At 68.5% G+C, this 221,467-nt stretch carries 227 protein-coding genes and 2 tRNA genes (2 of these 229 running past the window's edge); 98 read left to right on the top strand and 131 right to left on the bottom strand.

Annotated features, from left to right (window positions below):
- Both E0H92_RS10755 and E0H92_RS10750 read left to right on the top strand, forming a co-directional pair.
- Positions 1-88, top strand: the final stretch of a protein-coding gene (locus tag E0H92_RS10755) for a hypothetical protein (protein ID WP_131496114.1). 836 nt of this gene lie to the left of the window's left edge; only the last 88 of its 924 coding nucleotides appear in the window; the start codon falls outside the window, past its left edge; it ends in the stop codon at positions 86-88.
- 4 nt (positions 89-92) lie between these two features.
- The gene (locus E0H92_RS10750) at positions 93-1,688 is read left to right on the top strand and encodes an SMI1/KNR4 family protein (protein WP_131496113.1); all 1,596 of its coding nucleotides are present in this window, start codon (positions 93-95) and stop codon (positions 1,686-1,688) included.
- 76 nt (positions 1,689-1,764) lie between these two features.
- Here E0H92_RS10750 and E0H92_RS10745 read toward each other — a convergent pair whose 3' ends face one another.
- The gene (locus tag E0H92_RS10745; protein WP_131467218.1) at positions 1,765-2,397 is read right to left on the bottom strand and encodes a TetR/AcrR family transcriptional regulator; all 633 of its coding nucleotides are present in this window, start codon (positions 2,395-2,397) and stop codon (positions 1,765-1,767) included.
- Between the two features lie 38 nt (positions 2,398-2,435).
- On the opposite strand from E0H92_RS10745, the gene E0H92_RS10740 reads away from it, so the two are divergent.
- Together E0H92_RS10740 and E0H92_RS10735 are read left to right on the top strand one after the other, a co-directional pair.
- On the top strand, positions 2,436-3,029 hold the full coding sequence (locus E0H92_RS10740; protein ID WP_131496112.1) for a flavodoxin family protein: 594 nt from the start codon (positions 2,436-2,438) through the stop codon (positions 3,027-3,029).
- Positions 3,029-3,349: a DMT family transporter gene (locus E0H92_RS10735; protein WP_131467216.1), complete on the top strand. Its 321-nt coding sequence runs from the start codon at positions 3,029-3,031 to the stop codon at positions 3,347-3,349. Before E0H92_RS10740 ends, E0H92_RS10735 begins: the two co-directional genes overlap by 1 nt.
- 9 nt (positions 3,350-3,358) lie before the next feature.
- On the opposite strand, the gene E0H92_RS10730 is transcribed toward E0H92_RS10735, so the two are convergent.
- Together E0H92_RS10730 and E0H92_RS10725 are read right to left on the bottom strand one after the other, a co-directional pair.
- Positions 3,359-4,009, bottom strand: coding sequence for a nucleotidyltransferase family protein (locus E0H92_RS10730; RefSeq protein WP_131467215.1), 651 nt, complete (start codon positions 4,007-4,009; stop codon positions 3,359-3,361).
- A 187-nt stretch (positions 4,010-4,196) separates the two neighbouring features.
- On the bottom strand, positions 4,197-4,835 hold the full coding sequence (locus tag E0H92_RS10725; RefSeq protein WP_131496111.1) for a DUF4245 domain-containing protein: 639 nt from the start codon (positions 4,833-4,835) through the stop codon (positions 4,197-4,199).
- Between the two features lie 69 nt (positions 4,836-4,904).
- Here E0H92_RS10725 and glpX point away from each other — a divergent pair, with 69 nt between their 5' ends.
- From glpX to E0H92_RS10710, 3 genes are read left to right on the top strand one after another with little or no spacing between them, the layout of a single operon-like run.
- Entirely contained in the window at positions 4,905-5,939 is a 1,035-nt protein-coding gene (gene glpX / locus E0H92_RS10720; RefSeq protein ID WP_131496110.1) for a class II fructose-bisphosphatase, read from the top strand.
- A complete protein-coding gene (locus tag E0H92_RS10715; protein WP_131496109.1) occupies positions 5,936-6,880 on the top strand; it encodes a carbohydrate kinase family protein in 945 nt (314 codons plus the stop codon). The genes glpX and E0H92_RS10715 overlap by 4 nt, the downstream gene beginning before the upstream one ends.
- Before the next feature lie 3 nt (positions 6,881-6,883).
- A complete protein-coding gene (locus E0H92_RS10710) occupies positions 6,884-7,357 on the top strand; it encodes a hypothetical protein (protein WP_131496108.1) in 474 nt (157 codons plus the stop codon).
- Here the strand turns inward: E0H92_RS10710 and E0H92_RS10705 are convergent.
- Positions 7,346-8,014: a FadR/GntR family transcriptional regulator gene (locus E0H92_RS10705; RefSeq protein ID WP_238173370.1), complete on the bottom strand. Its 669-nt coding sequence runs from the start codon at positions 8,012-8,014 to the stop codon at positions 7,346-7,348. The two genes, E0H92_RS10710 and E0H92_RS10705, sit on opposite strands and share 12 nt — an antisense overlap.
- Before the next feature lie 187 nt (positions 8,015-8,201).
- On the opposite strand from E0H92_RS10705, the gene E0H92_RS10700 reads away from it, so the two are divergent.
- Together E0H92_RS10700 and E0H92_RS10695 are read left to right on the top strand one after the other, a co-directional pair.
- Positions 8,202-9,530 carry a 2-isopropylmalate synthase gene (locus tag E0H92_RS10700; RefSeq protein ID WP_131496106.1) on the top strand — a complete coding sequence of 443 codons (1,329 nt, stop codon included), beginning with the start codon at positions 8,202-8,204 and terminating at the stop codon, positions 9,528-9,530.
- Complete coding sequence (locus E0H92_RS10695) at positions 9,518-10,306, top strand: ABC transporter ATP-binding protein (protein WP_131496105.1); 789 nt, start codon at positions 9,518-9,520, stop codon at positions 10,304-10,306. Before E0H92_RS10700 ends, E0H92_RS10695 begins: the two co-directional genes overlap by 13 nt.
- Here the strand turns inward: E0H92_RS10695 and E0H92_RS10690 are convergent.
- Complete coding sequence (locus E0H92_RS10690) at positions 10,248-11,054, bottom strand: hypothetical protein (protein WP_131496104.1); 807 nt, start codon at positions 11,052-11,054, stop codon at positions 10,248-10,250. The genes E0H92_RS10695 and E0H92_RS10690 overlap by 59 nt on opposite strands.
- A gap of 75 nt (positions 11,055-11,129) precedes the next feature.
- Between E0H92_RS10690 and E0H92_RS10685 the strand changes: the two genes are divergently transcribed.
- Positions 11,130-11,651: a hypothetical protein gene (locus E0H92_RS10685; RefSeq protein WP_131496103.1), complete on the top strand. Its 522-nt coding sequence runs from the start codon at positions 11,130-11,132 to the stop codon at positions 11,649-11,651.
- 113 nt (positions 11,652-11,764) lie between these two features.
- The gene (locus E0H92_RS10680) at positions 11,765-12,763 is read left to right on the top strand and encodes a PD40 domain-containing protein (RefSeq protein WP_131496102.1); all 999 of its coding nucleotides are present in this window, start codon (positions 11,765-11,767) and stop codon (positions 12,761-12,763) included.
- 40 nt (positions 12,764-12,803) lie between these two features.
- On the opposite strand, the gene E0H92_RS10675 is transcribed toward E0H92_RS10680, so the two are convergent.
- On the bottom strand, positions 12,804-13,496 hold the full coding sequence (locus E0H92_RS10675) for a DUF1707 SHOCT-like domain-containing protein (protein WP_131496101.1): 693 nt from the start codon (positions 13,494-13,496) through the stop codon (positions 12,804-12,806).
- A 128-nt stretch (positions 13,497-13,624) separates the two neighbouring features.
- Between E0H92_RS10675 and E0H92_RS10670 the strand changes: the two genes are divergently transcribed.
- Both E0H92_RS10670 and E0H92_RS10665 read left to right on the top strand, forming a co-directional pair.
- Positions 13,625-15,289, top strand: coding sequence for a fumarate hydratase (locus tag E0H92_RS10670; protein WP_131467203.1), 1,665 nt, complete (start codon positions 13,625-13,627; stop codon positions 15,287-15,289).
- A gap of 501 nt (positions 15,290-15,790) precedes the next feature.
- A complete protein-coding gene (locus E0H92_RS10665; protein WP_131496100.1) occupies positions 15,791-16,276 on the top strand; it encodes a nitroreductase/quinone reductase family protein in 486 nt (161 codons plus the stop codon).
- Between the two features lie 81 nt (positions 16,277-16,357).
- Here the strand turns inward: E0H92_RS10665 and E0H92_RS44095 are convergent, their stop codons facing one another.
- From E0H92_RS44095 to E0H92_RS10655, 3 genes are read right to left on the bottom strand one after another with little or no spacing between them, the layout of a single operon-like run.
- Entirely contained in the window at positions 16,358-16,516 is a 159-nt protein-coding gene (locus tag E0H92_RS44095) for a hypothetical protein (protein WP_165549740.1), read from the bottom strand.
- A gap of 55 nt (positions 16,517-16,571) precedes the next feature.
- On the bottom strand, positions 16,572-17,252 hold the full coding sequence (locus E0H92_RS10660) for a DUF402 domain-containing protein (RefSeq protein WP_238173369.1): 681 nt from the start codon (positions 17,250-17,252) through the stop codon (positions 16,572-16,574).
- Complete coding sequence (locus E0H92_RS10655; protein ID WP_131496099.1) at positions 17,249-18,652, bottom strand: class II fumarate hydratase; 1,404 nt, start codon at positions 18,650-18,652, stop codon at positions 17,249-17,251. The genes E0H92_RS10660 and E0H92_RS10655 overlap by 4 nt, the downstream gene beginning before the upstream one ends.
- An 84-nt stretch (positions 18,653-18,736) precedes the next feature.
- Between E0H92_RS10655 and E0H92_RS10650 the strand changes: the two genes are divergently transcribed.
- Positions 18,737-19,114 (top strand): DUF3224 domain-containing protein, encoded by a 378-nt coding sequence (locus tag E0H92_RS10650; RefSeq protein WP_131285717.1) that lies wholly within the window; start codon positions 18,737-18,739, stop codon positions 19,112-19,114.
- Here E0H92_RS10650 and E0H92_RS10645 read toward each other — a convergent pair.
- Entirely contained in the window at positions 19,099-19,743 is a 645-nt protein-coding gene (locus E0H92_RS10645) for a spermidine synthase (protein ID WP_131496098.1), read from the bottom strand. The genes E0H92_RS10650 and E0H92_RS10645 overlap by 16 nt on opposite strands.
- Positions 19,744-20,006: 263 nt before the next feature.
- Here E0H92_RS10645 and E0H92_RS10640 point away from each other — a divergent pair, with 263 nt between their 5' ends.
- Positions 20,007-20,861, top strand: a complete 855-nt coding sequence (locus E0H92_RS10640; RefSeq protein WP_131467199.1) for a hypothetical protein — start codon at positions 20,007-20,009, stop codon at positions 20,859-20,861.
- Between the two features lie 63 nt (positions 20,862-20,924).
- Here the strand turns inward: E0H92_RS10640 and E0H92_RS10635 are convergent, their stop codons facing one another.
- The 3 genes from E0H92_RS10635 to E0H92_RS10620 all read right to left on the bottom strand — a co-directional run bounded on the left by E0H92_RS10635 (position 20,925) and on the right by E0H92_RS10620 (position 25,358).
- The gene (locus E0H92_RS10635) at positions 20,925-21,626 is read right to left on the bottom strand and encodes an aggregation-promoting factor C-terminal-like domain-containing protein (RefSeq protein ID WP_131467198.1); all 702 of its coding nucleotides are present in this window, start codon (positions 21,624-21,626) and stop codon (positions 20,925-20,927) included.
- A 172-nt stretch (positions 21,627-21,798) separates the two neighbouring features.
- Positions 21,799-23,130, bottom strand: coding sequence for a PhoH family protein (locus E0H92_RS10630; RefSeq protein WP_131467197.1), 1,332 nt, complete (start codon positions 23,128-23,130; stop codon positions 21,799-21,801).
- A 1,448-nt stretch (positions 23,131-24,578) separates the two neighbouring features.
- A complete protein-coding gene (locus E0H92_RS10620; RefSeq protein ID WP_131285722.1) occupies positions 24,579-25,358 on the bottom strand; it encodes an isoprenyl transferase in 780 nt (259 codons plus the stop codon).
- A gap of 259 nt (positions 25,359-25,617) precedes the next feature.
- Between E0H92_RS10620 and trhA the strand changes: the two genes are divergently transcribed.
- Positions 25,618-26,313, top strand: a complete 696-nt coding sequence (trhA, locus tag E0H92_RS10615) for a PAQR family membrane homeostasis protein TrhA (RefSeq protein ID WP_131467196.1) — start codon at positions 25,618-25,620, stop codon at positions 26,311-26,313.
- 643 nt (positions 26,314-26,956) lie between these two features.
- On the opposite strand, the gene E0H92_RS10610 is transcribed toward trhA, so the two are convergent.
- Positions 26,957-27,400 carry a MarR family winged helix-turn-helix transcriptional regulator gene (locus E0H92_RS10610; RefSeq protein WP_131496097.1) on the bottom strand — a complete coding sequence of 148 codons (444 nt, stop codon included), beginning with the start codon at positions 27,398-27,400 and terminating at the stop codon, positions 26,957-26,959.
- Positions 27,401-27,453: 53 nt separating this feature from the next.
- Here E0H92_RS10610 and E0H92_RS10605 point away from each other — a divergent pair, with 53 nt between their 5' ends.
- Both E0H92_RS10605 and E0H92_RS10600 read left to right on the top strand, forming a co-directional pair.
- Positions 27,454-28,608 (top strand): phosphotransferase, encoded by a 1,155-nt coding sequence (locus tag E0H92_RS10605; protein ID WP_131496096.1) that lies wholly within the window; start codon positions 27,454-27,456, stop codon positions 28,606-28,608.
- Positions 28,609-28,705: 97 nt separating this feature from the next.
- Positions 28,706-29,185, top strand: coding sequence for a hypothetical protein (locus E0H92_RS10600; protein WP_238153378.1), 480 nt, complete (start codon positions 28,706-28,708; stop codon positions 29,183-29,185).
- Here E0H92_RS10600 and E0H92_RS10595 read toward each other — a convergent pair.
- From E0H92_RS10595 to E0H92_RS10585, 3 genes are all read right to left on the bottom strand, one after another.
- Positions 29,182-30,600 (bottom strand): M28 family metallopeptidase, encoded by a 1,419-nt coding sequence (locus E0H92_RS10595; protein WP_131467193.1) that lies wholly within the window; start codon positions 30,598-30,600, stop codon positions 29,182-29,184. The genes E0H92_RS10600 and E0H92_RS10595 overlap by 4 nt on opposite strands.
- Positions 30,601-30,685: 85 nt before the next feature.
- On the bottom strand, positions 30,686-32,734 hold the full coding sequence (locus E0H92_RS10590) for a M4 family metallopeptidase (protein ID WP_131496095.1): 2,049 nt from the start codon (positions 32,732-32,734) through the stop codon (positions 30,686-30,688).
- A 252-nt stretch (positions 32,735-32,986) separates the two neighbouring features.
- Complete coding sequence (locus E0H92_RS10585) at positions 32,987-34,951, bottom strand: thioredoxin domain-containing protein (RefSeq protein WP_131467191.1); 1,965 nt, start codon at positions 34,949-34,951, stop codon at positions 32,987-32,989.
- 36 nt (positions 34,952-34,987) lie between these two features.
- On the opposite strand from E0H92_RS10585, the gene E0H92_RS45465 reads away from it, so the two are divergent.
- Entirely contained in the window at positions 34,988-35,515 is a 528-nt protein-coding gene (locus tag E0H92_RS45465) for a nitroreductase family protein (protein ID WP_272948852.1), read from the top strand.
- On the opposite strand, the gene E0H92_RS10575 is transcribed toward E0H92_RS45465, so the two are convergent.
- From E0H92_RS10575 to mca, 3 genes are all read right to left on the bottom strand, one after another.
- A complete protein-coding gene (locus tag E0H92_RS10575) occupies positions 35,512-36,537 on the bottom strand; it encodes a copper resistance D family protein (protein WP_131467189.1) in 1,026 nt (341 codons plus the stop codon). The two genes, E0H92_RS45465 and E0H92_RS10575, sit on opposite strands and share 4 nt — an antisense overlap.
- 138 nt (positions 36,538-36,675) lie before the next feature.
- Entirely contained in the window at positions 36,676-36,960 is a 285-nt protein-coding gene (locus tag E0H92_RS10570) for a hypothetical protein (protein ID WP_131467188.1), read from the bottom strand.
- Between the two features lie 43 nt (positions 36,961-37,003).
- Positions 37,004-37,867 (bottom strand): mycothiol conjugate amidase Mca, encoded by an 864-nt coding sequence (gene mca / locus E0H92_RS10565; RefSeq protein ID WP_131467187.1) that lies wholly within the window; start codon positions 37,865-37,867, stop codon positions 37,004-37,006.
- A gap of 59 nt (positions 37,868-37,926) precedes the next feature.
- Here mca and E0H92_RS10560 point away from each other — a divergent pair, with 59 nt between their 5' ends.
- On the top strand, positions 37,927-38,355 hold the full coding sequence (locus E0H92_RS10560) for a DUF4307 domain-containing protein (RefSeq protein ID WP_238173368.1): 429 nt from the start codon (positions 37,927-37,929) through the stop codon (positions 38,353-38,355).
- Here the strand turns inward: E0H92_RS10560 and E0H92_RS10555 are convergent.
- Positions 38,352-39,668, bottom strand: a complete 1,317-nt coding sequence (locus E0H92_RS10555) for a peptidase MA family metallohydrolase (protein ID WP_131496493.1) — start codon at positions 39,666-39,668, stop codon at positions 38,352-38,354. The two genes, E0H92_RS10560 and E0H92_RS10555, sit on opposite strands and share 4 nt — an antisense overlap.
- Positions 39,669-39,941: 273 nt before the next feature.
- On the opposite strand from E0H92_RS10555, the gene greA reads away from it, so the two are divergent.
- Positions 39,942-40,454, top strand: coding sequence for a transcription elongation factor GreA (gene greA, locus E0H92_RS10550; RefSeq protein ID WP_131285734.1), 513 nt, complete (start codon positions 39,942-39,944; stop codon positions 40,452-40,454).
- 104 nt (positions 40,455-40,558) lie between these two features.
- Entirely contained in the window at positions 40,559-41,368 is an 810-nt protein-coding gene (locus E0H92_RS10545) for a class I SAM-dependent methyltransferase (protein ID WP_131496093.1), read from the top strand.
- Here E0H92_RS10545 and E0H92_RS10540 read toward each other — a convergent pair.
- Genes E0H92_RS10540 through E0H92_RS10525 form a run of 4 tightly spaced genes read right to left on the bottom strand, consistent with a single transcriptional unit; the run spans position 41,365 to position 44,248 of the window.
- On the bottom strand, positions 41,365-41,799 hold the full coding sequence (locus tag E0H92_RS10540; RefSeq protein ID WP_131496092.1) for a VOC family protein: 435 nt from the start codon (positions 41,797-41,799) through the stop codon (positions 41,365-41,367). The genes E0H92_RS10545 and E0H92_RS10540 overlap by 4 nt on opposite strands.
- A 14-nt stretch (positions 41,800-41,813) precedes the next feature.
- Positions 41,814-42,404, bottom strand: a complete 591-nt coding sequence (locus tag E0H92_RS10535) for a TetR/AcrR family transcriptional regulator (RefSeq protein WP_238173367.1) — start codon at positions 42,402-42,404, stop codon at positions 41,814-41,816.
- Positions 42,405-42,437: 33 nt separating this feature from the next.
- On the bottom strand, positions 42,438-43,274 hold the full coding sequence (locus tag E0H92_RS10530; RefSeq protein ID WP_131467183.1) for an ABC transporter permease: 837 nt from the start codon (positions 43,272-43,274) through the stop codon (positions 42,438-42,440).
- Positions 43,271-44,248, bottom strand: a complete 978-nt coding sequence (locus E0H92_RS10525; protein WP_131467182.1) for an ATP-binding cassette domain-containing protein — start codon at positions 44,246-44,248, stop codon at positions 43,271-43,273. Before E0H92_RS10525 ends, E0H92_RS10530 begins: the two co-directional genes overlap by 4 nt.
- A 148-nt stretch (positions 44,249-44,396) precedes the next feature.
- Here E0H92_RS10525 and E0H92_RS10520 point away from each other — a divergent pair, with 148 nt between their 5' ends.
- Positions 44,397-45,629, top strand: a complete 1,233-nt coding sequence (locus E0H92_RS10520; RefSeq protein WP_131496091.1) for an MFS transporter — start codon at positions 44,397-44,399, stop codon at positions 45,627-45,629.
- A gap of 59 nt (positions 45,630-45,688) precedes the next feature.
- Here the strand turns inward: E0H92_RS10520 and E0H92_RS10515 are convergent, their stop codons facing one another.
- Positions 45,689-46,711 carry a hypothetical protein gene (locus E0H92_RS10515; RefSeq protein WP_131496090.1) on the bottom strand — a complete coding sequence of 341 codons (1,023 nt, stop codon included), beginning with the start codon at positions 46,709-46,711 and terminating at the stop codon, positions 45,689-45,691.
- A gap of 274 nt (positions 46,712-46,985) precedes the next feature.
- On the opposite strand from E0H92_RS10515, the gene E0H92_RS10510 reads away from it, so the two are divergent.
- From E0H92_RS10510 to E0H92_RS10500, 3 genes are all read left to right on the top strand, one after another.
- On the top strand, positions 46,986-47,309 hold the full coding sequence (locus E0H92_RS10510) for a hypothetical protein (protein ID WP_131467179.1): 324 nt from the start codon (positions 46,986-46,988) through the stop codon (positions 47,307-47,309).
- A 240-nt stretch (positions 47,310-47,549) separates the two neighbouring features.
- Complete coding sequence (locus tag E0H92_RS10505; protein WP_131496089.1) at positions 47,550-48,119, top strand: copper resistance CopC family protein; 570 nt, start codon at positions 47,550-47,552, stop codon at positions 48,117-48,119.
- On the top strand, positions 48,116-49,123 hold the full coding sequence (locus E0H92_RS10500; RefSeq protein WP_131467177.1) for a CopD family protein: 1,008 nt from the start codon (positions 48,116-48,118) through the stop codon (positions 49,121-49,123). Before E0H92_RS10505 ends, E0H92_RS10500 begins: the two co-directional genes overlap by 4 nt.
- A gap of 86 nt (positions 49,124-49,209) precedes the next feature.
- Here the strand turns inward: E0H92_RS10500 and E0H92_RS10495 are convergent, their stop codons facing one another.
- Positions 49,210-50,673, bottom strand: a complete 1,464-nt coding sequence (locus E0H92_RS10495; RefSeq protein WP_131467176.1) for an MFS transporter — start codon at positions 50,671-50,673, stop codon at positions 49,210-49,212.
- Between the two features lie 118 nt (positions 50,674-50,791).
- Here E0H92_RS10495 and E0H92_RS10490 point away from each other — a divergent pair, with 118 nt between their 5' ends.
- The 3 genes from E0H92_RS10490 to E0H92_RS10480 are packed head-to-tail and all read left to right on the top strand — an operon-like array spanning position 50,792 to position 53,510.
- Complete coding sequence (locus E0H92_RS10490; RefSeq protein ID WP_131467175.1) at positions 50,792-51,259, top strand: MarR family winged helix-turn-helix transcriptional regulator; 468 nt, start codon at positions 50,792-50,794, stop codon at positions 51,257-51,259.
- Positions 51,252-52,271 (top strand): alpha/beta fold hydrolase, encoded by a 1,020-nt coding sequence (locus E0H92_RS10485; RefSeq protein ID WP_131467174.1) that lies wholly within the window; start codon positions 51,252-51,254, stop codon positions 52,269-52,271. The genes E0H92_RS10490 and E0H92_RS10485 overlap by 8 nt, the downstream gene beginning before the upstream one ends.
- Positions 52,272-52,304: 33 nt before the next feature.
- Positions 52,305-53,510: an aminoglycoside phosphotransferase family protein gene (locus E0H92_RS10480; RefSeq protein WP_131467173.1), complete on the top strand. Its 1,206-nt coding sequence runs from the start codon at positions 52,305-52,307 to the stop codon at positions 53,508-53,510.
- A gap of 95 nt (positions 53,511-53,605) precedes the next feature.
- On the opposite strand, the gene E0H92_RS10475 is transcribed toward E0H92_RS10480, so the two are convergent.
- From E0H92_RS10475 to E0H92_RS10445, 7 genes are all read right to left on the bottom strand, one after another.
- Positions 53,606-54,382: a hypothetical protein gene (locus E0H92_RS10475; protein WP_131496088.1), complete on the bottom strand. Its 777-nt coding sequence runs from the start codon at positions 54,380-54,382 to the stop codon at positions 53,606-53,608.
- 68 nt (positions 54,383-54,450) lie between these two features.
- Entirely contained in the window at positions 54,451-55,494 is a 1,044-nt protein-coding gene (locus E0H92_RS10470) for a hypothetical protein (RefSeq protein WP_131467171.1), read from the bottom strand.
- 159 nt (positions 55,495-55,653) lie between these two features.
- Positions 55,654-56,763 carry a hypothetical protein gene (locus E0H92_RS10465; protein WP_131467170.1) on the bottom strand — a complete coding sequence of 370 codons (1,110 nt, stop codon included), beginning with the start codon at positions 56,761-56,763 and terminating at the stop codon, positions 55,654-55,656.
- A gap of 57 nt (positions 56,764-56,820) precedes the next feature.
- Entirely contained in the window at positions 56,821-57,624 is an 804-nt protein-coding gene (locus tag E0H92_RS10460) for an ABC transporter permease (RefSeq protein ID WP_131467169.1), read from the bottom strand.
- Complete coding sequence (locus E0H92_RS10455; protein ID WP_131467168.1) at positions 57,624-58,406, bottom strand: ABC transporter permease; 783 nt, start codon at positions 58,404-58,406, stop codon at positions 57,624-57,626. The genes E0H92_RS10460 and E0H92_RS10455 overlap by 1 nt, the downstream gene beginning before the upstream one ends.
- A 1-nt stretch (position 58,407) precedes the next feature.
- Positions 58,408-59,355: an ABC transporter ATP-binding protein gene (locus E0H92_RS10450; RefSeq protein ID WP_131285750.1), complete on the bottom strand. Its 948-nt coding sequence runs from the start codon at positions 59,353-59,355 to the stop codon at positions 58,408-58,410.
- A 10-nt stretch (positions 59,356-59,365) separates the two neighbouring features.
- Positions 59,366-60,163, bottom strand: a complete 798-nt coding sequence (locus tag E0H92_RS10445; protein ID WP_131496087.1) for a MerR family transcriptional regulator — start codon at positions 60,161-60,163, stop codon at positions 59,366-59,368.
- Between the two features lie 59 nt (positions 60,164-60,222).
- Here E0H92_RS10445 and E0H92_RS10440 point away from each other — a divergent pair, with 59 nt between their 5' ends.
- Complete coding sequence (locus E0H92_RS10440; RefSeq protein ID WP_131496086.1) at positions 60,223-61,482, top strand: amidohydrolase family protein; 1,260 nt, start codon at positions 60,223-60,225, stop codon at positions 61,480-61,482.
- On the opposite strand, the gene E0H92_RS10435 is transcribed toward E0H92_RS10440, so the two are convergent.
- Both E0H92_RS10435 and E0H92_RS10430 read right to left on the bottom strand, forming a co-directional pair.
- Positions 61,464-62,192, bottom strand: a complete 729-nt coding sequence (locus tag E0H92_RS10435) for an SDR family oxidoreductase (protein ID WP_131467165.1) — start codon at positions 62,190-62,192, stop codon at positions 61,464-61,466. The genes E0H92_RS10440 and E0H92_RS10435 overlap by 19 nt on opposite strands.
- Positions 62,189-62,962, bottom strand: a complete 774-nt coding sequence (locus tag E0H92_RS10430; protein WP_131496085.1) for a CPBP family intramembrane glutamic endopeptidase — start codon at positions 62,960-62,962, stop codon at positions 62,189-62,191. Before E0H92_RS10430 ends, E0H92_RS10435 begins: the two co-directional genes overlap by 4 nt.
- 248 nt (positions 62,963-63,210) lie before the next feature.
- Here E0H92_RS10430 and E0H92_RS10425 point away from each other — a divergent pair, with 248 nt between their 5' ends.
- From E0H92_RS10425 to E0H92_RS10400, 6 genes are all read left to right on the top strand, one after another.
- Positions 63,211-63,813: a MarR family winged helix-turn-helix transcriptional regulator gene (locus E0H92_RS10425; protein ID WP_131496084.1), complete on the top strand. Its 603-nt coding sequence runs from the start codon at positions 63,211-63,213 to the stop codon at positions 63,811-63,813.
- Positions 63,810-65,420: an MDR family MFS transporter gene (locus E0H92_RS10420; RefSeq protein WP_131467162.1), complete on the top strand. Its 1,611-nt coding sequence runs from the start codon at positions 63,810-63,812 to the stop codon at positions 65,418-65,420. The genes E0H92_RS10425 and E0H92_RS10420 overlap by 4 nt, the downstream gene beginning before the upstream one ends.
- A gap of 165 nt (positions 65,421-65,585) precedes the next feature.
- Complete coding sequence (locus E0H92_RS10415) at positions 65,586-66,179, top strand: hypothetical protein (protein ID WP_131467161.1); 594 nt, start codon at positions 65,586-65,588, stop codon at positions 66,177-66,179.
- The gene (locus E0H92_RS10410; RefSeq protein WP_131467160.1) at positions 66,176-66,496 is read left to right on the top strand and encodes a hypothetical protein; all 321 of its coding nucleotides are present in this window, start codon (positions 66,176-66,178) and stop codon (positions 66,494-66,496) included. Before E0H92_RS10415 ends, E0H92_RS10410 begins: the two co-directional genes overlap by 4 nt.
- A gap of 40 nt (positions 66,497-66,536) precedes the next feature.
- The gene (locus E0H92_RS10405; RefSeq protein WP_131467159.1) at positions 66,537-67,118 is read left to right on the top strand and encodes a hypothetical protein; all 582 of its coding nucleotides are present in this window, start codon (positions 66,537-66,539) and stop codon (positions 67,116-67,118) included.
- Between the two features lie 8 nt (positions 67,119-67,126).
- Positions 67,127-68,290 (top strand): hypothetical protein, encoded by a 1,164-nt coding sequence (locus E0H92_RS10400; RefSeq protein ID WP_131467158.1) that lies wholly within the window; start codon positions 67,127-67,129, stop codon positions 68,288-68,290.
- A 53-nt stretch (positions 68,291-68,343) separates the two neighbouring features.
- On the opposite strand, the gene E0H92_RS10395 is transcribed toward E0H92_RS10400, so the two are convergent.
- The 3 genes from E0H92_RS10395 to E0H92_RS10385 are packed head-to-tail and all read right to left on the bottom strand — an operon-like array spanning position 68,344 to position 72,141.
- A complete protein-coding gene (locus E0H92_RS10395; RefSeq protein ID WP_238173366.1) occupies positions 68,344-69,588 on the bottom strand; it encodes an AI-2E family transporter in 1,245 nt (414 codons plus the stop codon).
- Between the two features lie 31 nt (positions 69,589-69,619).
- A complete protein-coding gene (locus E0H92_RS10390) occupies positions 69,620-70,990 on the bottom strand; it encodes a glutamate mutase L (RefSeq protein ID WP_131496082.1) in 1,371 nt (456 codons plus the stop codon).
- Positions 70,987-72,141 carry a cystathionine gamma-synthase gene (locus tag E0H92_RS10385; RefSeq protein ID WP_131496081.1) on the bottom strand — a complete coding sequence of 385 codons (1,155 nt, stop codon included), beginning with the start codon at positions 72,139-72,141 and terminating at the stop codon, positions 70,987-70,989. Before E0H92_RS10385 ends, E0H92_RS10390 begins: the two co-directional genes overlap by 4 nt.
- Before the next feature lie 193 nt (positions 72,142-72,334).
- On the opposite strand from E0H92_RS10385, the gene E0H92_RS10380 reads away from it, so the two are divergent.
- Complete coding sequence (locus E0H92_RS10380; RefSeq protein WP_131496080.1) at positions 72,335-72,916, top strand: hypothetical protein; 582 nt, start codon at positions 72,335-72,337, stop codon at positions 72,914-72,916.
- A gap of 10 nt (positions 72,917-72,926) precedes the next feature.
- Positions 72,927-74,612: a hypothetical protein gene (locus tag E0H92_RS10375; protein ID WP_131496079.1), complete on the top strand. Its 1,686-nt coding sequence runs from the start codon at positions 72,927-72,929 to the stop codon at positions 74,610-74,612.
- A 47-nt stretch (positions 74,613-74,659) separates the two neighbouring features.
- On the opposite strand, the gene E0H92_RS10370 is transcribed toward E0H92_RS10375, so the two are convergent.
- Together E0H92_RS10370 and E0H92_RS10365 are read right to left on the bottom strand one after the other, a co-directional pair.
- Positions 74,660-74,956 (bottom strand): DUF1905 domain-containing protein, encoded by a 297-nt coding sequence (locus tag E0H92_RS10370; protein WP_131496078.1) that lies wholly within the window; start codon positions 74,954-74,956, stop codon positions 74,660-74,662.
- Positions 74,953-75,534, bottom strand: coding sequence for a TetR/AcrR family transcriptional regulator (locus tag E0H92_RS10365; RefSeq protein WP_131496077.1), 582 nt, complete (start codon positions 75,532-75,534; stop codon positions 74,953-74,955). Before E0H92_RS10365 ends, E0H92_RS10370 begins: the two co-directional genes overlap by 4 nt.
- A 108-nt stretch (positions 75,535-75,642) precedes the next feature.
- Between E0H92_RS10365 and E0H92_RS10360 the strand changes: the two genes are divergently transcribed.
- Positions 75,643-77,823 carry an MMPL family transporter gene (locus E0H92_RS10360; RefSeq protein ID WP_238153374.1) on the top strand — a complete coding sequence of 727 codons (2,181 nt, stop codon included), beginning with the start codon at positions 75,643-75,645 and terminating at the stop codon, positions 77,821-77,823.
- Positions 77,824-77,899: 76 nt separating this feature from the next.
- Here E0H92_RS10360 and E0H92_RS10355 read toward each other — a convergent pair whose 3' ends face one another.
- Entirely contained in the window at positions 77,900-78,316 is a 417-nt protein-coding gene (locus E0H92_RS10355; protein ID WP_238153372.1) for a type III secretion system chaperone family protein, read from the bottom strand.
- Between the two features lie 27 nt (positions 78,317-78,343).
- The gene (gene yczE, locus E0H92_RS10350; RefSeq protein WP_131467149.1) at positions 78,344-79,003 is read right to left on the bottom strand and encodes a membrane protein YczE; all 660 of its coding nucleotides are present in this window, start codon (positions 79,001-79,003) and stop codon (positions 78,344-78,346) included.
- A 63-nt stretch (positions 79,004-79,066) separates the two neighbouring features.
- Between yczE and yczR the strand changes: the two genes are divergently transcribed.
- Positions 79,067-80,506, top strand: a complete 1,440-nt coding sequence (gene yczR / locus E0H92_RS10345; RefSeq protein ID WP_131496076.1) for a MocR-like transcription factor YczR — start codon at positions 79,067-79,069, stop codon at positions 80,504-80,506.
- A 200-nt stretch (positions 80,507-80,706) separates the two neighbouring features.
- A complete protein-coding gene (msrA, locus tag E0H92_RS10340) occupies positions 80,707-81,345 on the top strand; it encodes a peptide-methionine (S)-S-oxide reductase MsrA (RefSeq protein ID WP_131496075.1) in 639 nt (212 codons plus the stop codon).
- Here the strand turns inward: msrA and E0H92_RS10335 are convergent.
- A complete protein-coding gene (locus E0H92_RS10335) occupies positions 81,303-82,253 on the bottom strand; it encodes a lysylphosphatidylglycerol synthase transmembrane domain-containing protein (RefSeq protein ID WP_275670086.1) in 951 nt (316 codons plus the stop codon). The two genes, msrA and E0H92_RS10335, sit on opposite strands and share 43 nt — an antisense overlap.
- A gap of 117 nt (positions 82,254-82,370) precedes the next feature.
- On the opposite strand from E0H92_RS10335, the gene E0H92_RS10330 reads away from it, so the two are divergent.
- A complete protein-coding gene (locus E0H92_RS10330; protein WP_238173364.1) occupies positions 82,371-84,656 on the top strand; it encodes a CDP-alcohol phosphatidyltransferase family protein in 2,286 nt (761 codons plus the stop codon).
- Positions 84,657-84,663: 7 nt separating this feature from the next.
- Here the strand turns inward: E0H92_RS10330 and E0H92_RS10325 are convergent, their stop codons facing one another.
- The 3 genes from E0H92_RS10325 to E0H92_RS10315 form a co-directional block, all read right to left on the bottom strand.
- On the bottom strand, positions 84,664-85,422 hold the full coding sequence (locus E0H92_RS10325) for a class I SAM-dependent methyltransferase (RefSeq protein ID WP_131496074.1): 759 nt from the start codon (positions 85,420-85,422) through the stop codon (positions 84,664-84,666).
- A 60-nt stretch (positions 85,423-85,482) separates the two neighbouring features.
- A complete protein-coding gene (locus tag E0H92_RS10320) occupies positions 85,483-85,803 on the bottom strand; it encodes a nucleoside triphosphate pyrophosphohydrolase (protein ID WP_131496073.1) in 321 nt (106 codons plus the stop codon).
- A gap of 227 nt (positions 85,804-86,030) precedes the next feature.
- Entirely contained in the window at positions 86,031-86,927 is an 897-nt protein-coding gene (locus E0H92_RS10315; protein ID WP_165549738.1) for a DUF4333 domain-containing protein, read from the bottom strand.
- Positions 86,928-87,076: 149 nt separating this feature from the next.
- On the opposite strand from E0H92_RS10315, the gene E0H92_RS10310 reads away from it, so the two are divergent.
- The gene (locus E0H92_RS10310; protein ID WP_202873565.1) at positions 87,077-87,694 is read left to right on the top strand and encodes a chloramphenicol phosphotransferase CPT family protein; all 618 of its coding nucleotides are present in this window, start codon (positions 87,077-87,079) and stop codon (positions 87,692-87,694) included.
- On the opposite strand, the gene E0H92_RS10305 is transcribed toward E0H92_RS10310, so the two are convergent.
- A complete protein-coding gene (locus E0H92_RS10305) occupies positions 87,679-89,640 on the bottom strand; it encodes a heparinase II/III domain-containing protein (RefSeq protein ID WP_131496071.1) in 1,962 nt (653 codons plus the stop codon). The two genes, E0H92_RS10310 and E0H92_RS10305, sit on opposite strands and share 16 nt — an antisense overlap.
- A gap of 164 nt (positions 89,641-89,804) precedes the next feature.
- Positions 89,805-90,326 (bottom strand): DinB family protein, encoded by a 522-nt coding sequence (locus E0H92_RS10300; protein ID WP_131496070.1) that lies wholly within the window; start codon positions 90,324-90,326, stop codon positions 89,805-89,807.
- A 140-nt stretch (positions 90,327-90,466) separates the two neighbouring features.
- On the opposite strand from E0H92_RS10300, the gene E0H92_RS10295 reads away from it, so the two are divergent.
- The 3 genes from E0H92_RS10295 (at position 90,467) to E0H92_RS10285 (ending at position 93,276) form a co-directional block, all read left to right on the top strand.
- Positions 90,467-91,291: an alpha/beta fold hydrolase gene (locus E0H92_RS10295; RefSeq protein WP_131285779.1), complete on the top strand. Its 825-nt coding sequence runs from the start codon at positions 90,467-90,469 to the stop codon at positions 91,289-91,291.
- A 70-nt stretch (positions 91,292-91,361) separates the two neighbouring features.
- The gene (locus tag E0H92_RS10290) at positions 91,362-92,174 is read left to right on the top strand and encodes an alpha/beta fold hydrolase (protein WP_131496069.1); all 813 of its coding nucleotides are present in this window, start codon (positions 91,362-91,364) and stop codon (positions 92,172-92,174) included.
- Positions 92,175-92,247: 73 nt separating this feature from the next.
- On the top strand, positions 92,248-93,276 hold the full coding sequence (locus E0H92_RS10285) for an NADPH:quinone reductase (protein ID WP_131496068.1): 1,029 nt from the start codon (positions 92,248-92,250) through the stop codon (positions 93,274-93,276).
- A 27-nt stretch (positions 93,277-93,303) separates the two neighbouring features.
- On the opposite strand, the gene E0H92_RS10280 is transcribed toward E0H92_RS10285, so the two are convergent.
- Entirely contained in the window at positions 93,304-94,146 is an 843-nt protein-coding gene (locus E0H92_RS10280; RefSeq protein WP_131496067.1) for an AAC(3) family N-acetyltransferase, read from the bottom strand.
- 102 nt (positions 94,147-94,248) lie between these two features.
- Between E0H92_RS10280 and E0H92_RS10275 the strand changes: the two genes are divergently transcribed.
- Positions 94,249-95,124: an SDR family oxidoreductase gene (locus E0H92_RS10275; RefSeq protein ID WP_165549737.1), complete on the top strand. Its 876-nt coding sequence runs from the start codon at positions 94,249-94,251 to the stop codon at positions 95,122-95,124.
- Positions 95,125-95,149: 25 nt separating this feature from the next.
- Here E0H92_RS10275 and E0H92_RS10270 read toward each other — a convergent pair whose 3' ends face one another.
- On the bottom strand, positions 95,150-95,629 hold the full coding sequence (locus tag E0H92_RS10270; RefSeq protein WP_131496065.1) for an NUDIX domain-containing protein: 480 nt from the start codon (positions 95,627-95,629) through the stop codon (positions 95,150-95,152).
- An 18-nt stretch (positions 95,630-95,647) separates the two neighbouring features.
- Between E0H92_RS10270 and E0H92_RS10265 the strand changes: the two genes are divergently transcribed.
- On the top strand, positions 95,648-96,415 hold the full coding sequence (locus tag E0H92_RS10265; protein WP_131468157.1) for a hypothetical protein: 768 nt from the start codon (positions 95,648-95,650) through the stop codon (positions 96,413-96,415).
- 16 nt (positions 96,416-96,431) lie between these two features.
- The gene (locus E0H92_RS10260; protein ID WP_131468159.1) at positions 96,432-97,118 is read left to right on the top strand and encodes a DUF4389 domain-containing protein; all 687 of its coding nucleotides are present in this window, start codon (positions 96,432-96,434) and stop codon (positions 97,116-97,118) included.
- Here the strand turns inward: E0H92_RS10260 and E0H92_RS10255 are convergent.
- On the bottom strand, positions 97,115-98,494 hold the full coding sequence (locus E0H92_RS10255; protein WP_131468161.1) for an FAD-binding oxidoreductase: 1,380 nt from the start codon (positions 98,492-98,494) through the stop codon (positions 97,115-97,117). The genes E0H92_RS10260 and E0H92_RS10255 overlap by 4 nt on opposite strands.
- Before the next feature lie 184 nt (positions 98,495-98,678).
- On the opposite strand from E0H92_RS10255, the gene E0H92_RS10250 reads away from it, so the two are divergent.
- Both E0H92_RS10250 and E0H92_RS10245 read left to right on the top strand, forming a co-directional pair.
- Complete coding sequence (locus E0H92_RS10250) at positions 98,679-99,902, top strand: lactate racemase domain-containing protein (RefSeq protein WP_131468163.1); 1,224 nt, start codon at positions 98,679-98,681, stop codon at positions 99,900-99,902.
- Between the two features lie 22 nt (positions 99,903-99,924).
- Positions 99,925-101,376, top strand: coding sequence for a flavin-containing monooxygenase (locus E0H92_RS10245; RefSeq protein WP_131496064.1), 1,452 nt, complete (start codon positions 99,925-99,927; stop codon positions 101,374-101,376).
- 429 nt (positions 101,377-101,805) lie between these two features.
- Here E0H92_RS10245 and E0H92_RS10240 read toward each other — a convergent pair whose 3' ends face one another.
- From E0H92_RS10240 to E0H92_RS10230, 3 genes are read right to left on the bottom strand one after another with little or no spacing between them, the layout of a single operon-like run.
- Positions 101,806-103,761, bottom strand: coding sequence for a PEP/pyruvate-binding domain-containing protein (locus tag E0H92_RS10240; protein WP_131496063.1), 1,956 nt, complete (start codon positions 103,759-103,761; stop codon positions 101,806-101,808).
- 45 nt (positions 103,762-103,806) lie between these two features.
- Positions 103,807-104,370, bottom strand: coding sequence for an AAA family ATPase (locus tag E0H92_RS10235; RefSeq protein WP_165549736.1), 564 nt, complete (start codon positions 104,368-104,370; stop codon positions 103,807-103,809).
- Between the two features lie 36 nt (positions 104,371-104,406).
- Positions 104,407-105,525 carry a hypothetical protein gene (locus E0H92_RS10230; protein WP_131496061.1) on the bottom strand — a complete coding sequence of 373 codons (1,119 nt, stop codon included), beginning with the start codon at positions 105,523-105,525 and terminating at the stop codon, positions 104,407-104,409.
- A gap of 498 nt (positions 105,526-106,023) precedes the next feature.
- Here E0H92_RS10230 and E0H92_RS10225 point away from each other — a divergent pair, with 498 nt between their 5' ends.
- On the top strand, positions 106,024-107,361 hold the full coding sequence (locus E0H92_RS10225) for a helix-turn-helix domain-containing protein (RefSeq protein ID WP_202873564.1): 1,338 nt from the start codon (positions 106,024-106,026) through the stop codon (positions 107,359-107,361).
- A 595-nt stretch (positions 107,362-107,956) separates the two neighbouring features.
- Here the strand turns inward: E0H92_RS10225 and E0H92_RS10220 are convergent.
- Positions 107,957-109,330: a cystathionine beta-synthase gene (locus tag E0H92_RS10220; RefSeq protein WP_131468173.1), complete on the bottom strand. Its 1,374-nt coding sequence runs from the start codon at positions 109,328-109,330 to the stop codon at positions 107,957-107,959.
- Positions 109,331-109,408: 78 nt separating this feature from the next.
- Here E0H92_RS10220 and E0H92_RS10215 point away from each other — a divergent pair, with 78 nt between their 5' ends.
- Together E0H92_RS10215 and E0H92_RS10210 are read left to right on the top strand one after the other, a co-directional pair.
- On the top strand, positions 109,409-110,434 hold the full coding sequence (locus E0H92_RS10215) for an SGNH/GDSL hydrolase family protein (RefSeq protein ID WP_131468175.1): 1,026 nt from the start codon (positions 109,409-109,411) through the stop codon (positions 110,432-110,434).
- Positions 110,435-110,549: 115 nt separating this feature from the next.
- Positions 110,550-110,780 (top strand): DUF4287 domain-containing protein, encoded by a 231-nt coding sequence (locus tag E0H92_RS10210; protein ID WP_130384213.1) that lies wholly within the window; start codon positions 110,550-110,552, stop codon positions 110,778-110,780.
- Between the two features lie 54 nt (positions 110,781-110,834).
- On the opposite strand, the gene E0H92_RS10205 is transcribed toward E0H92_RS10210, so the two are convergent.
- The 4 genes from E0H92_RS10205 to E0H92_RS10190 all read right to left on the bottom strand — a co-directional run bounded on the left by E0H92_RS10205 (position 110,835) and on the right by E0H92_RS10190 (position 114,399).
- Positions 110,835-111,884 (bottom strand): VOC family protein, encoded by a 1,050-nt coding sequence (locus tag E0H92_RS10205; RefSeq protein WP_131496060.1) that lies wholly within the window; start codon positions 111,882-111,884, stop codon positions 110,835-110,837.
- A 96-nt stretch (positions 111,885-111,980) separates the two neighbouring features.
- Positions 111,981-112,814: a Bax inhibitor-1/YccA family protein gene (locus E0H92_RS10200; RefSeq protein WP_131496059.1), complete on the bottom strand. Its 834-nt coding sequence runs from the start codon at positions 112,812-112,814 to the stop codon at positions 111,981-111,983.
- A 126-nt stretch (positions 112,815-112,940) separates the two neighbouring features.
- Complete coding sequence (locus E0H92_RS10195; RefSeq protein WP_131496058.1) at positions 112,941-113,525, bottom strand: hypothetical protein; 585 nt, start codon at positions 113,523-113,525, stop codon at positions 112,941-112,943.
- A 124-nt stretch (positions 113,526-113,649) separates the two neighbouring features.
- Complete coding sequence (locus tag E0H92_RS10190) at positions 113,650-114,399, bottom strand: DUF4118 domain-containing protein (RefSeq protein ID WP_131496057.1); 750 nt, start codon at positions 114,397-114,399, stop codon at positions 113,650-113,652.
- Between the two features lie 106 nt (positions 114,400-114,505).
- Here E0H92_RS10190 and E0H92_RS10185 point away from each other — a divergent pair, with 106 nt between their 5' ends.
- From E0H92_RS10185 to E0H92_RS10165, 5 genes are all read left to right on the top strand, one after another.
- Positions 114,506-115,696 (top strand): GNAT family N-acetyltransferase, encoded by a 1,191-nt coding sequence (locus E0H92_RS10185; protein WP_165549735.1) that lies wholly within the window; start codon positions 114,506-114,508, stop codon positions 115,694-115,696.
- Between the two features lie 189 nt (positions 115,697-115,885).
- Positions 115,886-117,193, top strand: coding sequence for an NAD(P)/FAD-dependent oxidoreductase (locus E0H92_RS10180; protein WP_131468187.1), 1,308 nt, complete (start codon positions 115,886-115,888; stop codon positions 117,191-117,193).
- Positions 117,194-117,290: 97 nt separating this feature from the next.
- Positions 117,291-117,731 (top strand): nitroreductase/quinone reductase family protein, encoded by a 441-nt coding sequence (locus E0H92_RS10175; RefSeq protein WP_131496055.1) that lies wholly within the window; start codon positions 117,291-117,293, stop codon positions 117,729-117,731.
- Between the two features lie 488 nt (positions 117,732-118,219).
- The gene (locus E0H92_RS10170; protein ID WP_131496054.1) at positions 118,220-119,926 is read left to right on the top strand and encodes a hypothetical protein; all 1,707 of its coding nucleotides are present in this window, start codon (positions 118,220-118,222) and stop codon (positions 119,924-119,926) included.
- A 114-nt stretch (positions 119,927-120,040) separates the two neighbouring features.
- Complete coding sequence (locus E0H92_RS10165) at positions 120,041-120,286, top strand: hypothetical protein (RefSeq protein ID WP_131496053.1); 246 nt, start codon at positions 120,041-120,043, stop codon at positions 120,284-120,286.
- 196 nt (positions 120,287-120,482) lie between these two features.
- On the opposite strand, the gene E0H92_RS10160 is transcribed toward E0H92_RS10165, so the two are convergent.
- Entirely contained in the window at positions 120,483-121,142 is a 660-nt protein-coding gene (locus tag E0H92_RS10160) for a response regulator (protein WP_130384221.1), read from the bottom strand.
- Positions 121,139-122,251, bottom strand: a complete 1,113-nt coding sequence (locus E0H92_RS10155) for a sensor histidine kinase (RefSeq protein ID WP_131496052.1) — start codon at positions 122,249-122,251, stop codon at positions 121,139-121,141. Before E0H92_RS10155 ends, E0H92_RS10160 begins: the two co-directional genes overlap by 4 nt.
- A 104-nt stretch (positions 122,252-122,355) precedes the next feature.
- On the opposite strand from E0H92_RS10155, the gene E0H92_RS10150 reads away from it, so the two are divergent.
- The 3 genes from E0H92_RS10150 to E0H92_RS10140 all read left to right on the top strand — a co-directional run bounded on the left by E0H92_RS10150 (position 122,356) and on the right by E0H92_RS10140 (position 123,675).
- Positions 122,356-122,862: a glycine cleavage system transcriptional repressor gene (locus E0H92_RS10150; protein WP_131496051.1), complete on the top strand. Its 507-nt coding sequence runs from the start codon at positions 122,356-122,358 to the stop codon at positions 122,860-122,862.
- Between the two features lie 23 nt (positions 122,863-122,885).
- A complete protein-coding gene (def, locus tag E0H92_RS10145; protein ID WP_238173363.1) occupies positions 122,886-123,401 on the top strand; it encodes a peptide deformylase in 516 nt (171 codons plus the stop codon).
- 191 nt (positions 123,402-123,592) lie between these two features.
- A tRNA-Leu gene (locus E0H92_RS10140) sits at positions 123,593-123,675 on the top strand.
- Positions 123,676-123,772: 97 nt separating this feature from the next.
- Here the strand turns inward: E0H92_RS10140 and E0H92_RS10135 are convergent.
- The 3 genes from E0H92_RS10135 to E0H92_RS10125 form a co-directional block, all read right to left on the bottom strand.
- On the bottom strand, positions 123,773-124,282 hold the full coding sequence (locus E0H92_RS10135) for a tyrosine-type recombinase/integrase (RefSeq protein WP_131468198.1): 510 nt from the start codon (positions 124,280-124,282) through the stop codon (positions 123,773-123,775).
- Between the two features lie 19 nt (positions 124,283-124,301).
- Positions 124,302-126,035, bottom strand: coding sequence for a tetratricopeptide repeat protein (locus E0H92_RS10130; protein ID WP_131468200.1), 1,734 nt, complete (start codon positions 126,033-126,035; stop codon positions 124,302-124,304).
- Between the two features lie 450 nt (positions 126,036-126,485).
- On the bottom strand, positions 126,486-127,127 hold the full coding sequence (locus E0H92_RS10125; protein ID WP_131468202.1) for a hypothetical protein: 642 nt from the start codon (positions 127,125-127,127) through the stop codon (positions 126,486-126,488).
- A gap of 840 nt (positions 127,128-127,967) precedes the next feature.
- Between E0H92_RS10125 and E0H92_RS10120 the strand changes: the two genes are divergently transcribed.
- Positions 127,968-128,609: an Ltp family lipoprotein gene (locus E0H92_RS10120; protein ID WP_202873563.1), complete on the top strand. Its 642-nt coding sequence runs from the start codon at positions 127,968-127,970 to the stop codon at positions 128,607-128,609.
- 82 nt (positions 128,610-128,691) lie between these two features.
- Here the strand turns inward: E0H92_RS10120 and E0H92_RS10115 are convergent, their stop codons facing one another.
- From E0H92_RS10115 to E0H92_RS10100, 4 genes are all read right to left on the bottom strand, one after another.
- The gene (locus tag E0H92_RS10115; RefSeq protein WP_131468204.1) at positions 128,692-129,369 is read right to left on the bottom strand and encodes a DUF4190 domain-containing protein; all 678 of its coding nucleotides are present in this window, start codon (positions 129,367-129,369) and stop codon (positions 128,692-128,694) included.
- Positions 129,366-130,043: a hypothetical protein gene (locus E0H92_RS10110; protein ID WP_131496049.1), complete on the bottom strand. Its 678-nt coding sequence runs from the start codon at positions 130,041-130,043 to the stop codon at positions 129,366-129,368. The genes E0H92_RS10115 and E0H92_RS10110 overlap by 4 nt, the downstream gene beginning before the upstream one ends.
- Positions 130,044-130,188: 145 nt before the next feature.
- Positions 130,189-131,022, bottom strand: a complete 834-nt coding sequence (locus E0H92_RS10105) for a uracil-DNA glycosylase (protein WP_131496048.1) — start codon at positions 131,020-131,022, stop codon at positions 130,189-130,191.
- 17 nt (positions 131,023-131,039) lie between these two features.
- Positions 131,040-132,461: an MFS transporter gene (locus tag E0H92_RS10100; RefSeq protein ID WP_131496047.1), complete on the bottom strand. Its 1,422-nt coding sequence runs from the start codon at positions 132,459-132,461 to the stop codon at positions 131,040-131,042.
- Positions 132,462-132,590: 129 nt separating this feature from the next.
- Between E0H92_RS10100 and E0H92_RS10095 the strand changes: the two genes are divergently transcribed.
- Positions 132,591-133,166, top strand: coding sequence for a TetR/AcrR family transcriptional regulator (locus tag E0H92_RS10095; RefSeq protein WP_131468212.1), 576 nt, complete (start codon positions 132,591-132,593; stop codon positions 133,164-133,166).
- Here the strand turns inward: E0H92_RS10095 and E0H92_RS10090 are convergent.
- The 6 genes from E0H92_RS10090 to E0H92_RS10065 form a co-directional block, all read right to left on the bottom strand.
- Positions 133,163-134,020, bottom strand: a complete 858-nt coding sequence (locus tag E0H92_RS10090; protein WP_238173362.1) for a Ppx/GppA phosphatase family protein — start codon at positions 134,018-134,020, stop codon at positions 133,163-133,165. The genes E0H92_RS10095 and E0H92_RS10090 overlap by 4 nt on opposite strands.
- Before the next feature lie 76 nt (positions 134,021-134,096).
- A complete protein-coding gene (locus E0H92_RS10085) occupies positions 134,097-134,579 on the bottom strand; it encodes a DUF501 domain-containing protein (protein WP_131496046.1) in 483 nt (160 codons plus the stop codon).
- Positions 134,576-135,184 (bottom strand): FtsB family cell division protein, encoded by a 609-nt coding sequence (locus tag E0H92_RS10080; RefSeq protein WP_131496045.1) that lies wholly within the window; start codon positions 135,182-135,184, stop codon positions 134,576-134,578. The genes E0H92_RS10085 and E0H92_RS10080 overlap by 4 nt, the downstream gene beginning before the upstream one ends.
- A 19-nt stretch (positions 135,185-135,203) precedes the next feature.
- Entirely contained in the window at positions 135,204-136,484 is a 1,281-nt protein-coding gene (gene eno, locus E0H92_RS10075; protein ID WP_131468221.1) for a phosphopyruvate hydratase, read from the bottom strand.
- Positions 136,485-136,564: 80 nt separating this feature from the next.
- Complete coding sequence (locus E0H92_RS10070; protein ID WP_131496044.1) at positions 136,565-137,104, bottom strand: RNA 2'-phosphotransferase; 540 nt, start codon at positions 137,102-137,104, stop codon at positions 136,565-136,567.
- The gene (locus E0H92_RS10065; RefSeq protein ID WP_202873562.1) at positions 137,101-137,943 is read right to left on the bottom strand and encodes a LysR family transcriptional regulator; all 843 of its coding nucleotides are present in this window, start codon (positions 137,941-137,943) and stop codon (positions 137,101-137,103) included. Before E0H92_RS10065 ends, E0H92_RS10070 begins: the two co-directional genes overlap by 4 nt.
- Positions 137,944-138,012: 69 nt before the next feature.
- Between E0H92_RS10065 and E0H92_RS44640 the strand changes: the two genes are divergently transcribed.
- Complete coding sequence (locus E0H92_RS44640) at positions 138,013-138,366, top strand: hypothetical protein (RefSeq protein WP_202873561.1); 354 nt, start codon at positions 138,013-138,015, stop codon at positions 138,364-138,366.
- Here E0H92_RS44640 and E0H92_RS10055 read toward each other — a convergent pair.
- Positions 138,334-139,167, bottom strand: coding sequence for a phosphotransferase enzyme family protein (locus tag E0H92_RS10055; protein WP_131496043.1), 834 nt, complete (start codon positions 139,165-139,167; stop codon positions 138,334-138,336). The two genes, E0H92_RS44640 and E0H92_RS10055, sit on opposite strands and share 33 nt — an antisense overlap.
- A gap of 209 nt (positions 139,168-139,376) precedes the next feature.
- Between E0H92_RS10055 and E0H92_RS10050 the strand changes: the two genes are divergently transcribed.
- Both E0H92_RS10050 and E0H92_RS10045 read left to right on the top strand, forming a co-directional pair.
- Positions 139,377-139,610 (top strand): CopG family transcriptional regulator, encoded by a 234-nt coding sequence (locus tag E0H92_RS10050; RefSeq protein WP_131468229.1) that lies wholly within the window; start codon positions 139,377-139,379, stop codon positions 139,608-139,610.
- Positions 139,607-140,044 (top strand): type II toxin-antitoxin system VapC family toxin, encoded by a 438-nt coding sequence (locus tag E0H92_RS10045; RefSeq protein WP_131468231.1) that lies wholly within the window; start codon positions 139,607-139,609, stop codon positions 140,042-140,044. The genes E0H92_RS10050 and E0H92_RS10045 overlap by 4 nt, the downstream gene beginning before the upstream one ends.
- Here the strand turns inward: E0H92_RS10045 and E0H92_RS10040 are convergent.
- From E0H92_RS10040 to E0H92_RS10020, 5 genes are read right to left on the bottom strand one after another with little or no spacing between them, the layout of a single operon-like run.
- Positions 140,041-141,030, bottom strand: coding sequence for a MazG family protein (locus tag E0H92_RS10040; RefSeq protein WP_131496042.1), 990 nt, complete (start codon positions 141,028-141,030; stop codon positions 140,041-140,043). The two genes, E0H92_RS10045 and E0H92_RS10040, sit on opposite strands and share 4 nt — an antisense overlap.
- 9 nt (positions 141,031-141,039) lie before the next feature.
- A complete protein-coding gene (locus E0H92_RS10035) occupies positions 141,040-141,666 on the bottom strand; it encodes a SurA N-terminal domain-containing protein (protein WP_131496041.1) in 627 nt (208 codons plus the stop codon).
- Between the two features lie 28 nt (positions 141,667-141,694).
- Positions 141,695-145,324, bottom strand: a complete 3,630-nt coding sequence (mfd, locus tag E0H92_RS10030; protein WP_131496040.1) for a transcription-repair coupling factor — start codon at positions 145,322-145,324, stop codon at positions 141,695-141,697.
- Positions 145,321-145,896 carry an aminoacyl-tRNA hydrolase gene (pth, locus tag E0H92_RS10025; protein WP_131468239.1) on the bottom strand — a complete coding sequence of 192 codons (576 nt, stop codon included), beginning with the start codon at positions 145,894-145,896 and terminating at the stop codon, positions 145,321-145,323. The genes mfd and pth overlap by 4 nt, the downstream gene beginning before the upstream one ends.
- A gap of 43 nt (positions 145,897-145,939) precedes the next feature.
- Complete coding sequence (locus tag E0H92_RS10020; RefSeq protein ID WP_131468241.1) at positions 145,940-146,569, bottom strand: 50S ribosomal protein L25/general stress protein Ctc; 630 nt, start codon at positions 146,567-146,569, stop codon at positions 145,940-145,942.
- A 287-nt stretch (positions 146,570-146,856) separates the two neighbouring features.
- Here E0H92_RS10020 and E0H92_RS10015 point away from each other — a divergent pair, with 287 nt between their 5' ends.
- Complete coding sequence (locus E0H92_RS10015) at positions 146,857-147,522, top strand: hypothetical protein (protein WP_131468243.1); 666 nt, start codon at positions 146,857-146,859, stop codon at positions 147,520-147,522.
- Here E0H92_RS10015 and E0H92_RS10010 read toward each other — a convergent pair.
- The 3 genes from E0H92_RS10010 to E0H92_RS10000 are packed head-to-tail and all read right to left on the bottom strand — an operon-like array spanning position 147,515 to position 150,820.
- Positions 147,515-148,276 (bottom strand): DUF1932 domain-containing protein, encoded by a 762-nt coding sequence (locus E0H92_RS10010; protein WP_131468245.1) that lies wholly within the window; start codon positions 148,274-148,276, stop codon positions 147,515-147,517. The two genes, E0H92_RS10015 and E0H92_RS10010, sit on opposite strands and share 8 nt — an antisense overlap.
- Positions 148,277-148,286: 10 nt before the next feature.
- Positions 148,287-148,928: a response regulator transcription factor gene (locus E0H92_RS10005; protein ID WP_131468247.1), complete on the bottom strand. Its 642-nt coding sequence runs from the start codon at positions 148,926-148,928 to the stop codon at positions 148,287-148,289.
- On the bottom strand, positions 148,916-150,820 hold the full coding sequence (locus E0H92_RS10000) for a sensor histidine kinase (RefSeq protein WP_165549733.1): 1,905 nt from the start codon (positions 150,818-150,820) through the stop codon (positions 148,916-148,918). The genes E0H92_RS10005 and E0H92_RS10000 overlap by 13 nt, the downstream gene beginning before the upstream one ends.
- Before the next feature lie 136 nt (positions 150,821-150,956).
- Between E0H92_RS10000 and E0H92_RS09995 the strand changes: the two genes are divergently transcribed.
- On the top strand, positions 150,957-151,646 hold the full coding sequence (locus E0H92_RS09995) for a hypothetical protein (RefSeq protein ID WP_131496039.1): 690 nt from the start codon (positions 150,957-150,959) through the stop codon (positions 151,644-151,646).
- Here E0H92_RS09995 and E0H92_RS09990 read toward each other — a convergent pair.
- The 4 genes from E0H92_RS09990 to E0H92_RS09975 form a co-directional block, all read right to left on the bottom strand.
- Positions 151,643-152,623, bottom strand: coding sequence for a ribose-phosphate diphosphokinase (locus E0H92_RS09990; protein ID WP_131468252.1), 981 nt, complete (start codon positions 152,621-152,623; stop codon positions 151,643-151,645). The two genes, E0H92_RS09995 and E0H92_RS09990, sit on opposite strands and share 4 nt — an antisense overlap.
- A gap of 30 nt (positions 152,624-152,653) precedes the next feature.
- Complete coding sequence (gene glmU, locus E0H92_RS09985; RefSeq protein ID WP_131496038.1) at positions 152,654-154,114, bottom strand: bifunctional UDP-N-acetylglucosamine diphosphorylase/glucosamine-1-phosphate N-acetyltransferase GlmU; 1,461 nt, start codon at positions 154,112-154,114, stop codon at positions 152,654-152,656.
- A gap of 166 nt (positions 154,115-154,280) precedes the next feature.
- A complete protein-coding gene (locus E0H92_RS09980; RefSeq protein WP_131496037.1) occupies positions 154,281-155,084 on the bottom strand; it encodes a siderophore-interacting protein in 804 nt (267 codons plus the stop codon).
- Positions 155,081-156,058 (bottom strand): ABC transporter substrate-binding protein, encoded by a 978-nt coding sequence (locus tag E0H92_RS09975; RefSeq protein ID WP_131468258.1) that lies wholly within the window; start codon positions 156,056-156,058, stop codon positions 155,081-155,083. Before E0H92_RS09975 ends, E0H92_RS09980 begins: the two co-directional genes overlap by 4 nt.
- Positions 156,059-156,149: 91 nt before the next feature.
- Between E0H92_RS09975 and E0H92_RS09970 the strand changes: the two genes are divergently transcribed.
- Positions 156,150-156,953, top strand: coding sequence for a helix-turn-helix domain-containing protein (locus tag E0H92_RS09970; RefSeq protein WP_238153482.1), 804 nt, complete (start codon positions 156,150-156,152; stop codon positions 156,951-156,953).
- Here E0H92_RS09970 and E0H92_RS09965 read toward each other — a convergent pair.
- Positions 156,943-158,025, bottom strand: a complete 1,083-nt coding sequence (locus E0H92_RS09965; RefSeq protein ID WP_131468260.1) for a hypothetical protein — start codon at positions 158,023-158,025, stop codon at positions 156,943-156,945. The genes E0H92_RS09970 and E0H92_RS09965 overlap by 11 nt on opposite strands.
- Before the next feature lie 93 nt (positions 158,026-158,118).
- On the opposite strand from E0H92_RS09965, the gene E0H92_RS09960 reads away from it, so the two are divergent.
- On the top strand, positions 158,119-158,454 hold the full coding sequence (locus E0H92_RS09960) for a VOC family protein (RefSeq protein WP_131468262.1): 336 nt from the start codon (positions 158,119-158,121) through the stop codon (positions 158,452-158,454).
- Here E0H92_RS09960 and E0H92_RS09955 read toward each other — a convergent pair.
- Positions 158,444-159,325: a phosphotransferase family protein gene (locus tag E0H92_RS09955; protein ID WP_165549732.1), complete on the bottom strand. Its 882-nt coding sequence runs from the start codon at positions 159,323-159,325 to the stop codon at positions 158,444-158,446. The two genes, E0H92_RS09960 and E0H92_RS09955, sit on opposite strands and share 11 nt — an antisense overlap.
- A gap of 142 nt (positions 159,326-159,467) precedes the next feature.
- On the opposite strand from E0H92_RS09955, the gene E0H92_RS09950 reads away from it, so the two are divergent.
- On the top strand, positions 159,468-159,842 hold the full coding sequence (locus E0H92_RS09950; RefSeq protein ID WP_131468266.1) for a YciI family protein: 375 nt from the start codon (positions 159,468-159,470) through the stop codon (positions 159,840-159,842).
- A gap of 17 nt (positions 159,843-159,859) precedes the next feature.
- Positions 159,860-161,065 carry an RNA polymerase sigma factor gene (locus tag E0H92_RS09945; RefSeq protein WP_165549731.1) on the top strand — a complete coding sequence of 402 codons (1,206 nt, stop codon included), beginning with the start codon at positions 159,860-159,862 and terminating at the stop codon, positions 161,063-161,065.
- Here the strand turns inward: E0H92_RS09945 and E0H92_RS09940 are convergent.
- Positions 161,037-161,507 carry a hypothetical protein gene (locus E0H92_RS09940; RefSeq protein ID WP_131468270.1) on the bottom strand — a complete coding sequence of 157 codons (471 nt, stop codon included), beginning with the start codon at positions 161,505-161,507 and terminating at the stop codon, positions 161,037-161,039. The genes E0H92_RS09945 and E0H92_RS09940 overlap by 29 nt on opposite strands.
- A 39-nt stretch (positions 161,508-161,546) precedes the next feature.
- On the opposite strand from E0H92_RS09940, the gene E0H92_RS09935 reads away from it, so the two are divergent.
- The 4 genes from E0H92_RS09935 to E0H92_RS09920 all read left to right on the top strand — a co-directional run bounded on the left by E0H92_RS09935 (position 161,547) and on the right by E0H92_RS09920 (position 164,851).
- Positions 161,547-162,365, top strand: coding sequence for an alpha/beta fold hydrolase (locus E0H92_RS09935; RefSeq protein WP_131468272.1), 819 nt, complete (start codon positions 161,547-161,549; stop codon positions 162,363-162,365).
- Between the two features lie 168 nt (positions 162,366-162,533).
- Entirely contained in the window at positions 162,534-163,109 is a 576-nt protein-coding gene (locus E0H92_RS09930) for a nucleotidyltransferase domain-containing protein (RefSeq protein WP_131468274.1), read from the top strand.
- 339 nt (positions 163,110-163,448) lie between these two features.
- On the top strand, positions 163,449-164,417 hold the full coding sequence (locus E0H92_RS09925) for a threonine ammonia-lyase (RefSeq protein WP_131496035.1): 969 nt from the start codon (positions 163,449-163,451) through the stop codon (positions 164,415-164,417).
- A complete protein-coding gene (locus E0H92_RS09920) occupies positions 164,417-164,851 on the top strand; it encodes an NUDIX hydrolase (protein ID WP_131496034.1) in 435 nt (144 codons plus the stop codon). Before E0H92_RS09925 ends, E0H92_RS09920 begins: the two co-directional genes overlap by 1 nt.
- Here E0H92_RS09920 and E0H92_RS09915 read toward each other — a convergent pair.
- Positions 164,829-165,092: a hypothetical protein gene (locus E0H92_RS09915; protein ID WP_131468280.1), complete on the bottom strand. Its 264-nt coding sequence runs from the start codon at positions 165,090-165,092 to the stop codon at positions 164,829-164,831. The genes E0H92_RS09920 and E0H92_RS09915 overlap by 23 nt on opposite strands.
- A 54-nt stretch (positions 165,093-165,146) precedes the next feature.
- Between E0H92_RS09915 and E0H92_RS09910 the strand changes: the two genes are divergently transcribed.
- On the top strand, positions 165,147-165,581 hold the full coding sequence (locus E0H92_RS09910) for a GNAT family N-acetyltransferase (RefSeq protein ID WP_165549730.1): 435 nt from the start codon (positions 165,147-165,149) through the stop codon (positions 165,579-165,581).
- Between the two features lie 64 nt (positions 165,582-165,645).
- Here the strand turns inward: E0H92_RS09910 and E0H92_RS09905 are convergent, their stop codons facing one another.
- Complete coding sequence (locus tag E0H92_RS09905; protein WP_131496033.1) at positions 165,646-166,074, bottom strand: hypothetical protein; 429 nt, start codon at positions 166,072-166,074, stop codon at positions 165,646-165,648.
- 280 nt (positions 166,075-166,354) lie between these two features.
- Here E0H92_RS09905 and E0H92_RS09900 point away from each other — a divergent pair, with 280 nt between their 5' ends.
- Complete coding sequence (locus tag E0H92_RS09900) at positions 166,355-167,059, top strand: MBL fold metallo-hydrolase (protein WP_202873559.1); 705 nt, start codon at positions 166,355-166,357, stop codon at positions 167,057-167,059.
- On the opposite strand, the gene E0H92_RS09895 is transcribed toward E0H92_RS09900, so the two are convergent.
- Together E0H92_RS09895 and E0H92_RS44090 are read right to left on the bottom strand one after the other, a co-directional pair.
- On the bottom strand, positions 167,056-167,493 hold the full coding sequence (locus E0H92_RS09895; RefSeq protein ID WP_131496031.1) for a hypothetical protein: 438 nt from the start codon (positions 167,491-167,493) through the stop codon (positions 167,056-167,058). The two genes, E0H92_RS09900 and E0H92_RS09895, sit on opposite strands and share 4 nt — an antisense overlap.
- A 66-nt stretch (positions 167,494-167,559) precedes the next feature.
- Positions 167,560-167,631 (bottom strand) — tRNA-Gln (locus tag E0H92_RS44090).
- A 121-nt stretch (positions 167,632-167,752) separates the two neighbouring features.
- Here E0H92_RS44090 and E0H92_RS09890 point away from each other — a divergent pair.
- From E0H92_RS09890 to E0H92_RS09865, 6 genes are all read left to right on the top strand, one after another.
- Positions 167,753-168,751, top strand: a complete 999-nt coding sequence (locus E0H92_RS09890) for an acyl-CoA desaturase (RefSeq protein ID WP_131496030.1) — start codon at positions 167,753-167,755, stop codon at positions 168,749-168,751.
- 59 nt (positions 168,752-168,810) lie between these two features.
- Positions 168,811-169,452 carry a TetR/AcrR family transcriptional regulator gene (locus E0H92_RS09885; protein WP_131285843.1) on the top strand — a complete coding sequence of 214 codons (642 nt, stop codon included), beginning with the start codon at positions 168,811-168,813 and terminating at the stop codon, positions 169,450-169,452.
- A 74-nt stretch (positions 169,453-169,526) separates the two neighbouring features.
- Positions 169,527-170,705 carry a sensor histidine kinase gene (locus E0H92_RS09880; protein ID WP_238153483.1) on the top strand — a complete coding sequence of 393 codons (1,179 nt, stop codon included), beginning with the start codon at positions 169,527-169,529 and terminating at the stop codon, positions 170,703-170,705.
- Complete coding sequence (locus E0H92_RS09875; protein ID WP_131496029.1) at positions 170,706-171,374, top strand: response regulator; 669 nt, start codon at positions 170,706-170,708, stop codon at positions 171,372-171,374.
- A 98-nt stretch (positions 171,375-171,472) separates the two neighbouring features.
- Positions 171,473-172,252: an ABC transporter ATP-binding protein gene (locus tag E0H92_RS09870; protein ID WP_131468293.1), complete on the top strand. Its 780-nt coding sequence runs from the start codon at positions 171,473-171,475 to the stop codon at positions 172,250-172,252.
- 1 nt (position 172,253) lies between these two features.
- Positions 172,254-174,716, top strand: coding sequence for an ABC transporter permease (locus tag E0H92_RS09865; protein ID WP_131496028.1), 2,463 nt, complete (start codon positions 172,254-172,256; stop codon positions 174,714-174,716).
- Between the two features lie 42 nt (positions 174,717-174,758).
- Here the strand turns inward: E0H92_RS09865 and E0H92_RS09860 are convergent, their stop codons facing one another.
- Complete coding sequence (locus E0H92_RS09860) at positions 174,759-175,106, bottom strand: VOC family protein (RefSeq protein ID WP_202873558.1); 348 nt, start codon at positions 175,104-175,106, stop codon at positions 174,759-174,761.
- Between the two features lie 2 nt (positions 175,107-175,108).
- Positions 175,109-175,894 carry a methyltransferase domain-containing protein gene (locus tag E0H92_RS09855; RefSeq protein ID WP_131468299.1) on the bottom strand — a complete coding sequence of 262 codons (786 nt, stop codon included), beginning with the start codon at positions 175,892-175,894 and terminating at the stop codon, positions 175,109-175,111.
- A gap of 95 nt (positions 175,895-175,989) precedes the next feature.
- Between E0H92_RS09855 and E0H92_RS09850 the strand changes: the two genes are divergently transcribed.
- Positions 175,990-176,487 (top strand): MarR family winged helix-turn-helix transcriptional regulator, encoded by a 498-nt coding sequence (locus E0H92_RS09850; RefSeq protein WP_131468301.1) that lies wholly within the window; start codon positions 175,990-175,992, stop codon positions 176,485-176,487.
- A 409-nt stretch (positions 176,488-176,896) separates the two neighbouring features.
- Here the strand turns inward: E0H92_RS09850 and E0H92_RS09845 are convergent, their stop codons facing one another.
- On the bottom strand, positions 176,897-178,717 hold the full coding sequence (locus E0H92_RS09845; RefSeq protein ID WP_131468303.1) for an ABC-F family ATP-binding cassette domain-containing protein: 1,821 nt from the start codon (positions 178,715-178,717) through the stop codon (positions 176,897-176,899).
- 49 nt (positions 178,718-178,766) lie between these two features.
- On the opposite strand from E0H92_RS09845, the gene E0H92_RS09840 reads away from it, so the two are divergent.
- Positions 178,767-179,615: a fructosamine kinase family protein gene (locus E0H92_RS09840; RefSeq protein ID WP_165549729.1), complete on the top strand. Its 849-nt coding sequence runs from the start codon at positions 178,767-178,769 to the stop codon at positions 179,613-179,615.
- Here the strand turns inward: E0H92_RS09840 and E0H92_RS09835 are convergent.
- From E0H92_RS09835 to E0H92_RS09790, 10 genes are all read right to left on the bottom strand, one after another.
- Entirely contained in the window at positions 179,599-181,497 is a 1,899-nt protein-coding gene (locus E0H92_RS09835) for an elongation factor G (RefSeq protein WP_202873557.1), read from the bottom strand. The two genes, E0H92_RS09840 and E0H92_RS09835, sit on opposite strands and share 17 nt — an antisense overlap.
- Positions 181,498-181,649: 152 nt before the next feature.
- Positions 181,650-182,045 (bottom strand): type II toxin-antitoxin system VapC family toxin, encoded by a 396-nt coding sequence (locus E0H92_RS09830; RefSeq protein WP_131496025.1) that lies wholly within the window; start codon positions 182,043-182,045, stop codon positions 181,650-181,652.
- Entirely contained in the window at positions 182,042-182,293 is a 252-nt protein-coding gene (locus tag E0H92_RS09825; RefSeq protein ID WP_238153484.1) for a type II toxin-antitoxin system Phd/YefM family antitoxin, read from the bottom strand. Before E0H92_RS09825 ends, E0H92_RS09830 begins: the two co-directional genes overlap by 4 nt.
- A gap of 32 nt (positions 182,294-182,325) precedes the next feature.
- Positions 182,326-183,258 carry a 4-(cytidine 5'-diphospho)-2-C-methyl-D-erythritol kinase gene (locus E0H92_RS09820; RefSeq protein ID WP_202873556.1) on the bottom strand — a complete coding sequence of 311 codons (933 nt, stop codon included), beginning with the start codon at positions 183,256-183,258 and terminating at the stop codon, positions 182,326-182,328.
- 18 nt (positions 183,259-183,276) lie between these two features.
- Positions 183,277-184,155, bottom strand: coding sequence for a 16S rRNA (adenine(1518)-N(6)/adenine(1519)-N(6))-dimethyltransferase RsmA (gene rsmA, locus E0H92_RS09815; protein WP_131496024.1), 879 nt, complete (start codon positions 184,153-184,155; stop codon positions 183,277-183,279).
- Positions 184,156-184,170: 15 nt separating this feature from the next.
- On the bottom strand, positions 184,171-185,298 hold the full coding sequence (locus tag E0H92_RS45460) for a resuscitation-promoting factor (RefSeq protein WP_131468317.1): 1,128 nt from the start codon (positions 185,296-185,298) through the stop codon (positions 184,171-184,173).
- Between the two features lie 218 nt (positions 185,299-185,516).
- Positions 185,517-186,131, bottom strand: coding sequence for a nitroreductase family protein (locus tag E0H92_RS09805; RefSeq protein ID WP_131468319.1), 615 nt, complete (start codon positions 186,129-186,131; stop codon positions 185,517-185,519).
- Positions 186,118-187,038: an ornithine cyclodeaminase family protein gene (locus E0H92_RS09800; RefSeq protein ID WP_202873555.1), complete on the bottom strand. Its 921-nt coding sequence runs from the start codon at positions 187,036-187,038 to the stop codon at positions 186,118-186,120. Before E0H92_RS09800 ends, E0H92_RS09805 begins: the two co-directional genes overlap by 14 nt.
- Entirely contained in the window at positions 187,035-187,838 is an 804-nt protein-coding gene (locus tag E0H92_RS09795) for a TatD family hydrolase (RefSeq protein WP_238153485.1), read from the bottom strand. Before E0H92_RS09795 ends, E0H92_RS09800 begins: the two co-directional genes overlap by 4 nt.
- A gap of 313 nt (positions 187,839-188,151) precedes the next feature.
- Entirely contained in the window at positions 188,152-188,574 is a 423-nt protein-coding gene (locus E0H92_RS09790) for an SRPBCC family protein (RefSeq protein ID WP_131496023.1), read from the bottom strand.
- 166 nt (positions 188,575-188,740) lie between these two features.
- On the opposite strand from E0H92_RS09790, the gene E0H92_RS09785 reads away from it, so the two are divergent.
- Positions 188,741-190,879 carry a discoidin domain-containing protein gene (locus E0H92_RS09785; RefSeq protein WP_165549728.1) on the top strand — a complete coding sequence of 713 codons (2,139 nt, stop codon included), beginning with the start codon at positions 188,741-188,743 and terminating at the stop codon, positions 190,877-190,879.
- On the opposite strand, the gene E0H92_RS09780 is transcribed toward E0H92_RS09785, so the two are convergent.
- Positions 190,851-191,768 (bottom strand): helix-turn-helix domain-containing protein, encoded by a 918-nt coding sequence (locus E0H92_RS09780; protein ID WP_131496021.1) that lies wholly within the window; start codon positions 191,766-191,768, stop codon positions 190,851-190,853. The two genes, E0H92_RS09785 and E0H92_RS09780, sit on opposite strands and share 29 nt — an antisense overlap.
- Positions 191,769-191,844: 76 nt before the next feature.
- Here E0H92_RS09780 and E0H92_RS09775 point away from each other — a divergent pair, with 76 nt between their 5' ends.
- Genes E0H92_RS09775 through E0H92_RS09755 form a run of 5 tightly spaced genes read left to right on the top strand, consistent with a single transcriptional unit; the run spans position 191,845 to position 197,070 of the window.
- Positions 191,845-193,161 (top strand): glycoside hydrolase family 36 protein, encoded by a 1,317-nt coding sequence (locus E0H92_RS09775; protein WP_202873554.1) that lies wholly within the window; start codon positions 191,845-191,847, stop codon positions 193,159-193,161.
- Positions 193,154-194,068 (top strand): carbohydrate ABC transporter permease, encoded by a 915-nt coding sequence (locus E0H92_RS09770; protein ID WP_238173361.1) that lies wholly within the window; start codon positions 193,154-193,156, stop codon positions 194,066-194,068. Before E0H92_RS09775 ends, E0H92_RS09770 begins: the two co-directional genes overlap by 8 nt.
- Positions 194,065-194,874, top strand: coding sequence for a carbohydrate ABC transporter permease (locus tag E0H92_RS09765; protein ID WP_131285867.1), 810 nt, complete (start codon positions 194,065-194,067; stop codon positions 194,872-194,874). Before E0H92_RS09770 ends, E0H92_RS09765 begins: the two co-directional genes overlap by 4 nt.
- 13 nt (positions 194,875-194,887) lie before the next feature.
- Positions 194,888-196,162, top strand: coding sequence for an ABC transporter substrate-binding protein (locus tag E0H92_RS09760; protein WP_131468334.1), 1,275 nt, complete (start codon positions 194,888-194,890; stop codon positions 196,160-196,162).
- Positions 196,159-197,070 carry a phytanoyl-CoA dioxygenase family protein gene (locus E0H92_RS09755; RefSeq protein WP_131496019.1) on the top strand — a complete coding sequence of 304 codons (912 nt, stop codon included), beginning with the start codon at positions 196,159-196,161 and terminating at the stop codon, positions 197,068-197,070. Before E0H92_RS09760 ends, E0H92_RS09755 begins: the two co-directional genes overlap by 4 nt.
- A 97-nt stretch (positions 197,071-197,167) precedes the next feature.
- On the opposite strand, the gene E0H92_RS09750 is transcribed toward E0H92_RS09755, so the two are convergent.
- Positions 197,168-198,079 (bottom strand): NADP-dependent oxidoreductase, encoded by a 912-nt coding sequence (locus E0H92_RS09750; RefSeq protein ID WP_131468338.1) that lies wholly within the window; start codon positions 198,077-198,079, stop codon positions 197,168-197,170.
- A 141-nt stretch (positions 198,080-198,220) separates the two neighbouring features.
- Here E0H92_RS09750 and E0H92_RS44970 point away from each other — a divergent pair, with 141 nt between their 5' ends.
- Entirely contained in the window at positions 198,221-199,459 is a 1,239-nt protein-coding gene (locus tag E0H92_RS44970; RefSeq protein ID WP_131496018.1) for a helix-turn-helix transcriptional regulator, read from the top strand.
- Here the strand turns inward: E0H92_RS44970 and E0H92_RS09740 are convergent.
- From E0H92_RS09740 to rsmI, 6 genes are all read right to left on the bottom strand, one after another.
- Positions 199,456-200,700 carry an RNA polymerase sigma factor gene (locus tag E0H92_RS09740; protein WP_131496017.1) on the bottom strand — a complete coding sequence of 415 codons (1,245 nt, stop codon included), beginning with the start codon at positions 200,698-200,700 and terminating at the stop codon, positions 199,456-199,458. The genes E0H92_RS44970 and E0H92_RS09740 overlap by 4 nt on opposite strands.
- A gap of 2 nt (positions 200,701-200,702) precedes the next feature.
- Positions 200,703-201,092 (bottom strand): YciI family protein, encoded by a 390-nt coding sequence (locus E0H92_RS09735; protein ID WP_131468343.1) that lies wholly within the window; start codon positions 201,090-201,092, stop codon positions 200,703-200,705.
- Complete coding sequence (locus E0H92_RS09730; protein WP_131468345.1) at positions 201,089-201,499, bottom strand: hypothetical protein; 411 nt, start codon at positions 201,497-201,499, stop codon at positions 201,089-201,091. Before E0H92_RS09730 ends, E0H92_RS09735 begins: the two co-directional genes overlap by 4 nt.
- A gap of 12 nt (positions 201,500-201,511) precedes the next feature.
- Positions 201,512-201,910 carry a DoxX family protein gene (locus E0H92_RS09725; protein ID WP_131468347.1) on the bottom strand — a complete coding sequence of 133 codons (399 nt, stop codon included), beginning with the start codon at positions 201,908-201,910 and terminating at the stop codon, positions 201,512-201,514.
- A gap of 93 nt (positions 201,911-202,003) precedes the next feature.
- Positions 202,004-203,569: a methionine--tRNA ligase gene (gene metG, locus E0H92_RS09720; RefSeq protein ID WP_131468349.1), complete on the bottom strand. Its 1,566-nt coding sequence runs from the start codon at positions 203,567-203,569 to the stop codon at positions 202,004-202,006.
- A 29-nt stretch (positions 203,570-203,598) separates the two neighbouring features.
- A complete protein-coding gene (rsmI, locus tag E0H92_RS09715) occupies positions 203,599-204,441 on the bottom strand; it encodes a 16S rRNA (cytidine(1402)-2'-O)-methyltransferase (protein ID WP_131496016.1) in 843 nt (280 codons plus the stop codon).
- A 64-nt stretch (positions 204,442-204,505) separates the two neighbouring features.
- Here rsmI and E0H92_RS09710 point away from each other — a divergent pair, with 64 nt between their 5' ends.
- Positions 204,506-206,188, top strand: a complete 1,683-nt coding sequence (locus E0H92_RS09710) for a dolichyl-phosphate-mannose--protein mannosyltransferase (RefSeq protein ID WP_131496015.1) — start codon at positions 204,506-204,508, stop codon at positions 206,186-206,188.
- Here the strand turns inward: E0H92_RS09710 and E0H92_RS09705 are convergent.
- The 15 genes from E0H92_RS09705 to E0H92_RS09635 all read right to left on the bottom strand — a co-directional run bounded on the left by E0H92_RS09705 (position 206,172) and on the right by E0H92_RS09635 (position 219,699).
- Entirely contained in the window at positions 206,172-206,630 is a 459-nt protein-coding gene (locus E0H92_RS09705) for a GNAT family N-acetyltransferase (RefSeq protein WP_131496014.1), read from the bottom strand. The genes E0H92_RS09710 and E0H92_RS09705 overlap by 17 nt on opposite strands.
- Positions 206,631-206,672: 42 nt before the next feature.
- On the bottom strand, positions 206,673-207,344 hold the full coding sequence (locus E0H92_RS09700; RefSeq protein WP_131496013.1) for a DUF1707 SHOCT-like domain-containing protein: 672 nt from the start codon (positions 207,342-207,344) through the stop codon (positions 206,673-206,675).
- A gap of 123 nt (positions 207,345-207,467) precedes the next feature.
- Positions 207,468-208,679 (bottom strand): MFS transporter, encoded by a 1,212-nt coding sequence (locus tag E0H92_RS09695; protein ID WP_238173360.1) that lies wholly within the window; start codon positions 208,677-208,679, stop codon positions 207,468-207,470.
- Complete coding sequence (locus E0H92_RS09690; RefSeq protein ID WP_131496012.1) at positions 208,676-209,485, bottom strand: Rossmann-like domain-containing protein; 810 nt, start codon at positions 209,483-209,485, stop codon at positions 208,676-208,678. The genes E0H92_RS09695 and E0H92_RS09690 overlap by 4 nt, the downstream gene beginning before the upstream one ends.
- Positions 209,482-210,237 (bottom strand): phytanoyl-CoA dioxygenase family protein, encoded by a 756-nt coding sequence (locus E0H92_RS09685; protein ID WP_131468361.1) that lies wholly within the window; start codon positions 210,235-210,237, stop codon positions 209,482-209,484. The genes E0H92_RS09690 and E0H92_RS09685 overlap by 4 nt, the downstream gene beginning before the upstream one ends.
- A gap of 9 nt (positions 210,238-210,246) precedes the next feature.
- On the bottom strand, positions 210,247-211,305 hold the full coding sequence (locus E0H92_RS09680; protein WP_202873553.1) for a pyridoxal-phosphate dependent enzyme: 1,059 nt from the start codon (positions 211,303-211,305) through the stop codon (positions 210,247-210,249).
- Positions 211,302-212,825 carry an ABC transporter ATP-binding protein gene (locus E0H92_RS09675; RefSeq protein ID WP_131496011.1) on the bottom strand — a complete coding sequence of 508 codons (1,524 nt, stop codon included), beginning with the start codon at positions 212,823-212,825 and terminating at the stop codon, positions 211,302-211,304. Before E0H92_RS09675 ends, E0H92_RS09680 begins: the two co-directional genes overlap by 4 nt.
- Positions 212,822-213,613, bottom strand: coding sequence for an ABC transporter permease (locus tag E0H92_RS09670; RefSeq protein ID WP_131468365.1), 792 nt, complete (start codon positions 213,611-213,613; stop codon positions 212,822-212,824). The genes E0H92_RS09675 and E0H92_RS09670 overlap by 4 nt, the downstream gene beginning before the upstream one ends.
- Positions 213,610-214,548, bottom strand: a complete 939-nt coding sequence (locus E0H92_RS09665; protein ID WP_131468367.1) for an ABC transporter permease — start codon at positions 214,546-214,548, stop codon at positions 213,610-213,612. Before E0H92_RS09665 ends, E0H92_RS09670 begins: the two co-directional genes overlap by 4 nt.
- Complete coding sequence (locus tag E0H92_RS09660) at positions 214,549-216,090, bottom strand: ABC transporter substrate-binding protein (RefSeq protein ID WP_131468369.1); 1,542 nt, start codon at positions 216,088-216,090, stop codon at positions 214,549-214,551. It lies immediately after the preceding gene.
- A gap of 200 nt (positions 216,091-216,290) precedes the next feature.
- Positions 216,291-216,779 carry a MarR family winged helix-turn-helix transcriptional regulator gene (locus E0H92_RS09655; protein WP_131468371.1) on the bottom strand — a complete coding sequence of 163 codons (489 nt, stop codon included), beginning with the start codon at positions 216,777-216,779 and terminating at the stop codon, positions 216,291-216,293.
- 43 nt (positions 216,780-216,822) lie between these two features.
- A complete protein-coding gene (locus E0H92_RS09650; protein ID WP_131496010.1) occupies positions 216,823-217,800 on the bottom strand; it encodes a copper resistance D family protein in 978 nt (325 codons plus the stop codon).
- Positions 217,797-218,303 (bottom strand): copper resistance CopC family protein, encoded by a 507-nt coding sequence (locus tag E0H92_RS09645; protein WP_131496009.1) that lies wholly within the window; start codon positions 218,301-218,303, stop codon positions 217,797-217,799. The genes E0H92_RS09650 and E0H92_RS09645 overlap by 4 nt, the downstream gene beginning before the upstream one ends.
- Positions 218,304-218,305: 2 nt before the next feature.
- A complete protein-coding gene (locus tag E0H92_RS09640; RefSeq protein ID WP_131496008.1) occupies positions 218,306-218,971 on the bottom strand; it encodes a YcnI family copper-binding membrane protein in 666 nt (221 codons plus the stop codon).
- A 215-nt stretch (positions 218,972-219,186) separates the two neighbouring features.
- Positions 219,187-219,699, bottom strand: a complete 513-nt coding sequence (locus E0H92_RS09635) for a hypothetical protein (protein ID WP_131496007.1) — start codon at positions 219,697-219,699, stop codon at positions 219,187-219,189.
- 78 nt (positions 219,700-219,777) lie between these two features.
- Here E0H92_RS09635 and E0H92_RS09630 point away from each other — a divergent pair, with 78 nt between their 5' ends.
- The 3 genes in view from E0H92_RS09630 to E0H92_RS09620 are tightly spaced (at most 20 nt apart) and all read left to right on the top strand, a layout consistent with a single transcriptional unit that may run on beyond the window.
- Entirely contained in the window at positions 219,778-220,299 is a 522-nt protein-coding gene (locus tag E0H92_RS09630) for a SigE family RNA polymerase sigma factor (protein ID WP_131288111.1), read from the top strand.
- Complete coding sequence (locus E0H92_RS09625; RefSeq protein ID WP_131496006.1) at positions 220,296-221,069, top strand: hypothetical protein; 774 nt, start codon at positions 220,296-220,298, stop codon at positions 221,067-221,069. Before E0H92_RS09630 ends, E0H92_RS09625 begins: the two co-directional genes overlap by 4 nt.
- A gap of 20 nt (positions 221,070-221,089) precedes the next feature.
- Positions 221,090-221,467, top strand: partial view of an ROK family protein gene (locus tag E0H92_RS09620; protein WP_131496005.1) — the 5' end (the start) only. Its footprint extends 459 nt past the window's final position; 378 of the gene's 837 nt are visible here — the first part of the coding sequence; it begins with the start codon at positions 221,090-221,092; the stop codon falls past the right edge of the window.

Here is a 221,467-nt window from a genome sequence, read left to right as displayed (position 1 = left end):
GGACGGGCGCTCCGGATACACGTGGACGCGCCCGCCGTCGCAGGAGCAGCACGAGCTCGCGCTGGCGCTCCTGGGCAACCGGGGCTAGTTGCGTGCACAAGGATCGTGAGGGCGCGGCCACCGTCGTACTCACCGAGCTGGCCGCGCTGATCGCCGGCGCCGCTCCGCGGGGGTGGAAGCGCGTCGAACTCCACGGGTATGCGCTCGGGGAGGGCGCGTCCGGGCATCACGGCTTCCGTTTCCTGCCCGCCGGCCTGGGCGGGCACGACATCGATGTCCACCCGAGTCTGTGCGCGCTGCATACGTTGCTGGGGGCAACAGAGCACCTCACGATCGATCTGGAAGTGGAGGCCCGCGGTCGTTTTCACGCGATTCTGAGCGAGAGGCTCGATCGCGCGGACGACCGCGGCTTCCGGTACCTGCTGGACCCGCACTCGGAGCCGCCTGCTCCCGACACGCCGCCCTCCACCCTCGGCGAGGCCGGCGATCCGGCCGAAGCGGTTGCCCTGCTCAACGAATACCACCGGCTGCTGCAGACGACTCTGGAACTGCCTGGTCTTCCACCACCGCTGGATTGGGACCGCGACTTCGCGCTGCCGCACGACCTCAGTGCGTTGTACGCCGTGGCCGACGGCGGTGGCGGGCACGTGCAGTTCCACGGCTTCGTGTGGTTCGGCCTGGAGATGCTGGAGAAGCTGCGTTCGGAACGCTGGTGGGTCAACCGCGGGTGGCGGCACTTCGTCCACAACTCGTTCGTGACCGAGTTCGGTCCGCCGGGGGTGATCCGGCGGGTCGGCGACCATCCGGACTGGATTCCGTTCGCCACCGACGCCTTCGGCGACTACCTCGCCGTCGACATGGCACCCGGGCCGAACGGCCGGCCCGGTCAGGTGATCCTGATCGGACGCCACCAGGACGCGGGCCCGATCTACGTCGCCGAGTCGGTGACCGCGCTGATCCGCTCCCATGCGGACGCGCTCCGCTCGGGTCAGATCGAGCGCGACGAGGACGGCCAACTGTGGATCAACTCGGGCGACGCCTACTACCACCAGCGCCGGTACGACGACGTTGGCCGAGTCACCGTCAGCGGCCGGGACGCGGGACCTGTCCGCGGGCTGAGCCCGGAGACGCGTGAGTTGGTCGTCCACGACGCGCCTTGGGTCGATCTCGGACCGGTGCACGAGGCGCCGGCGCTGCTGAAGTTCTCGATCCACAACTGCGCGGGGCTCGACTTGTCACCGCTGCGGGACACGTCGGTCGAGATGCTGTCGCTCGCAACCGACACGATCGACCTGTCCGGGCTGCACGGACACCCGACCGTCGGCCGGGTCGTCCTGCGCAGCGCGAAGCCGGTTGACCTCCGACCGCTGGCGTCCTGTCCGAACCTGCATTCCCTCGACCTGACCGACGCGCCCGCCGCCGACCTCTCCACCCTCGGTCAACTGACCAACCTGCGCTATCTGCGAATGCTGCGCCCGCAATGGCAAGCCGGCCAACCGATCCCGCCGTCCTTGGCCGTCGCCGAACTCGCCGAGGAACCACCGCGGGAACGAAAGTTCTACTGGTCCTTCGACAAGGCCTACGACGAGACCCGCCGCCCAACCACCGCCGACGCTCTCGAATGGGCAGAAACCCTCACCGGCCAAGCGAGCGACATCATCCGCATCAAAGGCAAATGGTGTGCATAAGGACAGGAGGTGTCTGGCCTTCACCTAGTGCACTTGAGCGTGGTTCACGTCGCGCGTACGGCGTCTCGCCGGTGCACTACCCGTTCTTCTGCACAAGAACGGCCGCTACCTCTTGGAGGCCGGCCTTCATGCGGGTGAGGTCGTAGCCCTGTTCGCGGAGGGCGTTGTGCAGGTCGGCTGCTAGCGGCGCCAGCAGCACGTGCGCCGTGTAGTCGGCGTCGAGTTCGGGGCGCGCGGCTTCGATCAGGTGGGACAGGTGGCGGTGCCAGAGGTGGTACGAGCCGATGCGGTACCGCGCGCCGTCCGATGCGTTCTCGCTGTCCATGAACAGCGCGACGTGCCGATCGAGGAGGTCGAGGTACGCGTCGAGGAACGCCAGCACCCGGACGTCGGGCGGCGCGCCCGGCCCGAGCGGCGGCGGACCGCTGATGATCTTCGCCTGCAGTTCCTGCTCGCGCTCGTCGAGCAGCGCGACCGCCAGGCCGGCGCGATCACCGAACCGGCGGAACACGGTCCCCTTCCCCACGCCCGCTTCCGCGGCGATCGCGTCCAGCGAGACGTTCTTCACGCCCCGCTCGGTGAACAGCCGCTCCGCGGCCTCCAGAACCCGCAGCCGGTTGCGTCGCGCATCAGCCCGTTCCGGCCGCGGCTCCCCCACGACCGGCAGACTCCGTTGTAAAGCGGACCGCGGTCCGGTACTGTCGTTCATAAGACGGACTGTAGTCCGCTAAAGACTCAGGAGGAAGCATGAGCAACGCTCGGATCGCGATCGCCTACCACTCGGGCTACGGCCACACCGCGAAGCAGGCCGAAGCGGTGGCCGAGGGCGCCGCGTCGATTCCGGGGACCACGACGGATCTGGTGCCGGTGGACGAGCTGACCGAGGAGGTCTGGGAGCGGCTGACCGCTGCCGACGCGATCATCTTCGGCGCACCGACGTACATGGGGAGCCCGAGTTGGGTGTTCAAGAAGTTCGCCGAGGAGAGTGTGCGGATCTGGGCGGCCGACCTCGGCTGGCGGGACAAGATCGCGGCCGGGTTCACGAACTCGAAGGCGATGTCCGGCGACAAGCTGAACAGCCTGGTCGACCTGTCGGTGTTCGCCGCACAGCACGGGATGATCTGGGTCGGTCTGGACATCTACCCGGGCTGGGCGGAGAGCACCGCGAGCATCGAGGATCTCAACCGGCTCGGTAGCTGGCTCGGCGCGATGGCGCAGTCCGACGCGGACCTGTCCGCGGAGAAGGCGCCGCCGGCCACCGACCTGCGGACCGCGGCCGCGCTCGGCGCGCGGGTCGCGACCGTCACGCACCGGCACCTGAGAGGAGCACTGGCGGCCTGATGGCATGGATCATCCTGCTCGCCGCGGCGGCGTTCGAGATCGCGTTCGCGCTCAGCCTGAAACCGAGCGAGGGCTTCAGCCGGCTGTGGCCGACCCTCGGCGTGCTCGTGTTCGGCGTGATCTCGGTCGTCCTGCTCGCGAAGACACTCGATCGGCTCCCGGTCGGTACGGCGTACGCGATCTGGACCGGCATCGGCTCGGTCGGCGTCGTCACCCTCGGCATCGTCCTGTTCCACGAGCCGATCACCCCCACCCGCCTCGCCTGCATCGCCCTGATCGTCACCGGCGTCATAGGCCTCCGCCTAGCCGGCACCGACTGACCCGGCCGGTCAGGTATTCGTACGGCGCCGTCGGCGGGGGTGGGTGGAGAGGGGGCGGGGGTGGGTGTCCAGGGGGAGGTCGTGGGTGGGGCCGCCGGCGAGGAGTTGGTGGTAGGCGGACCAGGTGGTGGCGCGGGGCGGGATGTTGCCGATGGCATCTACTCGGGTGACGGGGTGGGTGCCTTCGCGGATCGGGTCCCAGAGGTCGGCGTCGCTGCGCAGGCCGCGGAGTTCGCCGAAGACCTCGCGGCCGAACCAGCATGGGCAGGCCTCGCCGTCGTCGTACCGGCTGACGCCGATCGGCGTGGAGGCCTCGGCTACGAGCGACCAGACGGTGGCGGACGTGATCCCGGGCTGATCACCGAGCAGTACGACGATGCCGTCCGCCCGCCGGTCGACCGCATCCAGGGCCGGCACGATGGACGAACTACCGGTGTCGGAGTGCGGCGACTCGACCACCCGCACGCCGTCGAGGTCGACCCGGTCGTGGACCTGCTCCGACGCGCTGCCCAGCGTCACGACCAACTGGTCGAACGAGCACTCCCGCGCGCTCTCCAGAGCGGCGCCGAGCAGCGTGCCGCCCTGATAGGCCAGCAACTGCCAGGGAGAACCGAGATGCGGCGAACTGTCCGCGCCCAGCAAAAGCCCCGTGATGAACATTTGCGGGTCAACTCCCCACCCGGGACGGCGCGACCATTCGACGACCCTTCTGCTGGTCCCCGAGCGTACGCAAGCCGAGCCTCGATCGAACCCTTTGCCATGGGCACGTGTCAACGACCGTCCGGAAAGTGGGCGGAATTGACCGGAAAATGGGCAGCCCGCGGTGTCCCGCAGGTCAGCACAAATATCAGCGCAGGACCGAAGCGAACGCTTCAAGCGCCGGATATCCGGCATTTCCGGCGACGATCGTCGTCACTCCGGAACCCACCAGGAGCAAGGCGTTCTCGTTCTTCCGGTCGAGCAGGATCTTGCGTTGCCAGGTCACGCCGGCGACCGACGCCGTACCGTCGTCGGACGTCCGGCCGAGCTTGTCGGCGACGTATTTTCCGCCGCTGACATTCGACTGCTCGAGGCCGACGTATTTCTTCTCGTTCGTCACGACCCCGAGGTGCCAGGTGATCGGCTCCTGCTGCGGGCTGCGGAATTCCACGCTGGTCGCGGTCCACCCGGACGGCATCGGCTCCGGTCCGCGGACCCAGGATGCGGCCTTACGGGCATCCTGCAACTGGGCGGTGTACTCGACCGCGTTGGGCTCCGCTTCCTTCTTCGGGCGCCATGTGACGGTGATCAGGAACGCGACCACGGCGAGGCAGATCACCAGCGCGAACACCATGTTCCCGACGGTCTGCGACTTGCGCTTGTCCCGCCGGTACGCCTGCCGGTACTCGTTCGCCTCCGCCTGGACCTGCGCCTTCTCGCGGGCCTTCTCCTGGGCCTTCTCCTGCGCTGCGGCGTCGTTGGAAGCGCCCTGACCTGTCGAACTCATGCCCACAGTGTCTCGCGAGGTGCAATCCGCCCGAACAGCGGCCAGGGCGGTTGGCTACGATCCGTTGGCATGAGCGACCCGACCACGCCACCTGCCCATCTGGAGGTCGACGCGCACGCGCCCGACCGGAACCTCGCCCTCGAACTGGTCCGGGTCACCGAGGCCGCGGCGATGGCGGCGGGCCGCTGGGTCGGCCGCGGCGACAAGAACGGCGCCGACGGCGCGGCGGTGAACGCGATGCGTACGCTGATCGGCACTGTCGGTATGGACGGTGTCGTGGTGATCGGCGAGGGCGAGAAGGACAACGCCCCGATGCTGTACAACGGCGAGCAGGTCGGCTCCGGCGAGGGTCCGGCCTGCGACGTGGCGGTCGACCCGGTCGACGGTACGACGCTGGTCGCGAAGGGCATGGCCAACGGCATCGCGGTGATGGCGGTGTCCGCGCGGAACTCGATGTACGACCCGTCCGCGGTCTTCTACATGGAGAAGCTCGTCGTCGGCCCGGAGGCGGCCGAGGTGGTCGACATCCGGCTCCCGGTCGCCGAGAACATCCGCCGCGTCGCGAAGGCGAAGGGCAGCTCCGTCGACGACGTCACCGTCGTACTGCTGGACCGCCCGCGGCACGATGAGCTCGCCACCCAGATCCGCGCCACCGGCGCCCGGATCAAGTTCATCTCCGACGGCGACGTGGCCGGCGCGGTCGAGGCGGCCCGCCCGGACACCGGTCTGGACATGCTGCTCGGCATCGGCGGTACGCCGGAGGGCATCATCGCCGCCTGCGCGATGAAGTGCCTGGGCGGGAAGATCCAGGGCAAGCTCTGGCCGCGGGACGATGCGGAGCGGCAGAAGGCGCTCGACGCCGGGCACGACCTGGACCAGGTGCTCGACACCGACGACCTGGTGAGCGGCGACGACTGCTTCTTCGTCGCGACCGGTATCACCGACGGCGAACTGCTCCGCGGGGTCCGCTACGGCCGCTCCACCGCCCGTACGCACTCGCTCGTGATGCGCTCGCGCAGCGGCACGATCCGCTCCATCGAGAGCGTCCACCAGCTGGAGAAGCTCCGCGCGTACTCCGCCATCGACTTCGAGCACGCCCGATGAGCACACCCGTCCTCGTCATCGGCGAGGCTCTCGTGGACATCGTCGGGACCGCAGCCAAGAACCGCAACGGCAACGGCAAGCCGAAGGCGATCCCCGGCGGGTTCGCCGCGAACGTCGCGGTCGGGCTCGCGCGGATGGGCGTCCCGACCGAGCTGGTGGCCCGCTTCGGCACCGATCCGTACGGCGACCTGCTCGGCGCGCACCTGTTCGGGAACGGGGTCCAGCTCGCGCCCGGGACGGTGGATCCCGGCGTCCGGACCAGCACCGCGACCGCGACCCTGGACGCCGACGGGGTGGCGACCTACAAGTTCGACATGACGTGGGACCCGCCGGCGCTGTCGCTGACCCGCGGCTGCCCGGCGATCCACACCGGGTCGATCGCGATGATGCTCGAGCCTGGGGCGAGCGCGATTCGGGAGTTCCTGAAGTCGGTCGCGGATCAGCCTGTGACGGTCACGCTGGACCCGAACGCGCGGCCGGCGATCACCCCCGATCCGGTGCCGGCGTGGGCCGCCGTTCGCGAACTCGCGGCCCTGTCCGATCTGGTGAAGCTGAGCGACGAGGACTGCGAGTTCTTCCGGCCCGGTGTCTCGCTCGACGACATCGCGGAGGAGCTGCTGACGGCCGAGCGGACGCAGTGCGTGGTGATCACGCGTGGCGGGAGCGGCGCGCTCGGCGTCGGCCGGGGGGTGCGGGTCGAGGTTCCCGCACCGGCGATCGAGGTGGTCGACACCGTGGGCGCCGGCGATTCTCTGATGGCGGCGCTGATCACCGGACTGCTCCGGCGGGGGTTGCTCGGCGAGCGGCGGCTGGCCGGATTGACCGTCGAGGACCTGCGGGACGTCGTCGACTACGCGGTGAAGGCGGCGGCGATCACCTGCACCCGCCACGGCGCCGACCCGCCGACCGCGGCCGAGCACACGGAGAAGTGGGGTTCCTGAGAGGTGTCTGCCGAGAGCTGGAGCTCCGAACTGGAGTCCAACGGCAGCGTGGACTTTCGCCCGCGCCGCAGCAGGCTCGCGGTGCGGCTGGTGGGCTTCGGCCTGCTGATGGTGCTGTCGGCCTGGACGAACGTCGAGCATCTGCGAGCGGACGGGATCTCGGGCGCGCTCGGCGTACTGCGGCTGACAGCGCTCGCGGCGTTCGTCTACGGAACCGGCTGGACCGCGTGGCAGCTGATCACCAACCGCCCGGTCATCACCGTGAACGCCGAGGGCATCACCCGGGGCCGCAGCCTGCGCTGGTCCGGCATCACCAGCATCGACGAGCCCGCCGGCTGGCCGCTGGCGCGCGCGGTGCAGGTCAACCCGGCGGACCGCCGTACGCGGCCGATCTCCATCCCGCAGGACAACGTCGAGGACCTGAACGCCCTCACACCCTGGCTGCGCTCACTCCACGAACGACATCTAGCGGATTGAACTCCGTACGGCGCTGAGATGCTCGCGGGAGCGGGCGGCAGCCAGGTCCGGGTCCTTCAAGCGGATGGCGTCCGCGATCGCCTCGTGGGCGGCCTGGTCGTGGCGATGCCGGTGCTCCTCGTCGAGCTTGAGCATGTCGATCATCGCCCGCCGGATCCGCGGGACGAACGTGTCGAACAGCTCCGTGAGTACGGCGTTGTGCGCGGCCGTCACCACGGCGCGGTGGAACGCGAGATCGGCCTCGATGTACCAGTCGTCAGGCGCCTTCACGGCAGCCCGCTGACGGTCCGCGAGCGTGTAGCGGAAGTTCTTCAGGTCGGCCGGCGTACGACGCGTCGCGGCCAGCCGGGCCGCCTCGGTCTCGATCGCCAGCCGGCCTTCCAGTACGTCGGCGATGTCGGCCTTCCGCAGCACCTTGTCCCAGTCCTCGGCGGCCTGGAGCGCGATCACGAACACGCCCGCGCCCTGCCGGCTCTCCAGCACCCGCCGGCCGGCCAGTTCCCGCACGGCCTCGCGAATGGTCGACCGTCCGACGCCGAGCTGCGCGGCCAGCGTGGTCTCTCCGGGAAGCTTGGCGCCGAGGGCCCACTCACCGCTCCCGATCCGGCGCAGCAACTCCTCGGCTGCCTGCTCGGCCAGGGGGTGACGACGAATCATGGCGGACATTCTAGAGACAGGTCAGGTTGTCAGCTTGTCTGAGGAGTTGATACGGTGCTCGGCATGCGCTTGCTCCCGGGTCTCCTCCTTCTTGGCCGCCACGGCGGGAGCTGATTCGACCGGCGCTCCCTCCGTGGAGTGCAGTCGCACGCCGGTCCTCCCCCGTTCCCCGGAAGGACCACCCGTCATGAACCGTCAGCAGCCCTCCCCGATGCCCAGCCACCGCTACCGCGACATCTTCGCCAGGGTCCCGGTCGCCCCCGTCGACCGCACCTGGCCGGACCGCCGAATCACTCAGGCGCCGCTCTGGGTACCGGTCGACCTCCGGGACGGCAACCAGGCGCTGGCCGACCCGATGGACCCCGAGCGCAAGCGCCGGTTCTTCGAACTGATGGTTGCCATCGGCTACAAAGAGATCGAGGTCGGCTACCCGTCCGCGTCCCAGACCGACTTCGACTTCGTGCGCCTGCTGGCGGAGTCCGATCTGGTCCCCGCCGACGTCACGATCGTCGTGTTCACCCCGGCGCGCGCGGACCTGATCGCCAGGACCGTCGAGTCCGTCGCCGGGATGCGTGGCGACGTGGTCATCCACATGTACGCCGCGACCGCGCCGGTGTGGCGGGACGTCGTACTGCGCCGTACGCGGGACGAACTGGCGTCGATGATCTACGCCGGGTCCGAGGAGATCCTGCGGCTGGCCGGGGACTCGGTGCGGTTCCAGTTCTCGCCCGAGGTCTACAACCTGACCGAGCCGGACTACGTGCTCGAACTGGCGGACCACCTCACCAAGCAGTGGGACGCGACGCCGGAGCGGCCCGTGATCCTGAACCTGCCCGCGACGATCGAGGCCGCGACACCGAACGTGTACGCCGACCAGATCGAGTACATGCACCAGAACCTGCCGCGCCGCGACGGCGTCATCCTGTCCGTGCATCCGCACAACGACCGCGGTACGGGGGTCGCGTGCGCCGAGCTAGCAGTGCTAGCCGGAGCCCAGCGCGTCGAGGGCTGCGTCTTCGGCAATGGCGAACGCACCGGCAACGTCGACATCGCGACCCTCGCGCTCAACCTGCACGCGCAGGGCGTCGACCCGATGATCGACTTCTCCGATATCGACGGTATCCGCTCGGTGGTGGAGTACTGCACCCGGATGCCGATCCATCCGCGGCACCCGTACGTCGGGGAACTCGTCTACACCGCCTTCTCGGGGACGCACCAGGACGCGATCCGGAAGGGGTTCGCCGTCCAGGGGCCTGGTGTCTGGGAAGTGCCTTATCTGCCGATCGATCCGGCCGACGTGGGGCGCGGGTACGAGGCCGTCGTACGGGTGAACAGCCAGTCCGGTAAGGGCGGGATCGCACACGTACTGGAGTCTGTGTACGGCATTCGGCTGTCTCCGGAGCAGGAGCGGGAGTTCGCGGGGCATGTGCAGCGGCGTACCGACGCGAGCGGGCGGGAAGCGAGTGCCGAGGAGTTGAAGGCGATGTACGAGGAGGTTTACGGGTGCTCGAACTGAAGGACGTCGACTTCGTCCGGGACGGCAAGGCGTTGCTGTCCGGGGTGTCGCTGACCGCGGGCGAGGGTGAGCGGTGGGCGCTGCTCGGGCCGAACGGTGCGGGCAAGAGCACACTGCTCGGGCTGTGCGGCGCGGTCACGCATCCGACCCGCGGCACGGTCGAGATCCTCGGACGCCGGCTCGGTACGGTCGACATTCGCACCCTGCGGGAGTCGATCGGGCACGTGAATCCGCGGCACCCGCTGCGGTCGCCGCTGAGCATCCAGGACGTCGTACTGACCGGCCTCACCGGGACGATCGAGCGCATGCCGCGCTGGGAGCCGACGCCTGCGCAGGAGGCGCGCGCTCTCGAACTGATCGACCTGCTCGGGATCGGCGGGTTGGCGGGCGCGCACTGGACCACGCTGTCCCAGGGCGAGCGTGGTCGCGCGCTGATCGCGCGGGCGCTGATCTCCGACCCGCGGTTGCTCCTGCTGGACGAGCCGTCGACGGGCCTGGACGTCGCGGCGCGCGAGCAGCTGCTGGAGACGCTCGATCAGATCCACCTCAGCCACCCGCACCTGACCTGGGTTCTCGTCACCCACCACCTCGAGGAGCTCCCCACCTGTACGACGCACGCCGCCCTCCTCCGCGAGGGGCAGGTGCTGTCCGCCGGCCCCGTCGACGACGTGATCAGCACCGAACTGATCTCGGCGACGTTCGACCACCCAATCGAAATCAACCGCCACGCCGGCCGCTGGACCGCAACCGCCCAACGAGGCACCCAGCACCACTGAGCACTCCGAGTACGGCGCAACCACCGGCGAGCCACAGCCAGAACGTCTGGTCGTCCCGTGCCGCCTCGACTCTCCACACCGCACGCCCCTTGGCCGGATCGGCGACGACGTACTCGACGGGGATGACCTGATCGAGTGCGAGGAGGTGGTCGCCAGGGTCTCGTCCGGTGGTGAACGTGTAGTCCACACCGCCGACGGAGTACCGGACGTCGACCGTGCCGGATCCCTTGTCCAGGAGGCCAGGCTCGTGGATCTTGACGACCGTGCCGTTGGTGATCGCGGTCGCTTGATCCGCGGGCTCGGCCACGCTGCGGGCGTGCAGCCCGAGGCTTCCGAACGCGACCGTCATCAGCACGAAGAACACCGCGAGGCTGCCGGGCACCAGCGGCTGCCCACGCCGCCGCCACCCGGTGGACGGGGCGTGCCGACCGGTCGGCTCGGTGCCGGATGCCGCCTCGAACGGCGTCACGCCGCGGACCCAGAGGATGCCTACGACCACCACCATCAGCACCAGCCACGCCATCACCACCCCGAGCCCGACCATCCCACCGACAAAGGCCGCGTCGCCGACCGACCGGTCCGCCAGCACCCCGACCAGTGCGCCAACCCCGGCCCCCAGCCCACCAACGAGCCCCATCGCCACGACGGCGCCGATCCCGAACAACGACGAGCCGGAATCAGCCAGTTCGTAAGCCGCCGCCGGACCACGGACGAACACCCAACTGAGCGCTCCCCGGATCCGCCGCATGCGCCAAGTGTGGTGCATTACAGTGAGCCGTGCTCCGGGGGCGGAGTCGTGAGAGCTGGGGGCAACATGACCGTGATGGGTGAACGCCTGCCTGAGGCGTGGATGGTCGAGTGGCACCGCAACGGTCGCGTCGAGTTCCCACTCCGCCGCTGGCCGATTGTGCAGCCGCCGATGCTGGTGCTGCTGTTCATGGCGTTGGTGACCTTGCAGAGCATCTCGAGGACGCTAGACGGCGGCTGGCCGTACATCACCTACCTACTGATCGCGCTGGACGCCGGTGTCGTCATCACCATCGCGTGGCAGCTCATCACCCAACGCCCGATCCTCGTCATCGACCACCGAGGCATCCACCAAGGCCGCCGCCGCTTCATGCCCTGGGACGAGATCGGCTCCATCGGCCCGATCACCGGGCCGAAAATGGCCCGCCAACTCACCATCCACCCCAAGAACGTCTGGGCCAAGAACCTCACCCTCACCCAGCAACACGCCAACGACCTCCAAGCCCTCCAAACCTGGCTGAGCGCACTCCTGGCGAAGCACCACCAGGAGTCCCCCAGCGGGACCGGGAACACTTCCCGGCTCGATCGGGACGCCTGACTCCAGCGGTTGGGTCACCGGGTCGCCCACTCTCAAGGCAGGTCGAAACGAGAGGGGGGCATCATGCCCGGCAGGAATTTCCCGGACGCCAGCGAGACACGGGGCGCCACGTCATGAGGAAGATCGTGGTCGCAATCCTCGTGCTCATGTTGGCGGCCTGTGGTCAGGACGCGTCGGCCGTTGCCGACGGCCAGGAGTGGATCGCCTTGCAGGGCGTGGCTCCCGGGCTCACCATTGCCCGCCCAGGCGGAAACGGACTCCATATCGTCCTCGACGACCTGCCCGGCGAGCAGCTGCACCCCGACTGGTCACCGGACGGATCGCAGCTCGCGTTCGTCCAGGCCGCCGATCCGAAGAACTGGGCGGTCTGGGTCTCCGGCCCCGACGGCAGCAACGCCCACCCCCTGCTGACCGAGTACCCGGCCGCGCTCAACGGCCTGATCTGGGACAGCCCCGCCTGGTCCCGCGACGGCAGCCGGATCGCCATGGTCGGGTACGCCGGTAACCCCGACGTCGAACTCCCCACGCGGGCGGTGCTGGCCGTGGTCGAGGTCGGCACTCAGAAACTCACCATCGCCGGTGACTACTCCTTCGACGGCCCGTACGCCGGGCTCAGCTTCCCGCGATGGTCGCCGGACGGTCGGCAGCTGGCGGTATCGCTCGGCCGGTTCGGCGACCAGGACGCCGTGACCGGCGGGGCGATCGCCATCATCACCGGGACCGGCGAGACGTGGTCCAAGCCCAAGGTGATCACGTCGTACGACGACTTCGCCGACCGGCTGGATTGGCATCCCACCGAGCCGCTCATCGTCTTCACGACGTACGACATCGGCGGGTACCAGTCGACGGACGAGGCGTCGAACCTCTACACGATCCGCCCGGACGGGAGCGGCCGGACGGCGGTCACGACCTTCGCTCCCGGCGCGGAGCGGGCGACGCAGCCGACGTGGACAGCCGACGGCCGGCTCCTCTTCACCCATGTCGCCGGTCCCGACGACACAACCCGCAGCGTTGCGCTGATCAACGCCGACGGCACCGGCCTACGCACCGTCCTCGATGCCGAAGCAGTAGGCCCTGACAACCGCCCACACCCCCGGATGCGCCCACGTTAGACCGCTCTCCTGACCCGCAACGCTTCGCGGCGCTTGCGGGTCAGGTGAGGCCGAGGCGTTTGCTGAGGCGCGGGCCGCGTTTGATCTTGATTTCGCCGAGGATGGCGGTGCCGCGGATGTGGAAGCGTTTGGGGGCGGTGGGCTGCGCGTTCGGGTCCGGGACGGCTTTGAGGCCGGCTTCCTGTTCGGAGACGGAGCCGAGGATCGGGTTGCTGTCGAGCAGGACGATCGCGTTCTGCGGGACGCGGATCTTCACGTCGGCGAGGATCGACTTCACCTCGATGTGGATGTCGTCGTACGGGATCTGCGCCTCGGTGTAGTCGAGCGTCACGTCTCCGAGGACCGCGTTGATCTCCTGCCGCTGCGGGACGAGCCAGTTCCCCATCCGCTTGGACTCGGACATGAACACGTTGACCACCGGCCCGGTCTCCACCAGTGCGCCGCCGTACTGCGGGTCGGTGGTCGACGGCACGCTCTGCACGCGCGGGCCGTTCGGCAGGTCGGCGGTCAGCTCGACGAGTTCGCCGTACGTCTTGGAGGCGTACAGCGTCTCGAGCCGGTCCTCGAGCTCGGTGTACGACAGCCGGCCCTCGCCCGCGGCGTCGCGGAGAATGTCGGCGACCTCCTCCCGCTCGAGGTCGGACACCCGCCGCCGCAGCGCCGGATCGTCACCGCCCTGCGCGGGCACGACATCCTGCGGGCGGTTCTCCTGGGGAACGTCATCCTGGGCCACCCCAAAACCATACGCGGGCCGACCACCGCCCGCAGACCCGTTTCCTCCCCGATTCACCCCTGATCCGACCCCTGAGCCGGAGGCCTAGACTTTGGGCGTCCAGTCCAGTCTGTGTGGAGGTATGCCCGGTGTCTGCCGACTTCAACTACTCCGACCTGTTGCCGTTGGGTGCCGACGAGACGGAGTACCGGCTGCTGACGACGGAGGGTGTCAGCACGTTCACCGCAGGCGATCGGACGTTCCTGCAGATCCAGCCGGACGTCCTGCAGGCGCTGACCGCCGAGGCGATGCACGACATCTCGCACTACCTGCGCACCGCGCACCTCGCGCAGCTGCGCCGGATCATCGACGACCCGGAGGCGTCCGGGAACGACCGGTTCGTCGCGCTCGACCTGCTGAAGAACGCGAACATCTCGGCCGGCGGCGTCCTCCCGATGTGCCAGGACACCGGCACCGCGATCGTGATGGGCAAGAAGTCCGAGGGCGTCCTCACCGGCGCGGCCGACGAGGAGTGGATCAGCCGCGGCGTGTACGACGCCTACACCAAGCTGAACCTGCGCTACTCGCAGATGGCCCCGCTGACCATGTGGGACGAGAAGAACACCGGCTCCAACCTCCCCGCACAGATCGAGCTGTATTCGACGCCTCAGCACGGCGACCCGGCGTACAAGTTCCTGTTCATGGCCAAGGGCGGCGGCTCCGCGAACAAGTCGTTCCTCTACCAGGAGACCAAGGCGGTGCTGAACCCGTCGCGGATGATGGAGTTCCTGGACGAGAAGATCAGGTCGCTGGGTACGGCGGCCTGCCCGCCGTACCACCTCGCGGTCGTGGTCGGCGGCACGTCGGCCGAGTTCGCGCTGAAGACCGCGAAGTACGCCTCCGCGCACTACCTCGACACGCTGCCGACCACGGGATCTGCTCTTGGACACGGGTTCCGGGATATCGAGCTGGAGGAGGAGGTCTTCAAGCTCACGCAGGAGTTCGGGATCGGGGCGCAGTTCGGCGGGAAGTACTTCTGCCACGACGTCCGCGTGATCCGGCTGCCGCGGCACGGCGCGTCCTGCCCGGTCGCGATCGCGGTGTCCTGCTCGGCGGACCGGCAGGCGCTGGCGAAGATCACGCCGGAGGGTGTGTTCCTCGAGCAGCTCGAGCGCGACCCGGCGCGGTTCCTGCCGGACACCACCGACGAGCACCTGTCCGACGACACCGACGTCGTACGGGTCGACCTGAACCGGCCGATGAGCGAGATCCGCGCGGAGCTGTCCAAGCTGCCGGTGAAGACGCGGCTGTCGCTGACCGGGCCGCTGGTGGTGGCGCGGGACATCGCGCACGCGAAGATCAAGGAGCGGCTGGACGCGGGCGAGCCGATGCCGTCGTACCTGCGGGACCACGCGGTGTACTACGCGGGGCCGGCCAAGACGCCCGAGGGTTATGCGTCCGGGTCGTTCGGGCCGACGACGGCGGGGCGGATGGATGCGTACGTCGATCAGTTCCAGGCGGCCGGTGGATCGTTCGTCATGCTTGCCAAGGGCAACCGGTCGGCGAAGGTGACGGCGGCGTGCAAGGAGCACGGCGGGTTCTACCTCGGGTCGATCGGCGGGCCGGCGGCGCGGCTGGCGCAGGACTGCATCAAGTCGGTCGACGTGATCGAGTACCCGGAGCTCGGCATGGAGGCAATCTGGAAGATCCAGGTCGAGGACTTCCCCGCGTTCATCGTCGTCGACGACAAAGGCAACGACTTCTTCACCGACACCCGAAAGCCCGTCCCACTCACGGTCCGCCCGCGCAGCTGAAAGGTTCCCCTCAACTTGGGGTGCTACATCGGCACACCAGCGGAGAACCCCCAACGCATGGGGTTAACCGGCTCTTGTGACGCATGTGTGGGTTGCCTGGGTCGAGGTGCGAGTCGGCGTGGTCGGGTGATTTGTCGTCTGGCAGGGAGGCTGCTGCTCGAGATCCGAGCAGTACCCCAGGGGCGGGGAGACAATGTTGCACGGAGCGACGATTTCTCTCCCCACCGCGACAGCTCACCGCGCACCTGCACCTCTGGGCGCCTGCAGCGAGCCGGCTTCAGGGACAGGGCTTGGAGGTGGGGAATCCTGCTGGTCGTTGCAGGTGCGTAGCAGTCCCCAGCTCGAACGACACGGACAGGTCGCCCGGGCAGGTGCCAGGATCTGGGCGGCGCGGACAACAAAGACCAGGCACCGGCCCACCACGACTTGTCTCCTGCCCCCTCAACTCACCCACACATCAGGGAGAAGAGCCAGTTGACCCCTCGGGGGAGACGCCGGGGCATGCCGGGTGAGGGCTTGACCTCGGCGGCCGGTCGCCGGACGCTCGGGGTGGGGGTGGTGGTGATGGGTAAGCGGATGTTGCGGGCGGGTGGCCGGATCGGTGTGTGGATGTACAAGACGCTGGACGGGCGGCTGGCGAGTGGGAGCAAGGACGTGCATGTCCTGATGCTCACCACCCCGGGCCGCCGGACCGGCGTACCGCGGTCGACGTGCGTGCGGTACCTCGATACGCCCGACGGCCTGCTCGTCTGGGGGACCGGGTCGGGCTCCCCCACGGACCCGGACTGGTTCCGCAATCTCCGCGCGGCGCGGACCACCGACGTACAGATCGGCGCCGTGCACACGACGATGCGCGCTCGGGAGCTGAGCGATCCCGAGCGGAACACCGTCTGGACCGACGTCATCCTCCGCGAGGACCCGCGGATCGCCCGCTTCGCGGCGAAGGCCGGGCGGCCGATCCCCGTCGCCGTACTCGAGCCGGCCTGAAACCGGCCCGAGACCCGGACCGAAACCGGCCCGACCCCGGACCGAAACCGGACTGAGCCCGGCCGAGGCCGGCGTGACTGCTCAGCCGGCCTTGGTCTCGACGACTTCAGGGAGTTTGAGCATCAGCGTCTTCGCGGCCTGCACGAGGTCGGCTTCGTTGTGGCCGAAGGCCTGGAGGTAGCTCCTGAGTGCGGATCGCAGTAGCTGGAGCTCCTCTGCCTGCAACTCGATGGTGTACATATCTCCAAGCTAAGTCCGTACCAGCCAGTTGCAACCGCTCGTGACCCACCTGTTGTCAGCCGCTGTGGAGCTCCTCCGCAATCAGATCCGGCTGGTGCGACGTCGGCGCGACGGGCACCCGCCAGGCCGGCGGAGCGGACCAGGTCTGCCAATCGTCGGAGAACGGCGACGTCCAGGCCTCGATGTCACGGATCGCAGCGTGCGCGTCGGCGACGATCTGCTCCGCTTCGGCCGTGGTGAATCGCCCGGCGTCGACCGCACCCTCCAGCTCGTCCTCGTCCTTCCACTCGATGCTGCGGTCCGGGTTGATCCACAGATCGAGCACATGATCGACAGTGCTGGTACGTCGTGAGGCCGAGTCGCGCACATGCTCACGCTCGAGATTCACGTACCACCCGTGGAACGTCCCGTCCGCGCCCCAGAAGTACCAGACCGACCACGGCTTCCCCGACGGGGACACCTTGAGGATCCCGGTGCCTCGCCAGACGTCCAGCTTCATCGCCCGTTGCGCGGTGAACATGCCGAGTGCACCGGCGGACCGGAGCTCGCGGCCGTCGACCAGGACCGGTTTGAGTAACGGCGTACCGGGGGCGAGCCAGGCGACCAGGCCGTCCGCGTCGTCCCGCACGACCGTCATCGGCCGCACGTTCGGCTTGTCCGGGTGCAGTCTGCTCCCTTCGTACACCCACTCGATCGTCGTCCCCGGCTCCCAGTACTCCGTCACGGCATCGCTCACGACTGCGCCGGCCGGGTCATGGACAGTACGTCGAGGGCCGCGTCCAGCTGCTCCTCGGTGAGGTCGCCCTTCTCGACGTGACCGTTCTCGATCACGACCTCGCGGATCGTCTTCCCTTGTTTCAAAGCACTCTTGGCGACGGCCGCCGCGTTCTCGTACCCGATGTAGCGGTTCAGCGGGGTCACGATCGACGGGGACGACTCGGCCAGCGCGCGGGCGTGATCGACGTTCGCGGTGATGCCGTCGACGCAGCGGTCGGCGAGCAGGCGGGAGCTGTTCGCCAGCAGGCTGATGGATTCGAGCAGATTGCGCGCGATCACTGGCAGCATCACGTTCAGCTCGAAGTTGCCTCCGGCACCGGCCACGGTGATCGTGGTGTCGTTGCCGATCACCTGCGCGGCGACCATCAGCGTCGCCTCGCAGATCACCGGGTTCACCTTGCCGGGCATGATGCTCGACCCGGGTTGCAGGTCCGGGAGCGCGATCTCGCCGAGCCCGGCGCGCGGCCCGGAACCCATCCAGCGCAGGTCGTTGCAGATCTTCGTCAGGCTGACCGCGATCGTCTTCAGCTGCCCGGACAGCTCGACCAGACCGTCACGCGCGCCCTGCGCCTCGAAGTGGTCCTCGGCCTCGGTCAGCTCCAGCCCGGTCCGGCGGTTCAGCTCGGTGATCACCGCGGCCGCGAACCCGGGCGGCGTGTTGATCCCGGTCCCGACCGCCGTCCCGCCCAGCGGCAGCTCGGCAACCCGCGGGAGGGTCGCCCGGACGCGCGCGGCGCCGCGGCTGATCTGCTGCGCGTAGCCGTTGAACTCCTGCCCGAGCGTCACCGGGGTCGCGTCCATCAGGTGCGTCCGCCCGGACTTCACCACCTCGGCGAACTCGGATCCCTTACGGGACAGGGAATCCGCGAGGTGCTCGAGCGCGGGCAGCAGCTCCTGCACGACGCCGGCCGTGGCCGCGACGTGGATCGCCGACGGGAAGGTGTCATTACTGGACTGCGACGCGTTGACGTGATCGTTCGGGTGCACGTCCGCGCCGAGCGCGCGGGTGGCGAGGGTGGCCAGGACCTCGTTGGCGTTCATGTTCGTCGACGTCCCCGAACCGGTCTGGAAGACGTCGATCGGGAACTCCGCGTCGAACTCCCCCGCGGCCACCTGGTCCGCGGCCGCGACGATCGCGGCCGACCGGTCCGCGTCGAGCACCCCGAGCGACGCGTTCACGACCGCGGCCGAGGCCTTGATCTGCGCGAGCGCGTGCACGAGCGCCGGCGCCAGCGGCCGCCCGGAGATCGGGAAGTTCTCCACCGCACGCTGCGTCTGCGCCCGCCACAACGCGTCCCGAGGCACCTTGACCTCGCCCATCGTGTCGTGCTCGATCCTGAATTCCGCGTCATCACCCATGCCAAAAAGAGTACGTCGATCGGCGTTGTCGGAACGCCCTGATAGACAAGCTGTGGACAACGACACAACCGGAGGGGCAACGGGATGAAGTTCACCCAGACGTTCGAGATCACCCAGTGGGAGCAGGCGGCGTACGACGAGACGGGCACGATCCAGCTCGGCCGCGCGACCGTGGGAAAGACGTTTACCGGCAACGATCTCGACGGCACCAGCGCGGCCGAGCTCCTGATGGTGGGGACGACCGACGGTCCGGCGGCGTACACCGCCGTCGAGAGGTTCACCGGGACGCTGGGCGGACGGAAGGGCTCGTTCGTGATGCTGCACGGCGCGAGCGCCGACCAGACGTCGTCACCGGGCAAGATCGTCGCCGCGGAGGGCGACCTGGCCGGGCTGACCGGCACGATCGTCTACGAGCACGACGAGCAGGGCGCCCGGGTGACTGTGGACTACGAGCTGCCTTGATAGACGTAGTACAGCTCGGGCCTGCCCTGTAGTTCGACCGGGACGGGTTTCACGGCGCAGGTCCCGAAGACCGAGCCGACGGCGGTTTCGAGGGCGGCTGACGCGGACGAGGACCAGACGGTCAGGACGCCGCCGGGGCGGAGCTTGCTGCGGCAGGTGGTCAGGAAGCCGGACGAGTAGATGGCCGAGTTCTCGTTGTAGACAAGGAAGTCCGGGCCGTTGTCGACGTCCAGCAGGATCGCGTCGACGGACGCGTCGGGGAGGTCCGTGACGACCGACCGGATGTCATCGACCACCACACCGACGCGAGGGTCGCCGAGGATCGACGGGACCAGACCGGAGCGCATCCAGGACACCACGTCCGGCTCGATCTCCGCGACGATCACCTGACCGAGCCGGGAGTCGGCCAGCAGCGCGCGGACCGTGTACCCAAGCCCCAGCCCACCGACAAGCACCCGATCCGGATGCCGTACCGCCTCCAGCGCCGTCGACGCCAGCAGTTCCTCGCTCGACGTCTCCTGGTCGTCCATCACGAAGACGCCGTTGACCCGCAACTCCAACGCCCCGTCATCACGCCGCCGCAACACCACTTCACCCCGCGCACTACACACCCGCGCCAACTCCGCCACACGAACATCCTCCCCCCAACCCATTACGTCCGAAGAATCGAGGGTCACAGCCCTCAGATCTTCGGACGTAAGCGTCGGGCCATCCACAGGGAGGGAAGTTGCGGGGGGCGAGGGGTGGCGTTCGCGGCATCTTGCGGAGTGTGAACGACAACAGATGTGTGAGACGGCGGCGCTGCGGACAGTGCGGCAACTGCGCCGTGCGAGGGCGGCGCCGACAACAGCGCGCGGAGGTTCATGAACTCGGGACGCGGCAGGGCGGCGTGGTGTCGCGGTCGCAGCTCGTCGCGCTCGGCCTGACGCGTTGGCAGATCGACGCAGAGCTGCGCGCGGGCCGTTGGGCGGCGCACCAGCGGCAGACCATCGCGATACACACCGGCGGACTGACCGAGCCGGCGACGTGGTGGTCCGCGATCTTCGAGGTCGGTGCGGGCGCGGCTCTCGACGGGTCAACCGCGCTGCGAGCCGCGGGCCTGCGGGCGTTCGACGACGTACTGCACGTCTCGGCACCGAAGTCGTCCCGCCCACGGCGACCACGCGGTGTCGTCGTCCACGAAACGCGTCGCCGCCAACCGGGCGATCTGATCGAGGTGGGCGTACCGCGCGTGCGCCCGCCGACAGCTGCGATCAGGGCTGCCCTGTGGGCGCGTTCAGACCGGCAGGCCGCGCTGATTCTGGCCATGTCGGTGCAGCAGCGCATCACCACACCCAAAGCCCTCGCAGAAGCACTCACCGCCGTACGGCGTCATCGCCGCCGCAAGTTCCTCGCCGTCATCCTGGCTGACCTGGTGAGCGGCGCCCAGTCGATGGGCGAGCTCGATTTCGCCCGCCGCTGCCGAGAGTTCGGGCTTCCGGAGCCCGATCGGCAGACCCTGCGAAGCGGGCCCGACGGCGTCTTCCACCTGGATGCGGAGTGGTCGCCGTACGGAGTGATCGCCGAGATCGAAGGTGTTCACCATCTGGAGGCCGCCCAGGCGCTGGCCGACGCGAGCCGCCAGAACGAACTCACCATCGGCAACAGTCACGTCCTCCGCATCCCGGTCATCGCCCTGCGGATTTCGCCGGACCACTACCTGACACAGCTCGCCCGTCTCCTCCGCGCCGGCGGATGGCCCGGCTGACAACAGAACGTCCGAAGATCTGAGGGCTCTACACCACAGACCTTCGGACGCAACGGGGGTTCGTCAGTACCAGCCCTTGGCTTGAGAGTGGCCCCAGGCGCTGCAGGGGGAGCCGTAGGTGGCTTCGATGTAGTCGAGGCCCCACTTGATCTGGGTGACGGGGTTGGTCCGCCAGTCCTTGCCGTACGCCGCCATCCGGTTGCCGGGGAGGGCCTGCGGGATGCCGTACGCCGTCGACGTGGGGTTGTCGGCGCTGACCTTCCAGCGGGACTCCTTGTTCCAGAGCTTCTCCAGGCAGCTGAACTGGCTCTGGCTCCAGCCGTGGTCGGGGAGGAGGTTCATCGCGACCTCCTTCGGCGTGCCCTCGTACTTCTTCCGCTCGGCGTCCCGGCTGGCCCGCTCCTCGCTCGACGAGCGCTGAGCCTCCCGAAGTGCCTGATAGCGCAGCAAAGCAGCGTTCTTGGCCTTCATCTTGACCGTGGCCGCGTCCTGCAGGGCGGTGCGCTGCTGCTCGATGGCCTCGACCTGGTTCCGCATCCGGACCGCCTCGGCGGCGATCTCGGCGGCCGTCTGCGGCTTGGCCGACGGTGTGGTCGCGGAAGGGATCGCCTTCCCACTGTTCAGCACGGCCATCTCGGCCCGCCCGGACACCTTCTCCGACGCACTGCTGCTCCCAGGAGAGCTGAAGAGGTCGATACCGGCGACAACGGAAACCACGGCGATTCCGGTCACTGCGAGAACCGCGACGGAGCGCTTCGCTTTCATCTGTCCTTCCGAGAAAACCCGACCCCCGTCGGCTGCAACGAGAACATACTCTGGCGTAAACCGACCGTGATCACAAGCAGGTCACGAACGAACGGTGCGGTCACCGCGTGGCGACCGCACCGTTCTTACCTCTGCTTTACAGACAGCTATTACCTAACTACCGCGATGCTCCTTACAGCTGCAGATCGTCCAGCATCTCGGTGACCAGCGCCGCGATCGGCGACCGCTCCGAGCGGGTCAGTGTCACGTGCGCGAACAGCGGGTGCCCCTTCAACTGCTCGACCACCGCGACGACACCGTCGTGCCGGCCGACCCGCAGGTTGTCCCGCTGCGCCACGTCGTGGGTGAGCACCACCCGCGAGTTGGCGCCGACCCGCGACAGCACCGTGAGCAGTACGTTCCGCTCCAGCGACTGCGCCTCGTCGACGATCACGAACGCGTCGTGCAGCGACCGCCCGCGGATGTGGGTCAGCGGCAGCACCTCGAGCATGCCCCGATCGATCACCTCGTCGATCACGTCACTGCTGGTCAGCGCACCGAGCGTGTCGTACACGGCCTGGGCCCACGGCTGCATCTTCTCCGACTCGCTGCCCGGCAGGTACCCGAGCTCCTGGCCGCCGACCGCGAACAGCGGCCGGAACACGACCACCTTCTTGTGCTGCCGGCGTTCCATGACCGACTCCAGGCCGGCGCACAGCGCGAGCGCGGACTTACCGGTACCGGCCCGGCCGCCGAGCGAGATGATCCCGACGTCCGGGTCCAGCAGCAGATCGAGCGCGACCCGCTGCTCGGCGGAGCGGCCGCGGATCCCGAACGCCTCCCGGTCGCCGCGCACCAGCCGGATCCGCTTGTCCGGCATCACCCGGCCGAGCGCGCTGCCCCGGTCGGACAGCATCACCAGCCCGGTGTGGGTCGGGAACTCCCCGGCCGCGGTCAGTTCGACCGCACCGTTCTCGTACAGGTCGTCGACGACGTGCGTCTCGACCTCGAGCTCCGCCATCCCGGTCCAGCCGGACTCGAGTGTCAGCTCGGCGCGGTACTCCTCGGCGATCAGGCCGCATGCCGACGCCTTGACCCGCATCGGCAGGTCCTTCGAGACCAGCGTGACGTCCTTGCCCTCGGCCATGAAGTTGCAGGCCACGGCAAGGATCCGGCTGTCGTTGTCACCGAGCCGGAAACCGGCCGGCAAGGTCTCCGGATCGGTGTGGTTCAGCTCGACCCGGAGAGTTCCACCCTTCTCCCCCACTGGCAGGGGCGCGTCCAGTCGTCCGTGCAGTATCCGGAGCTCGTCGAGCAGGCGTAGTGCCGTACGCGCGAAGTAGCCGAGTTCCGGGTGATGCCGTTTGGCCTCCAATTCGGTGACGACGACCACCGGAACGACCACCTCGTGCTCGTCGAACCGCAGCATCGCGTGCGGGTCGGAGAGAAGCACCGAGGTGTCCAGCACGAAGGTGCGCTGGTCCGGTGTGGATGAGGTACTTGACGCCTTGGCGTGGATGGCCATGTCGCACGTCCTCTTCTAGGCCGTGACGTACACCCTCGCCCCGGCCCGCCAGTGGTTAGGTGATGGGTCGGGTGCCGCCCTCGGGGTCCGGTGTTGACCCCGTCCGAGCCGCCGCACGAGCGGCAACGGCGATCAGTGAGTTCGAGACCTGAGGTCTCGGGTACTCCGTTCGGCCCCTCATGGGGCAACCGGCTGGAACGAGATTCTCAAACTGATCGGGCCTCCCGTGACAGCCGGCTTCCCCTCCGACCGTCAATGTCAGGGTAGGAGCCTCCTGCAAACGGCGCAGCCCGACACGCCCGGCCACGGGGTTAACACGGTGTTACGCCTTCCCCCCACCCGAGGGAGCCAGGTCACTCCGCCGGGTGATCCCGTACGCCGGGCCGCGGGCGAGGCTCGGCGTATGACGAAGAACTGGCCGGCCCGGACCGGGTACGCCACCGCGCTCTGGTCCCTCGTGTACGGCGTACTCGGGCTCTACTGGACGTTCGGCGGCGCCGGGTACCCGTTCGCGCGGGTGGTCGACGATCAGGCCTCCTCGTCGATCCTGGAGGGGACGCCGGTGCACGTGGTCGCGCCCGTGATGGCAGCGATCGGGCTCGGTGGCGCCGTACTCGCGCTCGTGATGACCCGGATGACGCCCCGCGGATCGATCCTGCAGACAATCGCCGCCGTACTGGCCGTGGGCCTCGCACTCGTCATCCCCGACTACACGCTGGTCGCGGTGGTCGCCATGGCCCCGGCGCTGATCGTGTTCGCGTTCACCGGCGTACCGGGGCCGCAGGACGGCGTCGGCGACATCCTGTACTGGCATCGCGTGAACCTGATCATCCTGTTCGTCGGCGGCCTGCTCTGGGCGGCGACGGCGCTCGCCTACCACCGGCGCAGCCGCAACGCGTGCGTCTCGTGCGGACGAGGCGCCCACGATCCGGCCTGGATGCGACCGGAGGCTGCGCTCCGCTGGGGTCGATGGGCGGTCGCGGTCGCGGTGGTGGCGAACCTTCCGTACGAGTGCACCCGGATCGCCTGGTACCTGGGCTGGCCGGTCGGGATCACCGACGAGTTCCACCAGATGATGGCCGACACGCCCGGCATGCTCGAGATGGGCCTCGGCCTGGCCGCGATGGGCCTGGGCGGCGGCGTCCTCACCCACGGCCTGGTGCACCGCTGGGGCGAGATCTACCCGCGCTGGATCTGGTTCAAGGCCGGCCGGCGCGTCCCGCCTCGCCTCGCCATCATCCCCGCCTCGATCGTGGCCGTCGTACTGATCCCGGCCGGCCTGATGAACACCCAAGCCCCACTCGACGGCGACCTGTGGGCAATCAACGGCCCCGGCATCCTCTGGATCCTGTGGGGTACGGCGCTGGGCGTGGCGACGTACGCGTACTACCTGAGACGCCGCACCACCTGCACCCGCTGCGGCCGCGGAGCCCCTGCAGAGCTGCAGATCAGGTCCCGAAGCGACGCTCGCGCTGGGCGTAGCTTCGGATGGCGCGGAGGAAGTCGACGTGCCGGAAGTCCGGCCAGAGCGCCTCACAGAAGTAGAACTCGCTCAGCGCGCTCTGCCAGAGCAGGAAGCCGCCCAGGCGCTGCTCACCCGACGTCCGGATGACTAGATCGGGGTCTGGCTGGCCCTTCGTGTACAGGTGCCGCGCGATGTGCTCCACGTCCACACGGTCGGCCAGCTCCTCGATCGAGATGCCCTTCGCGGCCTCCTCGAGGAGCAGCGACCGGACCGCGTCGGCGAGCTCGCGACGTCCGCCGTACCCGACGGCGACGTTCACGAGCATCCCCTGGACGTCATGGGTCGCCGTCTCCGCCGCCTTCAGCGCCTCCGCGGTGGTCCCAGGCAGGAGGTCGAGCGCGCCGACCGGGTGGATCCGGTAGCGGCCGATCGCGGTCAGTTCCTCGACCGTCTGCTCGATGATCCGCAGCAGCGGCTCCAGCTCGTCGGCCGGACGGGTCAGGTTGTCGGTGGACAGCATCCACACCGTGACCACCTTGACGCCGACGCCGTCGCACCAGTTCAGGAACTCGGAGATCTTGTTCGCCCCGGCCTCGTGGCCGCGCGACACCGGGTCGCCGACCTGGCGGGCCCAGCGCCGGTTACCGTCGATGATGACGCCGATGTGCCGCGGGATCCGGTCCGGCGACAGCGATCGGGTCAGCCGCCGCTCGTACAGTCCGTAGACCGCGTCGCGCAGCTTCTGCTTGCCAGGTGTCCGCATGGGCAGGGTGCTCTCCTCGAAGACTCTCGGTCACGAGGCTAGCCCACAAACGCCCGCCACGAGAGGCCCTGGAGTGGCTCACAGAAACCTGCCAGAAAGGTCGAACTTTCTGCGAAGTTCGTGCATCGTAAACGCGGGCGTGCTGCATCACCCGGGTGACTTCGCCTACATTTCATTCTTCCGACCGATGCAACCTACGGTTCCGTAGGTTACGGTTGCGTAGGTATAAACCGCCCGGACACCCCTCGAAAGGACGGCGATGACCGCTTCCAGCGCCCAGCCCCAGGAACTCGGTCACCGGCTCTCCGGGCGGCTCGGCCCGCTCAAGCCGAAGCTCCGCGGGTGGTTGCACGCGGGCACGTTCCCGTTCGCCACCGCCGCCGGCATCGTCCTGATCTGCCTGGCACCGCACGCGAACGCACGCTGGGCGGCCGCGGTCTATACCGCCGGCTCGATGCTGCTGTTCGGCATCTCCGCGCTGTACCACCGGTTCTACTGGGGCCCGACCGGCGAGGCGATCCTGCGCCGGCTCGACCACAGCAACATCTTCCTGCTGATCGCCGGCACCTACACCCCGCTCGGCATGGTGCTGCTGCACGGCAAGGACCGGGTCCTGATGCTCAGCCTGGTCTGGGGCGGCGCGGTGCTCGGCATCCTGTTCCGGATCTTCTGGCTCAGTGCGCCCCGCTGGATCTACACCCCCATCTACCTGGCCCTCGGCTGGGTCGCGATCTTCTGGATGGGCGCGATCTATCACACCGGCGGCGCCGCGGTCGTCACCCTGATCGCCGTCGGCGGCGGCCTGTACTCGATCGGCGCCGTCGTCTACGGCACCAAGCGCCCGAACCCCTCCCCCCGCTGGTTCGGCTTCCACGAAATCTTCCACGCCTTCACCGTCGCCGCCTTCATCTGCCACTACATCGCCGTAAGCATCGCGACCTACCACGCCGGCTAACCCAAAGCGGACACGCCTTCGGCGCGGTTGCCTTGTTTGGCCGGCTTCGCCGGGGGCGCGGGGTGTGGTGATGGGTGAACGCCCTGGCGCGAAGGTCTGGTGGTGGGTGTGGAGCGGTCACGCCTTCGGCGTGGCTGTCTTGTCGGCGCGCACTGTGGTGACGGCTGGACGCACTCGGCGGACAATCGCGCCCTCGCGGTGAGCCAGCCGCCGAGTCGTGGCGAATGGCGGGCACCCCCGACGACGAGTCGTGAATAAGGGTCGCCACACGCCGCCACATCCCACGACTCGACGACCGACCGACGAATCACTGCTGCACCGCCGAGCGCGTCCCCTGTCCCCAGTGCGATCCGGGCTTGTACTGCGGAACATTTCTGTCACCAGGTGCAACATTTGTTCCGGAAACAGCCCGTGCCGGGCTTGAGCGAGGACCGATCGAACTCGGCGTTCACTCCGACGGAGCAACTGAGCCGAGTGCGCATCCGCCCGCTCGGCAACTTTGCTCGCCAGTACATCCCGCGCACCGGCGAAGCCGGCCAACTAACAGCCGCGCCGAAGGCGTGACCGCTCTCCACACCCACCACCACACCCCGCGCACCGGCAAAGCCAGCCGACAAACAGCCGCGGTGGAGGTGTGGCCGCTCTACAGCTCTGTGCCTAGTTCGTGGAGGGTTTGGCGGAGGTGGGCGTAGCGGGTGGGGCCTAGTTGGGTGGACCAGGATTGTTCTACTCGGGCTATGGCGGCTCGGCTGTAGGCGACTGCTTCGTCGCCCAGCGGTGTGCGGCGGACCAGGCGGACGCGGCGGTCGGTGGGGAGGCGGGCGGACTCGGTGTAGCCGAGTTTCTGCAGGTAGTCGACGTGTTGCCCGAGGCCTTGTTTCGTCATGGTCGCGACCTCGGCGAGGTCGGTGATGCGGGCGCCGTCGGGCGGGATGAGTTCGAGCAGGCGGTAGTGGGAGACGCGCAGCCCGGGGTGCTGGTCCTCGGACGTGGCCAGGATCTCCGACCGGATCCGTCGCAGCGCCAGCCCGAGCAGCGCGGCGATGTGATCGGCCCCGACCCGGGGATCGTCGTTGACGGAAGTCATAAAGCAACTTTACTATCACGTGAGTAGGGTGACTCAACTTCCGTGGGGGGAACATGATCACCGGACTGGAGCCATTGGGCCGGGACGCGTTGGGGGAGGAGGACCTGACCGCGCTCGTGCGGACGATCACCGGGGAGCCGGCGGCCGTCGCGGGCGCGGTCAGGGTCGAGCCTGTCGACTATCCGATCGGTACGCCGAGCACCGAGTCGCTGCACCGCGTCTTCGGTACGACGCTCGACGGCGGCGACTGGTCGTGCTTCGTGAAGAAGCTCCAGTCCGTCCGCCACTCCCCGATCATCGAGTTCGTGCCCGTGGAGTACCGGCAGAGCTTCATCGACTACATGCCCTGGCAGTTGGAGATCGCCGTCCACCGGAGCGGGGTCGGCGACCTGATGCCACCGGGTCTGCGACTGGCGCACGCCTACCGCATCGACGTGTACGACGACGATCGCGCGACCCTGTGGATGGAGAACGTCGTCCAGGAGTGGGGTCCGTGGCCGATGGACCGCTTCGAGCGGGCGGCGTACCTGCTCGGACGCCTGTCAGCTCGCCGGCAACCCCATCTCGTCGAGCCCCTGCTCGACCGGGTCGTCTCCAGCACCCCCGGTACGGCGCTGCGGTACTACGCCGACGGCCGCGTCATGAAGTCCGCCCTGCCGGTTCTCGCCGATCCGCAGACCTGGCGGCACCCGCTGCTGAGCGCCGCGGTCTGCCACCTGGGCGACCATCGTCTACGGGACGACCTGCTCGCGCTGGGCGAGCGCATTCCCGCCGTACTCGATGCGCTCGAGGCGTTGCCGCAGTGCTACCAGCACGGGGATGCGAGCCCGCAGAACCTGCTGGTGCCGCATGACAGCCCAGACGAGTTCGTGGCGATCGACTGGGGCTTCGACTGCCCGCAGGCGGTCGGGTTCGACCTGGGGCAGTTGCTGATCGGGCTCGCGCACGCGGGCGAGCTGGCGCCGGAGGCGTTGCCCGCAGTACACAGGGTGATCCTGAGGGGGTTCCAGGAGGGTCTCGCGCAGGACGGCCTGCAGGTGACCGAGGACGAGGTTCTCTACGGGTACCTGGGCTCGCTGCTGATCCGGGCCGCGTTCACCGCGCTGCCGCTCGAGATGTTTGGCATGCCCAACGCTCCGCTCGAGCTGTTCGAGCAGCGGGTCCAGCTGACCCGCACACTGGTCGACCTGGTTTCCCCTGTGGTTTGACGCGATCACATTTCAGTCGTGTCACAGCTGCAACGAACGGCGCCCTCACGTGTATCCATGATGCGTGAGGAACCTGAGCAGATACGCAGCAGCAACCGTGATCGCAAGCTTCGTGCTGACCGGATGCGGAAGCGAGTCCGGCGCCGGAAGCCCCAACACGCCGTCGCCCAGCGCGCCGACGTTGCCGACCGCGTCGGTGACCCAGTCGACGCCGGTGGGCACCGGTCTGCCGCTCACCGTCTCCAGGACCGGTGGGTTCGCCGGTTTCGACGACCAGGTGCAGATCGGCACCGACGGCGTCGCGACCGTGAGCAAGCGCGGCAAGGAGACCATCCGGTGCAAGCTCGACCCGAGCCTGCTGACGACCATCACCACGGCCGCTCAGCAGGTCGACTGGGCGAGTCTGGCCGCGACCAAGCCGGCCACGAAGCACCCGGACGACATGATCGTCGCGGTCTCCGCGAACGGAAAGACGGCCCGGATCGAGGACCCCAAAGTCAAGCCGCTGACGGCTTCGGTGACCAAACTGCTCACCGAAGCCGCCATCCCGCCAGGGCCGCTCTGCAAGCAGCTCTAGCTCGCGGTCAGGGCAACGTCATCGATCACGAAGCTCGTCTGCAGGGAGGAATCCTCCTGGCCGACGAACTTCACGGTCACCGTCTTTCCCTTGTACTGCGTGACATTCAGCGTTTTCTGCACGTACGACGTGCTCTTGTTCAGGTTCGAGTACGTCGCCAGCGTGGTCGCGGCGGACCCGTCGACGATCTGTACCTTGACCGTGTCGTACACCGTGGAGCCCGTGGTCTCAGCGGTGTCGATCCGGATCCACAACGACAACGCCGCCGCTGTCGCCGTACCAGGGATCGCGACCGACTGCCCGATGTTCTCGGTGCCGCTCCGGCCGTTCCCCTGCAGCCACGCCTTCCAGGTACCGGTGTGCGCCGGCCGGCTGGTGCTGTTGGTGATCGGGCCGGAGGTGCCGGTCCAGTTCACCGCACCGGACTCGAAGCCCGGGTTCTGCAGGAGGTTGTCGCCGGTCGGGGGCGGCCCGCCGGTGTAGTCCTTCTGCGCGTACGTCCACACCATGTGGCCGATGGCATCGATCTGGCGGTCCAGCGAGGTCAGGTCCAGGTTGTTGATGTTGTCGCAGGACCGGTGGTAGCACGGATCGAACGCACTCCCCGCCGTACCTCCCCACTTCGTCGCCTGGGCGGACGTCTTGGTGCCCTCGGCGCCGGAGAACGTCCCGGCCGTTGGAATGCCCAACGAACGGAACGCCGCGTGGTCGGAGCGGCCCTGGACGTCGATGAACTCGGTCTGCACGCTCTTCGAGGTGAAGTACGCGACCAGGTCGTCACGGGCGCCGTCGCCGGCCGGGTTGTCGTCGTACACGAAGTACCCCGGGTTCGGTGACGCGATCATGTCGAAGTTCAGGTACAGCTCGACCTTGTCCCGCTCGGCAGCGGGCAGGTTGTTCACGTAGTACTTCGAGCCGAGGAGCCCGAGCTCCTCGGCGCCCCAGAACCCGAACCGCACGCGATTCTTGGGGGTTTGGCCGCTGGCAGCGTAAGCGAGGGCGGTTTCGACTACGCCGGCGCTCCCAGAGCCGTTGTCGTTGATTCCCGGACCGGAACTGACGCTGTCCAGGTGCGAGCCTGTCATCACCACGTGGTTCGCGTCGCCGTGCGGCCATTCCGCGATCACGTTGTACGACGTACCCGCCGAGGTGCTGAACGACTGCAGGGTCGTGGTGTACCCGGCCGCGTCCAGCTTGGCCTTCACGTAGTCGGCCGAGGCCTTGTATCCGGGCCGGCCGGTGTACCGGTTGCCGCCGTTGCTGGTGGCAATGGACTGCAACTGGTCGAGATGAGCCTTGGTGTTGGTGACCGAGATATCGGGCGACTCGGCCGCGACCGCGCTGTTGCCGGTAGCAAGCAATGCTCCGGCGACGAGCGCTACTACGCCGAGCCCTGGGACGAGGGACTTGCGCATGATGGATCTCCTTCGGGCAAAGGAAATCCGGGGCGCGCGGGCCTGGGCGGAAGGCCTCGCACGCCCCGGACGATTCACCGTGAGCTCAGCTCGCGGTCAGCGAGGTGTCGTCGATGACGAAGCTGGTCTGCAGGGAGGAGTCCTCCTGGCCGACGAACTTCACGGTCACCGTCTTTCCCTTGTACTGCGTCACGTTGAGCGTCTTCTGGACGTACGACGTGTTCTTGTTCAGGTTCGAGTACGTCGCCAGCGTAGTCGTGGTCGACCCGTCGACGACCTGAACCTTGGCCGTGTCGTACACCGTCGAGCCGGTCGTCTCGGCGGTGTCGATCCGGATCCAGAACGACAGGGTGGCGGTGGTCGCCGAGGCCGGGATCGCGACCGACTGGCCGACGTTCTCGGTGGTGGCGCGACCGTTGCCCTGCAGCCACAGCTTCCACGTGCCGGTCCGCGCCGGGCGGCCGGTGTTGTTGGTGATCGGGCCCGAGGTGCCGGTCCAGTTCACCGCGCCGGACTCGAAGCCCGGGTTCTGCAGCAGGTTGTCGCCGGTCGGCGGCTCCGGGTCGGTGCCACCGCCGCAGGCGGCCGCGCCGGCCGGGACCGAGATCCCGCTGAACGCTGCCTCGATGCCCTTGCACTGCGCCGAGTCCGCGCCGTACAGCTCCTTCGCGGAGTTGATCGCACCCTCACGGGCGTCCTTGTAGGTGCTGCCCGAGCTCAGCTTGGTGCTCAGGGTGCGGTACCAGACCTTGGCGGCCACGTCGCGGCCGACACCGGTGATGGTAGCGCCGTTGCAGGCCGTGCTGCTGTGCGTCACGCCGCCGATGACCTTGCTCCCGGTGCCTTCCGACGCCAGGTAGAACCAGTGGTTCAGCGGGCCGGACGAGTAGTGCGGGTCCAGGCCGCCGGTGCTGGTCGACCAGCAGTCCACGCTGCGGCCGTCCTTCGAGGGCTTGTCCATGTAGCGCAGCGGCGTGCCGTTGCCGTTGATGTTGATCTTCTCGCCGATCAGGTAGTCACCCGGGTCGGACGAGTTGTTGGCGGAGAACTCCACCGCGGTACCGAAGATGTCGGAGGTCGCCTCGTTCAGGCCGCCCGCGTCGCCGGAGTAGTCCAGGTTGGCGGTCGCCTCGGTGACACCGTGGCTCATCTCGTGGCCGGCCACGTCGATCGACGTCAGCGGGCGCGTGTTGCCCGAGCCGTCGCCGTACGTCATCTGGGTGCCGTCCCAGAACGCGTTCACGTACGCGTTGCCGTAGTGCACGCGGGAGCGAGCGCCCTGGCCGTTGTTGAAGATGCCGTTCCGGCCGTGGACGTTCTTGTAGTAGTCCCAGGTCAGCTGGGAGCCGTAGTGCGCGTCCACACCGGCGGCCTGGCGGTTCGACGCGGCGCCGGTACCCCAGGTGTCGTCGGCGTCGGTGAACGTGGTGCCGTTACCGGAGGTCGAGCCGTTGAGGTCCGTGGTGTAGTTGCCGCCGCGGGTCGGGTCGCTCATCGTGTAGCTGCCCGACGTACCGATGCTGACGGTGCCGGAGTACATCGAGTTTCCGGTACCGGTCTTGACCTCGTCGTCCTGCGCGAGCACCGCGCCGGACTTGGCGTCGACGAACGAGTGCAGCACCGACGGGGTCTGGTCGGCCTTCACACCGGTGGTGACCACCTCGTACGCGAGGACGGGCTTGGTCGGCGTCACGAAGACCACCAACTCGCCCTTGTTGCCAGTGGCCTTGAACTTCGCCGCCTGCGCGCCCTTGGTGAGCGCCGCCGACTGGGACAGAGTCGGCTTGGTGGCGACGGCGACCGCCTTGGCGCCGCGGTTGTACGTGACCTGCCCGATCGTCTCGCCCTTGCGCTTGACGATCAGGTCACCCCCGACAACCTTGAGGCCGTTGAAGGTACGGTCGTAGCGGACGTACTCGGTGCCGTCCGCGTCCTTGACCACGTCGCGGACCTTGAGCTGCTCGCCGGTGCCGAGACCGAGAGCGGCGGCCGTCTGCGCGGTCAGCGCCTGTTCGGCCTGAACGGCGGCCGGCTGGTTGAAGCCGGATGCCGGGAGCGGAGCCGTCCGGTCGGCGGCACCCGCGTTCGAAGCGGTGAACGTCGTGGCAAGACCCGCTGCCGCGACAATGGCCACCGCCCCTGCTGATGTCAGTCGTTTCAAGACAACATCTCCTCACGGTGTGGTCGCTGTTTGGGCGCAGCGACCGAATTCAGTTGGGGACGCGCCGGATGCTGACGCAACAGTGCCACTGCCTCATTTGTGACACTTCGTGTCGATGCATGCGAGTTCTGTTACATCCGACTGAGGACCGACTGTTGCGGTCCGCTGGCCGCGCGTCAAGGGATTTGGGCGAAACGGCAGGGAAAACCCGCACCAAGGACAGCCTCAGTCCGCCGGGCGCAACTCCTGGCGAAGGTGTTCCGGCAACGTCACGGGCAACCGGCAGGTGAATTTCTGACACACATACGCCGCCGGGAGGTCCCGCCCCGCCATCAGCGGTACTGCGGATCCAGGCGCACCGGACGCGATCGCCGTACCCCAAGGCGCGTCAGCGAACGCAACCCGCACAAGCTCCCGCGCGCCGTCGGGAGCCGTGGTGACGATGGCGATTTCGAGGGGGCCGGTGGCGATCGTCTCGGCGACTGCGAGGGCGCGGCCGGCGAAGCGGGGTGCGCGATGGGCGATGGGCGACGAGGCCTGCAGCGCCTGCTGGGCGGCGGCCTCATACCGGTCTGATCCGGTCAGGCTCGCGAGCGTGGTGAAGGCCTCGGCGGCCAGGCTGACTCCCGACGGGGTCGCGTTGTCCGTCGCATCCTGCGGCCGCCACACCAACTGCTCAGCATCGGCAGCCGTGTCGAAATAGGAGCCATCAGCAACAAACTGCTCCAGAACCCTGTCCAGCAAGGCCTCCGCGACCCGATACCACTCGTCATCACCAGTCGCACCCAGCAACGTCAAGAATCCTTGAGCAGCCGCCGCATAGTCCTCGAGTACGCCGTCCGCACTCCCCCGTACCCCGTCCCGCGACGTCCGGTACAGCCGCGCGCCGTCCAGATGTACCTCCCGGATCAACCGCGCCGCCGCCTCCGCCGCCTCGACGTACTCAGGCCGCTCGAGCACAACCCCGGCGCGGGTGAGCGCCGTGATCGCCAACCCGTTCCACGCGGCAACGACCTTGTCGTCCCGCCCCGGGTAGGTGCGCGCGCCCCGTGCCCGCTGAAGCGCTTCACGCACCCGGTTCCACCGATCCACGTCATCCGGGTCCTGCCGAAGCTGCAGAACCGACGTACCGTGCTCGAAGGTTCCGGTCACGTCGCACAGCTCGATGGCCCAGTCGGCGTCGTCCCCGACGGCTTCGCGCAGTTGCTCCGGCGTCCAGGCGTAGTACTTGCCTTCCTCCCCATCGGTGTCGGCGTCAAGCGCGGAGGCGAAGCCGCCTTCCGGCGTCCGGAGCTCGGCGAGCAGGAACCCGGCGGTCTCCTCGGCGACGCGCTTCGCCAGCGGGTCGCCGCTCAGAGTCCACCAGTGCGTGTAGACGTCGAGGAGCAGCGCGTTGTCGTACAGCATCTTCTCGAAGTGCGGGACGATCCACTGGCCGTCCACGGAGTACCGCGCGAAGCCGCCGGCGAGCTGGTCGTACATCCCGCCCCGGGCCATCCGATCGCAGGTGTGGGCAACCATCGCCAGCGCGTCCTCGTCGCCGGTCCGGCGGTGGTGGCGGAGCAGGAAGTCGAGCACCATCGACGGCGGGAACTTCGGGGCCCGCCCGAAGCCGGCGTCGACGGGGTCGAAATCGAGCTTCAGCAACTGGACCGCCTGCGCCAGGTCGAACGCCTCCTGCCCCGCGGGTTGCTGCGCGCCGAGCTGTTCGACGACGCGCTTCCCGATCCCGTCGAGCTGCTCACGCCGGTTCTGCCACGCGTCGGTGATGGCCTCCAGCACCTGCCGGAACGACGCCATCCCGGCGCGGGAGTCCTTCGGGAAGTACGTCCCGCAGAAGAACGGCTCCCCCGCCGGCGTCAGGAACACCGACATCGGCCAGCCGCCCTGCCCGGTCATCGCGACGGTCGCGGCCATGTAGACGGCGTCGACGTCCGGGCGCTCCTCCCGGTCCACCTTCACGCTGACGAACCGCTCGGCCAGGTAGGCCGCCGTCTCGGCGTCCTCGAACGACTCGTGCGCCATCACATGACACCAGTGACACGCGGAGTACCCCACCGACAGGAAGATCGGCACGTCCCGTTCCCGGGCCTCGGCGAACGCCCGCTCCGACCACTCCCGCCACTCCACCGGGTTGCCCGCGTGCTGCCGCAGATACGGACTGGTCGACTGTCCGAGCTCGTTCGCCATACTCCCCACCGTATGCGGCCGCGATTGAATAGGACCGTGCCCGTCCATCCTTTGCTCGCCAGCCGCTTCAGCCCACTGATGTTCGACCCCGCGTGGACCGTCACCGAGGAGGACGTCGAACTGCTCCTCGACGCGGCGCGCTGGGCGCCGTCCGCGGGCAACTCGCAGCCCTGGGCGTACTTCGTCGCCCGCCGCGACGAGCCCGACCACAAGCGCATCGTCCGGCACCTCGCCCGCAGCTCCGCCCGCTGGGCCCCGAGCGCCTCGCTGCTGATCGTGACGATGGCCCACCGGTACGTCGAGGACACCGACTGGGCCTACTCCGATTTCGCCGACTACGACCTCGGCCAGTCGGTCGCGCACCTCACCCTGCAGGCCCACGCCATGGACCTCGCCTGCCGCCAGTTCCGCGCGTTCGACCTCGAAACCCTGACCACCGACCTGAACCCAAGCCCCGGCTGGCACATCATCTCGATGATCGCCGTCGGCCGCCCCGCCGAACCCCGCCCACCGGACCGCGACCGCCGCACGACTGCCGATCTCCGAACGGCCCCTTGGGACTAGATCGTCTGGGACAGGGCGACCGAGAGGCCGAGGGTGAGGGCCATGATCAGGAGTTCGACGCCGACGACGCGCCAGAACGGGCGGCCCGACTCCAGGAGGTCAGTGTCGGAGCGGCTGCGATGGAGCGCGGCGAGCACGATCAGGAGTAGGAAGGCAGCGACCTTTGCGATCAGTAGGCCGCCGTACGCGTCCTCGGTGACGGTGTCGATGATCGAGCCCCAGCCGCCGCCCTTCGCGGCCAGTCGGCCGGCGGCGCTGATCAGGCCGCTGATCAGGACGGCGATCGACGAGATCAACGCGACCTGGCCGTACCGTTCCAGCACGATCGGCAGGCCGGTCCGGCTCGCCCGTCCGTAGCGGACCAGGCCCGCGAGCCCGCCGACCCAGGTGGTCGCCGCGATCACGTGGATCACCAGGGCCGCGCCGGCGAGAACGACGTACGACTCGTTCCTCGGGTACGCCGTGACCGCGGTCGGGACCAGTGCGGCGATGGCGACCAGTACGCCGAGACCGGCCGCCGAGGACGTCTGCACCCGGCGGATGCCGATCGCCAGCGCGAGCACCAGGATGCCGGTGATCAGCAGCGCCTTCACCTCGGGTACGCCGAGCGCGTCGTCGAGCCGTAGCCGCAACAGCCGCACCGGGGTGTTGAGCAGGAGCGAGGCCGTCACGATCGCGCCCGCGAACGCACACACCGCCCAGATGATCGCCGAGTTGCTCGCGTCCCGGACCGCGCGCCGGCCCTGTACTCCGAGCGGTCCGCCCTCGATCCGCAGCAGTACGACGGCCGCGAGCAGCGCACCCGCACAGCCGACCGTGGCCAGCGTGGAGATCAACCGGAGCAGCGGCAGCAGCCAGGACACGAACGCCCCCGGCCCGCCGATCCCGCCGGCGTCGTACGGTTCGCTGCCGGCGGCGTACAGCGCCGCCACCAGGGCGCCCGAGGCGACGAGGACAGCACCGACCCCACCCGCGACCAGGCGTCCGGGCATGCGGTGCCGGGCGGCGCGGGTCGCGGTCACCGGAGGGACGAGTCGTGGGCACCATTCAGCACGCGGCTCACTATAGGGTCAGCCGAAGGTGGGCAGCCCAGTCCGACACCATCTCGTGACCAGGGTGTTTCCCAGCTCCCAGGAATCAGTTACAGCACCGGCATCGAGTCAGTGCTCAGAGTGGTCCTTGGAGTCACTCGGCGTCTGGGTCGGAGCCGTAGTCGTCGGCGTCGCATCGGTTGCCAGGGTAGGCGAAGGGTCCGGAGTCGCAGGGCCGTCGGACGGTGCTGGGTCGTCCGCACCATCGCGATCGAAGTCGATCCGCTTCAGCTGCTTGCCCATGTTGCGCCACAGCAGCACCGTGGCGGCACCGAGCGCCAGCACGATCAGCAGCGCGACCCATCCCGGCTTCACGACGTTGGGGTCGATCTCGGCCGTCTGAAGGGAGATCATCGCTGTTACCACGCCACCATTGTCTCATTGTCCGCAGCCGCCCTCAGCGCAACCCCGCGAACAGGTCGTTCTCGGGCAACTCCGACTCGACCAGACTCCGCGCCAACTCGTAGTCCTCGGTCGGCCAGGCCGCCTGGTGCACCTCCAGCGGTACGGCGAACCACGCACCGTCCGGGTCGATCTGGGTGGCGTGCGCGAGCAGCGCCTTGTCCCGCACCTCGAAGTACTGCGCGCACTCCACCCGCGTGGTGATGCGGCGCTCGTTCTCCGGGTCCGGCTTCCAGTCCTTCAGGCGCTCGGCGTACGGCGACTCCAGGCCGCGCGCGAGCATCCCGTCGTGCAGCGCCTTCATCCGCTCGTAGTGGAACGTGTGGTGGTAATACAGCTTGAGCGGCTGCCACGGCTCGCCGAGCTCCGGGTACGCGTCCTTGTCCCCCGCCGCCTCGAACGCGGCGACGGTGATCGTGTGGCACATGACGTGGTCCGGGTGCGGGTAGCCGCCGTTCTCGTCGTACGTCGTGACGACCTGCGGGCGGAACTCGCGGATCAGCTTCACCAGCGGGGCGGCGGCGTCCTCGACCTTCTGCGCCGCGAAGCAGCCCTCCGGGAGCGGCGGAAGCGGGTCACCCTCCGGGAAACCGGAGTCCACCCAGCCCAGCCACTCCTGCCGGATCCCGAGGATCTCGCGCGCCGTGTCCATCTCCTTGCGGCGGATCTCGGTGATGTTCGCCAGTACTTCCGGGCGGTCCATCTTCGGATTCAGGATCGATCCGCGTTCCCCGCCGGTACACGTGGCGACCATCACCTCCACGCCGTCGGCGACGTACCGGGCGGTCGACGCGGCGCCCTTGCTCGACTCGTCGTCCGGGTGGGCGTGCACATGCAACAACCGAAGATCTCCACTCACAAGACACAATGGTCCTCCAACGCATGCGAAAACCCACGACCGACCCCCTGGACACCCCTGTGACCGAGTCTTCTGCCGCCACTCCAGCCTCCGACCTGAACGCCCGCTACGGCCGCGGCGGGCGGTCCCGGCGGCCGCTGCTGATCGGCGCCGTGGCGGTGGTCGTCCTGGCCGGACTGACCTGGCTGATCTGGGTGGCGTGGGTGCAGTCGAACCCGCCGGTGACCTCGCAACTGCAGGGATTCGAGATCGTCTCGCCGACCAGCGCGAAGGCGACGCTCAAGGTGGACCGCAGCAAGTCGGTGGAGGCGAACTGCCGCGTGCAGGCCAAATCCGCGGACTTCTCGATCGTCGGCGAGGTAACGGTCACGGTCCCCGCCGACTCCCCCCGTCACCAGACTCTCCCGGTAACCCTGACCACGCAGCGCTCGGCGACCTCGGTCGTCCTGGTCGGCTGTACGACGGCAGACCAGCACCGCCCGCGCTAGCTCGGCCCGTCGTACTTCTTGAGCGCCGCGACGAGCGCCGTCTCGCTCAGCTTCAGGTGCTTGCGCAGTACCTGCTCCCGCACCGCCGGAGCGTCCGGTCCGCGCGCGAGATCGGCGTACAGCGAGTTCACGGCGGCCTGCCCGTACTTGGTGACGAGGTACTCGACGATGATCCAGCTGACGCCGTAGCTGTCCTCGTCGTAGTCGCCGTGGAAGACGCCGTCGATCGGGAGCACCACGAGCGCCGAGACCTTCTCCCGGAGCAACGTACGGCGTTCCGCGGCGAGCTCCTGCTCGTACCCGTTCTGCGCGGCGAGCCGGTTCTCGACGTACATGGCGAATCCTTCGACCAGCCAGGTCGGCGCGCTGTTGCCCAGCAGCCCCATCGCCGCATGGGTGAACTCGTGCGCGAGCAGCAGCCGGCCGGCCCGGGTGCGCTGATCGGGGTTGATCACCACCCGGCTGCCGACGACCTTGAACTCGCTCGCCTCCGGATTCGCCGGAGCGAAGTTGTGCGCGGCGACGGCGGCCGCGGGATGACCGCCGGTGCGCCACTCGGGATCCATCGAGCGGTTGTCGGCCATCGCGATCACCAGGATCCCCGCCTGGACCCGCCGGGTCGTGGACCGCACGATCGGGATCGCCGCCTGCGACTCGTGCGCGAGCCGTTCGGCGTTTGGCCGTTCGCCCACGGGAGCGACGACGACGACGCCGGGCCGGCGGACCACCTCGATCGCGCCGAGATCCCAGGGTTCGCGGTACGCCTTGAGGTCCGCCTCGGCCGCGAGATCGTCGTCGACCAGCAGCCAGCGACCGTCGCGTTCGGCGAACGTGTAGCCGAGCCCGGTGGCGCGCGGAGCCGCGTCGATGCCCGCGACCTGGATCAGCATGAGAACGCGGACCGCGCGGACGCTCGGTCCGTGCTGCGCCTGCACTTCCGGTGCCCAGTTGGCATCTACCTGATAGCTCAGCCGGGCGAGGCCGAGCTTGCGCAGGTTGGCGAAGACCTGCTGATCGCGTTCCCGGAGCTTCTTGTTCGCCGGGTCGACGTACTGGAGGTACTGCGACAGCCGCCCGGTAAGCACGGCGGTCGCGCGAGTTTTCAGGATGGCGCCGGCGCCGGCGCCGGCCAGCATCCGCTCCTCGACCGGTTGTTCGGACACCGTCGGCGTGGGTGTGGCCGCCGATGAGCTCGCGGGCGGGTCGTCCCGGCCTGCGACGGCCCAGGTCGTGGCGGCCGCTGCGATCGCGAGTACCGCGGCGACCGCTGTCCACCGCCGGCCGCGAGTCGGTCGCGCGCCATCCGTTGTCACATCCACCATGTCCCCCCAGGCCCCCAGGCGTCGGTCTCCGGGAGCGTAGGAAAGGTCAGGTCAGCGGTCAATCGGAGGCCCGGTGGCAACCGATTGCCGGGAATCTGCTCAGGGCGGACGGAATCGCGTTCAGCAAACGTTTTCCAAGCGTTTGAGACCGGCGAGAGCCCCTGCGTATCCGGCGGTCTCTTGCTACGCTCGTTTGATTGGTCGCCGTCGACGACGGCGGCCAGCAGTATTTCCTGCCCATCCCACCGACACAAGGAGCAGCCCGTGACGCAGAAGATCGACGAGGACAGCGTTGTCTGGCTGACGCAGGACGGTTATGACCAGCTGAAGTCCGAGCTCGAGCACCTCAAGGGCCCGGCCCGTGCCGAGATCACCCAGCGGATCAGCGAGGCCAGGGACGAGGGCGACCTCAAGGAGAACGGCGGCTACCACGCCGCCAAGGACGAGCAGGGCAAGATCGAGGCGCGGATCCGGCAGTTGGAGGACATGCTCCGCCGGGCCCGGGTCGGCGAGACCCCGAAGGCCGGCGGCAAGATCGAGCCCGGCATGAAGGTGTCCATCAAGTTCGCCGGTGACGACGACGTCGAGACGTTCCTGCTCGGCTCCCGCGAACTGCTCGCCCTGGACGCGTCGGTGGACATCGACGTCTACTCGCCGCAGTCTCCGCTGGGCGCCGCGATCCTCGGCAAGAAGAAGGGCGACAAGGCCTCCTACGAGGCCCCCAACGGCAAGGACGTGACCGTCGAGATCGTCGGAGCGGAACCCTTCACCGGCTGACCCACCAAAGCTCCAGCGCCCCGGTGGACGAACCACCGGGGCGCTTGGCTTTCCGGGCCGGTAATTCGGAGGCGGCTTCGCAGCCTGCGGTTCAGACTGCGGAGATGGACGCTGCGGGCGGGTACGACGAGGCTGAGCTGTTCGGCGGGTTGGCCGCCGAACAGTGGGCCGTGGCGTCGCGGGCGGATCCGCGGCGGGACGCCCCCTTCTACCGGGAGATCATCCGGACGCAGGGTGGGCCCGCACTGGAGCTGGGGTGCGGGTCGGGGCGGTTGCTGCTCACGTACCTGGCCGAAGGTCTGGATGTGTCCGGGTGCGACATCTCGCGAGACATGCTGGCGGCCTGCCGGCAGGAGGCGGCGCGACTTGGTCTGGATCCGACCCTGTACGAGCAGTCGATGCAAGATCTCGCCGTACCAGGAACGTTCCGGACCATCTACATCCCGTGCGGAAGCTTCGCCTGCGTGATGGACCGGCAGGAGGCCCTGCAGACCCTTCAGCGCTGCCACGCTCAGCTCGACCTCGGCGGCGTACTCGCCTTCAATGTGTTCCCGGTCGGCATCAACTACGCCGAGCCGCCCGGCGACGACTTCCCGACTCCCTGGGAACGCGCGATCCAGGTCGACCTACCCAACGGCAACCGCCTCGAGGTCTCGTCGCGGTGGACCGCGCTCGACCGCGTCGAGCAGAGCTGGCAGGAAGAACGCCGGTACGACGAGTACGCCGGAAGCGACCTGCTCCGCACCGAGACCCGCTCCGGCCAGGGCCGCTGGTACTTCCGCAACGAACTCCTGTGGATGCTCCAACTGGCCGGCTTCGCACCCGGCGACGTCACCGTCACCGGCGACTTCACCCCGGCTCAGTTCGGGCCTCGGCACGGCTACACGATGGTGATCACTGCCTTCCGCCGCTAGTGCGTGGCCGGGGCGAAGAGTTCGAGTTGGATGTTGTCCTGGTCGCGGAACACGAGGACCGAGGCGTAGGGCTCGTCCGCGATCGGTGACTGGGTCAGGGGCTTGTCGGCGGTGTCGGTGCGGACGACGCCGTGGGCCTCCAGGTGGTCCTGCCATGTTTCGAGATCGGCCCGTGTCGCGACCGTGAAGCCGGCATGGTCCAGCCCGGTCGCGGTCTCGGCGAACAGGGCGCCGTCGTTCGTGTCGTGGCGGTGCAGGGCGATCATCAGCCGGCGGTCCGCGTCGGCGAGGATGCGGCCGACACCGCCTTGGTGCGGTACGTCGAGCACCGGGTGGACGTCGAACACGTCGCCGTACCACTGGACGCTCGACTCGAGGTCGGTCACGGTCAGCGCCAGATGATGGAGTCCGGGCTGCGGGACTGTGGTCATGATTCCCCCTCGTACTACTTGGATTCCCCGTACTGCGCGAGGAACATCCGGGTCACGTCCTCGGTGAGACCGGTCCAGCGGTCACCGCCCGGGTCGTTGGAGATCTGCTGGCCGACCAGGCCGGTGGTGATCGCGGTCCAGATGTCGAGGTGCCGTGGATCGTGCACGCCGTTGCGTGCGAGGAGGTCGCGGGCCAGCGCCAGGGCACGGACCGCGACCTCGTACGACTCGGGCGACGGCGTGAAGCCGGGCACCGAGTGCTGGAACAACAACTGGTACCGCGCCACGTCGGACACGCAGAAGTCGACGAAAGCCCGTACGGAGGCGGCGAGATCCGCCTCCGGATCGTCGCTCGCCTCCAACGAACTCATGAACTCCACGAACGACTGCGCGGCCTGCGCGAACATCGCGTCCAGGATCGCGTTCTTGGACTCGAAGTACGCGTACACGGTCGGCGTGGTGATCCCGGCGCGCTTGGCCAGCTCGCGCAACGACAGCGCGGCCAGCCCGTTGTCGCGCACCAGACCCCAGGCGGCCTCCAGCACCGCCGCCCGGGCACTGGCCCGGCGGGCCGCGCGCCAATCACCATCCGAACTCTTTAACACAGTTCGAATTATTTGCACACCGTCTAAATCGTGTCAACGCCCAGTGGCACTCCGGTACTTGCGCACGGCGAGCGGGGCGAAGACGACGATGATCGCGGTGCACCAGATGAGGGACAGCCAGACCGGGTGCTGGGCCGGGAAACCGTCCGGGCTGGCGAAGGGCGACGGATTGCCGAACAGGTGCCGGCAGGCCGCGACGATCGAGGAGATCGGGTTCCACTCCGCGACGGGTTGCAGACCGCTCGGCAGGTTCGGCGTGGGCACGAACGCGTTGGAGAGGAAGGTCAGCGGGAACAGCCAGATCAGGCCGGCCGACGCCGCCACCTCGGCGCTACCCACCGACAGGCCGATCAGCGCGCCGACCCACAGCATCGCGAACGCGAACAGCAGCAGGATCGCGAACGCCGCGAGCGCCTGACCGAAGCCGTTGTGCCACCGCCAGCCGACGATGAAGCCGCACAGCACCATGATCAGCATCACGAACGCGTTGAACACCAGGTCGCCGATCACCCGGCCGGCGATCACCCCGGACCTTGCCATCGGCAACGACCGGAACCGGTCGATGAGGCCCTTGGACATGTCGTCGGCCAGCCCGACGCTCGCCGACGCGACCGCGAACGCCATCGTCTGCGCGAAGATCCCGGACATCAGGAACTCCCGGTACGCGCGCGCCCCGGGGAAGCCCGGGATCGGGATCGCGTTCCCGAACACGTAGGCGAACAGCAGCACGAACATGATCGGCTGGATGGTCGCGTAGATCAGCATGTCCGGCGTCCGCGGGAACCGCTTCAGGCTCCGCCACGCGAGCACCCCCGCGTCCGACAACGCCCGGCCGATCGGGTTCACCCGGGCCGGCAGCTCCGCACTCACAGCGACTCCTTCTGTTCGGCCTCGTGCCCGGTCAGGGTGAGGAACACGTCGTCCAGCGTCGGGCGCCGCAACCCGATGTCGGCGATCCGGATCGCCGCGGCGTCGAGGGTCCGGATCACGTCGACCAGCGTGCTCGAGCCGCCCGGCGCCGGCACGGTGATCCGCCGGGTGTGCTCCTCGAGCGTCGTCGACTCCGGATCGGCGATCCCGAGCGCGTCGGTCAGCAGTTCCAGCGCCCGCACGGTGTCGCCCTGATCGTGGACGACGACCTCGATCCGCTCACCGCCGACCTTCGCCTTGAGCTCGTCCGCCGTACCGCGAGCGATCACCGAGCCGTGGTCGACGACCGCGATGCTGTCGGCCAGCTCGTCGGCCTCTTCCAGGTACTGCGTGGTGAGCAGGATCGTGACGCCCTCGCGCACCCGGTCGCGGATGATCTGCCACAGGTCGAGCCGTGAACGCGGATCGAGACCCGTCGTCGGCTCGTCGAGGAACAGCACCTTCGGGTGCGCGATCAGCGACCCGGCGAGGTCCAGCCGGCGCCGCATACCGCCGGAGTACGTCTTCAGCGTCCGGTCCGCAGCCTCGGTCAGATCGAACGTCGCGAGCAGTTCCTCCGCCCGCTGCTTGGCCTGCCGGCTGCTCAGCCGGTACAGCCGGCCGAACATCCACAGGTTCTCGCGGCCGGTGAGCAGCTCGTCGACCGCGGCGTACTGCCCCGACAGCCCGACCAGCGACCGGACCGTGTCCGCCTCCTTGACCACGTCGTGCCCGAGCACCCGGGCGGTCCCGGCGTCCGGTTTCAGCAGTGTGGTGAGCACCCGGACCGCGGTCGTCTTGCCCGCGCCGTTCGGCCCGAGGAGACCCAGCACGGTCCCTTCCGGCACGTCGAGGTCGATCCCGTCGAGTGCCTTGACCGCGGTCTTTCTGCCCTTGAACGTCTTCACGAGGCCGGTTGCCTCGATAGCAGCCATCCGAACGTCCCCCTTCTGGATGTGACGCAGGCCACCATCCTGCCCGAGAACGCCGACAATTTCACTCCCAAATTATATTGAGCGTGATCGACTCAACTTTGTTGATACTTGAGTCGACATGACTCAAGGCAGCGTCTACGGTCGCGGAATGGGCATCCTCCGCCACCCCGATTTCCGCCGGCTCTGGGCCGCCGACCTGCTCAGTCAGCTCGGGTCCCGCCTGAGCATGGGCGCGATCCCGCTGCTCGCCGTACTCACCCTCGACGCGTCGACGCTCCAGGTGTCGCTGCTCCGGACCTGCGAGACCGCGGCGTGGCTCGTCCTGGGCCTCTTCGCGGGCGCGTGGGCCGACCGGATCCGCTGCCGTCCGGTCCTCGTGTACGCCGACCTGCTCCGGGCGCTGCTCTTCGCGTCGATCCCGATCGCCTGGTGGTTCGACGTACTCACGCTCACGCAGGTGTACGTCGTTCTCGTGCCGGCCGGGATCCTCACGGTCCTGTTCGATGTCGCGCACACGTCGTACCTGCCGAGGCTCCTCGAGCGGGACCGCCTGCTGCCGGGCAACGCGAAACTGGCCGCGAACCACTCGATCGCGGCGGTCATCGGCGCCGGCGCGAGCGGCCTGCTCGTCCAATGGCTCGGCGCTGCGCTGACGATCGGCCTGGATGCGCTGAGCTTCCTGTGGTCAGCGCTCTGGCTACGAAGCATTCGTCTGCCGGAGGCCGCGCCGGTGAAGCCGGAGCGGCCGAACCTGCGCCGCGAGATCGGCGACGGCCTGCGCTACGTGTTCAGGCATCCCCTGCTACGACCGCTGGCGCTCAACACGATGACGACCATGCTCTTCCAGGCAGCCGCCGGCGCGATCATGGTCGTCTACCTGGTCCGCGGCGTTCACCTGCAGCCGGCCACCATCGGCGTACTCAGCATGATCGGCCTGCTCGGCGCGATCCTGGCATCCGCCGTCACCGAGAAGCTCAGCACCCGGTACGGCGATGCGCGCACGCTGCTGCTGTCGTCGACGGGGATCGGCGTCGCGTTCACGGTGCAGGCGCTGACCGCACCGGGCTGGATGGTGAGCTGGTTCGTCGTCGGCACGCTACTGGCCGGCTTCTGCATCATCGTCAGCTACATCCTGCAGGTCAGCACGCAACAGCGCCTGTGCCCGCCGGACCTGCAGGGCCGAGTGAGCGCCACGATGAGCTTCGTCAGCTGGGGAGCCGCTCCCCTCGGCAGCCTCCTGGGCGGCGCGCTGGGCACGGCGTTCGGTCTGCACACCACGCTCTGGATCGCAGGCCTCGGCACCCTCGCCGGCACCGCGATCCTCTACTTCTCCCCGCTCCGCACCCTGCGAACGGTTCCCGGTGAGGTGGTTGCCCCCTGAGCTGGCGGGTTGCCCCCTCAGATTCTCGGTGGGCAACCCACCATCCGAGGGGGCAACCCTCAGTCGGAGGTGATTTGGGCAGTGCCGACCAGGACCTCTACGTCGAGGGCGGCGCGGCCGCGGCCGATTTCTACGTCCTTGGACTGGCCTGAGACGGCGCCGCTCCAGGTGACGCGGCCGAGCTGGGATTCGGTGTGCACGTGTACGTCGGAGCCGCGGCGGAGCGCGACCTGCGCCGTACCGGACTCGACGCGGACACGGGAGCGGCCCTTCGTGATCTGGGCGTCGAGACTGGCCGAGCCGGCCTGGACGAGTACGTCGATCGGACCGTCGACGTCGGTGACCTTCGCCGTACCGGCGGTGACGCGGACCCGGGTCAGGCCGGGCAGCCGCTCGGCGTTCACGCTGCCGCCGGTGACCTCGACCTCGACCTGGAGGTTCGGGTTGACGCGGATCGACAGCTCCTTGGCGAGCCCGTTGACGTGCGCCTTCAGGTCGGTCGGGTTGCGCAGCATGCTGAACCCGTCGATCGAGACGCCCATATCGCCTTCGCTGCTGATCGCGAGAGTGTCGCCGTCGCGCTTGATCACGTGCGGACCGTCGACCGCGACACCGTTCACGGCCGGCTCACCGATCAGCCGCACCCGCCGCCCGATCGCGCGCACGGTCACCCGCTGCACCCCCGACGGAATCGGCACATTGCTGTGCTCCTCCTCGACCAGCTCGGCCTCCTCGTCCACCACACTGTCCTGCACCTTCGCCGGCTCAGCAGTCGGCTCAGCGGCGGTCGGCTCAGCGGTCGGCTCAGCGGTCGAACCGGCGGTCGGCTCGGTGGTCGGGGAGTCGACGGCGTCGGCCCAGACGGTGGTGGACGGGACGTCGTCGCCGGTCGGCCACGGCCACGGGGGCTTGCCTTCGGACGCCTCGTCGGCAACCGGAGCTTCGGACGCCGGCTCGGCAGCCTCGGAGGGGGCGGTCTTGAGGGCGGCGATCAGGATGGTGGCCTCTTCGGTCGAGAGGTGCCCCTTGGCGACTCGGTCCAGGATGTCCTTGACCTTCTCGTCGTAGCTCTGGTTGCTCATGCCACCAGTCCAGCACCCCGCCGGGTCGAAACCAATCGGGGATCGCCCCGAACCCGGCCGCCCCGCACCCTGAACCGCGCGGCCCGGAGCCTGACGAAGCAAGCTTCATTTCGCTCCGTGAACAAAAAACCACGAATTGCTTGTGGTCCGCCCGGCGGATTCAATACATTCATTTCAAGCGACGCTTTGACTGGCCATCGGGCGCCGCGGCCGCACCATTTCAGCGGTCAACGACGACCGTATTCGTCCCACCCTCCCGCAAGGAGAATTCGTCATGCCCAATTTGAGGTCCCGCCTGATCACCCTGCCGCTCGCGAGCCTCGCGCTGGCCGCCGGCGGCGCTGCCCTGACCGCCACCACCGCGTCGGCCCACGAGCACCCGACCCCGGTCGCGAACGTCGGGGACGCCGTCGACTACGCGACCGACCAGGTCCAGCTGCACGTGGACGACGAGGCGCTCGGCCTGTACCCGGCGGTGGAGAATCCGCTCGGCTACACGACCAGCCACGTGGTCCCGGTCGGCGTGAACGTCGTGTCGCTCACGCTCACCGGCCACAAGTCCGTCGACGACGGCACCGGGCACGGGCACGACCACTGACCCATCGGCGGTGGCTCCGGTACGCATGACCGGCGCCACCGCACCGGTATCGCCCGTGGCCGCGGACCCTCCTCCGCGACCACGGGCGATCCACATCCGGGGCCGATTCGTCCTCACACCTCAAAAATAACCCCGAGAGGTTTCGATCGCATTTCCCGGGCCGCCGTAATTGTTACGGCACAATGACCGACCTGCATTAATTCGAACATTCTCCGATATGTCTCCGACAGGAGGATCCGGATGTCTCTGCCCATGACGTCCCGGCTCTTTGCCCGGCGGCGGAACTATCTGCTGCTGCTCGCCGTCATCGCCCTGACCGTCGCACCGGCCGCCCCCGCCACCGCGCACAGCAAGCTCTCCGCCAGTACGCCGGCCAACGGCGCCCGGCTCACGTCCACGCCGTCCGCACTCGCCTTCACGTTCGACCAGACCCTGCAACCGGTTCCGGGCTGGGACGCGGTCCTGGTGACCGGCCCCGACGGGAACCGCCATCCCGCCCGCTCGGTGCGGATCGTGGGCCGCACGCTGCACGCCACCTGCGACCGGCTCGGGACGGCCGGTGTCTACACGATCAGCTACCGGGTGATCTCCGGCGACGGCCACCCGATCGCCGGCCACATCACGATCACCCTCGACCGGCCGGATTCCGGTCCCCGCGCCGCCAGTGCGATGGCGCTGCCGACCGACGGCGTACCGGCGTGGTTGTGGTTCGCCGAGCTCGCGGTGGTCCTGTTCCTGGTGCGCGGGTTCCGGCGCTGGCGCTCCGATCTGGCCGCTCCACCCGAAGCGGCCGTCAGGGACCAGCGATGAATGTCGCCATCCCGTCCGTCAAGGCACGGCGCCCAGTCGTCGTCGGGGCGATCGCCACCCTCAGTACGGCTGCTTTGGCCTGGTCCATCGTCGTCACCCGCCCGGCCGCCGAGCCGGGCCTGACCACGACCAGTCCGGGCATCCTCTACACCACCCCGGTCGCCCGCTTCGTCACCAACGCAACAGCCATCCTCGCTGTCGGCGCCGTACTGCTGCTCCTACTGCTCGGTGCCCAGGGCCGGGAGCGGTACGCCGCGATCGCCGGTCGCGCCCGGATCATCGGCATCGCCTCCGGCACCGCCTGGGTCACGGCGACCACGACGACGTGGTGGCTCCAGGCCGCGGCGATCTCACAGTCCGGCTCGAAGATGCCGTTCGCGGGGATGGCGTCATACGTCGTCGACGTCTCTTCAGGTACCGCGCTCGTGGTGACAGTCGTCGCCGCGGGCGCGTACACACTGGCCGCCGTCCACCGCAGACCGGCGCTCGGCCTCGGTACGGCGCTAGTGGGACTCGTCGCCGTACCGGTCACTGGCCACGCGTCGCAGAGTGAGGCTCCCTGGCTGACCACACCCGCGATCACCGCACACATATGCGCAGTGAGCCTGTGGGTCGGCGGCCTCGCGCTGGTCACAGTGCTGGTCGCCGGCAACCGTTCCGCATTGGCCCTGGTGCTCCCGCGGTTCTCGACCGTTGCGGGCGGAGCGATCGCCACGGTCGGGCTCACCGGCGTACTGCTCGCGGGACCGCGTCTAACAAAGGACCTGACCCCGCACCTGTCCGTACTACTTCACGCACTCCTCGAGACCCCTGCAGGCTGGCTGGTGCTCGGCAAGCTCGCGGCCCTGATGCTCTTGGCCGCGACCGGCGGAGCGATCCGCCAGATCCTCCTGCCAGCCGTACGCCGTGAGGAGACGTCCGCTCTCGCCACGCTGGCGACTGTCGAACTCACGGTGATGGCTGTGGCCATCGCACTCGCCACAGTGCTGGCCAGACCGCTGTGAACACAGCAGTGCGGGCCCGGGAGAGTAGTCCTGGACCCGCACTGTGTTCTCTCTATAACCGCACAGCCTGGGAGGGCTGGTTGTTGTCAGGCGGCCGGCGTCATCTCCTCCGCCTTGAGCTCGTCCTGTACGGCGGCCAACTCGGCAGCCTCTGCTTCTTCGGCGGCCCGGCGGGCCCGGAGGCCGTACAGACCGGTCAGTGCGATGACCAGGCCGAGGGCCGCGATCCCCGTCACGACACCGAGCCCCGACTTGTACGCCGACAGGACCCCGGCCGGGGCGGTGACGCCGGCGGTCTGGCCGCTGATCACCGCGGTCACGATCGCGAGAACCACCGCGCCGCCGACCTGGTTGGAGGTGTTGAACAGCCCGGAGGCCAGTCCCTGCTCGTGGTCCGGGACCCCGGACACGGCCTGGATGTTCAGCGACGGGAACCCGATCGCGAACCCGAGACCGAGCAGCATGATGGTCGGGAACACGGTCGAGAAGTACGCCGACTCCGGGCCGATCCGCAACGAGAGCGCGTACCCGGCGACGAACAGCGCCATCGCGACGATGATCATCTTCTCGGTACCCACCCGGTCGACGATCTTGCCGACGTTCGGGGACAGCGTGGCGACCAGCAGTCCGGCCGGGAGGAACCCGAGCGCGGTCTCGAACGACGACCAGCCCAGCAGGTTCTGCAGGTACAGGGTGCCGATCAGCTGGAAGGCGACGTACGAACCGAAGACGGTCAGGATGGCCAGGTTCGCCCGCCGCAGCGAGGCGTTGCGCAGGATGCCGAGCCGGACCAGCGGGTGCTTGGTGCGCAGCTCGATCGCGACGAAGCCGGCCAGCAGGACGACGGCGAGCGCGAACAGGCCGATGGTCTGCAGCGAGACCCAGCCGGCGTGCTCGGCGCCGACGACCGCGTAGACGAGGGACAGCATTCCGGCGGTGACGGTGATCGCCCCCGGTACGTCGTACCCGCCGGCGGCGTCGTCCCGCGGGCTGTTCGGGATCAGCTTGATCGCGAACAGCAGCACGATCAGGGCGACCGGGCCGGGGGCCAGGAACGTCCAGCGCCAGCCGACCTCGGTCAGCGCGCCGCCGAGGATCAGGCCCATCGAGAAGCCGCTGGCGGCGCAGGTGGTGAAGATGCTGAGGGCGCGGTTGCGATCCGGGCCCTCGTGGAAGGTGGTGGTGATGATCGAGAGCGCGGCCGGGGCGGTGAACGCCGCGGCGACGCCCTTCACGAACCGCGCGGCGATGAGCAGTTCGGGGTTGGTCGCCAGTGAGCTCAGCATCGAGACCACGGCGAAGACGGCGAGGGCGATCAGGAACACCCGGCGCCGGCCGAGCAGGTCGGCGGTACGGCCGCCGAGGAGCAGCAGGCCGCCGTACCCGAGCACGTAGCCGGTCACGACCCACTGGAGAGAGGCAAGGGAGACGCCCAGGTCGGCGCCGATGGACGGCAGGGACATGCCGACCATGGACACGTCCAGGCCGTCGAGGAAGATCACGCCGCAGACCACCAGGAGCGCTCCCCAGAGGCGCGCGTCCCAAGTCATGCGAGCTGGCGATGTGGTTTGCGTAGTCACGAGGAGAGACTATTGCATGCGTGTGCATCTAATGTCTAGGCATTAAATGCCTTTGCATTGAATGCGCATGCATGCTATGGTCACCGACATGACCGTTACGAAGGTCAGCGCTGGACCTGGTGAGACCAGCGCCGATGCCGGTGCCGACGTCAGTGCCGACGTGAGGGAATGGCGCGAGCTGCTGGCCCGTCACGCGGACCTGACCTGCGCCCTCGACCGGGCGCTGCAGGCCGGTCACGCCCTCGGGATGAGTGAGTACGAGGTGCTCGAGCGGCTCGCGGAGCTGCCGGAGCACTCTGCGAAGGTGGCGACGATCGCCAAGTCCGTGCATCTGAGCCAGAGCGCGCTGTCGCGCGTGATCGGCCGCCTGGAGGTCGCCGGCCTGGTCGAGCGGCACATGTGCCCGGAGGACCGTCGCGCCGTGAACGTCCGGCTGACCGACGAGGGTCTGCGGCGCCAGACCGAGGCCCAGCCGACCCAGCGCAAGGTGCTGGCGCAGCGACTCCACGCACCCCTGGTGAAGACCTGCGAACCCGTATCCTCTGTGGATGCCTGAGGCGTACGACGCAGCACGCGAGGTCATCGCAGACCTGCACCGGGTCGTGACGCCCAACGGCGTCCAGGAGAACTTCCAGCTGTCCGCCGGCGGTGTCGACCATTGGGTCTACGCCCGCGGGCAGGACCGCGCCAACCCTGTGATCCTGTTCGTGCACGGCGGCCCCGCCTCGCCGCTCGCGCCGACCTCGTGGCAGTTCCAGCGGCCGATCGAGGAGTACTTCACGGTCGTCACCTACGACCAGCGCGGCGCCGGGCGCACCCTGCGCACGATCGACCCCGAAGCCATCGCGGACACCCTCACCATCGCGCAGTACGTCGCCGACGCGATCGAACTCGCCGAGCAGATCCGGGAGCGGTACGGCGTCCCGAAGCTGATCCTGATCGGCCACAGCTGGGGCACCATCATCGCCACCCAGGCCGCGCTCGACCGGCCCGACCTCTTCCACGCGTACGTCGGGGTCGGGCAGGTCATCGATGCCCGGGCCAACGAGCGGCTGTGCTTCGAGTACGCGCTCGACCAGGCGCGCGAGCACAACCACACCGAAGCACTGGAGCAGCTCGCGTCGATCGCGCCGTACCCAGGTGACGAGCCGGTGACCCGCGAGCGGATCATCGTCGCCCGTCAGTGGGCGCAGTACCGCGGCGGACTGTCGGCGTACCGCGACGATTCCAAGTACTTCTTCGGGGCGCCCGAGCTGTCGCCGGAGTACACGGTCGAGGAGACCGAGACCATTGGCGAGGGCAACGAGTTCACGCTGGGCCGGGTGCTCGACGAGATGCTCGCCGTCGACTACACAGGCGTGACGGAGTTCCCGATCCCGGTGCTGATGTTCCTTGGGCGGCACGACTACACCACGCCGGCACAGCCGCCCGCGGAGTGGATCGCGGCGGTCGAGGCGCCGTACAAGCAGGCGGTCTGGTTCGAGCACTCGGCGCATCTGGCGCCTTGGGAGGAACCGGGGAGGTTTCTGGTCAGTCTGCTGACCTATGTACGTCCGCTCGCTGACTAAAACAGGTTGCATCGGATACGTACGCTGCTGCAGGTGAAGGTAACGGCTGTTGTAGTGCGTCCGTCCGACCGCGCGGTCTTGATGCTGCCGGCGGGGCTGCCGCAGGTCGAGCAGGCGGATGGCTTCTGGTTCCCGGATGTCGAGTCTGTGCTGCGGGCGCTGCGGGACGAGCACGGCATCGAGGCCGTCGTACTCACGTGTTTGTCCGAGGACCCGCTCACCTACCTGATGCTCCCGAGCGGCGAGGCGCCGGCCGGGGCTCGGTGGGTCGACGACCATCCCGTTAGCTCGTCCGATCTGCCGAGCTGGGCGCGGCCGGAGTGGTACGGCGAGGCGCCGCAGTGGATCGCTGAGCGTCTGAAGGCGACCGGACCGTGGGTGCAGGTGAAGTCGTGGGGGCTGTCGAACGTGTTGCGGATCCCGACCGCCGACGGTGACGTGTACTTCAAGGCGCTCTCGCAGGCGTCGACCGAGCCGGACGCGTTGCCGTTCCTGTTCGCGAACGAACCGCTGTTCCTGCAGCGAGCCTCCACCGATCGTCCCGGTGCGGTGCCCGCTCCGCTGGCGATCGACGCCGAGCGCGCGTGGATGCTGCTGCCGGACCTCGGTACGCCGTTGCAGGACGAGAGCGACGTCGCGGTCTGGATCGATGCCGTGCGCAACCATGCCCGGCTGCAGCGCAGCTACGTCACGGAACCCGAACGCTTGCTGGAGTACAGCTGCGCCGACCGGCGGCTCGCTGTCCTCGACGCCGAGCTGGATCGGTTGCTCGAGCCCAACTCGCTGACCGGCCAGCTCGACCTGGAGCAGCAGGGCCGGTTGCCGGAACGCGCGAAACAGTTGCGCGAGGCAATCACCGAGCTGGCGGAGATCGGCGTACCCGAGACCCTGCTGCACGGCGACCTGCACCCACGGAACCTGGCCGTCCGGAACGGCCAGGTACTCGCCTTCGACTGGACCGATGCGGCACTGGCACATCCGTTCCTGGACCTGGTGACGTTGATGGAAGAACGCTCACCCCTGTCGAGCGACCCCCGCGTGTTGGACGCGTACCTGGGCGAGTGGGAAGAGTACGCCGCGCCCTCCGACCTACGCCGTGCACTAACCCTCGCGGAAGAACTCGGCTCCCTGCACCAGACCATCACCTACCTACATCTGCTGGACCACCTCACCGGGCCCAGCAAGAACTCGATGTCCCGAGGCGGATCGTTCTGGCTGAAGAAACTCCTCACACCTTAAGTGCTCGGCACCGCACAGGATCATCCTTGGGCACCCACCAACCATCTCGGCGGCTCGAAAATGGTTGGTGGGGGCACAAAGATGCCCAGAGCTGGTTAGCGGTGGAGGATCGATAGTTGGTTGTTCAGGCCTCGGCGGACGGGTGGGTCGAGGTGGCGGGACCATTCTGGGTGGCGTTCGCCGCGGAGTTTTGCGTAGTGGGCGAGTGCTTCGGCTAGGGCGGTTTCGCGGAGGTAGCCGCGGGCGAGGGGTTGTTTGCCGCGGCCGTTCGGGCGGGGGCGGCGTTCGTACGCCGCGTTCGCGGTGAAGATGCCGAGTCCGTAGAAGACCGTGATCAGGTCGGTGAGCGGTTCGTGGTCGGGTCGGCGGGCGAGCGTGATCCGGCCGCTGCCGAGGAGCAGTTCGTGGCCGACCTCGTGGGCGTAGATCGCGATCAGCGCGACCGGGTCGGCCATCAGCGCCGGTGCGAGCTGGATCTGGTTGCTGCCGTTTCCGCGGATCCAGCGCCCGGACTGTTCCTTCACCACGAGACCGCCCACCGGGCGCCCTCCACCGTGCAGACCACCGACGGGACGTCGTACGCCGTTCAGTTCGAAGCTCAGCGCGCACTGCCCCGGCCGGAGATCCATGCGGTTGTCGACGCGGCCACACAGCTCGGTCGCGGCGGCGAGGCTTCCGTCGTACCCGTGCGGGATCAGGTCGACCGGCAGCGCAATCGGACGCAGCAGCACGTCTCGCCCGAACTCGCTGATGAACCAATCCATCGACGTACGGATCCAGCGCCGGCTCCCGCCCGGCAACCGTTCGCGGGGCGACTTGAGCTGGGACCGCAACTGCTGGCTGCGGCGGATCATTCCGATCGGATTCCTCACCCGCCGGATCATGCCTGTCCGACGCCGCGGCAAACCTCACGGTTCCGCAGCGTCACCGGATGTTGACATCAGGTCAGCGGTGCGCCTTCCTGGATCGAGTCGATCTCGGCGTCCTTCACCAGCGACGCGAGCCGGGCGAAGGTCCGGATCCGGACCGCCCGGTCGACCTCGGTCGGCATCGCCGGAAAAAGCGATTCCGGAAACAGCAGATGCCGGCGGAAACAGTACGCCGCCAGCGCGTCGGAGGCACCGCGCTCCCCCAGGTACCCGAGCGTCTGCAGCGCCGAACGCCGGCCGGGAACACGCTCGACCGCCTGGTTGGCGAGGAAGATCCCGAACCCGTGGAACACCGCGAACAGATCGGTCAGCGCCTCGGCGTCCGGGCGGCTCCGGTCGATCAGGTGATACCCCCAGAGCACCTCGTGCCCGAGTTCATGGGCGGTGGCAGCGACGACCGCGGCCGGATCGGCCAGGGTGGTTGCCGACAGCATCACCGCCGTTCCCTCGATGCCGCCTGCCCGCAGGTCGAGCCAGGCCGCGCGTGATCCGCTGCCGGCCGGAGTCGACCAGATCGCCTCGGCGCGTCGGCAGAGCTCGGCCCGGCGATCCAGGTCGGTCTCCTGGAGGATCGCCGTACTGCGTTTCACCTCGGCCTGCAGTTCACGCTCGGCGAGTACGCCGATCTCGGCCGCGAACCCGGAAGCGGCCAGCGCGTCCACCTCGGCCGACGTCATCGTTGCCCGCAGCCCCGAGATCGCGATCAGGTCGCCGCTCAGCTCGGCGTTCAGCCGGTGCACGGCCGCGCTGCGGGCGGCGGCGCGGACCTCCTCCATCCGGAAGCTGAACCGGATCCGGTCGTCGGGTACCTCCATCCACGCGCACACCCGCAGACAGAGTTCGCGCGCCGCGCGCTCGGAGCCGTCGTACCAGGCGGGTACGAATTCACTGGGCAACACCGGCGACCGACGCAGCGGCTCGACCCCGAACCGGCCGATCAGCCAGTCCAGCGAGTCCTCGATCCACTGCTCCGGCCCACCGGGCAGCAGGACCTTCGGGCCGTACAGCTGCTCTCGATGTCGTTGCCGGCGGCGCCAAGCACCGATCAGATTCATACCCGAACTGACGCGGTCGCCCGAACGCCCGTTCCATCAGCAATGTTGCAGCTGGATCACCAAGCTGTATTTGATTGCCGCGACTCCGTCGCGGCGGGTCACGGGGCTCGAGCTCCCGGTCTTCCCTCGTCGCTCCGGTCGCTACGCTCCCTCCGCTCCTCAGTCCAGACCGGGAGGCCCCGTGACCGGCACGGTCGGCGGGCCGCCGGTCAGGTCGTCGAGGCGGGCCACGAAACGGGCCCGCGGCTCCGGGTCGAGAGCCTGATGCCACTCCGGCAGCAGCGGCCCGTCGCGAACCAGTCGATGCTGCCGGAACCGGTACAGCGCGAGCGCCTCGGCGAGAGCGTGCTCGCCGAGGTAGCCGGAGGTGTGGACCCATTCCTCGTCGAGTGTCGTCTCGTCGACAGCAGCGTTGACGAGGGCGATTCCGAATCCGTGGAACAGCGCGCAGAGATCGGTGAGCGGCTCCTCGAGCGGACCCGTCGCCCAGGGCAGCTCCGCGCGGGACAGCAGCTCGTGACTCAACTCGTGTGACGTTGCCGCCAGCAACTTCAACGGATCGGCGAGTACGTCGGACCGGAGCAGGACCGCGGACTGACCTGGGATCCGTGCGACACCCGGGCAGTCCGCTGCGAGGTCGAGCCAGCGGCCGACGGCCGGTCTCCGGCGTACGTCGGACTCGTACGCCGCCCGCACCCGTTCGGCCCGCTGCTCCGGATCGGATCCGGACGCGATCAGCAGGCACCGCACGACCTCAGCGCCGAACGCGCCCGTCCCCAGCCGCTGGACGATCGGCGTCATGTCCACGCCTAGGTCGGTCAGACCGGACTCGATGATCCGATCGACCTGCTCGAACGACGCCGTACCGAGCCGGTCCGAGTGGGCGCGCACGGCCGCGAGATCACCGGGTGACGCACCTCGCGAGAACGGGTGGTTCGGATCGACGTATTGATCGAGCATCGCCGCTCCGAGCAGCTCGGCGGCCTCGCTCACCGTCTCCAGCCGGAAGCTGAAATGGACCCGCTCGAACGGGACGCCCATCCGCTCGCACATCGTCGCGCAGAGCTCACGGGCGGCGGCTTCCGATCCGTCGTACCCGGCCGGCACGAACTTCCCCGGCAGGACGGGCGGCCGTCGCAGCGGTTCGACACCGAAGTGCTCGGTCAGCAACTGGAACGAGTCCTCGATCCACCGCCGCGGGCCACCGGGCAGCGCGAGCTTCGGCGCCCGCATTCCCTCCAGGAACGCGTGCTCGTCCATGTCCGCCATGCCAACTCCGACGCCGCCGCGGTGGCCTGCGTTCCGGCCGGTTCGGTGGCGTTCCAGTCACTTCAGGAGGAGCTTGCCGAGGCGGCGGGAGGCGACGTACATGCCGAGGGTGCCCATGGCGGCCAGGTAGAGGGCGTGGATCACGAGGAACCAGCCGACGTTGCCGGTGCTGAAGGCACGTTCGAGGACGACGCCTTGGTAGAGCGGGGTGATCTCGACCAGCCAGCGGATCGCGCCGGGGTACGTCTCGACCGGGTAGAACGTGGCCGAGAACAGGAACATCGGCATGATCGCCAGCTGCACGAACTCGAAGTCCTGCCAGCTGCGCATGAACGTGGTGAGCGCCATCCCGGCGCCCGCGAACGCGAACCCGATCAGCACCGAGGCGGGCAGCGCGAGCAGCGCCCACCAGGACGAGATCAGCCCCATGATCAGCATCACCACGATGAACATCGCCGAATAGATCGCCCCGCGCAGCAGCGCCCAGGTGACCTCGCCGGTCGCGACGTCCCACGGCCGCAGCGGCGTCGCGAGCATCGAGTCGTAGAGCTTGGCGTACTTCATCCGGAAGAAGATGTTGTACGTCGAGTCGAAGATCGCGCCGTTCATCGCGGAGCTGGCGAGCATCGCCGGCGCGACGAACGCGGCGTACGCGATCTTGGTGCCGTCGGACAGGGTGAAGTCACCGACCAGGTGGGCGACGCCGATGCCGATCGACAGCAGGTAGAACACCGGCTCGAAGAAGCCGGAGAGGAACACCACCCACGACCGCCGGTAGAGCAGGAAGTTCCGCTCGACGATGTGCCGTCCACCGCCGAGCCGCACCGGAACCGGGACCACCCGGGCTGCGATCGTCGCCATCAGCCGATGAGCTTTCTCGTGAAGCCGCGGACGGCCAGCCAGGTGCCGACCAGGAACCAGGTCAGCAGGTAGAGGAGGTTGCCGAGGGCCAGCAACGGGTTCACCGTGCCGAGGCTGAGGTTGCGGGACAGGTCGACCGCGTGCCACAGCGGACTGACATAGGCGAGCCACTCGATCCAGTCCGGCAGCTGCGAGACCGGGAAGAACGCTCCCGAGAACAGGAACGCAGGCACCACTCCGAACCGGAACACCATGGCGAATCCGGAGTCGTTGTCCAGGATCGTCGCGTACGCCGCGATCGGGCCGGCGACCGCCATTCCGACGAGCAGCGCGACCGGCAGCCCGAGTACACCGAGCGGTGACTTGAGCCCGCCGAACAGCGTGATGATCACGAGGAACACCGCGCACGACGTGAACACCCGGAACGCGATGAACGCGAGCTGCCCGTAGACCACGTCCGCCGGCCGCAGTGGCGTCGCGATCATCGAGTGGTAGAACTTCTGCCACTTCAGCCCACTCATCACCGGGTACGTCGCCTCGCCGACCGCGATCTGCAGCGCGGTGGACGCCAGCAGCCCCGGCGCGATGAACTGCAGATAGCTGACCCCGCCGAGCGCGCCGGTCCCGTTGCTGTCCACGAACGAGCCGAGCCCGATCCCCATCGCGGCCAGGTAGAGCATCGGCAGCAGGAAGCTGCTGATCATCGTGCCCTTCCAGGTCCGCTTGTAGACGGTCAGCCAGTAGTCGAACATCCTGCGACCGTTCTCCACCGCAAGCGCCATGTCAGTCCACCAACGTCCGGCCGGTCAGCCTCAGGAACACGTCCTCGAGGGTGGAGCGGCGTACCAGGACGGCAGCAGGTTGCAGCCCGCGCTCGTGGACCTGTGCGACCGCGTGCTCGCCGTCGTCGGTGTAGAGCAGCAGGCGGTCCGGCAGCACCTCGATGCGCTGGGCGAGGTCCTCGACCTTGCCGGCCAGGGCGTCGTGGTCGGCGAGCATCACGTCCGGCCCGAACCGCAGCTCGGTCACCTCACGGGTCGAGTAGTCGCGGATCAGGTCGGCCGGGGATCCCTCGGCCGCGATGAGGCCGCCGTCCATCACCACGAGCCGGTCGCACAACTGCTCGGCCTCGTCCATGTAGTGCGTGGTGATGATCAGAGTGACGCCGGCCTGTTTGAGCCGGAACAGCTTGTCCCACAACAGGTGCCGGGCCTGCGGGTCCAGGCCGGTGGTGGGCTCGTCGAGCAGCAACAGGTCGGGCTTGCTGACCAGTGAACGCGCGATCGTCAGCCGGCGCTTCATCCCGCCGGACAGCTCGTCGACCTTGACCTTCGCCTTCTCGGTCAGCGCGACGAACTCGAGCAGCTCGTCCGCGCGCTCGCGGCACTCCGCCCGGCTGAGACCGAAGTATCGCCCGTAGATCGTCAGGTTCTCCCGGACGGTGAGCTCGGTGTCGAGGGTGTCGTCCTGCGGGCAGACGCCGAGCCGCGCGCGGATCGCCGGTCCGTCGGCGGCCGGGTCCAGGCCGAGGATCTTCAGCGTGCCGCCGCTGACCGGCGAGACCGCACCGATCATCCGCATCGTCGACGACTTGCCCGCCCCGTTCGGCCCGAGGAACCCGAACGCCTCACCCCGCCACACGTCCAGGTCGATGCCACGCACCGCCTCGAAGTCGCCGTACGACTTCCGCAGCCCACGAACGTGAACCAAAGACTCCCGTTGGTCACTCACCCGACTGACACTAGACGGACCGTCGGACAGTTTGCTCGTCGTTTTGCTGATAGCCGAGCCGCTGCACGGCGTACGCCCGGACGCCTGCGGCCAGCCACTCGGGCAGGTCTCGGTCGACCATCTCGACGATGGCGCGCTGGTCCGCGTTCTCGACGAGGAGGTCGCCGAGTGCGTAGTAGGAGGTCGGGGTCGCTGGCCAGAGTTCCAGGACGCCTTGGTGATGCTGCTCGATCAACTCGAACGCCTCCGGGGAGTCCGGCTGTACGCCGCGGTCTCGCGCGGCGGCCATCCGCAACAGCAACCGGCGGCCCTCGTCGCCCATGCGCTCGTAGTCCTCGCGGGTCCAGCCGTCGGTCTCCCGCACAGCCTTCTCGAACCCTTCCGCGACGGTCTCACCGAACCGGTCGGCCAGGTCCTCCCGCAACCGTGTCCGCGCCTCCGACAGCCCGCTGAAGAACTCGTCGTCGGTCACCGTGTCGTCGCCGGACAACCCGGCGATGGTCCGCTCGATCGAACCGAGCATCACATCGAGCCGCTTCCGCTCCTGCAGCAACTGCTCCCGATGGCCGTGCAGCGCGCTCACCTCGTCGTCCTGCTCGTCCAGGATTCGCGCGATCGACGGCAGCGGTACGTCGAGCTCTCGGAGCAGCAGGATCCGTTGCAGGCGGAGCAGTTCGGGCCGGCCGTAGTACCGGTAGCCGTTGGTGGCGACGCGGCCGGGCGGGAGCAGACCGATGGCGTCGTAGTGCCGCAGCGTCCGCACCGAGACACCGGCGAGCCGGGCGACCTCGCTGACCGTGCGTTCCACAACGCCTCCTGCATAAAGAACTGGAGTATGACGTTACGTCAGCCTTTAGCGTCCGCGACATGGCATTCACGATCCTGCACACCCGACTGGCCGACCGCGGCGCGGCGCTGCCCGCGGACTGCCTGCGCGTCGCGAACGGTCGCATCACGGCGATCGGCGGCCCGGAGATCGCGCAGCCGGGCGACACCCTCGTCGACGGTTCCGGTACGACGCTGCTTCCCGGCCTGATCGACGCGCACATCCACCTGGCGCCGGGGTGCACGCAGCTCGCGGCGACGTACGGCGTGACCATGCAGCTCGACCTGTTCAGCATGCCCGAGGTGATCCATCAGGAGACACCGCGGTCGTCGTTCTTCACGTCGAGCATCGGAGCCACCGCGCCGGGCGGCCATCCGACGATCGCGTTCCCGCCGATCCCTTACGTCACCGGGCCGGACGATGCGAAGCGTTTCGTCGCGGACCGGGTCGCCGAGGGCGCCGATCACCTGAAGCTGATTTACGACGACGGCTCCGGCGCGGGACTGAACCTCCCGACGCTGGACCCACGCACTGTGCAGGCGCTGACCGACGAGGCCCACACCCACGGGCTCACAGTGGTAGCGCACGTTTCGACGGCTGCTGCCGCGGTCACGGTCGCCGAGTGCGGCGTCGACGTACTCGCGCACGTACCGTCCGACCTCATGTCCCCAGAGGACATCGAAGCCGTGGCCGACGTAGCCGTCATCGCGACGTTGAGCGTTCTCGCGGACGGGTTCAACGGGCCTTCCGGCCACCTGCCGTTGCTGGACGAACCAGAGCTGATGGCACGCATGCCTGCGCGGTGGCAGGACCTGCTGGACCAGCAGTCCCGCCGCTGGATGCCCCCGGTGCCGCCAGACAGTACGGCGGCCCGCGCCAACACGCTGGCGTTGCACCGGGCCGGCGTACGCGTGCTGGCCGGGACAGACGCGCCGAATCCGGGTCTGGTGTTCGGAGCGTCGCTACACCGGGAGCTGGTTCGGCTGGTGGGTGCCGGCCTCACACCAGCGGAGGCGGTCGTGGCTGCGACCAGTGCGCCCGCTGAGGTGTTCGGGCTAGCGGACCGCGGCCGGCTGACGGTCGGAGCGCGTGCTGACCTGTTGCTGGTCGACGGGAACCCACTGGCCGATATCACTGCCACACAACGGATTCGCCACATCTGGGTCGGCGGCGAACTGGTCAGGCCGGAGGACTACGCCGGCAGCGAGCAAGAGCTGGCCGCCATGCGCTTCCTGGGCGAAACGACAGACCGGATCCTCGCCGCAGTGAAGGAGATGTTCCCTCAGCCTCGTCCGACGTAAGGCATCCCGGCTGCCATGACCGTCAGCGTCGGGACCGCGACGGACGTCGGCAGTTCCGCGATCCGCACGACGAAGCCGGCCACGATCTTCGGGTCGAACGTCGGCTCGACCGCGATCGACCCGTCCGGCTGGAGCACGCCCTGTTCCATCCGGGCGGTCATCGCGGTCGCCGCGTTCCCGATGTCGATCTGGCAGGCGGTGATGCCGTGCGCGCGCCCCTCCAGCTCGAGCCCCTTGGTCAGCCCGCTGATCGCGTGCTTCGAAGCGGTGTACGCGATCCCCTGCGGCCGCGGTACGTGCGCCGAGATCGACCCGTTGTTGATGATCCGACCGCCCTTCGGGTCCTGCCGCAGCATCAAGTCGTACGCCGCCTGCGCGCAGAGGAACGACCCGGTCAGGTTCGTGTCCACGACCTGCCGCCAGTCCTCCTCCCGTACGTCCTGCACCGCCGCGGCCGGGGACCCGGTGCCCGCGTTGTTCACCAGTACGTCGACCCGCTCGAGCCCCGCGAAGAACCGCCGTACCGCCTCCCCGTCAGACACATCCAGCACGGCGAGCTCGACCCGGCCATCGCCGAGCGCGACCGTCTCGCGCAGCTTGTCCTCCGTCCGCCCGGTCACCCACACCTGGAACCCGGCCCCCGCCAACGCCAGAGCCATCTCCCGCCCCAGCCCTGACCCACCACCGGTAACCACCGCAACCCGCGTCATGCCGCCACCCTTCTACCTCGCCGGACAGGCGTCCAGGATGTCAGCAGGGCGGCTGCGACCGCAGTGAGGACCAGGAATTCCACCCAGACCCCATGACCGAGCGGAGGGACCAGTTCCTGCGTGAGGTTCCACGCAGCGTGCAGCAGGATCGCCGCCGGCACACCTCCCCGCAGGCGCTCGCTGACGAACAGCATCACCAACGTCAGCGGGAACAGCTCCAGGAAGAACGTCAGCCCCTGCTGTGTGAACAGCCCGTCGTCGTGCTGACCCGTACCGGGCAGGAAGTACAGCGGCACATGCCACACACCCCAAGCGGCGCCCAGCACCACGGTCGTCCCGAGCAGGCCGAAGTACCCACGTAGTCGCGGCTGCACGTACCCACGCCACCCGAACTCTTCAGCCACCGGCCCGGCCAGGAACGTGTACGCCGCAGCGCCGAGTACTCCGCCGGCACCAGAGATGACCGACGCGGCGTGATCGGGCAGCGCCGGCAGGTCCCCCATCACCGCGGACGCCACGAGCGGTGGCACCGCACCGAGCACCACGGCAGCGACCGGCCACACCAGTGACCACCGGACGACGCGCCGCCGCTCCCGGTACCGCAGCCACATCACCAACGCGGCCAGCGACGGCCCCGACGCCGCCAGCGCGAACACGAGACTGCCTGCTCCCTCATCCGGATTCACACCGAGTACGCCGAGGACTCCCCACGGCACCCAGGTCAGGACGAAACAGATGACGCCGAACTCCACCAGCCGTCGCTTGATCACCCGCCCCAGCCTCCTGGCCGAACCACCGACCGACGAGGGTGCTGGACCGACCTTCGGCGGGGTGCCAGCACCACCTCGCGCCGATCCGCGTCACAAAACCCGGCCCTCTGCCGTCGAAAGAAAGAAGGTGGAGGCGATCCACTGCGGACAGTGACCATCCGGCGACCGAGAGCAAATGAGTGGCGGCTCACTTGAAGAACTTGGAAACTCATTTGCGTGTATCACGCAAGCATGTATATGCTTGCAGCATGCAAGTAAACGACGCGTACACCCCACAGACCCCCATCGAGGGCGTCATGCACGCGTTCACCCGGATCGGGCGCCGTCTGAAGGCCAAGCAGCCCGGCGACACCCTCGACCACAGCGCGCACGTCGTGCTGTTCGCGCTGCGGTGCAACGGCGCCCTGCGGCTGTCCGACCTCGCCGGGAAGCTGGAGCTCGACGCCTCCACCGCGAGCCGCCACGTGCGGTCCCTGGAGCAGCTCGGACTGATCCGCCGCTCCCCCGACCCGGACGACGGGCGCGCGTTCCGCGTCGAGCTCACCGAGCAGGGCATCGAGCAGTGGGAGGCCAGTGCCCGGCACCGGATGGAGCTGCTCAGCGCGGCCATGGAGGGCTGGTCCGAGGAGGACGTGCAGACCTTCGAGCGGCTGATGACCCGTTTCGCGGACGGTGTCGCCGCCCGCACCGAGGCCCCGAGCAGCGCCGCCTGGGCCGACAAGGGCTGGGCCGCGGTCGCCCCGCGACTGCAGTCCGCCGCGGCACAGCGCCGTACCGAAGAAGACTCCGCGCCCGGCAGCGACCCTGCCGCCCGCGAGAACAACGACAACAACCTGGAGAGCACCAGATGAGCACCACAGAACCCGCCACCGCCGGCGGGGCTGCACCAACCGACGGTGGTCCCAACTACCTGTCCCACAAGCAGATCCTGGTCGTCCTCGGTGGACTGATGGCCGGCATGTTCCTCGCCGCCCTGGACCAGAGCATCGTGGGTACGGCGCTGCCGCAGATCGTCAGTGAGTTCAACAGCCTGGACAAGCTGTCCTGGGTGGTCACGGCCTACCTGCTGACCTCGACCGCCTCCACGCCGTTGTGGGGCAAGATCTCCGACCTCTACGGCCGGCGGCCGCTGTTCATCGCGGCCATCGTCACGTTCCTGGCCGGCTCCGTGCTGGCCGCGATGTCGCAGAACATCGAGATGCTGATCGGCTTCCGGGCCGTCCAGGGTCTTGGCGCCGGCGGCCTGATGTCCCTCGCGTTCGCCACCATCGGCGACGTGATCCCGCCGCGCGAGCGCGGTAAGTACATGGGGTACTTCGGTGCCGTCTTCGGCCTGTCCTCGGTGGCCGGCCCGCTGCTCGGCGGTGTGCTCACCGACGGCCCCGGCTGGCGCTGGATCTTCTGGATCAACCTGCCGATCGGCCTGGTTGCCCTGGGCATCGTCGGCGCGGTCCTGAAGCTGCCGCACGTGAAGCGCTCGCACAAGATCGACTACCTCGGCGCCTCCACGGTCGCCGCCGCCGTCACCTCGCTGCTGCTGGCCGTCTCCTGGAGCGGCCCGACCAACGGCTGGGGCACCACCACCACGATCGCGCTGCTGGTCGCGTCCGTCGTCCTGGCCGTCGCGTTCGTGCTGATCGAGCTGCGGGTGGCCGAGCCGATCATCCCGATGGACCTGTTCAAGGGCCGGATCTTCTCCGGGTACGCCGGGTTCGCGTTCCTGCTCGGCTTCGCGATGTTCGGTGCGCTGATCTTCCTGCCGCTGTACCTGCAGGCCGTCAAGGACATGTCCCCGACCCGCTCCGGTCTGGCGCTGCTGCCGATGATCGTCGGGATCTTCTCCGCCTCGATCCCGAGCGGCCAGCTGATGAGCAAGACCGGCCGGTACAAGATCTACCCGATCATCTCCGCGGTCATGGTCGGCGCCGCGATGGTGCTGCTGTCCACGCTGAGCATGAACACGCCGTACTGGCAGCTGGCGATCTACATGTTCGTGATGGGCGCCGGCCTGGGCCTGTCGATGCAGATCACCGTCACCGCGGCCCAGAACAGCGTGCCCCGGCAGCACATGGGCACCGCGACCTCGTCGATGACCTTCTTCCGCTCGATGGGCGGCGCGATCGGTACGGCGGTCTACGGAGCCGTACTGACCACCCGGCTGAAGGACCACCTGACCGACATCGTCCCGAACGCGACGCAGGGCATGGTCGACGGACTGGCCAAGGCGGCCAACTCCGTGCAGGCCCTGCACGGGCTGAAGGAGCCGATGAAGGGCTGGGCACTGCACGGTCTGGTCGACGCGATGGGCGACGTGTTCCTGGTCTCCCTGCCGTTCCTGGCGATCGCGCTGATCCTCGCGGTCATCACGCCGGAGCAGCGGCTGGCCGGCCGCAACGACGGCCCGAAGGCCGAGGGCGAGGACTCGCTGGAGTCCTCGGCGGCCGCCGCGATGCACTGATCACGATGCAGAACTGAGACCGAACTCCGGTTGACCTGACCGACAGCCGCCCTGGGAAGCTTCCCAGGGCGGCTGTTCTCGTGCTGTCCACGAGCAGGACGTCCGCCTGACCCCTCCGGGGACTTAGTTTCGACACGTACCGCGACGACAGGGACTGCTGCACGGATGAAGACACTTGACCGGCCGCTGGACGACGACGACCGCGCGATGGCCGACATCGCGGAGGTCCGCGACTGGCGGCGCCTGGCCGGCCCGCAGGCCGGCGAGACCGGGCCGACCCCGGTTCGCCGGCTGATTCGGCGCGTGAAGTCCGGGACGAACTGGAAGCCGTGGCCGATCAACCGCCGGACCGTGATCGACGACCAGCTCGACGGCTGGGGCTTCCTGACCCGCCGCAACACCGAGCTCGCCGTGTACGACGACCAGGTGCTGCCGCACAGCCCGTTCAGTGGCTGGGTCGCGTTCGCGATCGAGCCCGCGGACGTCGAGGAGGCGGCCGCCGGGCTCGACGAGCACTGGCCCGCGAAATTCGACCTCGCCTGCCGGCACTGGGGACAGCCTTCGTACGTCGGAATCGAGAGCAAGACCGGTTTCGAGGACGACTGGTCGCCCGGCGCCGGCATCGACCGCCGCCACCTGGCGGTCTGGACGCCCCCGGGCGCGGAGATCCACCTGTACAGCAACAAGCCGACAGCGAGACCGCTGTCGGTGTCGGTCGGAATCAACTACACCGTCTACCTCAACGAGGAGGGGACATGAGGACAGCAACCCACGGGGCCCGCGAGGGCTTGCGGGACCGCTTGTACGCGAACACGGACACCCCGGCGCCCCGCGGCGAACCGAACAGCAGCGTCGGGGTGGACGCGCTCACCCGGCTCACCCACGAACGCCTCGCGGCCGCGGGCGAGCGAGCAGCTCTGCCTCCGGACCTGGCCAAGATCGCCGATGTGGCACGGACTCCGCCACTGGCCCCGGGCCAGGCGCGCATCGACGACGCTTCCGGCGTACGCAACGAAACCAGCCGGTTCGAGCCCGGCAAAAGCACCGGCAAGGGCAACAACACGCCCGAACGCTAGACCCGAACACCCCTGAACGACGGAAGGAACAAGCCCGGAAATGAAAACCCTGGACAGGCCACTCGATCAGGACGAGGCGGCGTTCGCCGACTTCGCCGAGATCACCGACTGGCATGCCATCGCGGGCCCCAACAACGACGACAGCGGACCGGACGTCGTCCGGGCGATCGTGCAGCGCGTCACCGCCGCGACCGACTGGAAGCCGTGGCCGCTCGCACCCGGCGAGAAGATCGACCGGGCGGTTGCCTCCTGGGGTTTCACCACCAAGCGCGGCAGCACGATCATCGTGTTCCCCGGCATGGCCTTCGCCGATGCCCCGGACAGCGGCTGGTGCGCGTACCAACTCGGCCCGGACGACACCGCGGAGGCCGAGGCCGGGCTCGACGCCCACTGGCCGGACCACGTGGCACTGGCCCGTAAGTACTTCGGCGAGCCGGTCTACGTGAGCGACGACAGCAACCCGAACTTCCTCGACGAGTGGGGGCCGGGAGCGGGGGCCGACAAGCGCCACCTGGCCACCTGGCCGCTGAACGGCGCCCACCTCCGGCTGTTCAGCACCAGGCCGAGCCGGGACCCACTGACCGCAGCGGTCGGTGTCAACTACGCGATCTACATCGACTAGGAGACACGATGACGACACCATCTGAAGGCCGCCCGGGCTGGGAGCAGGGCAGCTGGGGCCAGTCGATGGACTGGCTCAGCAACTTGTCTCAGGAGCAGCAGCAGAACCTGCAGGCATTCGTCGGGATGACGCCGCAGCAGCGCGAGACCGCGATGAACTTCGTGAACCTCGACGACCGCCAGCAGGCGAACCTGATGCGGGCGGCGAACTCCGACCCGCTGCGGGACCGGGTGAACAACGCGATCCAGGGCGCGGTCGCCCGGGTCCACCTGGCCTACGACAACACCCGCGAGCGGATCAGTGACATGGCCACGTCCCTGGCCTCGCAGGCCCGGGACTACCGCGACGTCGCGGTTCAGGGCGCGCGCGACGCGGGGGCCGCCGTGGCGCAGGGTGCACGCGATGCCCGCGACACCGTCGTACAGGGTGCACGTGACGCCCGCGACACCGTCGTACAGGGAGCACGCGACACCCGCGACACGGTGGTGCAGGGCGCACGCAACGTCGCCGACCGGGCGACCGAGCTCGGCCAGCAGGCCGTCGGTGCGTACGAGACCGGCCGGGACCGGGTCGTGGACGCGGCCCAGCGCGGACAGGTCCGGCTCGACCAGGCCTGGCAGGCGGGAGCCGACCGCGTCGGCGAGATGCGGGACACGGTTGTCCAGGGTGCCCGCGACGCGGGGGCCGCCGTGGCGCAGGGCGCACGGGACGGCCGCGACGCCGTCGTCGGCGCCGGCCGGAACGCCGTGGCCGCCGGCCGGGATGCGGTCGGGCGCGCGGGCCGCTGGTTCGAGGGCAAGTTCAACGGAACGATGCTCAAGGCCGAGAGCGTGCTCAACAACTACAACAGCGGGCGGAACAACCCGGACCTCCAGAAGGACATGAAGGAGGTCATGCCCGACAAGGGCCGGCTGGAGATGATCCAGCAGGTCAGCGAGAACCTGAGTGCGAGGCCGGTCACGGCAGCGGAGAACGAGGCCATCCAGGCCCTCGCCCAGCAGTCCCAGACCAGGCTCGAAACTCAGACCGCGATGCGGGCCGGCCTGACCGGTGTCGCGCCGGCCGGCGGACCCGCGCAGCCTCAGGGTGTGACGGGTCAGCAGTCCGGTGATCAGGGCGCCCAGCCCAAGGTCAACATCAACAAGCCCAAGGACAACAAGGTCGAACGCTGATCAGTTGTCACAAGAAGACGCCGCCGGCCTCAGGGCCGGCGGCGTCTTTGCGTTCAGTCCTCGGTGGTTGCCGGGTGCGGCCGGCGTCTGGGCAGGGGTCTGGGTGGTTCGGGGTCTACGTCGTGGCCGGCCAGGTGGTTGACGATGGCGTTCAGGACGGCGGCGGTCGGGACTGCCACCAGGGCGCCGACGATGCCGGCGACCACCACGCCGGTGGCGATCGAGAGGATGATCGCCAGCGGGTGCACGCGGACCGCGCGGCCGAGCAGGAACGGCTGCAGTACGTGCGACTCCAGCTGCTGTACGCCGATCACCACGGCCAGCATGATGATCGCGATCACGGGGCCCTTGGCAACCAATGCGACGAGGACCGCGACCGCGCCGCTGAGCAGCGCGCCGACGACCGGGATGAACGCGCCGACGAAGACCAGGATGCCGATCGCGCTCACCAGCGGCAGGCCGAGGATCGCGGCGCCGAGCGAGATGCCGATCGCGTCGACCGCGGCGACGACCACCGTGGCGCGGACGAACGCGGTCAGCGAGACCCACGCCTTCCGGCCCGACGAGTCGGCCTTGTCGCGGGCCCGGCGTGGGAACAGCCGGATCAGCCACGACCAGATCTGCTCGCCCTGGTACAGGAAGAAGAACAGGCAGAACAGCGCGATGAACAGCCCGGCCACCGCGTGGGTCGCCGTCGTACCGACCGCCGCGGCCTGCTGGCCGAGGGCGCCGCCGGACGTGATCTGCTCCTGCAACTGCTTGAACAGGTTGGTGATGTCCGCGTCGGTCAGGCCGAAGTTGATCCGGGCCAGGTCGCGCAGCTTCTGCACACCCTCACCGACCTGGTCGGACAGGTCCTCGAACTGTCCGGCGATCTGCGTCCCGACCAGGGTCAGCAGGCCGGCGATCACCACGATCGTCGCGATGACGGTGATCCCTGCCGCGGGACCGCGCGGCAGGCGGAGCTTCTGCAGGCCCGTGGTGACGGGAATCAGCAGAGCGGTGAGGAGTACGCCGACGGTCACCGGTACGACGACCTCGGACAAGTACCGCATGCCGTAACCGATCACGCCGACGGCCGCGACGATCACCAGGAACCGCCAGGCCCACGCGCTGGCGATCTCCATCCCCGGCGTCACGCCCCGGTCCACCTTCGCCGACCGCGTTGCCGGCTCCTCCACCGAGGGCGCGATCGCCGCCTCGGTAACCGACTCGCTGGACGACCCCAGCACCTCGTTGTCCGCAACCGGGCTCTGCTGGTCGTGCTCTCCGGTCTCGTCCCGCCCCGACTCGCTCATCCCACCTCCGCACGCTGATGTCGTGATGACACTAGTGCCCGGCCGGGCCGGTTCCATGAATGTGAGTTGCCAGGCCCTCGGCGGCCTTCGGGTTGTCGTCTGCGAGCAGGCCGACGGCGGCGAGCACGTAGTCCGCGTCGACGCACACCTCGGCGTGCTGCGGGACCAGCCAGCCCTCCTCCTGCGCGTTGGTCCCGATCGCGCCGAGGATCCGCGCCGCGACCTCCGGCGGGTTGTGCCGCAGCACTCCCCCGGATCCGACCAGCAGATCGACCTCGCGCAGGTCCTTCCCGGAGCGCTCGATCACCCGCCCGCCGGGCCCGAACACGATCCGCTGCCGTCCCGCGTGCCGACGCAGCGCGACCGTGGCGGCGACACTCGCCAGCGTCTCGTCGTACGACGCCTCACGTCCGCTGTCCGGAAGGTACGACGGGTCGGCACGCCGGCGTTCGGCCGCGGTGTGCATCTCGTCCACGTCCGCGATCAACCCCGCCTCGGCACCGGCGGCGACGACGGGTACGGCGCTCCAGCGCATCCCGAGATCGCCTTCGACCGTCCGGGTCACGGGATGCGGCGCGACCACCTCGCGTCCGAGGTTCGCGTCCTCCGGGTCGAGTTCGATCACCGAGTGCACGTCGGTGGTGGCCCCGCCGATGTCCACGACCGTCACGTCACCGTGCATCGCGGCGAGTACCTCGACACCCCGCAGTACGACGTCCGGCGTCGCGGCGCGGACCATCCGTGCGAAGGACGGGTCCCGCGACAGGTTCTTCCCGCCGATCACGTGCGCCAGGAACATCTCCCGGATCGCGGCCCGGGCGCTGTCCGGCGCGAACACACCGATCTCAGGTACGACGTTTTCCGCCAGTACATGCGGTACATCCGCCGCGGCCAGTGTTTCCGTGATTTCCGCCTGCGCATCGATGTTGCCCGCGACAACGACCGGTTTCCGCCACTGGTACTTCGCCAGCGTCTCGGCGGCCTTCAGCAGTACGGCCGCGTTGCCGCCGTCGGTACCGCCGAGGAGCAGCACGACGTCCGGGCGATCCTTGCGCAGCGCCTTCTGGCTGGTCGCGGTCAGCCCGCCGCTGACGACCGCCACGACGCGCCCGCCGCTGGACAGCGCCACCCGCTTCCCCGCCTCCGCGGTCACGAGCTCCTCGTTGCCCACGACACCGATCCGCAGGCCGCCGCCGGCACTCGAGCACGCCAGCACCTCGGCGTTCCGGACACCCCGGTCGGCCGCCTCGAGTACGGCACGGCAGGCCTGCCACCCGTCCATGACGTCGGTGTCGATCGTCGTACGGTGCTCGGCCCGGGCCACAAGCTCACCCGAGCCGGAATCCACCGCAACCGCCTTAGTGAAGGTCGACCCGAAGTCGACCGCCACCACCAGGCTCACGCCATTGCGCGATCGAGGTCGAGCAGCAGGTCGTCGATCGTTTCGATGCCGACGCTCAGGCGGATCAGGTCCGCCGGGACCTCGAGCGGGGTGCCGGCGACCGAGGCGTGGGTCATCTTGCCGGGGTGCTCGATCAGGGACTCGACGCCGCCCAGAGACTCCCCGAGCGTGAAGACCTCGGCCTTGTTGCAGATGTCCAGCGCCTGCGCCTCGCCGCCGGTGACGCGGAAGCTGACGATCCCGCCGAACCGCTTCATCTGCTTGGCGGCGGTCTCGTGGCCCGGGTGCCCGTCGACGCCCGGGTACAGCACCTGGCTGACCGACTTGTGCCGCTGCAGGAACTCGACGACCTTCTCGGCGTTGTCGCTGTGCCGGTCCATCCGGACGCCGAGCGTCTTGATACCGCGCAGCACCAGCCACGAGTCGAACGGCCCCGCGACCGCGCCGATCGCGTTCTGGTGGAAGGCGATCTTCTCCGCCAGCTCGGCGTCCCGCACGATCAGCGCACCGCCGACCACGTCGGAGTGGCCGCCCATGTACTTCGTCGTCGAGTGCACGACCACGTCAGCGCCCAGCTCCAGCGGCTGCTGCAGGTACGGCGAGGCGAACGTGTTGTCGACCACCAGCAGGGCGCCGGCGTCATGCGCGATCTGGGCGACGATGGCGATGTCCGCGACGTTCAGCAGCGGGTTGGTCGGCGTCTCCAGCCAGACGACCTTCGTCCGTCCCGGCTGGATCGCGGCCCGGATCGCCTCCGGGTGCGTGACCGCGGCCGGCGTCATCTCCACGCCCCAGGTGCCGAGAACGCGGGCGAACAGGCGGAACGTGCCGCCGTACGCGTCGTCGGGGAACACCACGTGGTCACCCGGCACGCACAGCGAGCGGATCAGGGTGTCCTCGGCAGCGAGACCGCTGGCGAACGCGAACCCGCGGTTGCCGGCCTCGATCGCCGCCAGACACTCCTCCAGCGCCGTCCGGGTCGGGTTCGCCGACCGGGAGTACTCGTAGCCGTTGCGCAGCCCGCCGACGCCGTCCTGCTTGTAGGTGCTGGTCGCGTAGATCGGCGGGACCACCGAACCGGTGGTCGGGTCAGGCTCGTTCCCGGCGTGGATGGCGAGCGTTTCGAAGCCGTAGCGGTGTTCCGTGTTCACCGGACCAGCGTACGGCCTGGTCTGCTCGGCTCCCGCACGACGTCCGGCACTGAGACGATCCGGCGGATCCAGGTTGCCCACAGGTGCGTCGTACTGGCTGGCGAATGACCCATTGGGCCGCCTACGGTTGCGCACAGAGGGTTATCTAGAGGTTTGCGGTCATGGACCGGGCAAGGAAGGACGACGGCGCCGGATGAAGACGCAGGACAGGCCGCTCGACCAGGACGACCTGGCGATGGCGGATCTCGCCGAGATTCCGGACTGGACCGTGATCGCGGGACCGGACGGCGACGACGCCGGACCCGAGGTCGTACGCGCCCTGGTGAACCGGGTGATGGGTCAGACCTCGTGGCAGCCGTGGCCGCTGCAGGCCGGCGAGGTGATCGGCGCCGACATGGTCTCGTGGGGCTTCACCACGCTTCGCGGCACCACGATGATCGTGTTCGACGGTCTGGCGTTCCCGGACTGCCCGGACAGCGGCTGGTCGGCGTACGAGATCGGCCCGGACGACATCGCCGCCGCCGAGTCCGGGCTGGACGCACACTGGCCGGACCATCTCGAGCTCGCGACCAGGCACTGGGGGGAGCCCGACTACGTGGGTGACGAGGGCAGTCCGACGTTCGCGGACGAGTGGGAGCCCGGCGCCGGGACCGGCCGCCGGCACCTGGCCGTCTGGCTGCGTCCGGGCGCCCAGATCCACCTCTACAGCACCAAACCCAGCAAGGACCCGCTGACGACGTCTGTCGGGGTCAACTACGCCGTGTACATCGACTAGGAGACCCCGCATGAGTGAGCCCTCGCAGGAAGGTACGGGCGTTCGCGCCAGGTACTCCCGTTGGCGTGCCACGTCGCGGGGTCGCAAGACGCTGAAGGCGGCGTACGCGCAGGCGGCCCGCGATGTGAAGCGGATGGACCCCGCAGTCCGCGAGCGGATCGGCCGCGCCAACATGACGCAGTCCGACCTGCAACAGTTGGCAAACCTGCACGTCGACTCGACGATGCGCCCGGATCGGTCCGCCGGTCTCTCGGAGCGGCTCGGCCAGGCGGCGAACGCCCGGCTGCAGCAGGCAGGAAACGCCCCCAGGCAGCCCCGGATCTCCAGGACCAGGAACCCGCTCCGCAGGATCGCCCGCAGGTACTCACGCTGGGGACGGAACGAACGGCGCGGGACGAAGGCGCTCAAGGCCGCGCTGACGCAGGCGGCGAAGGACGTGAAACGTACCGATCCGGCCGTACTGCGGACCATCGGTCGATCGACGCTGACCAGCGCGGACCTCGCGGCGCTCGCGTCCGGCCGGATGGATCAGGTGTTCCGGCCGGAGGGCCGGCTCGCGGGGGCGCCCGGGCAGCAGAACGGCGCTGGGCGGCAAGGGCAGGGCATTCAGTCGCGGGACGCGGTGCGGCAGCTGCCGCAGCAGTCCGAGCAGATGAGCCAGCGGATGGAGGCGCTGCAGCAGTCGATCATCGCGAGCCAGCAGCAGGTCATCTCGCTGATGGAGGAGAACAACCGCCTGCAGGCCGAGATGCGTCAGCTGCTCGAGGCGCGCGTCCAGCAGCTGGAGCAGGAGAACGCCGCGAGCCCGAGCCTGGACCCCGCTCAGCAACGGGAAGGCGCCAACCAGCTGGAGACAGGCACCGACCAGGACCGAGGCGAACGCACCGAAGGCGAACCCGAAGCCCGCGCCGAGGGCGAACCCCGCACAGCAGGAGAGACCGAGGTCGGCGAGAACGGCGAAGACCGGACCGCCGGCGAGGCTGAGGTCGGCGAGGACGGCGAGGCTCGGACCACAGGTGAAGCCGAGGTCGGCGAGGGCGAGCCCCGTGGTGCGGGTGAAGCCGAGGTCGGCGAAGGTGAGCCGCGTGGTGCGGGTGAAACCGAGGTCGGCGAAGGCGAGCCGCGCGGTGCCGGTGAGGCTGAGGTTGGCGAGGACCGGGGCGCCGGTGAGGCCGGTGTGGCTGAGGTTGGGGACGACAGCGGGGCGCAGCTCGGTGAGGGCGGAGAACCGCAGACGCCGGCCGAGGGCTGGACCGTCTCGTCCGAAACCCAGGGCGAGTCCGTCCGGGCAGGCGAGGCACAAGAGGGGCGCCAGACCACCGGCGAGGTGGAGGCCCCCGCAGCCAGCGCCCAGGGTCCGGCGATCACCCCGGCACAAGCCGTCGACACCCAGCGGCCGGGCACCGACCCCCAGCAAGCTGGTGTTGACGGGCAGCCGCGGGGAGACGATTCGCGGGTGGCTGCAGCTCATGCGCAGGCGCCGCAAGGCCCGGCCGCCGGGGAGAGGTCCCAGGCGGAGATCGACACCGCGAACGCGCTCAAGTTCAACGACGCGACGACGCCGCTCAACAAGGTGTCGGCCAAGAGGACCGCAGAGGCCGTCAAGGCCGGCGGCGACGACTCCACGAGGCGGCAGCAGCAAACCGGCCAGGCCACCACGACCCGGAGTGGACCTTCCGGCAAGGACGGGCGCTGACCTGACGTACGCCGTCGCTTCCCGCGGCGGCGTACGTTCTGTCAGGCCTAGAAGTCGACGAGTTCCAGCTGGGTGTCGACCGAGCTGCCGTCGAGGAGGTTTTCGGCGGTTCGGACCGGTTTCTTGACCGGGAGGACGTAGGTGCCGGTCTTGGTCGGGAACACCGAGGTCTGCCACGTGCTGCCGCCGACCGTCACCGTGACCCGCACCGACCCGAACCCTCTCCGCCGCCCCTCGGTCAGGTCCGTGATCTCGTCGCTGACATCCTCCGGCACCGTGACGAAGTACCAACTACCCTCGCCCGCGTGCTCCCACAGCGGCGCCGTGAACCGGTAGCCGGTCATTCGCCCACCGGTAGGCCGCGCCGGGCGAGGACGGCACCGGCCGCGTCCAGCAGCACCAGGCGGAGCTCTTCGTCGGTGACCGCCAGATCGGCGCCGGCCGACATCGCCGCCCCGACGGTCTCGACGGCGGCCCCCGCGCGCAACCGGTCCGCCGGGCTCGGATCCGGTCCCGCCAGCCACAGCTGGAACCGGCGGCTCTGGGCGATCAGCGCGTCGAGGTCGTCCCCGAAGGCCGCGAGTACGGCGGCGATGTCGCGGAGCAGGGTCGGCCCGGTCGACCGGTGCGCGACGACCACGTCGACGTACGCCCGCAGGACCAGACGCTCGTTCTCCGGGGACCACGGTAGCGTCTCGGGGAGCTTCAGGATCTGGAACATGTCGTCGAGGAAGGTGCCGACGATCGCGCGCAGCAGCTCCTGCTTCGACGAGTAGTGGTAGTACAGCGACGCCTTGGTGATGCCGACCTGCTCGGCGATCTCGCGCAGGCTGGTCTTGTCGTACCCCTGGGTGGAGAACAGGTGGACCGCGGCGCGATGGATCTCCGCCTTGGTGTCCCGGGAACTGGTCGCGTGCTGCACGTCACCACCTTCTCACCTTCACCCACCTACCGGTCGGCAGGTAGTCTACCTACCGACCGGCAGGTAGACAGGGAAGACTTCACAAGAACTCCGCTTCGCGGAGGTTGGTTGAGTAGGAGGGGGTTCGGGGTGTTCACCAAACTCGGACGCTTCGTCGTCCACAACCCGTGGAAGGTGATCGCCGCCTGGGTGGTCGCGGCGGTGGCCGTGATCGCGTTCGCGCCGACGCTCGCGGACGTCACCACCAAGGACCAGGCGGCGCTGCTGCCCGACAAGTACGAGTCGGTGCAGGCGCAGAAGCTGGCCGCCGACGCGTTCGGGCAGACCAACGACGCGACCGCCAGCATCGTCGTCAAGCGGAACGCGGGCGGCGAACTGACCGCGGCCGACCAGGCGAAGGTCACCGAAGTGGCCGCCAAGATCACGGCAGCGAAGATCGACCGGGTCACCGCCGCGATCACCGGCCCGCAGGCGGTCTCGCCGAACAAGCAGGTCCAGATCATCAGCGTCGGCCTCAAGGGCGCGCCGGACGAGCAGGCGGTGCTGGACGCCGTACAGAAGATCCGTGACGTCACCGGCAGCACGTTGACCGGCGCCGATCTCGAGTACGGCGTGACCGGCGATGCGGCGCTGATGCTCGACAACCAGGACGCGTTCAACAACGCGTTCATCGTGGTCGGCATCGCGACCGTCGTATTGATCATCGGCCTGCTGCTGGTGATTTACCGCAGCCCCGTCGCCGCATTCCTGCCGATCCTGACGGTCGGTCTGGTGTCGGCGATCGCGCCCGGCCTGATCGCGCTGGTCGCGAAGGCGACCGATCTGCAGGTCACGCAGGACCTGCAGACGATCCTGACGGTCGTGCTGTACGGAGTGGGCACCGACTACATCCTGTTCCTGCTGTTCCGGTTCCGTGAGCGGCTGCGCGCCGGCGAGGCGCCGAAGGAAGCGCTGGTGAACGCGGTCGCCCGGGTCGCCGAGGTGATCGTGTCGGCGGCCGGCGCGATCGTCGTCGCGTTCAGCGCGCTGCTGCTCGCCGTGTTCGGCGGGTTCAAGAGCCTCGGCCCGGGTCTCGCGATCGCGGTCGCGGTGATGGCGTTCGCGGCGATCACGCTGGTCCCGGCGGTCGTCTCGCTGCTCGGCCCGAAGGTGTTCTGGCCGTCGAAGTCGTGGCAGAAGACGCCGAAGGGCGCGATGTTCAAGCGGTTCGGCACGTTCACCGCGCGGCGTCCGGCGGTGGTCGCGGCGATCTCCGGCGGCGTGATGGTCGTGCTCGCGCTCGGCTCGCTCGGGATGAAGGTCGACTACGACGCGTTCAGCCAACTGCCGGACGGTACCGAGTCCTCGCGCGCGATCAAGGACCTGCAGGCGGGTTTCCCGGCCGGCGCGCTGAACCCCACCACGGTCTACGTCCGGAGCACCGACGGTACGCCGCTGGATCCGGCCGAGCTCACGACGTACGCCGGGAAACTGGCGAAGGTCGACGGTGTCGGAGGCGTGCTTCCGGCCGGCGCCGACGGCAGCATGGCGTTGCTGAACAAGGACAAGACCGTTGCCCAGATCAACGTCGTACTGGACGGGGCGCCGTACGCGAACAAGTCGCTGGACCTGGTCGACGGGAAGCTGCGGGACGCCGTCCACGGTGAGGCGCCGGCCGGGACGACCACGTTGCTGGGCGGTGTGACCGCCAGCTACACCGACATCCGGGACGCCAACAGCCGGGACCTCTCCGTGATCTTCCCGGTCGCGGGCGGGCTGATCGCGGTCATCCTCGCGCTGCTGCTGCGGTCGCTGATCGCGCCGCTGGTGCTGATGCTCGCGGTGGTGCTGAGCTTCTTCAGCTCGATCGGCGCGACCGTGTTCGTGTTCCAGGGCGCCGCCGGGCATGCGGGCGTGACGTTCTCGCTGCCGATCATGCTGTACCTGTTCGTCGTTGCCATCGGCACCGACTACAACATCCTGATGATCGCGCGATTGCGCGAGGAGGCCGAACGCGGGACCGATCCACGGACCGCGGCCGACCGCGCGATCGAGCACGGCGGCCCGTCGGTGGCGGCGGCCGGATTGATCCTGGCCGGTACTTTCTCGTCACTGATGCTGGCCGGTATGGCGCTGCTCACCGAGATGGGGTTCTCGGTCGCGGCCGGCATCGTGATCTCGGCGTTCGTGATGTCGAGCTTCCTGGTGCCGAGCGTGATCGCCCTGCTCGGTCGCCGTGCCTGGTGGCCGCGCCGGATGAAGGCCACGTCGGCAGCTCCCGAGGAACGAGAGCTGGAACCGGTCGGCTAATGGAACCCGCAGGCTGAGGGGTCCTGCGAGATAAGACGGGTCCCGGACCACGATCGGTCCGGGACCCGTTGCGTTTTCAGCCGAGCTGCTCGACCAGCCAGCGGTCGAACTCGACCGCCGCGCGAATCCAGGTCACGGTCGTCTGGAAGAAGAGCCCCTTCCCGATCCCGTCGGCGATCAGCATCTGGCTCTCACCGATCAACCTGACGACGCCGTTGTCCCCGGTGTGGCTGTAGACCTTGGGCCACAAGGCGCGGCGGTTCCAGTCGTCGATGACGTCCAGGAGTCGCGGCTTGTCGTCGAGGGTGTGCACCCGGTCGTAGAACGTTCGCACCGCCAGCGTCCGCTGGTCCTCTTCGCCGCGGAACATGAAGTACGTCCGGAAGGTCTCGTACGGCGCCGCGAGATCACCTTCCTCGTCGACGAAGTGCTTGACCTCCAACTGCTCCAGCAGATCCTTGATCAATTCCTGGTCCGGTACGACGAGCGACACCGCGTCATCGTACGGTCGGGCCAGGGTCTACCCGCGCTTCAGGCGGACCGTGAAGATCGGCAGCAGGATGTGGACGAGCGGGCCGATCGAGAGGGCGTAGACGACGGTGCCGACGCCGATCGAGCCGCCGAGCAGGAAGCCCGTGGCGAGGACGGTCAGCTCGAGCGACGTCCGGACGAGACGGACGCTCAGACCGGTACGGCGTACCAGGCCGGTCATCAGGCCGTCGCGGGGACCGGGGCCGAACTGGGCGCCGATGTAGAGGGCGCCGGCCAGCGCGTTGAGGACGACACCGGACAGCATGAACACGATCCGCAGCCAGAGCGCGTCCGGGCGGTCGACCGTGGCCAAGGTCAGGTCGGTGACCAGGCCGATCACGATCGCGTTGCTGATCGTGCCGAGCCCGGGCCACTGGCGCAGCGGGATCCAGGCGAGCAGTACCACGAAGCTCATCGCGATCACCACGGTCCCGAAGCTGAGCGGGAGGTGCTTGGTGATGCCGGAGTGGAACACATCCCACGGGTCGAGGCCGAGGTTGCCCTGGATCATCAGGCCCATCGAGGCGCCGTACAGCGTCAGGCCGACGTACAGCTGCACCAGGCGGCGCGGGAGGTGGCCTGCCTTCAGCTGCTGGATCGGGTTGAGCGGCGCGAGCTGGCGTGGCGGGGCATCGGAGGTGGCGGTCACGAGATCCAGTGTCCGACGTAAGTGGCCTGGCATTCGATAGCCAGTTGCGCGATAGTGGACTGCATGCGAGCCCGTTATCTTCCCGCCAGCACGTTAAGCGGCCTGCTCGGCGAGTGGGCCGACGGAACCGGTCCGGCGTACCGGATCCTGGCCGAGCGGCTCCGGCTGCTGATCGCCGACGGGCGGATCATGCCCGGGTCGCGGCTGCCGAGCGAGCGTGAGCTGACCGAGGCGCTGGGCGTCAGCCGTACGACGGTCGCGTCTGCCTATCGGGAGCTGCGGGACAGCGGGTACCTGACGAGCCGGCGTGGTTCGGGCAGCGTCACGGCGCTGCCGTCGAAGGTCGAGCCGGAGCTCGGGCGGCACCACGCGCCGGGAATCGACACCGACGGGCTGTACGACTTCACGTGTGCGGCGCCGGCCGCGGTCGCCGGGATCAGTACGGCGGTGGCGTCGGCGGCGCTCGAGTTGCCGCTCCATCTGGCGACACCGGGGTACCACCCGCAGGGACTGCCCGTACTGCGCTCCGAGATCGCGGCGGCGTACAACGAACGTGGGTTGCCGACGACCGCGGACCAGATCATCGTCACCGCCGGGGCGCTCGCGGCGACGTCCATCGCGGTCCGGGCGATCACGCAGATCGGCGACCGGGTCCTCACCGAGAGCCCGACGCACCCGAACTCGGTGGACGCGATCCGGCGCAGCGGTTGCCGGGTGGTCGCCGTACCGATGTCCCCCGGCGGCTGGGACCTGCCCTTGCTGGAGGCAACGATTCGGCAGACGGCGCCGCGGGCGGCGTGGATGGTGGTGGACTTCCAGAATCCGACCGGTTTCCTGATGTCCGCGGCGGATCGGCAGCGGCTGGCGCGGGCGTTCGCGCGGTCGCGGACGACGGCGATCGTGGACGAGACGCTGTTCGAACTGTCGCTGGACGGGCAGGAAATGCCGCCGCCGTTCGCGTCGTACGACCCGGACGGTGTGATCACGGTCGGATCGGTGAGCAAGTCGTTCTGGGGCGGGTTGCGGATCGGGTGGATGCGGGTGCCGGAGGCGCTGGTCGCGCGGATCCTGGACGCGCGGGCGTCGATGGATCTCGGCGCGCCGGTACTGGAGCAGTTGGTGGTCGCGGACCTGCTGCGGCGCCGCTCGACTCTGCTGCCGGAGCGCCGGGCGTCGCTGACGGAGCGGCGGGACGCTCTGGCCGCCGCGGTGTCCGCCGAGCTGCCTTCGTGGAAGTTCCGGATGCCGTCGGGTGGGTTGTCGCTGTGGTGCGAGCTCCCCGACCCGGTCGGCTCCAGCCTCGTCGGCGTCTCCCAGCGCAACGGCGCGCTCCTGGTCGCCGGGTCCCGCTTCTCCCCCGACGGCGGCCTCGAATCCTTCATCCGCCTCCCGTTCACGCTCGACGTGGACTCGTTGCGCGAAGGCGTCGAGCGCCTCGCCGCGTCGTACAACTCCCTGGCCGCGGGCCCACCCACCCGGCGGCCCGGCGCGATGATCGCCTAGGGCGGACCTCCACCACTCATCAAGCTGGCGCTAGCGAGCCGGTTCACGCTCAGCCGTCGCGTCCGAGCGCCCTGTTGGGGCGGTTGATGAGTGGTGCAGGTCCGGGTCGGCACGTCATCGTGCCGTAAGGGGTGCGGGGAAGGTTCGCCTGGCCGGGGGCGTTGGGAGACTATGAGAGTCACACTGCGAGAGGCGTGAGAATGTCGTTCTTCAGCCGCAACACCGCCATGGTCGAGCCGGCGGCCGCGCTACCCGGCCGGCCCACCCCAGGCTTCGCCGTACCGGACGAGAACATCGTCCTGCACACGCCGCAGACCGCTGCCGCGCCCGAGGGCTTCGAGGAGGTCTGGTTCGGCACCGGATGTTTCTGGGGCACCGAGGAGATCTTCTGGCAGCAGCCGGGCGTGTACACCACGGCCGTCGGGTACGCGGGCGGTTACAGCCCGAACCCGTCGTACGAGGAGGTCTGCACCGGACGCACCGGTCACGCGGAGGCCGTCCGGGTCGTGTACGACCCGACCAAGACCACCTTCACCGACCTGCTGAAGGTCTTCTGGGAGACCCACGACCCGACGCAGGGCATGCGCCAGGGCAACGACCTCGGTTCGCAGTACCGCTCGGCGATCTATTACACCACCGACGCCCAGCGCGCCGAGGCCGAACGCACCCGAGACCTCTACGCCCCCGTCATCAAGCCCCTCGGCTACGAAGACATCACCACCGAAATAGCCCCAGCCACCACGTTCTACTACGCCGAGGCCTACCACCAGCAGTACCTCCACAAGAACCCCAACGGCTACCGCTGCCACAGCAACACCGGCGTACCGTTTCCTGCCTGACGCTCTTGAACGCGGCCTCCACCGGTTGGTGGGGGCCGCTTTCGTTTGCCTGTCACGAGGACGACGGCTCCAGGCAGGGTTGCGACCAGGGCGAGTACGCCGTACACCACCGCGACCGTGAGGCCCAGCGTTGCGCCCAGTCCGGCCGAGCTGAACGCCCAGGCGGCTGCGCCCTCGCGTGGGCCCCAGCCTGCGATGTTTGTCGGCACCGCTGAGGCCGTCAGCACGACCAGTGCCAGGGGCAGCAGCCGAGCCGGCGACACGTCGGCTCCGGTCGCTCGCACCGCGATCAGGAACACCGCAGCGTGGCCGAGCACCGCGACGGTAGATGCGAGCACGATGCCGGGCCAGGCCCGCCGCGCGAGGACCGCGTCGCGGAGATCGCTCGTGAAGGCGCGTCCGATCCGCGAGGAGGCGCGACGTCGATTCAGGCAGAGGAGTACGGCGGCCAGCGCCACACCGGAGACGACCACGACCGTCAGGGCGACCGGGGGAACGAAGGCGCCGGCGGGCCAGGACAGCATGAGCAGTACGCCCACCGTCAGCACGATCTGTACCGCAAATCCCGACGTCCGCTCCCACGCGACGGACCGCAGGCTCCGGCCCAGGTCGCCGACCTCGTGCCCGTGGCGCACGGCGCGGTGTACGTCGCCCATCACCCCGCCGGGCAACGTGGCGTTGAGGAACTGGGACCGGTAGTACGCAGCCACCGCGGTCCTCAGCGGCATCTCGACGCCAAGCCCGCCGGCGATGAGCCTCCACCGCCATGCGCAGCACAATGTGGTCAGCGACGTGATTGCGAGGGCGGCGGCGAGCGTCCAGCCGGTCGTCAGTCGAAGACCGTCCACCACTGGCCCCGTACCCACCCGCCACACGAGAACGGCGAGGATCGCGCCGCCGCCCGCCACGCGCGCCCAGTTCCAGATGCTTCGTTTGATGGCAGTTCCGATCTCGTAGTTGGGTCCGGATGAACCGGTGCGACGCTGTTGTCGTATGACCGTCGTACCCGCAGATACGGAGGCATCGTGCGTCTGGTTCAGCGTCGACTGCGCAACCTGATCGGCCCGCTCGCCGGCTTCGCTTGCCTGCTCGTGCTCCTCGGTGTCCTCGCGGCAACCACCGGCCTCGGCGTCGCCGGCTGGGCGACCGGCGTCACCTGCGGAGCCGGCCTTTCCGCGTTGACCGTCCGCTCGATGGCGCATCACCGTCGTGACGGGCTGGGGCCCGCGGACAGAGTGACACTGGCTCGCGCGGTCCTCGCCTGCGGAGTCGCAGCGCTCACGGCGGACTCGTTCGGCGGCCGGACACCGGTGGCGCTTTTCGTGACGCTCTCGACGATCGCGCTGATCCTCGACGGCGTGGACGGCCGGATCGCTCGGCGTACCGGCACCGTTTCGGCGTTCGGGGCACGCTTCGACATGGAGGTCGACTCGTTCCTCGTTCTGGTCCTGAGCGTGTACGTCGCACCCACGATGGGCTGGTGGGTGATCACCTTCGGCGCAGCCCGCTACGTGTTCGTGGCAGCCAGCTGGGCGGTGCCGTGGCTGCGCGGCTCGCTCCCGCCCCGCTACTGGGCCAAGGTCGTCGCCGCGATCGTGGGCATCGCCCTGACCGTCGCGGCTGCCCGCATCCTGCCCGATGCCATGACCACGGTGATGCTGCTGATCGCTCTGGGACTACTGGCCGAGTCGTTCGGCCGTCACACCTGGGGCCTCTGGCGCCTGGCCGGAAGCCCGCGGGGAACTCGTGCCACCGTGACGTCGGCGCTAGCGGTGCTCCTGGTCTGGGCTGCGCTTCTCGTGCCGGACCACACCGGCGACCTGTCACCGGCCACGTTCCTCCGTATCCCGCTCGAGGGCCTGGTGTTCGTCGTACTCGTATGGGTGCTGCCGTCGAGACTGGCGCGGATCCTCGCACTGATCGCCGGTCTCCTCGCCGGGGTGCTGATGATCCTCCGGCTGCTCGACAGAGGCTTCTACTTCGCCTTCGACCGCCCCTTTCACCCGGTCTACGACGCGGCGTACGCGGACTCCGCGCTGGCCCTGCTCGGCGACTCGATCGGCCGTGCCGGAGCCCTCGCGGTCTTCATCGGAGCAGGAGTCCTCTGTGTGGCCCTGCTCGCCCTGCTGGCGCTGTCGGCAGTGCGGGTGACCCGGCTCGTGGCGAGACACCGGCAGCCGACGATCCGGATCGTTGCCGTCCTGGCCGCGATCTCGATCGTGCCCACGCTGACCGGCGCCTGGCCCGTACAACAGCTCGCCTCGGCGTCCGCGGCCCGGCTCGCCACGCAGGTCCGTGACGACGTCCGCGACCAGCAAGAGTTCGAACGGGCGCTCGCGCAGGATCCCTTCCGCGACACCCCGGGCAACGACTTGCTGACCGGCCTGAGGGGCAAGGACGTCCTCCTGGTCTTCGTCGAGAGCTACGGACGCACGGCACTCGACTCTCCAGTAGTCGGGTCGGCGCTCGAGGCCGGGGACCGGCGGCTCCAGCAGGCCGGCTTCTCCTCCCGCAGCGGCTTCCTCACCTCGCCGACCTTCGGCGGCATCAGCTGGCTGGCGCACTCCAGCCTGCAGTCCGGGCTCTGGGTGGACAACCAGCAGCGGTACGACTACCTCGTCACCCTGGACCGGCTCACTCTCACCGACGCGTTCGGCCGCGCCGGCTGGCGGACAGTGGCCGCCGTACCGTCCAACGACAGGGACTGGCCGGTGGCGAAGACGTACTACCACTACGACACGGTCTACGACCGCCGGAACGTGGGGTACGTCGGGCCGTCGTTCAGCTATGCCGCGATGCCTGACCAGTACACCCTGGCCGCGCTCCAGCGGCTGGAGCTGGACAAGCCGAACCGCGGTCCCGTCATGGCCGAGGTCGACCTGGTGTCCAGCCACACGCCCTGGGCACCGCTCCCCCGGCTCGTCGACTGGAGCCAAGTGGGTGACGGCTCGGTCTTCAACCCGATGCCGGCCGAGGGTGACTCACCGGAGGACGTATGGCGGCAACCGGACCGTGTGAAGGCCGCTTATGCACAGTCCATCGCGTACTCGCTCGACGCCGTGAGCTCGTTCGTACAGCAGCGCCACGACCGCGACCTGGTGCTCGTCGTCCTCGGCGACCATCAGCCGGCCAGCATCGTGTCCGGCAACGGGGCGAGCCGCGACGTACCGGTGAGCATCATCGCTGCCGACCCAGCCGTGACGGATCGGGTAGCAGACTGGGGCTGGTCGGACGGGCTGCGGCCGGACGCCGACGCACCGGTCTGGCCGATGGATACCTTTCGGGACCGGTTCCTCACCGCCTACCGCTGAACTGGTTTTAGTGGCGGCGGGCCAGGTGGATGTGGATCTGGGCGTCGACTTCCACGGTTTCGGGGAGGGCCTCGAGGGTGCGGCGGAAGACCTCGTCGCGGTCTGCGGGCGGGAGCATCAGGTACGCCGAGACAGTCGAGAGCTGTCCGATGTAGTCGTGGGCGCTCATCGTGAGGCGGCGTTCGATCACTGCCTGCTGGACGTCGGTGAACCACTCGGTCTGCTGGAGTTCCGTGCCGGGCCATTGCATGGGGCGGTCCTCGGGGGTGCCGTCGGGTGACGGGACGCCGTCGTCCACCAGGTACGGCGCACGGGCCGCGCGGACTGCCTCTTTGAGGGCGGGGTCGGCTAGCTGGATCGGTACGCCGAACGAGGTGAACACACCACCCGGTCGCACGAGCGCCGCCATGCGCTCCCATCGGCCGTCGGGGTTGGTCCAATGGAGGGCGGCGGCCGAATACACCAGGTCGTACGAGGCATCCAGCGGCAGGTCCTCGAAGGCGGACTGCACGGTGGTGACGCTGGCCGGTAGGTGTTTGCGCGCCTCCGCGAGCATGGCCGCGTCAGGGTCTGTTGCGGTGACCTCGAGGCCTCCCTGCGCGAACAGACGGGTCGCCTTGCCGGTCCCGGCGCCGATTTCCAGGGCGGTCCGGAGCGGCGTACCGGCGTACGCCGTCACCAGCTCGAGGAGCTCCACCGGATACCCGGGGCGGAACCGTTCGTAGGCTTCTGCCACCGTCCCGAAGCTCAATGCGCGCGCAACCATGCCCGCATCCTGACATCTTGCGTACACCCACCGCCTGGCATTTTCGTCGAGTAGGCGGGATCAGGCGATGCCCGTCCAGACGGTTCGGTCGGTGAACGCTCCGCGGGCGGCGGCCTTGGTAGCTCGGGTTGTTTCGAGGGCATCCGTGGTGGTTCCCAGGTCGGCTGCGAGAGCGTAGACGACCTCGAGGATGTCGGCGAGTTCCTCGACCGCGGACGCGTCATCGGCCTCGAGAAACTCGTCGACCTCCTCGCGGAGCTTGTCGCGCAACCGCCTACGGAACTCGTCAGGCTCGGCCCGGTACGTCACCGGCTCGCCGCCGTCAGCCCGAATGATCTCGGGAATCCGATCCCTCACCAACTTGCCGCCAGCACTCTCCACCTCGACAGACTAGGTCAGACCGGGCGACAGTTCGCCCCAACCGCTTTCCGCTGCGCCAGGATCGCGCTTGTGCCCCCTGAGCAGGCGAGCCGCGGCCAAACCGTTCCCGACGCGGTGCTCGCTGAGCTCGGGCACCAGGTGCGCACAATCACCACCCCGTACGACGAACTCCCATGGCGCGTTCCCTCCGCGAAGGCGACGTTCCACCGCTGGCGTGAAGCACCGTTTCAGTACTTCCAGGTTCCTAGTTGGTGGTTGTTGGCGTCGTGGAGGGTTAGTTGGCCGTGGCGGGTGGGGACGTCGAAGATCAGCCAGCCGATGGATTGTTCGCCTTGGTTGAGGATTACTGGGTCGAGGGGTGGGTCGAAGGTGGTTGAGGTGACGATGGCGTCGCCGGAGTAGGTGGTGCCCCCGGCGACCGCGGTGAATTCGATCAGGTCCTGCTGGTCGGTCAGGGCTCGTAGGGTCACGTAGGCGCCCAGGAAGAAACCGTCTTCGGGCTTGTCGAACTCGTCGCCGGTGCTGAACTTGAGGCGCGTGACGGTGACCTCCAGTTGGGCGTCGCCGGACTCGCCGTACACCGTCACTTTGTCGCCGATCTTCCCGGTCGACGGCGCCGTCACCATCCACACCGTGGCGGGCTCGAAGTGCACGGTGCCGCCGACGTCGTCGACCACGGTCTGGACGACCTGTCGCTTGCCCGCCAACGAGACGGTGCACGGGACCTTCCCGCCGACCTCGACGATGCGGATCAGCGCCGTACCGCAGTCGATCGAGGCGCCCGCGGCCTGCGCCGGCAGCCTGGACCGGATCTCGGTGACCACCTTGCCGGTGTCGATGAGCGCCTTAGCCGGTGTGAGCTTGTAGGTGTAGTCGTCGCCGGTCACCTGGCTCAACGTCACGGTCACCGGCAACTTGGTGCCGGCCACCTCGGCCGTGCACTGGAACGTCTTGCCCTCGGCGATCTTCACGTCCTTCGGGCACTCGATCCTGCCGGGCTGTACGTCGGGAACGTGTTCCCGCAGGTACGCCGACACCGCCGAAGCGATCCGATCCGCATCGACGGTACCGCCGCCCCCGCCGACCTCGACCGAACACCCCGCCAGCGCCACAGCGAACAACACCGCAGCCCCTCGTGAACAAGCGATTGCACACATGACGCCCCCCGCCATCTGATGGGCGGCGGCTCCCCCCGCGTTCACGGTCCGCAGTCCTGCTCCAGGACGTTACTCCTCGCCGCACCGGGGAAGAAGCCATCAGGGATGATGGGCCGGTGTCGATCACCGCGAGCCATGAGCTGACTCCCGAAACGAAACTCGACCGCCCCGGCAGGCTGATTTTCCTGAACGGTACGTCGAGTTCCGGCAAGTCGAGTATCGCGGCCGAGCTGCTCGGCTCGCTGGACGGCACCTGGTTCCATCTCGCGATCGACCAGTTCCATCGGATCCGCGCCCGGCGGGAGATGCCGGACGAGGCGTTCTTGTCCGTGTTCCAGCGGACGGTGCTCGGATTCCACCGGGCCGTCGCCGGGATGGCGTCGGCGGGGAACGACGTGGTGGTGGATCACATCCTCGGTGAGAAGTGGCGGCTGACGGACTGCCTCACGGTGTTCGACGGGCTGCCGGTCCTGTTCGTCGGCGTCCGATGCGCGCTGCCCGAACTCGAGCGGCGCGAACGCGACCGCGGCAACCGCACGATCGGCAGGGCGGCGGTGCAGTTCCCGATCGTCCACGAGCACGGCGTGTACGACGTGGAGGTCGAGTCGGACCGGTATACCCCGGCCGAATGCGCTGCGCAGATCCGCGACCGCCTCGAGGCCGGCCCGCCGACAGCCTTCGACCAGCTCCGAAAGGCTGACCGGCGGGAGCCTGAGATTCATCCGGCGCGGTAGAGCGAGCCGCCTGCGGAGATCGCGATGCTGGCGCGTTGACCGCCGACGTTGAGGTTGACGATGAACGTCGTACCGACCTGTCGCACGGTGTACGTAACCGACCCGCTGGACCGTACCGGCACGATGAACGACAGGATCGAGGCCGTCGTGCCGGACCGAGCCATCATCAGCGTCGGCGCGGACTTCCGGACGTAGCTGCTCGGGTAGTACCAGCCCTGGATCGGGTTGGTCTGGGCCTGCTTGACGAGAAGCGCGCCGGCCGGCAGCGCCTGTTTGAACGGCACCTGGAACAGGATCGTCTTGGACGTGTCGCCCGGCGCCATCGCCACGGCGGTCGTCCGGGACACGACGGTCGCACGCTGGTCCGGCGGCAGATGCCACAGCGTCTGGAACGCCTGCGCGGTCCTCGCCGACGCCCGGTCCCACACCACGAGCAGATCCGGATCCTTCAGCGCCAGAACCGAGCGGACCCGGCTGATCCCGCTCCCCGGCGCATCCGCGAACACGTACGATTCCGCGTTCGCCTTCACCGAGTAGGCGGTCAGCCGTGTCACCGGATTCGGGTACGTCGACTTCGGCGTCGTCATCACACTGTGGGCATTCGGACTGACGGCCCAGGTACGGTACGCGCCGGCGCTGTACGCGGCGTACCCGCCGTCGACCAGGATGTCCCGCCCGCGGGCCGTGTACGTGATGCCGGTGTGGTCGAAGTGCCCGTGGAACGCCCGCGCCGGTCCGTACCTGATGCTGTACGTCGACTCGCCCGCGAAACCTCTGGTGGGATCGCTTCCCCACCCCGTGCGGCCGAACACGTAACCGGCCGAGTAGACCCCGACCCGCCACAGCGGCATCGTGCCCGCCGTACCCTTCGAACCCGCGAACTGCAACGGCGTACCTGTCCACGGGTACGTCGCCTGCACCTCGGTGTCACCGATCTGGTGGAGCTTACCGAGCGAGTTCGTTGCCAGCGTCAAGAACTTGGCCAGCAACGCGCGCCGGGTCGCGATCGTCGTACCGGGGTTGACGCCGCAGTTCTGCATCACCGCGATCGCGCGACCCCACAGCGAGTAGTTGAACGCCGCGTAGCCGGTGGACTGTTCGTTGGTCCCACCCTCGGCATCGATCGAAGTCGTGATCCCGGCCGCGAATCGTTGCTGCGCGAGGTTCTTGTAGTCGGTCCGGCCGAGCACACAGCCGACGCCGAACAGCGCGATACTCTCGTCGGTTCCATGGTTCCACGCACCACTCCAGTTGTAGGTCAGGAATCTCGCATGACTCAGCAGCGCCGCGTCGACCCAGGCGTACCGGGCCGGCACGGTACTCACGTGGAGCCCGGCGAGGATCGCCTGTCGCAGGCAGTTCAGCACGTTCGTGCGGTGCATGGTGGACTCCCACGCGCCGACGTTCGCCTTCCACGAGTACGGATTGTCGCGGTACCAGTCGTACGCGATCGTGTTGACCCGCGTCAGTGCGGTGAGATCACCCTTGCTCGCGGCAACAATCCCTTGCCCGAGCCATCGCAGTGAGTGGAACCACATGTACCAGCTGGCGTTCCTGTACGGATTCAACGCCCAGTTGATGTTGCCGCCGCCGTTGCCGACCTTGTACGCCGCATACGGGCCCCAGGCAAACTTGTCGGCGTACAGGTTCGCCAACGGGTTGGTCTTCTCGATCCCGCTGAACCCCGGGCACGCGTAGAACGGCGCCGCGAGCGTCTGGATCTTGTTCGTGTCCGTACCGATGTCCGTCGCCGGCGCGGCCGTCGGCGGTACGACGTTGCTCGCGCCCGGCACGAACTGGGACTCGGCCGGATCGTCCGGTCCTGGGACAATCTGGATCCCGGGCTCTTCGCCCGCTGCACGAGTGTTTCCGGTTGCCGTTCCCGCCCCCAGCACCAGAACAGCGATCCCTACGGCCGCAAGGGCCGCACTCCTCCTGAATCGCATGAAGTTGTACCTCCCCGGACGTCGGTCAGCCCAATGGAGGCGGTCAACTCACCGAGGTTTGCTTCCCCTTATCTGCCTCGATGCGGAAACCCCGCGGAAAGTTGCGTTTCCGCGCACAGCAGAGCGCCAGGACCCCGAGGAGTCCTGGCGCTCTGTTTGTTGGCTCAGCCCATGGTTTTCTGGCCGTCGATCGATTCCCGGATGATGTCGGCGTGGCCGGCGTGCTGGGCGGTCTCCGCGGTGATGTGCAGGAAGACCCGGCGGACGGTCCAGAACACGCCCGGCGGCTGCCAGGGCGCGGACGGAAGCTCGTAGCTGGTGTCCAGGTCGAGAGTGCGGACGAGCTCGTCGGTGGCGGCGGCGATCTTCTCGTACGCCGCGAGAACGTCGGCGAGGGTCTCCCCCTCGACCAGGCGGAACTGGTCCTGCCAGGACGCCATCATCTCCGGGGTGTACTCGGTCGGCGTGGACCCGCCCTGGCCCTGCGCGAACTCGGCCCAGTGCTGCTCGGTCGAACTCACGTGCTTGATCAGCCCGCCGACGGTCAGCTCGCTGATGGTGCTGCGGGTCGAGGCCTGCTCGTCGGTCAGCCCCTGAGCGGTGTGCCGCAGGAACCCCCGGTGCTTGCCGAGGAACTCCAGGATGTCAGCCCGCTCACCGGTCAAGCCCTGCTCGTTTGTGGTCATACCGCGACTCTAAACGCCATAGCGGCCAGGATCTGTCCGCTACAGAAATTCATGTCCGGGGCGTGGTTCCGGCCGCGGCCCGCGACTAGCTTGGCGTGGGGGCGGCGACTGGGCCGAGCCCATTGCACAAGGGGGTTGACGTGGGAACGATCACGACCAGCGACGGTACGGAGATCTTCTACAAGGACTGGGGTACGGGCCAGCCGATCGTCTTCAGTCACGGATGGCCGCTGTCGGCCGACGACTGGGACAACCAGCTGCTGTTCTTCCTGTCGAAGGGGTACCGCGTCGTCGCGCACGACCGCCGTGGGCACGGCCGCTCGACGCAGACCGGCGACGGACACGACATGGACCACTACGCAGACGACCTGAAGGCGGTCGTCGACCATCTCGACCTGCGCGACTGCATCCACGTCGGGCACTCGACCGGCGGCGGCGAGGTCACGCACTACCTGGCCCGGCACGGCGAGGACCGGGCCGCCAAAGCCGCGCTGCTCTGCGCGGTCCCGCCGCTGATGGTGCAGACCGACGCGAACCCGGAGGGCCTGCCGAAGGCGGTCTTCGACGACCTCCAGGCGCAGCTCGCGGCGAACCGGTCGGCCTTCTACCGCGCACTCCCGGAAGGGCCGTTCTACGGCTTCAACCGCCCGGGCGCCGTCCCCAGCGAAGCGGTCATCGCGAACTGGTGGCGCCAGGGCATGATGGGCGGCGCGAAGGCCCACTACGACGGCATCGTCGCGTTCTCCCAGACCGACTTCACCGAGGACCTGCGGACGATCACCATCCCGGTCCTGGTCGTGCACAGCGAGGACGACCAGATCGTGCCGTACGCCGATTCCGGCCCGAAGTCGGCCGCGCTGCTCAAGAACGGGGTCCTCAAGACCTACAAGGACCTCCCGCACGGCCTGCCCACGACGCACGCCGACGTGGTCAACGCCGATCTCCTCGAGTTCTTCCGGTCCTAGTTCACCGCCCGGCTTCGTCACGCACCAGCGCGCCCTCCCGGCGACAGTCGCCTGACGAAAGGCACCATCCATGCACCACCGCAGAACACGTTTTCTGGCAGCCCTCGGCGCAGTCCTCGGCGTCCTGATCGCGGCCGTGACGCCCGCCGCGGCGTCGTACCCGAACCGGCCGCGGCCGACCGTTGTGCTGGTTCACGGCGCGTGGGCCGACGGATCGAGCTGGGCGAAGGTCACCAGCCGGCTGATCGACGACGGCTACCAGGTCCGCGTACCGCCGAACCCGTTGCGCAGCCTCCCCACCGACGCCGCGACGATCCGCAGCTTCCTCTCCACCCTGTCCGGGCCGATCGTCCTGGTCGGGCACTCGTACGGCGGCGCGGTGATCACCAACGCCGCCACCGGCAACCCGAACGTCAAGGCCCTCGTGTACGTCGACGCCTTCGCGCCGGCCGAAGGCGAGGCCGTGTTCCCACTGGCGGGTGCGGACTCCGCCCTCGCCGTCCCGCCGGAAACCGTTTTCGACTTCGTTCCGTACCCCGGAGCACCCACCGGCGACGTCGACCTCTACCTGAAGCACGACACCTTCGTGAACTCGTTCGCCTCGGGGATGCGGCCTGCGCAGGCCGAGCAGCTGTACCCGGCGCAACGCCCGCTCGCGCTGAGCGCCGGCTTCAGCCCGTCCGGGCCGCCGGCCTGGGCGACGATCCCGTCCTGGTACGTCCTCGGCACCCGCGACCTGATCATCACCCCGGCCGCGCAGCAGGACATGGCGACCCGGGCCCACTCCACCATCACCCGGATCCCGACCGGCCACCTCGGCCTCGTCACCGCTCCCGGCCCGATCACCTCGGTGATCGAGAAGGCGATCCGCGCCACCCGGTGACACCCGGCGCAGGTCGTCCGGATCTTCGGGCGACCTGCGCCGATCACCAGGCAACTGAGGTAGCGTCGATGGGGTGCGCGCCATCCAGTACTCCGTGACCGGTGAGCCCGACGTCCTGACCCTCGTGGACAGGCCGCTGACCGAGGTCGGTCCCGGGGAGGTGCGGGTGCGGATCCACCGGTCGGGCGTCAACCCGACCGACTGGAAGTCGCGCCGCGGCAGCGAGGCCGGTACGCCGGTGCACCCGGCGCAGGTGCCCAACCAGGACGGATCCGGTCTCGTCGACGCCGTCGGTCAGGGCGTCGACGCAGCCCTCACCGGCCGCCGGGTCTGGCTCTGGGAGGCCGCGTACCAACGGCCTTCAGGAGGTACGGCGCAGGAGTACGCGGTAGTCCCGGCCCGCCATGTGGTGCCGCTGCCCGACGACGCGTCGTACGATCTCGGCGCCGCGCTCGGCGTACCGTTCCTGACCGCTCATCGCTGCTTGACCGTGACCGAGGACGGCCCTGATCGCCTCGGTCCAGGCAAGCTCGCCGGCCGCACCGTGCTGGTGGCCGGCGGCGCTGGAGCGGTCGGCAACGCGGCGATCCAGCTGGCCCGGTGGTCCGACGCGACCGTGATCACCACCGTGAGCAGCCCGGAGAAGGGCCAGCTGGCCGCGCTGGCGGGCGCCGACCACGTCATCAACTACAAGCAGCAGGACGTGGTCGCGGAGGTCCGCGCGATCGCGCCGCACGGCGTGCACACGATCGTCGAGGTGTCGCCGGCGGCGAACGCGGCGATCGACGCCGCGGTGATCGCGCCGAACGGCTCGGTGTCGGTCTACGCGACCGACGGCGGCGCGACGACGGAACTCCCGGTGCGCGCGTCGATGGTGCCGAACGCCCGCTGGCAGTTCGTCCTGCTGTACACGGCCCCGGAGTCCTGGCGCCCGCGCGGCCTGGCCGACGTCACGGCCGCGGTCGAGTCCGGCGCCATCCGCATCGGCCCCGACGCCGGCCTCCCACTGCACCACTATCCACTGGACCAGGCCGCGGACGCACACGCCGCGGTCGAGGACGCCGTCGTCGGCAAGGTCCTCATCGACGTCATCCCAGACTGAGAAGCTCCTCGAACGGAACGTCTCGCCCTACGCGGCGAGGGCGGCCAGCCGCTGTTGCAGGGCTGCGGCGCAGCGGCAGGTGGGATCGGTGGTGCAGAGGAGGGCGGCGGGGTCGGCTTCGATCAGCTGACGGGTCGCTGCGAGTACTGCCTGCTTGGGGATGCGGCGGATGCGCGCGTTTCCGATCTGGATTTCCTTGGTCGCGGAGCGCAGGACCGGCTCAATGGCGTCGAAGTGGTGGCTTGCGCCGGGGACGTTGGGAAGCTCGACCCACAGGCCGTCGGCGGATCTCGCGTACCGGTAGAAGCGTGAGCGGCCGAGGTGCTGCTCGGCGAGGTGGATCGTGGTGTTCGAGGTGTGGGTGACGCCGAGCAGCAGGACGTCGCCGTCGAGGGCCTCGATCGGGCCGAGCGGCCAGTCGGGGCGCTGGGCCGCGAGCAGACGTTCGGCGGCCGGACCGGCGGCCTGGTAGGAAAACAGCGGATGCTCGGTGCGGAACGGCGAGCAGGTCAGCCGGAAAGTTTCCGCAACCGTTCCGAGCCAGCGGTCGACCGGGAGCTCGGCACGGAAACTTGTTGCCTGCGACAACCGCTCGTCGAAGTCCGCCCAGCTGTCCGCGTTCCAGTAGTCGTTGTGCGGGCGAACGAGCCCCGGCGGTGCCGGGATCCCGGTGAGATCCCAGGTACCGGCCGGCATCAGCACGGTCCCGCACACCTCGGTCAGCGCCGAGCAGACCGCCTCCGCACCGCCGTCGACGTACCCGAACGAACTCAGCGAGGAATGCACAATCACCTCGGACCCCCGCCCCAGCCCCAGCTTGCGCAGCCCGTCGGCGAGATCTCCTGCAGTCACTACCTCCGCTGCGCACATCCCGGCACTATCCCATCCACGCAGCCGGCTGCGCCTGGCATTTTCCCGGGCTGTTGCGCGGATCAACGGCTAGCGGGACCGTCGGATGCAGGGGTGATTGCCATGATGCTGGTGGTCGGTGGAACCGGTGAGCTGGGCGGGCAGGTCGTTCGGGGACTGGTCGGGCGCGGGGTGGACGTGCGGTGCCTGGTGCGGACCAGGACGGAGATTCCTGGGGTCGAGGTGGTCGTGGGTGATCTGACCAATCCCCCGAGTCTGCGGACAGCGTGTGCGGGAGTGGAGACGGTGGTCGCGACGGCCACCGCGATCGGGCGGCTCCTGTCCGGCGTGCCCGGACCGTCGATCAGCGAGACCGACGAGCGGGGCATGCTGGCGCTCGTCGATGCCGCCGAGGAGGCCGGCGTACGGCGGTTCGTCTACCTCTCGTACGCCGGGGTCGACGCGGGACTCGGGGTGCCGATCGAGCACGCCAAACTCGCGGTCGAGGACCGGCTACGACGGTCGGCGCTGCGGCGCGTCGTCGTACGGCCGGACGCGTTCCAGGAGATCCACCTCGGGCCGCTCGGACGATTCGATCTCGCCGGCGGCAAGGTCGGGGTGATCGGCAACGGCAACGCCAAACATCGCTGGGTGAGCACGGCGGACGTCGCCGCGCTGGTCGTCGCCGTCGCGGTCGAGTCCGATCCGCCCGAGCTGATCGAGTTCGGTGGACCGGAGGCGCTGAGCCGGAACGAGGCGATCGCATTCGCCGAGGACCTCCTGCAGCGCAAGCTCAAGGTACAGCGACTGCCCGCGCCCGTCGCACGGCTGGCGATCAGACTCCTCCGCCGGAGGAACGAGGCCGTCGCCTCTGTCATCGGCATCAGCCTGCTGTTCTCGCTGCAGGACGTGCCCTGGACCGACGAGCCCTTGCGCAGCAGGGCGATCAGCCCTCGCCCGGCCACCTCGTTCCTCCGCGACCAGGCCGGCCGCGCCTAGCTCAACTCGCCGGTCGGCTGGACAGTCAATGCGCCTGGAACAGTCCCGTCTGGAGGTAGGCGGCGTGCAGACGAAGGACCAGCTCTGTCGGGGGATGGAGCGGGCTCGGGGGTGTGGCGAAGAAGGCGGCGTCCAGGACCTCGTTCTCGGACGGGTGCAGTGTGCCGGTCCAGCGGTGGGTTTCGAAGCAGAGTGCGAAGCACTGGACGACGTCGCCGTTCGGGTAGGTCAGCGTGTGGACGTCGGCGCGCGACAGGCTGGCGAACGGGATCAGGTCCTCCTCCGCGACGATCAGCCCGGTCTCCTCGGAGAACTCGCGAGCCGCCGTACGCCGGAAGCTGTCGCCCGGTTCCGCTCCGCCCGCGGGGAGTTCCCACCGACCGGAGTCGCGACTCCTCTGGAACAGGATCCGATCGTCCGCGTCGATCGCGAGAACCTGCGCACCGGGCAGCAACAGCAGGCGGGAACCAACGTCGCGGCGGAGCTGGGCAAGGTAGGAGTCCACGGATGAGAGGGTAGGGCCGTGGACTGGGTGAGGCGGCGCGCGGGATCCCTGCTGGGGTTGGGGTTGGCCGGCGGGCTGGTGTGGACGGCGGTCGTCACCTTGTCGATGCCGAACTGGTACGACCCGAGCGAGGACTGCGCGCGCAAGGTCGGCGTGGACAACGCGCACCCACGCACCAGCTGGTTCCCGCCGTCGGCGAGCTGCGTGTCCGGCGACGAGGTCCGCCAGTACATGTCGACCACCCGCTCGGTGATCCTGTCCGTTGTCGGCGTACTGCTGCTGATCCTGATCGCGACCGGCCTGATCCTGACCGTACGACGCCTCACCGGCGATCCCGGCCCGCTCCGGACCGGCGACGACCTCAAGCGCCGACGCCGGTCCCACCTGCTGTTCGGGGCGCTGGACATGGGGGTCGCGTTCGCGGTCGTCACGTTCCTGAACGTGGTCGCGATCGTGTTCGGGAACCTCCCCGGCGCGATCCTGTTCATCCTCACCACGCTCGTCGGCCTGAGCGCGTTCGGCACCCTGCTCGACCGGCACATGGGCCCGCTTCCGAGCACCGCCCTCGACTCACGCCGCCGCGGCACGGTCGCCGGCCTCGCGACGTACGGCATCGTCTTCGCCGCAACCGCCGTCTCCGGCCAGCTCCCCTTCTTCCGCTTCTGGGCAGTCCCCCTCAGCGCCATAGCCTACGCCGCCATCACCGCCACCCAATGGTCTCGCGCGACCCGCCCCGCGGTCGTTGACAGGGTTGGTCGCGCCGAGGATGGTGAAGGAAATCTCTGACTGACCGGGGGTCGTCATGGCGGGATCTGTTGCGTATCCGGTGCACGTGAACGCGGCACTTGATCCGGGAACGTCCAGGTGGTTGTGGCTGCTGAAGTGGATCCTGGCGATCCCGCACTGGATCGTTCTGCTGTTCCTGTGGATCGGCTTCCTGGTCGCCACGGTGATCGCGTTCTTCGCGATCCTCTTCACCGAGCGCTACCCGCGCGGGATCTTCGACTTCACCGTCGGCGTGCTGCGCTGGTCGTGGCGGGTGAACTATTACGCCTACGGCGCGCTCGGCACCGACCAGTACCCGCCGTTCACGCTCGCCGAGGTCGAGAGCTACCCGGCGCAGCTCACCGTCGACTATCCCGAGCGCCTCTCCCGTGGCCTGGTCCTGGTGAAATGGTGGCTGCTCGCGATCCCGCACTACATCATCGTCGGCGTCTTCGTCGGCGGCAGCACCTGGGCCGCGAACGGCTCCGACGACTGGTGGTGGAACCTCGGCGGCGGCCTGGTCGGAGTGCTCGTCATCTTCGCGGCCATCGCTCTCCTCTTCACCGGCATCTACCCGCGCGGGCTCTTCGACCTGATCCTCGGGCTGAACCGCTGGGCCCTGAGGGTCTCCGGGTACTCCGCCCTGATGACCGATGTCTATCCGCCGTTCCGTCTGGACCTCGGCGGCAGCGATCCTGTCGCCGAGGCCCCGACGCCTGACTAGCAGGGCCAGCCGGGTTCGATGTTCTGGTTCAGGTGGAAGACGTTCTCGGGGTCGTACTGGCACTTCACCCGGGCCAGTCGGTTGTAGTTCTCTTCGCCGAAGCCTGCGATCACCCGGTTCTGGCCCTCGTTGCCGATGAAGTTCAGGTAGACGTAGCCGGTCGCCCATTCGGCGAGGTCCGAGCACACGTCGCGGGCCCACCTGATCCCGCGCGCGTCGTCGGCCGGGTCGGTCCACAGCCCGAACGGGTGCACGACCCAGGCCGCCTGGCGATGCGGCTGCGGCCACTTGTCCGCACCCCGCTGTACGGCGCCGCCCCACGGCAGGATCGCCTGTTGCGACGGTGACGGCGAGATCATGTCCGTCGACCGGCGGGCGAACGCCTCGACCGCGGGGTCGGGGAACGACGCCAGGTGTTCCCCGGACCAGTAGTTGCGGAACCCCGGCGGATCGTCGAGCGCCGATTGAATATCGGCGTACGGCATCTCGGCTACCAACTCGGCCTCGGGCTCCAGCGCGAACAGCGGCGCGAACGCGTCCCGCAGCTCCGCCTCGCTCCCGGCGTACACCGCCGCGGCGCCGACGATCAGCTGCCCTTGCAGATGCGGAGGCACGAACTCCTCCGGCGGCCCGGTCAGGTAGATCACGCCGCCGCCGAGCTCCTCGGGCGCGCCCGCCTCGAACAGGTCCCGGTACGCACGCAGCACCGTGGGACCGGCCGACGCCGGCCACATCAGCAACGCCAACGTTGTTGTGGGCAACTGTTGCAGGTGGAAGGTCAGCGACGTCGCGACCCCGAAGTTCCCGCCGCCGCCGTGCAGTGCCCAGAACAGCTCGGTGTTCTTCGTCTCGTCCGCGATCAGCAGCCGCCCGTCGGCGGTGACGAGCTCCACCGAGATCAGCGCGTCACACGCCAGCCCGTACTTCCGTTCCAGCCAGCCCGACCCGCCGCCGAGCGTCAGGCCGGCGACGCCGGTCGTCGACGCCCGCCCACCGGTCGTCGCCAGCAGGTACTTCTGGCAGGCCCGATCGAGATCGCCCCAGGTCGCGCCCCCGCCGACCCGCGCGATCCTGGCGAACGGATCGACCTGAACGCTGTTCATCCGGCGCAGGTCGACGACCAGGCCGCCGTCGGTGACCGCGGTCCCGGCCACCCCGTGACCGCCGCCGCGGACCGCGATCTCCAGCCCCTGCTCGGTCCCGTACCGCACCGCCGCCTGGACGTCGCCCACCGATTCGCACTGGGCGATCATCGCGGGCCGCTTGTCGATCATCCCGTTGAAGACCGTGCGCGCGTCGTCGTACGCCGGATCGGTGTCGCGCAGCAGCACGCCGCCGAAGCCCGATGGGCGCAGCTGTTCGGTGGTCTCGGACATGGTGGATCTCCCCCTTGCTCACTCCCCCAGGCGATTCACCGATCGTCCATCGCACCCCGCCCGGGGTCAACGCCCGGCCGATTACCGCGTCCTCACACGATTCGGCTGTCCACCAAGGGCTTTCACACGATCACGCCCCGAGACGATCTGTGCGCACCCGCCGTACGTCGGTAGTGTTCGAGGTGTGACTGATGCGGCGGTGATCGGTGGTGTGGGTCAGGTCCTGACCGAGGACGAGGTGACGGCGTTCGTCGGCGGCGTCCTGGCCGGCGCGGGCCTGGAGGGCCGCAGCGTCTGTGTGATCGTCCCGGACGCGACCCGCAGCTGCCCGCTTCCCTTGCTCCTGAAGGCGGTCACCGAGGCCCTGAAGGACAGCGACGTCACGATCCTGGTTGCCCTGGGCACGCATGCGGAGATGACGCCGGAGCAGCTCCGCGAGCACCTCGGCGGCGACTACCCGAACGTGATCAACCACGAGTGGTGGAAACCCGAGACGTTCGCGGACCTGGGCACCATCGCTCCCGACCGGGTCGGCGAGATCTCGGACGAGATGCTCCGCGACGAGGTCCCGGTCCGTCTCAACCGCGCCGTCGTCGAGCACGACGTGGCCCTGGTCGTCGGGCCGGTGTTCCCGCACGAGGTCGTCGGCTTCTCGGGCGGCAACAAGTACTTCTTCCCGGGTGTCGCGGGGCAGGAGGTCATCGACTTCTCGCACTGGCTCGGCGCCCTGATCACCAGCGCGAACATCATCGGTACGCCGGGCATCACCCCGGTCCGCGCGCTGATCGACGAGGCCGCCGCGCTCATTCCGGCCGAGAAGCTTGCCCTGTCCGTCGTCGCGCAGTCCGGGACGGACGCCCTGCACGCGATCGCCTTCGGCGACACCACCGAGTCCTGGCGGGCCGCCGCCGAGATCTCCGCGCAGACCCACGTCCGCTACCTGGAGCATCCGGTCCGGCGGGTCGTCTCGGTGATGCCGCCGAAGTACGCCGACATCTGGACGGCGGCCAAGGGCTTCTACAAGGTCGAGCCGATCGTCGCGGACGGCGGCGAGGTGATCCTGTACGCGCCGCACGTCACCCAGCTGGCCGCGATGCACCCCGAGATCGAGGAGATCGGCTACCACTGCCGCGACTACTTCGTCGGCCAGTGGGACAAGTTCCGCGACCTGCACTGGGGCGTCCTCGCGCACTCCACGCACCTGCGCGGCGCGGGCACCTGGGACCCGGCCAAGGGCGAGCACCTCCGCGTCCGGGTCACGCTCGCCACCGGCATCCCGGAGCACGTCGTACGCCGGGCCAACCTCGGCTATCTCGATCCCGCGACGGTCGACCTGGCCGCGTACGAGGCCGATCCGGACACCTTCGTCGTACCGAACGCCGGCGAGACCCTCTACCGGCTTCAGTGACCCGCCGGTAACCTCTGGCGGTATGGCTGAGGTCGTCATCATCGGGTCCGGGTTCGCCGGGCTGTGCATGGGAATCAAGCTGCGGCAGGCCGGGTGTGAGGACTTCGTCATCCTCGAGAAGGCGGACGACCTCGGCGGCACCTGGCGGGACAACACGTATCCCGGCTGCGCCTGCGACATCCCGTCGTACCTGTACTCGTTCTCGTTCGAGCAGAACCCGCGCTGGACGCGGATGTTCGCGCCCTGGGACGAGATCCTCGCGTACCTGCGGCACTGCGCGGACAAGTACGGAATCGCCGACAAGATCCGGTACGGCGCCGAGGTCACCGAAGCCGTCTTCGACGAGGCGACCGGTCGCTGGACCGTCACGGTGAACGGCGACGAGACGATCGAGACGCAGGCCCTGGTGACCGGCGTCGGCAGCCTGCACCGGCCGAAGCGCCCGGACCTCCCGGGCCTCGACTCCTTCGCGGGTACGACGTTCCACTCGGCCGTCTGGGATCACTCCGCGGACCTGCGCGGCCGGAACGTCGCGGTGATCGGCACCGGCGCGTCGGCGATCCAGTTCGTGCCCGAGATCGCGCCGCAGGTCGCGCAACTCGACGTGTACCAGCGGACGCCACCGTGGATCACCGGGAAACCGGACCGCGCGATCGGCGGCTGGGAACGCAAGCTGCACGAACGGTTCCCGGCCGGCCAGCGGGCGATCCGCAACGCCATCTACTGGGGGATCGAGGGGCGCGGCGCCGGCTTCGCGGGGAACCCGAAGCTGATGAAAGGCCTGGAAATCCAGGCGAAACGGCACCTGCACAAACAGGTCACCGATCCGGAGCTGCGGGCGAAGCTGACGCCGGACTACCAGATCGGCTGCAAGCGGATCCTGATCTCGAACGACTACTACCCCGCGCTCGCCCGGCCGAACGTCGACCTCGTCACCACCCCGATCACACGGGTCACCCCGACCGGCGTGGTCACCGCCGACGGCACCGAACGGGCCTGCGACACGATCGTGCTCGGCACCGGGTTCGACGTCTCCGCGAACCTGACCCGGATGCCGATCCTCGGCAAGGACGGCGTCGGCCTCGCCGACCACTGGAAGCGCAACGGCATCGGCGCGCACCTCGGCATCACGGTCGCCGGCTACCCGAACCTGTTCCTGCTGGTCGGCCCGAACACGCTCCTCGGCCACTCCTCGATGGTCTTCATGATCGAGGCCCAGGTCCGGTACGTGATGCAGGCCCTGCACCTCCTCCGCCGCCGCAACGCGACGTACGTCGAGGTCCGCGAGGAGGCCCAGGAACAGTTCGTCGGCGACGTCCAGGGCGAACTCGGCGAGACGGTCTGGGCGTCAGGCTGCACCAGCTGGTACCTGGACAGCTCCGGCCGCAACTCCACCATCTGGCCCGAATGGACCTTCGCCTACTGGCGCCGCACCAGAAAACTCGACCCCACCGACTTCGCAGTCGTCCACTAGCTCAAAAGGACACCGCTCCGCGGCGACAGCCCTTTGCCGCCTCCGGCGGGAACACCCGAGGCCGCACCGCACCTCCCGGACCGCAGCGCGTCACGAAAGGACACCGCTTCGCGGCGACAGCCCTTTTGCCGCCTCCGGCGGGAACGTCTGAGACAGCACCGCACTGACCGGGGCTGCTGCGCCGCGGTGTCCTCCGCCAGCCACGAAAGGACGCCGCTCCGCGGCGACAGCCCTTTTGCCGCCTCCGGCGGGAGCGCCTGGGGCAGCACCGCACTCACACGGGCTGCTGCGACGCGATGACCCTTTCCCGGCGGCAGCACACCGCCGAAGGCGCCCGACAAGACAGCCGCATGCCAGAGGTGTCCTCTGCGCCGTCCTGGTCCGGCAGGCCCGCATCCCTGGTGACGGCGTCGCCCGAGGCCAGTTTCGTCAGATTTGCACGGGTGCTCGGAGGTGGAGGCGACCGTTGTCGACGATGGCGAGGTGCCCATCGCCTGCCTCACCAGGGAGGTTGGCGACGATGGCTGGCACGTGATCTTCCCTGAGGAGGATCGCCAGATGGCAAAGGTCGGATCCACCGGCGAAGACGAATCCGGCGACGTGGCCGATGAGACGCGACAAGATCACGTAGGGCCGGTCAGCATATACGATCGGAGGGGTCGGGAGTGCGGCGATACGTTCGAGCAGGCCGGCGATGTAGCGGCTTTCGGGGACGTCGGCATCGCCCATGATCGACACAATGGGTGCGATCGACAGGCGAGTCAGGGCAGCGTCGTCCGGCAGCACCAGCAATGGTCCTCGGGCTGCCCCGCCGCTGAGCGTGCTGCCGGTCCGGCTGCTGGCCCGGCTGTTCTCGGTGGTGGAATAGTCGATGAAGTGCGGCACCTGCTCGTCGTGAACCCATTCGAGATAGGTACCTGGATACAGCTCGGTCAAGATTTGGGTGAACGCGGCAACCTGTCGCAGTTGGTCGAGGCTCCAGGGTTCCGGTGTCTCGAGTGCGTCCCAGGAGTGCTGATCGTCAAGCGGAGGCAGGTCGAGCGAGCTGGGGCTGGTCAGGCCTCGGTTGATGGCCAGCAATCCCTCGGCGGAGTGCTCCATCGTGGTCGACCGGTCAGGGTTCGCGCGGGTGACGGCGCCGGAGGCCCCGCGGATGAACGGCCGTAGCAGGATCGTGTGCCGGGTGTGTGGGTCGCCCTGCAGGTTCAGGACCGTGCTCAGGAACCGTGCCAGGTCAGTGGCGGGCAAGATGTTCTGGCGTGCGGACGGGCCGAGATCGACGATGACCTCCCCGGTCAGATGGTCCCACCACTGCGGCCGCCTGGCCGGGTCGTTGAGACCGGTTCCATTGAGGGTGATCAGCCAGCCGTCGTCGATGGTGATGTCATGCCGTGCGGCCAACCCGAAGGCCGGGCTCCGCTTGGTCGTGACACTGAGGTAGACGTCGGCACAGTCTCCGAGCGCGATATCTGGTGGAAGCTGCTCGCTGTAGTACAAGGACGTCGTGGCGAAGACCGGTCCGGTGGGTGGGGCAACGGACAGGGCAGCGGTGACTGGCCGGACCTGGAGCAGCCTCAGCCCATCCGGATGCCATGCCCATTCGATGTCGACTTCGTGACCCAGGTGGGTTCTCAGTTCGCCCGCTAAGGCAGCGATCTGGTCATACGGCGGAGGCGGGGCGGACTGGCCGGTGATGTCGTAGCGGTGGGCCGCGGTCAGACCGGAGACGAGGTGTTCACCAGTGCCGAGGGTGGCGCAGACCAGAGTTCGATCTTCTTGGGTAAACGCGACGCCTGCCAGGTCGGCATCCACCATCTGCTGGACGATAACCGCCATGCGCGGTGCTGGATCGGCGTCTCCTGCTCGGAGGCGCGCCAGGACCGCTCGCGGGCTGTAGAACGACTCCCAGCATGCGATGACCGCTTCGGCGACGTCGGCGAGTGTCGTCAGGTGCAAGTACGACTCGTATAAGCCGGCGTGGCTGCGGGCAGCGCCGTCCTCGACAAGGCTGGAGGACCTGACAGCCCACGGAGCACCGGCGGCGCACCAGCCGGCCAACGCCTTCCACAGCGCTGATGGCAACGTTAGGGACGTCAGAATCCTGGCGAGCCTGGTGTCGAGGTTGATCAGCTCGTTGCCGGCTGTGGCGGCCACCTCGTGAAACAGTTCGGCCAGTGCAGCGGTGCGGGAAGGCCCGAGTGCGTCCGCAAAGGCGCCGGCCGGAATGGCAGCGGCGTGGGGTACGGCGGTGTGCCCATCGAATCGGTCGGCCACCGCGGCGAGGTTCGCGAACTTCGCTCCGACGACCGTCATGTCGCGGCCAGCCGGGGAGTCGAGCCCGCAGAGGAGGGGGAATTGCTTCACTACCGAGTTCGTTGAGTTCACGGTTTGGTCCTCGCTGTCCAGCTCAGGGGCTGGACGCTCGGACCGCTAGTCGAGCGGTTTGGCCAGCCACTTGGTGAGAAGGGTGTCGACCTGGTCGTGCAGATCGCGCGGCGCGAGCGTTGTGGTGTCGACGCTGTAGTCCGCGCAGATCTTGTCGTAGCCCCAGGTGGCGTTGGAGTCAGGGACGATGGTGTGGTCTCCGCGGGCGTGCAGCCGCTGAGCACGCATCTCGTCGGTGCAGGTGATGTGAACGAACGCGAATCCGTCGGCCGCGAGCCTGGGGTAGTCGGTGGTCGCGTCCCGGAGGTCGTCGTTGATCACGACTCCGGTTGAGGCCTGCGTGACTCGGGCGAGGAAGTCGTCGGCCAGGTAGTCGGGGTTGATACGGCGCAGCCAGGTTGCCACGGTGCGGAGCACGTCGTTGTCGTGCTCCCACGCGCCGATCTGCTTGCCCGCAGTGGCGTAGATGTGGCTCTGGATCCGGTACAACGGTTCGGCGAGCTTGATGACCTGCACGGTGTGCCCGCGCTCCTCCAGCTCGGCCTTGAGGCTTGCAGCGACGGTGGACTTGCCGGAGCCGGCCAGCCCATAGAGTGCCAGTTTGCGCAACGGCACACCCACTGAGGATCCCCTTCTGGAAACTGGTCACGTCGGCTGCAGTCCGGCGGCAGGACGCAGCCAGGATAGCTTCGACCAGTGATCCTCCAGGCTGGCCACACCGTGGCTCGCCAGGAACTCGCGCGTGAAGGCAACCAGCTGCTCGTATTCGCTGCGCAGAAGGCTGAGATCGACCGGGCGGAGCGTGCGGGTACGGACGTACTCGACCTCGACCTGGTGCAGGGGATCAACGAGCTCAGCGCGGTCGGTGCACCTGTCGAGCATGATCGAGAAGACATGCCCGGAGGCCAGCGACTCCAGAAGGACGTTGTACCGGACCCTTCGGTATACCTCTCCCCAGGCCGGGCGTAGCCGCCAGCGGTCCGCGATCACGGCTGACAGGTCCGGGTTCGGCCCGAGCACCACTCCCTCGATCAGGACTTCGTGACGCATCTCGGCATCGGCGATGAACCTCTTGCGGCGGATGATCCAGGTGCCGTTGACGGCGGGAATGAATGCGACGTAGCCGCGCTCGGCTCGAGGCGTGGTGATCTCGAACAGGTGGTTGTCGAAGTCCCACTGCTCGAAGCCGCCGTTGTTGCCGTGTTCACAGATCCAGTCCTGCAGGCCGCCGTCGCGAACGGTGTCCAGGATGAGGGTGGTCAGACGCCACAGGTCAGGCTCGCCCTGGACGGTGAACTTGTACTCCAGTTCCTGACCGGGCAGCGCGTTGACGAACCAGCGTTGGTGGTTGACCGCCATGGGCCCGCAGGCGCGGTGACGTTCAGCCAGTTCGCTGGTCCAGGCGGTCGGGTTCGCTCCGGGCGAGTCGCCGGTCAGAGGGGAACCGGGCAGCGCGACGAACAGGACATCGTCGCCGGTGAAGGACTGCTGCGTGTACGGCGTCCACCGACCGTCGACGGGTCGGAGCAGGAACAGCGGCGCTAGGCCGCGACACTGCTCGCGCAGTGGGGCGTCGAGCGTTACGACCGCGGTGTTCGCTGCTGCGGTGAGCGCTTCCGGGCGGACACCTATGGCTGCCGTCACGGGCTCGGGACCTTGAGGTTCGTGACGAAGGCTGGCCGGCCCGGCCAGCAGAACGGATCGCTCGGCCGGGACAACGCCCGTGCTGGCTGAGCGGGACAGGATCATGGTGTCGGTCGTCATTGGTTTCCGCTTCTCGGCGTGGTGTCCGGATTGAGTTTGGTGTCGGTGAACGGGCGCAGACGCGGGGGTCAGTACGCCCGCCCACCGAGCTCGGGCGGGGCCCTCAGCTCCGCGGACAAGCGCCTCCCCCGCGCCAGGGGCACGAGTGAGCTGAGGACTCCGGATCGGGGCGGGCCTGCGCCGGGCGGGTGACGAATCCGCGTACGCGTCCTGGTGCGTTGAGGAGATCCGCCCGGACGTGGTGTGTGGCGCAGGCCCGCCGGTTCAGGGAGCTCACAGAGGCGGCGCCTCGCGGTCCGGCCCAGTCAGGCCGATACGGCTGGCCAACGTGGTTTGACGCCTCATCACGGGACTCCTGTCAGCTACGAGTTCGATGCTTCTAGGACACCGGCCCACGAGCCCCCGGACGGAGATGCGACCACTCAGAGTGCAACTGGCTTGCACAAGCTGCAAACATGGGTCACGCTCAAACTCCGCAGGATTGGATCGAGGTGACCGTTGAGTACTCCTTCCGCCTGGACCACGATGTCGGCAGTCACACAGGCAGCCGACGATGGCGACTTCGGCGCCGTTCTGCGTACAGCTCGTGTCGCCGCCGGGCTGAATCTGAAGGACGCGGCGCGGCTGGCCGGAGTCTCCGCGTCGACGCTGAGCCGGATGGAGACAAAACCCGGCCGGGCGTGGGATGTGCGCGACCTTCGCCGTCTTGCTGAGGTGTTCGGGATCCCGGAGCACCTGTTCGGACTGTCGCGCCCGATCTCCGGCCTGAGCCCCGCTAGCCTGAGCGCAGGTGTCGATGAGGATGGTGATCCGATGCGCCGACGCGACCTGCTCGCGACGACCGCCGCAGTCGTGACCGGCGCTGCAGTGCTGCCTCCGGGCCAGGCGGCCGCCGCGTACGGAATGGCCGACACCATCGAGGACGTGCTGTTCGGGCGAGCCACCGCCGCGCCCATTCCTGATCACCAACTGGCGGCGCAGCTCGCGGCGGCGCGTGCCGACTTCCGCGCCACCCGCTACAGCCAGCTGGCGCGACGCCTACCCCGGCTGCTCGCGCAAGCAGTCGCCGGCCGGGACACCGCCTCGACCAGCGAGGTCGGACTGGCGTCCACTCGACTGGCCCAGGCCTACTGCCTGGCTACGGAATTGCTGGTCAAACTGCATGATGACGGGATGGCCTGGGCCACAGCGGACCGCGCGGTCCAAGCCGCCCGCGCCGGCGACGACCCACTGACGTTGGCCGAGGCCCGGCGTTGGGCGGCCACCGTAATGCGGCGAACCCATCACCGCGATGGTGCCCAGCGGCTCATGCTCGACGCGGCAAGCCAACTGCAGACCGATACCGGCCTGACCGACACCAGCACCGCCGCTACGTACGGGCAATTACTTGCCACCGCCTCCTACACAGCCGCGCTGCGCGATGACCGTGACAGCGCCTGGGCCCTGATTGGCGAGGCCGAGGCCGCCGCACGCCGTACGCGCCTCACCAAGGACGACCGCTTCAACATGCTCGACCTGGCCGTCTACAAAATCAGCGTCTCGCGAGTTCTGGGCGACTTCGGCACAGCCGTCGATTACGCCCGCCTGGTCGACCCCGCCGGCATTACCGCCCCCGAACGTCGCGCCCGTTACTGGGAAGACACCGCCCTCGCCCTCCACGGACGCGGCAACAGGCAAGCCGCGTTTCAAGCCCTCGTCACCGCCGAACGAGACACCCCCCAAGAAGTCCGCTTCCGTCCCTGGGCGCAGCAACTGACCCGCGATCTGATGTCCGGCGACCGCATGAACAGCCTGCAGGGCGTACGAGACTTCGCCCGCCGCATCGGCACGCTCTGAACATCTGTCTGTCCTGCTACGGGCGACCGTGGTCAAGCTTCGCGTCGGGCCACCCGATATCGCTAGAGCCTTGCCGATCACGCTAGTTGGCAGTTCGCGGCCCGCCGAAGTATCTGCCTTTGCTTCGACGTGAACAGCCGCCGCCAAGAATGCGCCCTTCGCCCGCGCAACAGCTACCAACGCCGGACACGCTCCCTTCGGCGGCGGCAGCACGCCGCCGAAGGCGGCCGACGAGGCAGCCGCCGCGCAGCGGTGACCTTTGCGCGCTGGAACCAGTTACCCACGGCGTACACGTCCCGCCCAACGGCGGTAGCGCGCCGCCGGAGGCGGCCGGCAACGCAGCCGCCGCGCAGCGGTGTCCTTCTGGGCGGTCCATTAGGGGATCACCCGGACTCCTCAAGTAGGAGGCCGGGTGGGCCGGTGTACGACCTTGGGATGAACGGAAGACCGATCCGGAGGCCGATGTTTCAAGGCGTCAGCTGAAGGACTCTTGAGACATGGAAATCCTTCAGATCGCCGGAGCGGCGGCCATCGTGATCGGCATCGTGATCACGGCGCTGATCGCCATCGTTCCGTCAGTTGTGGACCGTTGAGGTCAGTCGGCCGACAGATGGACCAATAGGTCCTGCCGGGTCAGCACGCCCACCGGCTTTCCGTCGTCCAGAACCATCAGGGCGTCCCTACCTTCGAGCAGCTCGACCGCCTTCGTGACGGACTCGCCCGCACCCAGCGACGGGAGCGCCGCGTCCATGTGCTGCTCGACCATGTCGGCCAGCCGCGCCTTGCCGGAGTACAGGGCGTCCATCAGCGTCCGCTCCGACACCGCGCCGGCCACCTCGGCCGCCATCACCGGCGGCTCCGCACGGACGACGGGCATCTGCGAAACGCCGTACTCCCGGAGGATCGCGACCGCCTCGGCGATCGTCTCGTGCGGGTGGGTGTGTACCAGCGGCGGCAGGCTGCCGTCCTTGCCCGCCAGCACGTCACCGAGCGTGGTGCCCTGCTTGGTGTGCGCGAGGAAGCCGTACTGCGCCAGCCAGTCGTCGTTGAACACCTTGGTCAGGTAGCCGCGGCCGCCGTCCGGCAGCAGCACGACGATGACAGCTTCGGGGTCATCAAGTTCGTGAGCCAGCTTGATCGCGGCCGCGGCGGCCATCCCGGCCGAGCCGCCGACCAGCATGGCCTCTTCGCGGGCGAGCCGCCGGGTGAGCGCGAACGAGTCCGCGTCGGACACCTCGATAACGCGGTCGCAGATGTCGCGGTCGTACGTCTCCGGCCAGAAGTCCTCGCCGACGCCTTCGACCAGGTACGGCCGGCCAGTGCCGCCGGAGTACACCGAACCCTCCGGGTCGGCGCCGATGATCTGCACCCGGCCGCCGGAGACCTCCTTCAGGTACTTCCCGGTGCCGCTGATCGTGCCGCCGGTGCCGACGCCCGCGACGAAGTGCGTGATCTTGCCCTCGGTCTGCTCCCAGAGCTCCGGGCCGGTGGTCTCGTAGTGCGAGCGCGGGTTGTTCTGGTTCGCGTACTGGTTCGGCTTCCAGGCGCCCTCGATCTCGCGGACGAGACGGTCGGAGACGTTGTAGTACGAGTCCGGGTGCTCAGGGGCGACCGCGGTCGGGCAGACCACGACGTCGGCGCCGTACGCCTTGAGGACGTTGCGCTTGTCCTCGCTGACCTTGTCCGGGCAGACGAAGACGCACTTGTAGCCCTTCTGCTGGGCGACCATCGCCAGGCCGACGCCGGTGTTCCCGGAGGTCGGCTCGACGATCGTCCCGCCGGGCTTGAGCTCGCCGGAGGCCTCGGCGGCCTCGATCATCCGGACCGCGATCCGGTCCTTCACCGAGCCGCCCGGGTTGAAGTACTCGACCTTGGCGAGCACGAGCGGCTTGGCGCCGTCGGTCGTCTTCCCCAGCTTGACGAGCGGGGTGTTGCCGACCAGGTCCAGGAGAGAGTCTGCGTAGCGCACGATCTTTACTGTAGTGATATGCGCGCCTTTCCCCTATTTTCACTTGCGTCGGCGTAACAGCGTGTAATCCTTGTACTCATGAGTAGAGCCAGGGCAGCCAAGAAGCTGGCCCAGGCCGCAGCTTTCGGGGGCGGGGGACTCGGGCTCATCGGTGCCACGTTGTACGGCGTACTGACCGCTGAGGCCGAGTATGCGAAGCGCGTGATCGGACCGATGCGCTACTACCCGACTCCGGGCAACGGTCTGTACGGCCGGTATCCAGGACATCCGATCACGTTCGCCATGCTCGGCGACTCGAGTGCCGCGGGGTACGGCACCGACTCGCCGGACGAGACTCCCGGGGTGCTGCTCGCCTCCGGGCTCGCGGAGCTGGCCGAGCGACCGGTCCGGCTGGTCGACGTCTCCAAGACCGGGGCGAAGTCGACCGACCTCGCCGCGCAGGTGGACGCCGCACTGCAGGCCGGGCCGCATGTCGCGGTGATCCTGATCGGCGCGAACGACGTGAAGGCGAAAATGCCACCGTCGACGTCGGTCAGACTACTTTCCGCCGCGGTACGCCGGTTGCGGGCCGCGAACTGTGAAGTGGTGGTGGGGACCTGCCCCGACCTGGGCGTGATCCGGACGATCCAGCCGCCGTTGCGGTGGGTCGCCCGGTCCTGGAGCCACCGGCTGGCCGCCGCTCAGACCATCGCAGTCGTCGAAGCAGGCGGCCGTTCCGTGTCACTCGGCTCGCTGCTCGGCGAGGTGTTCCGTACCAACCCGTCGATGTGGGGCCGGGACAACTTCCACCCGTCGGCCACCGGGTACGCCGCCGCGTCGGCCGCGCTGCTGCCGTCGATGGCGGCCGCGATGGGGATCGGCACCGAGTCGTTCGTGCACCCGGAGCAGTTCCGCGGCGAGGCGATCCTGCCGATCGCGGAGGCCGCCGTGCTGGCTGCCCGCCGGGCCGGCACCGAGGTCGCCGCGACCGAGGTCGCCGGCCGGGAACGCGGCCCGCGCGGCCGCTGGGCCGCCTTGCGCCACCGCCGCCGGCACCCCAAGGCCGAGGTCGACCGCGTCGACGACCACACCGAATCCAAGGACAGCGTGCCCGTCGGTCAGTAGGTCATCGACTTGTGCGTCCGCTGAGCGGGGACTTTCATGTCGGGAGTCTTGCCTCCGGGCGGCCACGTGGTGCACAGTCGATAACTACGCGGTACCCCGATAACGGGAGGCGAAGATGGGCTTGAACCACTCCGAGGAGACGCATCAGCGTTTGGTGGAGGCCGTGCCCAGATGCACCGGACGCGCAATGACCGAGTGGTTCCAGCTGATGAACGACGGACCGTCGTTCCTGCGCTTCGACGACAGAGTGAGATGGCTAGCCGGCGAGTACGCACTCGCGCACGGGCACGCAACCGCCATCGTCCATGAGTTCGATCTGGTCAAGGCGCATCGGCGAATGGGCTGAGCCGCAAAGGAGTCGATTCGAAGACCTGCCCTTTCAGGTGGAGGGGCAGGTCTTTCACGTTCCGATGAGGATCTCGTTGCCCTCCGGATCGGCCACCAGGTAAGGGTTGTCGGACAACACCTGCCCACCCGCCGACAACGCCGTTCGCACCCGTTGCGCCACCGCGTCCTCCGGTACGGCGAGCTCGAAGCGGATCCGATTTCGTTGCTGCCGAGGCTCTTCCAGCTGCTGGAAGAACAGCACCGGGTTCAAGCGCCGCGGGTCGTAGATGTCGCTCAGAAACTGCCGCTCGTCCTCCACGTAGCCCAGCAGCGCGACCCAAAACGCCCGAACCGCCGGTACATCGATCGCGTCGATCCCGAACTGCACGAACCGCAGGGGTGTGGGGTCCGCGCGCAGCCCGAGCTCCTTCGCCGCGTCCTCGATCCGCGTGGCCAGCGCGACGAACTTCGGGTCCGCGCCGTCGGCGTCCTCCCACCGGTCCTTCCCGCTGTCGATCACGACGCCCTCCGCCCGTACGTCGATCATCAGCGGAACACCCGCGGCATCGGCCAGCTCGGCCACCTTGATCGCCAGTTGCGCCGGTGCGGAGGTCGGGTAGAACGTCATCGCGGCGAAGAGCGCCAGCCAGTCGGTCGTCCCCGGCAGCGGGTCGCCCGGTACCAGGTCGACCTCGTTCCCCTCGTCGTCGGGCAGCATCACGCCGTACGCCCCGGACGGCTCCCGGCCCGTCACCGCGCGCGCCTCGTCGACCGCCGTCGCCGGCCGGACCACGTCGACGTGGATGCGGTTCCGCAGCGGTCGGGGCTCCGCTAGGCGCCGTACGGCGAACTTCGGGTCCCGGCGTAGGAGGTCCGGGCCGAGAACGGTGTCCCAGAACGGCTGCACCGCGGCCGGATCTGCCGCCTCGATCACGACGTCGAGGGTCTGGTCACCGGCCGGGTTCTCGGTCAGGCCGAGCTCCGCGGCGGCGAGCTGGGCTTCTTCGGTGGCCCGTACCCGGACGCCGGTCGAGCGGATGTCGACGTCGGGCATTCCGTGCTGCGCGAGGCGTTCGGCGAGCGCGGCGCCGGCGGCGTGCGAAGGAGCGTCGTACCAGGTCATGGGTACACCGTAGAACCAGAAGCGGACGAACTACGTCCGGAAAAGCCGGAAGGGCCGGCCCACCTGGACCGGCCCTTCCGTTGACTTGCTGGTGTGTCAGTCGCCACCGCGGAGGATCGCGAGGATCCGCAGGATGTTCCAGTACAGCCAGACCAGGGTGACGGTCAGGCCGAACGCGGCCCGCCAGGCCTCGTTCTGCGGGGCGCCCTGGCGGACGCCCTGCTCGATCATGTCGAAGTCGAGGATCAGGTTGAACACCGCGAGACCGGCGCCGAGCGCGGCGAACAGCAGCCCCATCGGGCCCATCCCGCTGATGCCGGTGCTGACCCCGAAGAAGCTCAGGACCAGGTTGACCAGCAGCACGCCGGCGAAGCCCGCCGTACCGATGACCACCATCTTGGTGAACTTCGGCGTCACCTTGATCGCGAAGTACTTGTACGTCGCCAGCGTCAGACCGGCCGTCACCATCGTGGCCAGCACGGCCTGCACGACGATGGCGTTGTCATTGACCAAGGCGGCGATGAACTTGCTGCCGATCCCGAGGAACACACCCTCGGCGACCGCGTACAGCATCAGCAGCGCCGGGTTCACCTTGCGGGAGAACGACAGCACCATGGCGAGCGCGAACCCGACCAGCGCGCCGGCCAGGAACACCGGCGTGACCAGCGTCGCCGGGACCATCCACCAGGCCAGGGCGGCGGCCGCCACGACCACGGCCAGGGTGATCGCGGTCTTGACGATCACGTCGTCCAGCGTCATGGGGCGGCTCGAGGCCGGAGCGCCCTGGTACTGCTGCTGCGGCGGCATACCCGATCCGCCGTAGCCGTAGGGGCTCTGCTGCTGACCGTACGGAGCGGCCCCCGGATAGGCCTGGCCGTGGCCAGGCGCGAACGCACTCGACCGGTTCAGCACCGGGTTACTGCTCTGCATCTCTTCCTCCTGATGACCCACATCCGGGGCCGTATCGAGATACTACGGTCCCACCCTTAACAACATCTGAGAATCCATCAACCATTCCGCACCGAAACCACCGGAAAATGCCGGAAAGCCACGAATTCAATCGGCCACCGATGCAATTCCCGGCTGTGCCGCCCGCAACCACCGAAGCCGCTCGGACCCACGCGGCTCGGCCCCGGCCCACAACCACCGCAGAACGCCGGCCGGCTTCAGCGGACGGTACATGTGCCGCAGCCCTACGGCCATCGCGCGGGCGCCGAGAATCGGCACGAGCCGGCCGTCCAGGCGCCGGATGAACCAGCGGCTGAGGATCGCCGAAGCGACGATGTTCAGCAGCACCAGCAGCGCCATCACGACCGACACTCCCACCAGGTATCCCCACTGCACCGTCGCCAACAGAGCCAGTAGACCGCCAACCACCACCTGGACCCGCTTGTACCAGCGGCGATGCTGCGGAAGGCCAAGCCGGTACGCGAGCAGGGCCTGGGCGATCGCGAGGTCACGAGCCTCGACGCACCACTGCTCGGCGTCGGACCTGAGGAGCAACTCGGGCGCGACTGTTCCTGGCTGCACCTTGGCCGGAAGGGTGCGCGGCGAACACTCGACCCGGGTGATCGCGGGCATCGGACACCCGGCGGCCGTTGCCAGCTCGCCGACGCGGAGGAAGAGTTCCTGGTCGTTCACACGCGGATCATCGTCGTGGCGGCGTACGCGTTACACGGGACCGGTCGGGCGGCGTCGTGCCTGTATGGGCAGGCACGACGCCGGGGCCGGCGGCCACCCAGGACGTGTTGCTCCCGCAGGCCGGTCAGAGGTGGGGATAGGTGGGTTCTTGGGTGCTGAGGGCGGCGCCTACCTGGTCGGCGAGGGCTACGGCTACCAGGCGTTGTTCGAGGTCGGGGCGGGCGATGCGGGTGGCGGCGGTCAGGAGGAAGCTGCCGCGGTGCTCGCCGGCGTGCTGGACAGGGAGCTCGATCTCGGCGTTCGTCGGGAGACCGTCGCGTTCGACCTTCAGGACATGGGATCCGCGGGTGACCGAGCCGTCCGGGTTCAGCCGCGGCGCGTCGACCCGCTTGCTCGCGGCAACGAACTTCGCGCCGTCGATCCCCAGTACGGCGGTCAGCTCGGCACGCACCTGCTCGATCAGGTCGTCGGTCGACCCGCCGGCCGCGACTGCCTGCGAGGTGGTGATCACACCGTCCAGGTACCCGGCCCGCCGAGATGCCTTGGCTTGTTGCCCGCGGCCCCAGATCGCGATCTGCGTGACGGCGATTCCGATCACCAGCAGCAGTACGGCCTGCTCGACGTCGTTGCTGCTGTTGATCGTGAAGCTGTCGTACGGCACGGTCAGGAAGAAGTCGAACCACACCGCGCTCGACACCGCCGCGACCACCCCGGCCAGCCGGATCCCGAACACGGCCACCGCCACGATCACGACAACCAGCAGCAACGCCGCGTTCGCGTTGTCGAAGTGCTCCCGAAACGGCGTCAGCAACGCACACACCGCCGGAGGCGCCAACAGCGAGGCAACCAGCACCGGAGTTCGATAGTTCTCCACCCCTCCATTGATGCGCACCACCCCACCCCGGATCAACAGTTCTCACAAAGGTCTGACACCGAAAACCCGGTGCTCGACCACGGACAGTGCACCTAGGTTGAGACCCATGCACCGCATCCGACCAGCAACCGACGCGGACGCCGCGCTGCTTGCGGAGGTGGCTTTCGCGGCTACCAGTGGCCAGGGCCGGATGCCGGCCGATGTCGACGAGACGGCCTGGCGCACCGAGTTCGAAGGGTGGAGCCGCGAGTCCGTCGCCGACCCCACCACGGACCTGGCCGTGGTCGAGGTCGACGGCCGCGGCGCGGGACGGCTGCGGGTGAGTCGTACGGCGGATTCCGTCGAGCTGAACGGCATCCAGCTGCACCCTGACGTCCAGAACCGCGGAGTCGGTACGGCGATCATCACCACGCTCAAGTCCGAGGCCGCGCGCCGCGACGTACCGCTGCGGCTGCACGTCGAGCGGGACAACCCGAACGCGCGGCGGCTCTACGACCGCCTCGGCTTCATCCGGACCGGCGGGGACGACAAGGAGGACATCATGGAGTGGTCGAAGGCCGCGGAGCAGAATCGGTTGTGGAACGCGGACGTTGCGCAGCGGTACGACACGCCGGGTGTCGGGATGTTCTCGGAGGACGTTCTCGGGCCGACTGTGGAGCGGTTGGCAGGGCTCGCGGGCGGTGGGCGGGCGCTCGAGTTCGCGATCGGCACCGGGCGGGTCGCCGTACCCCTGTCGGAGTACGGCGTGCCGGTGAGCGGGATCGAGTTCTCGGACGCGATGCTCGAACAGCTGCGGACGAAGGCCGACGCGGACAGCATCCCGGTCGTCACCGGCGACATGGCCACGGCGCGGGTTCCGGGTGAGTTCACCCTCGTCTACCTGGTCTTCAACACGATCGCGAACCTGCTCACCCAGGAAGAGCAGGTCGCCTGCTTCCGGAACGCCGCCCGCCACCTCTCCCCCGGCGGCCGCTTCGTGATCGAGCTCTGGGTCCCCGAACTACGCCGCCTCCCACCCGGCACCCCCGCCACCGTCGGCACCGCCGATCCCGGCTACATCCTGCTGGACACGTACGACGTACTGAGACAGCACGTCGTCTCCCACCACTTCCACTTCAACGAAGGCACCGAAGCCCAGCTCTTCCGTACCCCACACCGCTACATCTGGCCCGCCGAACTCGACCTGATGGCCCAACTGGCCGGCTTCACCCTCGAATCCCGCCACGCCGACTGGACCACCACCGAGTTCACCGCCGACTCCCCCTCCCACGTCTCGGTCTACCGCCTGCCCTCCTGAGCTTGCGGTTGTGCGTCAGGGGTGGTGGGTACCGCCTGCGGGATCCACCATGAGGGGATGGAGGCTCCCTCGGGTGGGGGATGTTCGGTGGGTGAGATCACTCGCGAGAGGGTTTGTGAAATCTTTCACGAGCGTTTAGCGTTGAAGTGAACATCAAGTCTGAGAACCCACTCAGGGAGAGTGAATCGCATGACAGCCCAGGTGCCGCACATCCTCATCGTCGGAGGCGGTTACGTCGGGATGTACACCGCGTACGGCCTGCGCCGGGCCGCCCGTCAGGGGCGGATCCGGGTGACCGTGGTCGACCCGCGGTCGGTGATGACCTACCAGCCGTTCCTGCCGGAAGCCGCGGCCGGTTCGGTGGAGCCGCGGCACGTCGTGGTGCCGCTGCGTAAGACGCTCAAGGGCTGCCGGGTGGTGACCGGCCGCGTGACGGGGATCGATCACGCGCACAAGGTCGCCAAGGTGATGCCCGAGGAGGGCCCGGAGTACGAACTCGCCTACGACCAGGTCGTGGTCGCGCTCGGCTCGATCGCCCGCACGCTGCCCATCCCCGGCCTGGCCGAGGAAGCCACCGGATTCAAGAACGTCGAAGAGGCCATCGCGCTGCGTAACAAGGTCCTGGACCGGCTCGACGTCGCGTCGTCGCAGCCCGACCCGGTGCTGCGCAAGTCCGCGCTGACCTTCGTCTTCGTCGGCGGCGGGTACGCCGGTGTGGAGGCGTTCGCCGAGCTCGAGGACATGGCCCGCTACGCCACCCGCTACTACGACAACATCAAGCCCGAGGACATGCGCTGGGTCCTGGTCGAGGCCACCAACCGGATCCTGCCCGAGGTCGGCACGGATCTCGGCAAGTACACCGTGGACCAGCTCCGCAAGCGCAACATGGACATCCGGCTCGAGACCCGGCTGGAGTCCTGCGAGAAGGGCCACGTGATCCTCAGCGACGGCGAGGAGTTCGACGCCGACACGATCGTCTGGACGGCCGGCGTGAAGGCCAACCCGGCGCTCGCCGCGACCGACTTCCCGCTGGACGAGAAGGGCCGGGTCAAGACGCTGCCGAACCTGCGGATCGAGGGTGTCGAGGACGCCTGGACCGCCGGCGACAACGCCGCCGTACCGGACCTGACCAGCGAGACCGGTGCGTACTGCGCCCCGAACGCGCAGCACGCCGTACGGCAGGCCAACCGGCTCGCCGCGAACATCCTGCGCGTCGTCGACGGTCAGCCGCCGCAGGACTACAAGCACAAGTACGTCGGCTCGGTCGCGAGCCTCGGCCTGCACAAGGGCGTCGCCCAGCTGTACGGCGTGAAGGTGAAGGGCTGGCTGGCCTGGTTCCTGCACCGGACCTACCACGTGTCCCGCGTGCCTACCCTGAACCGGAAGGCCCGCGTCATCCTCGACTGGACCCTGGCGCTGTTCTTCCGCCGCGAGGTCACCAGCCTCGGCAGCCTGCAGACGCCGAACGAGGAGTTCCGCCGGGCCACCCAGTCGTAGCCCCTCACCGATCGGCCGGGCCTCCAACTCGCCGGGGGCCCGGCCTTCTCTTCGCGGTCGCGCTCTGCCACGCTGTGCTCGATTGTCTGGAGGGGACATGAGCAAAGCGAGGCTGCCACCGCGCTGGTTCATCCGCGCTGCCTGGCAAGTGCACCGGGGGATCTACAGGACCAGCGGCCGGGGTCTCTCCCAACCGCGGGGCGACCGGTACGGGATGTTGCGGCTCACGGTCATCGGCCGCCGGACCGGCGAGCCGCGGAGCGTGATTCTCGGGTACTTCGAGGACGGGCCGAACCTGGTCACGCTCGCGATGAACGGATGGGGCGCACCGGAGCCCGCCTGGTGGCTGAACCTGCTGGCCAACCCGGACGCCGACGCGATCCTCACCGACGGGCAACGCCCGGTCCGCGGCCGCGCCGCCGAGGGCGAGGAACGTCAGCGCCTCTGGGCCCGCTGGCAGGAGATCGACAAGAACCTCGACGAGTACGCCGCTCGCCGCCCGCGAACGACCGCCGTGGTGGTACTCGAACCGCGCTAAAGCGTGCCGAAGACCAGGTCGCAGCATGCAGGTGATCACACGGAGAGTGCCTTGGCGCGCGGAGGCAGAGGCTTTGATGTGGCTTAGTCCTGCCCTCCAATCCCCCCGAGTCACTGGCCAATGACGTGCTCCGCCACCACTTCGGCCCAGAAACTCAGGCCAGCGGCTGCAGGACCCCCTTGCCCAGCTGTCTAGGCAGATTTCGCATATCTCCCCCCACTCGCGAGATATGTCGATGTCCCGAATGCTCAGGGCAGGAGGCGCGATCCGGGCACGCGGCTCGGGCGACCGGTATGCATCGCAACAGGACGCGTCACTGTTACAAGAAGTAACGAATCGGGCCAGTCAACCGTTTGAACCCGACTGAACACTATGCGCGACATCACAGGTCGATGTATACATGCTGCCTCGGCTGGGGGCAGATGGGTGGGGACTCTTCGAGGCGCCCCTGGCCACGAGGGGGAATTGCTGTGCGCAAACTATTCTATTTGGCTGATGCGATCGCCTGTGGGCTCTTCCTGTTTGGAGCTACCAGCCATAAGCCACTATGGCTCCTGCTCTCTGGCTTCGGATTTGCTACGATCTGGGCGTCGTTTCGGATCTGGCAACTCAGTGTCATCAGGCCTGTATCCAGTGATCCGTGCGAACCGTCGACAGAGGAACCGCAGCTAACCGAGCGCATCGAATCGATTCTGGACAAGAGTCACGACCTCGAACTCTCGGCGGTACAACTCACCACGTTCGCCTACCTTCTCCTCTATCCGGAGAACACACGTCGCCGGATCAAGGAATCGATGGATCTTCGTGAGCAACTGATCACGAAGTCCGCGTCAGCCGAGATAAACCGCGAACTGAACGACAACGGAGACACTAAGCTTGAGAAGCGCCTGGACGACGACGACGGTCCGCTGTACGTTCCCATAATGCGACCGCTGAAGAAGCGGCTAATTACTGGACTGTCAGTGCATGATAAGTCAGGGTCGGCTATAGCCACGCTCAGTCACGAAGAATCTTTGGTATTCCTGACTCGCTTGCTCCTCAAGCTCTTCGCGGAGACTTTCGATACGTCGTCTGACTACCGTTCGTGGAGCTTCAAAGAAGGCGTAGTCTTCATGGCAGTTATGGAGGCGGTACTTCAGATCCCTCAGGACGAGACCACCGACTCGGCGTCGCGCCAGAGCAGACGCGGCGAGGCCACCAACGGTCTCCGCTCTCTCGTCACCGCAAAAGAACTCCGGATCGCCGACGCCGACTCATTCGAACGGTTGTGCGCTGTGGTCCGACTCTTGGCTCTCAACTACGTGATCATCGCTGAACACCCCTCGGAGCACAGGTTCCTTGTGCGCTATTCGTACCGTGTACCGAAGCGGCCAATTCACCGCGGCAAGGATGTGAGTTTCTGGGCGCACATGAAGGGGTGGACGCGCGCGCTGATACGCAGTGACGCTGCATATCTTCAGGTGCCGGTAAACAAGGCCAAGCGCTGCGACAGCTATCACCTCGTACTGACCGCGCCGAACGGGACTCATTTTGCGCGAGCAATCTTGAAAGATGAGCGCGGGAAGTCTGTTGCAAAGCTGTCTCAGCGACAGTTCAGCTTGGGATCGGCTTATTTTCGCCTAGGGGAACGCGGTTACCAGGAAGCCCATTTCTACAGCCGTCAACTCTGGAAGTCACCAAACGCGGCATACTTGGATGTGCGCATTCAGGAGACACCTCCCGGACGGCTCGGCCGCGCCGCACTGGTCGCGGCATTTGCTCTGTTCCTTGCATACGTGGTGGGACTTTCTTCGCAGTCGAAGGCTCCAGAGGATTTGAATCTCGACTTCGCCGCTGTTCTGGCGGCCGGGATCCCTTCGGCCCTAGCCGTGCTCGCCTTCGTTCTCGGTTCGACTGCCGAGGACAGCAGGGTTATCGCGATCTTTGCTGTACCAAGCGCCGTCGTGACCGCTGTGGTCGCGCTCATCGGCTCTGCCCTGTTGATGTTCCCGGCCCACATCACCGACGCAGACAAAATTCGCGCATCTTTCGACTTCTTCGGAGTCTACGCAGTGGGATGGCTTCTCCTGTGCAGCGCCGCGACAGTCAACCTCGCGATCACGGTGTGCGCGCTCATCGTCCGCCTCGTGCGCCACGACAAGTTGAGGCGGCGAACTGCGGCATCCCTTGACGTCGAAGCTCTCGTCAGCCGATGATGACGGTCCGGAGCGGATTGGAAGTGGTGAGTGATGTCCTCCCTTCCCGTTAACCCTGCATGGAAGCCGCGATTGCATCAGCGGTCGGCCCAAAAGGACACGATTGACGGTCTCGTGCTCGAACTTCCGGCCGATGAACCGGTGGATATCCCGCTCGATGCCGATGCGTTCATCCGTGTATGGCCAGAATTGCTGGACCGTTGGGGCACCGACATCGCAACCGATCCAGACCCCGCGCAGCGGGCCGAGCCGAGTCAGATCGGTGTCTGGCTGGCCCACATGCGGGAGGTCCGCGCGCAACTCGACGTAACCTCTCACGATCCGGCGTTCGACGACCAACCGGGCGACCCCGGAGCCTAGAACTCGCGTTCGCGGGGACAAGGTCCGATGCGCCAGGCGGTGACCCTCGAAGCTCCGGGCCGAGCCGCCAACGCGGACTGCCCTCCTGTCTCGGCCAGAAGCTAGGGGCGGCATTGCCGACGGTCACGCTACGTGGGGCAAACCACCGCTGCCGTGATCCGCCGCACATAGGACGCGCGGACTTCGGAGGCATGCACTAGTCGTGCAGGAGGCCGGCGTCGTGGACGAGGAGGGCGATCTGGACGCGGTTGTTCAGGTCGAGTTTCGTGAGGATGCGGGAGACGTGGGTCTTCACGGTCGGGACGCTGAGGTAGAGCGTCGCGCTGATCTCGGCGTTCGACTTCCCCTCGCCGACGGCGACGGCGATCTCCCGTTCGCGGTCGTTCAGGTCCGCGAGGCGGGCAGCGGCCTTGGTCTTGCGGTCGTTCTGGCCGGAGTCCGCGACGCGGGTGATGAGGCGTTTGGTGACGGCCGGTGAGAGAACGGGATGCCCGGCCGCGATCCGGCGTACCGACTCGACGATCTCGGCGGGCGGGGTGTCCTTCAGGATGAACCCGGCGGCTCCGGCGCGGAGAGCGCGCAGTACGTGCTCGTCGGCGTCGAAGGTGGTGAGGATGACGACCTCGGGTGCGCCCGAGCGACGGCGTACCGCTTCCGTCGCGGTGAGGCCGTCGGTGCCGGGCATCCGGATGTCCATCAGGATCACGTCCGGCGCGAGCCGATCGATCAGACCCTGTACGCCGGACCCGTCGCCGGCCTCCCCGACCACCCGGATGTCCTCGGCGCCGCCCAGCATCAACTTCAGCCCGGCCCGCAACAGTGGATCGTCGTCGACGATCAGAACCCGAATGGTCATGCGGGCCACGGTAGCCAGGCGAACAGGCGGAAGTCGCCTTCGGGGGTGCGGCCGTGTTCGACGCGGCCTTCGACCAGGGCGGCGCGTTCGCTGAGGCCCTTCAAACCTTGGCCGTCTCCGCGCCGGCGGTTCGGGGCCGGATTCCGCAGCTCGACGGACAATCCGTTGCCTGGGGCACCGGTCACGCTGATCGTCACCGGCTCACCCGGCGCGTGCTTGACCGCGTTCGTCAGCCCCTCCTGCACGATCCGGTACGCCGTACGCCCGACGTGCTCCGGCATCGCACCCGGCGCGTCGAGCGTGAGATCCACCGGAATCCCGGCGTCCCGCGAACCCTCGACCAGCGCGGACAGGTCGGCGAACGCGGGCTGCGGAAGCTCGCCCACCGGCGCCCGCAGTACGCCGATCACCTCGCGGAGATCCTGCAGCGCCTGGTGCGCGCTCGCACGGATGATCTCGGCGGCGCCCGCGACCTCGGCGGTGGACGCGTCCGGGCGGTACGCCAGCGCACCGGCGTGCACGCTGAGCAGCGACAGCCGATGCCCGAGTACGTCGTGCATCTCGCGGGCGATCTCCTCCCGCGCCCGGAGCTGCGCCTGCTCGGCCTGCAGCGTCGCGACCGTCTCCGCCCGATCCGCGCGGTCCCGCAGCGTCTGCAGAAGTTGCCGCCGGGACCGGATGTAGAACCCCCAGCCGGCCATGGCCAGGTACAGGGTCATGCCGATGACGAGCTGCGTCTTCCAGTCCTCCTTGTGCCGCACCTGGAGATAGACGAGCGTGGCGGCGAAGTTCACCGCGAAGACCCAGATCGAGGTGCGCCACGGCTTGTGGACGGCGACGGTCATGATCAGCACCAGGGTCGGCCCGGCCGCGGCATCGGAGTACACCGAGACCGCGGCCGCGAGAAGCGCCAACGGCACCGCCCAGCGGCGCCGGAACCACAGGGTCAGGCACAGCAGCATCCCCGACCAGAAGTCGATCGCGAGCAGCAGGTGCGGCACCGGGTCGCCCTCACCCTCGCTGTAGGCGAGCAGCGAGACCATGATCGCCAGTACGAACGACACGCTGTCCACAAGCCAGTTACCGGCGGTACGACGTGGCGCGCTCATGTCTTGAATGTAGCGGTGTGTAAGCGGTCTCCGGGGCGGGTGCGGGTGTCCGGATACCGAAGTCGGTGCGATCAGGTACTTAGGTCGGCGGTAGGTTGCCGGGCATGAGTCAGCTCGCAGTCACCGTCATCGGCCCGGACCGCCCGGGAATCATCGCCGACGTCACCGAGGCCCTGGCCGGTACCGGGGTCAACCTCGAGGACTCGACCATGACGCTGCTGCGCGGCCATTTCGCGATGATGATCGTCTGCGCCGGACCGTTCGACCCCGTCAAGGCGGCGCTCGAACCGCTGCGCGGCGAGCTGGTCATCACGGTCCGCAAGATGGGTCCCGAACACGAGCACGCGCCGATCGGGGCGCCGTACATGCTCAGCGTCCACGGCGCGGACCGGCCGGGGATCGTGGCGGCGGTGACGCGGATGATCGCGGCCGCCGGAGGCACGATCACGGACCTGGCGACGCGGCTGAGTGGCGGGCTGTACGTGCTGACCGCCGAGGTCGAGCTGCCGCCGACCGCCGAGCTGGAGACGCTGGACCGGGCACTCGAGATCACCGCCGAGGAACTCGGAGTGGGCGTCACGCTGCGCCCGGCCGAGAGCGACGAACTGTGATCACTGACTGGTCCCCTGCCCGGTTGGACGTCGCAGGCAATGTTGTGGAGGTCGTCCACGCGCCACACCCGGTGCTCGCGACGGAGGGCGCTCCCGTTGATCCGCTCGATCCGGAGATGATCCAGCTCGCCGCGGACCTGGTGGCGACCATGCGGGTCTCCCCCGGATGCGTCGGTCTCGCGGCGCCGCAGGTGGGCGTGGCGGCACAGATGTTCTCGCTCGACGTGACCGGTCACCCCAAGACACGTACCTGCCACGGCGTCTTCGTCCTGTGCAACGCCGTCGTCGTCGAAGCCTCGCGCAACGAGAAGGCTCGCGAGGGGTGCATGTCGGTCCCCGACTTCACCGGCGACGTCAAACGCGCCACCCGGCTGACGGTCACCGGCATCCTCCCCGGTACGACGGACCAGGTCACGATCACCACCGACGCCTTCGAGGCCCGCGCCCTCCAGCACGAGATAGACCACTGCAACGGCAAGCTCTTCCTCGACCGGGTAGCCGGCGCCCACGCCGTGTACCCCCGAAAGGTCTACCAGTAACGAGTACTCTCATCCCCGAGCCTCAAGGCGTGTCTGACGGTTCCGCGCCGTAGCGAGGAGGTGCTCGGTGCGGTAGCTCGGCGTGCGGGGGCGAAGGTCTCGATGCGGAGCATCGTGGCCTTTGCACCCGTGCGGCGAGGTGCCGTGCCGAGTGCCCCGCAGTAGGCGCGGTACCGTCAGACACGCCTTAGGCCCGGGTGGCGGAACGGCAGACGCAGCGAGCTTAAACCTCGCGGCCCTAACAGGCATACGGGTTCGAATCCCGTCCCGGGCACCTTGATCTGACCTGCATAGATAGGCGGTCAGTAATATAAGCCAGAGCTTCGTGAGCCTGGTGATGGTTGCACCGGCGGTTGCAGTTGCCCTCTGAATCACGCCCACAGAGCCTTTCCGATCTTCGCCGCCGCGTCCTCGGCGAGCTTGCTCGTCACATGCGTGTAGCGCTTGGTCACAGCCAAGGTGGAGTGCCCGAGGATCTCCTGCACGACGCGGATGTCTACGCCCTGCTCCGGCAGCAGCGTCGCGGCCGTGTGCCGTGCATCATGAGGACGGGCATCCCGAAGGCCGGCCGCCTGAAGCATGCTCTTGAACTCGGCCCAGTCGCGCCGCGGATTGATCGGTCGCCCGGTCGGTCCGGCAAAGACCAAGTCCCAGTCTTCCCACAACTCCCCCGCCGCGAGTCGTTCCGCCGACTGTGCTGCCTTCTGAGCGCGCAGCTGTGGAATTAGCTCCTCCGGTAGTGCGCTCCATCTGGTCTTCCCGCCCTTCGGCGGCCTGAACTCCCATTCGCCGCCCTGTCTTTCTGGGCAGTACCGAGCATGCTTTGCGCATCCGGCCTTGCAGTTCTTCGTGTGCCGACTCTTCGCGGACGAGTCTCTCATGAGGCTGATGTGGCGATGACTACTTCACCGATCCAATCGTCGCCTGCTCCTCTGTTTTCGCCTCACCTCTTTCCTTGCGCAATATCGTGATGAATAAGTTCATCGCATCCAGTTTTTCTCGCAACTGAGGGTCGAGTATAAAGAGGATTGAAGTAACAAGCCATACGACAGATACACCCAGCAGCCATGGTTGCGCAATTTCCGGCAGGCCGACGGTATAGTTCAATATTATTACGGAAGTGAGCGGCAGGATCGCAATTATGGACAACTTCCCCGTACGCCAGATGCGCCCGCGAAGTCCCAATGGTGTCGGTGGTGGCGGTGGTGAAACCCAAGGTAGCTGGCGCAAATTTCCACTGGCGAGGGCGATAATGTACCTAACCAGAGACTTGTTGATTACCGTCGCGGAGTTGATGGTCGGTGCAATTAATTCGCACTTTATGGCTCTCAGCGAGGCTGCGACGCCTGCGCTCCTCTGCGCAACCCACTTCTCAGACTCACCATCCAATGCCGGCACGGAGTGACGGAAATCCCCATGCAACCCACGCGCCGCCGCCTCGATAAGCTGAACATAGTATTTCCGATCCCAAGCGTTTGATCGCCAGCCTTCTCGTCCTACACCGTAAATAACATCGAGAAGGGTATCCACAATCCAAGCATGCGGCTCGTCGCGTCGCAGTTCACCAAGTCGTAATGCTTGATGCCACTGAGGCGCAGCGAGAGATGCGCAAGCAACGGCCAAGGATGCCGATCCAAAAGCTAGAGAAAGACCAAAGAGAGTTAACCATGGAGCAGTGAACGCCGAATAGTAAGTCCGCGCCGCTACAAGGATTCCACCGATGGTCAACGTGGTTACGATGCCCACCGCTAGTGCCACGTTTTCCCGAGCCATCCACCAGTGGCAGCGCCAAATCATGTCCGCAGTCGCCGCGGCAACGGCCAGGGAAGCAGCGGCCACGAAGATCTGCTCGACGACTCCAGGGTTCATCAGTATCCGACCGGAAACATGAAAGGCAAGCGCCGCAGAAATCGGGATATATATCAGCCGCCAAGCCCATCTAAACAAGCGGTCAAGGCGACCGGACAATCCTGACACTGTTAGCCGACGCCAGTTCAGCCATTCCACGTTGGCACGTACCTGAGACGAGTCGAACCCGCTGAGAGGAAGATCGTCAAATAACATTGACGGAGCAAGCCACCGCCGCCATGTCCCAATCGATTCATCCTCGCGTTTGACAGCCCTTGCAACGAAAGTCTCGAACCAACCTGCACGAATCCGACAGCTTACCTTTCGCAAAGTTTCTTTGTATGCGCCACGGTAGGCCAAGTATGCATGCGCTGATAATCCGAGGCGCTTGTAGAAGTGACCACAACTTGCGCGCACGAGCACATCGTCCGACCGACTAGCATCCAACTCGGCGATCAGGTCGAGAGCTTGACGAAACCGACGAAGCTCAACCAGCAAATCTATGAAGTCCGATACAAGCCTTGGATAATCCGGCGCGGAAACCCGCCCCTCATTCATGTGTGCGAGACTCTGTGCGGGATCACCCTCTGCCCGGGCAATGAGAGCGAGGAGCCTCATGCGTTCCGCGCGTGGATTGTCGCCGCGATCGTATGCTTCGGATTCGACCCAATCTCGTGCAGCCTCGAAGCGACCCTGGCGGATTAGTTCTATGACCTTTGAATGTCTTGCGGCCTCGGCCTCCTCGTCGGCGTCGGTATCTTCTGGCTTCATCGGCGATGTTGGCACATACAGAGAGTGGGACCTAGCCCGGCAAGACCGCAAGTGACCAGGGCTTGCAGATCGGGCCTGTCTGCACCGCTGTGTGCTCCACTGCCCTTCTGACAAGTTTCTCTACGTCTTCAAGACGGGCCCCTCCAGGGCCCGAAAGCGCGCCGCCACCACAGGGCGGGACGCCTGCCCGCCACTCCGCTTCGCTGCGCTCTGGGCGCGTCCCTTGGCTTGGCGCACACGTGCCAACAGGGTGCCGAGTCGAAGACAGCACAACTCGCCATCAACTAGCCCGGCATCCTGTCAGTAGCACCATTCACCGAAAAGGCCGGCTACCGCTTCCGCCCGGCACGTACGCCTGTCCGTGGGTTCCCACATCGCCCCGCTAGCAATCGTGGAAGGGACGGCCCGGCACGGCTCGCGTCAAGGGCGCCTACGGCGTCCCTCCGGGGAGGACTGCCCGCGCTCCTACGGCTGGCACTTGTCCCGTGGTTTTGCCGGTGCCTCCTGGCAGAACACTTGTAGCAGAGCGTTGTAGGCGCCGGAGAAGCCCGACTCGGAGACATCTCGAAACTCCAACTCACCCATGTTGGAGTCCGGTAGCCAAGCGGCCAGCTCCCTGGCTCGTTCCCAGCCGTCGTCGCTTCCATAGACATAGACCTGGTTTATCTGGCCCTGAAATTCAGATCGCAGTTTGAGGAAGGCCGCGATCTCAGGCGAGTTGCCAGTGAGTCGAGCTCGCTTGTCCGGAGGCAGGCTTGCAATGGTTTGGTTGGTTTCGAGCGTCTGGCTGTGATACCGGTCGGCGACGTCCAGAAATGCTGCATACACCTCTGCACGCTTGGCGCGAGCATCCTTGTCCAGATCGGCATGCAGTTGCAGGGTCGTCACACCTAAGCTTGCCAACGCGCCAATAAATGCACCGAAAAGGGCGGATCCGGCACTGATAAAGCCGATCTTGTAGTCGCGGTTCTTATCCTCCCTCGCCTTCTTCGGTGAAGTCAGGGAAGACGCGAGCGCCGTCGTCTCTCGAATCAACACAGAAAATCGAATCAACACGAAGAGCATCACGGCTACAGCCGCAGAGATTCCGACGATGAGCCACAACATTTTTGGGCCTTCTGGTGGTAACGAGCCGGGAGACGTTGTTTTGGGCCAACCATGCTCTTGACACGTAGGTGTCAGATGCAAGCCGGGCAAGGCTACCGTTAATCTGCCCGCCACGACGGTAAGCAGACGTTTGAATGAATCTCGGGCCAGCCCCGCGGAATGCGGGGCATCCGACTGCCGGAGCCAAGGCTGACCAGCGCCCGGATCGGGCCATCTGTGCGACTGATACCACGTGGTTGCAGCTCCGGTTGCAGTTCGGTCGCGTTCGGTCTGGTCCGGTCGGGTTGCTCAGGCGAGTGGCTAAGGCGTCGTGAACTCTCGCGGATCGCTCCGGACGGTGACAAGTCGAACTTAAACCTCGCGGCCGAAAGGCATACGGGTTCGAATCCCGTCCTGGGCACAAACAGCCCCCCCGTCCTCCGCGCGCGCTTACTTCGTCGCTCCGCTCCTCAGCGCGCCCACTCCGGGCGCTCCCACCCACCCCCGGCTCAGCGCCGTACCTCTAGCTGCCGGCTGGCGCCGGCGGGTTGCGGGCTGGCGCCCGCGATCGACTGCACTGTGACGCGCCAGCTCGTGATGAGTGAGACCCCCCAGGGGTGGCCATCCACGCGGGCTGCTCGCACATGGCACGCACTCTGCAGACCCGCCCGCGTTGCAGGACTGGTCGTTCCGTTGCCGGATGCCGGTTTCGACGTCGCGAGCACCCGAGGTATCTGGGTGTGCCGCCTAGTGCCGGTCTTCGATGCGAGGCATGCCGCGTGAACAAATTTTCCGGCGGCAGTGAATCACCGGATCACCTTGCCTGCTCTGTGAGAGCACAGCTATCGGGGGGAGAACCCAATGTCTCAGCAGTATCCGCAACAGCAGCAGCCGTACCCACAGCAACCGCGGGCGCCGCGGAAGCGGCACCCGGTCCGCAATATTCTGCTCGTCACCACCGGGGTCTTCGTGCTCCTGGTCGGTGGCTGCACGGCGATCGTGGCCGGCATGGGCGGCGACAACGCCACCAAGCTGTCCGCAGGCGCGAACTCGAGCACGTCGCCGGTCGACAACGGTCCGACTCCGGACCCGGTGGTGACGCCGAAGAACAAGCCGACCCCGCCCGCAGTCACGAAGACGACCGTGCCGCCGAAGCCGACCGTGGCTGAAAGCAATGAGGTCACCAAGCCCGCGATGACCGCTGGCCAGGAGCAGGCGATCGGCAAGGCTGAGGACTACCTCAGCTTCACGGCGTTCAGCCGCAAGGGCCTCATCCGTCAGTTGTCGTCGGAGGCAGGTGAGGGCTTCTCGGTGGCGGATGCGACGTTTGCCGCCGATCACGTGAAGGTGGACTGGAACGAGCAGGCCGCGAAGAAGGCGAAGGAGTACTTGCAGATGACGCACTTCTCGCGCAAGGGCCTGATCAACCAGCTGGAGTCGAGCGCTGGAGAGGGCTTCACTCACGCACAGGCGGTGTACGGCGTAACCAAGGCTGGCTTGTAGCGCGATCGTCGCTGCCAGGTCGAACTTAGCTCGCGGGCTTCACAGGCATACGCATTTGGATCCGTCTCGGGGGCGGGCACCGTCAGGTGGTGGCGGTGCGGATGCCGCCGATGATGGCGAAGACTATGAAGAAGGCGTTGGCCAGGAGGGCCAGCCAGGCGATGGCTTTGCCGCGTTGGCCGGTTGTTTGGATTGTTCGGAGGGCTGTGAATGCCAGGTAGATCGAGAGGGGGGCGCAGAACGCTACGGTGAGGAGTGCGGCGACTGCCTGGCCGTTGACGCCGCCGCGGCTGGGGGCCTGGTGTGTTGGGGCGGCGTACGTGTCGCGGTACGAGTCTCGGTAGGGCGGGTCGGCGTACGGGGGCTCGGTGTAGGGGTCTTGGTACGGCTGCTCGTACGGCGGCTTGTACGGGTCTCGGCGTGGCGGGGTTGATGTGCGGCCGGGGCCGGAGGCCCACGCGAACGGGTCTGCGGGAGGCTCGTCGGGTTCGGGCTGCGTGGGGCGGACGAAGTCCTGGGGGCGTTCTTTGCGGTGGAGGAGGAGGGCGTAGTCGGCGCGGCGGGTGGGGTCGGTGAGGATTTCGTAGGCGCGGTTGAGTTTGACCTGTTGGGTGGGGTCGCCGCCGACGTCGGTGTGGTGGCTTCGGGAGAGGCGGCGGTAGCTGCGTTTGATTTCGTCGGCGTCGGCGGAGCGGCTGACCCCGAGTAGCTTCCAGGGGTCGGCTCCGTCGAGGTCCCGGAAGTCCCGGCTCGAACTCATCGAGCGACGTCCGCCTGGTAGCAGGTCAGGCGCCAGGCGGCGTGCTGCGGGTCCATTCCGTTGGGCAGGGTCCGGTGCCCGGTCGCGAACGTGACGGTCTTGTCGCCCGCCAGGTAGCACCACAGGTCGAGCTCTTCGTCGTTGCCGTAGTAGTACCACCGGTAGTGCGTGACGGCTTGCGACCCGAGGAACGGTGTCTGCAGGCGTTGCTGCGCCTCCAACGGCAGGTTGCCGAGGACACCGCGCATCTCCTGCGTGATGTTCAGCTGCGGCGGGACCGACAGCTGGGACTGCTCGTCCTTGCCACGCGACACGAGCGAGCGGAGACCGCCGCGAGGCTTCGTTGCCTGTTGCTGTACGACGGCGTGCTTGATGCTCGACGGTACGAACTGATCGATCCGCACGGTCTGCGTCCGCTGCCCCTGCTTGTTGACGCGCGGCGTGGTCACGGCCAGGCCATGAGGCCCGAGGACGACGGCGTACGGGCGGTCGCGCTCACGTTCGTGCAGGTCGGCCCACCACTCGATCGCCGGTCCTACCTTGCGCTCGAGGTGTGCCTTGACGTCGTCGTGGAGCTCGCCCCACCAGTGGAACCGGTCCGGGCTGGAGACGAACCCCAGCGGCGCGGCCTCGTGCGCGGCAGGCATCGACGGCGCGGCCGGCGCACGCTCCACGCCACCACTTGCGGGCCGCTGTGCGGCCGGACGTCCCCGAGATTGCTCGGGCAGATTGTCACGAGTCATGTGGGCAGCGGCGGTGGGCGGCGGCATACATAGTCGGCAGCTTCCATCAGGTCGCGTCCCCAGGTCAACTCTGGTTTCACGGGCCTGTGGACAGACTCTTCGCGCGGGCCAGGACGCTGTCGAGCATCTCCGCGGTGAGCCTGCCGGTGAACGTGTTCTGCTGGCTGGGGTGGAAGCAGCCGAGGACGGTGACCTCGCCGTACGGGGTCGGGATCCGGTACTCGACCGCGTGGCCGAACTTCGGGCGCGGCCGCGGTACGTCGGCTCCGAGCACAGTCAGCGCTGCGAGCAGAGCGTCGTACGCGAACTTGCCGAGGCAAACGATCGACCGGGCGCTGGGGAGGGTGAGTTCGAGTTCGTGCCGGTACCAGGGTGCGCAGGTGTCGCGCTCCTCCGGGGTCGGCTTGTTCGCGGGCGGGGCGCAGCGGACGGCGGCGATCATCCGGGTGCCGATCAGGTGCAGGCCGTCGCCGGCGTGTTCGCTGGTGGGCTGGCTGGCGAGGCCGACCCGGTGCAGGCTCGCGAACAGCCAGTCGCCGGACCGGTCGCCGGTGAACACGCGCCCGGTGCGGTTCCCGCCGTTCGCCGCCGGCGCCAGCCCGACGATCAGGATCCGCGGCTCGGCGGCACCCCACCCCGGGATCGGCCGTCCCCAGTACGGCTGATCCGCAAAGGACTTTCGCTTGCCGACAGCAACGTCCTCGCGCCATTCGACGAGCCGCGAACAGGCCCGGCACACCGAGACACGTGCTTCCAGCTCCGCCAACTCATCAGTCGCCGCAAGCCGCACCACCTCGCCCGCATCGTGCGCCACCGGAGTACGCCGTACTGCGGGGTCCTCCGGCCACCCGGCCCCGGGCGGCACCGGACTCTCGAACAACTCCCCGGTCAACGGATGCGGAAGCTTCACCCACCCAGCCTAGAGAGTCAGGCGACCAGTTCCTCGACGGGTTGCGGGGTGGTCGCGGCGGTACGGCGTGCGCTCGGGATGGCCAGTGCTAGTACGACGGCTGCGGCGGCGAAGGCGGAGAGGAGGAGGAAGGTGTCGGTGAAGCCGGCTTCCGCGGGGAGTCCTGAGGGCTGGATGTGGCCCGTGATGATCGAGCTCGCGAGGGCGGTGCCGATGGAGCCGCCGATGGTGCGGATGTTGGCGTTCATGCCGGTGGCCGCGCCGGTCTGTTCGCGCGGGACGTTCTGCACGATCAGGCTGGTCATGGCCGCGTAGGCGAGGCCGAGCCCGACACCGAACAGGGCCGTCGAGACCGCCACCTGCCACTGTGCGTCGTGGAACTCCGCGAACATCAACGCCGCGACCAGGCTCAGCGCCGACCCGGAAACCACCTGCGCCTTGGCGCCGAACCGCGGCGCGAGCGGGCCGCTCAACGACCCGACGATCGCCATCGTCACCAGCATCGGCAGCATCAGCAGCCCGGCCTTGGTGACGCTCGCGCCGAAGCCGAAGCCGGCCGCCGTCGGGATCTGCAGGAACTGCGGCACGAACGCGTACACCGCGAACATCGCCGCCCCGAACAGCAGCGCAACGAGGTTCGTCGTCCACACCGCCGGGCGGCGCATCATCCGCATGTCGATCAGCGGGTTCCGCGAGCGCAGTTCGACCGTGATCCAGCCGGCGAACAGTACGACGGCCAGCCCGAAGAGCCCCACCGTGCGCAGCGAGCCCCAGCCCCACGACCGGCCGGTGCTCAGCGGGAGCAGCAGCGCGATCAGCCAGCCGGACAGGAACGCGGCGGCCAGCCAGTCGATCCGGCCCGGGACACGGTTCGGGGACTCCGGGACGTAGCGCCGTACCATCACCGTCGACAGCGCGACGACCACCATCGGGATCCAGAACAGCCAGCGCCAGCCGAGCCACTCCACGATCGGGCCGGCCAGGACGATCCCCAGCCCGCCGCCGGCCGCGATGATGGCCGACACCACGCCGACCACTGACGGCACGCGCTCGGCCGGGAACTCGTCCCGGATGATCCCGAACGCCAACGGGAACACGGCTCCGCCGACACCCTGGAAGATGCGGGCGGCGATCAGTACGCCGATGTTCGGCGCGAGCGCGGCGACCAGACAGCCGATGGCCAGCGCGGCCAGTGCGATGAACAGTGTGCGTTCCTTGCCGACCATGTCGCCGATCCGGCCGAGCAGCGGGGTCGCGACCGACACCGAGAGCAGGAGCGCGGTGAACACCCAGGTGACCGTGCCGGGGGTGGTGTGCAGGTCGTGCTGGATGACAGGCAGCGCCGGGCTGACCAGTGACTGCAACATAGAGAACGAGGCGACGACCGTGGCGAGGACCGCCAGGGTGACGCGAGGGTTTCCAGACCTGATGACAGGCATGCAGAAGTCCTTCGAAAGGAGTGTGAAAGCGCCAGAACATGGGCGCGGAGTCCCCGGCCTGGTAAAGTCGAGGTATGCCTCCACTATAGCGGAGGGATGCCTCCGCTATCAACTGGCTAAGGTGAGCGAATGGTGACCGGTGAGAGCAGGCCCGCGTTGCGGGTCGACGTACGGCGGCCGCAGCGAGCGGATGCGCGGCGGAACTTCGATGCCCTGCTCGGCGCCGCCCGGGATGCGTTCGCGAGCAAAGGGGTGGACGCGTCGCTGGAGGACATCGCGCGCCAGGCCGGCGTCGGGATCGGCACGCTGTACCGGAACTTCCCGCACCGTCAGGACCTGCTGAACGCCGTGTACTTCGGTGAGATCGAAGAGTTGTGCATCGCGGCGGAGGAGGCGGCCGGCCTGCCGCCGTGGGAGGCGCTGACCACCTGGCTGCACCGCTTCGTCGGGTACGCCGCGACGAAGCGCGCGATCTGGGAGTCGCTGAACCGCGAGACCGAAAGCTTCAAGGCCGCCCGCGAGGCGATGTACGCCGCCGGTACGCCGCTGTTCGAACGCGCCCAGGAGGCGGGTGAAGCGCGCAAGGACGTCTCCTTCGACGACCTGCTCCGCATGGTCAGCGGCCTCACCGGAGCCGGCTTCGTCGACCAGGCCCAGCGCGATCGAGTGCTCACCATCGCACTGGACGGCGTCCGCGCGCACTAGCGGAGCGAGAGCGCGACTCCGTCGAGGATGTCGTGTTCGGAGACCGTCAGGTCGGTGACCGGTAGGCGGTCGTAGAGGCGTTGGAGGATGAGGGCGCCGGCGCCGATCACGTCGATCCGGCCGGGGTGGATCGACCGTACGGCGGAACGTTCTGCGCGGGTGCTGGTGGTGAGCCAGGTTGTCGCGGAGCGGAGCTGGGCTGTGGTGAGGCGGGCGTGGTGGACGGCGGTGCGGTCGTACTCGGCGAGGTTCAGCGCGACCGCGGCCACGGTGGTGCAGGTGCCCGCTACGCCGATGAACGCGCGGGCGTCTTCGAGCGGGACTGTGGTGGCGTCCAGGAGGGCGTCGATGTCTTTCGCGATCGCCTGGAGTTCTGGTCCGGAGGTCGGGTCGGTGGTGACGTGGCGTTCGGTGAGACGGACCGAGCCGATGTCGAGGGATTCCGCGGCGATGACTCCGGTGGCGTCGCCGAGGACGAGTTCGGTGGAGCCGCCGCCGATGTCGGCCACGAGGTACGGCGCGGGGAGGTCGAGGGACGTGGTGGCGCCGCGGAAGCTGAGTTCGGCTTCCTCCCCGCCGGAGATGATCTCCGGTCGTACGCCGAGCCGCGCTTCGATGCCGGCGGAGAACGCGTCGCGGTTGCTGACGTCGCGGGCGGCGGAGGTGGCGACGAAGCGGATCCTGCTGACACCTGTGGACCGGATGACACTCGCGAAGTCCTCGGCGGCCTCGAACACCCGCTCCAGAGCCTCCGGGGCGAAGGCGCCGGTGGCATCCACCCCTTGCCCGAGCCGCACGATCGTCATCCGCCGATCCACCTCGACCAGCTGACCGCCGACGAGATCCGCGATCAACAACCGAATCGAGTTGGTCCCGCAATCCACCGCCGCAACCCGCACCCCCACGGCAGGCCCAGCCGGGGCGAGGTTGTCAGACACACGGACCTCGGCGGCCCCAGTCGTCCAAGGCGTCCAGGGTTTCGTCGCCTAGTGGGTTCACGCCGGGGCCGGCGGCCAGGGAGTGGCCGGCGAGGACGTGGAGGCACTTGACGCGGTTCGGCATGCCACCCGCGGTGATGCCGGCGATCTCCTCGACGTGGTCGATCGATTCGCGGTGTTCGAGGTACGACTCGTGGGCGGCGCGATAGCGAGCAGCCAGATCCTGGTCGTCAGCCAGGCGGTCGGTCATCTCCTTCATGAGACCCGACGCCTCGAGCGTGCCGATCGCGGACGCGAGCCGCGGGCACGTCACGTAGTACGTCGTCGGGAACGGCGTACCGTCCGGAAGGCGCGGCTCGGTCTCGACCACGTCGGGGAGCCCGCAGCTGCAGCGGTGCGCGATCGACCGGATGCCGCGGGCCGTTCGGCCGAGCTGCTTGCTGACTGCTTCTTGATCCGAAGGGCTGACGCTCACCCGGTCACCTTAGGTGACGGCGTGAGGATCGTCGTCGGGGCGGGTTTGGCGGGGGTCGGCGTCGCGGCCGGCGCCGGCGGTGTGCCCGCTCCCTCGACACTCCCCCACAGCTTCGTGTACCAGGTCGGCTTCTGCGTGTCCGTCGTATCGTCGGTCGGCGCCGACGGCTCCGGCGGGGCGCCGACCGGCTTCCCGTCCGCGCCGATCACGCGGTACCCGACCTCACCGGGCATCACCCAGCCGAGCCGCTGCCGCGCCTGCGCCTTCACGTACGCGTTGTCGTCCCAGCGGGTGATCTCGTCGTTCAGCTCCGAGACTCGCTTCTCCCGGTCCCGGATCTCCTGCTGCAGCGCGGTGATCTGCTGATGCTGGTCGAACCACACCCGCAGGCTCTGCGCGTACGACACGATCAACGCGCCCAGCACGAGCAGTACGACGGCCGCTCGCCCGGTCAGGTTGCGGGACCCGCGGGTCCGGGCAGGCTCCGCCGACGTTCCCGTCGTACGGCGTTTCGGCTGGTCGCCCCGCCGGGCCGGTGGACGCGACTGGGTCCGGCTCGACGGACGCGAGCCGGGTCGTGCACCGGAATCCCGACGGGACGGCATACCTGAACCTCCGAAAACGTCAGCCCTGGAAGCGCGGGAAGGCCGAGCGACCGGCGTACGTCGCCGCGTCGTCGAGCTCCTCCTCGATCCGGAGCAGCTGGTTGTACTTGGCGGTGCGGTCGGACCGGGCCGGGGCGCCGGACTTGATCTGACCGCAGTTGGTCGCGACCGCGAGGTCGGCGATCGTGGTGTCCTCGGTCTCGCCGGAGCGGTGGCTCATCATGCAGGTGAAGCCGCTGCGGTGCGCGAGGTCGACGGCGTCCAGGGTCTCGGTCAGCGAGCCGATCTGGTTCACCTTGACCAGCAGGCTGTTCGCCGCCTTCTCGGTGATGCCGCGCTGCAACCGCTCGACGTTCGTGACGAACAGGTCGTCGCCGACGATCTGGATCTTGTCGCCGAGCTGGGAGGACAGGTTGATCCAGCCGTCCCAGTCCTCCTCGTTCAGCGGGTCCTCGATCGACACGATCGGGTACGACGCCACGAGGTCGGCGTAGTACGCGATCATTTCGTCGGCGGACTTCTTACCGCCCTCGAACGCGTACACGCCGTCGGTGTGGAACTCGCTCGCCGCCACGTCCATCGCCAGCGCGATGTCCTTGCCCGCCTGCAGACCGGCCTTCTCGATCGCGACCAGGATCAGGTCGAGGGCCTCGCGGTTCGAGGACAGGTTCGGCGCGAAACCGCCCTCGTCGCCGAGACCGGTGGACAGGCCGCGCTCCTTCAGCACCGCCTTCAGCGCGTGGTAGACACCCGCGCCCTGCATGACGGCCTCGGCGTACGTCGCCGCGCCGATCGGGGCGATCATGAACTCCTGGACGTCGACGTTGCTGTCCGCGTGCGCGCCGCCGTTGAGGATGTTCATCATCGGCACCGGCAGGACGTGCGCGTTCGGGCCGCCGACGTAGCGGAACAGCGGCAGGCCGGAGCTCTCCGCGGCCGCCTTCGCGACCGCGAGGCTGACGCCGAGGATCGCGTTCGCGCCCAGCTTGGCCTTGTTCGGGGTGCCGTCCAGGTCGAGGAGCGCGTGGTCGATCAGGCGCTGCTCGTGGACGTCGTACCCGACGATCTCCTTGTCGATGTCCTCCAGGATCGCGGTGACGGCCTTCTGGACGCCCTTGCCGCCGTACCGGTCCTTGTCGCCGTCACGCAGCTCCACGGCCTCGAACTGGCCGGTGGAGGCACCCGACGGGACGGCTGCGCGGGCGATGGTGTCGTCGTCGAGCAGAACCTCGACCTCGACAGTGGGGTTGCCGCGCGAGTCGAGGATCTCGCGCGCGCCGACGGCCTCGATGGTGGCCACATTGACTCCCAAGTTCTCGATGACGAATCGCTGCTGAGCCTAGTCCCCAGACCAGCAGGCTCAGTGGGCTGGATCCCCGCTCAGCCCACCCCACCGCCCCAGTCGAGGTCGGCCCTAACGATCGCATCCGGAGGTACCTCCCGCGTCAGTAACACTCCGTTGGGCGCCCGATAGACCGCCAATTCACCGCAATCCACACCCAGCAAGACTTCCACGCGGGTCCGCCGCCCGACGTGGCTGTCCTTCGACGGCGCGAGATGGACGTGTGTACGCCGTCCCGCCCGCAGCCCCTCACGCTGGATCGCCGCCAGCGCAGCACGATTCGTGCCGTGCCACAGCAGATCCTCCGGGTAAACCCGTTCCCAACTGTTCTCCAACGCTTCACGTGTCACGGGCATCCCCTCGAGCGAATGCCCCTGACACGCCCGGATCCGCTCCCCGTCGACCTGCAGCCGCTGCTTGTCGTTCTCCCGTACGGCAACGTCCAGCCGCTCGCGGGTCAGCCCGAGAACCCGCAGTACGTCGGTGATCGTCGCCCACCCGTCCGCACTCATCGTGAGGCCGCGTTCACCCGCCGTATGGCGCAGCAGCCTGGAGACCGCTCTGCTGTCGCGGCTCATGTCAGCGCCCTCCTCAACCCGTCCACCCGGTCGTCGCGGCCCGGCCGCGTGACGACGTAGTACCGCACGGGCGGCAGGTCCTTGACCGGGATCTTCCGTACGGCGCTCGTCGTGCGAACCGAACCGTTGACGACCGCCGGCCCGATACCGAGACGCACGAAGTGGACCAGCAGTTCCCACCCCTCCGCTTCCACCGCAACGGACCACCGGAGGCCCTGGTCGAGCATGCTCCGCTCCAACTGCTGCCGATGCGGGCGATCCTTCGGCGGTACGACGAGCGCCTCGTCCTGCAGATCCTTCAACCGGACAGTACGGCGTCCCGCTAGGCGGTGATCGCTGCGCACGATGAGCGTTTGCGGGAACTGGGCGAGAAGTTCGCAGTCGAGGTCGTCGGGAGGGATTCCCAGTGCGGTCACGCCGACGTCCGCCGTACCGCCCCGGACGGCGGTCAGAGTCTCGGCGGCGTCGCCGGTGAGCAGGCGGAGTTCGCGACCGCGGGTGAGGTAGCGGCGGAGCGGGTCGGCCAGCAGGTACAGGTACGAACCGGAGCCGGCGATCAGCACCAGCGGTCGCGGTGGGGCGGCATCCAGCGTGCGGAGGAAGTGCGCCGTGCGGTCCTGGGTGTCGTTGGCGAAGGCAGCAAGCCGTTCGCCCGCGTCAGTCAGGTGCAGCTGCCGGCCGTGCTTGACGTACAGCTGCGTTCCGAGGCGCGCCTCCAGCTTGCGGATGCGGGCGTGCAGCGCGGGTTGACTGACATGCAACTCCACACCCGCACGCGTGAAGTTGCGGTGCCGAGCAAACACCGCAAACGCCTGCAGATCCTCCGCCACGAGATCCATCACCAGAAACTATAGCTATGTCGATAAGAGCTAGTTCTGCTGGATAGGTGGCTTGTCGACGATGGAGGTATGAACAGATTGGGAATCGATATCGGACGCGTGATCATCGCCGGAGGGTCCGGCGCGGGCGACACGTCGTTCTTCTCCGGCGACACCACAGCCATGCTGCGAACCCCCGCCGTACCTGACGCCTTCGAGGCGATCGCGCGCTTGGTGCCGTTGTTCGGCGAGGCGTGGCTGGTGTCGAAATGCGGGCCCCGGGTGCAGGAACGGTCGCTGGAATGGTTGCGGCATCACCGCTTCTTCGAGCGGACCGCGATCACGCCGGTGGTGCCGTACCGCTACCTCTTCAAGGACTGGGAGACGACGGAGGCGGCCGTACGGCGTGATCTACAGGCCGAACGAGCGGCGGGCGTCGGCTAGGCCTTTGTGGTTTTCGGCCGGGTCGGAGATGCCGGTGAGGAGGTTGGTGGTGATGCGCCAGGCGAAGTAGCCGGCCTGGACGGCGTAGCGCACGCGGAGGAACGTGGGCAGGCCGCGCTCGAGTTCGGCGGTCAGGTCGGGGCGCCGACGCAGGTACGCCGGGATCACCGGGTCGCCGTTGTACATGACGGCGGACGCGACGTCGTACAGGATCGGACCCCGCATCGCGCTCCCCCAGTCGATCAGCGCGACGCGACCGTCCGCCTGACGCCGGAAGGCCTCCGCGGCCGGATCCCCGTGCAGCCACGCCCACGAGACCGGTCCGAGCGCGATCGCGTCCGCGGTCGCCGCCTCGACGGCCGGCCGAATCCAGGGCTCGAGGTCCAACGACTCTTCGAACGGCAGCAGGAATCGCAGCCAGTCGGCGGTCGCACCGGATTCGAGCGAAGCAGCCGAGTGGACCCGCCCGAGCACGTCGCCAATCGCCTCCTGATCCGAGGGCAGCAACTCCTCACCGTCGACGTACTCCAGTACGGCGACCTGCCGCCCATCGACCCGCTCCACCAGCCGCCCACGCTTGCTCCACCGCGGCCGCCCAGTGCGCACGCCCGCGTCGTCCAGCCGTACCGCCAGCTCCAACCCAGGCTCGAACGCCGCGTCATCCAGCCCAACCGCCTTCAGAACAACCCGCTCCACCCCGGAGGTAGCCAGCCAGGTCGCCGAGTTCATCCCACCGGCCAGCACCTCCAGCCGACTCGGCTTCAGATCCCAGTGCTCCCGCAGTACCTCAGCGACATCCACCCACCCACCTTCTCAACCCCCCACCACCCCAAGCACCAGGTTTTGACGAACACAACAACAGGTAGTGCACCACCGAGACACCGTACACAAATCCACCTGCACGCTCAGGTGCACTACCCCACCACCGACCACCTCCTGTCCTTGGGTACGCCGACCACCTGCGGAAGTGGAACTTCCATCCCCAATCCCACCAGCGGTAGGATTGGCGTATGAGTGAGCCCGCGCACACGGACAAGCTGAGTGTGACCATCCCGACCGACCTGGCCGAGGAACTGCGGTCGAGGGCCGGGCGCGGGAATGTGTCTGCCTACGTGACCCAGGCCTTGGTCCGGCAACTGGAGCACGACCGGCTCGGTGATCTTCTGGCCGAGCTGGCCGAGGTGCACGGGCCGGTGACCGATGAAGAACTCGCGCGCGCCCGCGCCGAGTGGCCCGAGCGGTGAGCCCACGCAAACGCGTCCCTTCGGCGCCGCAGGGATCGCTCGTTCTCGACAACGAAGGTCTGTCCCGGGCCGCGACCGACCGCGCGATGTACGTCAGGCTGTACGCCGCGCACGCCGACGGCCGCCGCGTCGTCACCTCGGCGGCGATCCTCGCCGAATCCCTTCGCGGTACCCCTCGCGATGCGGCTGTGTACCGAGTGCTCAGCGGGATCGTCGTCGAGCCGGTCAGCCGGGCTCTCGGCGAACGCGCAGGTCAGCTGATCGGCGCAGCCCGGCTCGGTTCCGGGCAGGCCGTTGACGCGATCTTGGTGGCCACCGCCTTGGCCGAGGCGGGACCGGTGGTGATCGCGACGTCGGACGCGGGCGATCTGAAGGCACTCGTGGGCGACGAGCACCGGGTCGCGGTGGTAGCGGCAGACCGTTTTCTGACTTAGGTGTTCTTCTCGGCGGCGCGGATCTCACCGGTCAACTGGTGGATGGCGAGGCGGAGGGCCTGTTCGGGGTCTATGCCTAGGGTGCGGGATTCGCGGGCGAGGGTGAGGAGTTGGTGGCCGATTCGGTCCAGGTCCGTGCGGCCCGCGGGTGGGAGGTCGGGGGGTAGGACCTTTGCGGCGCGGGCTAGGACCTTGTCGGCCAGGGCCAGGGCCGGCAGGGCCAGTGGGATGCCTTCGAGGACCGAGGAGCGCTGCTTTTCGGTGGCCTTGATGGCTTCCCAGTTGGCCTCGACCGCGGCTACGTCGGTGGCGTCGACGGTGCCGAAGACGTGCGGATGGCGGCGGATCAGCTTCTCGACGATGCCGCCGGCCACGTCGTCGATCGTGAAGCCGTCGTCGGGGTCCTCCTCGGCGATCCGCGAGTTCAGCGCGACCTGCAGCAGCAGGTCACCCAGTTCCTCGCGGAGGTGGCCGCGATCGCCGGTGTCGAGCGCCTCGAGCGTCTCGTACGTCTCCTCGAGCAGGTACTTCGCCAGGCTCTCGTGCGTCTCCTGCTGGGTCCACGGGCAGTCCCGCCGGATCCGGTCCATCACCCGGACCAGGTCGATCAGCCTGGCTCCAGGAACGTCGTACGATCCGTGCTGGATCTCCACGCCGTACGCCGGTCGCGGGTCACGCGCGACCTGCTCGGCGACGACCCGCAGCAGGCCCGGCTCTCCGTCGTCGCCGACGAGCCACGCGACGTCGCGGCCGGCCTCGGCCGCGGACGACAACCAGGTCCAGTGCTCGCCGACGCCGCCCTCGACGTGAGTGACGGCGAGCCCGGACCCGATCACAGCCTGTACGTCGGGACGGTCCGGGCCGCCCGCTGCGCCGATCTGGTCGGCGGACTCCAGCGCCTGCCAGGTGGCACGCGTGAGGAGCCCGGGAGCGACACGAGGACTCGTGAGGACGACCTTGATCCCGCCCGCGGACTCGTCAGGCATACGACCTCGTCAGCCCTGGCCCTGTTGCTGCTGCTGTGCTTCCTCGGCGGCCTTGCGCTTGGCCGCGGTCTGGTCGGACTCCTTCGACAGCGACCCGGAGATCGCCGTGTCGAGCCGGCCGTCGCTCCACTGACCGAAGCGCGGCGCGACCGTGACCTTGATGTCCTTCGCGGCGGCGTTCAGGGCCTGCACGCCCTCCTGCGCCTTCTGCTGACCGTCCGCGTCGTGGATGCCCTTGCCGCCGGCGAGCTTGATCGTGACGATCAGGGTCGCGGCGAGCTTGTCCAGGAAGGCGCGGGACGCCGGGTCGGCCTGCAGCTTCTGATACGCCTCGGCGCTCGGCGCGACCGCGTTCTTGGCCGCGTCGGCGATCTCCGCGTCGCTGACCGAGATCGCCTTCTGCTGGCCGACCTGTGCCGCGAGCTCGTTGCTGACCATGCCGTTCAGCGCGGCCTGGTCCGGGTAGGACTCACCGAGGGCCGCGCCGACGGCGCGCGAGGTCTTGTCGACGTCGCCGATGCTGATCTCGGTGTCACCGATCATCGCCGCCGCGCCGGGGTGGGTTCCCGCCGCACAGCCGCCGGTCAGCAGCACCGTCGCCAGCACCACACCGAGAGCCCGAAGCCGTGTACTCACCGAATCTCCTCGCACGTTCCTGTCAGTTTCACGCCGGAACCACAATAGGTTCGGCGATCACGTCGTCGATCAACCGGGTGCACCATTGCAGCAGCTCCTGGTCGCGGAGCGGCTGACCGCCGACCGGCCTGGTGGCAGGTCTCGGCACCAGAATGGTATGCAGTTGCGGCTTCACCAGACTCTTCGGGTACAGCCTGTTGAGCCGCAGCACCTTCGAATCGGGCAGTTCGACCGGCCCGAAGCGGATCATGTTCCCCTGCAGCGTGACGTCGTGCAGCCCCGCCCGGCGGGCGTGGTTGCGGAACTTCGCCACCTCGATCAGGTTCAGCACCGGCTGCGGGATGTCGCCGTACCGGTCGTGCAGTTCTTCCACCAGTTCGGCGATGCCGTCGGCGTCGCGGACGGCGGCCAGCCGCTGGTACATCTCCAGCCGCAGCCGCTGCGACGGGACGTAGTCGTGCGGCAGATGGGCGTCGATCGGCAGCTCGATCTTGACCTCGGGTTCCTCGGCCTGGGTGTCGCCGCGGTACTCCGCGACCGCCTCGCCGACCAGCCGGACGTACAGGTCGAAGCCGACGTCCGCGATGTGCCCGGACTGCTCGCCGCCGAGCAGGTTGCCGGCGCCGCGGATCTCCAGGTCCTTCATCGCGACCGCCATACCGCCGCCGAGGTCGGCGTGCTGCGCGATCGTGGCCAGCCGGTCGTGAGCCGTCTCGGTGAGCGGCTTCTCCGGCGGGTAGAAGAAGTACGCGTACGCGCGTTCGCGGCCACGACCGACCCGGCCGCGGAGCTGGTGCAGCTGGGACAGGCCGAGCAGGTCGGAGCGCTCGACGATCATCGTGTTCGCGTTCGAGATGTCGATGCCGGACTCGACGATCGTCGTACACACGATCACGTCGGACTGCTTCTCCCAGAAGCCCTGGATCACGTTCTCGAGCGTGTGCTCGTTCATCTGGCCGTGCGCGACACTGACCCGCGCCTCGGGCACCAGTTGGCGGATCCGGGCGGCCGCCTTCTCGATCGTGTTCACCCGGTTGTGGACGACGAAGACCTGGCCCTCGCGGAGCAGTTCGCGCCGGATCGCGGCGGTCACCTGGTGCTCGTCGTACGCGCCGACGAAGGTCAGCACCGGGTGCCGCTCCTCCGGCGGGGTGGCGATCGTGGACATCTCGCGGATACCGGTGATCGACATCTCCAGCGTCCGCGGGATCGGCGTCGCGGACATCGTCAGCACGTCGACCGCGGTCCGGAGACGCTTCAACTGCTCCTTGTGCTCGACGCCGAACCGCTGCTCCTCGTCGACGATCACCAGGCCGAGGTCCTTGAACGCGACCTCGCCGCTGAACAGCCGGTGCGTCCCGATCACCACGTCGACCGACCCGTCGGCGAGACCGTCGATCGTCGCCTTGGCCTCCTTGTCGGTCTGGAACCGCGACAGCGGGGCGACGTTGACCGGGAAGGCGGCGTACCGCTCGGCGAAGGTCGCGTAGTGCTGCTGCACGAGCAGTGTCGTCGGCACGAGTACGGCGACCTGCTTGCCGTCCTGCACTGCCTTGAAGGCCGCCCGTACGGCGATCTCGGTCTTGCCGTAGCCGACGTCGCCGCAGACGATCCGGTCCATCGGCATGACGCGTTCCATGTCGTGCTTCACGTCGTCGATGGTGGCGAGCTGGTCGGGCGTCTCCACGAACGGGAACGCGTCCTCGAGTTCCCGCTGCCACGGGGTGTCCTTGGCGAACGCGTGGCCCTTGGTCGCCTGGCGCGCGGCGTACAGCTTGATCAGCTCGCCGGCGATCTGCCGGACCGCCTTGCGGGCGCGGCCCTTGCGCTTGGCCCAGTCGCCGCCGCCCATCTTGTCCAGGGTCGGCTGCTCGCCGCCGACGTACCTAGTGACCTGGTCGAGCTGGTCGGTCGGCACGTACAGGCGGTCGCCGGGTTGTCCGCGCTTGCTCGGCGCGAACTCGATCACGACGTACTCGCGGGTGGCCTTCTGGGTCCCGGTGCCGACGGTCCGCTGCATCATCTCGACGTACCGGCCGACGCCGTGCTGCTCGTGCACGACATAGTCGCCGGGCTGCAGCTCCAGCGGGTCGATCGTCTTCTTGCGGCGCGACGGCATCCGTTGCTGGGAACGGCGTTCGGCCGCGCTGCGCTGACCGGCGAGGTCGTTCTCGGTGAGCACCGCGAACTTGATGCCGTCGGCAATGAATCCGTGGTCGAGCTGCCCCTGCGAGACCAGTACGACGCCGGGCGCGGGCATCTCGTCGATGCCGTCAACCGCCCGGGCCGGCAGCTCGGCCTCGGAGAACACCTCGACGAGTCGCTGCGCGGGACCGTGGCCTTCGGTGACACAGACGACCCGCCAGCCGTCCCGCAACCAGCCGCGGATGTCCTCGACCGCCGCGCCGGTCTCCCCGCGGTACGGGTCGACCTCGTGGACGGCGAGGATCTTGCTGGTGACCGCACCGGCCTCGGTGTCGATGTCGAACGCGACCCGCGCTCCCATCGAGTCCCGCAGCTCGGGCTCGTCGGTCGGGGCGGCCGCGAACGGCGACAGGCTCCACCAGGCCAGGTCCCTGCCGAGGGCCTGCGACCGGACGGCGCCGAGCGACATGTACGCCGCCGCGCCCAGGTCGATCGGGGCCTCGCCACCACCGGCGGCCGCGGCCCAGGACGCCTCCAGGAACTCCTGGCTGGTCGCCACCAGGTCGTGCGCCCGCGCGCGAACCCGCTCGGGGTCGCTGACGACCACGTGCGTACCGGCGGGCATCAGATCGACCAGCAGCTCCATCTCGTCGACGAGCACCGGCGCCAGTGACTCCATACCCTCGACGGCATGCCCTTCGGCGAGCTTCTCGAACAGCTCGGCCAGCTCGGGATGTTCCTTGGCCAGTACGGCGGCCCGCGCGCGGACCTCGTCGGTCAGCAGCAGCTCGCGGCACGGAGGCGCCCACAGACCGTGCTCGGCGATCTCCAGGGAGCGCTGGTCGGCGACCGCGAAGTACCTGATCTCCTCGACGTCGTCGCCGAAGAAGTCCACCCGCAGCGGGTGCTCCTCGGTCGGCGGGAAGACGTCGATGATGCCGCCGCGGACCGCGAACTCACCGCGCCGCTCGACCAGGTCCACCCGGTGGTACGCCGCTGCGGCGAGCCGCTCGACGACGTCCTCGAGCTCGACTGTGTCGCCGACGTGCAGCTGCACCGGCCGGAGGTCCGCGAGGCCGGCGACCTGCGGCTGCAGGACGGACCGCACCGGCGCGACCAGGATCCGGATCGGGCCGGTCGTCTCGTCGGACGGATCCGGATGCACGAGCCGGCGCAGTACGGCGAGCCGCCGGCCGACCGTGTCGGAACGCGGCGACAGGCGCTCGTGCGGAAGCGTCTCCCAGGCCGGGTAGTAGGCGACGGCGCTCGGCTCGTCGACGAGGCACTGGAGGGCCTCGGTGAGCTCCTCGGCCTCGCGGAAGGTAGCGGTGACGGCGAGCACCGGGCGGTCGGCGCCGTTCTGGGCCGCGGCCAGTGCGGCGAGCAGGACCGGGCGCACCGGCGTCGGTGCGCTCAGGTCGAGGGTCGTGACACTGTCGCCGCGGGCGTCACGAACGGCCTCGGCCACCACCGGATCGGTGATCAGGGTGTCGACGAGACCGGTGAGCTTCACGAGTTGTACTTCCCTTGAGTTGCCTCGAGGCCGTCGGTGAGCAGGGATTCCACCGCGTCCGCGGTCCGGTCGACGGCGAACGGAAGGTCCTTGCGTTCGGTCGAGGAGAACTCGTTGAGGACGAAGTCGGCGGGCGCCTGCCGGCCCGGCGGACGACCCACACCGAACCGGACTCGATAGTACTCACCGGTGCCAAGCGATTTCCGCAGTGACTTGAGCCCGTTGTGGCCGTTGTCGCCACCGCCGAACTTGCAGCGCAGGACACCGAAGTCGATGTCCAGCTCGTCGTGCAGCACGACCAGGTTGGCCGGGTCCAGCTTGAAGAACTTCAGCAGCCCCGACACCGGCCCGCCGGACTCGTTCATGTACGAGCGGGGCTTGGCCAGGACCGTCCGCAGGCCGCTGATCCGGGTCTCGATCACCTCGGACTTGACCTGCTTGCTCTGCTTCCACTTCGCACCGGTCCGGGCCGCCAGTTCGTCGGCGACCAGGTGCCCGATGTTGTGCCGGGTGCGGGCATACGAAGGGCCGGGATTCCCCAGTCCGACGACCAACCACACGTCGTCCGCCACGGATCCCGGCCCTCCCGAAGATGTCTGGTGCTGCGGCAGCAGATTACTCGGCCGCGGCGGCCACCGGCTCCTCGGCCGGAGCGGCCTCGGCACCCTCGGCGGCGGCCTCGGTGTCACCCTCGAGCTGCTCGGCGGTCGGCTGCTGGGTGACGTTCACGACCAGGGTGTCCGGCTCGATGGCCAGCGTCGTACCGGTCGGCAGGGTCAGGTCGGAGGCGTGGATCTGGGCGCCGATCTCGAGGCCCTCGATCGAGACGGTGACACCGTCCGGGATGTGCGTCGCCTCGGCCTCGACCAGGATGCTCTGCGCCTCCAGGACGACCAGGGCGTCGCTGACGGCCTCGCCCTCGAGGTGCACCGCGATATCGACCTGGACCTTCTCGCCGCGGCGGACGATGACCAGGTCCACGTGCTCGATGAAGCCCTTGATCGGGTCGCGCTGGACCTGCTTCGGCAGCGCCAGGTGGGACTCGCCGCCCTCGACCTCGATCAGCAGCAGGGCGTTGGCGGTCTTCAGGGCCAGCATGGTGTCGTGACCGGGCAGCGAGATGTGCACCGGGTCACTGCCGTGGCCGTAGAGGACGGCGGGAACCTTGTTGTCCCGGCGGATTCGGCGGGCAGCCCCCTTGCCGAACTCCGTACGCGATTCGGCTTGGATCTTGACCTCGGCCACGACTGAACTCCTCAAAAGCGTTGCGGTGATCTGTTGTCTGGATAGAACTCGGCTGCGGCCTCAGCGGGCGCCTGCTGACCCCGAGAAGGCGTCAGGCAACGAACCACCGCGTCGATCACGGAGCCGCGCCCAACAGTTCTCGGGGGGCGTCCCTCGCCGAGGCAACCAAAACAGTCTACCCACGAGCGTGGCCAGACGGGAAATCGTCGGGCTGAGGCACTTTGCTCCCGCCTGCGAACCTCGACCGTCACCCGTTTCCGACCCGGCCGTTTCGGTACGTTGCCGGGGTGTTCGCGTTCCTCACCATCCTGACCTTCCTGATCCCGCTGGTGTTCCTCACCGGCGTGATCTGGCTCGTCGTGTGGAGCCGGCGCCGACGGCGGGCGATGCTCCGACGGCGGGCCGCGGAAGTGGCCTCGGTCGGGTGGTACCCGGTCCCACCGCACCCCTGGCTGCTGCAGATCGCCGCGAACCTGTACCGGGAGGGCGAGCCGGGTGAGGCGTACGCCGGCGTGTACCAGGGTCGCGGCCTGTGCGTACTCGACTACACGTACACCACCAGCAACGGCAAGACCCAGCAGACGCACACCGTCAACCTGATCGCACTGACCCTGCCGGTCGCACTGCCGCCGCTCACGGTGACGCGCGAATCGGGCCCGCGGATGTTCCGAGGTGGTGATCTCGAACTGGAGAACCAGCAGTTCAACGACCAGTTCCGGGTGGAGTCCCCCGACGACCGGTACGCGTCGGCCGTCATGCACCCGCGGATGATGGAGTGCGTGCTGTTCAACCCGGGCCTGGAGTGGCAGATCGCCGGGAGCGCGTTCGTGTCCTGGTCGACCGGCGCCTTCGCCGTACCGGACGTACTGGCCCGCCTGGACGCGATGACGCACGTGATCGACCTGATCCCGCCGTTCGTCCTCCGCGACTACGGGCAGCCGACGATCAGCTGAGTTTGGTCCAGACCTGTCGAAGGGCTCGGGCCGCATCGCCTTCGAGACCCGCCGCATCCAAGGTCTCGGCCAGCTCGTCGAACTCCGGGCCCCAGCGCCAGGCGACGCTGCGGAGCTGGTCCGGAAGGCCTGGATCCTTCAACGAGCCGCCGTCCGCGCGGGTCTGCTGCGCGATCAGCGCCTCGGTGACGCCGTGCTTCTCGGCCAGCTGGAAAGCGAGCACCGCCAGCGCCGCCTTGCCCTTGTTGTACAGGGCGTACGACGACTTCGCCGCGCTGGCCGCACCTGGTTCGGCACCGACGACCATCGGGGTGACCGCGGTATCCGCCCACAGTCCGGCCGCGGTCTCGGCGTCGGCACCTGACAGCATGAGATGGGTCGGACTCGGCCCACCGGTCGGAGGCGGCCCGACCACGCCCGCGTCGACGAACGTCGCATCAGGTACGGCGGATTGCGCCGCCTGCAACGACTTGGGCGACAGCGGATTCGCCTCGACGTACAAGCCGGCGAACCCGGCCCGGCCGACCTGCTCCGCGATGTCGACGGCTCCTTGCGGCGCGCACGAGCACAGGACGGCGTCGGCGAGCGCGACCGCGTCGTCGAACGACGCACCGATCAGCCCGGCCTCGTCGGCCCGCGCCTTGGACGCATCGCTGCGCCCGTCAGGCACCCAGCGCACCTCATGCCCGGCGACGACCAACTGCGCCGCAAGCTTCGAGCCCATCGCCCCGGGATGGAAGACCGCGATTCTCATGCGGCCAAATCTAGTGGCCGCCCAGATAGGCCAGTACGGCGAGCACCCGGCGGTGCTGTTCGTCGTTGGTGAGCAGGCCGAGCTTCGCGAGGATGCTGCCGACGTGCGTCTCGACGGTCCGCTCGGTCAGGAACAGCCGCCGGCCGATGCCGACGTTCGTGCAGCCCTCGGCCATCAGGGCGAGGACTTCGCGCTCGCGTGGGGTCAGCGGTGCGAGGCGGTCGTCTGCCTGTCTGCGGCCGATCAACCGGCCGACGACTTCCGGATCGAGGGCCGACCCACCGGCCGCGACCCGGTCCAGGGCGTCGAGGAACTCGTCGACCGCCAGCACGCGGTCCTTGAGCAGGTAGCCGAAGCGGCCGGTCGCGACGAGTTCGACGGAGTGCCTGGTCTCGACGTGCTGGGAGAGCAGCACGATCCCGAGCCCGGGGTGCAGCACCCGAAGTTGGCGGGCCGCCCGCGCACCGTCGTCGGTTCCGTCGGGCGGCATCCGGATGTCGATCACGGCCAGGTCGGGCCGGGTGTCCGCGACCACGGTCAGCAGGCTCGTGGCGTCCGCGGCGAGGCCGGCGATCTCGTGTCCCGCATCGGCCAGCAGCCGCGCCAGCCCTTCCCGGAACAGCGCCGAGTCCTCGCCGATCACGATTCGCACGGCAGCACCGCCTCGACCGTCGTACCGCGGCCGGCCGGACTCCGCAGCTCCAGCGCACCACCGACCGCCGCGACCCGATCGAGCAGTCCGCTCAGCCCCGAGCCGGGCCGCGGTACGGCTCCCCCGCACCCGTCGTCCTCGATCCGGACCCGCATCACGTCGGCCGACCGCGCCACCCGGACCACGATCGCCGTGGCGTTCGCGTACTTCGCCGCGTTCGTCACCGCCTCGGCAGCCACGAAGTACGCCGTCGTCGCGAGCTCCTCGGGCAGATCGGCCGGGATCTGCAGCCGGACCGGGATCGGCAGCGATTGGGTGATCGCGCTCAACGCGGCGTGCAGTCCGTCATCGAGGCTGGTCGGGCGCAGGCCGTGGGCGATCTGCCGCAACTCGGCGACCGCGGTCCCGAGCTCGGCGACGCCCTGGTCGAGCAGTCCGTTCACGTCGACCGTGCCGTCGTCCAGGTGCCGCTGAGCCAGCCGCAGCGCCATGCCCAACGCAACCAGCCGTTGCTGCGCGCCGTCGTGCAGGTCCCGCTCCAGACGCCGCCGCTCCTCGTCACCGGCCTGGACCAACCGCGCGCGACTCGCAGCCACCTCACGGAGTGCCCCCGCGAGCTCCGCCCGCAGCCGCGTCACCTCCACCAGACTGGCCGCCGCAGCCGCCACAGCTTTCAGTACGGCGGGCGGCGTCGCCTCGGATGCGAGTACGCCGATCTGCTCGCCACCCAGCAGTACCGGGACCAGCCGCGGTTCGGCCACCGGATCACCCGCGGCGTCGACGAAGCCGGACGCTCCCGGGATCAGCAGGCCGACCCGAAGGGCCGGATCGCGGAGCGCGCCCCGCAGCGCGGACTCGAGGTCCTCGGGCTGGGCCTGCTCGGTGTGGATCCGGCGCTGCAGATCCTCGATCGCCAGCAGAGCGGCACGTCGCGGCGGATAGAGCCGCCGATCGACCGCGCGCTGCAGCCGGCTTCGCAACGGCGCCAGGATCAACGCGCACACGGCGGTCGCTGCCGCGGCGACGACGGCCGAATCACGTCCTAGTACCAACCCGAGCGAGACGGCCGCGACGGCGTACGTGCCCAGGAGGACGACCATCACGATGCTGTAGCTGACCGTGTCGGCCAGCACCCGGTCGACGTCGTACAGGTCGTGCCGGAGCATCGCCACCGCGACAGAGGCCGGCAGGGACACCAAGGTGACGATCCCGAAGACTGTCGCCACGATGCCGCTGCGACCAGTGACCAGGATTTCGGCCAGGCACACCAGCGGGTAGACAACAGCGGCCAGGCCTGCGAGAAGCAGCCACTTCAGCTGCGCACGGACCGTGCCGGTCGAGCCGCGGTACCGGATCACCGCCGGTACGACCGCGGTCAGGCAGAGCGCCAGGAACCCGAAGAACGCCACCTCGCTCACCACACCAAGGGCCCCGGACAGCGGCACGTTCTGGAGAGCGCCGAGCACCAGCAAGGCTGGGGGGACCGGTCGCCATCGACGGCTCACCAGGTGACCTGTCGGGAAGTACAGCAGCAGGAAGGCGACCGCGGCCAGCAACCACCAGCCGGTCTCCTCGAGCCAGGCGACCACTCGGCTGTCCAGTGGCAAGCGCCCCGGATCGTGGGCGACGGCGTTGTAGTAGACGTCGCGTGCGGTCAGGAACACGGCGATCGCACCGATCCAGCCGAGGATCGCCCCGACCGGGTTGGCCGGCTGCCGGCGGGTGACCGCGAGTCCGAGCGCGGCGATCGCGGTCCCGATCGCCGCCAGAGCGATGAAGTTCCGCAGCGTGTGCGGGCCGGTGCGGTACGCGACCAGCAGCCAGGAGCTTCCCGCCACGAGCATCAGAACGAGCAGGAAGGTACCGAGCGCGACCCACCGTGGCCACCGCATGTCGTCAGGGTAAGGCCGGTTTCGGCCGGATGACTCCGCGCCAGCACGGAGAACCGGGTCCGTGCTCCCTGCGATGCGCCGACAGGCCTTGCGGCAGTTCGCTGGACCTGTCCGAACTACTCGCGGGAGGGGCCCGATGTCCACCACAACTGCCCGGCCGACCGTCGTACCGGCCGATCCTGTCACTCGCCGGCGCATCGGCGCGATCGGCCTCGTACTCATCATCAGCAACGTCATCGCGACGCCCGGCGGCGTGCTCTGGCCCGAACCGGCCGGCGGCGGCGAGACCTACTCGTACGCCGACATCCAGCCGCTGCGCGACCGCTGGTGGGGCCTGCTGGTCGTCCTGAGCATCAGCGGGATCCTCGGCGTGGCCGCTCAGGCCTTCCTCACCAGCTACCTCGTCCGCACGCGCGGCGCGGCCTGGGCCACGACCGGCGGATTCCTGATGTGGATCGGGATCGCCTTCCAGGCGGTCGGGGTCGGCGGCCTCGCAGCGACGTACTACGTGGCCACCGGGGTCGATGCCACGACAGGCGGCGCGGTGATCGCCAACGCGAACGACGACCTGCTCCACCTGTTCGGCCCGATGATTGCCGGCGCGCTGATGGTTGCCGTCGGAACGGTGATCCAGGTGGTCGGGTTGTGGCGGTCACACGCCGTACCGCGCTGGGTTCCGCTGCTCGTGCTGTTCGTCGTGATCAGCTTCGTGGTTCCGGGCAACGGGTGGATCGGGCTCGCCGTCCAGATCCCGATGGCAGCCGGCGCGATCGCCATCGCGTACTACGCGTGGCGCCGGGCCGCCGTCGGCACCGAGACCGTCTAGGCGCGGCCGTCGAACAGGCTGGTCACCGAGCCGTCCTCGAAGACCTCGCGGATGGCTCGGCTGATCAGCGGCGCGATCGAGAGCTCGGTGAGCTTGTCGAAGCGGCGTTCCTCGGCGATCGGCAGCGTATTCGTGACGATCACCTCGCTGGCCTGGCAGTTCTTCAGCCGGTCCACCGCGGGGCCGGACAGGATCGCGTGCGTCGCGGCGATCACCACGCCCGCGGCGCCCTCGGCGTACAGCGCGTCGGCGGCCTTGGTGATGGTGCCGGCGGTGTCGATCATGTCGTCGACCAGGATGCAGACCCGGCCCTTGACCTCACCGACGACCCGGTTCGCGACCGTCTCGTTCGGGCGGTCGATGTCGCGGGTCTTGTGGATGAAGGCCAGCGGCGCGTTGTTCAGCCGCGCCGACCACTGCTCGGCCACCTTGATCCGGCCGGCGTCCGGCGACACCACGGCCAGCTGCTGGTCGCCGTACTTCTCCGCCACGTAGGAGCTCAGGATCGGCAGCGCCATCAGGTGGTCCACCGGGCCGTCGAAGAAGCCCTGGATCTGCGAGGTGTGCAGGTCCACGCAGATCAGCCGGTTGGCGCCGGCGGTCTTGAACAGGTCGGCCATCAGCCGGGCCGAGATCGGCTCCCGGCCGCGGTGCTTCTTGTCCTGCCGCGCGTACCCGTAGAACGGGAGCACCACCGTGATCCGCTTGGCCGACGCCCGCTTCAGCGCGTCGACCATGATCAGCTGCTCCATGATCCACTCGTTGATCGGCGAGGTGTGGCTCTGGATCACGAACGCGTCGCTGCCCCGGACCGACTCCTCGAACCGGACGTAGATCTCGCCGTTGGCGAAGTCGTACGCCTGCGTCGGGACCAGACCGGACCCGAGTTCGGTGGCCACCTCCTCGGCGAGACCGGGATGCGCCCGGCCGGAGAAAACCATCAGGTTCTTCTCGGTGGTTCGTTTCATCCCGCTCATCGCCCGCGCCTCCCGTTGTCCTCGTACCGCTCAGGCCTGCTCGTCCGGCTGGTCCACCGGCTGGTCCGAGAGCGCCGCCTCGGCCGCCGCGGCGGTCTTGGTGCCGGCCCGCTTCCGCGCGACCCAGCCCTTGATGTTGCGCTGCCGGCCGCGGGCGACCGCGATCTCGCCCGGGCCGACGTCCTCGGTGAGCGCCGTACCGGCCGCCAGGTAGGCGCCGTCGGCGATCGTCCGCGGCGCCACGATCACCGAGTTGCTGCCGATGAACGAGTGCTTGCCGACGTGCGTCGGGTGCTTCGCGACCCCGTCGTAGTTCGCGAAGATCGTGCCGGCGCCGATGTTCGCGCCGTCGCCGATGGTCGCGTCGCCGGCGTAGGTCAGGTGCGGGACCTTGGCGCCGTCGCCGATGGTGGAGTTCTTGGTCTCCACGAAGGTGCCGATCTTGCCCTTCACACCGAGCTTGGTGCCCGGGCGCAGGTACGCGAACGGGCCGACGCTGGCGCCGTCGCCGATGATCGCGCTGAAACCGTGGGTGCGGATGATCGTGGCGCCGACGCCGACCGTGATGTCGGTGAGCGTGGTGTCCGGGCCGATGGTGGCGCCTTCGTCGACCGTGGTCGCCCCGTGCAGCTGGGTGTTCGGCAGCAGCGTGACGTCGCGGGCGACCTGGACGGTCTGGTCGACCCAGGTGGTGTTCGGGTCGACGATCGTGACGCCCTCGCGCATCAGGCGGGTGAGGGTACGGCGGTTCAGCTCGGCGCGGAGCGTGGCGAGCTGGACGCGGTCGTTGACGCCCTCGGTCTGCATCTCGTCGTCGGTGACGTACGAGCCGACCCGCTTGCCGTCGGTCCGGGCGATACCGATCACGTCGGTCAGGTAGAGCTCGCCCTGGGCGTTGTCGGTGGTGAGCCGGCTGAGACCGTCCCGCAGGGTGGCCGCGTCGAACACGTAGATCCCGGCGTTGATCTCGTCGATCGCCCGCTGCTCGGCGGTGGCGTCCTTGTGCTCGACGATCGCCGCGACGGTGCCGTCCGGGCCCTGCACGATCCGCCCGTACCCGGTCGGGTCGGGGACCCGCGCGGTCAGGACGGTGACCGCGTTGCCGTGCTTGTCGTGCTCGGCGATCAGGTCGTGGAGCGTCTCCGCCTCGAGCAGCGGCACGTCGCCGGACGTGACGACCACCGAGCCGTCGAAGTCCTTGGGTACGGCGGTGAGCCCGGCGCGGACCGCGTCGCCGGTACCCAGCTGCTGCTCCTGGACGGCGGTGCGAGCCTCCGGGTCGACGGCCTTGAGGTGTTCCTCGACCAGTTCGCGGCCGTTGCCGACCACGACCACGAGGTGTTCGGGGCTGAGCGCCCGGGCGGTGAGCACGGCATGGCCGACGAGACTGCGCCCGCCGATCTCGTGCAACACCTTCGGGGTCGCCGATTTCATCCGGGTTCCGAGCCCGGCGGCCATGATGACGACCGCCGCGGGGCGATGGGAAGTCACGCGGTCTTCTCCTCGAGTTCCCTGCGAGTTCTTTCAACAAGTATCAGCACGGGCACCCGAAACAGCGCCCGCGCAAGCCTACTTGCTTCGCGGAGACCCGTTCGCACGGGGACGGCGAGACCGATGTCACCCCGGCCGGAACAACAACCGGTCAGGTTGGTGACTCTCAGTGATCTTCGTGGTCCGCTTCGCCGCGTTTCCAGTACCCGCGGATGACGGTGTCCGCCTTCGGCCAGGGGCGGAGCGGACGGAGCGCGTCGGCCTCGCCGGCCGCGAAGAGGAACGTCCGCGGCGGGACCGCGAGCGACAGGACGTGGGTGGCCAGCGCGCCGCGCGGGATCCAGTGCACCTTCGTGTTGGCGCGGGTGGCCAGCGGGTACGCCGACTCGTCCGGATGGTCGATCTCGACCACGACATCGGCGCTCAGATGACTCGGGGCCTCGTCGAGCCACCGGGCCGCCGCGGGCAGCCCGGTGGGATCGACCGCGAAGACGTAGTGCGGGTGCGTGTACGGGAACGCGCGGCCGCCGGGTGGACCGGCGATCGCGACCTTGTCCCCCGGGCGCAGGGCCTCGGCCCACGGAGAGGCGAGTCCGCTGTTGTGGACCACGAAGTCGAGGTCGAGGTGCGTCCCGTCGTACCGCCTGACCGTGTAGCTCCGCGTCGGCGGGAACGGCCGGGGCCAGTCGAGCAGCTGGCGGTCGTTCGGCACCGGCAGGCGGAGTGTGCCGTCGGGGTCCGGGAACACGATCTTCACGTGATCGTCGCAGTGGTACGAGTGGAAGCCGGCCAACCCCTCCCCGGTCAGCGTCACTCGCACCATGTGCGCCGTCAGGTACGTCGTGCGCGCGACGACCGCCGTACGGATGCCGATCGGGTACGGGATCCGCGTCACCCCTTCACCGGCCTGGTGATGCGCCTCGACCCGCTCCCGCGGGTTGTCCCGGTTCTGCAGGTCGTCCCGGCTCATTGGGCGTCTCGCAGTGGGGCGAGGGCCTGGTCGAGTGCGCCGAGGGTCTGCAGCGCCGTCTCGTACGTCGCCGCCTGCGTGTACCGCACGCCGATCGCACGCCCCGCCTTCACAGCCGGCAGGCTCTTCCACAGCGGCGAGTCGAGTACGAACTTCACCGCCGGCCCCACGCTCCCGTCCGGCTCCAGCGTGTACGTGATCACGTCCGCGTCCTTGAGCTCGTCCGGCAGCAACTCGATCGACACCTGCTCGGACACCGCCGCGCTGCCCTCCCCCGGATGCTTCGGCTGCCCCGGATACGTGACCCCGATGTCCTGCGCGATGTTCGTCCCCCACGACTTGTCGTACTCACGCATGAAGCTGCCCTTCGCCACCTGCCCGTACCCGCCCACATGCGCGAACTTCTTCCCCCGCAGCGCGTCGGCGTACTTCGTCTTCAGCTCGGCGGCCCGCTGCTCGTACGCCGTTTTCGCCTTATCGAAGTCCTCCGCCCGCCCGGCCGCGTCGGACTGCCGTTGCGACAAGGTCCGCCACGCGTCCGGCACCGTCGGACCGATCGCCGCCACCGGCGCGATCGCCTTCAGCCGCGCCAGGTCGATGTCCTTGAGCACCGGCTGCGGCACCCCGATCACGATCAGGTCCGGCTTCGCCAGCGCGATCTTCTCGTAGTCGGTCTCGGCGGCCGTCTCCCCGGCGATCTTGGTGAGACCGTCGTACGTCGCCTTGTCCGCGGCCGACATCATCGGCACGCTGCGGGCGAACAACGAGATCCCGACCAGCGGCGCCCCGGCCTCGATCAGCGCGGGAACGGCGTACCCGGTCGCGACCACCCGCTGCGGGCTCTTGGGGATCGTCACATCGCCGCCGTCGGCGCGGAAGACCCGCGTCTCCCCGGCCACCGGCTCCGGATCGGACGCACCGCACGCGACCAGCCCGATCGTCAGGACGACCGCACCCAACGGGCGCAGGAACATGCCAACCTCCTCATCGATTGAAGTTAGGCTAGCCTTACCTGATGGCTGCTGATAGCGCGCCGAGGACAGCGGATGTCGCGGAGAGGACACCTTGAGCCTGGTCACCGCGCGCGGCGCGGACCCCGACAACTGCGACGAGTTCGGCTACGGCATCGGCACCCCGGGCGGGATCCTGGTCCTGCGGTACGTCGCCGCGACGACGCTCGAGTTCGGCGGGATCCGGCAGGACTGGCTGCACCAGCTGTACTGGTCACCGGACGGGCTGATGGCGGTCTCGTACCAGGGCAACACCGAGTTCGTCGGCGCCGGTGAGGCGATCTGGGCGCAGCGGGCGGTCAGTCACTCCGTCCAGGCGAAACCCACCTCGATCCGGCCGACCCGGCACACGGTCTACCGGTTGTGCCTGCGTGAGGATCCGCCCGGGCTGGCCGGGTTGCGGATCGGGACGGCCCGCGTACCGGCAGAGGTGGCCGCCGCGATCCAAGGGCTCGCGGTGCGCGGGCTGCCCGAGCAGGACGGGCTGCGGCTGCGCGCCTCGGTGATGCACGGGCTCGCATCGCTCCGGGATCTGAGCGAGCCCGCCGGCGACGGTGGCGGATTCGCGTTGCGGGTCGCGCGGGCCCTCACCAACGAGCCGGCCGACCCGACCAGTCTGGACGAATGGGCGGGCCGGCTGCACGTGAGTGCGAAGACGCTGCAACGGGACTTCCAGCGACAGTTCGGTCAGTCGTTCAGCACGTGGCGGGCGAGCCTCCGGTTGCGGGCGTCGCTGATCCTGCTCGACGCCTACCCGGTGTCGGAGGTCGCCCACCGGGTCGGCTACTCGAGCGCGTCGGCGTACATCGCGGCGTTCCGTCGTACCTTCGGCCGTACGCCGGGGCAGGTCAGCGACTGAACGCGGCCAGCGCGGCGAACGGGTCCTGTGCGGACGTCGCGGACATCCCGACCGTCCAGACGCGATCCTTCGTCGTGGTAACGCCGGTGAGCGTGCCCGTTGCGGCCTTCGGGGCGGGGGCGGCGACGAGCTTCGAGCCGCTCAGTTGCAGGACGTATGGCGTCGCGGTCTGGCCGTCGGCGAAGCGTTCACCGACCACCACCGGGAGATTGTTGCGCAGAGCAACGTCATACAGCTGGGCCATGCCGGCCGGTACGGCGACCTGGGTCCACTTGGCGCCGTTGTAGTGCAGGGCCAGCGGGGCGATACCGGACGTGTACTGGACGCCGACGAGCCAGATGTTCTTCGGGCCGGCGGCCGCCATACCGGTCGGGATCTGGGAGCCGTCGGTCGGCAGGTCCTTGACCAGCGTCCAGCGTTTTCCGTCGAAGTGCGCGAGGCCGGCGTTCAGGCCGAGCCAGGCGTTCTTCGCGGACAGAACGGTCAGCACGTTGCCGTTGATCGATCCCTCCAGGCCGGTGTTGAGGGCCTGCCATTTGCCGGCGGCGTAGCGGTAGACGACAGCGCGTTCCTTGCCGCCGACGTTCGCCCAGCCCGTGACCCAGGCCGAGGCGTCCGGCGCGATCACCACGTCGTCGAAGGATCCCGTGGGTACGGCGGGGGCCTTCACGACCTGCCACTTGGTGCCGTTGTAGTGCAGGGCCAGCGGTTTCGGCTGGTCCGGGTTGGTGCGGTCCTCACCCACGGCCCAGACGTTCTTCGCCGTACCGACCGCGACGCTTTCCAGGGTCGCGTTGGTCTTCACCGGCTGGGGTGTGGCCTTCCAGGTCTTGCCGTCCCAGCGCATCGCCAGCGGGCGCTGGTCCGCGAAGCCGTCCACCTGGTCGCCGCCGACAGCCCAGGTCCCGCCGGGTCCGGTGGCCACGTCGTTGAACGTGGCCGGCTGCCGATGCGTCGCGGTTGTTGTCCACTGCAACGGTTCTTGGGCCGGCCGAGCGTCCGCCGTACCCGCCGTGACGGTGGCCGCCAGGGCTCCGGCCAGTGCTACCAGCATGCTTGTCTTCAGTCTCACAACGATCCCCTCCGAGTCAGCGTCTCCTACACCCCTCCCGACGCTGCGGCACCCCTCCTGCGTCACACCCCGTCTTCTGTAACCCTGGAAGGCATGGCCCTCACACTCGGAGCAATCGTCCTGAACGTCCCCGACACCGGTCCAGCCGCCAACTTCTGGCGCGAGGCTCTCGGCCTCACCGCCGACCCAGACAACGGAGACTTCCTCGCCCCGCCACCCGGCACACCACCCACGCGCGTCCACCTGGACAGCACCGACCGCACCCACCTCGACCTCTGGGTAGACAAAGAAACCTCAACCCTGGAAGCCGAAGTAGCCCGCCTCACCACCCTCGGCGCCGAACAAGTCAAAGACTGGACCTACCCACCCAACGCCGACTTCGTCGTCCTCAAAGCCCCCGACGGCGCCCTCTTCTGCCTCATCGGCTGAGCAACGCCGCGACCTCGGGGCTGTTGAAGAGTTTCGCTGTCAGGGGTACGTGGGTGTCGCGGTTGTAGGGGTCTTCGTCGTGGGCGTTGGCGATGATCAGGGAGTACGCGCAGCGGTAGGTGAGGAGGTGGCGGGGGGCGTAGCCGAGGTGGGTGGCGAAGGATTTGTCGAAGGCTGCTTCGATTTCGCGGGCTCGGGGTGACCACAGATCGATGACGGTGGCGGTGGCGGCTGCTTCGAAGACCGGGTCGCCGGGCATGGTCAGGAGACCGAAGTCGAGGAGCGTGACAGGGCGAAGGTTCTCGTCGACGAGGATGTTGCCGGCGGTGACATCTCCATGGACCAGGCGGGTCTCCGGCTCCTTGAGATCGGACAGCAGGACGAGGAGGTTCTCGACCTTCGCCTCGAAGTTGTCGATCACCGGGCTCAGCTGATCGCCGAAGCGTGCCACCCGTCGACGGACGAGACCCGACAGCGCGTCGATCCACGACATCCCCTCCGGCCGGAACGGATCCGGTTCGTCGAGCACCGTCGTACGGCGAAGGACGGCCGGCGCCTCGACCTGCGCGACTGCCTCGACCACCTCGACAACGCAGTCCCGCATCCGCTCCCAACCGACCTCACCGAACTGCGGCGCCACGGCATGCAGCGGAACCCCAGGCAACTCTTCCTCGATCGTCACCCAATAGGCCCCTGGGCGGTGCAACTCCAGCACGCGAGGCGTCCGATAGGGCAGGCGTCCGTCGACCGCGGCGTACAACTCCCCCAGCGTGCGCAGCTCACCCTCGCCCGCGTGGAACCAGATCTTCGCGACCAAACCCCCACCGAGCCGAAACACCGCCCCCTGCATCCCGATGGCAACCTGCTCCACCTCCCGATACCCCAGACTGTGAAGCTGTTCCCGCAGAAAAGCGTCCGACAACGACATGCCGCCAGACCCTAGCCGCGCTTCCCCCAGGGTGTCTGTCGATTTTGACCCGGATCGCACGTCATCGTTTCCGAAAGGAGATTCCATGGCTGATCTGACGCGGTACCTGATTCTGATGGCTGAGCCGGAGCACTTCGCGCGCTGGGACGCGGCCGACGAGGCGGAGCGCGAGCGGGTGTTCGCGGACTTCCGCGCCTTCACCGCCGCGGTGCGCGAGCGTGGACGGTTTCGCGGCGGCGAGGCGTTGGTGCACCCACGAGACGCCCGGACGCTGCGGCCGGACGGCGACGGTCGCCGACTGACCGAGGGCCCGTACGCCGAGACCGCCGAGCAACTCGGTGGCTTCTATCTCGTCGAGCTTCCCGACCTCGCAACCGCGCTCGAGGTGGCAGCCCTTCTCCCACGCGAGTACGACATCGAAGTCCGTGAGTGCCTCGACGTCGGCGTACCGGACGAGTGACTCCGCTCGAGACCGTCATGCGCGACGAGTGGGGCCGGCTGCTGGCTCTGCTCGCCGCGCAGTTCCGGCGTCTCGACCTGGCCGAGGACTCGCTCGCGGAGGCCTTCGAGTCCGCGGCGCGGACGTGGCCCGCGGACGGCGTACCGGCCAACCCGCCGGCCTGGTTGCTGACCGCGGCCCGCCGCCGCGCGCTCGACCGGTTGCGCGCCGAAGCCGTCGCCGCCAAGTCGTTGCCGCTGCTCGCGGTCGAGGCCGAGATCACCGCGAACGCCCGCCGCGTACTCGTCGACGCGGCCGGCGAGGTCGGTGCGGTGGACGAACGTCTGCGGCTCATCCTGCTCTGCGCGCATCCTTCGCTGCCCGCGGAGTCCGCGGCCGCGCTGACGCTTCGGCTGGTGCTCGGTGTACCGACAGCGGACATTGCGCGGCTGTTCCTGGTTCCCACCGCGACGATGGCCGCGCGGCTGACCCGTGCGCGCAAACGTTTGTCCAACGCGCGGTTCGACGTACCGGTCGGGCCCGCGCTGCAGGAGCGGGTCGGTGCGGTCGCGGATATCGCGTACCTCGCCTTTACGGCGGCGTACGCACCTGGCTCGGGTTCGGACGTCGTACGGGCGGCTGAGGCCGGGGAGTCGCTCCGGCTGGTTCAGGTAGTGCGTGAGGTCGCACCGCCGTCGTACGAACTCGATGCCTTGCAGGCGTTGATGATGCTGCAGCACGCGCGGCGGGACGCACGGGTCGAGGACGGCAGGCTCGTGCTGCTTCCGGATCAGGACCGCTCCCGCTGGCGGATGGACGAGATCGCCGACGCGCTCGCGCTCCTCACACCGCTGGCCCGGGACGCACCGTCGACGCCGTACCTGTTGCAGGCGCTCATCGCCGCCGAGCACTCGACCGCGTTGCGGGCGGCGGACACCGACTGGGGGCGCATCAGCGAGTGGTACGACGAACTCGAAGCGCTGACCGGGTCTCCGGTGGTGCGTCTCAACCGCGCTGTTGCGGTCGCCGAGGCGGAGGGTCCTGAGGCCGGGCTCGAACTGCTGGAGGGTTTGGACCTTCCGGGCCACCGGCTTCCCGCCGTACGAGCCGAGCTCTTGGTCCGTGCCGACCGCCTGCCCGAAGCGTTGGCGGCCTATGACGCCGCGATCGCCGCTTGCGACAACGCTGCCGAGCGGGCGCATCTAAGGGGACGTGTCAGTCGTACGAGCGTTCGGCGAAGCTGAGGCCGGTGCGTTCGGAGGGGGTGAGGTATTGGGCCTTGCTGTGGACAGGTCGTGAGCGGACGTATTGGGTGAAGCCGGGGGCGCGGAGGCGGAGGTCGAAGTTGTGGCCTTCGAGGTGCCAGAGCGGGTCGGGGCGATCGTCAGGTGGGTCGAGGCGGTGCAGGTCGGCGATCTCGAGGAGGTCGTTCATCGGTTCGAGTTCACCCGAGATGCCCCACGCCTCGTCGAACACCAACGTCGCCGGCGCGATCCAGAACGTGAAGTGCCGCCGCGCGAACGCCGGGTCGACCCACTGGACGATGTAGTCGAGATCGAGCAGTACGCGCTGCCAGGGGAACCCGTCCTCGCGGACGCCGATGCTGACCGCGTGCACGCGGCAGTCGTGCCAGCCCATCACCTCGAAGTCGGCCGCCGTCCAGGTCGCCTTCTCCAGCTCCGTCATCGCATCAGTATTGTCGGAAGGGCCTGGAATCCTTCCGGTATGGGTGATTCGCTGGTGGATGTCGGGGGCGTCACGCTGTTCGTCCGGGAGCTCGGGCAGCGGGGTGATCGGCCGTCTGTGGTGGTGATGCACGGCGGTCCCGATGTCGGGCATGGCTACCTGGTGCCCGGGTTCGAGCCGTTGGCGCGGGATCATCATGTGGTGCTGTTCGACTTCCGCGGGTGCGGGCGGAGCAGCCGAGGGTTGCCCGCCGACGACCTGCAGCCGGAGTACGTCGTACAGGACACGCATCGGCTGATCGAGAGACTCGGGCTCGGGGCGGTCGACCTGGTCGGGTTCTCGACGGGCGGGCGAGCAGCGATGGAGTTCGTGCACCAGCATCCGGAGCAAGTACGGCGATTGGTGCTCGCGTCGACGTCGGCGTACTCGTTGGCGGAGGCTGCCGTCTACCTCGCCGACTGGGACGAGTACCAGCGCCGTCAACGGGTCGAGGACGAGGCGAACGGTGCCCTGCGCAACTCGACGATCTTCGTGTGGGACCTCGCCCGCGCGCCGGCGTACCTGCAACTGCTCGAATCCCTCGACACCGACCTCGGCGACTGGTCCGAGGAACGCGCGATGAACGGCCTCATGCGCCCGTGGATCACCGGCGACCCAGAACAGATCCTCCGCACCTTCGCGAAACCCGTCCTCATCCTGCACGGCGAGAAGGACATGGGCTTCCCGGTCCAGCTGGCCGAGCGCCTCCACGCAGCCGTCCCCAGCCAGCTGGCCGTCATCCCGAACACCGCCCACATGTGCCACTTCGAACAACCCGAGATCTGGGCACACCACATCCGCACGTTCCTGGACGACTGAAAACCGTGTGCCAGCCTCTCGTGGCGTCGCTACGATCATGCGCTGAGTGTCAGGGCGAGGAGGAGGTGGTTGCTGTGCGCGTTTCCTGCGCGGTGCCGCCTCGGATCTTCTGGCGGCTCTGACTCTCACCGGGGCTCACCGCATCCGACCTCATGCGATGGAGTCCCCATGAATTCTCTGAGCTTCGTCCAGACGTACTTCGCCGACTACACCGGCCGCTACTGGATCGCCGGCGGATGGGCACTCGACCTGTTCGCCGATCGGGTACGGCGACCGCACACCGACGTCGACGTACTCGTCCTTGCCCGCGACCTCGATCTGGTCGCCGCCACGTTCACCGACCCGCGGCCGACAGTCGAGAACCCGAACACCGGCGTCCAGCGCCCCTGGGAACCGGGCGAGACGTTGACTCCAGGTCCCGACGTACTGGCCTTCCCTGACGACCTGTTCCCGGCACCGGTCCGCGTCATGCTCGCGGCCTCCGACGGCGACGACTGGGTCTACCACCGCGGCCGCGGCATTCTCCGCAAACCACTCGACGAGATCACGCTCACGACCGCCGACGGCATCCCGTACCTCGCGCCGGAGCTCGTGCTCCTGTTCAAATCTCGCAGCGACCGCCCGAAGGACACCGAGGACTTCCACGACGTCGCCGCCGACCTCGATCCGATCCGCCGCTCCTGGCTGCACGACCACATCGCCGGGCGCTTTCCCGACCACCCCTGGCTCCCCACCTTGATCTGACACCAGTGAGTTGGCGCCTGGAGACCTCCACACCAGGCGCCGCTTGCCGCCCCACGAACGCAACGGGAAGCGGGCTGTCGCACCCGAACCGGTCCCGGTGAACAGGAAATAGCAGGTCCCCACCCACCACTTCCTGTCACCACCCACCACGAGCGCCCACTAGCCAACCACCAACCGCTCGCCAGCCAGCCGGCGATGGCGTGCAGCTCGACAGGTAGAGCACCAGCGAGACACCGTACGCACGAAGACAATTCACGCTCAGGTGCACTACCCAGCCGGCCGACACCTCCTGTCCGAATGCACACCCCCCCGTCGCACGATTGCGTAGGATGCGGTGTCGTGGAGGGGACGCGGCTCGATCTGGAGCGGATTCGGGCGGCGCGTGAGGTCATCGATCCGGTGTTCCTCGACAGTCCGTTGTATCGCTGCGAAGCGCTGGAACCGATGCTCGGCTGTGCGATCGACATCAAGCTCGAGACGGCGAACCCGGTGCGCAGCTTCAAAGGTCGTGGCACCGAGGTCGTCGCGACTCAACTCGCCGGCAGCGACTCGCGAGCCGTGGTGTGCGCGAGCGCGGGCAACCTCGGCCAGGCCCTCGCGTGGTCCGGTCGCGATCGCGGCCTCGACGTCACGGTCGTCGCCTCGCGGTTCGCGACCACGACCAAACTCGACCGGATCCGCGCCCTCGGCGCCAAGCTCGAACTCGTCGACGGCGACCACGAACTCGCCCGCGAACGGGCCGTCGCGATCGCGCGGTACGACGGAATTCGGCTACTCGAGGACAGCCTGGACCTCGAAACCTGCGAAGGCGCCGCCACCATCGCCCTGGAACTCCTGCCACGTATGCAACTGAGCGATCGGCCGGTGGTGTTGATCGCGCTGGGTGGTGGTGCGCTGGCGACCGGGGTGGGGTACGTGCTGAAGGCGCTCGCACCGGCGGTCGAGGTGCTCTGCGTCCAGCCGCTCGGCGCACCGGCGTTGACGCGTTCCTGGCATCAGCGTCGTGTCGTCACCACCGACACGACCGACACGATCGCCGACGGCGTCGCGGGCCGCATTCCGATCCCGGAGGTCCTCGACGACCTGCTCGTCGTGGCCGACGACGCCGTACTGGTCCAGGAAGCATCGATCGTCACCGGCCTGCGCCTGCTGCTCGACCACGCCGGCCTCGTCGTCGAACCGTCGGCCGCGCTCGGTATCGCCGCGGTCCTCGAAGACCGCGACCGCTTCGCCGGACGGCAGGTGTTCACGATCGTGTGCGGCAGCAATGTCGACCAGGACAAGTACCGGCGCTGGGTCGGCCTCTGATGGCGCGGCTCGTGGTGAAACTCCTGCTGCTGGACGAGGACGACCGCGTGCTCCTCATCCACGCCAAGGGCCCGAAGAACCACGCCGAATGCTGGTACCCGGTCGGCGGCGGCGTCGAGCCCAACGAGTCCTTGCAGGCCGCCGCCGAGCGCGAGACGTACGAGGAGACCGGTCTGCGCGACCTGCCGACCGGGATCCACGTGTGGACCCGGGACCACACGTACGAGTTCAACGGCCAGACCATCGACGTACACGAGGAATGGCTCCTACACCGCGTCGAACACTTCACACCGATCCCGGCCCAACTGACCGAGTACGAAACCACCACAATCCTCGGCTTCCGCTGGTGGACAGCCCCAGAGCTAACCGCCACCACCGAAACAGTCTTCCCACCACAACTCCCCGACCTCATCACCGCGATATCCGTTCGCTAGCTCGTCGTGCGAACCGCATCACCTGCTGTACGTCGCCGGCGACCTGGTCGTCAGCCACCTGGAGATCGTCCACGTCGACCTGCCCCAGGAAGGCGCGACGTACAAGCTCGCCGCCCTGACGAGCGTCCTCACCTTCCCTTCGTTCCGTGGCGAAGGATGGGCCGGGCGACTGGTCGGACCCGCCTGCCGCCGGATCGAGGCGAGCAATGCCGACCTGGGCCTGATCTGCTGCGACCCACACGACCAGCCCCTATCCACCTCAAAGACGAGCTGTGACGTGCAGGAGAATGTGTGCGTGTCTGATTCGATCGTCACTCGGCCGGCTCGTCTCGAGGACGGTGAGTACGTCTGGCCGCTCGCCCGGGCCTTCGCCACGTCCTTCACTCCCGAACGACCCGCGTTCGACGCGACCTGGAAGCAACTGGTCGACGTACCCGGCACGCTCCTGCTGGTCGCCGAGACCGCCGACGGCCGCATCGTCGGTTACCTCCTGGGCAGCACCCATCTCACCTTCCTCGCCAACGGCCCCGTCGCCTGGGTCGAGGAGGTCATGGTCGACGAAACCCAGCGACAGTCCGGAATCGGCCGCCTGCTGATGGACCACGCCGAGCGCTGGGCCAAGTCCACAGACGCTGCCTACCTAACGCTCGCCAGCCGCCGAGCCGGCCCGTTCTACCTGGCCCTCGGCTACGAAGACTCCGCCGTCTTCTTCAAGAAAACACTGGCCTGAGCTGCGGTCGCACGCTGATCCCCGACAGGCCGACCGACCCGCGAGGCTGAATCGTCGCGAGTGATCAGGTGTCGTAGTCGAGGCCGTCCCAGGGGGCGTAGTAGGCGATGAAGTTGCCTGGTTCGATGTGGATCGAGTAGGTGCCTTCGAACTCGGTGCCGACCCAGCCGAAGGTCACGCCGTTGCGTTGGACGGCGAACGGCGCGACGTCGATCGGCTCGAGAACGTACTTGCCGAGTTCACCCAGCCGCGCGGCGATCAGCTGATCCGCGGCTGCCGAAGCAGCCTGTCCAGGCGGGACGCCGTCGGGCCGACGTACCTCGTCGACCTTCACCTCGTCGAACGTCCCGTCCGCCTTCCACAAGTACAACCCGACGTACGCCGCTCCGGGACCGAACAACTCGTCGCTGAGAAAGAACTTCCGTCCGTCCTCAGCAGTCCCGGCGTACGGGACGTGGTAGTCGTCCGGAACGATCCGGAACCGCGCAGGCATCTGCTCCGCCTCCCCCGCTGGCTCGACCGAACCCGCGCCACACCCACCCAAAGCAATCCCCAACCAGCCCGCAAGCACGCCGCACAGCAGCCATCTCCCCCGCCCCATGCCGCACAACCTAGCTGCGGCTGCCGGGTTGTGTCATCGCTGCCGGGTTACAACCCGCCATTGGTGACACAACCCGGTATCTCGACGCCTCGCGCTGGGTGGGTGTGGGTGGGACAGTGAGCGGATGTTGACGCAGGTGGGTGATGGGGTTTGGGTGCGGCAGAGTGAGTGGGTGTGGAGTAACGCTGTCGTGGTGCGGGGGGACGGCGGGTTGGTGCTGGTCGATCCTGGGATCGACGGGGCCGATCTGAGCGAGCTCGCCGATGACGTGGAGCGGCTCGGGGTTCCGGTGGTTGCCGGGTTCTCGACGCATCCGCACTGGGATCATCTGCTGTGGCATTCCCGGTTCGGGGACGTGCCGCGGTACGCGACGCTTGGGTGTACGACGGTTGCCGCTGAGGCCCGCGAGCGGGCGCAGGCGATGGCGGCGGAGAGCGCCGAGGGCGTCCCGCTCGAGCTGATCGGGCTGCTCAGCCCGCTGCCCGCGGACGGCGGACCGATCCCGGGCGAGGTCGTCGAGCATCAGGCACATGCCATCGGGCATGCCGCCGTACATCTCGCCGACCGCGGCGTACTGATCGCCGGCGACATGCTCTCCGACGTACTGATCCCGCTCCTCGATGCTCGTCGTCCCGATCAGGTGAGCGCGTACGAAACGGCCCTCGACCGGCTCAGCGAGGCCGCCCAGCACGTCGACGTCCTCATCCCCGGTCACGGCGCCGTCGCCGAGGGTCCCGAGGTGGCAGCTCGTCTGGCCGCCGACCGGGCCTACATCGACGCCCTACGCCGGGGAGAAGACCCGGCCGACGCCCGCCTCGCCCAGGACTGGCTCAAAGGCCCACACCAGTCGAACCTGAATCAGGCCCGAAGCGCCTAGAGCCAGGGCGGGTCGTATCGGCCGACGTACGCGCGTGCACGTTCTGTCGGATCTGCCCAGTACTGATGCGGCTGCCGGTGCACGTGCTTCTCACAGAACTCCCGAAGGTCGCTCGTGATCGTCTCCACCTCACGTACGGGACGACCTTCGAAGTCGCTGTTGACCTTCAGGAGCTCGGCCTCTGGGTTCCAGCCCGACGCATCGAACGCCCACGTGCCCCACCTCGCGTACACGTGCAGCGGATGCTCGAAGTCCCCCAGGTACAACGCCGCCAAGGCGATCTCCTGCTCGGGGTAGAAATCCCGGCACGTCCAGGCCAGCACATGACAAGCCCCACTCGAGAAGAACGCCTGATCCGTCCGCTCCCAGGAAACCCGCTGGTCCGCCCGCTCAATCGCAGTACGCCGAAACACCCCAGAAGCCGTCACCACCATGCCCAGATGCTAGCGAGCGAGACGGCAAAACCCCGGCTCAGAAACTCCCGAGCCGGGGTTGCGCTGCTCCCCCGCCAGGTTTCGATCCTGGTCTTCGAGATTCAAAGTCTCGCGGGCTGCCGATTACCCCACGGGGGATCGTGGTTGCCGGGACAGTGTGCCATGAGTGGTGTGGATGACACGCTGAGGGGTTCCTTACCTACGGTCCCGTAGGTTACGGTGGCGTAGGTAAGGACACGCTGAGCTGAGGGAAACAGATATGACTCCACCCGCCGTTGCCACTCCGGATGCGCCCACCCGTCCCGCGCCGGTCGACGAGGATGTGAACACCGGAACGCTCGGCGGTGAGCAGAAGAAGCTGTGGGAGCAGGTCGCGCTGGCGCTGTTCATCGGTATCCCGTTCCTGGCGGTGCTGGCGGCGGTGCCGATCGCGTGGGGCGGGTTCCTCGGCTGGCGGGACGTGGTGCTCGCGGTGGTCTTCTACACGGTCGCCGGTCACGGGATCTCGATCGGTTTCCACCGGCTGTTCACGCACAAGTCCTTCAAGCCGAACCGCCCGCTGAAGTACGCCCTCGCGATCGCCGGCTCGCTGGCGATCGAGGGCCCGGTGATCCGCTGGGTGGCCGACCACCGCAAGCACCACAAGTTCTCCGACCGCGACGGCGACCCGCACAGCCCGTGGAAGTACGGCAACACGCTGGGCGCGCTCACCAAGGGCTTCTTCCACGCGCATGTCGGCTGGCTGTTCGACACCGAGCAGACCCCGCAGCGGCAGTACGCGCCGGACCTGCTGAAGGACAAGGACGTCGTCAAGGTGTCCCGGATGTTCCCGCTGCTGGTCGCGGTCTCCCTCCTCGCGCCGGCCGTCATCGGCGGCCTCTGGTCCTGGTCCTGGACCGGTGCGCTGACCGCGTTCTTCTGGGCCAGCCTGGTCCGGATCGCGCTGCTGCACCACGTCACCTGGTCGATCAACTCGATCTGCCACACGATCGGCGACCGGCCGTTCAAGAGCCGGGACAAGTCCGGCAACGTGTGGTGGCTGGCGATCCTCAGCCAGGGCGAGTCGTGGCACAACCTGCACCACTCCGACCCGACCTGCGCGCGGCACGGCGTACTCAAGGGTCAGCTCGACACGTCGGCTCGCTGCATCTGGTTCTTCGAGCAGCGCGGCTGGGTCTCCGACGTCCGCTGGCCGGTCAAGGAACGCCTGGAAGCCCGTCGCGTGGACGCCTCGACGCGTACTCTGAAGGCTGCCTGAGACGGAAATCCTCCCCGTGCAACACCCCGAGTACGGCATGATGCTGACGTGATCACGACGTGACGGAACCCAAACCGCGGCGGTCCGGCCGGATCCGGATGACCAGTGCCGAACGTCGCGAGCAGCTCATCACCATCGCCCGCGGCCTGTTCGCCCAGAAGGGCTACGAGGCGACCTCGGTCGAGGAGATCGCGCACCGTGCCGAGGTCTCCAAGCCGGTGGTGTACGAACACTTCGGCGGCAAGGAAGGCCTGTACGCCGTCGTTGTCGACCGCGAGGTCCGCGCGTTGCTCGACGGCGTCACCGGCGCGCTGACGGCCGGCCGTGCGCACGAACTGGTCGAGCAGGCGGCGCTCGCGCTGCTGGACTACATCGAGAACAACTCCGACGGCTTCCGGATTCTGGTCCGCGACTCGCCGGTCGGGTCGTCGACCGGTTCGTTCATCTCGATCCTCAGCGACGTCGCGACCCGGGTCGAGCACATCCTGGCCGAGGAGTTCAAGCGCCGCGGGCTGGAGCCGAAGAACGCCCCGATGTACGCCCAGATGCTGGTCGGCATGGTCGCGCTCACCGGCCAGTGGTGGCTGGACGCCCGCAAGCCGAAGAAGCAGGACGTCGCCGCGCACCTCGTGAACCTCGCCTGGAACGGCCTGTCCGGCCTCGAGGTCAAGCCCGTTCTGGCGACCCGCCCGCACAAGTAACAGCCTCTGGTCGTACGCCGACATCCGACCGTGGAATGACCCCCGCCAGGACCGGGCCCCGTACCCTGGCCAGCATGACGGGGATGCTGACCGCGCGGCCGCTGCCTGCCCGGAGCAGGGCGTTCGACCTGTTCCTCGCCGGCGGCCTCTGCATGATCTTCGGCTTCCTGTCGCTCGCCCAGGCGCACTGGAGCGGCATCCTCGCGTTCGGCATGCTGGTCCCGCTGATCTGGCGCCGCACCCACCCCGAGTTGGTGTTCGGGGCGGTCTGCTCGGTCGCGGTCCTGCAGTGGCTCGGCGGCTTCGAACTGATGCCCGGCAACGTCGGCCTGCTGGTCGCGCTGTACGCGATCTCGGTGTACGGCGACGTACGGCTGAGCCGGATCGCGCTGGGGATCGGCGGTCTCGGCGTCCTGATGGCGACCTCGCGGTACTGGTCGAACTCGGACTGGAAACAGCAGGTCACGATGATGGTCGCGCTCGGCGCGCTCGTCTTCGGCGTGTGGGCGTTCGGCGAGCGTCGCCGTACCCGCGGTCTGTACGTCGCTCAGCTCGAGGAGCGGGCCGCCCAACTCGAAAGGGATCGTGACCGCGAGGCCAAACTGGCCGTGAGCAACGAGCGGACCCGGATCGCCCGCGAGATCCACGACGTGGTGGCGCACGGCCTGTCGATCATGATCGTCCAGGCCGACGGCGGACTGTACGCCGCGGACCAGTCGCCCGAGGCGGCGAAGAAGGCGCTCGCGACGATCGGCGACACCGGCCGCGCGAGCCTGACCGAGATGCGCAAGATGCTCGGGTTGCTCAAGCAGGACGAGCAGAACGAGCTCGACCCGAACCAGCCCCGCCCGCAGCCCGGCGTCTCCAGCCTGCCCGAGCTGATCGAGAACGTCCGCGAGGCGGGGCTCAGCGTCAGCTACGAGGTGACCGGGGTACCCCGCGATCTCCCGGCGCTGCTCGGTCTGACGGCGTACCGGATCGTGCAGGAGGGTCTGACGAACACGCTGAAACACGCCGGGCCGGGAGCGCGGACCTCCGTCAGCCTGGACTTCGGGCGCGAGATGCTGACCGTGGTGGTCACCGACGACGGCCACGGCGCCGGCGTCGCGCCGAGTACGGACCCGGGTCACGGCCTGGTCGGGATGCGGCAACGCGCCTCGGTCTCGGGCGGTACGGTGAGCGCCGGACCGAAGGCAGGCGGCGGGTACGAGGTGATCGCCAAACTGCCCTATAACTTGCCGACTGGAGAGTAAGTGAACGACGACGTGATCCGGGTGTTCCTGGTCGACGATCAGGAGCTGGTCCGAGCGGGATTCACGATGCTGGTCGACTCCCAGGCCGACATGCGGGTGGTCGGGCAGGCGGGAGACGGCGGCGAGGCGATCGAGAAGATCCAGGTGACGGCGTGCGACGTGGTCCTGATGGATGTCCGGATGCCCCGGCTGGACGGTGTGGAGGCCACCCGGCGACTCCAGTCGTTGCCGGAAGCCCCTAGGGTGATCGTGCTGACCACGTTCGACCTGGACGAGTACGCGTTCGCCGCGATCAAGGCCGGCGCGGCCGGTTTCCTGCTCAAGAACACTCCGCCGGCCGACCTGCTGAACGCGATCCGCCAGGTGCACTCCGGGGACGCCGTCGTCTCCCCGAGTACGACGAAACGTCTGCTGGAGCACTTCGCCGGGGCCCTGCCCGACGAGCAGACCGAGCGACCGGACCTCGCCGACCTGACCGCCCGCGAGCGCGAGGTGCTGGTCGAGGTCGCCCGCGGCCTGTCGAACACCGAGATCGCCAAGCTCTTCACGTTGTCCGAGGCAACGGTCAAGACGCATATCGGCCGGATCCTGGCCAAGACCGGCCTGCGGGACCGGGTCGCCCTTGTCGTCCTGGGGTACGAGACCGGGCTGGTCCGGCCCACCAAGTAATACCCAGGTAGTACGGGGAGTCCCGTCTGGAGTCCGACGAGATCGGGGGCTGCGCTCAATAAATTCTTCACCAACGTTCAGTTGAGTTGAGGAGTGACATGAGCTTGCAGACCGGAGAGCTTGCGGCCGGGCGGTTGCCGCAGGACGGGGAGCCGCGGACCGCGATCCGGGCGCACGAGTTGCGCAAGGTGTACGGACAGGGCGACACCGCGGTCGCCGCGCTCGACGGGGTCTCGGTCGACTTCGGGGTCGGCCAGTTCACCGCGATCATGGGCCCGTCGGGGTCCGGCAAGTCGACGCTGATGCACTGCCTGGCCGGGCTGGACACCCCGACCGAGGGCCAGGTGCTGCTCGGCGAGACCGAGCTGACCCGGCTGCCGGACGCGGAGCTGACCAAGATCCGCCGGGACCGGGTCGGCTTCGTGTTCCAGTCGTTCAACCTGCTCCCGATGCTGTCCGCGAACGACAACATCCTGCTCCCGCTCGAGCTCGGCAACCGCAAGCCTGACCAGCAGTGGCTGAGCACGCTGATCGACGTCCTCGGTCTGGCCGACCGGCTCACGCACCGCCCGTCGGAGCTGTCCGGCGGCCAGCAGCAGCGGGTCGCGGTGGCGCGGGCCCTGGTCGGCCGCCCGGAGGTCGTGTTCGCCGACGAGCCGACCGGGAACCTGGACTCGCGGTCCGGCGCCGAGGTACTCGGGTTCCTGCGCCGCTCGGTCCGCGAGTTCGGCCAGACCGTGGTGATGGTGACGCACGACCCGCTCGCGGCGTCGTACGCCGACCGCGTCGTGATGCTTGCCGACGGCAAGCTGGCCGGCGAGCTGCGGCAGCCGACCCCGGAGAGCGTTCTCGACGCACTGCGTCAGCTGGGGGCCTGACGTGCGACGTTCGATCCTCTCCTCGCTGCGCGCCCACCTGGGCCGCTTGATCGCCGCCTGTCTGGCGATCGTCCTCGGGGTCGGTTTCGGCTCGCTCGCGATGATCGTGCACGCGTCCGCGTCACACGGCGTCGACGAGACGATCGGCGCGCAGTACAAGGGCGTCGACGCCATGGTCTACCCGGACCAGGTGGCCATCTCGCCGACCGACATCGCCAAGGTGCAGAAGGTCCAGCAGGCCGCCTCGGTCGTCACGCTGACGACGACGTACATGGACGTCGCGTTCCCCGATCTGGTCCGCGGCACCTCGATCCCGGTCGACGCGCTCTACTCCTCGGCGCAGATCGCCGGTCCCGGCACCTCGTCCGGGCGGTTGCCTACCGCAACGAACGAGATCGCGCTGCCGGCCCGGACCGCGGCCAAGCACAAGGTCGGCGTCGGCCAGACCTTGCGGATCAGCTCGTACGACGACAAGTCGTGGACCGTGACGGTCGTCGGACTGGTCGACGACTCGAAGGTCGTCGGCAGCGCCTCCGCGGTCGCGACTCCGGCCGCGGTGAAGATCTTCGACCCGGGTGCGTACACCCGCGGGATCGCGCTGGCCGCGAAGCCCGGTATCACGCAGCAGCAACTGGCCGACGCCGCCCAGGCTGTGGTGACCAGCGGCCTGACCGCCTACACCGGTGAGGCGTTCATCGAGCACGAGGTGAAGGACTACACCAACGGCATCGACGTCCTCGGCGGTGTGTTCGGGATGTTCGCCGTGATCGCGTTGTTCGTGGCGTGCCTGGTGATCGGCAACACCTTCACGATCGTGATCGCCCAGCGGACCCGGGAGATGGCGCTGCTGCGCTGCGTCGGCGCGTCCCGCCGGCAGGTCTTCTCGTCGGTGATCGCGGAGGCCACTGTGGTCGGCGTGATCGCCTCGGCGATCGGTGTCGTGTTCGGCGTCGCGCTCTCCGCGCTGGGTCTGGCGCTGTCCCGCGAGTTCGACTGGGGCATCCCGCCGGTGCCGCTGCACCTGGATCTGTCGTCGATCTTCCTGCCGCTCCTGCTCGGCACGCTGGCCACGCTGATCGCGGCCGTCGTACCTGCTCGGCGGGCGACGAAGGTGGCGCCGCTCGCCGCGCTCCGTCCCGAGGCCGCTCCGGCGGCCGCGACCAAGGCCGGCGTACTGCGGCTGGTCCTGGGCTTCCTGCTCCTCGCGGGCGGCGGCCTCCTGCTGGCGGCCGGGGCGAAGTCGCACGAGGTACTGATCGGTGTCGCGGGCGGAGCGATCTCGTTCCTCGGCATTCTCGCGGTCGGATCGCTGCTCGTCCCGGCGCTGATCCGCGTGATCGGCGCGCTCCCCGCCCGCGGTGGCGGCGTACCCGCCCGGATCGCCGTCGCGAACGCGGTCCGCAACCCGCGACGGACGGCGGCCACCACGTCGGCGCTGCTCATCGGTGTGACGCTGATCAGCCTCACCTGTGTGGGGATCGCCTCGGTACGGAAAACGTTTGATGTGTCGATGGACGGTCAGTACCCGGTCGATCTGATGGTGACGACGTACAAGGAGAAGATGCCGGCCAGTGCCGAGCAGCAGCTCCGCGACATCAAGGGCGTCACCCAGGTCGTCCCGATCAGCAAGCTGATGGTGAAGTCCGGCGGTCAGGAGCTCGAGGTCACCGGCCTCGACGCGGCCAAGGCCGGATCGGTGATCCACAATCCGGCACTCGCCGCGCAGGTCAAGGCCGGTACGGCGTTGCTCGACTACCCGACCATGCGGATGCTGAAGGTCGAGAACGGGAGCCCGGTGACGATCGTGGCGGGGCAGCACAAGCTGACGCTGACCGCCCAGCGCGGGAACGGACTCGACCCGTTCACGGTCACCTCGACCGATCTGGCGAAACTGGCGCCGAGCGCGCCGGTGACCGGGTTCTGGCTGGCGTCGGATCCGAAGGCGGACGGCGGGGACGTGATCGACGCCGTGGAGCAGTCGATCCCGACCGTCAAGGATCTGTCGGTCGAGGGCGGACTGGCCGAGCGGACCAGCTACACGCAGATCTTCGACGTACTGCTGATCGTCGCCGTCGGTCTGCTCGGCGTCTCGGTGCTGATCGCACTGGTCGGCGTCGGCAACACGCTCAGCCTGTCGGTGCTCGAACGAACCCGGGAGAACGCGCTGCTCCGGGCGATGGGCCTGTCCCGCCGCCAGCTGCGCCGGATGCTCGCGGTCGAATCGTTGCTGATGGCACTGGTCGCGGCCGGTCTCGGGATCGTCCTCGGCCTGATCTACGGCTGGACCGGGACGAGCGCGCTGATGGGCGGCCAGACGGTCGACGGCGCCGTGGAGTACGCCGTACCCGGGAAACTGCTGATCGTGATCGCGGCTGTCGCTGCGGTCGCGGGCCTGGTCGCCTCGGTCCTACCGGCCCGCCGAGCGGCCAAGGTCGCCCCGGCCGGCGCACTGGCGACCGAATAAGCCAGCGGCTCGCCCGGCTTGAGGGGGCCGGGCGAGCCGCTTTCACACAATCTCGACCCGATTCCCGTGGCCGTCCGCGGTGTGAAAACGCCGACGACCCGGGATCGTCTCGTTGTCCCACGTCACCGGATAGCCCAACGCCTCGAGCCGCGCGGCCAGCGCGTCCAGATCATCGACAGCCAACGCCGGATGCGCCTTCTTCGCCGGCGTGAACTCCTTCTCCACCCCGACGTGGATCTCCGCGGCGCCATGCCTGAACCAGCATCCACCACGCGCTCGAAGCAGCTCCGGCTTCTCCACCTCGGTCATCCCGAGCGCCTCGCCGTAGAACGCCCGCGCCACATCCTCGCCACCCGGCGGGCACGACACCTGCACATGATCAAGCCGCATGTTCATCCCTTCTTCTGCGCCACCGCGAAGATCCGCCGGAACGGCAGCAACGTCCCGTACTCCTTCTGCGGATAGGCCTCCGCCAACCGCGCGCCGTACTCCGCTTCGAATGCAGGCCGCACATCGTCCGGCAGCGACTGCAGCACCGGCCGCGCGCCGGTCCCCTTCACCCACTCCAGTACGGCGTTGTCGCCGGACAGCAGGTGGAAGTACGTCGTCTCCCACGCGTCCACCACGCAACCCTCCGCGCTGAGCGCGTCGACGTACCCGGCCGGACCAGGTACGTCGGGACGCAACGAGGTGTCCTTCGCGTACTCGGCGTACGGCTCGGTGCCGGCCAGCTCCCGCAGGATCGCGTGCGACGGCGCATCGCCGTTGCCCGGGATCTGGATCGCCAGCCACCCGCCCGGCCGCAGCGCCCGGACGAACCCGGGCAGCAGGTCGAGCTGCTCCGGCACCCACTGCAGCGTCGCGTTCGTGACGATCACGTCCAGCGAACCGGGTTCGACGCTCCACTCGCGGACGTCACCGAGCTCGAAGCTCAGGTGGTCGTCGGCGTACTGCGCCGCCGCCTCGAGCATCTGCGGCGAGCTGTCGATCCCGCGGATCACGGCGTCCGGCCAGACCTGCCGCAGCGTCGCGGTCAACGCGCCCGGCCCGCAGCCGAGGTCGACCACGGTCCGTACGTCGGTCGCCCGCACTCGCTCGACCAGGTCCCGGAACGGCCGGGCGCGCTCGTCGGCGTACGTGCCGTACTGCTCTGGACTCCACACCGGAGACGTGCGCATCGTGACTGCCCCTCTCAGATTTATCTTGACGTCGAGATACTCTAACGCCAGTACTTGTCTTGATGTCAAGAGTCTTGATGGGTACTCTCAGGATCATGGAGGACGAGGTCGATCGGCTGATCGAGGCCTGGCGCCGCGAGCGCCCCGACCTCGACGTGGCGCCGATGGAGGTGCTGTCCCGGGTCAGCCGGCTGGCGCGGCATCTCGACCGCGCCCGCAGTCAGGCCTTCGACACCCACGGCCTCGAGTCCTGGGAGTTCGACGTCCTCGCAGCACTGCGCCGGGCGGGTACGCCGTACCAACTGTCCCCCGGCAAGCTACTCAAGGAAACCCTGGTCACGTCCGGCACGATGACGAACCGAGTCGATCGGCTGACCGCCCGCGGCCTGGTCGAACGGCTGCCGGATCCGCATGACCGGCGCGGCGTGCTGGTCCAGCTGACGCCGGCGGGCCGCGACAAGGTCGACGCCGCGATGGCCGACCTGCTGACCCATGAGCGCGCACTGCTCGGCGGCCTCAGCGACGGCGACCAGCAGAAGATCGCCCGGGTGCTACGAGAGCTGGTCCGCCCCTTCGATCTGGAAAAGCACTGACCGAAAACAACCGGTTTGCGTCGGCCACAAAACGTCCGGACAAAGCGCCGCCGAAATACCCGGAATTATCCGAAAAGACAACCCGTCACTTCTGCCCCGGTCCGATCGTTGCTAGTTGCAACGAGATCGAGAGACTGCTGTAGCCGACGACTATCGACACCGGCTGGGCCCACTACTAGGGTCGTCACCGTCGGTCGCTGATCGACTACAAAATGTCAGAACACGGTGACTTCGGCGGCAAGAGGTGGTTCGCCGAAAGTGGCCGCGCGGTGTCCGGGGCTCGGGGCCCGAACAACGCCGGCCGGCACGGGGCCCGCTCACCCAGGAGCTCGGCGCCCCCTCCGAATCACAGGGGATCGGAGGGGCGCCGTGGCTCGAAACCCCTGCTGGTCCGGGGGTTCCACGCGTCCTACTCCGCGCGTTCCGCCGCCTCGAACCAGGCCGTTTCCAGCTCGCCGCGCTCGTCGGCCAGCTTGCGGAGCTCGGCATCCAGCGCGGAGAGCCGCTCGTAGTCGCTCGCACTCACGGCCAGCTGGTCGTGCAGTTTCTTCTCGGCCTCGGTGATCTTCGCGAGCTGCCGCTCGATCCGGTTCAGCTCCTTCTTCGCCGCCCGGGCCGCTGCCGCGTCAGCCATCGGACGTTCAATCAAATGGCCGTTTTCCGCCGTTGACAAATCGGTGGACACTTCCGCGGCCGGCGTCAACGCATTCGACGCCGTCCGCCGCGGAATTCCGGCCGCGAGTTCGTCGAGATACTGCTCGACACCGCGCGGCAGATGCCGGACCCGGGCGTCGCCCATGATCGCGTAAACCATGTCGCTGACCCGCTCCAGGAAGTACCGGTCGTGGGTGACGGTGACGACGACACCGGGCCAGCTGTCCAGGAAATCCTCGAGCACGGTCAGCGTCTCGACGTCCAGGTCGTTGGTCGGTTCGTCGAGGATCAGCACGTTCGGCTCGTCGAGCAGGATGCGCAGCAGCTGCAGGCGGCGCCGTTCACCACCGGACAGGTCCGAGATCCGGGTCGTCAGCTTGTCCCCGGTGAACCCGAACCGCTCGAGCAGCTGCGACGACGTCAGCTCACCGCCCCGCCCGGCGAGCGCCGCCGTACGCCGGATCGCGGTGATGTGGTCGAGGACGGTGACCGTGCCGTCGATCTCCTCGAGCGTCTGCGACAGGTTGGCGATCCGGACCGTCTTGCCCTGCTTGACCAGGCCCCGGTCCGGCGCGAGCTGCCCGGTGAGGACCCTCAGGAACGTGGTCTTGCCGGCGCCGTTCGGGCCGAGCAGCCCGATCCGGTCGGCCGGTCCGAGCCGGAACGTGACGTGGTCGAGCATCTTCCGGTCGCCGAAGCTCAGGCTGACGTCCTCGACGTCGAACACGTCTTTGCCGAGCCGCGCGGTCGCCAGCTGCGACAGCGCGAGCTTGTCCCGCGGCGGCGGCACGTCCTCGATCAGCGCGTTCGCCGCCTCGATCCGGAACTTCGGCTTCGTGCTGCGGGCAGGCGCGCCACGACGCAGCCAGGCGAGCTCCTTCTGCAGGAGGTTCTGCCGCTTTGCCTCGGTGACCTGCGCGGTCCGGGCCCGCTCGGCCTTGGCGAGGACGTACGCCGCGTACCCGCCGTCGTACGACGTGACGCGGCCGCCCTGCACCTCCCACGTGTCGGTGCAGACCGCGTCCAGGAACCAGCGGTCGTGGGTCACGACGATCAGCGCGCTGGCCCGGTCGACGACATGCTCGGCGAGCCAGCTGACCGCCTCGATGTCGAGGTGGTTGGTGGGCTCGTCGAGAATCAGCAGGTCGACCTCGGTGAGCAGCAGTCGGGCCAGCGAGGCGCGGCGCCGCTCACCACCGCTCAGGCTGCCGACCAACGCTTGGTGGTCGACTTCGCCGAGCAGGTGCTCCATCACCGAGCGTGCCCGTGGATCGGCCGCCCAGGTGTAGGTCTCGACATCGCCGAGGACCGCGTGCAGCACGGTCTGGTCGGGGTCGAGGTCGTCGGTCTGACCGAGGTACCCGAGCCGCAGCTCGCGATTGTGGGTGATCCGGCCGCTGTCGGGCTCCTCACGCCGGGCCAGGACCTGCAGGAGCGTCGACTTGCCGTCGCCGTTGCGCCCGACCACGCCGATGCGCTCACCACGGCCTACGCCGAGACTGACCGAGTCGAGCAGTGTGCGGGTCCCGAAGCCCTTCGAAACAGCTTCCAGATTGACCAAGTTAGGTGCCGCCATAACGCGCCCAAGGGTAGCTGACTGCGCGAGCCGTGCCAGGATCGTCCAGGTGTTGACTACCGCCTGGCTCGAAGGACTGTCCCTCGGCGATGCGATCGCCGCCGATCCGCTCGAAGGCGGCTACGCCAGCAAGACGTTCCGCGTGCGGACGACGCTGGGCGAATCGGTGGTCGTGAAGACCCAGGACGACCTGCCGGCGGACCTGTACGCGCTGGAGGCGGACGGTCTCGACGCGCTGCGTGCGCCGGGCGGATTCGCCGTACCGTCAGTTCTCCGGGTGACGTCGTCGTACCTCGTGCTGACTGACCTCGGTACGTCGGAACCGTCGCCGACGTACTGGGAGGACGCCGGGCGGGCGCTGGCGGTGCAGCATCAGCAGACCGCGGACAAGTTCGGGTACCACCTCGACAACTACCTGGGCACGCTCCCGCAGCGGAACCCGTGGACGACTGACGGGCACGCCTTCTTCGCCGAGCACCGACTGCTCCGCTACCTGGAGGAGCCGAACTGCCACAACCAACTCCCGTCAGAGGATCGTCGCCGCGTGGAACGCGTCGCCGGCCGCCTCCCCGAGCTCATCCCGCCGCAGCCGCCCTCCCTCCTCCATGGCGACCTGTGGCACGGCAACCTGCTCCCCGCCCCGGACGGCGGCCCGGCCATGATCGATCCCGCCGTCCACTACGGCTGGCCCGAGGCCGACCTGGCCACCCTCCTCATCTACGGGCAGCTCTCCGACACGTTCTTCGACGCCTACGAGGAGGCGCACCCGCTCGCCCCGGGCTGGCGCGACCGACTGCCCCTCCTCCACCTCCGCGAACTCCTCTGCATCACCGCCCACTGGCCAGACCGCGCGGAAACCGTTTCCGAAATTTCCGAAATCCTCAAAGAACTCGACTGAGGTTCAGGACGTACTGCTTCTCGTTGAGCGGGTTGCCGTCCGTCCGGGCACGGCTGGGCGCTGGGCCTGGGACAGGGCTGTAGCCGTGAAAGCTGGTGGCGAGGAGCGCCTCGCCCCGGCCGAGGGTGGGAAGCAGGGACTCGAAGGGGTGTGTGGTGGCGGCCGGGATGGTGCCTTCGACGTGAGCCTGGGTCTCGGTGAGCGTGGTCTGCGTGACGATGCCGCGGTGTTCGGCGACATGGGCGAGCACCCGGGACACGGTGTCGGACGGCACGTCCAGCTCGAAGTGGTTGACCGGCTCCAGCACCGTCGTACCGGCCTCGGCGATCGCCTGCAGGAGGACGAGCGGCACCAGCTTGCGGAAGTCCCCGGCCACGGTCACCGGGCTCCAGTACGCCGTGTGCGTCAGATCGACCCGGATGTCCGGAACCTCCCACCCGAACAGGCCTTGGTGCAGCGTCTGCCGGACCGTCTCCTCGATCGCCGTGTGGAACGCCCGCGGCAGCCCGCCGAGCTCCACCTCCAGGTTGTATTCGATGCCCTCGGCAACCGGTGACACCCGGAAGCCGACCCCTGCGGCCCACGGGCCCTCGGTGATCTCGCGCATCGCCGAGCCGGTACCGATCAGCCGCTCGACGTGGATCGGCGTCGTCTCGCTGAAGGTGACGTCGACGCCGTACTCGGACTCGAGCAACGACGCGATCACCTCCTTCTGGACCTCGCCGTACAGGCTCACGGTGATCTCGCCGGTACCGCCCGTCTTCCGGACCCGGATCAGCGGATCCTGCTCGGCGAGCTGCGTCAACGCCTGGAACAGCTTCACCCGATCCCGCGCACTCACCACGGTCTCCAGCGTCGGCGGCGCGAACAGCCGGTGGGCGTACGACGTACGGACGCCGAGCTGATCGCCGATCCGGATGCTCTTCAAACCCCGCAACGCCACGATCTGACCGGCCTCGGCCCGATCCACCGCGTGCCGGCCGCCGTCCTCGAACACGTCGATCCCGCTCGGGCGCACCTGGTACGCCGGGCCGTCCAGCGGATGCACCGGAACCGTCGCCCGCGCGGCCAGCGTCCCGCTGACGATCCGCGCGGACGCGATCTTCTGTCCGGCCGCGCCCCGCTCGACCTTGAACACCCGCGCCCGCAGCTCGTCCTCCGGCGCCGCGATCGCCCGCGGCAACCACTGACGGATCCCGTCGATCACCTCGGCGATCCCGACCCCGGTCATCGCGGACCCGAAGTACACCGGATACATCTGGGCCTTCGCGACCTGACGGCGCAGCTCCGCCGCGTTGTCGACCTCAGCACCCTCGAGGTACAGCTCGAGGAACGAATCATTGCGCTCGGCAAGCATCTCGCCGACCTCGGCGCGCTGCACCGGCAGCGGTACGACGGACGCCGTCCGCAGGCCGAGATCCGCCACCGACTCCATCGGTACGGCGGCCGGCGTCAGCAACCGGCGGAGGTCGGCGAGCAAGTCGTCGTACCGCGCGCCCACCCGGTCGATCTTGTTCACGAACAGCAGCGTCGGGATCCGGAGCCGGTCCAGGGTGCGCATCAGCAACCGCGTCTGCGGCTGCACGCCCTCGACCGCGGAGATCACCAGCACCGCGCCGTCCAGGACGGAGAGCGCGCGCTCGACCTCGGCGATGAAGTCGGAGTGCCCCGGGGTGTCGATCAGGTTGACCGGCAGATCACCGAGCGCGAACGACACCACCGCCGAGCGGATCGTGATACCGCGTTTCCGCTCGAGATCCATCGAGTCGGTCTGCGTGTTCCCGTCGTCGACCCGGCCGACCCGGTCGATGACGCCGGCGGCGTACAGCAGCCGCTCGGTCAGGCTGGTCTTACCGGCGTCGACATGCGCCACAATACCCATCGTCAGAGAGTTCAAGAGTCCTCGCGAATGCGTCGAAGCGATCAGTACCCATGGGGTGGATCGATTCGCGGCGCATCCCGGTCTCCTGTCTGGTTCGATGAGGGTTCTCGTGGCGAAGCTAGCACCGGCCGCCGCCGGTGACGAACGATTTTTCAGGCTTCGAGGATCGGTACGTCGTACTTCTGGATGAACCGGTCGCGCGTCACGAGCGTCAGCCGCTCGACCAGCGCCTGCGCGACCAGCATCCGATCGAACGGATCCCGATGGATTGCCGGCAGTTGCCCCGCGAGCTCGGCATGCGACGTCCGGATCGGCAGTTCGCTCAGGCCGCTGTCCTCGACCACGTCACCGAGCTCCTCCGGCAGGTCGATCTGACCGGCGGCGGCCTTGATCGACAGCTCCCATCTGGTGGCGGCGCTGACGTACACCTCGAACTCGGTGTCGATCCGATCCTTCAGGTCATCCGAGAGATCGCCGACGTCCTGCAGCCACCACAGCAGGACATGTGTGTCCAGCAAGAGCCGCGCAGCGCCCGGCGCCGCGATCACGGCTGCATGCCGAAGTCGGCCGCAATCTCGGCGTTGGTCTCGGGCGAGTCCCAGTCGTCGGTGTAGCTGATCCGTCCGGCCAGTGAGCCACGGCCCGTCCGGCGCCCGACGTCGGCCAGCGGCACCACCTTGGCGACCGGATGCCCGGCACGGCTGATGACCACGATCTCGCCGTGTTCGACACGATCGATGATGCGTGACAGCTGCGTCTTCGCCTCATGGATGTTGTACTGCGCGAGCTCGCTCACCACATCCTCCTTAGTCCACTTAGCTAAGTGTACTACCGGCTGACGATCGCAGGGAGGATTCTGGCGCCCGGGACGGGGCCTTCGGCCTGGCGGACCATGCGGCAGCGGCCGGACTCGGCGAGCTCCACGGCCAGGTCGACGGCGCTGCGGCTGTCGGCGGCGAGGAAGAGACAGGTGGGCCCGGAGCCGGAGATCTGCGCGGCCAGCGCCCCCTGGTCGAGGCCGAACTGGAGCGTTTCGCCCAGCTCGGGGCGCAGCGACAACGCCGCGGCCTGCAGGTCGTTGCTGAGTGCAACGGCGAGGGCGCCGGGCTGGCCGGACAGCAGCGCCGACATCAGCTCCGGACGGACCTGCGGCGCCTCGACACGGCGCAGCGGACGCATCCGGTCCAGCTCGCGGTACACGTCCGGCGTCGACAACCCGCCGTCGGCGATCGCGAACACCCAGTGAAACGTCCCGCGGGACATCACCTCAGTGACCTGCTCGCCTCGTCCCTGACCGAGCGCCGTGTGGCCGACCAAGCAGAACGGCACGTCACTGCCGAGCTCGGCCGCATGATGCTGCAACTCGGTCTGGGTCAGCTGCAGGCCCCACAGCCGGTTGCACGCCACCAGAGTCGCTGCCGCGTCAGTCGATCCGCCGGCCATCCCGCCGGCCACCGGGATCGTCTTGCGGATCGTCAGGTCGACGCCCTCGTCGACGTCGTACTCCGCCTGCAGCAACTGCGCCGCCCGCACCGCGAGGTTGGTCTCGTCGGTCGGTACGTCGTCCGCGAAGTCACCCGAGATCTCCACCGAGATCTCGCCGTCGTCGTCGCGCAGTACGGCGGTCACGTCGTCGTACAGGGCAACGGCCTGGTACACCGTGGCGACCGGGTGGAACCCGTCCGGGCGCGGCGGACCGACCGACAGACCGAGATTGATCTTGGCCGGCGCCCGCACCGTGACCTCAGCAGAAGGTGGCACGTCGCACAGGCTAGTGCCTTACACAGTCCGACCTGCACCTGCGAGTGTGGCGAACTCTGTGATCCCCAGCATCTCGCCGCGCACTCTCGGGTCGATCCCCGCGGCCTCCAGAACCTCGTCGAGGCGTGAACGGTCCGGCATCCAGCGGGCCAGCGCGGACCGGATCGTCTTACGGCGCTGCGAGAACGCGGCCTCGATCACCGCGAACACCTCCTCGCGAGTCGCCTCCGTCGCGGGCGGCTCGCGGCGCTCGAACGCGACGAGCCCGGAGTCCACGTTCGGCGCCGGCCAGAAGACGTTCCGTCCGATCGGCCCGGCGCGCCGCACCTCGGCGTACCACGCGGCCTTCGCCGAAGGTACGCCGTACGTCCGCGAACCCGGTCCGGCCGCCAACCGGTCCGCGACCTCGGACTGCACCATCACCAGACCGTGCCGCAGCGAGTCCGAGACCTGGAGCAGGTGCAGCAGCACCGGCACCGCGACGTTGTACGGCAGGTTCGCCACGCAGGCGGTCGGCTCGCCGATCTCCGCGGGCGTCACGTCCATCGCATCCGCCTCGACCACGGTCAGCCTGGACGCCTGGTGCGGCGCGTACGACGCGACGGTCGACGGCAGCGCCTGCGCGAGCAGCGGGTCGATCTCGACAGCGGTGACCCGGTGCCCTTCCGCGAGCAGCGCCAGCGTCAGGGACCCCAGACCCGGCCCGATCTCGAGCACGGTCTCTTCGGGCGTCAGCTCGGCGGCGCGCACGATCCGGCGCACCGTGTTCGGGTCGATGACGAAGTTCTGGCCGCGCTGCTTGGTCGGGCGGACCCCGAGGGAAGCGGCCAGCGAACGCACATCAGCCGGACCGAGCAGTCTCGGTCCGGCTGATGCCGATGAATCAGACGAGGTCACCCCGTCAGTCTTGCACTACGCGCGCTTGCCGCAGACCGGCCAGGCGCCGTAGCCGCCGCGGTCGGCCTTGACCTTCTCCGCGATCGCGATCTGCTGCGCCTTCGACGCACCGTTCGCGTTGTACGCGTACGCCGTACCGCCGTAGGCAGCCCAGGTGCCGTGGTCGAACTGCAGACCGCCGTAGTACCCGTTGCCGCTGTTGATCGACCAGTTACCGCCCGACTCGCACTCGGCGATCCGGTCCCACGCGCCGACGTTGCTGCTCGACGGCGTGTCGGTCTCGGTGGTCTCGGTGGTCGGCTCCGCCGGCTTCGGCTTGGTGCCGACCACGACCTGCTCGTCGACCGCCTTGGCGACCACCTTCGACCCGACCACCTTGGTGGCCGACAGCTTGCCGTCCAGGTAGGTGTACAGGTACGTGACGGCCTTGGAGCCGTCGGTGCCCTTGGTCGTGGTCTTCTTGGTGCCCACTTCCAGCGTCGCCGACTTGGTCTCGTCGGTGCCGTGCGCGACCGCCTCGGTCTTGGTGACGGTCTTCTGCAGGACCGACACGAAACCGATCGTGTTCACGCCGAGCTTCAACGGGGTGGCCGCGGCCGGGGTGATCCGGTCGTCGGAGTCCCAACGGACCTTCGCCGCGGTCAGCGCCTCGCCGACGGTGCCGGCCAGCGACTTGATCGTCACGGTCTTGCCGAGGTGCACGATCTGCACGGTCTTCGGCGTCGTGATGGTCAGCTCGAGGCCCTGGCGGCCGAGCGGCGCGCTCCGGCTGGTGGACAGCTGGGCGCCGTCGTACCGCAGACCCAGATCGGCCAGCGCCTCGTGCACACTGTCGGCCGTGGTCCAGTACGCCTTCTTGGTGCCGTCCGCGTTGACAGTCAACTGCCGCCCGTACTGCACGGCGATCTCCTGGCCGTCCTTCAGCTTCGAGTCCGCGCCGGGCGCGACGACGTCGTGCTCACCGACCTGAACTTTCTCGGCCTTCAGGGCGTCTGCCACGGTGGAACCGAAGGTGTGAACCTTCCGCACCTGGCCGTCGACGGAGAGGGTGACGGTCTTGCTCTTCGCGGCATACGCCACGGAGCCGCCCGCGACGGCGAACGCAGCCGTCGCACCGACGGCCACGATGATGGACTTACGCACTAACGCTCCCAGGTAGGGCTACCCGGGCACGGGGTGGGACAGCACAGGCACCGGCCGCGAGCGCCAGGCTGGCGGCCTGGAACCTGTGGTCGACGCCGAGGGGCGTGCTGTGCCCGGAACCTTCCCCGATCCCGGCCAACATCACGGGACCATAACGAAGAAGTCGCGGAAGTGCCAATCCCCTGGTCGGCGAGTCGCAAAAAGGTGTAACGGCGTACTTACACCGTGTGATGGCCCCACTGCCCCCGATGGACCACTTCGGCGGTCGTCCGGCGCCCCCGTTTCAGCGACGGCGACCGCTTGTCCGGGGCCCGGTGACCGACCGACAGCACCCCGACCAGATCGAACCCCTCGGGTACGCCGAACTCCTTCAGCAACCGGCCCACCTTGTCCGCGGGAGGCCCGAAAAAGCAGGCTCCCAGGCCTTCGTCGACGACCGTCTGCAACATCAGCAGGACCGCCATCCCGGTATCGACGTACCAGTACGGCGCCGTCCAGCGACCCTCGTCCCGATCGGTCCAGCCCTTGTCCGCCTCGGTGTACCGATCGAGGTACGCGTCCTTGTGCGCGAAGGCCAGAATCAGCAGCGGGGCCCGGCGCAGCCCTGTGACCCATTCAACATATTTGGGATCCGGATCCTCGGCCGCGATCCGCCAGTACCGCTCCCGGTCCTCCCCCTCCAGGGTCAGGAACGCCCACCCCTGCGTGAACCCACCCGAAGGCGCCCGCAACCCGTTCTCGAGAATCCGCTCCCGAACGTCCTCCGGCACCCCCCGATCCGGGTCGTAGTTCCGCACCATCCGCCGCCGCCGGACAACCTCACTGAACTCCATGAAGCCTGTCTATCAGGCGTGCGAGGAGGAAGGCTTCGGTGCCCGCGAGGCCCACCGAGCAGAAGATCACGGTCTGGTCCGGCGACCTCCGCCCGGGCGCGTCACCCGCGAGAACGGCACCGAGGCTCGTCAGCCGCTCGTGCTGCGGCGTACCGGCCAGGACGAACGGCGGGTCGTACGCCGAGGTCTGCGCCACCGAGTCGGTCACCGCCACATCGGCGCGCGCGACCAGGTCGGGCCCGAACTCGGCCCGGCCGACCTGCTTGGGTCCCAGCGTCGTCACGTAGGCGCCGGGCGCGATCCAGTCGGCCTCGAGGACAGGTGTCGGGCTGCTCGTCGCCAGTACGACGAGGTCCTGTCCCTCGACCGCTTCCTGAGCCGAGCCCGCCGCGACCGCGGGCAGTCCGAGCTCCTCGGAAACCCTTGCGACAAAGGCGTTCCGCCGTACTGGATCGCGGCTGAACACCCGGACCTCGCTGAGGGTGCGGACCGCGGAGATCGCCCAGAGTTGCGTCCAGGCCTGCGGCCCGGCGCCGACCAGACCGAGGCTGGTGGCAGCCGGATTCGCGAGCGCGTCGACGGCGACCGCGCCGATCGCACCGACCCGGCGCGGGCCGAGCTCGTTGCCTACGGCCACACCACGGACGTCGCCGGAGGTCCAGTCGTGGACGACGACCATCTGGCTGCCGGGATCGGTCGGGAACGTGTCGTACGACCGGTAGCCGTACCACTCGCCCTCGAGTGCGCCCGTCGTGAAGACGAGGTTGCCGGCGCCCAGTTCGGCATGGACGCGCGGCGGCGTGTGCAACCGGCCGTCGTGTGCCGCCAGGATCGCGTCGCGCATCCAGGCGACGGCATCGGGTGCCGTCAACCGCTCGCGGATGTCGGCGTCCGTCAGCACCTTCACCACGAGCCGCCGAAGGCCCGGTTCGCGTTGTCGTTGAGGGCGGTACAGAGTTCGGGGACCGAGATGTTGAGGACGTCGGCCATCTTTCGGACCGTGTGGGGGATCAGGTACGACGCGTTCGGTTTGCCGCGGTACGGCGAGGGCGTCAGGTACGGGGCGTCCGTCTCGACGAGGATGCGGTCGACGGGCGTGACGGCCAGGGCGTCGCGGAGGGACTGGGCATTCTTGAACGTGACCACGCCGGCGAAGCTCAGGTAGGCGCCGCGGTTCACGCACTCGCGGGCGAACTCGGTGTCGCCGGAGAAGCAGTGCATCACCAGCCGGTCCGGTACGCCCTCGCGGTCCAGGATGCGCAGGATGTCGTCGTGCGCGTCCCGGTCGTGGATCATCAGCGTCTTGTCCAGGCGCTTCGCGAGCTCGATGTGCGCGGCGAACGACTCGTGCTGCGCGGCCTGCCCGTCCTCGCCGGTCCGGAAGTAGTCCAGCCCGGTCTCACCGATCACCCGGACCTTGTCGCTGCTCGCCGCGAGCCGCTCGATCTCGGCCAGTGCGCTCTCCAGCTCACCGGCCGCCTTCAGCTTCGGCGCCTCGTTCGGGTGCAGGGCGACACCGGCGATCAGGTTCGGGTACTGCGTGGCGGCCTCGACCGCCCACACCGCCCCCGGCAGATCACACCCCACCTGCACGATCCGCGTCACCCCCACCGACTTGGCCAGCCGAATCGCCTCCGCCGGACTCAGCCAGTCCCCGTCCTCCCCATCCGCGATATCCAGATGACAGTGCGCATCCACCACACTCATCGGCAACGGATCCGGCACCCTGGGCCGCACCCGATCCCGAGACCGCCCATCCTCCCCCACCGCAGCCCGAGCCCTCGTCGGCCGACCCACCTCCACACCATCACCCATGCGCCCCAGATTACTGAGTCACTTGACGACTCTCCGGCCCGAGGTGCGGATGGCCGAGGGTGGTCAGGTCCTTGCGGATTTGTGCATGTCGACAGTACGTATACGTCCACTGTCCAGCGATCCGGACTACCGCCCGGTGCAGGATGGCAGGTAGTAGACACATACGTACTGTCGAGCTGCAGTTCCGGCGAGCTGCGGCAACGCGCTAGTCGGCGGATTCGGCGGCGTCCTTGACCTTGGCCACCAGTTGCTCCCACATGTCTTGCGAGTGTTTGGCTTCGTCTTCGGAGGCGTTGTTGTCTTGGGTCAGTTTCAGGTGGGTGTTGGCGGTGAGGGTGTAGGTGAGGGTGTGGTAGTTCTCCGGTACGTCGGGTTGGCCCGTGAGGGGGCTGAAATGAGTGAAACTCAGTAGGCGCCCGGGCTCTACGGCGAGGACTTCGCCTTTGTCCTCGTAGGACTTGCCTTCGTACTCGCCGCTCCAGGTGATCGGACTCCCGACCTGCCAGTCGGTCTTCACGTCCGCCCCGAACCACAGCTGCTTCAACTGCTCCGGACTCGTCAGCACATCCCACACGCGTGCGGCCGGTGCATCGATGTCGATCTCGGCTACTGCCACGATCCCAGTCATTGTCGAACTCCTTTCTCCCCCGACCGTACGGTTCCCCACCCCCATGCGCTTGGAGAAAAGCGTCAGCCGGATCGTGCAGGAAGTCAGCAGTCGGGGACATGTTCTCCGCCGTACGGCGGCCAGTACGTTGCAGCGAGGTTCCGCCCCGATCGACAGGAGCAGCCGAATGTCCCGGATCAGCTCAGTTCTCGCCCTTCTCGGCCTGGTGGTGGGGACCACCGCGCTACCGGCCGACGCCGATGCACCGATTCCGGTGCAGATTCTCAGTCTGACCGACCTGCACGGGTATCTGTCCGAGACGGAGAATTTGACGATCGCCGGGCCGTCGGGGACGCAGCAGGTCGGGGGTGCTGGGTACTTGAAGGCTCATCTCGAGCGACTGCGGAAGCCGAACAGTTTTCTGATCGGGGCGGGTGATCAGTTCAGCGGGTGGCCGGACTACACGCAGGCGTTCGCGAACGAGCCGACCATCGAGGTGCTGAACGCGTTCGGGATGGACTTCGATGTCGCGGGCAACCACGAGTTCGATCGTGAGTTCCCGTTCCTGCGCCGGATGACGACCGGCGCCTGTTACGGCAAGCCTGGTTTCGACAGCTGTTTCAAGGACTCGACGGGCCGGAACTTCCACGGCACCGATTACGCGTACCACGCGGCGAACATCGTCGACCCGCGGACCAAGCGGCCGGTGCTTCCGCCGTACTGGATCGCGGAGGCCGGCGGGCAGCGGATCGGGTTCATCGGGCTGGGCTTTCCGGGGACGCCGACCGAGACGCTGTCGATCGAGGGGTCGGGGTTCGAGTTCCAGGGCATCGTCGACGCGGCGAACCGGGCGGCGGCCGCGCTGAAGGCGCAGGGTGTGAACGCGATCGTGGTGAGCATGCACGAAGGCGGTCAGCAGGGCGGCCTGTACGACGAGTGCAAGAACCCGACCGGTCCGATCTTCGACGCCGCACGGGCGATGTCTCCCGATATCGACGTGATCCTCGGCGGGCATTGGCATACCGCGTTCAACTGCATGATCCCGGACCCGAACGGCGTACCGCGGCCGGTCCTCGAGGCGAGCAACCACGGGCGGGTGCTCGGCGAGGTGAACCTGGAACTCGACCCGACGACCGGTGACGTGATCCGCTCCAAGACCACGGCCACCAACCACGCGGTGACCAAGGACATCACGCCGGATCCCGGGGTCCAGAAGATCGTGAAGTACTGGATGGACAAGTGGACCGCGCGGCAGCAGGAGCCGCTCACCAAGCTCGATCGCGATCTCGACTTCGCGAGGACCGCGGAGAGCCGCACGGGCAACCTGGTGGCGGACCTCTACAAGGCGGAGGCCGACAGCGACTTCGCGCTGATCCCGGCGGATCTCGGCATCGACGTGATCGCCGCGGGTCTGGAAGCCGGAACGGTGACGTACGGCGAGGCGTGGCCGGTGGCCGGGATCTCGCCGATCACCACGCTGTCGATGAAGGGCTCGACGGTCGAGGCGGTCCTGGAGCAACAGTGGATCCCACCGGCGTACGGCTGCAGCCGACTGTCCGCGCTCGCAACGTCGGCCAACTTCCGCTACACCTACGATCTCGGCCGGCCCGTCGGCGACCGCGTCGATCCGGCCAAGGTCCTGATCAACGGCAAGCCCCTCCAACGAGACAAGACGTACCGCGTGACGACAAGTGCGGCGATGCCCTTGCACGGAACGCAGTACGGCTACCCGGGGTTCCAGCAGTACACCCAACTGGTCAGAGCGCCACGGATGGGCCAAGAGGTCTTCCTCAACTACCTGCGGACCCATCCGTTGCTCAAGGCACCCAATCTCGGCCGCGTGACCGCGATCCCGGGTACGCCGCCACCGGCCGACGGACCGTTCGGTCCGCTGACCCTGCTGCCGCAGAACGAGATGACCGCGACCGCCACGAGCCAGGGTTCCTCCGCCTACAGCGCATCCGCCGCGGTCGACGGCAGCTGCACAACCATGTGGCACTCGAACTGGAGCCCACATGCCCCGCTCCCGCAGTACATCACCCTCGACCTGAAGACACCTCGCACGATCGAGGCGCTCGTCTACACGCCGCGCCAGGACGCCGCCGTACCGAACGGCCGCATCTCGTCGTACGACGTCCAGACGAGCACCGACGGCAGCACGTTCACGTCGGTGACGAAGGGGTCATGGGACGGCACGGTCGACGCGAAGATCGCGCGGTTCCCTGCGGGTACGACGGCACGCTACGTACGACTGGTGGGACTGGCCGGCGGGGCCGACTACGCGGCGGCGACCGAGCTCAATATAGCTCTAGCTCCGGGTTCCTGACCGCGGCGCGGTGGGCCGTCGGGGACATCCCGTACCGGCGGCCGAACTGCCTGCTCAAGTAGTGCGGGGAGTCGAATCCGACCGCGGCCGCGATCTGTGCGACGGACATGTCGGTGGCGCCGAGCAGCTCAGCCGCGCGCTGCAGCCTGAGCGCGAGTACGACGTTCATGATCGAGTCGCCGACCTGCTCCTTGAACAGGTGCGCGAGGCGCGACACCGACACCTGCGCGAGCCCGGCCAGTGACGTGAGGGTGTGCGGCCGGGCCGGGTCGGCGGTGATTGCCTCGAGCACCAGGTGCACGCGCGCGTCCAGGTGCTGTGTCTCCCGGCGGAGGCTCGCGACCGCAGCCAGCAGCACCTCTTCGATGCCGTTCATGGTCAGTTCGGTCGCAACGCTCTTCTCCAGCAGGTGCAGCTCGGTGTCGCCGGTCGGGGACAGTCCGGCGCGTTGCGCGTCGCGGTGCAGCCGATCGAACGCCGACACGACACGGTCGGTCTCCGAGGACCTGCTCAGCCGCACGTAGGACAGCCCGGGCATTGCCTGTGGCAACGACAACCACGAGTGCCACTCACGCCGCGGCTGGAAATGCGCCCACCAGGACTCCCAGTACGTCCCGACGGTGCCGTAGTCGTGCGGCGTCCCAGGGCTGACCAGTACGACGTCGCCGTGCCGCAGCGTCAACGTGTTCTGGCCGATCACGTACCGCCCCGTACCGGACGCGGTGTAGAGCAGGTACCAGCTGCCCACCCCGTCCGGCCGTACGACGCGATAGTCGCCGCCGCTGTGGAAGTGGCCGGTCACCAGCTTGCTCGGCGGCGGGATCTCGCTGTACAGCTCGATGAGCACCTGGGTAGCAAGATCGTGCTCGAAGTCAGCAGGCTCCGTCATGGTGGATCTCCTCGTAGGCACCCCAAGATTAGCGGAACGTCAGCAAGATCCTGCACCCGAGGGAAACGAGGGATCCGTGCCTTTCAGCACCGTCGCCGAGCTCGCCTACGACGCCGCCACGCTGGTCTTCGAGCATGGCTGGCAGTCGTGGAGCCCGAGCGGCTGGTACCGGCTCGACGCGCATCCACCGCGTCCGACGGCGCCGAATCATCACGTGATGGCGTACCGTCCCGGCGTCGACGCCGGCCGCTTCCAGGGCGAGGGCCTGCTCGCGGTCGCGACGGCCGACGAGGTCATGATCATCGGGGCGACGAGCCCCGACGAGGTCCCGTCGATCCGCGCCGAGATCCGCGGCGACCGGCTGGTGATCTCGGCCGATGGCGCCGTACAGCAGACGACAACGAAGCAGGCCAACCCGAATCAGGCGCTCGCCGACTGGGCCGACGCGTTCGCGGCCGGTGCCCCGCCGGTGCGCGTGTTCGGGCCGTCCTGGTGCAGCTGGTACGCGTATTGGGGCAAGGTCACCGAGCGGGACGTGATGACCGACGTACGGCAGTTCGACGAGCACGATCTGAGCGTCGATCTGGTCCTTCTCGACGAGGGGTACCAGGCCGCGATCGGCGACTGGCTGACGCCGCGGGACGACTTCGGATCGACCGTCACGCTCGCCGCCGACATCCGGTCGAGCGGTCGTCGCGCCGGCATCTGGGTCGCGCCGTTCCTGGTCGCGAGCGGCAGCGAGACGGCCCGGAAACACCCGGAATGGCTCGTTCCGGGCATTTCCGCCGGTACGAACTGGGGCCAGGAGCAACTGGTTCTGGACGTGACGCACCCGGGCGCCGCGCGCCACCTCCAGGACGTCTTCACCGAGCTCTGCCGCCAGGGCTACGACCATTTCAAGCTCGACTTCGTGTACGCCGGCGCGATCGACGGACCGCGCCACGAGCAGGTCGACGGCGTCGCGGCGTACCGACACGGAATGCGCCTGCTGCGCGAGGCCGTCGGGCCCAACCGGATCCTGCACGGCTGTGGCGCTCCGATCCTCCCGAGTCTCGGGCTCGTCGATTGCATGCGGATCTCACCCGACACCGATCCGTTGGTGGACCCACCGTCCGGCGACATCAGCCAGCCCGGTCAGCGCGGCGCGCGGTCCACGTCGGTGGCACGCGAGTTCCTGCACGGCCGGTGGTGGGCGAACGACTCCGACTGCCTGATCGTGCGGCCCGACGTCCAGGAGCGCGAGCTCTGGGCGGAGCACATCTCTCAAGGTCCAGGTTTGCGGATGTCGAGCGACCCGATCGGTGCACTCGACCGGTGGGGGCTCGATCGCACCCGCGAACTGCTCGTCCCGAGCTCACCGCGCCCGCATCCGCTGAAGGATCCCGATGCTTAGGCCCGCGCCGCGCCGTACCCGGCAGATCGGCAAGGCACAGCAGACCGCGGTCGCGTACGCGCTCCTCGCACCGAGCCTGGTCGGCGTCCTCGGCTTCCTGCTCGCGCCGGTGTTGATCGTGCTGGTCCTGAGCTTGTTCGACTGGAAGTTGCTCTCGACTCCCGAGTTCGTTGGATTGGCCAACTACAGCAGGCTGTCCTCCGACGAAGATGTCTGGCATTCGCTGCTGGTCACCCTGTACTACGTGGTCATCTGCGTGCCCGGCACAACAATTCTGAGCCTGCTCCTCGCCCTCCTGGTCGACCGGAAACTGCGCGGAATGAAGTATTTCCGGGCCCTGCTGGTGATCCCGTGGATGGCGACGCCGGTCGCGCTCGGCCTGGTCTGGAGCTGGATCTTCGACCCGGGCCGCGGTGCGCTGAACCAGTTCCTGGGCGTGTTCGGGATCGACGGTCCGGCGTGGCTGTCGTCGCCGGTGCTGGCGATGCCGAGCGTCGCGGCGGTGCACATCTGGCAGTTCGCCGGGTACAACATGCTGTTCTTCCTGGCCGGGCTCCAGAACATCCCGCGCTCGCTGCGCGAGGCCTCGTCGCTGGACGGCGCGTCCCCGGTCGCGCACTTCTTCGCGATCACGCTGCCGCTGCTGCGGCCGACGATGCTGTTCGTGCTGATCACCAACGTGATCGGCTCGTTCCAGGCGTTCGACACGATCTTCGTGATGACCGAGGGCGGCCCCGGTGACAGCACCGAGGTGGCGACGTACCTGATCTACGACGAGGCGTTCCGCAAGTTCGACTTCGGCTACGCGTCGACGATCTCGGTACTGCTGTTCGCGGTGGTGCTGGTCGCGACGATCACCCAGTTCGTCTACTTCGAACGCCGTACGACCTATGAGGTGTCCGGATGAGACTGCGCATCTTCACGTACGCCGTTCTGGTGGCCGGCTGCCTGTTCGCGATCTTCCCGTACTTCCTGACCGTGCTGACCGCGTTCAAGGGCCCCGGGCAACTGTCGGAAACGATGCCCTGGGAGCCTGGTCTGCCACCGAGTACGGCGGCGTTCGGGCGGCTGTTCGACTCGGGTTTCGGCGGGTACCTGGTCAACACCGCGCTCGTCACGGCCGGGATCACCCTCGGGCAGGTGGTGTTCGCGATCCTGGCGGCGTACGCCTTCGCGCGGCTCTCGTTCCCGGGCCGGGACGCGTTGTTCTGGGTGTATTTGTCGACACTGATGGTGCCGCCGGTGGTCACGATGATCCCGCTGTACCTGATGATGCAGAAGCTCGGGCTGGTGGACACGTGGGCCGGCCTGATGCTGCCGACGATGCTCGGGACGCCGTACGCGATCTTCCTGCTCCGCCAGTTCTTCCGCGGTATCCCCGCGGATCTCGAGGACGCGGCCCGGATCGACGGCGCCGGGCGGTTCCGGACGCTGGTGTCGATCGTGCTGCCGTTGTCGAAACCGATCCTGGTCACCGTCACCACCCTCGCGGTGGTGGCGAACTGGAACAGCTTCCTGTGGCCGCTGATCATCACCAGCAGCGAGGACAAGCGGCTGCTGTCGGTCGGGATCGCCTTGTTCAAGGGGGAGATCGGCGTCGACTACAACGCCGTGATGGCCGGCAGCCTGATCGCGCTGGCGCCGCTGCTGGTGCTGTTCATCGTCTTTCAGCGCTTCATCGTCCGCTCGGTCGCTGTTACCGGGCTCAAGTAGTTCGGAGGCTCTCATGTCTTTGTCCAGGAGGACTTTTCTGATCGGCGCGGGCAGCGTGCTCGCGCTGGCCGGCTGCGGCTCGTCCGACGACAAGGCGAGCGGTGGCGGCGGCAAGGTCGAGCTCGTGTACCGCCTGTGGGACGAGCAGCAGGAGGTCGGCTACAAGGCGGTGTTCGCGGAGTTCACCAAGCAGAACCCGGACATCACGGTCCGGATGGAGGTGCTGCCGTGGGACCAGTACTGGACCAAGCTGACCACTGAGCTGGCCAGCGGCAAGGCGCCGGACGTGTTCTGGCTGACCGTCGACTACTTCCCGGACTTCGCGAGCAAGGGTGTCCTGGCGCCGCTCGACGACCTGATCTCGAAGGCCGGTCTGAAACTCGACTCGTACCACCCGAACGTCGTGCAGTCGTACAAGTTCGAGGACAAGCAACTGGGGATGCCGAAGGACATGGGCATCGTCGGGCTGCTCTACAACAAGGACCTGGTCGCGAAGGCCGGGATCACGATGCCGGCCGAGCTGACCTGGGCGCCGGACGGCTCGGGCAGCTTCCTCGAGGTGGCGCGCAAGCTGACCGTCGGCAGCAAGCAGTGGGGTTTCTGCTCCTGGAACCACAGCCAGACCCAGTGGCTGAACTGGATCGCGTCGAACGGCGGCCACGCGATGGACAAGCCGTACGGCGCCTTCGAGTTCGCGAACCAGAAGTCGGTCGAGGCCCTGCAGTTCGCGCGGGACCTGGTGTTCAAGTGGAAGGTGTCGCCGGACGGCACCCGCACCAACCCGCCGACCGGGCAGGCGACCGAGATGTTCTACCGCGGCGAGGTCGCGATGTTCCCGGCGAACAACGCGCTGCTGCCGTTCGCGCTGCCTGAGGTGAAGTTCCCGATCGGGGTCGCGGCGATGCCGGCCGGCCCGAGCGGGCGGACGGTGGTGATCAACGGGCTCTCCGAGGCGATGTTCGCGAAGACGAAGCACCCGGACGAGGCCGGCAAACTCGTCGCCTTCCTCGGCTCGGAGAAGGCGCAGAAGCTGATGGGCGACGCGGGTTACATCATCCCGGCACTCAACAACGCCGGCGCGGGCTACCAGGCGTTCTGGAAGCAGAAGGGCATCGACGTCCAGCCGTTCATCGACTCCGCCGCCGGCAGCACCGTCAACCTCCCGATCGCCGAAGGCTGGACCGCCAAGTCCCCCGAGATCAACAAGACCGTCAACGACCTGTACCTCGACAAGGTCCCCGTCGCGGACATCGCGGCCTCCATGGACAAGATTGGCAATGACAAGTGAAAGAACTGACGGACTCGTACGACGACTTCCAGGACGCCGGCGTACTGCGGCAGCGGCTGGCTGGTGACGGCTATCTGTTCTTCCGGGGACTGTTGCCGCGGGACGTGGTTGCGGACGTGCATGAGCAGTTGGCGCGGATTCTTTACGACAGCGACTGGTTGGCGCGGGATGCCGATCCGCGGGAGCTGGTTGCGTCCGGGCGGGCCGTGGAGGAAGGGTCGGCGGGGTTCTTCGGGGCCTACACCGCCATCCAGAGCACCGAGGCGTTTCATCGGCTGGCCGTGCGGCCGGAGTTGCTGGAGCTCGCGGGACGGTTGCTGGGTGAGGAGGCGTTCGCGCATCCGGCGCACATCTGCCGGATCGCGCCGCCGTCGCCCGGGGCGAATCCGACGCCGATCCATCAGGACTACCGCTTCATCCAGGGGAGCGTGGACACGCTGACCACCTGGCTGCCGTTGAGTGCGGCGCCGCCGGAGATCGGCGGGTTGCGGGTGCTGGCCGGGTCACCCCGGCTCGGCGTACTGCCGGTGAAGGCGTCCGACGGTCCGGGGATGATGCGCGCCGAGGCGGACGAGGACCATCCGGAGTGGCGTACGACGTCGTACCAGCCCGGCGATGTGCTGCTGTTCGGAAGCCTGACCGTGCACGGCGCGATGCCGAACCGCACGAAGCAGCTGCGGTTGTCAGCCGACTTCCGCTACCAGGCCCTGACCGCACCGATGGCCCGCGACCTCCTCGGCACCGGCAAGCCGCACTACCACCCGGACGTGCCCGACTTCCCCACCCTCACCCGCGGCTGGACCTCGACGACCTGCATCGAGGTCCCACCCAACGTGAACTTCGTAGACCGCTGGGACCCACGCGTAGACAACGTACCGACCCCACCGTCCCGCTTCGCCTACGTCTGAACTCCGGACCCGCACCACTCACCAACCGGCAACGGTGGCCTGGGCTCACGCCTGGCGGCCCTTCGCCTGCAGGGGTTGGCGAGTGGTGGCGGTCCGCCTACGGGATGACGACGATCTTGCCGCGGGCGTGGCCGGACTCGCTGAGTTCCTGGGCCTTGGCTGCGTCTGCGAGGTTGAAGGTTTGGGCGATGCGGAGCCTGAGGTTGCCGTCGGCCGCGGCCTGGAGCTGTGCCTCCAGGCCGGCGCGGATGGTCTCCGGGGTGCCGCCGCCACCGGATGCCTCGATGCCGAGTTCGCCGGCGGCCGCGTAGTCCGCGATCGTCACGATCCGGTCGGTGCTGCCGCGCAGTTCGACCGACTCCTTCAGGCCGCCCTGGCCCGCGGCGTCGAACACCGCGTCCACGCCCTCCGGGGCCGCCGCGCGCACCCGCTCCAGCAGTCCGTCGCCGTACTCGACCGGCACCGCACCCAGCGAACGCAAGTACTCGTGGTTCGCAGGCGACGCCGTACCGATAACGCTCAGACCGGCCGCCTTGGCGAGCTGTACGCCGACCGAGCCGACCGCGCCCGCCGCACCGTGGATCAGGATCGTCTCGCCGGACTTCACGCCGAGCAGGTCGAGCACGCGCTGCGCGGTCTCACCGGCCACCGGTACGGCGACTGCCTGCTCCCAGCTCACGCTCGCGGGCTTGCGCACCACGTTGCCGCCGATCGCGTACTCGGCGTACGCGCCGCCGTCGGACCAGCCGACCACCTCGTCGCCGACCGCGAACTCGGCGCCGTCACCGGCCTCGTCGACCACGCCGGCCACCTCGAGCCCCGGAACGGCCGGGAACACCGGGTCGATGAACCCCTTGGTCCAGCCGCGGCGCACCTTGAAGTCGATCGGGTTCACCCCGGCCGCGCGGACCTTGATCCGGACCTGCCCGGGACCCGCGTGCGGCTCCTCGACGTCCTGCGCCTTCAGTACCTCGGGACCGCCGAACTCCTCGAACACGACCGCTCGCATAACACTGCCTCCATGAATTGGTTGTCGCTTGAAGTAAATGCTGCCCGCCGCCGCGGCATTCCCGACTGGCCGATCGGACAGTTGTCCACCGTCCGAAAGACGGGCCCGGGTGGATGCGTCAACCGACGTACTCTCGAGGACATGGCAGACGTACTGGCGGCGGCCCAGGTCATCGACGGGCCGACCGAGGAGTTGCTCCAGCGGCTGTCCCTCGCGACCGCGGACCTGGTCCCGCACCGCGCGGTCGCGCAGCTCGCCTCGCAGTGCGCGTCCACCCCGGTCACGGCGTACGGCGATCCGGCGGTGAGCGGCGCGATCACCGGGGCCGACCTCGCGGGCCTGCTGGGTACCGTGACCGCCGGTCATCCCTGGCAGGGCGTGATCCCGATCGCCGGTGCGCAGCATCCCGTTCTCGCCATCTCGAGCGACCGGGCCCCTCGTGGCTCGGTGGTCGTCTTCGTCCTGACCGACGACCGCGCGGTCCCGGTGGATCAGCTGCAGGCGTTGTGGGATGTCGTCACGGCACACATGTACCGATTGACCCTCGAACGCGAACCAGGCGCGATCGCCCAGAACCGCGCCGTGGCCGAGGCCCGGAACGATCTCGCCGCCGAGCTGGGTGAGGCGCACGCGGCAACGCTCGCCACGATCCTCGGCGTACTGCGCAACCAGCGGATCGACGACGCCGCGGCCCGGACGATGGCCGTCGAACTGGCACTCAACGGCCTCGCCGAGCTGCGGACCGACACCCAGCGGGACCGGGTGTGCAGCGGCGAGGAGCCGGCCGGCCGCGCCTTCGACCGGCTCGCGGATTCGCTGCGAGCGTTGCTCCGGCACGGCCCGGTCGAGCTCGAGGTGGATGCCCCGGGCAACGATCAGCTGGTCCCCGCGGCCGTCGCGCACGCCGCCCGGGTCGCGGTCCGCTCGGTCGTGCTGGCGATGCTGACCCAGGACGACGTACGCCGGATTCGCGTGGCCTGGCGCTGGGACGGCAAGGAACTCGTGTCCACGGTCCGCGACGACGGCCCCGGACTCCTGGCGAACGTGCTGGATCTGGGCCAGTTGTCCGAGCGCCTCCGCCTGCACGAGGGCGACCTGGACCTGGACGCCGTTCCCGGCTGGGGCTTGACGGCCCGGATCACCGTCCGCACCTCACAAGCCCCGCAAACCGTCACGTCCGACCCCCTTTCCCCGCTCGGCGCCCGCGAACTGGAAGTCCTCGAACGCCTCTCCCAGGGTCACCGCAACCGCTCCATCGCCGACGACCTCCACATCAGCGAATCGACTGTGAAGTTCCACGTCGCCAACATCCTGACCAAGCTGGCCGTGGCCAGCCGAACCCAGGCCGCCGCGCTCTACCACGCGTCGGCCGCGGTCTAAGACAGTCGCGCCGCGCGGCTGCGGAGGTAGCGCTGCTCGGGCGTGCTGGTGGTGCGCTTGGCCGCTTCGAGGTAAGCGGTGCGGGCTGCGCTCAGGTCACCGGCCTCTTCCAGGAGATGAGCCCGTACGGCGGCGACCCGATGGTGTCCCGCGAGTTTCGGGTCGGCGGCCAACGAGTCGACGAGGTCCAGCCCGGCCGCCGGACCCAACAGCATCGCGACGGCCACGGCCTTGTTCAGCCTGATCACCGGATCAGGTGACAGCCGCGTGAGGACGTCGTACAGCGCGACGATCTGCCGCCAGCCGGTGTCGCCGAACGACTGCGCCTCGCTGTGCAGCGCCGCGATCGCCGCCTGCAGTTGATACGGACCGGGACGACGGCTGGGCAGCACCTCTTCGAGAAGCGCGACGCCCTCCGCGATCAGGTCGCGGTTCCAGCGGGACCGGTCCTGTTCGCCGAGGGGGATCAGCTCACCGGTGGGGCCGGACCGTGCCGCTCGGCGCGCGTGCGTGAGCAGCATCAGCGCCAGGAGCCCGCCGACCTCCGGCTCGGACGGCACCTTCTCGCGCAGCATCTGGGTGAGCCTGATCGCCTCGGCGGCCAGTTCGACCCGCTGCAGCGTCTCGCCCGACGACGCCGTGTAGCCCTCGTTGAAGATCAAGTACAGCACCTGCATCACCACATCCAGCCGGTGCCGCACCTCGGCCGCGGCCGGCATCCGGAACCTCGCCCCGGACTGCTGGATCCGTTGCTTCGCCCGGCTGATCCGCTGCGCGATCGTGGCCTCCGGCAGCAGCAGGGCGCGGGCGATCTCGGCTGTGGTCAGACCGCCGACCGCCCGGAGCGTGAGGGTGACCTGGCTCGCCGGCTGGACGTCGGGGTGACAGCAGAGGAAGAAGATCACCAGGGTGTCGTCCTGCTCGGCCGGATCGGTGTCGGCCGGCGAGCCGAGCAGGTCCTCGGGCAGCTGGCGTGTCGCGTCGAGTTGCTCACGGCGCCGCCTGGCCTGCTCACTGCGCAGCAGGTCCGTCATCCTGCGGACCGCGACGGTGGTCAACCAGGCCGGCGGATTCGGCGGGATGCCGTCCTGGCTCCACTGGGTTGCCGCCGCGAGGAGCGCCTCCTGGACGGCGTCCTCGGCGACGTCGAACCGGCCGAAGCGACGGGTGACGGCCGCGAGGACCCGCGGCGCGTGCTCGCGCAGCAGGCCCTCGATACCGGACGGGGTCGCCTCGGCCACGGTCACATGTCCTGGCCGCCGGAGTCCATCACCGGGCGGAGCTCGACCCGCGTCCGGACCAGCGCCGAGAAGCGCGCGGCCAGCTCGACGGCCCGGTCGTGCGAGGCGACGTCGATGATCCCGAACCCCGCGAGTACTTCCTTGGTCTCCGCGTACGGTCCGTCCGAGGTGACCGGCCGGCCGTCGACGATCTCGACGGTCATCGTGTGGGACGGGTCGGCGAGCCCGAACCCGGTCACCATCTCGCCGCTGGCGTTCAGCTCGCCGTAGAACTCGCCCATGGCCTGGAAGTGCGCCGCGACCTCCTCCTCGGACCAGGTCGCGTCGCCGCCGCCGAGCCCCAGGGTGTCCCAGTCCGAAGAGTCTCCGAACGTCATGATCATGTACTTCATCGCGCCTCGCCCTCCACACGGGTCATGGTCGATTCGTACCCGCCGCCCGGCCACTGCCAGGCGCCGCTGTTCACCGTCCGGTCGGCGTTGAACCGGCCGACGAACTTGGCCGGCGAGTCCGGTCCACCGAACCAGATGGTCAGAGTGTCGTCCGACAACTCGTAGGTGTACTCGAGGATCTTGCCGTTCGTACCGTAGAAATGTGACCGGAGCGTACCGGTGTCCGGGTCCACGCCGATGTACTCGATCCCGCGGGTCGACTCGCCGTCGGAGACGATGTCGATGTGCTGGACCAGGAACGACTCGTTCTCGAACCACTCGTAGCGGACGGTGCCGCTGTGCCCGGGGCCGCCGATCGACCAGGTGCCGACCAGCGGAGCGAGTGACTGCAGGGAGCTCTTGGACATGGCCGTCTCCTCTCAGCGCCGGACCAGTGCGACGGCGCCGGCCAGCGCGCCGAAGACCAGCGGAAGGGTCGGCGCCGTGCCCAGTACACCGACATTGGTGATCGCCGCTCCGACCATGAGGGCGACCAGGCCGGCGGCGGCGAGGCGGGTGAGCCGGGGACGGCGGGGAACCAGCAGCCCGATCCCGCCGGCCACCTCGAGGATGCCGACGAGCAGCCGGAACCACTGTCCCGCGCCGATGTCGTCGAACATCGCGACCATCTGGGCGTCACCGGCCAGCTTGGCCGCGCCGCCCATCACGAACTGTGCGCCCAGACCGATCCGGACGACCCAGATCCCGACCGTGCGGGCACGGCCGGAACGGGTCGGCGAAGCGGTCCGGGCGGTGCTGCGAAGTGCGAAGGTGTTCATGGTTCTCTCCGATCCGAGGTGAGCTCTCATCCCCTTATCGGAGTCGCCGGCGCGTTCTCTACAGCTGCCCGAAAAAGTTCTCGGACGAGTTGATCAGGCCTCTTCCAGCCGTGGGAACAGCGGGTCGCCCTTGGTCAGGACGGAGCCGGCCGGGAGCTGGCCCCAGGTGCCGGCGTCCTGGACTCGCTGGTCCTGCAACGACCCGAGCTTGGCCTCGGCGCCGAGGAGCTCCCAGAGCTTGGCGGACGTCTTGGGCATCGTCGGGTTGTGGAGTACGGCGACGGCGCGCAGGACCTCGGCGGCGGAGTAGAGGATGGTCGCCAGGCGGGCCCGCTGGGAGTCGTCCTTGGCGACCTTCCACGGCTCCTGCTCGGTGACGTACCCGTTCACGGCGCCGACGAGCTCGTTGATCGCGGCCAGGGCGTCCTGGAACCCGAGGGTGTCCAGGGCCTTGTCCGCGGTCGCGACGGTCTGCGCGAGCTTGTCCGCGAGCGCCTGCTCGGCCGGTCCGTGGTCGGTCGGCTCCGGCAGCGCGCCGTCGAAGTACTTGCCGACCATCGCCGCGATCCGGCTGGCGAGGTTGCCCAGGCCGTTGGCGAGCTCGGAGGTGTAGACCGCGCTCAGGTGCTCCCACGAGAACGAGCCGTCCGACCCGAACTGGATCGTGCGCAGGAAGTAGTACCGGAAGGCGTCCGAACCGAAGTGGTCGGTGATCTCGTGCGGCGCGATCGCGGTCAGCTTCGACTTGCTCATCTTCTCGCCGCCGACCAGCAGCCAGCCGTGCGCGAACACCTGCTTCGGCGTCGCGACCTCAGCGGCCATCAGCATCGCCGGCCAGATCACCGCGTGGAACCGGAGGATGTCCTTACCCACAAGATGCACGTTCGCCGGCCAGAGCTCCTCGAACCGCTCCGGGTCGGTGCCGTAGCCCGCCGCCGACACGTAGTTCAGCAGGGCGTCGATCCACACGTACAGGACGTGGTCCTCGTCCCACGGGACCGGGATGCCCCAGTCGAACGTCGAGCGGGTGATCGACAGGTCCTGCAGACCCTGCTTGACGAACGCGATCACCTCGTTGCGGGCGCTCGACGGCGCCACGAAGTCCGGCTGCGATTCGTAGAGCTCCAGCAGCTTGTCGCCGTACGCCGAGAGCCGGAAGAAGTAGTTGGTCTCGGACACCGTCTCCAGCTCGGTGCCGTGGATCATGCACCGCTGGGTGCCGTCCTCGTCGGTGCGGATGTCCGCGGGGAGCTTGAACTCCTCGCACCCGACGCAGTACAGGCCCTCGTACTCGCCCTTGTAGACGTCGCCCTTGTCGTACAGCTTCTGCCAGAACTCGCGGACCCGCTCGGTGTGGCGCTGGTCGGTGGTCCGGATGAAGTCGTCGTACGCGATGTCGACGTCCACCCAGGCCGGTTTCCAGGACTCCTCGACGAGCTTGTCGGTCCACTCCTGGGGCGTCATGCCCTGGGCCTGCGCGCTGCGCATCACCTTTTCGCCGTGCTCGTCGGTACCCGTCAGGTACCACTTGCGCTCGCCGCGCTGGGCGTGCCAGCGGGTCAGGACGTCCCCGGCCACCGTCGTGTAGGCGCTGCCGATATGCGGCGGGGCCGTGACGTAGTAGATCGGGGTGGTGACGTAATAGGCCTTCTCGGACATGTCAACAAGGGTAGTGGCGTGCGCCAGTGTTATTTACCGGGGTCCCGAGCAGCGAGTACGGCGTCGTACACGGTCCGTTTCGGCACGTTGAAGCGCTTCGCGACGTCGGAGATCGCCTGTTTGCGCGGCGTACCGGCCTCCTCGTCCTTCGCCACCTCCCGCGCCAGGTCCTCCGGGGTCAGCACCTTGTCCGGGTCCGCGCCCGCGACCACCACCGTGATCTCTCCGCGGACACCGTCCTTCGACCACCTGACCAGGTCGTCGAGGGGCCCGCGCTTGACCTCTTCGTACGTCTTGGTGAGCTCCCGGCACACCGCCGTACGCCGGTCCGCGCCGAAGGCCTCCGCCATCGCCTCCAAGGACGCGGTGAGCCGGTGCGGCGCCTCGAAGAACACCATCGTCCGCGGCTCGTCCTTCAACTCCACCAGCCGCCGCCCGCGCTCCCCCGGCTTGCGTGGCAGGAACCCCTCGAACGTGAACCGGTCCACCGGCAGCCCGCTCAACGCGAGCGCGGTCAGCACCGCCGACGGCCCCGGTACGGCGGTCACGTCGACGTCGGCCTCGATCGCCGCCGCCACCAGCCGGTACCCCGGGTCCGACACGCTGGGCATCCCCGCGTCCGTCACCACCACCACGGTCTGCCCGTCCAGCAGCGCCTGCAGCAACTCCGGCGTACGCTCCCGCTCGTTCCCCTCGAAGTAGCTGACCACCCGCCCGGACAACTGGATCCCCAGGTCCGAGGTCAGCCGCCGCAACCGCCGCGTGTCCTCAGCGGCCACCACCTCGGCCGCGGCGAGCACCTTTCCCAACCGCGCCGACGCATCCGACGCATCCCCGATCGGAGTCCCCGCCAGCACCAGTCGCCCGCTCATCGGAACATCATCCCAGGCCGGCCGGACCGACGCGGAGAGGCGGTGGTACCGGGGCGTCCGTACGATGGCGGGCGTGGCTGCTGTGATCGAGGACGGAACGGTTCGGCGGAGTGACGTCGGCGCGGAGCGGGAGACGCTCGGGCGGGACGTGCTCGGGAGACGGCTGCCGCCGCTCAAGGAGCGGTTGTACCCGGCGATGCCGCGGGACTTCGACGGCGGCTGGATCGCGACGCTGGCGATCACCGTGCTGGCCGGCGTGCTGCGGTTCTGGCACCTCAGCAACCCGGTGAAGTTCGTCTTCGACGAGACGTACTACGCCAAGGACGCGTACAGCCTGCTCAAGTTCGGCTACGCACGGCAGTTCATCGACCAGCCGGAGGGCGCCGCGGACAAGGCGATCCTGGCCGGCAACCTGGACGTCTTCAAGGACACCCCGAGCCTGACCGTGCACCCCGAGGTCGGCAAATGGATGATCGCCGCCGGGGAGCAACTGTTCGGGATGACGCCGTTCGGCTGGCGGTTCATGCCGGCGCTGTTCGGCACGCTGACCGTGCTGCTGCTGATCCGGACGGTACGCCGGATGACCCGGTCGACCCTGATCGGCTGTATCGCCGGTCTGCTGCTCGCGGTCGACGGCCTGCACTTCGTGATGTCCCGGGTCGCGCTGCTCGACATCTTCCTCGCGTTCTGGCTGGTCGCGGCGGTCTCCTGCCTGGTCGCCGACCGCGACTGGACCCGCCGCCGGCACGCCGAGACCCTGGACAAGCCGGTCGACGACGGCGCGCGCCGTACCGTCGGCCGCTGGCTGCTGATCCGGCCGTGGCGGATCGCGGCGGGGATCTGCTTCGGCCTGGCGCTCGGCACCAAGTGGTCGGCGGTCTGGGTGCTCGCCGCGTTCGGCGTGATGGTGTTCGCGTGGGACTTCGGCGCCCGGCGCGCGCTCGGCGTCCGGTTCGCGTTCGTGAAGTCGGCCCTGGTCGACGGCGTCCCGGCGTTCATCAGCCTGGTGCTGGTCGCGGTCGTCACGTACGTCGCGACCTGGACCGGCTGGCTGCTGCACGACAACGCCTACGACCACAACTGGGCCGCGAGCAACCCAGCGCACGGCGTGATGAAGGTCGTGCCGGACGACTTCCGGTCGCTGCTGGCGTACCACAAGGAAGTCCTCGCCTTCCACACCGGCGACTACATCAAGCACGCCACCCACCCGTACGCCTCGAACCCGGCCGGCTGGCCGATCATCGCCCGCCCGATCGGTTTCGACGCGGTCAACGACATCAAGCCCGGTACGCCGGGCTGCAACGCGCCGACCGGGACCAACTGTCTGCAGGTGATCTCTGCCCTCGGTACGCCGCTGTTGTGGTGGGGAGGTGCGCTCGCGCTGATCGCGGCGCTGGTGCTGTGGATAGGCACGCGCGATTGGCGGCTCGGCATACCGATCGTCGGGTTCGTGACGTGCTGGGTGCCGTGGTTCGCGTTCGACGACCGGCCGATCTTCTTCTTCTACGCCGTCACGATGATCCCGTTCACCGTGATGGCACTGGCGCTGATCCTCGGCAAGGTCCTCGGCCCGGCCCGGGCCGCGATGAGTACGGCGACCCCACGCCGGCTGATCGGCACCGCGGTGGTCGGCGCGTTCGTCGTCCTCGTGGTCCTGAACTTCGCCTACATCTGGCCGATCCTGACCGACGAGGTCCTCCCGCACCCCGACTGGCTCAGCCGCATGTGGTTCAAGTCCTGGATCTGACCGCGTACTGGACCGCCGCGAACGGCCACCGCTCCGCAAGCCAACGACTCACCGCTTCGTACAGAACGACGTCCAGCTCGGCCCGATCGGCGCGGACCCAGGATCGTACGTCGGTGACGCTCGGGTCCTTGCGCGACGGATAGATGTACAAGCACCCGATGACGTCGCCGTCGGTCTCGAGAACCGTGTACGTGAACCCGCGGCGCTGGACGAAGTCGTCCGCGTGCCGTTGGAGATCGCCGAGGTTGGACTCCGGCGTCATGCCGTTGACCGGCGGCCAGCTGCTGCCGTGGAAGCCGGGTGTCGCGCGGATGTGCTCGATGCTGCTGGTCCAGGCCGCGTAGTCCGGCAGGTTGTGCTCGGGTCCGAGCGGTTCCAGCCGGAATTGCGGCGTGGTCAGCTCCCGGGGAACGTCGAAGTCAGCTGGGACGAAGTCGGCCATGACGGCAGGCTACGAGGCAGACGGCCGGGCCACATCCGGTTTTCAGTGGAGTTCGTGGTGGCCCTTCGGCTTGTGTTTCTTGCCGTGGCGTTTGGCTGAGGACTGGCCACCTACGCCGCCGAAGAGGGCCAGGCCCTTGACCACGACGACGGGGGCGTTCGGGTCGGGGTCGTCGCTGCCGCGGGCGCCGAAGCCGCCGAAGATGCCGACGCCCTCGTTGCGGACGGTCACGCCTTCGGGGACGGTGATGTCGATACCGCCGAACACCGCGAACGCCCAGATCGTCACCTCACGGCCCTCGAAGACCGCGTTCGTCATGTCCAGGTCGTGCCCGCCGAACACCGCGAACGCGTTGGTCCGGCGCTTCACCCGCCAGCGGCCCTTCCGCTCGCCGCCGCCGAAGATCGCCACCATCGTATCGAAACTCGAGTCCGGGTCGGCCGGCTCCTCGATCGGCACCAGGCTGGTCGACGCGGCCGGCGCGGGTTGCGCCACCGGAATCGGCTGACCGGGAACGACGAGGTCGCGGGTGATCGGTTCGAGCTCGCCGAGGGTCTTCGCCTCCAGCGTCTGCTCGAGGCGCTCGGCGTGCTCCTCCTGCGTCAACCGGCCCGACATCAGGGCCTCCCGCAGTACGTCGACCACCTGGTCACGATCGATGTCGGACGCCCGCAGATGTGCGTGCGGATGCGGGCGATCGGGCAGGTTTTCCATAACACGCAACGATATATCGGAACCGGCTCGGTGAGGACCCCGATAAACCCCGGAACCGACCCCGATGAACCACCGTGGGCACCCACCAACCGTTTTCGGGCCGCCCAAATGGTTGGTGGGTGCTCAAGGACGCGGTTCGCCGGTGCGGAGAGCGAGGAGGAGCGCGACGAGGGTGATCGCCGCGAACGTGATCGCCGTACCGGGGTAGCCGCCGAGGCCCAGTCCGAGGCCGCCGACCGCGGCGCCGAGGAACGTCCCGAGGCTCATGCCGGCCGCGTTGACGCTGAGCGCGGACCCGCGGAGGTCACCGCTGCGGCGAACCAGCAGCGTGGTGACACAGGCGGCGACCGTTGCGTGGCTGGCGCCCATGAGCGCGGTGAGGAGCAGCGTGAGCGGAAGCGTCGGCGAGAAGTAGAACGCGGAGACGGCCAGCAACGCGGTGGTGACACCCACGACGAGCAGCCGTTCGGGTGTGATCCACGGGCGATCGGTGGCGAGGTACCGGCCGGAGAGGAGGTTGCCGAGGAAGAACGAGGCGCCGCTGAGCGACCAGACCAGCGCGAACCAGCCCGGCGCGAGCTCGAACTTCTCGTCGTAGAACGCCGCGAGATAAGCGAGATAGCCCATGAAGGCCGCGGTCCGCAGCATCGCGATGGCCAGCAACGGAAGCGCGCCAGGGATGCGAGCGAGCTCGCGGTACGTCGCCAGGTAGCTCATCCGCTCGCGGTGGGTGATCGGCGCCTTCCGCCCGCGTCCGCGCCAGAAGAACGCCGCCGCCAGGGCGAGCGAGATCGCGGCCGCGGCGAGCAGGTTGCCCCGCCAGCCCCAGATCAGCCCCGGCCCGGCGAGCACCGGAGCCGCCAGCATCGCCATCGCCGACGTCGTCGCGGACACCAGCGTCGCCGCGCGGCCGGCCGCTGCCGGCGACCTGAACCGGTCCGCGGCCGCCGCACCGATCGAGGGCGCCAGGATCGACGTCGACGCGCCGATCAGCAGGCAGAAGGCCGCCAACGCAAACACGTTGCCTACGGCCCCCAATACGGCGGAGACGCCGAGCAGTGCGAGCCCGCCCGCGGCGACCAGCTCGCGCGGCGCGCGGTCCATCAACGGCGCGAGCAACACCCCGACGGCCAGGGCTGCGAGTCCCCCGAGACCTCGCAGACCGCCGATCTCCGCGACGCTGCCGCCGGCGGCCTCGGAGATCGGCACCAGATACATCCCGAACACCGTGAACGGGATCAGGCTCACGGTCGAGGCCAGCAGGAACGGCCACAGCCGCTTGGCCATTCGGAGGTCGCCGGGCACTTCCGTGCTGAGCGGCTGGGTTTGCGTCATGTGTCCGTCCTGTAGCGATAGAGGCTGCTCGGGCGGGAGCTGAACTGGGAAAAGGGAAAGGGTTCCGCGGACAGCGCGGTGACACCGTGGCCGAGGAACGCACGGGCCACGGCACTGCCGGTCTGAGCGTAGACGGCCAGCGGCTTCGATTGCTCACGGCAACGAGTGAGGAGGACGTCGAAGCTGCCGTTGGACAGGGTCATACCGGTGGCGACGACCGCGTCGGCGGCGTCGATCACCTCGGTCATGTCACGGGAAACGGGCAGACCGGAGGCGGTCTCCCGGAGGTTGAAGTCGCACGGGAGACAGATGCCGCCGCGCGCCGTGATCGCGTCGACGAGCGGGTTCACGACACCGATCAGCGCGACCTTGGTGCCTTCGGCAACATCGAGCAGCCCGGCGACGGCGGCGTCACGAGCCCGGGCGCGAACATCCGGCGTACCCGCGGGGAGGACCACCTCCTCGGCGTACGGCGCGGCGTGGTGCGGCTCGACCGCGGCCAGGTAGGCGTCGAGCGCAGCGATCCGGACGGGCAGCGGGTCGTTGGAGGTGAGGACGTCGGCGAGTGTGCGGCCGGAGGTGTCGGCGCAGTACGCCGGGTCTAGCTCGCCCGACTCGAATGAGCACGCGCCGAAGACCTCGCCTACTCGCAACAGCACGTAGTAGTTCCGGTAGGTGACGTCGGCGCCGGGCAGGCGGGTCGTGTGGTGCAGCCAGAACGCACTGGTGATGTCGAGGTCCGCCGGCGACGGACCACGTTTTCCGGCGAGTACGTCTGCGGTCAGATCAGCCACGTTGACGGTCATGGGAGATCGGCCAGCCTTTCTGGGTTGTACTGCAGGGCGGACAGTTCGGGGCGGTCTTTGGGCTGGAAGCAGTACAGGAGAGAGCGGCGGTCGGTGGCCGTCCGGTTCGGGGCGGAGCGGTGCACCATCAGGCCGGGAAACATCAGCACCGACCCGGCCGGGGCCTCGACCGTCACCGCGCGGGTCTCGTCGACGACCGTTGGATCCACCAGCAACCCGGTCGGGTCCTGCGGATCACGACGTACCGGACCCTCCGCGGGGCTGCCCGGGATCAGGGTCATCGCGCCGTTCGCGGCGGTGTTGTCGTCGAGCATCACGATCGCGGTCGCGATGTCGTACGCCGCCGCGCCGCAACACCCGTACCAGTACGGGAAGTCCTGGTGCCACGCGAACTCCGACCCGACGCCGGCCCGCTTGAAGTTCAGCTTCGCAACGAACCGCCCCGCCGTTGCCCCGATCAACGAACTCATGGGCTCGACCAACCGCGGCTCGCTCCACAACGCCTCCAGGGCCGGATGCAGGTGCGCCACCGGCGACAGGCTGCGCACTGTCTTCCCGACCGCGTCCGGCTCCCAGTGGATCGTTGTCCCGTGCACCGTTTCCAGCCGGTGCCCGTCCGGCCAGATGTTCACGGTCGTCTCGCCGGCTTCGGCCGCGGACACGACGTCCACGTGCACCTGCTCGACCACGGCGCGCAGCCGATCCACCTCGGCGGCCGTGAACAACTCCGGAAGCAGCACATACCCACTCACAGGATCACATTAATGCGACGGAGTCGCAGATGGAAACTCTTCGCGGCGGACCTGCGCGGATTCCCTCCGGTCCCACGACATCGCCGACCACGGCACCGCGAGTTCGTCCAGCGAGTCGATCTCCCGCGGCCGCATCGACGCCATCGGCCGCGCCTCGGCATGCCGGGCGAACGCGGACTCGACGTACCGCGTCCCGGTGTCCGCGGCCAGGAAAACGTGTTTCCGCCCGCGATCGCAGTTGTGCTCCCACAACGCCGACAGGTACGCCGCCCCGGCGGAAAGCCCCGCGAACACGCCGGAGGTGCGGAGCAGATCCACCGCGGCCGACATCGCGTAGTCGAAGGAAACCCAGTGCAACCGGTCGTACAACTCGTGCCGCACGTTCCGGAACTCGATCGAGCTCCCGATTCCGGCGATGATCATCTCCGGGTCCTGCGTGTGCCCGGCCCCGAACGTGATGCTGCCGAACGGCTGGACGCCGACCAGGTTCACATCCCGGCCGCGTTCCCGCAGGTACGCCGCGATCGCGCCGGTGGAGGCGCCGGTACCGACGCCGCCGACCAGGCACAGCGGGCCCGACGGCACCAGTTCCGCCACGAGGTCCGCGATCGCGCCGTACCCGAGGTAGTGGATGTCGTCGTGGTACTGCTGCATCCAGTGGTACGTCGGATTGTCGCGGAGGATCTCGCCGATCCGGCGGACCCGGAGGTTCTGGTCGAGCTGCAGGTTGTTCGACGACGGCACCTGTTCGATGGTGGCGCCGAGGATCTCGAGCTGGATCTTCAGCGTCCGGTCCACCGTGGTCGAGCCGACGATGTGGCATTTCATCCCGTACCGGTGGCAGGCGAGCGCGAGGGCGTGCGCGTAGATCCCGCTCGAGCTGTCGATCAGCGTGTCACCGGGCCGGACCTGCCCGGTCTCCAGGAGCCGGCGGACGGCGCCGAGCGCGGAGTACACCTTCATGGTCTCGAACCGCAGGCAGATCAGATCGTCTCCGGCGCCGGAACTGACACGGATCGGGTCCGGGTCCTTGATGGCCTCCGCCAGGTGGTCGTGCAGTCGCGTCATCGGCGCGGTTCGCTCCTTGAGTCGGTGGTCAGCACGGGCGGAGAATCGAGGTGGGCGGCGGCGACGAGCTGTTTGGTCAGCTCGTGGTGCGGGTCGGTGGTGAGCGTCGCGGGCGGGCCTTGCTCGACGACCCGGCCGGCGTCGAGGACGAGGACCCGGTCCGCGACCGCTGCGACCAGGCGCAGGTCGTGACCGATCCAGATCAGCGCCGTACCGCGGTCCTTGAGCTCGGTCAGCAGGTCGAGGACCAGCGCCGTACCGTGATCGTCGAGCGCGGTGGTGATCTCGTCGCAGATCAGTACGTCGGGGTTCGCCAGGACTGCTCGCGCCAGGGCCGCGCGTTGCAGTTCGCCGCCGGACAGGCGGCTCGGCGGGCGGGCGGCAGTGATCGCGGCGACGCCGAGACGGGCGAGCGTGGCGACGGCTTCGGCGTGTGCCTGGCCCGGCGCGAGTCCGCGCAGGCGTTGCGCCGTACGGGCGACCTGCTGGTCGACGGGCCGTCGTTCGTCGAACGAGCCGCGGACCTCCTGCCAGACGTACTGGACGCGGCGGTGCTGGTCGCGGGTGCGCTTGCGGAGGACCGGAAGCGGTACGTCGTCGAGCAGGATGGTGCCGGTGTAGCGCTCGTGCAGGCCGGCCAGGCAGCGGGCCAAGGTGGTCTTGCCGCTGCCGGAGCGGCCGACGACGCCGAGGCAGGCGCCGGCGCGGACGGCGAGGTCGGCCTCGTGCAGGACGACGTCGCGGCCGCGCGGGCGCAGCGAGGCTGACAGGTTCATTGCCGTTAGCAACGGTTGTCCGAGGGCGGAGGTTCCCGGGAGTTGCAGGTCCGGCGCGGGCGGGAGTACGTCGGTGGCGATCACCTGCCCGGCGTCGAGCACGACGACCCGGGACGCGAGTGCTCGGACCAGGTCGAGATCGTGACTGAGCAACAAGATGCCGAGACCGGTGGTGGCGAGATCTCTGAGTTCGTGGACGAGTTGCAGGCGGGTGATCGAGTCGAGGCCGGTGCTCGGCTCGTCGAGCACGAGAACCTTCGGTCGGCAGGTGAGCGTTTGCGCAAGTGCTACGCGTTGCCGCTGGCCGCCGGAGAACTGATGCGGAAAACGTTTGAGCGTGGCGCGATCTCCAGGCAGCTGAGCCGCGCGGACGGCCTCGCGCGGGTCGCCGTCGTGCAATTTCGCCAGTTCCTGCAGCGTCGTACCGATGCGCCGGGCCGGGTTGAGCGCGCTGCCGGGATGCTGCGGCATGTAGGCGACGACGCGGCCACGCACCGCCGGCGCGTTCGGTGTCACTCCCTCGCTGTCAACAACCAGTTGGCCGCCAACCTCGACCCGTCCGGCCAGTCGTACACCGTCACCGTGCTCGCCTAGCAGTGCTAGCGCCGAGGTCGTCTTCCCCGACCCGGACGCGCCCACGAGCGCAGTCACCTCCCCCGCGACAACGTCGAACGACACGTTGTCGACCAGCACCGCGCTGCCAGCAGTCGCCGACAGCCCAACCACGCGCACCACCGGCGTCATCGTGTGCTCTCCACGAGGCGGCGTGATCTGTGGACGAGGCGGTCGGCGAGGAGGTTGAAGCCCAAGGTGAAGGAGACGAGCAGGAGGGCCGGGGCGAGGACCGACCAGGGTTGGAGCAGCAGGCCCTCGCGGTTGCGGGACACGCTGACGGCCCAGTCCGGCGCGGTGGGGCTCAGGCCGAGGCCGAGGAAGTTGACCGAGGCGACGAGGAACACCGCGAGCGTGATCCGGGTGCCGAGATCCGCCGCGACGGGGCCGAGCACCGAGCGTCCGACGTACCCGAGCTGGATGGTGACCCACGATTCCCGCTGCATCCGCAGCGCCTCTACCACTGGTCCACTGGCCGCGTCCAGGGCCGCTGCTCGGACGAGTCGGGCGACGGTCGGTACGTTCACCATCGCGACGGCGACGGTGATCGCCGCCGCGGACGCGCGCCAGCCGACGGCGACCACGCTGATGACAAGCAGGGACGGGAGCGGCAGCAGTACGTCGAGCGGCCGCATCATGCCTTCGTCCAGCCACCGGTGCCGGGTCGACGCGGCCGTCAGCCCGATCAGCCCGCCCACCAGATACGCCAGCACCACCGCCCCGATCGCCATCCCGAGCGCCGTCCGCCCACCCACCAACAGCAGCCCCAGCACATCCCGCCCCAACCCATCCGTCCCCAGCACTCCTTCGGACGAGTACGGCAGACCCGTCCGAGCGCCGTACGGCAGAAACGGGCCGACCACCGCAACCACCAACGGCACCGCAACGAGCCCCAGCGATACGCCTTCACGGGGGTTCATCGGAGGATCTCCGAGCGCGGGACCAGCCGGTTGCAGAGGAGGTCGGCGCCGAGGTTGATGAGGAGCGCGGCAACGGCCAGGACAAGCGTGAGACCTTGCACCGTTGGGATGTCGCGGGTCTCCACCCCGTCTACGAGCGCTGTCGCGAAGCCGGGGATCGCGAAGATCGCCTCGACGACCAGCACCCCTCCTAGAAGCGTGTCGCCGGTACGCGCCAACTCCTGGACACCAGGAACCGCAGCGTTCGGCAGCACATGCCGGAGCAGCAACTGACGACGCGGGATGCCGAGCCGTCGAGCCTGCGTCACATACTCGGCATTCAGAGCAGCAACCGTCCCCGCACGGACCTGACGCGACAACAGGCAGACCGTCCGGCCGAAGAGCACAGCGATGGGCAGGATCAGCAGCGCAGGCGAGGACAGCAGGCTCCCACCGATCCACGTAGCCGGCAACCACCCGAGCTTCAGAGAAAACACAGCCACCAGCACGACAGCGATTACAAAATCCGGAATCGCCGACAACGCCAACGTGACCGATGTGATCGCCCGATCGACCCGCCCGTTCTCACGCGTCCCCATCACGATGCCCAGGGCAACGGCCAGCGGTACGACGATCGCGAGCGTCGCCAGCGTGAGTACGAGCGTCGCGCCGATCGAGCTCCGCACGATGTCGGCCACCGGTCCCCCGCTGATCAGCGACGTACCGAGATCGCCCGTGAACACATTGCCCACCCAGTGCACGAACCGCTCGGCAGGCGGCTGGTCAAGACCGAGCTCCGCCCGCAGCGCGGCGACCTGCGCCGGCGTCAGCGTCTCGGTGAACCGCAGATCCGCCGCGTCTCCCGGCAGCAGCGACGTCAGCACGAACACCAGCACCGAGAGCACCGCCAACTGAACGACGGCGAGCCCCGCCCGTTGAGCGGCGTACGACCGCATTCAGGCCAGCCACACCTTGTCGAACCGGCCCTGGTCCAACGTGTTCGGCGGCACCGCCTGCACTCCCTGCACCTTCGACGACACCGCGATCATGTAGTCCGGCAGCCCCCAGGCGAGGATCCCGCCCTCGTCGCGCACCGTCTTCTGCAGTACGCCGTACTTCGCCGACCGCTCGTCCTCGGACGTCACCGCCCGCGCCGCCGCGAACGCCGTGTCGAACGCAGGCCGCCGCCAATGCGTGACGTTGAACGGCGAATGCGACAGCAACCGATCGGTGACGTACTGCGGAATCGGCATCGCCCCCGACCGATGGTTGCCAATAGCCCCCTTCGTGAGCAGGTCCTTCGCGTACGTCTGCGGGCTCCCGGTCGTGACCTTCAACCGCACCCCCGCCTCCGCGACCTGCTCCGCGAACAACGTGGCCGCCTCGACGAACCCGGCCGACGCGTCCGCGGTGAAGATCTCCACCTCTTTGCCCGCCAGCCCGGCCTTCTTCAGCAAGCTCCGCGCCCGCTCGACATCGCGTTCCCGGGGCGGCAGATCGGCCGGGTAGTACTGATATCCCTTGCCGAACAGGTCGTTCCCCACCTCACCCCGGCCGGCCAGTACGACGTCCACGAGCCGCTGCCGGTCCGCCACCAACTTGAACGCGAGCCGTACGTCGGGGTTGTCGAACGGCGCCTGGTCGACCTTCATCACGAACGCCTGCATCGTGCTGGCCTTCGCCGCCACGATCCGCACCGTCTTGCCGGCCTCCGCCGTCCGCGCGAACGTCGCCGTCATGTCGTTGGCGTACTCCGCCTGACCACCCTGTACGGCGTTCGCCCGCGCCTCGGAGTCGGCGGACAGGATGTGCAGCTCCTCGATCCGCGCGGGCTCGTCCCAGTAGTCGTCGTACCGCGACCCGACCATCGAGCGGCCGGCCTCGAAGGACACGTACCGGAACGCGCCGGTCCCGACGGGCTTGGTCGGATCCTTGAACCCGTTCCGCACGATCTGGGTGCCGATTCCGGCCAGCAGCGCGGGGAACTCCGCGTTCGGCTGGGTCAGCACCAGCTCGACCGTCGCGGGGCCGATCGCCTTGCTGCGCTTGAGATCCAGCGTCGCGAGCGACGACTGCGCGACCCGCTCAGGGACGGCGGGATCGACGATCCGGGCGATGCTGTACAGCACGTCCTCGGCGACCAGTTTGGCGCCGTCGTGGAAGGTCGCGTCGCGCAGGCTGAACCGCCAGGTCGTCGCGGTGCCGTCGTGTTCCCACTTCGACGCGAGCCGCGGTACCGGCTTCAGATCCGGGCCGAGTTCGACGAGCTTCTCGTAGATCGCCTTGTGCCGCGCGATGTCCACGAACAGGCTCTGCACGTGCGGGTCGAGCACCTCCTTCGCCCCGCCACCGGCGTACACGGCACGCAGCCGCCCGCCCTGTGTGGGTTGCGCGGCCGCACCCCCGTCCGCCCCACATCCGGTCATCGCCGCCAGCCCGGCAACCCCGGCCAGCCCCAGAAACCCACGCCTACCCAAAGCCTCGGACACGCGCCCCATCCTCACCTTTAGTGAAAACGATTGTCAAATCCAGCGCGCATCCGAACCCGACGCGATCATTCTTTCCGCCCGGTCCCCCGATCGCTCTCCGTGACGGCGTGTCTGATCCGCGCTAACGACAGGAGGTGGTCACTACCGATCGCCCGCGCCAGGCTCGCCGCACCAGGCCGAAGGGCCTCGGGCGGCACTACCTCCTGTCCTTAGGAGATTTCGTCGCAGTCGGGGGTGGCGCAGGTGTTCGGGAGGTTGGCCGCGATGCGGTTGAGGAGGGTGGTGAGCTGGGCCTGCTCGTCCGCGGTCAGGTGGTCGAAGAAGTAGCTGCGAACGGCGGCGACGTGATCGGGCGCGGCGGATTCGATCGCCTTGCGGCCGAGTGGGGTGAGGCGGACCATCGAGCCGCGGGCGTCGGAGGTGCATTCCTCACGGGTGACCAGGCCGCGTTTCTCCATCCGGCTGACCTGGTGCGACAGGCGGCTGCGTTCCCAGCCGACCGAGCGGCCGAGGTCGCGGGTGCGGAGCAGGCCGTCCTCGGCCTCGGACAGCGGGTGCAGCAGCGCGTAGTCGGCGCCGGACAGGCCCGAGTTCGTGATCATCCGCGCCTCGAGCGCGCGCATCAGTTCGCGATGCGTGTCACGGTACGACTGCCAGAGCCCAGCCTCCTGCGCCCCGAGCCACTGCGGTTCCTCCATCCATCTATTGTACGGACGGACGTTGACATGTCACCGACTCGCGTCAAGGGGTGCGCGAGAGGGCAACCGCGAGGCCGATCGTGCCGGCCATCACCGCGAGTTCCAGCACTGCCAGCTGCCGGAACGCCCCCGGTTCGCCGGCCGCCACCCGCGGGATCGTGTTCCGCCGGTGCAGCCAGCCGATGAAGACCAGGAGCGCGAACGCCAGCGTTTTCCCGAGCACGAGAACGCCGTACCCAGTGGTCACCCATTGCGTGATCAGCCCCCAGCCGTCCTGCCGGCCGCCGAGGTGGATCTCGGCGGTGAGGAGTCCGGTGATGCCGATCGTCACGGCGCAGACGAAGGCCAGCGCGCTGAACAGCTCAACGGCCTCGCGGGAGCGCGTGTACCGCAGTACTGCCCCCAACCCGCCGATCCAGGCGGTCGCGGCGACGACGTGGACGACGAGTGATGCGGTGGCGAGGACGGACCAGAGGCTGGTGCGGTCGATCGCGCCATGACCGGTGAGGAGCGGGCCGGTCAGGGCAGCGATCGTGAGTACGGCGGCCAGTCGGGCGGTACGCAAGGTCTTGGTACCGCTGAGGATCACGGCGAGTACGGCGGTGAGCACCACGGCGACTGCCAGCGCCCGGACCTGACTCAGCTGGCCGGCCGGTTCGGCGTGCTCGGCGAGATGGGACAGCGGGATGCCGAGGATCACGGTGGCGGTGGCGATCAGGCCGCCGATACTCGCGACCGACCAGATCCCGGCGGCCAGCGCGGCGTCCTGACAGGCGCGGATCGCTTTGTTTCCGAGCATTCCGTCCTTCGCCGGCAGGAACAGTACGACCGCCACCACGGCCCCGCCGGTGGCCACCGCGGCCGCGTCCGCGAGGATCCGCAGTACCGGAACTGCCCAGGAAACAGCGATTCCGGCGCCGAGCAGGCCGTCCGCCGGCCGCTGCGGCGCACCGCCGCCGGCGAGCAGCGCGACCACCATCACAACGATGCCGGTAGCAACTATCCCGAGCGCACGCCTCATGAGGCCGGACGGCGGCGGACGATCACCACGGCCAGCGCCACGACCACGAGCATCACCAGGCACATCGCGACGATCGTCACCGTGTTGGAGTTGCCCTCGGGCTGCGCCGGAGCGTCGGCCGGCTGGGTGGCGGGATGGCCGGCGTGCGTGACGGTGAAGGCGCCGCTGACGGTGATCGGGTGGCCGTCGGCCGAGACCACCCGGGCCTCGACCGTGTACTTACCGGCCTCGATCATCGCGCCGACCGGCTGCGTGACCGTGTTGTCGACCACCTGGACGGCACCGTTCGCGACGTTCGTACCGTTCGGCGCCTTCACCTGCACCTGCGTCCCGTTGGACCCGACCGGCTCGTTGAAGGTCAGCACCACCTTCGTCGGCGGGGCGGCCATCGAGGAACCGTCGGTCGGCGTCATCGATTCGAGCTTGGCGTGCGCCGCCGCCACGCCGGCGGAAACCACCAGCGTGAACAGCGACGCGACCAGTACTGCGATGAATCGGCGCATGGTTACTGCACCGCGGCCCGACGCGGCCGGAGCCCGAAAGCCAGACCGAGCAGCCCGACCAGCAAACCGCCACCGCCGAGCCAGCGCGCCACCGTGTCGGACGAATCGGTGGCCGCCGCGACCGGTGTGACCGCCGCGGCCAGCTTCAACGTCGGCGCCGGGTGTTCGGCCTCGGCGCCGTCCTTCGCGACGTCGGCCCACTTCACCACCTCGCCGTCGCTGTAGGTCTGATCCGCCGGGAAGCTCAACGCGTCCACGCCCTCGGGCAGCTTCCCGACCGACAGCGAGAACTCGTCGAAGTCGTTCGGCGGGATCCCGGCCCCGGTCGCGGTCCACGTGACCGTGGTGATCGCCTTGGTCAGCGTGACGTCACCGACCTTCACCTCGGCCGGCAACTTCTCTTCCTTCTTCTCCACCTTCCATCCGTCCTTCACCTGCGCACCCACGTGCGCGAACGGATGGTCCTTGGGCAGCGAGACGACGAGTTTCGTGGTGCTGGTGTTGTCCGACTCGGTCGGCACCCGGAACACCAGCTTCGCGTACCCGCCGGGCTTCGCGTCCGGCGACGACACCGTGACATGCGCCGACGCCGAACTCGCGGCGCCGATCACGACGAGCGCGGAGGCCGCGACGATCGCACCGGCACGCAGGATGAATCTCTTGGGCATGAGAGAACCTTTCAAGGCATACGAGTAGTCCGGCGCTGTACGGCCGGCTCAGAAAGCAGCAGTTACAGGGCGTGGCTGCTGACCCTGCGCCGTCGCGAGCAGGTGCTCGGTGCGGTGCATCGGCGTGCTGGAGCGAAGGCGTCGATGTGGTTCATCGTCGCCTTTGCTCCAGTGCGGCGAGGTGCCGTGCCGAGTGCCGCGCAGTAGGCGCGGGGTCAGCAGCCACGCCCAGGTCTGCCGGGAGGCCCGCGCCCGGAGACGCTCGTGCCGAGGCGGGACCCGTTCGGGGTCCACGACGTGAAGAAGCCGACAGCTGCGGGGACCAGCAGCACCGGACACAGGACCGGCAGTTCCGGGAGCAGTCGCGCGAACACCCGGCGTACCCGATGGACCCAGCGGTGCGCCTGGCCGATCGCGAGGACGCCCGCCAGCAGCGCACCCAGGTGGGTCGCCGTCATCATCAGGCTGCTCGCGATCGACATCCCGTGGTGCATGGTCAGCGAGTCCAGCGCGACGTGCACGAACAGCTGCACCCCGGCCAGCACGAGACCCGTCAGCAACAGCTCCCCCGCCAGGTACTCGCCGAGCAGCCAGCAGACGCCGGCCAACGCCGCCAGCGGAGGTACGACGCCGAGCGGCACACCGCCACCCCCGACGAGCGCATGACCGGCCACCGCCACCGCGACGCTCAGCGCCGCGACCACGGACGTCGTCCTGCGCTCGGTCACGGGAAAAGTCTGCCGTAGTCGTGCAACCATTCGGACGGCCCATCACGTTTGACTCGGCATGACTGGGGAGCGCCGCGGGTGAGAGCGGAGACGGAGCAGGACTACGTCGAGTTCGTCACGCATCATGCCAACTCTCTGTGCCGAACCGCTTACCTTCTGTGCGGGGACTGGCGGCGGGCAGAGGACGCGACCCAGGAGGCCCTGATCCGGCTGTACCGGGTCTGGGGCAGGATCCAGCGCAAGGGCGCGGTCGGTGCGTACGCGCGAAAGGTCGTGGTCTCCACCACACTCGACGCGCTCCGCCGGAAATCCAGCCAGGAGGTCGTCGGCGGCGACGAGTACTTCGCCAACGAGGCCGAGGCGGATGTGCTGGGCGTCGTCGAGAACCGGCTGGTGATCACGAAGGCCCTCGCCGAGCTTCCGCCCCGCCAGCGCGCGTGCGTCGTACTGCGGTACTTCGACGAACTGTCCGTCGAAGAGACCGCGACCGCCCTCGACTGCCGCCCCGGAACCGTGAAGAGCCAGACGCTGCGCGCCCTGGAGAAGCTGCGCACCCATCCGTCCCTGGCCGAGCTCTCCGACCTGGTAGGGATGAAATGACGGGCGAACTGAAGACCCTGATGGACCAGGCGACCGAGCGCGGTACGTCGTTCGCGCCCGACGTGACCGAACTGGTCGCGGCCGGCCGGCACCGGACCCGCCGCCGGCGCGCGGTGCTGGGCGCGGCCACGGCCGTCGGCACCGCGACCGCTGTGATCGCCGCACTGCTGGTGGGCAGGATCGTGGACACCCCGAAGGAGCCGCAACCGGCGACGGTCGCCCAGCCTGCCGCGATCACCGACCTGTGCGCGAAGTCCGACGACTTCTTCCGGACCGCGAACGACGACGCCTGGCGACGTCAGGTGGCGACCACCTGGACCGACAAGGTCGTCGAGGCGAGCGATGCCGACGGCACGATGACGGTTCGCCGGTCGCCGGACGGCACGCAGTACGCGTACTGCGTGGCGGGGGTGCCGATCCAGAAGCAGGTGCTGGGTGGGTTCGGCGCGACACTGCTGAACGTCGGCATCGTCACCCGCGAATACCAGATCCAGCGCTACTGGAGCATGGGCTGCGGCAACGCGCCGGTGAAGCGGGACTACGAGCAGGCCAGCTGCCGGGGTGTGCGGTACAGCTACGCGGGCCGGGTGCCGGAGGGAGTCACCCGGATCGCGTTCACCGGCCTGGGGCAGAGCAGCGACGCCACTGTCAAGGACGGGTACTGGGTGCACCGCGTCTACACCGACGACATCCTGAAGGGAAACACCGACCCGATCTACATCACGATGTACAACGACATCGGGAAGCAGGTGTTCAAGGAGCGGTACTGACGTCCTGCGATGATGTGCGGATGGACGTAGCTGTGCTGGAGATCGGGGGAAGCCACGTCACGGCGGCCGTGGTGGCGCCCGGCACGTGGGACGTGACCGAGGTGGACCGGGCGAAGCTCGAGTCGCAGAAGGCGGCCGGGGTGGTGGTCGAGCAGCTCGCGGAGACCGCCCGGAAGTTGCCGCTGGCAAACGGTCTGGCGGTCGCGCTGCCCGGTCCGTTCGACTTCGCCACCGGGGTCGCGTGGTACCGCGGTCAGGGCAAGTTCGACCAGCTGTACGGGTTCAACCTCGGCGAGGCGCTGAGCAGCGAACTGGGGATCGACCGGCTGCTGTTCATGAACGACGCGGAGGCGTTCGCGGTCGGCGAGTGGACCGCGGGCGAGGTCCGCGGGGTCGAA

The sequence above is a fragment of the Kribbella speibonae genome, assembly GCF_004331375.1.
Taxonomy (GTDB): Bacteria; Actinomycetota; Actinomycetes; order Propionibacteriales; family Kribbellaceae; genus Kribbella; species Kribbella sindirgiensis.
This window is presented reverse-complemented; position numbering and strand designations above follow the sequence as displayed.

What these genes read in the sequence shown, in the direction of transcription:
- E0H92_RS10745 (WP_131467218.1), bottom strand. Translation starts at nt 2,397, where the DNA reads ATGAACGACAGTACCGGACCGCGGTCCGCTTTACAACGGAGTCTGCCG.
- E0H92_RS10740 (WP_131496112.1), top strand. Translation starts at nt 2,436, where the DNA reads ATGAGCAACGCTCGGATCGCGATCGCCTACCACTCGGGCTACGGCCAC.
- E0H92_RS10735 (WP_131467216.1), top strand. Translation starts at nt 3,029, where the DNA reads ATGGCATGGATCATCCTGCTCGCCGCGGCGGCGTTCGAGATCGCGTTC.
- E0H92_RS10730 (WP_131467215.1), bottom strand. Translation starts at nt 4,009, where the DNA reads ATGTTCATCACGGGGCTTTTGCTGGGCGCGGACAGTTCGCCGCATCTC.
- E0H92_RS10725 (WP_131496111.1), bottom strand. Translation starts at nt 4,835, where the DNA reads ATGAGTTCGACAGGTCAGGGCGCTTCCAACGACGCCGCAGCGCAGGAG.
- glpX (WP_131496110.1), top strand. Translation starts at nt 4,905, where the DNA reads ATGAGCGACCCGACCACGCCACCTGCCCATCTGGAGGTCGACGCGCAC.
- E0H92_RS10715 (WP_131496109.1), top strand. Translation starts at nt 5,936, where the DNA reads ATGAGCACACCCGTCCTCGTCATCGGCGAGGCTCTCGTGGACATCGTC.
- E0H92_RS10705 (WP_238173370.1), bottom strand. Translation starts at nt 8,014, where the DNA reads ATGATTCGTCGTCACCCCCTGGCCGAGCAGGCAGCCGAGGAGTTGCTG.
- E0H92_RS10700 (WP_131496106.1), top strand. Translation starts at nt 8,202, where the DNA reads ATGAACCGTCAGCAGCCCTCCCCGATGCCCAGCCACCGCTACCGCGAC.
- E0H92_RS10690 (WP_131496104.1), bottom strand. Translation starts at nt 11,054, where the DNA reads ATGCGGCGGATCCGGGGAGCGCTCAGTTGGGTGTTCGTCCGTGGTCCG.
- E0H92_RS10685 (WP_131496103.1), top strand. Translation starts at nt 11,130, where the DNA reads ATGGGTGAACGCCTGCCTGAGGCGTGGATGGTCGAGTGGCACCGCAAC.
- E0H92_RS10680 (WP_131496102.1), top strand. Translation starts at nt 11,765, where the DNA reads ATGAGGAAGATCGTGGTCGCAATCCTCGTGCTCATGTTGGCGGCCTGT.
- E0H92_RS10665 (WP_131496100.1), top strand. Translation starts at nt 15,791, where the DNA reads ATGCCGGGTGAGGGCTTGACCTCGGCGGCCGGTCGCCGGACGCTCGGG.
- E0H92_RS44095 (WP_165549740.1), bottom strand. Translation starts at nt 16,516, where the DNA reads ATGTACACCATCGAGTTGCAGGCAGAGGAGCTCCAGCTACTGCGATCC.
- E0H92_RS10655 (WP_131496099.1), bottom strand. Translation starts at nt 18,652, where the DNA reads ATGGGTGATGACGCGGAATTCAGGATCGAGCACGACACGATGGGCGAG.
- E0H92_RS10650 (WP_131285717.1), top strand. Translation starts at nt 18,737, where the DNA reads ATGAAGTTCACCCAGACGTTCGAGATCACCCAGTGGGAGCAGGCGGCG.
- E0H92_RS10635 (WP_131467198.1), bottom strand. Translation starts at nt 21,626, where the DNA reads ATGAAAGCGAAGCGCTCCGTCGCGGTTCTCGCAGTGACCGGAATCGCC.
- E0H92_RS10630 (WP_131467197.1), bottom strand. Translation starts at nt 23,130, where the DNA reads ATGGCCATCCACGCCAAGGCGTCAAGTACCTCATCCACACCGGACCAG.
- E0H92_RS10620 (WP_131285722.1), bottom strand. Translation starts at nt 25,358, where the DNA reads ATGCGGACACCTGGCAAGCAGAAGCTGCGCGACGCGGTCTACGGACTG.
- trhA (WP_131467196.1), top strand. Translation starts at nt 25,618, where the DNA reads ATGACCGCTTCCAGCGCCCAGCCCCAGGAACTCGGTCACCGGCTCTCC.
- E0H92_RS10610 (WP_131496097.1), bottom strand. Translation starts at nt 27,400, where the DNA reads ATGACTTCCGTCAACGACGATCCCCGGGTCGGGGCCGATCACATCGCC.
- E0H92_RS10605 (WP_131496096.1), top strand. Translation starts at nt 27,454, where the DNA reads ATGATCACCGGACTGGAGCCATTGGGCCGGGACGCGTTGGGGGAGGAG.
- E0H92_RS10595 (WP_131467193.1), bottom strand. Translation starts at nt 30,600, where the DNA reads ATGCGCAAGTCCCTCGTCCCAGGGCTCGGCGTAGTAGCGCTCGTCGCC.
- E0H92_RS10585 (WP_131467191.1), bottom strand. Translation starts at nt 34,951, where the DNA reads ATGGCGAACGAGCTCGGACAGTCGACCAGTCCGTATCTGCGGCAGCAC.
- E0H92_RS10570 (WP_131467188.1), bottom strand. Translation starts at nt 36,960, where the DNA reads ATGATCTCCCTTCAGACGGCCGAGATCGACCCCAACGTCGTGAAGCCG.
- E0H92_RS10545 (WP_131496093.1), top strand. Translation starts at nt 40,559, where the DNA reads ATGGACGCTGCGGGCGGGTACGACGAGGCTGAGCTGTTCGGCGGGTTG.
- E0H92_RS10540 (WP_131496092.1), bottom strand. Translation starts at nt 41,799, where the DNA reads ATGACCACAGTCCCGCAGCCCGGACTCCATCATCTGGCGCTGACCGTG.
- E0H92_RS10525 (WP_131467182.1), bottom strand. Translation starts at nt 44,248, where the DNA reads ATGGCTGCTATCGAGGCAACCGGCCTCGTGAAGACGTTCAAGGGCAGA.
- E0H92_RS10520 (WP_131496091.1), top strand. Translation starts at nt 44,397, where the DNA reads ATGGGCATCCTCCGCCACCCCGATTTCCGCCGGCTCTGGGCCGCCGAC.
- E0H92_RS10515 (WP_131496090.1), bottom strand. Translation starts at nt 46,711, where the DNA reads ATGAGCAACCAGAGCTACGACGAGAAGGTCAAGGACATCCTGGACCGA.
- E0H92_RS10510 (WP_131467179.1), top strand. Translation starts at nt 46,986, where the DNA reads ATGCCCAATTTGAGGTCCCGCCTGATCACCCTGCCGCTCGCGAGCCTC.
- E0H92_RS10505 (WP_131496089.1), top strand. Translation starts at nt 47,550, where the DNA reads ATGTCTCTGCCCATGACGTCCCGGCTCTTTGCCCGGCGGCGGAACTAT.
- E0H92_RS10500 (WP_131467177.1), top strand. Translation starts at nt 48,116, where the DNA reads ATGAATGTCGCCATCCCGTCCGTCAAGGCACGGCGCCCAGTCGTCGTC.
- E0H92_RS10495 (WP_131467176.1), bottom strand. Translation starts at nt 50,673, where the DNA reads ATGACTTGGGACGCGCGCCTCTGGGGAGCGCTCCTGGTGGTCTGCGGC.
- E0H92_RS10490 (WP_131467175.1), top strand. Translation starts at nt 50,792, where the DNA reads ATGACCGTTACGAAGGTCAGCGCTGGACCTGGTGAGACCAGCGCCGAT.
- E0H92_RS10485 (WP_131467174.1), top strand. Translation starts at nt 51,252, where the DNA reads ATGCCTGAGGCGTACGACGCAGCACGCGAGGTCATCGCAGACCTGCAC.
- E0H92_RS10470 (WP_131467171.1), bottom strand. Translation starts at nt 55,494, where the DNA reads ATGAATCTGATCGGTGCTTGGCGCCGCCGGCAACGACATCGAGAGCAG.
- E0H92_RS10465 (WP_131467170.1), bottom strand. Translation starts at nt 56,763, where the DNA reads ATGGCGGACATGGACGAGCACGCGTTCCTGGAGGGAATGCGGGCGCCG.
- E0H92_RS10460 (WP_131467169.1), bottom strand. Translation starts at nt 57,624, where the DNA reads ATGGCGACGATCGCAGCCCGGGTGGTCCCGGTTCCGGTGCGGCTCGGC.
- E0H92_RS10455 (WP_131467168.1), bottom strand. Translation starts at nt 58,406, where the DNA reads ATGGCGCTTGCGGTGGAGAACGGTCGCAGGATGTTCGACTACTGGCTG.
- E0H92_RS10440 (WP_131496086.1), top strand. Translation starts at nt 60,223, where the DNA reads ATGGCATTCACGATCCTGCACACCCGACTGGCCGACCGCGGCGCGGCG.
- E0H92_RS10435 (WP_131467165.1), bottom strand. Translation starts at nt 62,192, where the DNA reads ATGACGCGGGTTGCGGTGGTTACCGGTGGTGGGTCAGGGCTGGGGCGG.
- E0H92_RS10425 (WP_131496084.1), top strand. Translation starts at nt 63,211, where the DNA reads ATGCAAGTAAACGACGCGTACACCCCACAGACCCCCATCGAGGGCGTC.
- E0H92_RS10420 (WP_131467162.1), top strand. Translation starts at nt 63,810, where the DNA reads ATGAGCACCACAGAACCCGCCACCGCCGGCGGGGCTGCACCAACCGAC.
- E0H92_RS10415 (WP_131467161.1), top strand. Translation starts at nt 65,586, where the DNA reads ATGAAGACACTTGACCGGCCGCTGGACGACGACGACCGCGCGATGGCC.
- E0H92_RS10410 (WP_131467160.1), top strand. Translation starts at nt 66,176, where the DNA reads ATGAGGACAGCAACCCACGGGGCCCGCGAGGGCTTGCGGGACCGCTTG.
- E0H92_RS10405 (WP_131467159.1), top strand. Translation starts at nt 66,537, where the DNA reads ATGAAAACCCTGGACAGGCCACTCGATCAGGACGAGGCGGCGTTCGCC.
- E0H92_RS10400 (WP_131467158.1), top strand. Translation starts at nt 67,127, where the DNA reads ATGACGACACCATCTGAAGGCCGCCCGGGCTGGGAGCAGGGCAGCTGG.
- E0H92_RS10395 (WP_238173366.1), bottom strand. Translation starts at nt 69,588, where the DNA reads ATGAGCGAGTCGGGGCGGGACGAGACCGGAGAGCACGACCAGCAGAGC.
- E0H92_RS10380 (WP_131496080.1), top strand. Translation starts at nt 72,335, where the DNA reads ATGAAGACGCAGGACAGGCCGCTCGACCAGGACGACCTGGCGATGGCG.
- E0H92_RS10375 (WP_131496079.1), top strand. Translation starts at nt 72,927, where the DNA reads ATGAGTGAGCCCTCGCAGGAAGGTACGGGCGTTCGCGCCAGGTACTCC.
- E0H92_RS10370 (WP_131496078.1), bottom strand. Translation starts at nt 74,956, where the DNA reads ATGACCGGCTACCGGTTCACGGCGCCGCTGTGGGAGCACGCGGGCGAG.
- yczR (WP_131496076.1), top strand. Translation starts at nt 79,067, where the DNA reads ATGCGAGCCCGTTATCTTCCCGCCAGCACGTTAAGCGGCCTGCTCGGC.
- msrA (WP_131496075.1), top strand. Translation starts at nt 80,707, where the DNA reads ATGTCGTTCTTCAGCCGCAACACCGCCATGGTCGAGCCGGCGGCCGCG.
- E0H92_RS10325 (WP_131496074.1), bottom strand. Translation starts at nt 85,422, where the DNA reads ATGGTTGCGCGCGCATTGAGCTTCGGGACGGTGGCAGAAGCCTACGAA.
- E0H92_RS10305 (WP_131496071.1), bottom strand. Translation starts at nt 89,640, where the DNA reads ATGCGATTCAGGAGGAGTGCGGCCCTTGCGGCCGTAGGGATCGCTGTT.
- E0H92_RS10300 (WP_131496070.1), bottom strand. Translation starts at nt 90,326, where the DNA reads ATGACCACAAACGAGCAGGGCTTGACCGGTGAGCGGGCTGACATCCTG.
- E0H92_RS10290 (WP_131496069.1), top strand. Translation starts at nt 91,362, where the DNA reads ATGCACCACCGCAGAACACGTTTTCTGGCAGCCCTCGGCGCAGTCCTC.
- E0H92_RS10280 (WP_131496067.1), bottom strand. Translation starts at nt 94,146, where the DNA reads ATGTGCGCAGCGGAGGTAGTGACTGCAGGAGATCTCGCCGACGGGCTG.
- E0H92_RS10275 (WP_165549737.1), top strand. Translation starts at nt 94,249, where the DNA reads ATGATGCTGGTGGTCGGTGGAACCGGTGAGCTGGGCGGGCAGGTCGTT.
- E0H92_RS10260 (WP_131468159.1), top strand. Translation starts at nt 96,432, where the DNA reads ATGGCGGGATCTGTTGCGTATCCGGTGCACGTGAACGCGGCACTTGAT.
- E0H92_RS10255 (WP_131468161.1), bottom strand. Translation starts at nt 98,494, where the DNA reads ATGTCCGAGACCACCGAACAGCTGCGCCCATCGGGCTTCGGCGGCGTG.
- E0H92_RS10245 (WP_131496064.1), top strand. Translation starts at nt 99,925, where the DNA reads ATGGCTGAGGTCGTCATCATCGGGTCCGGGTTCGCCGGGCTGTGCATG.
- E0H92_RS10230 (WP_131496061.1), bottom strand. Translation starts at nt 105,525, where the DNA reads ATGACGACCGACACCATGATCCTGTCCCGCTCAGCCAGCACGGGCGTT.
- E0H92_RS10215 (WP_131468175.1), top strand. Translation starts at nt 109,409, where the DNA reads ATGAGTAGAGCCAGGGCAGCCAAGAAGCTGGCCCAGGCCGCAGCTTTC.
- E0H92_RS10210 (WP_130384213.1), top strand. Translation starts at nt 110,550, where the DNA reads ATGGGCTTGAACCACTCCGAGGAGACGCATCAGCGTTTGGTGGAGGCC.
- E0H92_RS10205 (WP_131496060.1), bottom strand. Translation starts at nt 111,884, where the DNA reads ATGACCTGGTACGACGCTCCTTCGCACGCCGCCGGCGCCGCGCTCGCC.
- E0H92_RS10200 (WP_131496059.1), bottom strand. Translation starts at nt 112,814, where the DNA reads ATGCAGAGCAGTAACCCGGTGCTGAACCGGTCGAGTGCGTTCGCGCCT.
- E0H92_RS10185 (WP_165549735.1), top strand. Translation starts at nt 114,506, where the DNA reads ATGCACCGCATCCGACCAGCAACCGACGCGGACGCCGCGCTGCTTGCG.
- E0H92_RS10180 (WP_131468187.1), top strand. Translation starts at nt 115,886, where the DNA reads ATGACAGCCCAGGTGCCGCACATCCTCATCGTCGGAGGCGGTTACGTC.
- E0H92_RS10175 (WP_131496055.1), top strand. Translation starts at nt 117,291, where the DNA reads ATGAGCAAAGCGAGGCTGCCACCGCGCTGGTTCATCCGCGCTGCCTGG.
- E0H92_RS10160 (WP_130384221.1), bottom strand. Translation starts at nt 121,142, where the DNA reads ATGACCATTCGGGTTCTGATCGTCGACGACGATCCACTGTTGCGGGCC.
- E0H92_RS10155 (WP_131496052.1), bottom strand. Translation starts at nt 122,251, where the DNA reads ATGAGCGCGCCACGTCGTACCGCCGGTAACTGGCTTGTGGACAGCGTG.
- E0H92_RS10150 (WP_131496051.1), top strand. Translation starts at nt 122,356, where the DNA reads ATGAGTCAGCTCGCAGTCACCGTCATCGGCCCGGACCGCCCGGGAATC.
- E0H92_RS10135 (WP_131468198.1), bottom strand. Translation starts at nt 124,282, where the DNA reads ATGAGAGACTCGTCCGCGAAGAGTCGGCACACGAAGAACTGCAAGGCC.
- E0H92_RS10125 (WP_131468202.1), bottom strand. Translation starts at nt 127,127, where the DNA reads ATGTTGTGGCTCATCGTCGGAATCTCTGCGGCTGTAGCCGTGATGCTC.
- E0H92_RS10120 (WP_202873563.1), top strand. Translation starts at nt 127,968, where the DNA reads ATGTCTCAGCAGTATCCGCAACAGCAGCAGCCGTACCCACAGCAACCG.
- E0H92_RS10115 (WP_131468204.1), bottom strand. Translation starts at nt 129,369, where the DNA reads ATGAGTTCGAGCCGGGACTTCCGGGACCTCGACGGAGCCGACCCCTGG.
- E0H92_RS10100 (WP_131496047.1), bottom strand. Translation starts at nt 132,461, where the DNA reads ATGCCTGTCATCAGGTCTGGAAACCCTCGCGTCACCCTGGCGGTCCTC.
- E0H92_RS10095 (WP_131468212.1), top strand. Translation starts at nt 132,591, where the DNA reads ATGGTGACCGGTGAGAGCAGGCCCGCGTTGCGGGTCGACGTACGGCGG.
- E0H92_RS10080 (WP_131496045.1), bottom strand. Translation starts at nt 135,184, where the DNA reads ATGCCGTCCCGTCGGGATTCCGGTGCACGACCCGGCTCGCGTCCGTCG.
- E0H92_RS10070 (WP_131496044.1), bottom strand. Translation starts at nt 137,104, where the DNA reads ATGAGCCGCGACAGCAGAGCGGTCTCCAGGCTGCTGCGCCATACGGCG.
- E0H92_RS10065 (WP_202873562.1), bottom strand. Translation starts at nt 137,943, where the DNA reads ATGGATCTCGTGGCGGAGGATCTGCAGGCGTTTGCGGTGTTTGCTCGG.
- E0H92_RS44640 (WP_202873561.1), top strand. Translation starts at nt 138,013, where the DNA reads ATGAACAGATTGGGAATCGATATCGGACGCGTGATCATCGCCGGAGGG.
- E0H92_RS10050 (WP_131468229.1), top strand. Translation starts at nt 139,377, where the DNA reads ATGAGTGAGCCCGCGCACACGGACAAGCTGAGTGTGACCATCCCGACC.
- E0H92_RS10040 (WP_131496042.1), bottom strand. Translation starts at nt 141,030, where the DNA reads ATGCCTGACGAGTCCGCGGGCGGGATCAAGGTCGTCCTCACGAGTCCT.
- E0H92_RS10010 (WP_131468245.1), bottom strand. Translation starts at nt 148,276, where the DNA reads ATGAGAATCGCGGTCTTCCATCCCGGGGCGATGGGCTCGAAGCTTGCG.
- E0H92_RS10000 (WP_165549733.1), bottom strand. Translation starts at nt 150,820, where the DNA reads ATGCGGTGGCCACGGTGGGTCGCGCTCGGTACCTTCCTGCTCGTTCTG.
- E0H92_RS09995 (WP_131496039.1), top strand. Translation starts at nt 150,957, where the DNA reads ATGTCCACCACAACTGCCCGGCCGACCGTCGTACCGGCCGATCCTGTC.
- E0H92_RS09990 (WP_131468252.1), bottom strand. Translation starts at nt 152,623, where the DNA reads ATGAGCGGGATGAAACGAACCACCGAGAAGAACCTGATGGTTTTCTCC.
- E0H92_RS09980 (WP_131496037.1), bottom strand. Translation starts at nt 155,084, where the DNA reads ATGAGCCGGGACGACCTGCAGAACCGGGACAACCCGCGGGAGCGGGTC.
- E0H92_RS09975 (WP_131468258.1), bottom strand. Translation starts at nt 156,058, where the DNA reads ATGTTCCTGCGCCCGTTGGGTGCGGTCGTCCTGACGATCGGGCTGGTC.
- E0H92_RS09960 (WP_131468262.1), top strand. Translation starts at nt 158,119, where the DNA reads ATGGCCCTCACACTCGGAGCAATCGTCCTGAACGTCCCCGACACCGGT.
- E0H92_RS09950 (WP_131468266.1), top strand. Translation starts at nt 159,468, where the DNA reads ATGGCTGATCTGACGCGGTACCTGATTCTGATGGCTGAGCCGGAGCAC.
- E0H92_RS09945 (WP_165549731.1), top strand. Translation starts at nt 159,860, where the DNA reads ATGCGCGACGAGTGGGGCCGGCTGCTGGCTCTGCTCGCCGCGCAGTTC.
- E0H92_RS09940 (WP_131468270.1), bottom strand. Translation starts at nt 161,507, where the DNA reads ATGACGGAGCTGGAGAAGGCGACCTGGACGGCGGCCGACTTCGAGGTG.
- E0H92_RS09935 (WP_131468272.1), top strand. Translation starts at nt 161,547, where the DNA reads ATGGGTGATTCGCTGGTGGATGTCGGGGGCGTCACGCTGTTCGTCCGG.
- E0H92_RS09930 (WP_131468274.1), top strand. Translation starts at nt 162,534, where the DNA reads ATGAATTCTCTGAGCTTCGTCCAGACGTACTTCGCCGACTACACCGGC.
- E0H92_RS09920 (WP_131496034.1), top strand. Translation starts at nt 164,417, where the DNA reads ATGGCGCGGCTCGTGGTGAAACTCCTGCTGCTGGACGAGGACGACCGC.
- E0H92_RS09905 (WP_131496033.1), bottom strand. Translation starts at nt 166,074, where the DNA reads ATGCCTGCGCGGTTCCGGATCGTTCCGGACGACTACCACGTCCCGTAC.
- E0H92_RS09895 (WP_131496031.1), bottom strand. Translation starts at nt 167,493, where the DNA reads ATGGTGGTGACGGCTTCTGGGGTGTTTCGGCGTACTGCGATTGAGCGG.
- E0H92_RS09890 (WP_131496030.1), top strand. Translation starts at nt 167,753, where the DNA reads ATGACTCCACCCGCCGTTGCCACTCCGGATGCGCCCACCCGTCCCGCG.
- E0H92_RS09880 (WP_238153483.1), top strand. Translation starts at nt 169,527, where the DNA reads ATGACGGGGATGCTGACCGCGCGGCCGCTGCCTGCCCGGAGCAGGGCG.
- E0H92_RS09870 (WP_131468293.1), top strand. Translation starts at nt 171,473, where the DNA reads ATGAGCTTGCAGACCGGAGAGCTTGCGGCCGGGCGGTTGCCGCAGGAC.
- E0H92_RS09860 (WP_202873558.1), bottom strand. Translation starts at nt 175,106, where the DNA reads ATGCGGCTTGATCATGTGCAGGTGTCGTGCCCGCCGGGTGGCGAGGAT.
- E0H92_RS09855 (WP_131468299.1), bottom strand. Translation starts at nt 175,894, where the DNA reads ATGCGCACGTCTCCGGTGTGGAGTCCAGAGCAGTACGGCACGTACGCC.
- E0H92_RS09850 (WP_131468301.1), top strand. Translation starts at nt 175,990, where the DNA reads ATGGAGGACGAGGTCGATCGGCTGATCGAGGCCTGGCGCCGCGAGCGC.
- E0H92_RS09845 (WP_131468303.1), bottom strand. Translation starts at nt 178,717, where the DNA reads ATGGCGGCACCTAACTTGGTCAATCTGGAAGCTGTTTCGAAGGGCTTC.
- E0H92_RS09835 (WP_202873557.1), bottom strand. Translation starts at nt 181,497, where the DNA reads ATGGGTATTGTGGCGCATGTCGACGCCGGTAAGACCAGCCTGACCGAG.
- E0H92_RS09805 (WP_131468319.1), bottom strand. Translation starts at nt 186,131, where the DNA reads ATGGAGTTCAGTGAGGTTGTCCGGCGGCGGCGGATGGTGCGGAACTAC.
- E0H92_RS09795 (WP_238153485.1), bottom strand. Translation starts at nt 187,838, where the DNA reads ATGAGTGTGGTGGATGCGCACTGTCATCTGGATATCGCGGATGGGGAG.
- E0H92_RS09790 (WP_131496023.1), bottom strand. Translation starts at nt 188,574, where the DNA reads ATGACTGGGATCGTGGCAGTAGCCGAGATCGACATCGATGCACCGGCC.
- E0H92_RS09785 (WP_165549728.1), top strand. Translation starts at nt 188,741, where the DNA reads ATGTCCCGGATCAGCTCAGTTCTCGCCCTTCTCGGCCTGGTGGTGGGG.
- E0H92_RS09780 (WP_131496021.1), bottom strand. Translation starts at nt 191,768, where the DNA reads ATGACGGAGCCTGCTGACTTCGAGCACGATCTTGCTACCCAGGTGCTC.
- E0H92_RS09770 (WP_238173361.1), top strand. Translation starts at nt 193,154, where the DNA reads ATGCTTAGGCCCGCGCCGCGCCGTACCCGGCAGATCGGCAAGGCACAG.
- E0H92_RS09765 (WP_131285867.1), top strand. Translation starts at nt 194,065, where the DNA reads ATGAGACTGCGCATCTTCACGTACGCCGTTCTGGTGGCCGGCTGCCTG.
- E0H92_RS09760 (WP_131468334.1), top strand. Translation starts at nt 194,888, where the DNA reads ATGTCTTTGTCCAGGAGGACTTTTCTGATCGGCGCGGGCAGCGTGCTC.
- E0H92_RS09750 (WP_131468338.1), bottom strand. Translation starts at nt 198,079, where the DNA reads ATGCGAGCGGTCGTGTTCGAGGAGTTCGGCGGTCCCGAGGTACTGAAG.
- E0H92_RS44970 (WP_131496018.1), top strand. Translation starts at nt 198,221, where the DNA reads ATGGCAGACGTACTGGCGGCGGCCCAGGTCATCGACGGGCCGACCGAG.
- E0H92_RS09735 (WP_131468343.1), bottom strand. Translation starts at nt 201,092, where the DNA reads ATGAAGTACATGATCATGACGTTCGGAGACTCTTCGGACTGGGACACC.
- E0H92_RS09730 (WP_131468345.1), bottom strand. Translation starts at nt 201,499, where the DNA reads ATGTCCAAGAGCTCCCTGCAGTCACTCGCTCCGCTGGTCGGCACCTGG.
- E0H92_RS09725 (WP_131468347.1), bottom strand. Translation starts at nt 201,910, where the DNA reads ATGAACACCTTCGCACTTCGCAGCACCGCCCGGACCGCTTCGCCGACC.
- metG (WP_131468349.1), bottom strand. Translation starts at nt 203,569, where the DNA reads ATGTCCGAGAAGGCCTATTACGTCACCACCCCGATCTACTACGTCACG.
- rsmI (WP_131496016.1), bottom strand. Translation starts at nt 204,441, where the DNA reads ATGAGCGGGCGACTGGTGCTGGCGGGGACTCCGATCGGGGATGCGTCG.
- E0H92_RS09710 (WP_131496015.1), top strand. Translation starts at nt 204,506, where the DNA reads ATGGCGGGCGTGGCTGCTGTGATCGAGGACGGAACGGTTCGGCGGAGT.
- E0H92_RS09705 (WP_131496014.1), bottom strand. Translation starts at nt 206,630, where the DNA reads ATGGCCGACTTCGTCCCAGCTGACTTCGACGTTCCCCGGGAGCTGACC.
- E0H92_RS09700 (WP_131496013.1), bottom strand. Translation starts at nt 207,344, where the DNA reads ATGGAAAACCTGCCCGATCGCCCGCATCCGCACGCACATCTGCGGGCG.
- E0H92_RS09695 (WP_238173360.1), bottom strand. Translation starts at nt 208,679, where the DNA reads ATGACGCAAACCCAGCCGCTCAGCACGGAAGTGCCCGGCGACCTCCGA.
- E0H92_RS09690 (WP_131496012.1), bottom strand. Translation starts at nt 209,485, where the DNA reads ATGACCGTCAACGTGGCTGATCTGACCGCAGACGTACTCGCCGGAAAA.
- E0H92_RS09680 (WP_202873553.1), bottom strand. Translation starts at nt 211,305, where the DNA reads ATGACGCGACTGCACGACCACCTGGCGGAGGCCATCAAGGACCCGGAC.
- E0H92_RS09675 (WP_131496011.1), bottom strand. Translation starts at nt 212,825, where the DNA reads ATGACGCCGGTGGTGCGCGTGGTTGGGCTGTCGGCGACTGCTGGCAGC.
- E0H92_RS09670 (WP_131468365.1), bottom strand. Translation starts at nt 213,613, where the DNA reads ATGAACCCCCGTGAAGGCGTATCGCTGGGGCTCGTTGCGGTGCCGTTG.
- E0H92_RS09665 (WP_131468367.1), bottom strand. Translation starts at nt 214,548, where the DNA reads ATGCGGTCGTACGCCGCTCAACGGGCGGGGCTCGCCGTCGTTCAGTTG.
- E0H92_RS09660 (WP_131468369.1), bottom strand. Translation starts at nt 216,090, where the DNA reads ATGGGGCGCGTGTCCGAGGCTTTGGGTAGGCGTGGGTTTCTGGGGCTG.
- E0H92_RS09655 (WP_131468371.1), bottom strand. Translation starts at nt 216,779, where the DNA reads ATGGAGGAACCGCAGTGGCTCGGGGCGCAGGAGGCTGGGCTCTGGCAG.
- E0H92_RS09650 (WP_131496010.1), bottom strand. Translation starts at nt 217,800, where the DNA reads ATGAGGCGTGCGCTCGGGATAGTTGCTACCGGCATCGTTGTGATGGTG.
- E0H92_RS09645 (WP_131496009.1), bottom strand. Translation starts at nt 218,303, where the DNA reads ATGCGCCGATTCATCGCAGTACTGGTCGCGTCGCTGTTCACGCTGGTG.
- E0H92_RS09640 (WP_131496008.1), bottom strand. Translation starts at nt 218,971, where the DNA reads ATGCCCAAGAGATTCATCCTGCGTGCCGGTGCGATCGTCGCGGCCTCC.
- E0H92_RS09625 (WP_131496006.1), top strand. Translation starts at nt 220,296, where the DNA reads ATGACGGGCGAACTGAAGACCCTGATGGACCAGGCGACCGAGCGCGGT.